Origin of the sequence: Chryseobacterium aahli (assembly GCF_022699665.1) — a bacterium.
Taxonomy (GTDB): Bacteria; Bacteroidota; Bacteroidia; order Flavobacteriales; family Weeksellaceae; genus Chryseobacterium; species Chryseobacterium aahli.
On record NZ_JALDNB010000001.1, the window covers coordinates 346,028 to 513,789 of the forward strand.

At 34.1% G+C, this 167,762-nt stretch carries 155 protein-coding genes and 4 tRNA genes (1 of these 159 cut by a window edge); 101 read left to right on the forward strand and 58 right to left on the reverse strand.

What is annotated here, in order from left to right; all coding sequences use genetic code 11:
* Positions 1-970: the 3' portion of a M20/M25/M40 family metallo-hydrolase gene (locus MQX03_RS01455; RefSeq protein ID WP_242800884.1), read on the forward strand. It extends 593 nt beyond the left edge of the window; 970 of the gene's 1,563 nt are visible here — the last part of the coding sequence; its start codon lies beyond the left edge, outside the window; it ends in the stop codon at positions 968-970.
* Between the two features lie 25 nt (positions 971-995).
* Here the strand turns inward: MQX03_RS01455 and MQX03_RS01460 are convergent, their stop codons facing one another.
* The 4 genes from MQX03_RS01460 to MQX03_RS01475 all read right to left on the reverse strand — a co-directional run bounded on the left by MQX03_RS01460 (position 996) and on the right by MQX03_RS01475 (position 8,876).
* Complete coding sequence (locus tag MQX03_RS01460; protein ID WP_242800886.1) at positions 996-1,547, reverse strand: RDD family protein; 552 nt, start codon at positions 1,545-1,547, stop codon at positions 996-998.
* A gap of 9 nt (positions 1,548-1,556) precedes the next feature.
* Positions 1,557-3,680, reverse strand: coding sequence for a Tex family protein (locus MQX03_RS01465; protein WP_242800888.1), 2,124 nt, complete (start codon positions 3,678-3,680; stop codon positions 1,557-1,559).
* A gap of 114 nt (positions 3,681-3,794) precedes the next feature.
* Complete coding sequence (locus tag MQX03_RS01470; RefSeq protein ID WP_242800890.1) at positions 3,795-6,203, reverse strand: hypothetical protein; 2,409 nt, start codon at positions 6,201-6,203, stop codon at positions 3,795-3,797.
* A 258-nt stretch (positions 6,204-6,461) separates the two neighbouring features.
* Positions 6,462-8,876: a hypothetical protein gene (locus MQX03_RS01475; RefSeq protein WP_242800892.1), complete on the reverse strand. Its 2,415-nt coding sequence runs from the start codon at positions 8,874-8,876 to the stop codon at positions 6,462-6,464.
* Between the two features lie 363 nt (positions 8,877-9,239).
* On the opposite strand from MQX03_RS01475, the gene typA reads away from it, so the two are divergent.
* From typA to MQX03_RS01510, 7 genes are all read left to right on the forward strand, one after another.
* Complete coding sequence (gene typA, locus MQX03_RS01480; RefSeq protein ID WP_242800894.1) at positions 9,240-11,045, forward strand: translational GTPase TypA; 1,806 nt, start codon at positions 9,240-9,242, stop codon at positions 11,043-11,045.
* A 116-nt stretch (positions 11,046-11,161) separates the two neighbouring features.
* Positions 11,162-12,763 carry a glycoside hydrolase family 10 protein gene (locus MQX03_RS01485; RefSeq protein WP_242800896.1) on the forward strand — a complete coding sequence of 534 codons (1,602 nt, stop codon included), beginning with the start codon at positions 11,162-11,164 and terminating at the stop codon, positions 12,761-12,763.
* 304 nt (positions 12,764-13,067) lie between these two features.
* Entirely contained in the window at positions 13,068-13,619 is a 552-nt protein-coding gene (locus MQX03_RS01490; RefSeq protein WP_242800897.1) for a ferritin, read from the forward strand.
* A gap of 201 nt (positions 13,620-13,820) precedes the next feature.
* The gene (gene ychF, locus MQX03_RS01495; RefSeq protein ID WP_242800899.1) at positions 13,821-14,912 is read left to right on the forward strand and encodes a redox-regulated ATPase YchF; all 1,092 of its coding nucleotides are present in this window, start codon (positions 13,821-13,823) and stop codon (positions 14,910-14,912) included.
* 86 nt (positions 14,913-14,998) lie between these two features.
* Entirely contained in the window at positions 14,999-16,090 is a 1,092-nt protein-coding gene (locus MQX03_RS01500) for a hypothetical protein (protein WP_242800901.1), read from the forward strand.
* A 36-nt stretch (positions 16,091-16,126) separates the two neighbouring features.
* Positions 16,127-17,065: a helix-turn-helix domain-containing protein gene (locus tag MQX03_RS01505; RefSeq protein WP_242800903.1), complete on the forward strand. Its 939-nt coding sequence runs from the start codon at positions 16,127-16,129 to the stop codon at positions 17,063-17,065.
* An 86-nt stretch (positions 17,066-17,151) separates the two neighbouring features.
* Positions 17,152-17,913, forward strand: a complete 762-nt coding sequence (locus MQX03_RS01510) for an SDR family NAD(P)-dependent oxidoreductase (RefSeq protein WP_242800905.1) — start codon at positions 17,152-17,154, stop codon at positions 17,911-17,913.
* Positions 17,914-18,016: 103 nt separating this feature from the next.
* On the opposite strand, the gene MQX03_RS01515 is transcribed toward MQX03_RS01510, so the two are convergent.
* Positions 18,017-19,165, reverse strand: coding sequence for a methionine aminotransferase (locus MQX03_RS01515; protein WP_242800907.1), 1,149 nt, complete (start codon positions 19,163-19,165; stop codon positions 18,017-18,019).
* A 191-nt stretch (positions 19,166-19,356) separates the two neighbouring features.
* Here MQX03_RS01515 and MQX03_RS01520 point away from each other — a divergent pair, with 191 nt between their 5' ends.
* From MQX03_RS01520 to MQX03_RS01550, 7 genes are all read left to right on the forward strand, one after another.
* On the forward strand, positions 19,357-21,237 hold the full coding sequence (locus MQX03_RS01520; RefSeq protein WP_242800909.1) for a DNA topoisomerase IV subunit B: 1,881 nt from the start codon (positions 19,357-19,359) through the stop codon (positions 21,235-21,237).
* Positions 21,238-21,317: 80 nt separating this feature from the next.
* Positions 21,318-21,731 (forward strand): hypothetical protein, encoded by a 414-nt coding sequence (locus tag MQX03_RS01525; RefSeq protein ID WP_242800911.1) that lies wholly within the window; start codon positions 21,318-21,320, stop codon positions 21,729-21,731.
* Between the two features lie 9 nt (positions 21,732-21,740).
* The gene (locus MQX03_RS01530) at positions 21,741-24,323 is read left to right on the forward strand and encodes a DNA gyrase/topoisomerase IV subunit A (protein ID WP_262916897.1); all 2,583 of its coding nucleotides are present in this window, start codon (positions 21,741-21,743) and stop codon (positions 24,321-24,323) included.
* Positions 24,324-24,335: 12 nt separating this feature from the next.
* Entirely contained in the window at positions 24,336-24,989 is a 654-nt protein-coding gene (locus MQX03_RS01535; RefSeq protein ID WP_242800913.1) for a rhomboid family intramembrane serine protease, read from the forward strand.
* A 26-nt stretch (positions 24,990-25,015) separates the two neighbouring features.
* Entirely contained in the window at positions 25,016-26,134 is a 1,119-nt protein-coding gene (locus tag MQX03_RS01540; protein ID WP_242800915.1) for a helix-turn-helix domain-containing protein, read from the forward strand.
* A gap of 130 nt (positions 26,135-26,264) precedes the next feature.
* Positions 26,265-27,050 carry an SDR family NAD(P)-dependent oxidoreductase gene (locus MQX03_RS01545; RefSeq protein WP_242800917.1) on the forward strand — a complete coding sequence of 262 codons (786 nt, stop codon included), beginning with the start codon at positions 26,265-26,267 and terminating at the stop codon, positions 27,048-27,050.
* Entirely contained in the window at positions 27,047-28,012 is a 966-nt protein-coding gene (locus MQX03_RS01550; RefSeq protein ID WP_242800919.1) for an NAD-dependent epimerase/dehydratase family protein, read from the forward strand. Before MQX03_RS01545 ends, MQX03_RS01550 begins: the two co-directional genes overlap by 4 nt.
* Before the next feature lie 11 nt (positions 28,013-28,023).
* Here MQX03_RS01550 and MQX03_RS01555 read toward each other — a convergent pair whose 3' ends face one another.
* From MQX03_RS01555 to MQX03_RS01575, 5 genes are read right to left on the reverse strand one after another with little or no spacing between them, the layout of a single operon-like run.
* Positions 28,024-28,371, reverse strand: a complete 348-nt coding sequence (locus MQX03_RS01555; RefSeq protein ID WP_242800921.1) for a DUF4180 domain-containing protein — start codon at positions 28,369-28,371, stop codon at positions 28,024-28,026.
* 6 nt (positions 28,372-28,377) lie between these two features.
* On the reverse strand, positions 28,378-29,229 hold the full coding sequence (gene prmC / locus MQX03_RS01560) for a peptide chain release factor N(5)-glutamine methyltransferase (RefSeq protein ID WP_242800923.1): 852 nt from the start codon (positions 29,227-29,229) through the stop codon (positions 28,378-28,380).
* Positions 29,230-29,988 (reverse strand): YaaA family protein, encoded by a 759-nt coding sequence (locus tag MQX03_RS01565; protein ID WP_242800924.1) that lies wholly within the window; start codon positions 29,986-29,988, stop codon positions 29,230-29,232.
* Between the two features lie 3 nt (positions 29,989-29,991).
* On the reverse strand, positions 29,992-30,693 hold the full coding sequence (locus MQX03_RS01570; RefSeq protein WP_242800926.1) for a CPBP family intramembrane glutamic endopeptidase: 702 nt from the start codon (positions 30,691-30,693) through the stop codon (positions 29,992-29,994).
* Between the two features lie 15 nt (positions 30,694-30,708).
* Positions 30,709-31,320 (reverse strand): L-threonylcarbamoyladenylate synthase, encoded by a 612-nt coding sequence (locus MQX03_RS01575; protein ID WP_242800928.1) that lies wholly within the window; start codon positions 31,318-31,320, stop codon positions 30,709-30,711.
* 100 nt (positions 31,321-31,420) lie between these two features.
* On the opposite strand from MQX03_RS01575, the gene MQX03_RS01580 reads away from it, so the two are divergent.
* From MQX03_RS01580 to MQX03_RS01600, 5 genes are all read left to right on the forward strand, one after another.
* A tRNA-Met gene (locus tag MQX03_RS01580) sits at positions 31,421-31,493 on the forward strand.
* 39 nt (positions 31,494-31,532) lie between these two features.
* A tRNA-Met gene (locus MQX03_RS01585) sits at positions 31,533-31,605 on the forward strand.
* A 39-nt stretch (positions 31,606-31,644) separates the two neighbouring features.
* Positions 31,645-31,717, forward strand: a tRNA-Met gene (locus MQX03_RS01590).
* Positions 31,718-31,756: 39 nt separating this feature from the next.
* Positions 31,757-31,832 (forward strand) — tRNA-Met (locus MQX03_RS01595).
* A gap of 245 nt (positions 31,833-32,077) precedes the next feature.
* Entirely contained in the window at positions 32,078-32,476 is a 399-nt protein-coding gene (locus MQX03_RS01600; protein ID WP_242800930.1) for a hypothetical protein, read from the forward strand.
* A 60-nt stretch (positions 32,477-32,536) separates the two neighbouring features.
* On the opposite strand, the gene MQX03_RS01605 is transcribed toward MQX03_RS01600, so the two are convergent.
* The gene (locus tag MQX03_RS01605) at positions 32,537-33,106 is read right to left on the reverse strand and encodes a hypothetical protein (RefSeq protein WP_242800932.1); all 570 of its coding nucleotides are present in this window, start codon (positions 33,104-33,106) and stop codon (positions 32,537-32,539) included.
* A 322-nt stretch (positions 33,107-33,428) separates the two neighbouring features.
* Between MQX03_RS01605 and MQX03_RS01610 the strand changes: the two genes are divergently transcribed.
* Genes MQX03_RS01610 through MQX03_RS01630 form a run of 5 tightly spaced genes read left to right on the forward strand, consistent with a single transcriptional unit; the run spans position 33,429 to position 39,539 of the window.
* Positions 33,429-33,794: a BlaI/MecI/CopY family transcriptional regulator gene (locus MQX03_RS01610; RefSeq protein ID WP_242800934.1), complete on the forward strand. Its 366-nt coding sequence runs from the start codon at positions 33,429-33,431 to the stop codon at positions 33,792-33,794.
* Between the two features lies 1 nt (position 33,795).
* Positions 33,796-35,865, forward strand: a complete 2,070-nt coding sequence (locus tag MQX03_RS01615; protein WP_242800936.1) for a M56 family metallopeptidase — start codon at positions 33,796-33,798, stop codon at positions 35,863-35,865.
* A 53-nt stretch (positions 35,866-35,918) separates the two neighbouring features.
* Positions 35,919-37,805 (forward strand): M56 family metallopeptidase, encoded by a 1,887-nt coding sequence (locus MQX03_RS01620; protein WP_242800938.1) that lies wholly within the window; start codon positions 35,919-35,921, stop codon positions 37,803-37,805.
* Positions 37,806-37,813: 8 nt separating this feature from the next.
* The gene (locus MQX03_RS01625; RefSeq protein ID WP_242800939.1) at positions 37,814-38,638 is read left to right on the forward strand and encodes a GLPGLI family protein; all 825 of its coding nucleotides are present in this window, start codon (positions 37,814-37,816) and stop codon (positions 38,636-38,638) included.
* Between the two features lie 4 nt (positions 38,639-38,642).
* Positions 38,643-39,539 (forward strand): GLPGLI family protein, encoded by an 897-nt coding sequence (locus MQX03_RS01630; protein ID WP_242800941.1) that lies wholly within the window; start codon positions 38,643-38,645, stop codon positions 39,537-39,539.
* A gap of 98 nt (positions 39,540-39,637) precedes the next feature.
* Here the strand turns inward: MQX03_RS01630 and MQX03_RS01635 are convergent, their stop codons facing one another.
* The 6 genes from MQX03_RS01635 to MQX03_RS01660 all read right to left on the reverse strand — a co-directional run bounded on the left by MQX03_RS01635 (position 39,638) and on the right by MQX03_RS01660 (position 47,181).
* Positions 39,638-41,494 (reverse strand): M61 family metallopeptidase, encoded by a 1,857-nt coding sequence (locus MQX03_RS01635; RefSeq protein WP_242800943.1) that lies wholly within the window; start codon positions 41,492-41,494, stop codon positions 39,638-39,640.
* A 119-nt stretch (positions 41,495-41,613) separates the two neighbouring features.
* Complete coding sequence (locus tag MQX03_RS01640) at positions 41,614-42,723, reverse strand: M14 family metallopeptidase (protein WP_242800945.1); 1,110 nt, start codon at positions 42,721-42,723, stop codon at positions 41,614-41,616.
* Between the two features lie 25 nt (positions 42,724-42,748).
* Positions 42,749-44,377 carry a M1 family metallopeptidase gene (locus tag MQX03_RS01645; RefSeq protein WP_242800947.1) on the reverse strand — a complete coding sequence of 543 codons (1,629 nt, stop codon included), beginning with the start codon at positions 44,375-44,377 and terminating at the stop codon, positions 42,749-42,751.
* A 143-nt stretch (positions 44,378-44,520) separates the two neighbouring features.
* On the reverse strand, positions 44,521-45,075 hold the full coding sequence (locus MQX03_RS01650) for a hypothetical protein (protein ID WP_242800949.1): 555 nt from the start codon (positions 45,073-45,075) through the stop codon (positions 44,521-44,523).
* A gap of 182 nt (positions 45,076-45,257) precedes the next feature.
* A complete protein-coding gene (gene tatC, locus MQX03_RS01655) occupies positions 45,258-46,079 on the reverse strand; it encodes a twin-arginine translocase subunit TatC (RefSeq protein WP_185145171.1) in 822 nt (273 codons plus the stop codon).
* 142 nt (positions 46,080-46,221) lie between these two features.
* A complete protein-coding gene (locus tag MQX03_RS01660; RefSeq protein WP_242800951.1) occupies positions 46,222-47,181 on the reverse strand; it encodes a KpsF/GutQ family sugar-phosphate isomerase in 960 nt (319 codons plus the stop codon).
* Positions 47,182-47,338: 157 nt separating this feature from the next.
* Here MQX03_RS01660 and recQ point away from each other — a divergent pair, with 157 nt between their 5' ends.
* The 9 genes from recQ (at position 47,339) to MQX03_RS01705 (ending at position 55,614) form a co-directional block, all read left to right on the forward strand.
* Positions 47,339-49,543, forward strand: coding sequence for a DNA helicase RecQ (gene recQ, locus MQX03_RS01665; RefSeq protein ID WP_242800953.1), 2,205 nt, complete (start codon positions 47,339-47,341; stop codon positions 49,541-49,543).
* An 18-nt stretch (positions 49,544-49,561) separates the two neighbouring features.
* Positions 49,562-49,810, forward strand: a complete 249-nt coding sequence (locus MQX03_RS01670; RefSeq protein ID WP_242800955.1) for a hypothetical protein — start codon at positions 49,562-49,564, stop codon at positions 49,808-49,810.
* The gene (locus MQX03_RS01675; protein ID WP_242800957.1) at positions 49,798-50,121 is read left to right on the forward strand and encodes a hypothetical protein; all 324 of its coding nucleotides are present in this window, start codon (positions 49,798-49,800) and stop codon (positions 50,119-50,121) included. Before MQX03_RS01670 ends, MQX03_RS01675 begins: the two co-directional genes overlap by 13 nt.
* Before the next feature lie 75 nt (positions 50,122-50,196).
* Positions 50,197-51,282: a glycosyltransferase gene (locus MQX03_RS01680; protein ID WP_242800959.1), complete on the forward strand. Its 1,086-nt coding sequence runs from the start codon at positions 50,197-50,199 to the stop codon at positions 51,280-51,282.
* Between the two features lie 60 nt (positions 51,283-51,342).
* On the forward strand, positions 51,343-51,693 hold the full coding sequence (locus MQX03_RS01685; protein ID WP_129536822.1) for a hypothetical protein: 351 nt from the start codon (positions 51,343-51,345) through the stop codon (positions 51,691-51,693).
* Between the two features lie 109 nt (positions 51,694-51,802).
* Positions 51,803-53,206, forward strand: coding sequence for a dihydrolipoyl dehydrogenase (lpdA, locus tag MQX03_RS01690; protein WP_242800961.1), 1,404 nt, complete (start codon positions 51,803-51,805; stop codon positions 53,204-53,206).
* 95 nt (positions 53,207-53,301) lie between these two features.
* A complete protein-coding gene (locus tag MQX03_RS01695; RefSeq protein WP_242800963.1) occupies positions 53,302-54,177 on the forward strand; it encodes a DUF4476 domain-containing protein in 876 nt (291 codons plus the stop codon).
* A gap of 10 nt (positions 54,178-54,187) precedes the next feature.
* A complete protein-coding gene (locus tag MQX03_RS01700; RefSeq protein WP_242800965.1) occupies positions 54,188-54,673 on the forward strand; it encodes a hypothetical protein in 486 nt (161 codons plus the stop codon).
* Positions 54,674-54,789: 116 nt separating this feature from the next.
* The gene (locus MQX03_RS01705; RefSeq protein ID WP_242800967.1) at positions 54,790-55,614 is read left to right on the forward strand and encodes a CvfB family protein; all 825 of its coding nucleotides are present in this window, start codon (positions 54,790-54,792) and stop codon (positions 55,612-55,614) included.
* Between the two features lie 39 nt (positions 55,615-55,653).
* Here MQX03_RS01705 and MQX03_RS01710 read toward each other — a convergent pair whose 3' ends face one another.
* Positions 55,654-59,685 (reverse strand): DUF7948 domain-containing protein, encoded by a 4,032-nt coding sequence (locus MQX03_RS01710; RefSeq protein WP_242800969.1) that lies wholly within the window; start codon positions 59,683-59,685, stop codon positions 55,654-55,656.
* Between the two features lie 168 nt (positions 59,686-59,853).
* On the opposite strand from MQX03_RS01710, the gene MQX03_RS01715 reads away from it, so the two are divergent.
* The 4 genes from MQX03_RS01715 to MQX03_RS01730 all read left to right on the forward strand — a co-directional run bounded on the left by MQX03_RS01715 (position 59,854) and on the right by MQX03_RS01730 (position 66,164).
* Positions 59,854-60,447, forward strand: coding sequence for a TetR/AcrR family transcriptional regulator (locus MQX03_RS01715; RefSeq protein ID WP_129536827.1), 594 nt, complete (start codon positions 59,854-59,856; stop codon positions 60,445-60,447).
* A gap of 99 nt (positions 60,448-60,546) precedes the next feature.
* Entirely contained in the window at positions 60,547-61,899 is a 1,353-nt protein-coding gene (locus tag MQX03_RS01720; RefSeq protein WP_242800971.1) for a TolC family protein, read from the forward strand.
* A gap of 5 nt (positions 61,900-61,904) precedes the next feature.
* Entirely contained in the window at positions 61,905-62,966 is a 1,062-nt protein-coding gene (locus tag MQX03_RS01725; protein WP_242800973.1) for an efflux RND transporter periplasmic adaptor subunit, read from the forward strand.
* Positions 62,967-62,972: 6 nt separating this feature from the next.
* Positions 62,973-66,164, forward strand: a complete 3,192-nt coding sequence (locus MQX03_RS01730) for an efflux RND transporter permease subunit (RefSeq protein WP_242800975.1) — start codon at positions 62,973-62,975, stop codon at positions 66,162-66,164.
* Positions 66,165-66,383: 219 nt separating this feature from the next.
* On the opposite strand, the gene MQX03_RS01735 is transcribed toward MQX03_RS01730, so the two are convergent.
* From MQX03_RS01735 to MQX03_RS01750, 4 genes are all read right to left on the reverse strand, one after another.
* Positions 66,384-66,830, reverse strand: coding sequence for a KTSC domain-containing protein (locus tag MQX03_RS01735; protein WP_129536831.1), 447 nt, complete (start codon positions 66,828-66,830; stop codon positions 66,384-66,386).
* Between the two features lie 126 nt (positions 66,831-66,956).
* Positions 66,957-67,610, reverse strand: coding sequence for a hypothetical protein (locus MQX03_RS20490; RefSeq protein ID WP_317224544.1), 654 nt, complete (start codon positions 67,608-67,610; stop codon positions 66,957-66,959).
* 4 nt (positions 67,611-67,614) lie between these two features.
* Positions 67,615-68,487 (reverse strand): pPIWI-associating nuclease domain-containing protein, encoded by an 873-nt coding sequence (locus MQX03_RS01745; protein WP_242800977.1) that lies wholly within the window; start codon positions 68,485-68,487, stop codon positions 67,615-67,617.
* Between the two features lie 152 nt (positions 68,488-68,639).
* Positions 68,640-69,056, reverse strand: coding sequence for a winged helix-turn-helix transcriptional regulator (locus MQX03_RS01750; protein WP_242800978.1), 417 nt, complete (start codon positions 69,054-69,056; stop codon positions 68,640-68,642).
* 183 nt (positions 69,057-69,239) lie between these two features.
* On the opposite strand from MQX03_RS01750, the gene MQX03_RS01755 reads away from it, so the two are divergent.
* Complete coding sequence (locus MQX03_RS01755; RefSeq protein ID WP_242800980.1) at positions 69,240-69,944, forward strand: SDR family oxidoreductase; 705 nt, start codon at positions 69,240-69,242, stop codon at positions 69,942-69,944.
* A gap of 87 nt (positions 69,945-70,031) precedes the next feature.
* On the opposite strand, the gene MQX03_RS01760 is transcribed toward MQX03_RS01755, so the two are convergent.
* From MQX03_RS01760 to MQX03_RS01780, 5 genes are read right to left on the reverse strand one after another with little or no spacing between them, the layout of a single operon-like run.
* Positions 70,032-70,601: a hypothetical protein gene (locus tag MQX03_RS01760; protein WP_242800982.1), complete on the reverse strand. Its 570-nt coding sequence runs from the start codon at positions 70,599-70,601 to the stop codon at positions 70,032-70,034.
* A 20-nt stretch (positions 70,602-70,621) separates the two neighbouring features.
* Entirely contained in the window at positions 70,622-71,203 is a 582-nt protein-coding gene (nudK, locus tag MQX03_RS01765) for a GDP-mannose pyrophosphatase NudK (RefSeq protein ID WP_242800984.1), read from the reverse strand.
* A 35-nt stretch (positions 71,204-71,238) separates the two neighbouring features.
* The gene (locus tag MQX03_RS01770) at positions 71,239-72,147 is read right to left on the reverse strand and encodes a TIGR01777 family oxidoreductase (protein ID WP_242800986.1); all 909 of its coding nucleotides are present in this window, start codon (positions 72,145-72,147) and stop codon (positions 71,239-71,241) included.
* Between the two features lie 20 nt (positions 72,148-72,167).
* Positions 72,168-72,506, reverse strand: coding sequence for a hypothetical protein (locus tag MQX03_RS01775; RefSeq protein ID WP_242800988.1), 339 nt, complete (start codon positions 72,504-72,506; stop codon positions 72,168-72,170).
* A gap of 5 nt (positions 72,507-72,511) precedes the next feature.
* Positions 72,512-73,108: an HPP family protein gene (locus tag MQX03_RS01780; protein ID WP_242800990.1), complete on the reverse strand. Its 597-nt coding sequence runs from the start codon at positions 73,106-73,108 to the stop codon at positions 72,512-72,514.
* 246 nt (positions 73,109-73,354) lie between these two features.
* Here MQX03_RS01780 and pnuC point away from each other — a divergent pair, with 246 nt between their 5' ends.
* The gene (pnuC, locus tag MQX03_RS01785; RefSeq protein ID WP_242800992.1) at positions 73,355-73,951 is read left to right on the forward strand and encodes a nicotinamide riboside transporter PnuC; all 597 of its coding nucleotides are present in this window, start codon (positions 73,355-73,357) and stop codon (positions 73,949-73,951) included.
* Positions 73,938-74,966 (forward strand): acyl-CoA dehydrogenase family protein, encoded by a 1,029-nt coding sequence (locus tag MQX03_RS01790; RefSeq protein WP_242800994.1) that lies wholly within the window; start codon positions 73,938-73,940, stop codon positions 74,964-74,966. The genes pnuC and MQX03_RS01790 overlap by 14 nt, the downstream gene beginning before the upstream one ends.
* A gap of 56 nt (positions 74,967-75,022) precedes the next feature.
* Here the strand turns inward: MQX03_RS01790 and MQX03_RS01795 are convergent, their stop codons facing one another.
* From MQX03_RS01795 to MQX03_RS01805, 3 genes are all read right to left on the reverse strand, one after another.
* Positions 75,023-75,472 carry a hypothetical protein gene (locus MQX03_RS01795; RefSeq protein ID WP_242800996.1) on the reverse strand — a complete coding sequence of 150 codons (450 nt, stop codon included), beginning with the start codon at positions 75,470-75,472 and terminating at the stop codon, positions 75,023-75,025.
* Positions 75,473-75,614: 142 nt separating this feature from the next.
* The gene (locus MQX03_RS01800; RefSeq protein ID WP_242800998.1) at positions 75,615-76,193 is read right to left on the reverse strand and encodes a hypothetical protein; all 579 of its coding nucleotides are present in this window, start codon (positions 76,191-76,193) and stop codon (positions 75,615-75,617) included.
* A gap of 136 nt (positions 76,194-76,329) precedes the next feature.
* The gene (locus tag MQX03_RS01805) at positions 76,330-76,932 is read right to left on the reverse strand and encodes an SMI1/KNR4 family protein (protein WP_242801000.1); all 603 of its coding nucleotides are present in this window, start codon (positions 76,930-76,932) and stop codon (positions 76,330-76,332) included.
* Between the two features lie 332 nt (positions 76,933-77,264).
* Between MQX03_RS01805 and MQX03_RS01810 the strand changes: the two genes are divergently transcribed.
* The 3 genes from MQX03_RS01810 to hisS all read left to right on the forward strand — a co-directional run bounded on the left by MQX03_RS01810 (position 77,265) and on the right by hisS (position 79,587).
* Positions 77,265-77,597, forward strand: coding sequence for a single-stranded DNA-binding protein (locus MQX03_RS01810; RefSeq protein ID WP_242801002.1), 333 nt, complete (start codon positions 77,265-77,267; stop codon positions 77,595-77,597).
* Between the two features lie 25 nt (positions 77,598-77,622).
* Complete coding sequence (locus tag MQX03_RS01815; protein WP_242801004.1) at positions 77,623-78,081, forward strand: HRDC domain-containing protein; 459 nt, start codon at positions 77,623-77,625, stop codon at positions 78,079-78,081.
* 138 nt (positions 78,082-78,219) lie between these two features.
* Entirely contained in the window at positions 78,220-79,587 is a 1,368-nt protein-coding gene (hisS, locus tag MQX03_RS01820; protein ID WP_242801005.1) for a histidine--tRNA ligase, read from the forward strand.
* Positions 79,588-79,710: 123 nt separating this feature from the next.
* On the opposite strand, the gene MQX03_RS01825 is transcribed toward hisS, so the two are convergent.
* Positions 79,711-80,646 carry a ketopantoate reductase family protein gene (locus MQX03_RS01825; protein WP_242801007.1) on the reverse strand — a complete coding sequence of 312 codons (936 nt, stop codon included), beginning with the start codon at positions 80,644-80,646 and terminating at the stop codon, positions 79,711-79,713.
* Between the two features lie 311 nt (positions 80,647-80,957).
* On the opposite strand from MQX03_RS01825, the gene MQX03_RS01830 reads away from it, so the two are divergent.
* From MQX03_RS01830 to MQX03_RS01840, 3 genes are read left to right on the forward strand one after another with little or no spacing between them, the layout of a single operon-like run.
* Positions 80,958-81,290, forward strand: a complete 333-nt coding sequence (locus tag MQX03_RS01830; RefSeq protein ID WP_242801009.1) for a PH domain-containing protein — start codon at positions 80,958-80,960, stop codon at positions 81,288-81,290.
* Between the two features lie 59 nt (positions 81,291-81,349).
* Entirely contained in the window at positions 81,350-81,496 is a 147-nt protein-coding gene (locus MQX03_RS01835) for an SHOCT domain-containing protein (RefSeq protein WP_242801011.1), read from the forward strand.
* A 9-nt stretch (positions 81,497-81,505) separates the two neighbouring features.
* Positions 81,506-82,303 carry a class I SAM-dependent methyltransferase gene (locus MQX03_RS01840; protein WP_242801012.1) on the forward strand — a complete coding sequence of 266 codons (798 nt, stop codon included), beginning with the start codon at positions 81,506-81,508 and terminating at the stop codon, positions 82,301-82,303.
* A gap of 53 nt (positions 82,304-82,356) precedes the next feature.
* On the opposite strand, the gene MQX03_RS01845 is transcribed toward MQX03_RS01840, so the two are convergent.
* The 3 genes from MQX03_RS01845 to MQX03_RS01855 all read right to left on the reverse strand — a co-directional run bounded on the left by MQX03_RS01845 (position 82,357) and on the right by MQX03_RS01855 (position 84,478).
* Entirely contained in the window at positions 82,357-82,599 is a 243-nt protein-coding gene (locus tag MQX03_RS01845) for a YtxH domain-containing protein (RefSeq protein WP_242801014.1), read from the reverse strand.
* A 97-nt stretch (positions 82,600-82,696) separates the two neighbouring features.
* A complete protein-coding gene (locus MQX03_RS01850; RefSeq protein WP_242801016.1) occupies positions 82,697-83,539 on the reverse strand; it encodes an isoaspartyl peptidase/L-asparaginase in 843 nt (280 codons plus the stop codon).
* Between the two features lie 54 nt (positions 83,540-83,593).
* Positions 83,594-84,478 (reverse strand): cyanophycinase, encoded by an 885-nt coding sequence (locus MQX03_RS01855; protein WP_047444224.1) that lies wholly within the window; start codon positions 84,476-84,478, stop codon positions 83,594-83,596.
* Between the two features lie 197 nt (positions 84,479-84,675).
* Between MQX03_RS01855 and cphA the strand changes: the two genes are divergently transcribed.
* Positions 84,676-87,303: a cyanophycin synthetase gene (gene cphA / locus MQX03_RS01860; protein WP_242801018.1), complete on the forward strand. Its 2,628-nt coding sequence runs from the start codon at positions 84,676-84,678 to the stop codon at positions 87,301-87,303.
* 105 nt (positions 87,304-87,408) lie between these two features.
* On the opposite strand, the gene MQX03_RS01865 is transcribed toward cphA, so the two are convergent.
* The 9 genes from MQX03_RS01865 to MQX03_RS01905 all read right to left on the reverse strand — a co-directional run bounded on the left by MQX03_RS01865 (position 87,409) and on the right by MQX03_RS01905 (position 96,934).
* Positions 87,409-87,909, reverse strand: coding sequence for a hypothetical protein (locus tag MQX03_RS01865; RefSeq protein ID WP_242801020.1), 501 nt, complete (start codon positions 87,907-87,909; stop codon positions 87,409-87,411).
* A 6-nt stretch (positions 87,910-87,915) separates the two neighbouring features.
* Complete coding sequence (locus MQX03_RS01870; protein ID WP_242801022.1) at positions 87,916-89,100, reverse strand: hypothetical protein; 1,185 nt, start codon at positions 89,098-89,100, stop codon at positions 87,916-87,918.
* Between the two features lie 75 nt (positions 89,101-89,175).
* Complete coding sequence (locus tag MQX03_RS01875) at positions 89,176-90,009, reverse strand: type 1 glutamine amidotransferase (RefSeq protein WP_242801024.1); 834 nt, start codon at positions 90,007-90,009, stop codon at positions 89,176-89,178.
* Between the two features lie 33 nt (positions 90,010-90,042).
* A complete protein-coding gene (locus MQX03_RS01880) occupies positions 90,043-91,161 on the reverse strand; it encodes a carboxylate-amine ligase (RefSeq protein WP_129536852.1) in 1,119 nt (372 codons plus the stop codon).
* 23 nt (positions 91,162-91,184) lie between these two features.
* Complete coding sequence (locus tag MQX03_RS01885; protein WP_129536853.1) at positions 91,185-92,138, reverse strand: ATP-grasp domain-containing protein; 954 nt, start codon at positions 92,136-92,138, stop codon at positions 91,185-91,187.
* A gap of 48 nt (positions 92,139-92,186) precedes the next feature.
* Positions 92,187-92,900 carry an alpha/beta hydrolase-fold protein gene (locus MQX03_RS01890; RefSeq protein WP_129536854.1) on the reverse strand — a complete coding sequence of 238 codons (714 nt, stop codon included), beginning with the start codon at positions 92,898-92,900 and terminating at the stop codon, positions 92,187-92,189.
* Between the two features lie 141 nt (positions 92,901-93,041).
* Positions 93,042-94,253 (reverse strand): ATP-grasp domain-containing protein, encoded by a 1,212-nt coding sequence (locus MQX03_RS01895; protein ID WP_242801026.1) that lies wholly within the window; start codon positions 94,251-94,253, stop codon positions 93,042-93,044.
* Positions 94,254-94,393: 140 nt separating this feature from the next.
* The gene (locus MQX03_RS01900; RefSeq protein ID WP_242801028.1) at positions 94,394-95,809 is read right to left on the reverse strand and encodes a M17 family metallopeptidase; all 1,416 of its coding nucleotides are present in this window, start codon (positions 95,807-95,809) and stop codon (positions 94,394-94,396) included.
* A gap of 3 nt (positions 95,810-95,812) precedes the next feature.
* Positions 95,813-96,934, reverse strand: a complete 1,122-nt coding sequence (locus MQX03_RS01905; RefSeq protein ID WP_242801029.1) for an alpha/beta hydrolase — start codon at positions 96,932-96,934, stop codon at positions 95,813-95,815.
* 218 nt (positions 96,935-97,152) lie between these two features.
* On the opposite strand from MQX03_RS01905, the gene glgB reads away from it, so the two are divergent.
* The 7 genes from glgB (at position 97,153) to apaG (ending at position 107,672) form a co-directional block, all read left to right on the forward strand.
* The gene (gene glgB / locus MQX03_RS01910; protein ID WP_242801140.1) at positions 97,153-99,099 is read left to right on the forward strand and encodes a 1,4-alpha-glucan branching protein GlgB; all 1,947 of its coding nucleotides are present in this window, start codon (positions 97,153-97,155) and stop codon (positions 99,097-99,099) included.
* A gap of 2 nt (positions 99,100-99,101) precedes the next feature.
* A complete protein-coding gene (locus MQX03_RS01915; RefSeq protein ID WP_242801031.1) occupies positions 99,102-100,508 on the forward strand; it encodes a glycogen synthase in 1,407 nt (468 codons plus the stop codon).
* Between the two features lie 81 nt (positions 100,509-100,589).
* Positions 100,590-101,858 (forward strand): glucose-1-phosphate adenylyltransferase, encoded by a 1,269-nt coding sequence (locus MQX03_RS01920; RefSeq protein ID WP_129536859.1) that lies wholly within the window; start codon positions 100,590-100,592, stop codon positions 101,856-101,858.
* A 72-nt stretch (positions 101,859-101,930) separates the two neighbouring features.
* Positions 101,931-102,971, forward strand: coding sequence for an SRPBCC family protein (locus tag MQX03_RS01925; RefSeq protein ID WP_242801033.1), 1,041 nt, complete (start codon positions 101,931-101,933; stop codon positions 102,969-102,971).
* A 124-nt stretch (positions 102,972-103,095) separates the two neighbouring features.
* Positions 103,096-105,912: a 2-oxoglutarate dehydrogenase E1 component gene (locus MQX03_RS01930; RefSeq protein ID WP_242801035.1), complete on the forward strand. Its 2,817-nt coding sequence runs from the start codon at positions 103,096-103,098 to the stop codon at positions 105,910-105,912.
* Between the two features lie 38 nt (positions 105,913-105,950).
* Entirely contained in the window at positions 105,951-107,204 is a 1,254-nt protein-coding gene (gene odhB, locus MQX03_RS01935; RefSeq protein WP_242801037.1) for a 2-oxoglutarate dehydrogenase complex dihydrolipoyllysine-residue succinyltransferase, read from the forward strand.
* Between the two features lie 81 nt (positions 107,205-107,285).
* Positions 107,286-107,672: a Co2+/Mg2+ efflux protein ApaG gene (gene apaG, locus MQX03_RS01940; RefSeq protein WP_129536863.1), complete on the forward strand. Its 387-nt coding sequence runs from the start codon at positions 107,286-107,288 to the stop codon at positions 107,670-107,672.
* A gap of 388 nt (positions 107,673-108,060) precedes the next feature.
* Here apaG and MQX03_RS01945 read toward each other — a convergent pair whose 3' ends face one another.
* From MQX03_RS01945 to MQX03_RS01955, 3 genes are read right to left on the reverse strand one after another with little or no spacing between them, the layout of a single operon-like run.
* On the reverse strand, positions 108,061-108,615 hold the full coding sequence (locus MQX03_RS01945) for a 3'-5' exonuclease (RefSeq protein WP_242801039.1): 555 nt from the start codon (positions 108,613-108,615) through the stop codon (positions 108,061-108,063).
* Positions 108,616-108,655: 40 nt separating this feature from the next.
* The gene (locus tag MQX03_RS01950) at positions 108,656-109,639 is read right to left on the reverse strand and encodes a glycosyltransferase family 2 protein (protein WP_242801041.1); all 984 of its coding nucleotides are present in this window, start codon (positions 109,637-109,639) and stop codon (positions 108,656-108,658) included.
* Positions 109,639-110,529, reverse strand: a complete 891-nt coding sequence (locus tag MQX03_RS01955; protein WP_242801043.1) for a lysophospholipid acyltransferase family protein — start codon at positions 110,527-110,529, stop codon at positions 109,639-109,641. Before MQX03_RS01955 ends, MQX03_RS01950 begins: the two co-directional genes overlap by 1 nt.
* A gap of 163 nt (positions 110,530-110,692) precedes the next feature.
* On the opposite strand from MQX03_RS01955, the gene MQX03_RS01960 reads away from it, so the two are divergent.
* Complete coding sequence (locus MQX03_RS01960; protein ID WP_242801045.1) at positions 110,693-111,286, forward strand: thioredoxin family protein; 594 nt, start codon at positions 110,693-110,695, stop codon at positions 111,284-111,286.
* A 33-nt stretch (positions 111,287-111,319) separates the two neighbouring features.
* Here MQX03_RS01960 and MQX03_RS01965 read toward each other — a convergent pair whose 3' ends face one another.
* The 7 genes from MQX03_RS01965 to MQX03_RS01995 all read right to left on the reverse strand — a co-directional run bounded on the left by MQX03_RS01965 (position 111,320) and on the right by MQX03_RS01995 (position 118,151).
* Positions 111,320-112,681 carry an aldehyde dehydrogenase gene (locus tag MQX03_RS01965; RefSeq protein WP_242801047.1) on the reverse strand — a complete coding sequence of 454 codons (1,362 nt, stop codon included), beginning with the start codon at positions 112,679-112,681 and terminating at the stop codon, positions 111,320-111,322.
* Positions 112,682-112,786: 105 nt separating this feature from the next.
* A complete protein-coding gene (rplI, locus tag MQX03_RS01970; protein ID WP_129536867.1) occupies positions 112,787-113,305 on the reverse strand; it encodes a 50S ribosomal protein L9 in 519 nt (172 codons plus the stop codon).
* 132 nt (positions 113,306-113,437) lie between these two features.
* Positions 113,438-113,740: a 30S ribosomal protein S18 gene (rpsR, locus tag MQX03_RS01975; protein ID WP_034757623.1), complete on the reverse strand. Its 303-nt coding sequence runs from the start codon at positions 113,738-113,740 to the stop codon at positions 113,438-113,440.
* Between the two features lie 33 nt (positions 113,741-113,773).
* Positions 113,774-114,115: a 30S ribosomal protein S6 gene (gene rpsF, locus MQX03_RS01980; protein WP_242801049.1), complete on the reverse strand. Its 342-nt coding sequence runs from the start codon at positions 114,113-114,115 to the stop codon at positions 113,774-113,776.
* A 133-nt stretch (positions 114,116-114,248) separates the two neighbouring features.
* A complete protein-coding gene (locus MQX03_RS01985) occupies positions 114,249-115,613 on the reverse strand; it encodes a chloride channel protein (protein WP_242801051.1) in 1,365 nt (454 codons plus the stop codon).
* Between the two features lie 327 nt (positions 115,614-115,940).
* Positions 115,941-117,260, reverse strand: coding sequence for a dihydrolipoamide acetyltransferase family protein (locus MQX03_RS01990; protein WP_242801053.1), 1,320 nt, complete (start codon positions 117,258-117,260; stop codon positions 115,941-115,943).
* Between the two features lie 63 nt (positions 117,261-117,323).
* Entirely contained in the window at positions 117,324-118,151 is an 828-nt protein-coding gene (locus MQX03_RS01995) for an SAM hydrolase/SAM-dependent halogenase family protein (protein ID WP_129536871.1), read from the reverse strand.
* 130 nt (positions 118,152-118,281) lie between these two features.
* Here MQX03_RS01995 and MQX03_RS02000 point away from each other — a divergent pair, with 130 nt between their 5' ends.
* From MQX03_RS02000 to MQX03_RS02015, 4 genes are all read left to right on the forward strand, one after another.
* Positions 118,282-119,238 carry a PhoH family protein gene (locus MQX03_RS02000; RefSeq protein WP_242801055.1) on the forward strand — a complete coding sequence of 319 codons (957 nt, stop codon included), beginning with the start codon at positions 118,282-118,284 and terminating at the stop codon, positions 119,236-119,238.
* 103 nt (positions 119,239-119,341) lie between these two features.
* Positions 119,342-119,869 (forward strand): transporter, encoded by a 528-nt coding sequence (locus MQX03_RS02005; protein ID WP_242801057.1) that lies wholly within the window; start codon positions 119,342-119,344, stop codon positions 119,867-119,869.
* Positions 119,870-119,992: 123 nt separating this feature from the next.
* Complete coding sequence (locus MQX03_RS02010) at positions 119,993-120,496, forward strand: hypothetical protein (protein ID WP_242801058.1); 504 nt, start codon at positions 119,993-119,995, stop codon at positions 120,494-120,496.
* 209 nt (positions 120,497-120,705) lie between these two features.
* Positions 120,706-121,365, forward strand: a complete 660-nt coding sequence (locus MQX03_RS02015; protein WP_242801060.1) for an outer membrane beta-barrel protein — start codon at positions 120,706-120,708, stop codon at positions 121,363-121,365.
* 259 nt (positions 121,366-121,624) lie between these two features.
* Here MQX03_RS02015 and ffh read toward each other — a convergent pair whose 3' ends face one another.
* From ffh to MQX03_RS02030, 3 genes are all read right to left on the reverse strand, one after another.
* Entirely contained in the window at positions 121,625-122,986 is a 1,362-nt protein-coding gene (gene ffh, locus MQX03_RS02020) for a signal recognition particle protein (protein ID WP_242801062.1), read from the reverse strand.
* A gap of 288 nt (positions 122,987-123,274) precedes the next feature.
* Positions 123,275-124,108, reverse strand: a complete 834-nt coding sequence (locus MQX03_RS02025) for a hypothetical protein (RefSeq protein ID WP_242801064.1) — start codon at positions 124,106-124,108, stop codon at positions 123,275-123,277.
* A gap of 42 nt (positions 124,109-124,150) precedes the next feature.
* Entirely contained in the window at positions 124,151-125,980 is a 1,830-nt protein-coding gene (locus MQX03_RS02030; protein WP_242801066.1) for a hypothetical protein, read from the reverse strand.
* 136 nt (positions 125,981-126,116) lie between these two features.
* On the opposite strand from MQX03_RS02030, the gene MQX03_RS02035 reads away from it, so the two are divergent.
* The 39 genes from MQX03_RS02035 (at position 126,117) to MQX03_RS02225 (ending at position 162,877) form a co-directional block, all read left to right on the forward strand.
* Positions 126,117-126,659, forward strand: coding sequence for a hypothetical protein (locus tag MQX03_RS02035; protein WP_242801068.1), 543 nt, complete (start codon positions 126,117-126,119; stop codon positions 126,657-126,659).
* A gap of 133 nt (positions 126,660-126,792) precedes the next feature.
* Positions 126,793-127,164: a hypothetical protein gene (locus MQX03_RS02040; protein ID WP_242801070.1), complete on the forward strand. Its 372-nt coding sequence runs from the start codon at positions 126,793-126,795 to the stop codon at positions 127,162-127,164.
* 59 nt (positions 127,165-127,223) lie between these two features.
* On the forward strand, positions 127,224-128,315 hold the full coding sequence (atpB, locus tag MQX03_RS02045) for a F0F1 ATP synthase subunit A (RefSeq protein WP_242801071.1): 1,092 nt from the start codon (positions 127,224-127,226) through the stop codon (positions 128,313-128,315).
* 43 nt (positions 128,316-128,358) lie between these two features.
* Entirely contained in the window at positions 128,359-128,553 is a 195-nt protein-coding gene (gene atpE, locus MQX03_RS02050) for an ATP synthase F0 subunit C (RefSeq protein ID WP_002979108.1), read from the forward strand.
* An 82-nt stretch (positions 128,554-128,635) separates the two neighbouring features.
* Positions 128,636-129,133, forward strand: coding sequence for a F0F1 ATP synthase subunit B (gene atpF / locus MQX03_RS02055; protein WP_242801073.1), 498 nt, complete (start codon positions 128,636-128,638; stop codon positions 129,131-129,133).
* 2 nt (positions 129,134-129,135) lie between these two features.
* Positions 129,136-129,675, forward strand: a complete 540-nt coding sequence (gene atpH, locus MQX03_RS02060) for an ATP synthase F1 subunit delta (RefSeq protein ID WP_229985125.1) — start codon at positions 129,136-129,138, stop codon at positions 129,673-129,675.
* Between the two features lie 18 nt (positions 129,676-129,693).
* A complete protein-coding gene (gene atpA, locus MQX03_RS02065) occupies positions 129,694-131,271 on the forward strand; it encodes a F0F1 ATP synthase subunit alpha (protein WP_129536885.1) in 1,578 nt (525 codons plus the stop codon).
* An 84-nt stretch (positions 131,272-131,355) separates the two neighbouring features.
* Positions 131,356-132,225: an ATP synthase F1 subunit gamma gene (gene atpG, locus MQX03_RS02070; protein WP_129536886.1), complete on the forward strand. Its 870-nt coding sequence runs from the start codon at positions 131,356-131,358 to the stop codon at positions 132,223-132,225.
* Positions 132,226-132,323: 98 nt separating this feature from the next.
* Positions 132,324-133,682 carry a hemolysin family protein gene (locus MQX03_RS02075; protein WP_129536887.1) on the forward strand — a complete coding sequence of 453 codons (1,359 nt, stop codon included), beginning with the start codon at positions 132,324-132,326 and terminating at the stop codon, positions 133,680-133,682.
* Between the two features lie 12 nt (positions 133,683-133,694).
* Complete coding sequence (locus MQX03_RS02080; protein WP_129536888.1) at positions 133,695-134,000, forward strand: ATP-dependent Clp protease adaptor ClpS; 306 nt, start codon at positions 133,695-133,697, stop codon at positions 133,998-134,000.
* Between the two features lie 155 nt (positions 134,001-134,155).
* On the forward strand, positions 134,156-134,770 hold the full coding sequence (gene udk, locus MQX03_RS02085) for a uridine kinase (RefSeq protein WP_129536889.1): 615 nt from the start codon (positions 134,156-134,158) through the stop codon (positions 134,768-134,770).
* A gap of 4 nt (positions 134,771-134,774) precedes the next feature.
* Positions 134,775-135,131 (forward strand): FtsB family cell division protein, encoded by a 357-nt coding sequence (locus MQX03_RS02090; RefSeq protein WP_129536890.1) that lies wholly within the window; start codon positions 134,775-134,777, stop codon positions 135,129-135,131.
* Between the two features lie 99 nt (positions 135,132-135,230).
* Positions 135,231-136,394, forward strand: coding sequence for a methylmalonyl-CoA mutase family protein (locus MQX03_RS02095; protein ID WP_242801075.1), 1,164 nt, complete (start codon positions 135,231-135,233; stop codon positions 136,392-136,394).
* Positions 136,394-136,834, forward strand: coding sequence for a DinB family protein (locus MQX03_RS02100; RefSeq protein WP_242801077.1), 441 nt, complete (start codon positions 136,394-136,396; stop codon positions 136,832-136,834). Before MQX03_RS02095 ends, MQX03_RS02100 begins: the two co-directional genes overlap by 1 nt.
* 4 nt (positions 136,835-136,838) lie before the next feature.
* Positions 136,839-137,987, forward strand: coding sequence for a class I SAM-dependent methyltransferase (locus MQX03_RS02105; protein ID WP_242801078.1), 1,149 nt, complete (start codon positions 136,839-136,841; stop codon positions 137,985-137,987).
* Between the two features lie 130 nt (positions 137,988-138,117).
* Entirely contained in the window at positions 138,118-138,375 is a 258-nt protein-coding gene (locus MQX03_RS02110; RefSeq protein WP_242801080.1) for a hypothetical protein, read from the forward strand.
* A gap of 134 nt (positions 138,376-138,509) precedes the next feature.
* On the forward strand, positions 138,510-139,889 hold the full coding sequence (locus MQX03_RS02115) for a dipeptidase (RefSeq protein ID WP_242801082.1): 1,380 nt from the start codon (positions 138,510-138,512) through the stop codon (positions 139,887-139,889).
* A gap of 137 nt (positions 139,890-140,026) precedes the next feature.
* Positions 140,027-141,022: a T9SS type A sorting domain-containing protein gene (locus MQX03_RS02120; RefSeq protein ID WP_242801084.1), complete on the forward strand. Its 996-nt coding sequence runs from the start codon at positions 140,027-140,029 to the stop codon at positions 141,020-141,022.
* 123 nt (positions 141,023-141,145) lie between these two features.
* Positions 141,146-141,907: a hypothetical protein gene (locus MQX03_RS02125; protein WP_242801086.1), complete on the forward strand. Its 762-nt coding sequence runs from the start codon at positions 141,146-141,148 to the stop codon at positions 141,905-141,907.
* 25 nt (positions 141,908-141,932) lie between these two features.
* Positions 141,933-143,615: a T9SS type A sorting domain-containing protein gene (locus MQX03_RS02130; protein ID WP_242801088.1), complete on the forward strand. Its 1,683-nt coding sequence runs from the start codon at positions 141,933-141,935 to the stop codon at positions 143,613-143,615.
* Positions 143,616-143,753: 138 nt separating this feature from the next.
* Complete coding sequence (locus MQX03_RS02135) at positions 143,754-144,713, forward strand: T9SS type A sorting domain-containing protein (protein ID WP_242801090.1); 960 nt, start codon at positions 143,754-143,756, stop codon at positions 144,711-144,713.
* Positions 144,714-144,792: 79 nt separating this feature from the next.
* Complete coding sequence (locus MQX03_RS02140) at positions 144,793-145,500, forward strand: SDR family oxidoreductase (RefSeq protein WP_242801092.1); 708 nt, start codon at positions 144,793-144,795, stop codon at positions 145,498-145,500.
* Positions 145,501-145,639: 139 nt separating this feature from the next.
* Positions 145,640-146,386 (forward strand): electron transfer flavoprotein subunit beta/FixA family protein, encoded by a 747-nt coding sequence (locus tag MQX03_RS02145; RefSeq protein WP_242801094.1) that lies wholly within the window; start codon positions 145,640-145,642, stop codon positions 146,384-146,386.
* 41 nt (positions 146,387-146,427) lie between these two features.
* Positions 146,428-147,375: an electron transfer flavoprotein subunit alpha/FixB family protein gene (locus MQX03_RS02150; protein ID WP_242801095.1), complete on the forward strand. Its 948-nt coding sequence runs from the start codon at positions 146,428-146,430 to the stop codon at positions 147,373-147,375.
* Positions 147,376-147,561: 186 nt separating this feature from the next.
* Complete coding sequence (locus MQX03_RS02155; RefSeq protein ID WP_129536899.1) at positions 147,562-148,161, forward strand: bifunctional nuclease family protein; 600 nt, start codon at positions 147,562-147,564, stop codon at positions 148,159-148,161.
* 17 nt (positions 148,162-148,178) lie between these two features.
* Positions 148,179-149,513 carry an MFS transporter gene (locus MQX03_RS02160; RefSeq protein ID WP_242801097.1) on the forward strand — a complete coding sequence of 445 codons (1,335 nt, stop codon included), beginning with the start codon at positions 148,179-148,181 and terminating at the stop codon, positions 149,511-149,513.
* 115 nt (positions 149,514-149,628) lie between these two features.
* Positions 149,629-150,183, forward strand: coding sequence for an RNA polymerase sigma factor (locus MQX03_RS02165; protein ID WP_242801099.1), 555 nt, complete (start codon positions 149,629-149,631; stop codon positions 150,181-150,183).
* Positions 150,149-150,847 carry a hypothetical protein gene (locus MQX03_RS02170; protein ID WP_242801101.1) on the forward strand — a complete coding sequence of 233 codons (699 nt, stop codon included), beginning with the start codon at positions 150,149-150,151 and terminating at the stop codon, positions 150,845-150,847. The genes MQX03_RS02165 and MQX03_RS02170 overlap by 35 nt, the downstream gene beginning before the upstream one ends.
* 90 nt (positions 150,848-150,937) lie before the next feature.
* A complete protein-coding gene (locus MQX03_RS02175) occupies positions 150,938-152,020 on the forward strand; it encodes a hypothetical protein (RefSeq protein ID WP_242801103.1) in 1,083 nt (360 codons plus the stop codon).
* A 158-nt stretch (positions 152,021-152,178) separates the two neighbouring features.
* Positions 152,179-152,562, forward strand: coding sequence for a hypothetical protein (locus tag MQX03_RS02180; protein ID WP_242801105.1), 384 nt, complete (start codon positions 152,179-152,181; stop codon positions 152,560-152,562).
* Positions 152,559-152,963: a hypothetical protein gene (locus MQX03_RS02185; RefSeq protein WP_242801107.1), complete on the forward strand. Its 405-nt coding sequence runs from the start codon at positions 152,559-152,561 to the stop codon at positions 152,961-152,963. Before MQX03_RS02180 ends, MQX03_RS02185 begins: the two co-directional genes overlap by 4 nt.
* Before the next feature lie 111 nt (positions 152,964-153,074).
* A complete protein-coding gene (locus MQX03_RS02190) occupies positions 153,075-154,253 on the forward strand; it encodes an acetyl-CoA C-acyltransferase (protein ID WP_242801109.1) in 1,179 nt (392 codons plus the stop codon).
* A 7-nt stretch (positions 154,254-154,260) separates the two neighbouring features.
* A complete protein-coding gene (locus MQX03_RS02195; RefSeq protein ID WP_129536907.1) occupies positions 154,261-154,470 on the forward strand; it encodes a hypothetical protein in 210 nt (69 codons plus the stop codon).
* Positions 154,471-154,695: 225 nt separating this feature from the next.
* Positions 154,696-156,174 carry an MFS transporter gene (locus tag MQX03_RS02200; RefSeq protein WP_242801111.1) on the forward strand — a complete coding sequence of 493 codons (1,479 nt, stop codon included), beginning with the start codon at positions 154,696-154,698 and terminating at the stop codon, positions 156,172-156,174.
* 73 nt (positions 156,175-156,247) lie between these two features.
* Complete coding sequence (locus MQX03_RS02205) at positions 156,248-157,174, forward strand: mevalonate kinase family protein (protein WP_242801113.1); 927 nt, start codon at positions 156,248-156,250, stop codon at positions 157,172-157,174.
* A gap of 11 nt (positions 157,175-157,185) precedes the next feature.
* Entirely contained in the window at positions 157,186-158,115 is a 930-nt protein-coding gene (locus MQX03_RS02210; RefSeq protein WP_242801115.1) for a UbiA family prenyltransferase, read from the forward strand.
* Between the two features lie 317 nt (positions 158,116-158,432).
* Complete coding sequence (locus MQX03_RS02215; protein WP_129536911.1) at positions 158,433-159,599, forward strand: proline dehydrogenase family protein; 1,167 nt, start codon at positions 158,433-158,435, stop codon at positions 159,597-159,599.
* Between the two features lie 314 nt (positions 159,600-159,913).
* Positions 159,914-161,101, forward strand: a complete 1,188-nt coding sequence (locus MQX03_RS02220) for an FAD-dependent oxidoreductase (protein ID WP_242801117.1) — start codon at positions 159,914-159,916, stop codon at positions 161,099-161,101.
* Positions 161,102-161,113: 12 nt separating this feature from the next.
* A complete protein-coding gene (locus MQX03_RS02225; RefSeq protein WP_242801119.1) occupies positions 161,114-162,877 on the forward strand; it encodes a flavin monoamine oxidase family protein in 1,764 nt (587 codons plus the stop codon).
* Positions 162,878-163,021: 144 nt separating this feature from the next.
* Here the strand turns inward: MQX03_RS02225 and MQX03_RS02230 are convergent, their stop codons facing one another.
* The gene (locus MQX03_RS02230) at positions 163,022-163,558 is read right to left on the reverse strand and encodes a helix-turn-helix domain-containing protein (protein WP_242801121.1); all 537 of its coding nucleotides are present in this window, start codon (positions 163,556-163,558) and stop codon (positions 163,022-163,024) included.
* 854 nt (positions 163,559-164,412) lie between these two features.
* Here MQX03_RS02230 and MQX03_RS02235 point away from each other — a divergent pair.
* Positions 164,413-165,522 (forward strand): M14 family zinc carboxypeptidase, encoded by a 1,110-nt coding sequence (locus MQX03_RS02235; RefSeq protein ID WP_242801124.1) that lies wholly within the window; start codon positions 164,413-164,415, stop codon positions 165,520-165,522.
* A 52-nt stretch (positions 165,523-165,574) separates the two neighbouring features.
* On the opposite strand, the gene MQX03_RS02240 is transcribed toward MQX03_RS02235, so the two are convergent.
* Complete coding sequence (locus tag MQX03_RS02240) at positions 165,575-166,081, reverse strand: DUF4920 domain-containing protein (RefSeq protein WP_242801126.1); 507 nt, start codon at positions 166,079-166,081, stop codon at positions 165,575-165,577.
* 141 nt (positions 166,082-166,222) lie between these two features.
* Between MQX03_RS02240 and MQX03_RS02245 the strand changes: the two genes are divergently transcribed.
* Complete coding sequence (locus MQX03_RS02245; RefSeq protein WP_242801128.1) at positions 166,223-167,638, forward strand: APC family permease; 1,416 nt, start codon at positions 166,223-166,225, stop codon at positions 167,636-167,638.
* Positions 167,639-167,762 lie beyond the last annotated feature (124 nt).

The window sequence follows — 167,762 nt, forward strand, 5'->3', positions numbered from 1 at the left end:
GAATATCGGTTATGATAATAATACACTTCCCGAAGCTTTAGAAAAAGCAGGAGCGGCTGGAATTGCGATTTCAAACTGGACGGGAATTATGGGAGCCAACCGTATTTTCGGAGCGAAGACTTCCAAAATCCCGATGTTTGATATCGATGTGGAAGATTACGGAATGCTATACAGAATGGCTGAAAAGGGAACAAAGCCCAGAATCAAGGTGGATGCACAATCGAAAGTTCTTCCTGATGCCAAAACATTCAACACCGTGGGGATGATTAAAGGTTCAGAAAAACCAGAAGAATATGTAATCCTTTCTGCTCACTTAGACTCTTGGGACGGAGCTCAGGGTGCAACAGACAACGGAACGGGAGTTTTAACAATGCTTGAAACGATGCGAATTCTAAAAAAATATTATCCGAATCCTAAGAGAACGATTGTTGTAGGATTGTGGGGAAGTGAAGAGCAAGGATTAAACGGTTCAAGAGGGTTTGTGGCAGATAATCCTGAAATCATCAAAGGAACTCAGGCAGTTTTTAACCAGGATAACGGAACCGGAAGAGTAATTAATATTGCAGGTCAGGGCTTTATAAAATCCTACGACTATATCGGAAAATGGCTGAATGCAGTTCCGAAAAATGTACGTGACCACATCAAAACAGACTTCCCAGGAATGCCGGGTGGAGGAGGCTCTGACCACGCTTCATTCGTTGCGGCAGGAGTTCCCGGATTTTCTTTAAGTTCACTAAACTGGGGGTATTTCGGCTATACATGGCATACAACCAAAGATACTTATGATAAAATTGTTTTTGATGAGGTTAAAAATAACGTAATTCTTACCGCAACTTTAGCTTATATGGCATCAGAAGATCCTGAATTTACCAGCAGAGAACGAAGAACAATGCCTGAAAATGAAAAAGGAGAAGTGGCCAAATGGCCTGAAGTAAAAGAACCGAGAAGAGATTCTAAGGAGTATAAATAAAAACAAAAAGTAGCCTAAAACCAGGCTACTTTTTTTCTGCTAACAGTTTTTTGATTTCATAAAGTTGCCTTTCCTTAATAATATACGTCTTACAAAGTTTATTGTTCATGTACATACTCATTCTTGTTCTGTAAAATGTTCGTGTTCCCATTGCGACACTTTTGGTGATATACTCAGAGAAGGATGGATAAAAGTTTGAAAGGCAAAGAATATTTCTTTTTAGAGATATTGAAAAATCAGGATAGTTCCCAAAATCATCAATTACTATCATTTTCAAAATTTTTTTTCCAATGGTTGTTCCCCAAACTGTTTCAGTAATACTCCCAATAATTATTACTGTAGGAATTGAAATCAAGAACGAAAGAAACGGATTTTGTTTAAAAATGAGAAGCAAAATCAAAAATAAAGGTAGTATATCAATAATTTTTGCCCACTCTCTTTGCTTCTCACTTCCTGCGAAATCAGCTTTGTAAGGTAAATCATATTCAAATTCATTATATATGCGTCTACCTTCCGAATCAAAATTTTGCGTTGCTCTGCGAGTAGTTTTTCTTTCTGTGAGTTCTGAAATTCTCATAACTTCTGATTACAAAATCATACTCAGTTGAATTCTTTTTCTCGCCTCATCAACTTCCGTCACTCTCACCTGAACATGCTGATGCAGTTTTACCACTTCATTCACATCAGAGACAAAACCGTCTTTTAACTGCGAGATGTGAACCAGTCCGCTTTCTTTAATTCCTAAATCTACGAAACATCCGAAGGCGGTAATATTGTTAACGATTCCTGGAAGAATCATGCCGATATTTAAATTTTTAATGCTTTTTACATTCGGGTCAAATTCAAAAACTTTAGCTGCCTTTCTCGGGTCTAATCCAGGTTTTTCAAGTTCTTTTAAAATATCTTTTATTCCTAAAATTCCGATGTCTCCGGTAATGTATTTTTCTGGTTGAACCAAAACAATTTTCTCTTTATTAGCAATAAGTTCATTGGTTTTAATTCCAAGATCTTTTGCCATTTTTTCAACAATTCCGTATGCTTCAGGGTGAACGGCTGAGTTGTCTAAAGGATTTTTTGCGTTGGTAATTCTGATAAATGCGGCCGCCTGCTGATAGGCTTTCTCTCCCAACCTCGGAACTTTTTTCAGTTGTTTTCTATCTTCAAAAGCTCCGTTTTCAGCACGGTAATTCACGATATTTTCAGCCATCTTCTCACCGATTCCTGAAACATAACTTAATAGTGATTTGCTTGCCGTATTCAGATTAATTCCGACAGAATTTACGCATCTCATCACGGTAGAATCCAGTTCGTTTTTCAATTGAGTCTGGTCTACATCATGTTGATATTGCCCCACACCGATTGACTTTGCATCAATTTTAACCAACTCTGCCAACGGATCAGAAAGCCTTCTTCCAATAGAAACTGCACCACGAACCGTCACATCAAAACTCGGAAATTCATCTCTCGCAATTTTACTTGCAGAATACACCGATGCTCCGGCTTCAGAAACCACAAAAACTTGCAGTGGTTTATCAAAAGCAATTTTTTTAATGAAAAATTCAGTCTCACGGCTTGCAGTCCCGTTTCCGATAGAGATTGCCTGAATGTTGTAGGCGTTTACCATCGAGCGGATTTTCTTCATCGCCATACCGCTTTCGTTTTGCGGAGCATGAGGATAAATCGTTTCGTTATGTAGTAAATCTCCTTTTTCGTCCAGGCAAACAACTTTGCAGCCACTTTTATACCCCGGATCGATGGCCAAAATTCTTTTTTCACCTAGAGGAGGTGCCAATAAAAGCTGACCTAAGTTTTCAGAAAATATTTCAATCGCCTTTTTATCCGCTTTTTCTTTAGCTTCCTGTAAAGTTTCATTTGAAATTGCGGGTTCTAGAAGTCTTTTGTACGAATCTTTGATGGCTAAAGAAATCTGTTCTGAACTTTCGTTTCTTGATTTGATGATGGCATTTTCTATAAAATCTAAAGCTTCATCTTTATCAATTCCAATATTTGTTTTTACAAAACCTTCTGATTCTGCTCTCAGCATGGCCAGAAGTCTGTGCGAAGGCGTTCTGCTAAGACTTTCTTCCCATTCGAAATATTGTGAAAACTTCTGCGCTCCCTCGTCATCTTTTTTGGCTTTTACCAATTTAGAAGTAATGACTGCTTTCCGCTGAAAAAGACGGCGTAGATTTTTACGGACGTACATATTTTCGTTGATCCATTCTGCCATGATGTCTCTTGCACCCTGCAAAGCCTCCTCTTCAGAGGAAATATTTTCATTTAAATATTTTGAAGCCAAATGCTGCAGGTCATTCGCTTTTTGGCTCATAATAATTTTGGCTAAAGGTTCCAAACCTTTTTCTTTTGCCGCATCAGCTTTGGTTTTTCTACGCTTTTTGAAAGGTAAATACAGATCTTCCAGCTCCTGAATATCAAAGCTTTCCTCAATTCTTGTTTTTAAGTCTGAGGTTAAAGCATTTTGTTCTTCAATCGATTTTAAAATACTTTCTTTTCGCTTTACAATTTCTTCAAACTGTTTATTTAATTTAAAGATACTTTCAATAGCAACTTCATCCAAATTACCCGTCGCATCTTTTCGATAACGGGAAATAAACGGAATGGTGCAGTCTTCAGCAAGCAATTTTAAGGTAGCATTGATGCTTTTTTCGGATATATTTAGGGAATTTTTAAGATATTCAGTGGTATTCATTCTTCATTTTTGGAAGTGCTAAAATACTGACTTTTTTAGACTATTAAAATTTGATTTCAATTAAAAAAGAAAACCAACTACAGGATGTAATTGGTTTTTGAGGATCTTATTTAATTATTTTAAAATATCGTTGTAATAGAGTGGAGTATCAGTTTCTTCATCAAACCCGATAATGATGACTTTAAAACTTTTTGCATCATCGTTGTTGTAGAAATTTATTTTTGTAGACTCTTTCGGTTGATTTGGAAGATAAGGATTCCAATACAAAGTGCTGCGGCTGTCCTTGGAAAGACTTTGAGGATCAATTTCGTCATAGATTTCATTTTTAAAAGGTTCTTCCTTATCGTATCCTTTCAACGTCATTTCCTTTAATGTTTTAGACTGTCCGTTATCGGGAGCCGAACCGGTAATTCCACCTCGGCGGGTATAGATGATGATGGCACCATTTCCGCCACCTGAACTCCCTGAGAACATTCCTCTGATAACTTTAATCATCGCAACGTCCGAAACAGATATGGAAGAAATTAGGGAGGCATCAGCCCTCATCTCATCAAGAAAGAGTTGTACCGGACCGCCACGCATGGTTGCAGTAGCATTAGCACCTTGTGAACTAATCTGTAAACCGGGAACTCTGCCCTGAAGCCATTGAAGAATATTAATTGCTCCTGCACCATTGTTGTCGTTGACGAAATCAAATACCATTTCATTGACACTTTTAAATAATGGACTGCTCAATGTCTCATTCAGTTTTTGGGTCTTGTTTCTTTTGTCACCTTTTATTTTTACCTCTTCAATATCCGTTATTTTTTCATTAATAAATTTTTCAGAACTTAGATTAGCAATAGATTTAGCTACTTTTTCAGGAATTTCTTCACCCTGAACTCTGTCTGTAAGTTTCGTTCTGCTGTCCGGTAATTCTTTTCTGAGTGTAATAAAACTGAAATCAGGCTGGAAATAAACCTGTGTACTGCTTATTGCTGCTTTATCTTTTGAGTTGAGTTGATAAGAGAACTTCATGGTATCTTCAAAAGCAAGATTATTTAGCCAAAAAAGTCCGTTTGCATCAGTTTTCACTAAATTAAACTTCATTCCTGCTTCGGGCATTTTAAAAATTAAATTGAGTTCTGAGTTGGCTGCAGGTTTTCCTTGTGACATCACTTTTCCTTTATATGAAATATACGATTGAGGTTTATTTTTGATTAATGGATAATTTCCGGAAATGATGTTTTTCCATTCAAATCTTTTGTATTTTTCAGATATTAAAAGAGCATCCAAAGCCTCAGAATTGTGATTTTTCGCAAAGTATTGGGCGGGTTTAAAGATGTGCGAACTGAAATCACCCGTTAGCCAAAGACTGCTCAATAAACTGTTTTCCTCTTCTGAGCTGCTATCATTAGCGTCTATTAACAAAGCGCTGTAAGCATTGTAGTGTGTATTGTTTGCAATAATTACAGAGTTTTTACTACGATTAGACGTATTAATTGCATTTGTAAGAACTGGTTTCTTAATATTCAGAACGTTGGGCTGTACAAAGGATAATCGCTGTGCGACTACATTTTCATTTGCATCAAATATGGTAAGCTGTAAGATTCCGTTAATCAGTTTATCCGCAGGTATCGAAAATGTTTTGCCTGTCATTTTTTTGATCTCAGCCCGGTAAACCATCTGATTATTTATGGTACCTATGATTTTGTATGATTGGTCTTCTGCAATATTTTTAGAAGTTATTGAGTATTGTACAGCGGTATCTGTACTCTCAACATGCAGGTTTACCCCTGAAGTCGCTACAGGAGGCAGATCAATGGTCAGTTTTTGTCCTGCTTTATCTTCTAAAGAAAGCTGATACTGCTTACCTGCTATCGGTGTTATACTGAATGATCCTATATTTTGGTCGAAACCTTTAAATTCAGCGACAGCCACATTGGGTTTTCCTGTTTCAATTACTGAGCCGCTCCATTCTGATGGCGTTACCCCTTTTGAATGCAGACGTACAGCAAATTTTGTAGGAATGCCGTCAACGAATGTTCCGCTTTCCGGATGTAGAGTAGCAGACCAAGCAACTTCGGTATCAGGTTGTAGTTTTTTCGGAGATGCCGGATTGTAAATACTAATGGGTTGCAAATAATTGAAATCATCACTGAAGTTAGTCATCCAGGTAGTATAGGCTCGAATGAAATAAACATCTTCCTGTAAGGTATTGGCTAATGAAAAACTGCCGCTTCCTTCACCTTTCAACAGCGGAACCATTTTTTTATCAATTAACTTTTTATTGTTGTCATACAGCTCTACAAAAAGCGACGTGGAAATATTGGAGCGGTTATATCCATCAAAAACAAATGACTTGAACCAAATATTTTCTCCCGCTACATAATGATCTTTATTAAAGAGAAGATGGATTTTTTCCTGCGGATAATCCTGTTCAAATTTCTGAAGGGCTTTTTCGGCTTTATCCTGAGCATAAGAGATACATCCGGCTGATAAAGTAAGTACAAGGGCAATTCTTTTCAAGAATAAACTACTCATAATGTATTGTGTTTTTAAAATTTTTCAAAAATACAGTTTTTTCTTACTCTAGAGAAGTAAAGGGTGTTAACTGTGAGTTTTTTGATTTCTTAGTAATCTTGCGGAAGTGATTATCGTAGTCAATAAGAAAAGGCGAGTTGCCCCGCCTTGAATGTTTTCACAACTTCCAGAACGAATATCTTCTTTCTAAAAAAAGGTGTGATCAATTACGAAGATAATAATTTTTGAGAGCAGTTCTTAGTTTCTAATTACTTAAAATTAAGGAATGATCTTATCAAAATAAACCGGCGTATACTTCTCATTATCAGATCCTATAATAATAAATCTAAATTTTTTCGCCGTGTCATTATTGTAGAAATCAATCTGAGTTGGCTCAACAGCATCTACTTCCAGAGAAGAATTCCAATAGAGAACACTGCGGTAATCATATCCTATTTTAGAAAGCTCAGAATTTCCGTAATCGGCGTCCGGGTATTTTTCATATTCATTATAGCCTTCCATCACAAAAAAGTTAAGATTAGCCATATTCAATAGGTTGCTTTCAGGAGCTTTGGGCTGAGTGTCGCCTCTTCTGGTATATATTAGTACAGCACCATTTCCACTGCCGCTCATTCCTACGCTGCCATCTTTAATTATTTTTACCATGGCAATATTTGAAGCCGAAATTCCACTCAAAGAGCTTGCATCCGTCAACATTTCATCTAAATAAATATTAGCTTTCCCTTGACGGATATAAGGAGTAGGAGCTCCGTTTTCATAATTGATGGTCAATCCTGCAACGCGACCTTGAAGCCACTGTAGAATATTTGGCGAGCTTTCTGCAGATTGGTTTTCATTCACAAAATCAAAAACAACTTCATTCATGCTTTTGTAAAGCGGACTGCTGAGTTTTTTGTTGAGCTCTTCAGTGAGGTTTTTCTTTTTGGCCTTTATTTTTACTTCTTCAATTAAAGTAACTTTTTCGTTATATTCTTTTTTATATTTTCTTGCCTCAATAGTTTTGGTAATTTCAGCTGATTGTGAAGCTTCAGAAGATGAATTTCTGTCGACAAGTTTGTATTTTTCTACTGCAGGTAAATCTTTTTTTAACGGAATAAAAGTGTTGAGCGGATTGATGAAAACATTGGTTCTGCTTTTAAGAGCGGCACTGGCTCCATTTAATTGATACGTTATTTTAATTGGTTTTTCAAAAATCAAATTTTCAAAAAAGAACTCTCCGTTGCTGTCTGTTTCTACTTCGAGGATTTGATTTCCCGAAATATCTCCATCCACAAGCATGATGAGGTTTTGTTGAGCCGCAGGTTTTGCGTTTACGGTAACTCTACCTTTGTATGAAATGTATTTTGAAGACTGATTGATAATGGTAGGGTATTTTCCTGAAATGATTTCTTTCCAGTCAAACATTTTCCATTGTTCGGAAATAAGCAGAGCATCAAGAGCTTCGATATTTCTTTTTTCACCGAAATATTGTGCAGGACGGTCTATTTTAGATTTAATAATACTGGTTAACCATAAAGAACTCAGGAGATTTTCGTCTTGCAGTGACTTTTTATCTTCAGGATCAAACACGGCGACAGAATAATTCGGAACACCTTTAATAGATTTAATATCAAATGAATTCAATCCTCTTTTTTCAGTACTTACCGCCTTCGCTTTAACTTCCGGAACGGAAACGAGAAGATTCTGAGGCATTACAAAACACATTCTGCTTGCCAAAACATTTTCTTTATCATCAAAAACAGTAATCTGTAAAACGCTGTTGATTAATTGATTGGTTGGGATCGCCTGAAATACATCTCTTAATTGATTAATTCTCGCTTTGTAAACTAACTGATCACCAATATTAGCAACGACCGTATAATAAGGATAGCTTTGTGCAGTATTCTGAATTTTATACCGAACATTGTCTTTTTCGCTGAGCACCTGAATACTTACTCCGGTTTCAGCAGCTTTAGGAAGCAGAACAGTGCTTTGATGTCCGTCATTATCTGTAATTACAGCTTCGTAAATCTTATCTTTTTCCGGGGTTAAAGTGAAGATTCCTATATTTCCATCTAATCCTTTGAAAGTAGAGATTTTCTTTTCCGGATTACTTTTTTCAATCACATAGCCTTCCCATTGTGACGGAGGCGTGCCGATAGACTGAAGACGTACCACAATTTTACTTTGAATTCCCTGTATAAAAGAATTTCCTTCAGGATGCAATGTTGCTGACCAGGAAGAGGTCTTATCTAAAACCAGTTTCTTCGGTGAATCAGGATTGTAAATCGGAATTTGCTTTAAATACTGAAAATCCTCACTCAGATTACTCATCATCGGCGTATAGGCTCGGAAGAAATAAACATCTTCGCTCAAGCTTTCAGGTAACTGAATGCTGCCCTGTACAACACCATTAAAAATAGGAAAACGTTTTTTTAAAATCTGCTTCTTGTTACGGTCGTATACTTCAATAAAAAAGTTTGTTGAAATATCTGATGTTGTAAAATTTCTGAAAACCATGGCATTAAACCAAACCGTTTCACCGGACAGGTATAGGTCTTTATCAGTAAGAATGTAGATGCTTTCCTGAGAAAAATTTTCGTTTAAAGTTTGAAGTGCTTTATCAGCAGATTGTTGTGAAGAAAACTGACCGGAAGAAGCCAGGAATAAACAGAATAGAAGTATTCTTTTCATTGTCTTACTGCATTAAATTATATACAAATTAAGACAAAAAATAAATACCCAAGAAATTAATAAGAAATTTTATGATTTTGAAAATATTTTATTACATCTAAATATTTATTTTATAAATGAATTAGAAGCTTTACTTCATCAAAATATCTGCCTGCAAAAATTATAGAGAATATTTAAAAATTTAATATTTAAAAATCACATTTAGCAATTAAAATATGAATGATGCAACTGTTTTAAACTCATAATTAATAACCCAAAACTCATAACTTTACAAAACCTTCTCATTATGAATTTGTTAATTATTAAAACTTTTTATGGTTAATTCATTAAAAATCACTAATTTCGCACCCGTAAAAATCATTCATGCAAAACATTAGAAATATTGCGATTATCGCACACGTTGACCACGGTAAAACTACTTTGGTTGATAAAATAATCCACGCAACAAGCGTCTTTAGAGACAATCAGGAATCTGGAGATTTAATAATGGATAATAACGATCTGGAGAGGGAGCGTGGTATCACTATTTTATCAAAAAATATTTCTGTAATGTACCACGGTACAAAAATAAATGTTATTGATACACCTGGTCACGCCGATTTCGGTGGTGAAGTAGAGCGTGTTTTAAAAATGGCAGACGGTGTACTTTTATTAGTAGATGCTTTTGAAGGACCAATGCCACAGACAAGATTCGTATTGCAGAAAGCTTTAGAATTAGGTTTAAGACCGGTAGTGGTAATCAATAAAGTAGATAAGCCAAACTGTCGTCCTGACGAAGTTCATGATAAAGTTTTTGACTTGTTCTATAACCTAGATGCTACTGAAGAACAATTGGATTTCCCTACATTCTACGGTTCTTCAAAACAAGGTTGGTTCAATACTTCATTAGAAGAAACTGACAATATCTTCCCATTACTAGACGGAATTTTGGAACACGTTCCAGCTCCTGAAGCGAAGGAAGGACCATTGAGAATGCAGATTGTATCTTTAGATTTCTCTTCATTCTTAGGAAGAATTGCAATTGGGAAAGTTATTCAGGGTTCTGTAAAAGAATCAGAATGGATCGGTCTTGCACAGGAAGATGGTAAAATCGTAAAAGGAAAAGTAAAAGAATTATACGTTTTCGAAGGTTTAGGTAAGAAAAAAGTTACTGAAGTGAAAGCTGGAGACATTTGTGCAATTGTTGGTTTTGATAAATTCCAGATTGGTGATTCATTCGTTGATTTAGAAAATCCGGATCCATTACCAAGAACTGCAATTGATGAGCCTACTTTGAACATGACGTTCTCAATCAACAACTCTCCTTTCTTTGGGAAAGATGGTAAATTTGTAACTTCAAATCACCTAAAAGAGAGATTGTACCGTGAGTTGGAGAAAAACTTAGCATTAAGAGTAGAGCCTACAGAAGATGCCAATACATTCTTGGTATTCGGTAGAGGTATTCTTCACTTGTCAGTTTTGATTGAAACAATGAGAAGAGAAGGGTACGAAATGACGATCGGTCAGCCACAGGTTATCCTTAAAGAAATTGACGGTGTGAAATGTGAGCCTTACGAAAGTATGGTGGTAGATGTTCCTGAAGAATTTGCTTCAAAAGTAATCGACTTAGCGACACAGAGAAAAGGTGACCTTCACATTATGGAAACTAAAGGTGAAATGCAACACTTGGAATTCGAAATTCCTTCAAGAGGTTTGATCGGATTGCGTTCTCAGATGTTGACGGCTACTGCTGGTGAAGCTATTATGGCTCACCGTTTTGTAGATTATAAACCTTTCAAAGGAGCAATTCCTGGAAGATCTGTTGGGGTATTGATCAGCAAATCTCAAGGTCCTGCAACTGAATATTCTATTGCTAAATTACAGGATAGAGGTAAGTTTTTTGTTGATCCGGGCGAGGAGATCTACGCTGGAATGGTAATCGGTGAGCAAAACAAGCCGAATGATATGGTAGTAAACATTGTTGAAGCAAAACAGCTGAACAACATCCGTGCTGCAGGGAAGGATAAAGATGGTAACATCGCTCCGAAAATCCTTTTCTCTCTAGAGGAATGTATGGAATACATCCAGGGTGACGAAGCAATCGAGGTAACTCCAAACTTCATCCGTATGAGAAAGAAAGTACTTTCTGAAGAAGAAAGAAAAAGAATCGAAAGAGGAGCGAAAGCATAATCTAAGATTCATCAATATATTTAAAGCCTCGATTTTCGGGGCTTTTTTGTTTTTAATTATATTAAATTTTATTATCTTGAAATTTTTAAAATTATAATTAAATAGTCTATCAAAAAATGAAGATTGATAAAATAAAAATGATAATGTTGTTAGGCTTTTTCGCCTCATTCAGCAGTTCGTGTTCTGTACAGAAAAATACTTCTACGGTAAAAAATACCCCTAAAGAAAACAGATATAAAGCTAAACCTAAAGATTCCACTATTGCCGTTAAGCCACAGATAATCACGCCCATCGAAGCAGATTTTAAAGTAAATCTTCCAGCAATCAATCGTGAATTTCGCGGCGCATGGATTGCAAGTGTTGCCAATATCAACTGGCCTTCAAGAAACAATTTGTCGGTTGAGCAGCAAAAAGCCGAAGCCATCAGCATGTTGAATATGCTTCAGGAAAATAATTTTAATGCAGTCATTTTTCAGGCACGTCCGTCTGCGGATGCTTTGTACACAAGTGAATTAGAGCCGTGGTCATACTTTCTGACAGGAAAAACAGGAGAACCTCCTTATCCAAATTATGATCCTCTACAATTCTGGATCGAAGAATCTCATAAACGAGGAATGGAACTTCATGTTTGGTTAAATCCATACAGAGCGCATCATTCCAATGGTGGAGTGGTTTCTAATCAATCGATGGTCAATAAACTTTCAGATATTACCATTAAATTAAAAAACGGAATGTATTGGTTTGATCCTGCAGATCCTAGAACTCAGGGACATGTTTCTAATGTTGTGAAAGATTTGGTAAAGAGATATGATTTGGATGCCATTCATTTTGATGATTATTTTTATCCGTACGCAACCTACAACAGAGGTGCAGATTTTCCAGACAATACAAGTTGGAATAAATATTTGAATTCCGGAGGAACCCTTACAAGAGCAGACTGGAGAAGAGATCAGGTGAATCAGTTTGTGGAAAGAATTTATAAAGAAATTCATGCTGAAAAAAATTACGTACGTTTTGGAATTAGTCCGTTTGGAATCTGGAAACCCGGTTATCCAGAAGGAGTTGTAGGATCTTCGCAATACGACGAATTGTTTGCAGATGCTAAATTATGGCTAAATAAAGGTTGGGTTGATTATTTCTCGCCGCAACTATACTGGCCGATTGAATCTAAAGGTCAGCCTTTCGCCAATTTATTAAACTGGTGGAAATCTGAAAATACCATGAACCGCCATCTTTGGCCGGGATTAAACACAGTAGAAATTAAAGTTGCAGACCGCCCAACAGAAATTAAAAATCAGATTGAATTATCAAGGCAGATTCTTGCAAATAACGCTGGTGAAATTCACTGGAGTATTGCCGGTCTGACAAAAAATTCAAACATGCTTCCGACACTGAAAAACGGACCTTATAAAGAAAAAGCTTTGACTCCGAAAACTCCGTGGATCAAAGCTCTTCCTTTAGAAAAACCAACTTTATTTATCAACGATAACGGAAGTTTTATCCAAACAAGCTGGAGTTCTAAAAATATCGGAAATGTTTTCCAATGGGTTCTTTTCAAACAATACAATGGAGTTTGGGAAACTGAAATTCTGACTTTGGACAACCTTTCAAAAGAAATTCCAAAAAGCAAAGACGGAAAAATACTGAATGCGATTGCTGTTAAAGCGATTGACCGTTTAGGAAATGAAAGTGATTACATGGCGAAGAAAGTAAAGTAGAGTGGGAGAATAGGAGAGTTGGAGACATTTAGGGTGATTTCTCGCTGTCATTCTGAATGAAATGAAGTGTAGTGAAGAATCTCTTAATAGTCTTATCAACTAAATAAACCTTAATGGTTCAAAATATTTAAATTAAGTCAGTTCTACAACGAACTGGCTTTTTATTTTAGACTCACTATAAATTATCTATGTAAAATAATGATTGATAAGTATTTATAGATTGTTGGTTTTTATTAATAATCAAAAAGCTTGTCTCGGAATCATTTTTGTACCATTTAAATAACAAATACTAAAATATACAATTATGAATACCAACAGACTTTCACCTAAACTGGAACAAGCGCTAAGCGACCAGATGAATACCGAAGATTTACAGTCAAGAGTTTATTTTTCATATGGAATTTGGGCTGCTGATAAAGGGTATGGTGGAATTTCGAACTTTCTTTTTCGCCACGCTCAGGAAGAAAGAGACCACGCAGTAAAATTTATGCAATATGTACTCAACAGAGGAGGAAAACCAACAATCACTGCGTTACCTTCTCCGGGTGAGGAGCCAACAAGTTTAACTGATTGCTTTGACTTAGTTTTCAAACATGAAGTTGATAATACCACAGCAATTTACAATCTGGTAAATATTGCTTTTGAAGAAAAAGATTGGGCTTCATGGAATTTTCTACAATGGTTCGTAAAAGAACAGATAGAAGAAGAAACATTTGCAATGAATTTAATTGATAAATTAAAAATTGCAGGTGGAGACAGAGCCAGCGACGAATCACTATTTACTCTCGATAAAACTTTGGAAACACTTCCTGATGATGCAGAGCTTGCACAAAACGCTACCGGGGCAAACCCATAAAAGCACAATGATAAAATATTATTTCTAAAAAACTGTCAATTATTTGGCAGTTTTTTTTATTATGAATCTGTCTTTAAAATTACTATCTTTGCACACCTTTAATTTTAACACGCAAGAAGCCAAAAGCCAATTGCCAAAAACAAAGGTGAAATATGAAACCGAAAGGTGGCATAACACAATAAATTAAAACAAAATTTCGTTATGAAATGTGGAATCGTAGGCTTACCCAATGTAGGTAAATCAACTCTTTTTAACTGCTTAAGCAATGCTAAAGCGCAATCAGCCAATTATCCTTTCTGTACTATTGAGCCCAACTTGGGAACAGTTTCGGTGCCGGATCAGAGATTATTTGAGCTAGAAAAACTGGTAAACCCTGAAAGAGTTTTGCCGGCTGTTGTAGAGATCGTTGATATTGCCGGTTTGGTAAAAGGAGCGAGCAAAGGTGAAGGTTTAGGAAATCAGTTTCTTGCCAACATCAGAGAGTGCGAGGCGATTATTCATGTTTTAAGATGTTTCGAAAACGGAAACATCATCCACGTAGAAGGTTCTGTAGACCCGATGAGAGATAAAGAAATTATCGACATCGAGCTTCAGTTGAAAGATTTGGAAACTGTTGGAAAAGCAGTTGAGAAAGCTAAAAAATTCATCAAGTCTGGAAAGAAAGAAGATATCCTGACGTATGAAACACTTCATAACCTTGAGAAATTTATCGAAGATGGTAAGAATGCAAGAGAATTCCCGATGGATGATTTTGCAGCATCAATTATAGCAGATGTTCAGTTGTTGACGAACAAACCTGTTCTTTACGTTTGTAATGTAGACGAAAATTCTATCAAAAACGGAAACGAATGGATTGCCAAGATTGAAGAAATGGCTCAGAAAGAAAAAGCTGAAGTAGTAGTTTTAGCTGCTCAGATCGAAGCTGATATCAATGAATTGGATACCTTCGAAGAAAGAGAAATTTTCTTGGAAGAATTAGGTTTAACGGAACCAGGTGTAAACCGTCTGATCAGAAAGGCTTATGATTTATTAAAACTTCAGACGTATTTCACGGCAGGAGTAAAAGAAGTAAGAGCTTGGACCATCGGACAAGGCTGGACGGCTCCTCAAGCTGCAGGGGTGATTCACACTGATTTTGAAAAAGGATTTATCCGTGCAGAAGTAATCAAATACAACGATTATGTAAGCTACGGAACAGAAGCCAAAGTAAAGGAAGCCGGAAAGCTTTCTGTTGAAGGAAAAGAATATATCGTACAAGACGGTGATATTATGCACTTCAGATTTAATGTTTAAAAGTATTAAAAGTTAGTTATAGTATTTTAAAAGAACGCTTCCATGAATTTGGGAGCGTTTTTGCTATATTTATGAAAAGTTTTTTTATGAAATATTTTAGTTTTCTTCTAATCATTTTGTTTTGCTTTTCATGCTCTAAAAGTCTTGAGGAAAAATGTTTCATTCAGGAAAATGAAAAGTATTTTAATGGTCCTGAAAGTGAAGAACCGTTAAATATAGATCAAATTATTCAAAATAAACCTGACTATCTTCAAATCGTTAATCTTAAAAAATTCAGGAGCTTTAAAAAAGACAGCACAGATTACAGTGAAAATTTTAAAACTTATCAGGCTGATGAAAAATATTTAAATGATCAGAAAATACTGTTTGCAGATTTTGATGAGAAATTTTTCGGACAATTTCGTTATTCATCTCAACAAATTTCCGATAAGATAAGTTATGCACTAGGAGAAAACGCGCTGGGATATTGGCTTTTAGAAATAAAAAATAACAATCCTCGCGCTTATTTTTTAGGTTTAAGTTATAGTTATTACTATTTTAATAAAGTTCAGGATGGTCGAATTGTGAAAGATGGTTTTCTCCAAATTGAAGGGAGTTTTGTGAAAACTGCAAGCAACTTTGCATTGAGGGGAAGAGAGTTTACGTCTATTGGTGACGGAAAGTTATTTAAAATAAAACTGGATGATTTAACTAAAGATTCTGATCAAGATAGCTTCAACGATATTTTTGAAAATAGTTTCGGTTTAAATCCAAATAGTAAAGATACAGATGAAGACGGAATTGATGATTTTAATGATCATAATCCTCTCTTTAAATCTGAGAAAAATAAATTTACTGAATTATATGAAGATCTTATTTCTCAACATTTAGGTATAGTAAAAGAAAATCTGGATAAAATGCCTTACTTCTTTTTACCATACGAAACGGACTGTGATTATTTTAAAAATATAAATCCTGATGCAAAAATTTTAATAATGCCAACAGAAAAAAGTAGGCAACCTTATTATGTGCAGGTCACCGATATCTTTAACGGCGGTTATTCTAAAATTAAAAAGGATGATAAAAATCCTAACCTATTTTATATTCATGAATCAGGTGGTGGTGGAATAATAGATTATAGCGCCGAATTTAAAAATGGAGTCTGGATTTTAAAAAATATTGGTGGAGTAGTTTCATAATATATTTTTATATTTGAATTATACAAATTCCGCATCATGGAAAAAATAGCTCATGCATCTTTAGAAGATTTTTACGGCGAAATGGCAAAAATGCTTGGAAAAGATCTGGAAAGTATTTTCCCTAAAGGACTTCACAAAGACATCGGTCATTTTAATGTTTTTAATATTGCACAAACCCTTGCGAATGTCAAGAAGACTTCTGAAATGCCTTACAACAGAAGAAAGTATTATAAAATCAGTCTGATACGAGGAAAAAACAGAGCCGAATATGCTGATAAAGTGATTTCCATTAAAAAGAATGCTTTGCTTTTTGCAACGCCCAAAGTTCCTTATCATTATGTTCCTGAAGATGAAAATCAGTCTGGAAGCTTTTGTGTTTTCACCGATGATTTTTTTAATAAAAACCAATCTCAGAATATTTTGGAAGATTTACCTCTTTTTCAGCCAGGCGCAATTCCTGTTTTTGAAATCGATGATGAAATGGCTAATGAAATTGAATTGCTATTTTCAAAAATCAAAAAAGAAATCGATTCTGATTATGCTTTTAAATATGATCTGATTCGAAATTATGTTTTTGAATTGATTCATTACGGACAAAAATTACAGCCTGCCGCAAAAGCTCCAACTTCTCAAAATGCCTCGCTGCGTGTAGTTTCGTTATTTATCGAATTGCTTGAGAGACAGTTTCCGATTGAGTCTCCGGATCAGAGAATACAGCTGAAAGTTGCCAAAGATTATGCCGAAAGATTGGCTATTCATGTCAATTATTTAAATAAAAATTTAAAAGAAAGCACAGGAAAAACAACTACTGAATTTATTGCAGATCGAGTTATTCAGGAAGCTAAAATCTTATTAAAGCAAACCAAATGGAATGTGTCTGAAATTTCTTATGCTTTAGGATTTGAAGAAATTGCGCATTTTTCCAATTTCTTTAAGCGAAAAACGTCATTTGCACCATTGGAATTTCGTTCATGATTTGAATTATGCAAATTTCAGATTGACTGAAGCAAATAAGATCACATTAAAATGATTGAACTTTGTTTTAACAAAAAATACCAAAAATGAATACAGTAAAAGTAGCATTAGTAACAGGCGGAAGCCGTGGCTTAGGGAAAAATTCAGCATTGAAGATAGCTGAGAAAGGTTTGGATGTCATTATTACTTATCATAGCAATAAGGAAGAAGCGGAAAATGTTGTTAATGAAATTAAAGCTTTGGGTAGAAACGCAGCAGCTTTTCAATTGGATACAAGAGATGTTAAAGGTTTTGAATCATTCATTCAAAATGTAACCAATCATTTAAAAGAAACTAATGGAAACACAAACATTGATTATTTGATCAACAATGCAGGAACTGCTTTGTATTCTCCAATTACAGAAACAACCGAAGAGCAATTGGATGATATGTTCAACATTCATTTCAAAGGGGTATTCTTTTTGACTCAGAAATTTTTGCCGTTCATCAATGACGGTGGCGGAATCATTAATGTTTCTTCAGGATTGGCAAGATTTGCTTTACCGGGATCATCAGTTTACGGTTCTATGAAAGCCGGAGTTGAAATGTTGACGAAGTATATGGCGAAAGAATTGGGATCAAGAAAAATCAAAGTCAATGTGGTTGCTCCTGGAGCCATTGAAACCGATTTTGGTGGTGGAAGAACGAGAGATGATGAAAATATTAACGCAATGATTGCCGAAAATACAGCTTTGGGAAGAGCTGGTTTGCCAGACGATATCGGCGGTGTAGTTGCATTTCTTTGTACCGAAGATGCCCGTTGGATTACTGCGCAGAGAATTGAAGCTTCTGGTGGGATGTTCTTTTAAAATAAAATGATTTTGAAAGCTCTAATTATTATTAAATAATTTATTTTCACTCGCAGATTACGCAGATCAAATAGAAATCTGCTAAATCTGCGAGAGATTTATATTATAATTTAGACAAATTCTCAATTGCCTTTTCCAGAGTTTCCTGCTTCTTAGCAAAACATAATCTGATCACATTTTCACTCATTTTATTCTTGTAAAAAGATGAAAATGGAACGCTTGCAACTTTATGGGTAACCGTTAATTCCTGAGCGAAAGCAAAATCAGATTTGTCTGAGATTTTATCATACTTCAAAGCCTGAAAATACGTTCCTTCACAATCGAGTAATTCAAAAGAAGTATTTGCTAAACCCTGTCTTAAAAAATCCCTCTTTTCTTGGAAAAATTGATTCAGAACAAGATAATGCTCGTCATTTTTCATATATTCAGCCAAAGCGAGCTGGATCGGAGTATTGACAGAGAAAACATTGAACTGATGAATTTTTCTAAACTCGTCAGTCAAAGCTTTTGGGGTAGCGCAATATCCAATTTTCCAGCCAGTCACATGAAAAAGTTTCCCGAATGATGCAACCAAAAGACTTCTTTCTTTCAGTTCGGGGTATTTGCAGATACTTAAATGTTCTTTTCCGTCATAAACGATATTTTCATATACTTCATCACTCAAAATCAGGATTGAAGTGTCTTTTACGATTTTAATCAATTCCTGAATATCATTTTCTTTTAAAATCTTTCCTGATGGATTATTCGGATTGTTCAGAATAATCATTTTTGTTTTATCTGAAACTAAATTTTTCACCGCTGCCCAATCGATTTCATAATTTGGAGCTTTCATTTCAAATCGTTTTACAATTCCTCCGAAAAGTTCAACGGTAGGTTCATAACAATCATAAGCGGGTTCAAAAATAATCACTTCATCATCTTTTTTAACGAAAGTAGCGATGGTTGTAAAGATTGCCTGTGTTCCGCCTGCGGTAATGGTAATTTCTGAATCAGGATGATAAACTGCCTGATGACTGTTCTCGATTTTCTTTGCAATTTCTTCTTTCAAACCAATCATTCCGCCCATCGGAGCATATTGGTTAAAGCCTTTTTGAATGAAATGATTAACATGATCCAATAATTCTGAATCAGGCATAAAATCAGGGAATCCCTGAGATAAATTGATGGCTTCATTTTCATTGGCCAATTGCGTCATCTGACTGAAAATAGTGGTTCCTACATTTGAAAGTTTAGAAAAAGGAAGTTGTATCATGAAAGAAAATTTTTGCTTAGTTCGAATGTACAGCATTTTTTGAAATTTAAAGATATATTGTTATTAAAAATTATTTCGTAATCAAAAAATAAATCTGTAATTTTTATCTGAAATTATCGTAAAAAAACGGCTCAAAATATTCGGATATTTTTGTTCAATTCCGTACTTTTGTATGTTTGCTGAAATAATCTATGTCACAAGAAATAAACCCTGTATATTCCGAAGATAACATCAGAACCCTCGATTGGCAGGAGCATATTCGTTTACGTCCCGGTATGTACATCGGGAAGTTGGGCGATGGCTCGTCTGCGGATGATGGTATCTATATTTTGCTGAAAGAAATTCTCGATAACTCGATTGATGAGTTCAGAATGAAATCCGGTAAAAGAATTGAAATAAAAGTCGATGACGGAAAAGTTACGATCCGTGATTTTGGTCGTGGAATTCCGTTAGGAAAAGTAGTTGATGCCGTTTCAAAAATGAATACCGGTGGTAAATACGACAGTAAAGCCTTCAAAAAATCAGTAGGTTTAAATGGTGTCGGAACCAAAGCTGTAAATGCACTTTCAGATTATTTCAGAGTTCGTTCTTTCCGTGAAGGGAAGATGAAAATGGCTGAGTTCTCAAGAGGAATCATTACCGAAGATCATGAAGAAAAAGATACGTCTGACAGAAACGGAACGGAGATTTCCTTTGTTCCTGACGCCGATATTTTCCTTCATTTCAAATATAGAAAAGAGTATATCGCAAGAATGCTCCGCAATTATTCTTATCTGAATCCCGGGCTAAAAATTATTTTTAATGGTGAAACTTTCTTTTCTGAAAACGGTCTTAAAGATTTGTTGGAAGAAGAATTGGAAAGCGATGTGCTATATCCTATCATTCACTTAAGAGATAATGATATAGAATTGGCAGTAACGCATACCGATAAATCGCAGACAGAAACCTATTTTTCATTCGTTAACGGACAAAATACAACGCAGGGAGGGACGCATTTAAATGCATTCCGAGAAGCGTACGTAAAAACAATCAGAGAGTTTTTTAATAAAAACTTTGATGCTTCAGATATCAGAAAATCTATTGTTGCGGCAATTTCCATCAGCGTAGAAGAACCTGTTTTCGAATCTCAGACGAAAACAAAATTAGGTTCCAACGATATTGGCCCCAATGGCCCGACGGTAAGAATTTTTATTATTGATTTCTTAAAGAGTAAATTAGATAATTTCCTGCATAAAAATCCTGAAATTGCTGAAGCAATTCAGAGAAAAATTTTAATCTCGGAAAGAGAACGAAAAGAACTTTCGGGTATTCAGAAATTAGCAAGAGAAAGAGCGAAAAAAGTTTCGCTTCACAATAAAAAGCTACGTGACTGCAGACAACATTACAACGATCAGAAAGCGGAAAGAAAAGCTGAAACACAAATCTTCATTACCGAAGGAGATTCTGCATCAGGGTCCATCACAAAATCGAGAGATGTAGAAACGCAGGCTGTATTCTCTTTAAAAGGTAAGCCGTTGAACTGTTACGGTTTAACAAAGAAAGTGGTGTATGAAAATGAAGAATTTAATTTATTGCAGGCTGCTTTAAATATAGAAGAAAGTCTTGAAGATTTAAGATATAATCAAGTAATTATAGCAACCGATGCCGATGTCGACGGAATGCACATCAGACTTTTGATGATTACGTTCTTCCTTCAGTTTTTTCCTGATGTGATTAAAAATGGACATTTATATATTCTTCAAACCCCATTATTCAGAGTTAGAAATAAAAAGGAAACGAGATATTGCTATTCTGAATTGGAAAGAGTAAAAGCATTAAACGAATTAGGTAAAAATCCTGAGATTACCCGATTCAAAGGTTTAGGGGAAATTTCACCGGATGAATTTAAAAATTTCATTGGAAAAGATATTCGTTTAGAGCCCGTTGTTCTTGGAAAAGACCAGACCATCGAACAGTTGTTAGAATTCTATATGGGAAAAAATACTCCCGATCGACAGATTTTTATTCTTGAAAATCTCGTGGTAGAAGATTCTAACATCAGCGATAAAGAAATTCTAACGGAAGTAGAATAATAGTAATCACACCAATTCACATGAGACTAAGTAACCGAAGCAAAGCTCCGATTTATAATTTTGTTAATACATTATTATTGATGATGTTAGTGGGAGGATTTATTGCATTTTTGTTAGAGGAATATAAGTTTAATATTTTGGGATTAGAAAGCTATTTTTTAATTATTGCTCCGCTGCTTTTATTGATTTTCTTTTATCTTAATGGAAGGCAGATTTTTGAATATGACAGTGATGGAGAAGCCATCCATTTTAGAAATAGAAACATTATTCCATTTCTAAGCAAGGCATTAAGCGATGAATTTCCAAAATATAAACTCATTAAATATGATGTGGTCACTATATTTTTTATTAAGAGATTGTATTTAACAATTTCTAGTAAAAACAGTGGTTCGACCATGTTAAAATATGAAATTTCTTATTTAACGAAAAAAGAAGTCAACGATTTGAAATTTTCACTCAATAAAATAGTCAAAGCAAATAAAGAAAGAAGATAGTAAGAAGTAATGATAGAAGAAAACTCTCACGAAGGCGAAAGCTTAAAAAAAGTTTCAGGACTGTACAAAGACTGGTTTCTGGATTATGCATCTTATGTAATTTTAGATAGAGCGATTCCGTCTGTTTATGATGGTTTCAAGCCTGTTCAGCGTAGAATTATGCATTCTATGCGTGAGCTTGAAGACGGCAGATACAACAAAGTTGCCAATATCGTCGGAAATACAATGAAATATCACCCTCACGGTGATGCATCGATTACCGATGCGATGGTAGGAATTGGGCAAAGAGAATTACTGATTGATACTCAGGGAAACTGGGGAAATATTTATACCGGAGATTCTGCAGCTGCAGCGAGATATATTGAAGCAAGACTGACGCCTTTTGCTTTGGAAGTGGTCTTCAATCCTAAAACTACGGTTTGGTCAAAGTCTTATGATGGCAGAAATAATGAACCGGTAGATTTACCCGTAAAATTTCCGTTGCTTTTAGCACAGGGTGTTGAAGGAATTGGGGTAGGACTTTCTACAAAGATTCTTCCTCATAATTTTAATGAATTAATCAGTGCTTCTGTAGCTTATCTGAAAGGTAAAAAGTTTGAACTTTTCCCGGATTTTCTGACGGCAGGTTTTCTTGATGTTTCAGAATACAACGACGGTCATAGAGGTGGAAAAGTAAGAGCCAGAGCCAAAATTTCTCAGGTTGACAAGCATACTTTGATGATTTCTGAGCTTCCTTTTTCTAAAAACACAGGTGATTTGATTGATTCAATCATTAAAGCCAACGAAAAAGGGAAAATCAAAATTAAAAAAATTGAAGACAATACTTCAGATAAAGTTGAAATTCTAATCTATCTTCACAACGAAGTTTCACCCGACAAAACGATCGATGCACTTTACGCATTTACCGATTGTCAGGTAACGATTTCACCAAATGCGTGTGTTATTGTTGGTGACAAACCGATGTTCCTGAATGTTTCTGAAATTCTAAGAATGAATACCGATCATACGGTTTCGTTATTGAAAAAAGAATTGGAAATTGAGTTGAATGAATTGCAGGAGAGCTGGCATTTTTCTTCATTGGAAAGAATTTTTATTGAAAACAGAATCTACCACGATATTGAAGAAGTAAAAAGCTGGGAAGATGTTTTAAAAACAATTGCAATTGGTTTGAAACCTCATACAGCACATCTTTTAAGAGAAGTTACGGAAGAAGATATTCTGAGACTGACAGAAATTAGAATTAAAAGAATTTCCAGATTCGATTTAGATAAATTTAAAGAAAATATTGCTGCACTAGAAGGTAAGATAGAGCAGGTAAGACATCATTTGGCCAACCTGATTGCTTATGCGATTGATTATTATTTAAATATTCAGAAAAAATACGGAAAAGGAAGAGAACGTAAAACGGAATTGAGGATTTTTGATACCATTGATGCTTCAAAAGTTGCTGTGGCCAATGAAAAATTCTATGCCAATTTTGAAGAAGGTTTCGTAGGAACTTCGTTAAGAAAAGATCAATTCTTGTTTGATTGTTCAGACATTGATGACATCATCACCTTCAGAAAAGACGGAAGCATGAAAGTTGTGAAAGTGGAAGCTAAAACTTTCATCGGAAAAGACATTCTGCACGTTGCCATCTGGAAGAAAAATGACAAACGTACGGTCTACAACATGATTTATCGTGAAGGAATGCAAGGCCCTTACTACATGAAGCGCTTTTCAGTAACTGGAGTGACCAGAAATACTGATTATCGATTAGCTTCAGATGCAAAAGGTTCTGAAACGCTTTATTTCTCAGCAAATCCGAATGGCGAAGCAGAAACGGTGACAGTTCTTTTAAAACCGAATCCAAGAATCAGAAAAAACAAAATGGATATTGATTTCTCTGAAATAGGAATCAAAGGACGTGATTCAAAAGGAAATCTGGTTACCAAATATTCAGTTAAAAAAGTAGATTTAAAAGAGGAAGGTGTTTCGACTTTAGCACCGAGAAAAATCTGGTTTGATGATACCGTAAGACGTCTGAATGCTGATGTGAGAGGAACTTTGCTGGGGAACTTTAAAGGTGATGATAAAATTCTGACCATCAATTCTCACGGTGAAGCAAAATTGATCAGCTTTGATCTTGGAAACCGCTTTGATGACGAATATATTATTCTTGAAAAGTGGCGACCGCAACAGCCGATTACTTGTATTTATTATGACGGCGAAAAAGATATTTATTTCATCAAAAGATTTTTGCTTGAGAATACGATCAATCCGCAGACCTTTATGCCTTCTGAACATCCGAAATCTTTCATTGAAAGGATTTTAGTGTCAAATGGCACAACTGCTGAAATTATTTTTGCAAAAGATAAAGGAAAAGAACGTGATCCTGAAACCATAAATATTGACGAATTCATCGCAATAAAAGGTATAAAAGCCATCGGAAATCAGTTCACGAAATTTAAAGTAAAAAATATCAATATTACCATTCCTGAACCAGAAGAAGAGGAGCCGGAGGTTTACGAAGAACCAGACTTCACCCCATCAGCAGATGATGATGGCGGTACAATTGGTGATTTGTTTGAAGGAGGAAATACGGAGAACTAACAAAAAGAAAATATGGGGATCTTATTCATAACTATAGCAATAACTGCGATTATAAGCTTCATCGCTTTTAATAATCAGGTTATTTTTGAAAAATATAAATTTAACGTTGGAGCAATTCGAAATAAAAAAGAATACCTACGATTGCTTTCTGCTGGTTTTCTACATGCTGATATCATGCATTTGTTGTTTAATATGATGACATTGTATTTTTTTGGGCCTGTTATTTTAGAAGGATTTGGCGCTTTAGGATTTATTATCATTTATATTGGATCAATTCTCTTAGGAAATGTTTTTTCTCTTTTTATTTACCAAAAGCAACCTTGGTATTCAGCAATTGGCGCAAGTGGAGGAGTTTCAGGAGTTTTGTTTGCAGCTATCGCTATGGCTCCCAATATGAGTCTATATCTATTTTTTATTCCAATTCCAATTCCTGGATTTATCTTCGGTTTGCTTTACTTTGGGTATTCTGTGTACATGATGCTGAATCCGAAGCAATGGGATAACTTAGGACACGCTGCTCATTTAGGTGGTGCTTTTTTTGGTTTGGTTTATGCTATTGCCAACCAACCTGAAGCAGCTCTAGAAAATTCTTTATTTATAGGAATTATGGCATTACCACTTCTCTATTTATCTTACGAAATATTTATAAAGAAAAGAATCGGTTAAGATTTTAAATTAAAATAACGAAACCAATGCACACAGAATTAAATAACTTCACTGTTATCCTTATTTACGGTTCATTGGTTTTGTTGTCTTTTTTTAAGCTGACCAATCCTTTAAATGTCAATAAAAAACCAAATTTATGGTTCGGAATCTTCCTTTTTCTGTGGTCGACTTTTTGGCTTGATGAAGTATTGTCATTAGTAACGCATTCGGAAATACAGATTCACACTTTATTTTTTGTCAATTTTATACAGTTTTTTACTCCAATTGTATTTTATTTCAGTGTTCTTTTTTATACCAACCCTTCTTTTAAATTTAAAAATACTGACTGTAAATACCTTATTCTTCCTTTTATTTTCTTTGTTAATCTTTTATTTTTAAGATTAGAAATTTATAAAAGTGATCGTGAGGTATTAGAGATTTTAAATTATATTTTCATCAGTTTGATTTTGTTTCAGGCTTTGTTTTATACGAGTCTTTCATATTTTACAATAAGAAAGCATCAGAAAAAAATTCAGAATTTCTCATCCAATACAGAAGAAATTAATTTAAATTGGTTAGAATATATTATTCTTATTATATTCATGGTAAGTCTTGTTTTTGTGGTGTACAATCTTTTCTACAACTCCACTTCGCTAAATATTTTTATAAATTTGATTTTCTTAGCTGTTATTTATTTTATTGCATATTATTCTCTGAAGCAAAAAGAAATTTATCCTTTAGAAAAAAAACAAAGGGAAGAATTAATCTCAATTCCTGATATTGAGACGGAGGAATTAAAGAGAAAACTTATTCCTGATGAAGAGCTGATGAGAATTAAAAATCTTTTGGATCACCTTATGATAACTCAACAGCCATATCTTGATAGTGAGCTTAATCTCATCAAGCTTTCTGAGCTGGTTTCTGTTTCTACACACCATTTGTCTTACGTGATCAATGCAGGTTTTCAAAAGAATTTCTTCCAATATGTGAATGAATACAGAATTGAATATGCCAAAAAACTTCTAAAAGATCATTCTTCAAAACTTTCGATTCTCGGTATTGCCTACGAATCAGGATTCAATTCTAAAACATCATTCAACACCACTTTCAAAAAAATCACAGGAATTACACCTTCAGAGTTTAAAAAAACAAGTTCAGACTTATAAACTTGCACTTTTATTTATTTTAATTAATTGATTTTTAGTGAGTTACTATTTTGTTTAAATGTGTTCTTTCAGATAGATCAGAACATTAAAACGGCAGTCAGATTTTAGTTTTGTAGCAGAAAATTTCTCTATGAAAACGAAAGAATCATACGCAGTTGTTACCGGTGCAAGCCAAGGATTAGGTAAAGCATTTGTTGAAAATCTGGCTAAAAAGCATATCAATATTATTTTGATAAGCCTTCCCGGTCAGAATCTGAAAGAACTGAGTCAGAAGATTGCAGAAACTTACCAAGTGAAAACACATTATTATGAAGTTGATCTTTCTATAAATGATAATGTCATCAAACTGACAGAGTGTATCAACGAATCTTTCGAAATTCATATTTTAATCAATAATGCAGGATTAGGGGGAACCAAAAAATTCACGGAAGCCAGTTCTCAATATATCAATACCATTTTGCAGGTAAATGTAATGGCGACATCGCTAATTACACACCAACTACTTCCCAATTTATTAAAACAGCCCCAATCTTACATTTTGAATGTTTCGAGCATGGCAGCCTTTTCACCTATCGGTTTCAAGACGGTTTATCCGGCTTCCAAAACCTTTATTCATTCCTTTACAAGAGGTTTATATGAAGAGTTGAAGCATACCAATGTTTTTGTGAGTGTGGTGAATCCCGGCGCCATGAAAACGAATGCAGATGTCTGTAACAGAATTGAAAAACAAGGCTTTTTAGGAAGATTAACGCTACTTGATCCAAATAAAGTTGCGTTTTACTGCATTAATCAGTTGTTTAAAAAAGATTCGGTTATCATGGTTAATCCTTACAGTTGGTTAATTTTAAAAATTTTACCCATCTGGATCAGGCTTCCTTTGATGACCAATGCAATCAGAAAAGAAATAGAAGCATGAAAAAAGTTTTTGTGACCGGTGCTACCGGCTTTTTAGGAGCTCATGTTGTCATTAAATTATTGAAAAATGGTTATTTTGTTTTTGCTTTGGTGCGTAAGAAAAGCAGTTATTCTGGTGAAGAAAATGAAAACTTAAAATTGATAGAAGGAGATTTGTTTTCTGATGTCTCATCTTATCTCGAAAAGGTACAATTTGTGATCCATATTGCGGCAGAAACACGTCAAAACTTGATTTCTTATCAACATTACAAGCAGATAAATTATGATGCAACGATAAATTTATTTTCTCAGGCGGTTGAAAAAAAGGTTGAAAAATTCTTATTTGTAAGCACTGCAAATACTTTAGGATTTGGTAGTTTAGAATCTTTGGGAGATGAAAATTCTATTCAAAAATATCCTTTTAGCCAGTCTTTTTATGCTAAAAGTAAATTAGAAGCAGAAAATAGCCTGTTACAAAATAATAAAACTACAGATGTGATTATTATAAATCCCACTTTTATGCTGGGTTCTTTAGATTATAAACCAAGTTCAGGGAAAATAATATTTTGGGTTTGGAAGAAAAAACTAATTTTCTATCCCAAAGGCGGAAAGAATTTTGTGCACGTAGAAGATGTAGCAAAAGGAATCGTGAATGCCATAAATAAAGGAAAAAATGGCGAAAAATATCTTCTTGCCAATGAAAATTTAAAATACAGAGCATTTTTTGAAAAAGTATGCACAGCGACCAATCAAAAATCTGTTGTATTACCAATTCCTGATTTTGTATTATTTGCTCTTGGATTATTGGGTGATTTTTTGAGATTTTTTAAAATTAAAACCAATTTAAGCTCATCTAATATGAAGGCGCTCAGGATTGATAATTTCTATACCAATCAAAAATCAGTTAAAGATTTAGATATGACTTATTTGCCAACAGAAAAAGCAATTTCAGATGCTATTACATTTTTTGAAACAAGAAAATAATTATACTTAAATTACTTCAGAGCGTCATATAAATTTTCGACAAAATTAATATGCTGAGTTTTATTACCCTCGAGAATAAATTGTTTTAGACTTTTACTTTGATATTTTTCAAAATTTCCTACAATGGTAAGACTCATTCTGTAATTGGAAAATTTTTGTAAAATTTCTCCGGCAAGGCCTGTTCTGAGATCAAAAAATTCAGGAATAATATTTTTCTCATAGAGAATAACTTTATCAAAACCCTGATAATAAAGGTCTCCCAAAAGATCTAAACCGTCCTGTTCTGATTTAATAATCAACTCTTCTGAAATTATTTCAGCAATATTGATGTCATGAAATTTGTGGCTTTTAATTTCCATCTTACTTTATTTTATGCCGAAAATAAAACGATCATTTCCGCTTAAATCTTTAATCAATTCGGCATTTGAGAAAACATTTTGATATAATTCTAAAGTTCCCTCACCTAATTTCTGATTGATTTCCAAGAACAATAATCCGTTTTTATTTAAATATTTTATTGAATCTTCTGCAATCTTTCTGTAAAAAATCAGAGCGTCTGATGTTGGCGAAAAAAGAGCCATTGTAGGTTCAAAACCCTTTACAGAATCTTCAATTTCTATTTCTTCCTCAATCCCAATATATGGTGGATTTGAAATAATTATATCATAATTTTCATTCAAATTAAAATTCAAATAATCTGCATGAATAAAATTAACTTCGAGCTGATGAAATTCTGCATTTCTTTTCGCAACTTCCAAAGCCTTTTCCGAAAAATCAATTGACGAAATCTCAGCATTTGGAAAATGTTTCTTTAAAACCAAAGGAATAATACCGCTTCCGGTTCCAATGTCTAAAATCTTTAAATCCTGAACATCAAAATCTGAACTTTGAATTTTCTGAATTGCCATTTCTAGCAATTCTTCCGTTTCCGGACGAGGAATCAGTACATTTTCATTCACAAAAAAAGTCAGTCCGTAAAATTCCGTTTCACCTAAAATATGCTGATAAGGTTTTCTGGTTTTTAATTCGGAAAGAATATTTTGAAACTGATTTTCGTTGACATCTGATAATTTCTGATCAGATCTTATCCTTTGTTGAATTTGATTTAAACCTGAAATTTTTTCAACAAAAACTGAATATAGAAAGTCTGTTTCAGAATCTGTGTACAATTCTGAAAGTTCCGTTTTAAAGTATTTTTTTAATTCTGAAATTGTCATTTATCTTGTAAAAACCAATTTAGTATCCGTAGATTTTTCTTCGTCAATTCTGTAACCTTCATAGTTGAACGCCTTTACATCATTCAACGTTTTAGCTTGGGTTTCTGCACAGAATCTCACGACCAAACCTCTCGCATGTTTTGTGTAAACCACGATGGTTTTCAGCTTTCCTTCTCTCAATTCATAAAATTCAAAATCAATGACTTTGTGATTGAGCTTTTTCCTGTCAATCACTTTTCCGTATTCATTGCTGCATAAAAAGAGAAGAGGTTCGTTCTTTTTCATTTCAGAATTAAGCTGTTCTGTCACTTTTTCAGTCCAGAAGCTGTAGAGATTTTTGTATTCATCAAATTCAAATGGTCTTCCCATTTCCAGTCGATACAACATTACCTTGTCGGAAGGTTTAAGCAAACCGTACAATCCGGAAAGCATTCTGTAATTTTTCTGTAGATAATCTACTGCTTTTTTATCTAAAGTTTTCGCATCTAAACCTCTGTAAACTTCGCCTGTGAAAGCAAACATTGCGGGAGCAGATTCTTTTGCCGTGGGCTTTGCTTTCCATTTTTGATTTCTTTCCCAGTTTTCATCTGCCAGTTTTGGCGAGATTTCCATCAGTTCAGAAAGATATTTTGGAGATTTATGTTTTAAAAAAGAATGGATGAATTCCGCTTCTTCAATGAATTTCGGGGTTGTACTTCTCAACAGATCTGTTGAGTTTTCTGTGTTCATTAATTTTGCAGGAGAGGTTATGATTTTCATAGTTTAAATAGAAGATAAGTTTTTAAGATCAGTCAGATTCATCAACATTAAAGAGATAAAGTCAAACATAAAATGACAAATGATTAAAATTTTAATATTTGAATATTTTTTGTAAAACAGCGCAAATACAATTCCGATAAAAAAAGTGATAACAACCTGACCAATTGTTCCGTAAGTACTGTGCAGAATTCCAAATAACAAAGCTGAAATGGTAATTCCTAAAACCGGACTGTTGTATATTTTTTCAATTCTAGGCTGAATGTAAGCCCGCATCAATAGTTCTTCAATAACTCCCGCTGTAAGACAGGTAAAAATGATCAGAAAGTAATTATTTTTAAAAATATAACTGAGATGTAGCAATTTATCGCTGACTTTTTCATGAGTGAGCAACTTGATAATTCCATTCAAAAATGTTCCACCAATCACACAGATAAGATAAAGGCAAATTACTGCACCCAAATAAAAACCGGCGGAATACTTTTTGTCTTCCCAAACGAAGAATGATCGATTCTCAATGAAAAAATTATAAAATAATATAAGGATTAAAACCAACCAAAGAGACAGCCTGTTGTAGAAAAAGAGTTCAGTAGTTAAAGTTTTAAAATTGAAAAATAAATTGATTAAAGGAATTGAATAAAGCATTGACAGTATAAGCAGCACAAAAGTAAGTGCAATGCCTACAGCGTATTTTCCGTTGAGACTCATATCGTAAAAATGCTTCTAAATTTCTCCTTTTCCTTGTCTGATTATTTCTGGCTCGCCTGACGTCAAATCTACAATGGTAGAAGCAATATTATCTCCATACCCGGAATCAATTACAATATCCACTAAATGATCATATTTCTCAGCAATCAATTCGGGGTCTGTAGAATATTCAATGATTTCGTCATCATCTTTTATTGATGTTGATGCGATAGGATGTCCAAGCTTTTCAACAATCAATTGAGGAATCGGATGATCCGGAACTCTGATACCAACTGTTTTGTGATTTTTATAAGCTAAAGGCAGTGCTTTATTAGCTTCCAGAATAAAAGTGAAAGGACCTGGAAGATGGCTCTTCAAAAACCTAAAAACTGAAGTGTCGATGGGTCTTGTAAAATCTGAAAGATGGCTGAGATCATTGCAGATAATCGAGAATTTTGCTTTATCGAGTTTCTGTTTTTTGATCTGAGCGAGCTTTTCCATGGCTTTAATATCAAAAATATTGCAGCCCAATGCATAAACAGTATCAGACGGATAAATAATCAGTCCGCCATTATTCAGGGATTTAATCACCTCATTGATAAGGTTTTCCTGAGGATTGTTGGGATAAATTCTTAGTATTTTTGCCATATAACAAAGATACAAATATTTAAATTATTGAGCGAAAATGCTCTATTTAAAAGAAATCCTTGCAATGTTAAAATTTATTCGTACATTTGCAATCCAATATCGCGGGATAGAGCAGTAGGTAGCTCGTCGGGCTCATAACCCGGAGGTCATCGGTTCGAGTCCGGTTCCCGCTACTAAGTTAAGTGCTTTCGGTAAGCACTCTAAAGATACACCGCGGGATGGAGCAGTAGGTAGCTCGTCGGGCTCATAACCCGAAGGTCATCGGTTCGAGTCCGGTTCCCGCTACTAAGTTAAGTGTTTTCGGTAAACACTCTAAAGATACACCGCGGGATGGAGCAGTAGGTAGCTCGTCGGGCTCATAACCCGAAGGTCATCGGTTCGAGTCCGGTTCCCGCTACTAAGTTAAGTGCTTTCGGTAAGCACTCTAAAGATACACCGCGGGATGGAGCAGTAGGTAGCTCGTCGGGCTCATAACCCGAAGGTCATCGGTTCGAGTCCGGTTCCCGCTACCAATAGGAGAATTACGAAAGTAGTTCTCCTTTTTTGTGTTGATAATTAAGGAGTAATTTCTTCATTAAATCAAGAATTTATTGTTTAGGTAGGGATTTGTAAAAATTTGCTTAATTTTAATAACTTCAATGGTAAAGTTTTAGCTTGTATTTAACTTAAATACGAATTAAAATAACTTGAAATTGTTAAACTGGTTTGAAACTAAAATTTTAAAGAGTTCAAAAATAATAATTCAAATAAAAAATTTATGGAAAATTTACAACAAGCAAATGTCGAAAAGATTGAATCGTTTATGAAAAAATGGTTTGAACATTTTGACCGATTAGATGAAAACAGCTTCTTCCTCCAATATTTGTCTGAAGATGTAAAAATGAAGTTCCCCGGGAATGATTTGTTTACCGGGCATGAAGGATTTAGCAATTGGTTCACAGCATCTAAAAACCATCTTGTAGCCAATACAACGCATCATGTTTCTGATATTAACATTACAGAAAATGCCAACAATCAGTTTGATATTGCTTTTGACGTTAGATATGTTGCAGAAATGAAAGACCAGAAAATTGATATGAACGTGAAAGAAGATTGGAAATTGACCTGGGATGACGTTAAAAATCAACCTGTAATATCAGAATACATCGTAAGTTAGTTTACGTACAAAAATATACTTGCAAAAAAAATCCCGCTTCGTAGAAGCGGGATTCATTATTTAGTTAACCAGAGTACTGAAATTCTGAAGTTTATAATCATCAGATTTTAACTGGTCGAAGTAAGTCGATTTGTTATTTCCTTTCATTTTTTTCACAGCGCCTACAGCTCCTGAGAAATCTTTGTCAATTTTTGAAGCGATTTCTGTTGGTTTGAAGTCTAGCTTTACGCTGTCATCAGCTACTCCTAAGTATCCGTTCTTTTTAGTTACATAATTGATGTAGTTTTCGTATATGCCTAAAGTGTTTCTGAAATATTGTGTGTGATAGTTCAGACATTTTTTAGTAAGCTTAGATTTTCCTAAGATACAGCTTGCCATATTTCCTTTATAAAGATCAAATTCCTGAGATACTTTATCGTATTCGTTTTTCAAAGCAACTTTTCCATTGTCCAGAACAGTTGTGTTTCCTTGTTTTTCACTGATTTTTTTTAAATGTTCTACGACGACAGGAACCGTAGCTTCAATTTTTGATTTAGCCTCGGTCACTGAGCCGAAAACTGATGACACCTGAGCCGATGTTAAGCTAAAAATAAATAATAATAAAACAGTTAGTAGATTATATCTTTTCATGAGAAATTTTTAAAGCACTAAAATAAATATATTTTCTCAGTTTAAGCAAGTAGATTTTAATTTTATTTAATAAATTTTAACAAGTTTTATGAATTTATAACTTTATGAAGTTGATTGATGCTAAATATTTAGTCATAAAATAACCTCTATTAAAAATTTAACATATTTTAATAAAAAATATAACTCTGATAATCAAGTGTTTAATTAAATTGAATCCTTATCACTAAAAAAATAGTTGTTCAAATGAATTTAATTTCTACATTTGTATAACTAATTTACTAGTGATATAGAAATCTCTGGTAAAAATAAGATAACGAAAGCTATGAAGATTCAAAACTTAACAAAAGCAGAAGAACAGGTAATGCAATATTTATGGAAACTCGAAAAAGGTTTTCTAAAAGATGTGCTCGACCTTTTCCCGGAGCCGAAACCTCATACGAATACGGTTTCAACGATTTTAAAGGTTTTGAAAGAGAAAGAATTTGTCGACTATAATATATATGGAAGGCAGCACGAATATTTTCCTTTGATTTCTAAAGAGCAATATTCCGGGAAGACAATGAAAAGTCTGGTGAAAAATTACTTTAAAGGTTCTTACAAAAGTGCCGTTTCTTTTTTGGTTGAAAAAAACGAAATGACCGTTGAAGACCTTGAAATGCTACTCAACGAACTCAAAAAGAAAGACTAATATGGAAGCACTGATTTTATATTTCGGAAAAGTAATCATCTGCTCGGGTGTAATGTTTTTGTATTATCAGTTGTCTCTTAAAGACAAGACATTTCATCATTACAATAGATTTTACTTATTGTTTGCAATGGTTGTCTCCATTTTTCTTCCTTTAATAAGAGTAGAAGATTTTACGATTGAAGTGAGTAATGACATTTATTTGCTCATTAATAAGATACAGAATTTAAATACAAACAAAACAGCAAATCATGATTACATTTATTTTAGAATTGTTTTTTCAGCTTTGGGATTGGTGTCTTTCTATTTTTTAGGAAAACTTATTTACGGAGTTTTAAAAATAAACCAATTTAAAAAGCAGTTTCAAAAAGAAACTTTCGAAGGGGTCAATTTCTATCAGACCAACCTTTCAGAAGCCCCATTTTCATATTTCAGAAATCTCTTTTGGAAGAATACAATTGTCATCAATTCAGATATCGGAAAGCAGATTTTAAAGCATGAAATGGTTCACATTGAGCAGAAACACTCGTATGACAAGATTTTCATCGAAATCATCACTGCAATCTTCTGGTTCAATCCGTTCTTTCATGTTATCAAAAAAGAAATAAGCTTAATTCACGAATATCTGGCTGATAAAAAAGCCGTCAAACAATCGGACACGAAAGCATTTGCGCAGATGCTATTAGCAAGCCACTTTTCCGGAAAAGAGTTGCCAGCGACCAGTCCGTTTCTAAGTTCAAACCTTAAAAAAAGACTTAAAATGTTACAAAAACCACAAACCAAATTCGGTTATGCGCGTAGAATTTTTGCATTACCGGTATTATTTACAGTTGCTTTCGCTTATATGGTGAACGCAAAAAACAAAGAAATTGCAGAAACCAATATTGAAATAGAGAAAGCAGTTTCTGAGATTAAAAAAGATACCATTTCTCCTAAAAATAATATCGATCAGATTGTAGAAAGGCAAGAAGCTAAAATTTCTAAAGCTAATGAAGAATTAAAGATACAGTCTGAAAAGCTGAAAACTTTAAGCGAAAAATCAAAAGAAAAAGCTGCGGAACTTAAGAAAATCGCCCAAGAAAAAGGGGATAAAAGCTATGAATTTGAATTGAAAGCTAAAGAATTGAAACAGCTTTCTGGTGAAATGGATAAAATCATTGACAAAGACAAGCAGTATCAAATCGATTTTGATGAACTATTAAGCAGAAGAAGTAAAATGCTCTCCGAAAAAGAAGGGAATGTTATTTTTAAAGATATGAGCTTAAAAAGAGTTTTCCCGGATGGAGACAACTATAAGATAAGTGTCGATGGAGAATATCTCGATTTAGAAAAAATGTTTAATTCTAAGGAATTCAGAGATAATTCTGGTCTGAGCGAAGAAAAAATAAAAGAGTTAAAAAAGAAACTTGGTACCGCTGATTTTAAAAAATATTTTGGTAAAGCCAATAAATTTTATCTTAATGGTAAACAGGTTTACTCGGGCGATTTTCCTGCACCGCCAATACCTCCAACTCCGTCTAATACAATGAAATTTAACGGTAAAGATATTGGTTACGGATACAGTGGTATTGCAACATATGCTGAAGTAATTCCTTCAAACTTATCAAAAAAAGAAAAGAGAAAATATGAAAAGTTGGTCAAAGAAAAAGCTGAAGTAGAAAAAAAGCTTAAAGAAATCAGAAAAGAGCAGAGAGAATTACAAGGTATGCCTTGGACTATCGCAGTTAATGCTCATTCGGCAAAACCAGGAACGAAATATACCGTTACTTCCAACTATATACAGTCTGATAAAGCAAGAGACAAAGCATTGGCTATTGCAAAATCTTATAAAACAACAGACAAATTGAATATTATTAAATCTGGTTTTAATGAAAATTCTAAAGTCTACATTAATGGTATATCAGCTAATGAAGAAAATATAAAATATATCATTGACGGAAAAGAAGCTACCCAGGAAGAATTTAGTGCTCTTAAACCAAACAGCATACGCGATATGAATGTTAAAAGAAATAATGTTAATGGAAAAATGGAAGGCGAAATATCAGTCAATACCAAAAAAGAAAAGCAGGATTAACATTTATAAAATAAAGTTGTTATTATAACTCTACACCAAAAACTTCGATCACTATGGAAACTCTCATTTTCTATCTCGGAAAAGTTATCATTTGTTCTGGCGTGATGTTTCTGTATTATCAGATTGCTCTGAAAGACAAAACATTCCATCATTACAACCGATTTTATCTTTTATTTTTGGTTGTGGTTTCCCTGATTTTGCCATTGCTGAAAATCGAATATTTCACAATCGAATTCAGTGATCAAGTTTTTGTATTACTCAATAAATTTCAAAGCTTTACAGATTCTAAAAACACAAATGATGGAATCAATTACTGGGAATATATCAACTTTGGAATTATAGGAATTGCAATCATATTATTGTTAAAACTCCTATTTGGAATTTTTAAAATTATCAGATTTAAAACTCAATTTCAGAAAGAAAATTTTGAAGGAATCAATTTTTACCAGACCAATCTTTCAGAAGCACCTTTTTCTTATTTTAAAAATCTATTCTGGAAGAATACGATTATCCTCAATTCAGATATCGGAAAGCAGATTTTAAAGCATGAAATGGTACACATCGAACAGAAACATTCGTATGATAAAATTTTTATTGAAATCATTACCGCTGTTTTCTGGTTCAACCCATTTTTTTATTTAATTAAAAAAGAAATTAATTTAATTCACGAATATCTGGCGGACAATAAAGCCGTCAGACAGTCGGATACCAAAGCATTTGCGCAGATGCTTTTAGCAAGTCACTTTTCCGGAAATCAGTTGCCTGCGACCAGTCAGTTTCTCAGTTCAAACCTTAAAAAAAGACTCAAAATGATTCAAAAACCAAAGACAAAATTCGGATATGTGCGCAGAATTTCAGCGTTGCCGGTTTTATTTACTGTCGCTTTCGCTTATATGGTGAACGCAAAAAATAAGGAAATAGAAAAGGTTAATCATGATGTTGAAAAAATAGCTCAGTCATTAGAATTTAAAAATAATCCTACAGAAGTTCAACCGAATACTGAAAATGTTTCAGTTGAAATAATTAAAGATACCATTAAACCACCGGTTTCTGAAGTTTCAACAGTGAACACTATTTCGAACCTGAAAATCACTAGCAGTGTAGAAAATTCTTGGGAAAACCGATTGAAAGATGCAGACGAAAGCGATATATTTCTTGTGGAAGGTAAGAAAGTGAGCAAAGATGATTTTATCAATTTTTTTGACAACAATATAGAAACGCCCAATTATATTTTCAGCCACTCAGCACCTAAAAATGATGATATTAAAGTGATGATTTACAGTGCTGCCAAAAATAGCGATCAACTTTCCAGTGCTGTACGAAACAAACTGATGAGGGAGAATAAGGTGGGTAACGATATGTTTTTGTATATGACTAAAATGATATCTACTGATCAAGAAAGAGAAAATCTTAGACAATCAGTTTTAGAAACAGCAAAAGCAAGAAAAGTCGTTGAAGAAGCACTTGATAAAAAGGGAAATGAAGTAACCAAAAATTTAGATTTCAAAAAAGGACGAGATTATGATAAAAATCCTCTAACTCAAACTGAAATTAAAGAACTAAGAACTGATGCTGAAAGACTTAAAATTAAATCAGAAAAGGAGTTTGAAGCCAGAAAAGAAAATATGATTATTTTCAAATATGATGCAATTGTTTCTTACGTTAAAAATGAAGATCAATCAATAACAAAGGATGATAGAAAAGATCCTGTAAAAGCAAGCGTGATGATGATGCCTCTCAGAGATGGAAGATTTTTTGTTGACGGAAAAGAATTCACAAAAGAAGAGCTGAAAAAATACATGAAAAGTTTTGAAGAGGACGTTTTTAGAAAAGATATTGCTTCTGCAAAAGCTCCGTTTAAATCTGTGAAAATGTACAGAACTCCCTACGGAGATAGAGGTTTCTCAAAACTTGATAAAGTAGAATTTTCTACAAAATAAATTTTAAAATGAAATTAATAACCACTTTCAGCTTATTGCTCATCGTCATATTTTCCAGCGCACAAAACAAACGTTTTACTTACGACTATCAATTTATCCCGGATTCTACCAACGTTTCTGATGTGAAAAATGAATTGATGAATCTGGATGTTTCAGAATCTGGATCAAAATTTTACAGTTACACGGTTTATCATTCAGATTCTATCGCAAAGATTGATTTGGAAAAACAACTGGCGGCAACAGGAGCAATCAACATTAAATCTGATATGCGAAAAGGGTTAGTGAGATATTCAGTTACCAAAAAATATCCTAAGTATGAGGTTTTCTTACACAATAGAATTTTGATGGATCAGTATAAAGTGTCGGAAGAAAGACCGATTGTGTGGAAAATCACTTCTGAAAAATTGAAAATAGGTGAGTGGACAACCCAAAAAGCAGAAGCCAATTTTGGAGGAAGACATTGGTATGCATGGTTTACGACAGATATTCCGATTCAGGACGGACCATACAAATTTCATGGACTTCCCGGATTAATCGTAAAACTGGAAGACAAAACCCAATCTCACCGTTTTACTTTGCAGGCTGTCAAAAATATCAGTTCGCTCCCGGAAGATGTTTTCGGAGCTAAAGAAATTTTAGTTAATTCTAAACAATATAATAAATTGGTAAAAGAATATGAGACTGATCCAACGAAAGGTCTTCAGCAAATGCAGATGGGTGGCATGACGATGATTATGAAAGACGGACAAAACAAGCACATGAAAGATCAAGAAGAACGTTTGAAGGCAAGGATGAAAAAAGATAATAATCGAATTGAACTCATTAAAAATTAATAAAATGAAAAAAATATACACCCTATTATTTCTAATCATTGGATGCAGCATTTTTGCACAAAACCGTTTCTTCTATGATTATAAATTTATTCCGGATTCTACGGATAAGGCAAATGTGATTACAGAAATGATGCTTTTAGATATCGATAAAAAAGGATCAAACTATTACAGTCAGCAAAAGTTTTTGGCCGATTCTACTTCAAGAGCCGATTTAGAAAGACAATTAAAATTAAGTCCGAATAATATCAGCATCAACAGAACTGATAAGCCGGGACAGGTTTCTTACAAAGTAACCAAACAATATCCTGATTTTAAAACTTATCTTTTCACCAGAGTTTCCTCAGACAGCTATAAAATTGAAGAAGACAAAAAACCGGAATGGAAAATTCTTCCGGACAAACAAAAAATAGGAGCTTACAATGCTCAAAAAGCAACAACCAATTTTGGCGGAAGGGAATGGACGGCGTGGTTTTCCACAGATTTACCTTTTCAGGACGGACCTTATAAGTTTTATGGACTTCCGGGTTTGATTGTGAAAATTGAAGATAAAACTGGTTCACATTCTATGACTTTGGTTGGGAATAAAACCATTGAAATACCTGCAGATAAAGAACTTGATTTACCTCAGGGAATTCAGTTGTACGGAATGGGCGGAAAAGATATTGAAGCAAGTAAAAGTCAGTTTAAAAAAGTCTGGAAAGCCTACGTCAACGACCCAACGAAAAATATGCGTGAAATGATGATGAAAAATACAGAAACAAACCGGGTTGTTTTTAAAACAAAAACCGCAGATGGTAAGGAAATTTCAGACCCGAATCAGGTTTTCAGAGAAATGGAGAAGAAGGCAAAAGAAGGTTTCAAAAAGAATAACAATTCTATCGAACCGGATTTGTATAAATAAAATAATCATCAAAATTACACCCTTTAGGGACGGGGGAAATTAATTTTGATCATCTTTAAAGAAAAAATGCGGTGAAAATTTTCACCGCATTTTTAATTTTATTTTTTACCTGTCAGCCACTGGTTTTGAAGTTTCAGTTCTGCTGGGGTAGGATTTGCTTTAAATTGAAGCGTTTCTACAGTCATTTTATCTAAAATTGCTTTTCCTTTTAAGTCAATCTTGTCGTTTTTATCACCGTTTTTACGAAGAATAGTCACCGTTACATTTTGTCCGTCTTTGATGGTTTTAGAATAATTAATAAACTCCTGTACGTTTTGAATGTTGATTGTTTTCCCGTCCAAAGCAACGACTTCATCAGTAATTTTAAATCCGATACTTTTTGCGAATGGCGACAGCGCTGAGTTTTCGTCAAACACAAAAGTATTATTTTTGTCATTATATCCTGTTTGGTTCGGATCTTTTATCATCCAGAAAAGTGGTGGAGTTTCCTGCTTGTTGATTTCTACACCCACTTGCGCCAGATATTCAGCATAAGGCGTTGGCTGGCTTCCTGCAATATATTTGTTGTAAAAATCTTTTACCTGCGGATATCCTGTGATGGTTACCAATTCGTCAATCAGTTTATCGTCTTTGAAAGGTTTATTTTCACCGAATCTCTGAGACAATTTTCTGATCATATCACGGTAGCCCATTTCACCGTTAGACAATTTTCTCAGTTCAATATCCAGACACATCGTCAAAAGCGTGCCTTTTTCGTACACGTTTCTGTACTGATCTTTGTATTGATCCTGAAGAATGTTTTTACTCATTACCGTAAACGGCATGGTGTCATTGTAGCTTTTTGAATTTTTGATTTTGTTACTCATTCTCTGAAGAAACTGATCTTTTGTAATCAAACCTTCCTGAATCTGGAACAAATTGGCAAAATATTCAGTTCCGCCTTCATACATCCAGAGGTGCTGAGACATTTTAGGATCCGCATAATTGAAATAATGAATTTCTTCAGAATGCGTTTTCAAAGGATTAACCGTATGGAAAAACTCATGAGAAACTACGTCTACAATGGACTCGTCGATGGCTTCTTTAGGCATCATTTCGTGCAGAACAACGCTTGTAGATTCGTGATGTTCCAATGCTCCAAAACCTTTGATCTGCGGACCTTCTGTTCCTGCAAGATAAAGCATGATCGCATATTTTTTATTCGTATTCATATCACCCAAAAATTTCTTTTGAGCAACAACCATTTTTTCTAAATTTTCTTTAAAATCTGCAGCTTTATACTTTCCGGTCGGTGAGTAAACTCCCAAAACCAGATCCATTCCACCGGCATTGAACGTTATAAAATCAGGCTTAGAGTACATTAATGGAGAATCTGTCAGTTTAGCATAATTTGCCAAAGTAAAAGTATCAGTAGCTTCAGATTTATCCTGATCTACCAAAGCTGTCGTTCCGTAAAAATCATTTGGTTTCTGAATAACCAACTGATAAGGAACGTCCTGCATATTATCGATATATCCTACAAAACCATGCGTGTTAACCATGAAAATTTTCCCTGCTTCAATGTCTGTTCCGGAAGGTGAAAATACCGCTTTATGTTTTGCAGTGTCGTTTTCATCATCAAAACTGTCATTTACTAAATAAGTGACTTTAGTTAATGCCTGAGCATTTTTCAAAGAATAAGTATTGTCATTGACTTTGGTGAAAGCCAATTCTTTTCCTTTGTTATCTAAAAATTTGATGCCTTCAATAAATCTTCCGTAATCATCCACAGAATACGTCCCGGGAACGGTTTTAGGAAAGTGAAATTTTACATCTCCGGATTTCATTTTCGGAAATTCCATTGTAACGGCAACTTTGTCATCTTTTACGTTGACCAAATCAATATTTGTTTTAATTGATTGTGCATTGATGAAAGCTACTGCGAGAATTCCTAAGCTAACTGCTATTTTTTTCATTAGGTTTATTTTATAGATAAGTAGTTGATAGAAAATTGATTTTGTTACAGAGATTGATCTTTTTGTGTAAATTTTAACTGAAATGTTTCCACCAGAGTTAATTCAATAAGTGATATCGATTATTTATGATCCAAAAAACCTTCGACAATTGCTTTTACATATGCATTTGTATTGTCGTTTAGTTCTTCTTGTCTTAGTGAACCTTCGTTGTATTTTTCGCTAAAAAAAGAATAGTATTGTGGAAGTTCTACTGTCACAGTGATGGCAGCCTTCTTTAATTTCTTATTATTTTGATCCCAAATTTCTGAACTTGCCCATGTTCCGAAACTCACTTTGTTATCGTTATTTTCATAACTCCTTATTTGTCGGGTTCCTTTATTTTCTGCCGGAGGATCTTGAGGATAAACAGGATTTAGATAAGAAACACTCTTTATCTTGAAGCTATCTTTAGCTTTCGTATATTTTTCACTGATAAAATTGCCCAAAATGACACCTCTGTTTTCCTTCACAATAAAAGCCATTTTCAATGCTAGTAAAGCATCGTCAGAATATCCTAGTGATACATTGTCTTTACCTGTTCTTGGATCGGCGTAGATGCCAATTTCATTTTTTCTGAAATCATTTTTACAATGCAGAGATACAATTCTTGACGGGTCGTATTTCTGAGTCATATATAAAAGAATTTGATTTTCAATTTCAATGGTTTCTGATGTACAGGTTAAATTTTTTCCTATCTCATAATACTCATTTACGCAAGGCATTTGTCTGTTAGGATCAACACATAATTTGCATTCTGGCTCCATATCTAATCCGTTACAGACCTCACACGTTTTTCTTCCAAAGTTTTCGGTGAAAATATTTAATCTTCCTTTTGCAACATTATCAGGAAATAATTCTGGTATGATGATGACTTTGTATTTGAAAGACGAGACTTTCATTTTGTCAAGAGCTTTTTTGGTTGCATTGGCAACATCAACTCCGTAAAATTCGGATCCGTGCACTCCACCGATGATCATTGCTTTTTCACTTCCGCCTTTGTTGTAATAATAAGCATAGATCGGAAGGTTGTTTTTACTGTATCCCAGCAAATATTTTTTACCCCAGACATTTTTTTCATTTAAGAATGTTGTGAATGCTTTAGGGTTTGTTAAAAGATTATTGGCTATTTGAGACCTTATCGTTATGTGAGTTAAAAGAATAATTAAAATGAAAAATAATCTTGTTTTCATGTTTTGTGTTTTTAATTAAAATTTACTACACTTTATTATACCTCAAATAATAATTCTTATTAAACTCAACAGGAGTACTATTTTTTAAAGTAGTTTTCTGCCAAGATTCAGTCGGAGAAATTGTCTGTTCACCAAATCTTACAGGAAGATTCAGATTTTTTACCACGTTGGTAAAACGGTATTTCAGTTCAGTTCCATTTTGAGAATATTCTAAAACAGGAACTTTTGTGGTTCTTAAATATTGATCAAAAACAGTCGAAAAATCAATTCCTGCTTTCTCAGAAATGTATTTTTCAATTTGCTCTGTTGTTACGGTTTGGTGATAAAAGTCTTTATTTAAACCCCTCAAAATCTCTCTGAATTTCACATCATTATTAATCACCTGTCGGATCGTGTGAATCATACTTGCGCCTTTCGGGTACATATCGCCGCTGCCTTCATTTCTTACACCATATTTGCCGATAATCGGAACATCATTGGCAATTTTCTTCTGAATTCCCTGAGCGTAAATTTCTGCAGACTTTTTATCCATATAATCCTCGGTAAATAAAACTTCAGAATACATGGTAAAACTTTCATGAATCCACATGTCTGCCCGATCTTTTGCCGTGATATTGTTGGCAAACCATTCATGACCGCTTTCGTGAACGATAATATAATCCCAGTTTAATCCGACACCGGTTCCGGAAAGATCATTTCCCAGATATCCATTGACGTATTGATTTCCGTAGGCAATATTACTCTGATGCTCCATTCCTAAATAAGGCGAGTCGACAAGCTTATAGGAATCTTCATAAAAAGGGTAAGACCCGAACCAATATTCAAAGGCTTTCAACATCGGTTTTACCTGCTGGAACTGTTTTTTTGCCCGATCCAAATTATAATCAATTACCCAATAATCAAGATCCAGTTTTCCTTTTTCTCCCGCATAAGAATCTTTGAAATTGACATATTTACCAATATTCGGAATTATAGAGTATGCATTGATTGGGGTTTTAACTTCCCAGGTGAAAATGTTTTTTCCGTTTTCTGTTTTTTTATCCTTCAATCTTCCATTACCAATTCCTACCAAATCTGAAGGCGTGATAATTTTCATCACGATGCCGTTTTCAGGCTCATCACTCCAGATATCTTTTACGGGAAGCCATACGGAGGCACCAATCCCTTCATCTGCAACGCTCATCCACGGATTTCCTTTTTCGTCTTTGATGAAAACCCAACCACCATCCCAAGGTGCATTTTTGGCAATCGTAGGATTTCCGGAATACATGATGTCTATCGTATATTTTTCTCCCTTTTTGAAATTTTTCTTAGATGAAATGAATATAAAATCTTCATCTCTTTTAAAGCCGTCAATAGTTGGGAAATTACATTCAATTTTATCAGCCTTCATTGGTTTTTGAAGATCAATCTGAAAAATAGGATTGGTGACATCTTTAAGAATTTCAAAACTGATTTTATTGTTTCCTCTAATACTTTTTTGTTCAAAATCAGGCTCCACAGACAGTTCATATTTTTTGACATCCCAAAAATTCCTGAATTCTGTATTTGAACCTTTTAAAGTATCCTGTTTGGTAAACTTTTTATTTTGCTCAAAAATCTGACCGAAAGCCAATCCGGAAGCCAACAAAATTGAGTAGGAGAGTTTATTCATAAGTTGTGAAGTTTGATGTCTTCAAAAATATAAAATTTAAAATCAATTGAATAAAAAAGTATAAAAAAATGCAGAAAGTAAATTATTTTAATGAATACTTTCAATTTTTAAGCTAAAAAATGATTATTTTAAGTTTAGAGTCTCTAATTTTTATTTAAAAGAGGTAACGGCTTTTCACTTTTACCCTCTGTCTTCAACAAAGTGCCATTTTGTGTTCTTCCATTAACAATATAATTTCCATCAGCAAATCTGCAGTCGTGGCTTCCCACGTAACCGAACATTCCGTAATGCAAGTAAGCATAATGATGAAACCCCGATATGGTAAAGTAAATCTTATTTTTAGTTTCTACGATAATATTGTCGGACTTTTTAAAATTCTCAAATGGGATGTTAGTACTTAAATAATTGTCGGGTTCTGAAACCTCATATTTGATAAGTGTATCTTTGATGATTTTGTTATTTTGAATTAAGTAAAACTTTAATTCAGTAATCTCACTTTCTTGAAACTTTCCCAGCATGATGGCTGGTTTTTCTGTAATTGTTGTGATAGTATCACATTCTTTCGAGTATTTGATTCCGTCTTCTTCCGCTCTTTCGTGACTGGTTTCCATCGACCACCAAAACCATCCCACGACCATCCCGATAATCAATATCAATACTGCTAAAGCAATTAAACAACCTCTTAAATATTTATTCATTTTGAAAACATGATATGATGAGCTTTAAATTTAAGTATTTCTAAAATACATATTCGCAAACGATAAATTAAAAGTTTCTGAAAGTAAATTTCATTTGATCCTGAAAACAAAGCGGCGGAAAAATCAAAGATTTTTCCGCCGCCCCCTATATTATTAATTTCAGCTTTAGCCTCAACCTATTTCTAAACTACAGGCAATTTCGCTTCTCTCTTCTGCACTTTTCTATACGTATAAGCACACATTAAAATACTGAATTCATACAAGAACAGCAATGGCAAAGCCGCCATCATCATACTCAAAACATCTGCCGGAGTAATAATTGCAGCAACAACCATAATCAGAACAATCGCATGCCTGCGGTATTTTTTCATGAAAGCTGGGTTCAGAATTCCGATTGTCGTTAAAAAGTAAATTAAAACAGGGAAAAGAAATACAACGCCCATTCCCAAAACAACTTGCAAAAACAAAGTAGTGTAATCACTCAAATCGTAAAGCGGAATTATAATGTCAGAAATTTTAAAAATAACTCCGAAATTAACCGCAAAAGGTAATATTAAAAAGTACCCGCACAAAACGCCCATCATGAAAAGAATCCAGACAGAATTGATTATGAATATTGAGTTTTTTCTTTCGTTAGGATGCAATGCCGGACTGATAAATCGCCACAATTCCCAGACAATATAAGGGAAGCCAATCACCAAACCTCCAAAAATAGAAACGGCCATCATCACATTAAACTGCTGATATAATCTCTGCACACGTACAGGAAATTCTTTAGGTAAAGTAATGCTGTCTTCACCCAAAACCATTCTTGAAAAATGATTGACAATTTTAAAAGTAGGGAAATCATTTCTGGTCGGCCCGAAAAAAACGTGATCCATAATCCAATTGATATTAAAACCAACTACAAAAGCGGCAATAATAATAGCGATAATTGAACGGATAAGGTGACCTCTCAGTTCACCAATATGTCCGAAAAAGGACATGTCTTTACCTTCACTCACAGAATTTTTTTTAATGTTTTCAAATTTATGAAAAAAAGCGGGGAGTTGGATGATGGAAATTTGAGATTCATTGTTTTAATCAATGTTTTGTAATTTTTTACTTAAATTAAATCTCAAACTTAACCTCAATCTTAGCCCTTTCCTAATTAATTCCCTCGTCTAATAGCTTATGAATATCAATAATACCGAAATACTGACCGTTGTATGTAACAATCAGCTGACCGATATTGTTGTCTTTTAAAATTTTCATGGCTTCTTTTGCCAAAGCATCTTTTTCAATACTTTTAGGATTTCCGGACATGATATCTTTGGCCAAAACTTTTGAAATGTCGTCGCCATTCAATAACATTCTTCGCAAATCTCCATCTGTAATCACACCGAGAATTTTTTCTTCATTAGTCACAACCGTAATCCCATGACTTGATGCGCTGATTGAAATAATCACATCTCTGATTGAAGATTCTTCGGTAACCTGAGGTTTTTGCGATGAAACAAACTGCTCAACTCTCGCAGTAAGATTTTTACCCAAACTTCCACCCGGATGAAATTTTGCGAAATCATTTTCTCTAAAATCATTTAATTCCATCAAAGAAATCGCCAAAGCATCTCCCAGAGCCATCTGCAGAGTAGTTGAACTTGTTGGAGCCAATTTATTCGGACAAGCTTCCAAGTCAACATGAGTATCCAGAATTACATCAGAATATTCAGCAAGTTTACTTTTTCTGTTTCCCGTCATTCCTATCAATGCAGAAGAGTAGTCTTTAAGATAAGCAACCAGATTAATGATTTCTGGCGAGTTACCAGAATTTGAAATACACAAAACAACATCCTGCTTCTGAATCACTCCCAAATCACCGTGAATGGCTTCTGAAGCGTGCAAAAACTGCGAAGGAGTTCCTGTAGAATTTAACGTAGCAACAATTTTATTTCCAACGTGAGCAGATTTTCCGATTCCTACGACAATTAATTTTCCTTGTGCAGAGTGAATGATTTTCACGGCCTTTACAAACTCTTCATCGATTCTGTTTTTTAATTTTTCTAATTCAGCAATTTCTATAGCTAACGTGCTCTTAGCGATTGAAATAATATTTGATGTATCCATTTTCCGGTATGATTTGTATCTAAAATAGGCTAAAGTAAAACCGTATCATTTAAGAATATTTAACGCTGGTTTTATTTTTAATAAATCTCTTTACTTTTATTTTCAGTAAAAATGTTATAACTTTGGGTTAGATGCAAATTTAGCAATACAAAATTAGATGAGCGCAAAAAAAGCCAATTTATCAGGCGAGTTAAAGAAATACTTCGGGTTTTCTACTTTCAAAGGTCAGCAGGAACTTATTATTGAGGAGCTGTTGCAAGGCAAAGACATTTTTGTCTTGATGCCTACAGGAGGTGGTAAATCTTTGTGTTATCAACTTCCCGCCCTTATTTCAGAAGGAACTGCGATTGTGGTTTCACCATTGATTGCTTTAATGAAAAATCAGGTGGATGCCGTCAACGGTCTTTCATCTGAAAATGGAGTAGCCCATGTTCTTAATTCTTCTCTTAACAAAACTCAGACCAAACAGGTTTTTGACGATATAAAAAGCGGGAAAACCAAACTATTATATGTAGCTCCGGAATCTTTAATCAAAGAAGATTATCTGGAATTTTTCAGAGATGTAAAGATATCATTTGTTGCGATTGACGAAGCGCACTGTATTTCAGAATGGGGACACGATTTCAGACCCGAATACAGAAACTTAAAATCGATCATCGATAAGATTGCAGATGTACCGGTTATTGCACTTACTGCAACGGCAACGCCTAAGGTTCAGGATGATATCCAGAAAACTTTGGGCATGACGGATGCTTTGGTTTTTAAAGAAAGTTTTAATAGAGCTAATTTATATTACGAAGTTCGCCCAAAAGTGAATGTTGATAAAGAAATTGTAAAATTTATCAATAAACATAAGGGTAAATCAGGGATTGTTTACTGTCTGAGCCGAAGAAAAGTAGAGGAATTTGCTCAGCTTTTGCAGGTTAATGGTGTCAATGCACTTCCTTATCACGCTGGTTTAGACCAAAAAGTAAGAGTGACCAATCAGGATAAATTCCTGATGGAAGAAGCAGACGTTATCGTTGCAACCATTGCATTTGGGATGGGGATTGATAAGCCGGATGTTCGTTTCGTGATTCACTATGATTTCCCGAAATCTCTGGAAAGTTACTATCAGGAAACAGGTCGTGCAGGTCGTGACGGAGGAGAAGGACATTGTCTTGCATTCTATGACCCAAAAGACATTGAAAAATTAGAAAAATTCTTAGCTCAAAAGCCAGTATCTGAAAGAGAGATCGGATTACAGCTTTTAAACGAAGTGGTAGGTTACGCCGAAACTTCCATGAGCAGAAGACAATATATATTATATTATTTTGGTGAAATTTTCGACCCTGTGACGGGAGCCGGAGCCAAGATGTGTGACAATGCATCAAATCCACCCAAGCTGAAAGATGCCACCAAAGATTTAGAAAAAGTTTTAGAATTAATTGATACGACTAAAGAAAAATTTAAGTCAAAAGATTTGATTTCTGCAATTGTCGGCAAAGAAAATGCCGTTACAAAGTCTTATAAACTCGAACAAACTTCGTTTTTTGGCTTCGGAAAAGATGAAAAAGATAATTATTGGAAAACAATTTTAAGACAGGCAACAGTACAGAATTTTTTATTGAAAGATATTGAAACGTACGGTGTTTTAAAAATCTCACCTAAAGGTCATGAAGTTATTAACGGAAAATTCAAAGAATCTTTCCTAATTGCCGAAGATCGTGAGTTTGATTTGTCACAAACCAAGGCAGACAGCGATCAGGTGCAGATGCAGGCGAATGGAAGTCTTGACCAGAATTTGTTTGGCCTATTAAAAGAATTAAGAAAGAAAGTTGCCAAAAAACATGGAATTCCTCCTTATACGGTTTTCATGGATCCGAGTTTGGAAGATATGACCGTTCAATACCCAATCACCCTTGAAGAAATTGCAAAAGTGTATGGTGTCGGAGAAGGAAAAGCAAAAAAATATGGTAAAGAATTCGCTGATTTCATCTCTAAATATGTTGAGGACAATAATATAGAGCGTACTCAGGATATGGTCTTGAAAAATGTGGCGAATAAATCAAGTCACAAGGTTTTCATCATTCAAAGTACAGATAAAAAGATTGACCTTGAAGACATTGCAAGAGCAAAAAATCTCTCAATGAATGATTTGTTGAAAGAAATGGAACGTATTGTTTATCAAGGGACAAAGCTGAATATCGATTATTACATTGAAGAGAATTTTGATGAAGATATGGTAGATGAGTTTATGGAATTTATGACGGAGTCTGAAAGCGACAGCATGAAAGTGCTGCTGGATGAGTTTGGTGATGAACTTTCTGATGAAGAAGTGAGAATGCTCAGAATTAAATTCATTAGCGACGTTGCAAATTAATTTTTTAGATAAAATTAAATGGAAAATCCAATTATAGAAGCAAAAAAAGAGCTCATTCAGTGGATAAAAGAAATGGATGAGTTGGAAGACATTGCAGAACTGCTAGAAATCAAAAACAGAATGATTTCAAATGGAGTAGTTGCAGAAGCTCAAGCTGAATATGTTGCGAAAGATGATTTTGATGAAAAATTTGCTATGGGAATTTCCGGCGAAGAATTAATGAAAAGAGTGTACGCGCATATCGAATCATTGCCTTGGAAAAAATAATTATTTTTTCGAGTGATGTTGAATTCTATCTTGCAAAATTGATAGATACTTTATACGAGCAAAATTATTTTGGATTTAAAGAAGATGCAAAATTATATGTTCAGGAAATCATTCTTTTTGTAATGAATAATGATTTTAAATTCAATATTACAAAAACGCCTAAGAAACTCGAAAAATTTGGAAGAAAATTCTTAAAATATAAAGCTAACAACCAAACGACGTGGTACATATTTTTCGATGAGAGAGACCATCAGTTTTTAATTAATCATATGATGAACAATCATTCTCATGAGTTTCCTGAATTAATGTAAAAAAATGCTATTAAGTTAGCTTTTGACGAGAAAAAATACTTTTAAACTTAAAGGTTTTTTCAAACCAACTATCCAATGAACAAGAAAATTTCTGTCATATTTATTCTGCCGGATCTCGAAACCGGAGGCGCAGAAAGAATCGTTACCACCATTGCAAATCATCTCTCCCGGGATCGTTTTGAACCTAAGATTTTGCTTCTTCGCAAACAAGGTGGTTATCTTGATTTTCTTAAAAAAGATGTTGAAATTATCGATATCGATACAGAAAGAATCAGACATTCATTAAAGCCTATTTTAAAAGAAATTTACCGCAGAAAACCAGATATTGTGTTTTCGGGATTTGGTGAAGTGAATGCGTATTTATCTTTGTTTATTAAACTTTTTCCGAAAGTCAAATTCATTGCCAGAGAAACCAATGTTGTTTCGCAGCATGTAACAAAAAAAGAGATTAAATTTTTCTATAATTTTTACAATAATTATCAGCAGATTATCGCACAAAGTGATGATATGATGAATGATTTGATTGATAATTTTAAAGTCAACCGTTCAAAAATTATTAAAATTAATAATCCTGTCGACTTCGATTTTATTGATGAAAAATTGAAGGTTTCCCGTAAGCCTGAGAGTTTTAAATATAATTATAAAAACGTTGTAGCAATCGGTAATTTATCTGCCAGAAAAGGTTTTGATAATTTACTGAAAGTTTTTTCAAGGTTAAAAAACGAAAAAATTATTCTGCATATTTTAGGTGATGGAAAAGATCGTGAAATTCTTCATCAGATGAAAGATTTTTTAGGCTTAAAAAACGTTGTTTTCCATGGAAGACAAGAGAATCCGTATGAATTTTTGAAATATGCCGATCTTTTTATTCTTTCATCACGATACGAAGGATTTCCTAATGTTTTATTAGAGGCCGGCGCTTGTGGAACATATTCTTTAGCCAATAATTGCCCTGGCGGAATTAATGAAATCATTCAGCATAACACCAATGGCGAAATTTCTGATATTGAAAATCATGAAAACTTTTCACAAAAAATTATGCAGATTTTACATCAGTCGTATGATCAAGATGCCATTAAGAATTCTATAAAATCTAGATTCTCTAAGGAGATTATTTTAGATAATTACGAAAAGGTTTTGCTGGATTTGATGAAGAGATAATAATCTGTATATTTCCTTAAATTTGCATTTCAATTTTTTTATAAAACCAATATTTCATTCATGAAAAAACTTCCGAAATTGGGTTGTGCTTGCGAAAAACACGACCTGATTGAATCTGAATTCAGAACATCAATAGTGGGTGCAGATCTTACCAATGGCAGAGATGCAGAAGTAAATGTCATTCAATGCAGACTTTGTCAGAGAATATGGATTAAGTATGCTGTTGAATTTCCTAATTCACCTGAATCTGCACGTTGGTACAAAGGAATTATTGCAAAAAAAGAGGTTGCAGGAATGAAGCCGGAAGATGCTGTTGAGCATTTGGAAAATCTTGAATGGTACATTTGCGGAGGTGAATTTTTTGGAAATAAAGAAGTTTTTGGGCTTGGAAAACTTAATTTAGATTTGTGATATCTCTAAATTTATACTTTAAACTTGATAAAACTCACTTTGCTCCTTGTAAATTAATCAGTAAATTTGTAATCATTAAGAATAGCTAATAATAAATTATAAAAATAAAATGAGTCAATTCGATGTTACCGTAATAGGTTCTGGTCCTGGTGGTTATGTTGCCGCAATTCGTGCAGCACAATTAGGTTTCAAAACAGCAATTATCGAAAAATATTCAACTTTAGGCGGAACTTGTCTTAACGTTGGATGTATTCCTTCAAAAGCGCTTCTAGACAGTTCTGAGCATTTCGAAAATGCAAAACACAATTTTGCAGGTCACGGAATCATTATCAATGAGCCTCAAGCTGATATCGCAAGAATGATTGAGCGTAAAAATGAGGTTATTAAGCAAAATACAGACGGAATCAGCTATTTGATGAACAAAAACAAAATCACTGTTTTTGAAGGTCTTGGAAGTTTCGAATCTGCTACTCAGGTTAAAGTAACAAAAAACGACGGTTCTACAGAAACGATCGATTCTAAATATACCATCATTGCAACAGGTTCTAAGCCAACTTCTTTACCTTTCATCAATTTAGATAAAGAAAGAGTAATTACTTCTACAGAGGCTTTAAATCTTAAGGAAATCCCTAAGCATTTAGTCGTTATCGGTGGTGGAGTAATCGGTCTAGAATTAGGTTCTGTTTATTTAAGATTAGGAGCTCAGGTAACTGTAGTTGAATTTATGGACAAGATCATTCCTACAATGGATGGTGCTTTAAGTAAAGAATTAACTAAAGTTCTTAAGAAGCAAGGAATGAAGTTCATGCTTTCTACAGCGGTTTCTGCAGTTGAAAGAAATGGAGATACTGTAAAAATTACAGCTAAAGATAAAAAAGGAGAAGAAGTAACCGTTGAAGGAGATTACTGTTTAGTTTCTGTAGGTAGAAAACCTTACACAGACGGTCTTGGATTGGAGAAAGCTGGAGTTGAGCTTGACGAGAGAGGAAGAGTGAAAACTAACGATCACCTTCAGACAAATGTTGCAAACATCTATGCAATCGGAGACGTTATCAAAGGTGCGATGTTGGCTCACAAAGCTGAAGAAGAAGGAGTTTTCGTTGCTGAAACTTTAGCTGGACAAAAGCCTCATGTTAACTATAATCTAATTCCTGGTGTTGTTTACACTTGGCCTGAAGTTGCCGGAGTTGGTAAAACTGAAGAGCAACTGAAAGAAGAGGGAGTAGCTTATAAAGTTGGTTCTTTCCCAATGAGAGCATTAGGAAGAAGCCGTGCAAGTGGTGACGTTGATGGTTTGGTTAAAATCATTGCAGACGAAAAAACTGACGAAGTTTTAGGTATGCACATTGTTGGAGCAAGAGCTGCCGATTTGATTGCAGAAGGAGTTATCGCAATGGAATTCCGTGCAAGTGCAGAAGATATCGCAAGAAGTTCTCACGCGCACCCGACTTACGCAGAAGCTATTAAAGAAGCTGCTTTGGATGCGACGGGTAAAAGACCTATTCATATGTAATTGAAAAATTTTCAAGATATATTTAAAGAGAAATCATATTTTTGGTTTCTCTTTTTTTTTGGCATAAAAATCGAGATTAAAAATAAAAATTGTTTATGAAAAATATATTTATTGGTGTGATGCTTTTTTTTGGACTGCATTCATTTGCGCAGGAAGCCGGAAAAGCCGGTGAGCTTTTGAAAAATGAAGTTTCAAAAAATGAAATAAAATCCTCAAATACCAAAAGACAGGATTCTAGAGATAATAATTCATCTAATTCTACAGGATTTAGAAATCCAAATAATCAGAATAATTCGAACAGAAAACCTATAAACCCCAATTATCAATGGAATCAAAACTACGGTTATGCCGAAGTTTTTGTAAGAATTCCTGAACAGGGATATTTCAGTGTGGAACTGGCTGATCAGATGATTTCAAATAATTCTGGAAAATACAGATTCTTTGATCTTCCATCAGGAAGAATGCCAATTTCTATCTATGATAATGGATATTTAATTTACAGAACAACTTTAAATGTGCGCAATAACAGCAGATTAGTTCTTGATTTTTTCACAAATGAAGGTTTGTATCTCTTAGATTCTTATCCACTTCAAAATGGATATTATGGTTTCGAAAATTGGAATGACCTCTGGAATAATCCTTATGGCAACTCGGGAAATAATGGCAATGTCAATAATCCAAATGTGATGGACAATCAGACTTTTCAGCAATTTATATCAGCTATGAAAAAAGATGCATGGTTTGATGATAAGAAAATTGCTTTCATCAATCAGCAAGGTCGCCATGCGATGTTTACCTCAGAGCAGATCAGTATTTTGGTTAAAGATTTAAGCTTCGATAAAAACAGAGTTATTTTAGCTAAATCATTATTTTCAAAATGTGTTGACAAACAAAAATATTTTATTGTAGGCGATGCATTTGATTTTGAAAGCAACAGACGAGATTTGATGGATTTTATTTCTAAATATTAATTAAATTCTCGTGGGGAAATTAATTTCACTTTTAATTATAATTTTTTCTCAACTGTTTTCAGGTCAGAATATTGAATCTTCAAGAAAAACTGTTGAGAAAATAAATCAGACACAGGGATTTAAAATTAGGATAGTTCCCAATTCTTACTATTCTGATAAAAATATAGTGACAGACAATGGCATTGAATTAAAGGGATATTATAAAAATAATAAACTTTTGAAAATGGAGTATTGGGTAGGATTGTCTGCATGGAAAATTATCACAGAATATTTCTTTTCAGATAATGGGGAATTGGTTTTTGTTCACTCAAAAAAATATCAGATTGTTGGTGAAAATGGGTATCTTAAAAAACCACAACTTCTTTCAGAACGGAGATATTACTATGAGGACGATAAGGTGATAAAAACGATTGGAGTAAATGATAATGATGAAAAAATAGATTTTCTACAAGAGTCTAAAAACTTGATGAATGATTTGAAACATTTCAATAATTAAATTTAAGTTTAATTGAGATAAAAAAACTCAAACCTAATAACTTTAAACCCTCCGACTCTAAAAACGCTCAAACTCTCAAACTAATTTCCGTACCTTTGCCAACTAAATTATCATCAATGCAAATCGGAAGAACTCAGACTTTAAAAATTTCAGAAAAAAATAATTCAGGATGGATGCTTGAATCCGAAACGGGCGAGACCGCTTTTATGTCTAAAGTTTTCATTCGTGACGAAAAAGAAATTGGTGATGAAATAGAAGTGTTCGTTTATCAGGACGATCATAAACTAAAAGCTACAACAGAAACTCCGTTAGCAGAAGTTGGAGAATTTGCGGTGATGATTTGTGTGCAAAGTCTTCCAAGCGGAGCTTTTATGGATTGGGGAATTATCAAAGACCTTTTCATTCCCTACAAACAACAAAAATCTAAAATTCTTGAAGGAAAAAGATATCTTGTGAATCTTTATATCGATGAAGAATTAGAATTGATTACAGGAACCACAAAGTTCAAAAGAAATCCGCAATACGAGAATGTGCCTTTCCAGAAAGGCGATAAAGTAGAACTCATCATGATGAACGAAAGTGAATTGGGTTGGAATGTGGTTATCAATAAAAAATACTTAGGATTGATTTATGCATCTGATGTTTACAAAAAAGTATATCCGCTTTCTGAAGAAGAAGGTTATATTAAAACAATCCGTGAAGACGGAAAGATAGATGTTTCTCTTCAACCGGAAGGTTTTGAAAACATTGATGAGTTTAGGCAAAAAATTCTAAACAAATTAGAGGAAAACTTTGGTTTACTTCACTTATCAGACAAATCTTCTCCTGAAGAAATTAAAGATGAACTTCACATGAGTAAAAAGAACTTCAAGAAAGCACTTGGAGGTCTGTATAAAGATAAAATAGTTGAGATTTTGGATGATAAAATCAAGTTAGTATAAAATAAAAAGAGCAGAAATTTCTGCTCTTTTTTTGTATGTTTAATTTCTATTTTTAATTAATAACCAGCCGTTGTAAACTCTGCCATCTGAAACTTTTATGGTGTACCAGTAGTTTCCTGTAGCAAGTGGCGCCGAGTTGTACTTCCCATCCCATTCAAAAGGTTTTTTTGATATTGTTTGTTTAAAAACGATTAGACCTTTTCTATCATAAACCAAAATTTCAGTTCCGGAATAATTTTCTAATCCGGCAATTCGCCATTTATCATTTGTACCATCACCATTCGGCGAAATCATATTCGGAATATTAAAAATAGAGAAGCTTTTCTCTCCGATGATACATCCCGATTTTGTTCTTACATAAACTTTGTATTCTCCCAAACTCAGATTGCTAAATACATTAGAATTTTGCCAATTTTGGTTATCTAAAGAATACTCATAATTTCCAGGTAAAGACATCATTACGGTAGCCGAATTATTTGTAATATTTACAGCAACAATTTCACCCAAAACTGAGTAACTCAGCTCGATATCGTCTGTGTTTTGACATCCAAAGCTATTGGTCACTTGCACCCAATAATTTCCGGGAGTTGATATAGTAATAGTTTGTGAAGTAGCACCAGTGCTCCAGAGATAAGATGCAAAACCACTTCCTGCATCAAGTGTTACGATTTTCCCTCGGCAAAAATCAAAATCTTCAGGAAGGATAACAATAGGTTTCGGATTTAAATTTAATTCTAACACAACATCTTTAAAGCATCCTTCTGCAGTCGAAACTCTTACATTAATAATCGTTGATCCGATATTTAAAGTATAGTTTGAGGGATTGGTTATCGGATTTCCTGATTGGTCGGTGTAGGTGAAAGTATAGTTGTTAGGATTTGCAATAATATTTGATTGATATGATGTCAAGTCTACCACCATTGTATTACCAGTAGAACTGTTGCACAAAGAAACTCTGTAATTGTTTGCCGGAACATTGTTTTGTGATAAAGTAACAGCAATACCAAGTTTCTCAGACTCACAATTGTTTAGTGTTTGGGAGACAAAATACGTTTGTCCGTGGACGAGTGGAGTGATTATAGGCAGAATATTTCCTGCAACATCATAATAAAGTAAAGCAGTTCCGTTGACTGTTAGATTTGCAAGGGTAGGATTTGCTGATGTACAAAAATCCTGCGTTAAAGCTGCTGTTGGTTTCGCAGTGTTGTTTACGATTACCTGAATGGAGATTTTCGCACTTTCACAACCACTAATAGTTTGAGATGCAAAATAAGTTTGTCCGTTTACCAAAGGAGTTGTTAAAGGTAATACATTATTTGCGGTATCATAACACTTTATATTCTGGCCTGTAATCTGAATATCTAATATTGTCGGTTGATTAGTGGCACAGAAAGTCTGAATAGTATTTGCTGTTGTTGGTAAAACAGTTGCTGAAATAATCACATTCTGATTTTGAGTAGCTGTATTTCCATTCCCATCACTATAAGTCCAATGAATTATATGTGTTCCTGGGGTTGAATATGAAAGCGGATCTGTTGTTGTAGCTGTGATCGTCCCTGTACAGTTGTCTGTTGCAGTCGGGAAAGTAGAAACTATAGTGTTGCAATCTCCGGTAATATCTGGAAGTTGAGCTGTGTTTGGAATTGGTGCTACATTATCTCCTACGATAACATTTACGGTGAAACTTCCGTCGCAAGCTCCACTTCCTGTGATTTGGCAAGTATATGTTCCCGCATTGGCTGCTGTAGCATTTGGAATTGTTGAATTTTGTAAATTGGAGGTAAATCCGTTTGGTCCAGTCCAAGCGTACGTTGTTCCGCCAGTTGCATTTAATTGAATGTTTGAATTGATACAAACGGGGGAGTTTGATGTTGCTGAAATCCCAACAGCACAATCGTAAAATTTCGCAAAATTATTATTTATCTGGGCTCCTCCTAAAATATATATATTATTTGCTCGAGTATAGATAGAATTGATTGTAAGATAGTAATAGGTACCCCAAATTTGATTCCCAGTTGTATTAAATTTAGTGAAAAAACCAGAATTGTATCCTCCATTATTAGTAAGAAGGAAAGCATTTGCAGTGGCTATATTGGTGCTGTTTGATGTTCTTCCACCGAATAAAATATTATTATTGTCATCTATAGAAAGACAATATGAAACATCATCGTCAACGTTAATATTTGTTGTTGCGCCAAAATAGGTACCCCAGATTTGAGTTCCATTTGGATTAAATTTTGTGAGGTATATGTCGTTTCCTGTTTGGCCTATGTAAGAAGACTGATGTGTTCCGGGAGTTGTTATATTTTCTTGCGCAGAAGTGTTGCCTAATAAAATTATATTGCCATCTTGATCTACTTTCAAATCAGCAGCTCTAGTAAATCCTTCATTCATATTATGTAATATACCGTACCAATTACGTCCTCCATAATATGTTCCCCATTGAAACTGAAAATTACTGTTTAATTTACCTAAATAAGTATTTCCTTCACCAATAATATTTTGTTGATGAGTTCCCGTTGTACCTTGTCCAGTAGTGTTATAATTTCTGTAAACATCTCCGGTTAAATATATATTACCTGAACTATCTCGAGCGATTTTTTTTATTCCTTCTTTTAAATTGAAGTATGAGCCGTAGAGCTGTTGACCATTTGCTGAAAACTTAGCTATGAATGATGTTCCATTTAAAATATTTGAATTAGTAGGTATTTCAGCGTTTGACGTAGCTATACCATTATTTCCTAAAGCTATGCCAGCTAAAATTAAATCTTCATTTGAATCTAATACAATAGAATGTACACTATCTCCATTATTTCCACCAAAATACGTTCCCCAAATTCTTACCCCATTATCATTAAACTTCATTATAAAGCCATCAGTATTATCCATTGGGTAATATTGGTTCATGAAAGTAGAATTCGTCTTGTGAGCGCCTGGAGTTGTAATTGTATTAGTGCCATTTGTAGAATCTCTTGCATGTCCGACTGCATATATATCATTATTTGAATTTATTGCAATATCTTTTAGCATGTTTGAACTGTCTCCATTATAGTCGGGATGGTGATTGCCAATAAAAACGCCCCATATTTTGTTTCCTGAAGGATCAAACTTAGATATATAACCATAGTTTTGTGAATATGAATCCATAACAGTATATGTATTTGTAGCCACATTATACTTTGCTATAGTTGTAAAGCTAGTATAAACGTCTTGATTTGTATTTGCAAAAACTCTGTAATGATTATTAGATTGATAAACCCAATTGGGTAAATTTTTTATCCAAAGAGGTGTTGGAACAGGATCTATAACCAAAACGTTATCGTAAGTGTCTTGACTTCCTATAAATCCAAACGTATTATCTTCAATTTGTCTGAATTTTATCTGTGTTTCAATCTTTGATGTGTTCTGAATTAACCATGATTGAGGAATGTCTTCTTCCATGTCTCCAAAGCGAAGTTTCATTACTATTTTATTATCTCGAAGATGAGTTTCTATACCATTGAATTTTAATTTAATGTCAGAAATTTTTCCTCCAGGATGAACAATAAAATTATATTCAATTGGCTTTATAGTATCTTGCGGTTTGAAAAATACAAGATCAATATTATTGTAAATATTTTTATATTTAACTTTTTGAAAACGGTGAACATTTAGAATTCCCTTAGGTTTATCAGGAATATTATAAAAATTTTCATAGTCTGGAGATTTTTCTTCACCCTCAATTTCAGAATTACTGTTAGAATTAATTAATTCTATGTCAATCCTATGAAATTTATATTTAAATTTCTTTTCCGGATTATTGTCAACTAACTTAGATTTTTCACTTTTATTTTTTTGTGTTATTTCTTCAATTTCATAAACGTCATACGAAAATCCATTTTTTTTAAGCTGAACATTCAAACCATTTGATAAAAATAAATACTTCACATCAGAATTTTCCTTTCCATTCTGATCTACAATCTGTCCTTTATTTTCATAAAAGTGATATTCATTATTCTTTTGGAATTTCGTTTGTCCAAACACAAAAAGACAACAGAAAACTGTTAAAAGAAACAAAACTTTTTTCATCATTATTAATTTTCCGCAAATATAAACAAACAAAGATGTGATACGAATTAATAAATCATTAATACGTGACTGGATAGGTAAAATATGATGCAAATCATATTAATTATTTTGTTTAACAATTTTGTCAAAACAATTGTTTGATATATATTTGCACAAAATTGTTTAACAAAAATGTCAAAACAAGAAAAGAAAGATCAAACTCAGGAATTAATCAAAGAGACTGCGAAGAATTTATTCTTTGTGCAGGGGAAATTTAACGCAACTACACAGGAAATTGCAGACGAGGCGGGTGTCAACAGAACATTGATCAACTACTACTTCAGATCACGAGATAATCTGATTCAAATTATTTTTGATGAAGCTCATCGAGTCGAAAAAGAGAAATCTGAGATTATAATGAATTCTGACCTTCCATTCAAGGAAAAAATAGCCAAGTTCATCGATGGAAGTTTATCTACAAGTCTTCAGTATCCGTATTTAGAAACTTATATCGTTTCGCAAATCAATAAAGGAAGTTGTCACAAAAGAGACGTGGAAGAAGAGGAATTGAAAAAATTGTACGAAGACATAGAAAAAGAAATGCAATTGGGAAATATTGTGAAAATGGCTCCGGTTCAGTTTCTTCTCAATATGATTTCGCTTTTAGTGTTTCCTAGTGCGGTGCGTCCTCTGTTTTTAGAGAATTTAATGATTACGGATAAAGAGTTTGACCAGATCATCTCAGAAAGAAAAGACATTATCCTTAACATGCTTTTTAAAAATTAATTAAAAATTGTTAAAGTAATTATAAAATTGAATCGTCCTTTAGAAATAAATGACTGCAAGAAATCAAAATTATTAAAAAAATAAACGAAGTAATAAATTATGAATAGAAAACTTATAACTGCAAAAAAGCTAAAAATTGGGATAGCTGCAGCATTTATGATTTTCGGCTCTACATCTGCCTTTGCCCAGCAAGAGATATCTTTGCAAGAGGCCATCAAACAGGCATTGCAAAATAAAGCAGAGGCCAAAAAAGCAGCTTTGCAAATCAAAAAAGCCGAATATAAGATTGCTGAGGCAAGAGCTGGTGCATTGCCACAAGTGAGCGCAACTGCCGGGTTAACTTACAATCCGATTATTCAGGAGTCATTATTAGAATTTGGCGGACAAAGAATTCGTGCACAATTGGGACAACCTTGGAGCTCTAGCGCTGTAGTAACAGTGAATCAGGCAATCTTTGACCAAAGAGTTTTTACAGGGTTAAAAGCTGCAAAATCTACAAGAGAATTTTATGTTTTGAATGCTCAGCTTTCTAATGAGCAGATTATCGAAAATGTAGCAACAGCCTATTATCAGGTTTTTGTACAGGAAGAAAATCTTAAAACATTAAACGTAAGTTACACCAACACCGAAAAAGTAAGAAACGTAATCAAAAGTTTGGTAGAAAACGGTTTGGCAAAAGGGATTGATCTTGATCGTACCAATGTACAATTAACGAATATCAGTGCCAATAGACAACAATTGGTGAATGCCGTTGAGCTTTCAAAAAACTCTCTGAAATTCTACATGGGCGTTCCTATCGATACTCCAATTGAGCTTGAAGAGAAAAGCATTGAGCCAAAACCTCAGCTTATCGCAGGTACTGTTGACTTAGATACAAGAACAGAGGTTAAAGTTTTACAGAAAAACAGAGAGCTTTTGCAATTCAATAAAAAAGCAACTGAGGCATATCTTTATCCAACAGTTGGTCTACAGGCAAACTATGGTTGGGGCGGACAGGGTTCAAAATTTCCTTTAACAAACGGAATCAATAACGGTGTTCTTTGGAGCGATTATTCAGCAATAGGTCTAAATATAAACATTCCGATTTTTACGGGTGGAGCGACAAAATCAAAAATTCAGCAGGCTGAAATTGATATTTTAGATTTAGATCAGGATATTCAAAATACGCAGTTGACTTTAAGCTTAGATTATAAAAATGCAATTACCAATATGGAGAATTCATTAATTACAATTGAAAGCATGCAAAATAACGTGAAACTAGCTGAGAAAGTTCAGAAAGATACTCAGGCTAATTATCAATACGGTTTAGCAACGTTAACTGAAGTTTTAGATTCTGAAAATGCTTTGACAGATGCAAAACAGAATTATACCACTGCATTATTAGACTACAAACAGGCTGAAATTAAATTAATTAAGGCTAAAGGCGAACTTAATACTTTACAAAACCCATAATAGAAATGAAAAAAACTTTAATATATATCATCGTAGCTGCAGTGCTTATTGGTTTAGCTGCCTGGAAAATTACAGACAACAAAAAAAAGCAGGAGACTGAAGTAAAAGAAGTAGCAAAACAGGTTGATAAAATCAACGTGAATGTGGTTACTGTTTCTAGAGAAAATATCAACACAGATTATTCAGCAAACGGAACTTTTATTCCAAAACAAGAGTCAAATCAGTCTTCTGAAATTGCAGGACGTATCGTGAGCGTTTTGGTGAAAGAAGGTTCTAGAGTAGGAGCAGGTCAGGTTTTGGCGACAATTAAAAGAGATGCAATTGAAGTAGATGTTACTCAGGCGCAAAATAATTTACAGAATGCCATTGCAGATAACCAGCGTTATGAGAATGCTTTCAAAACGGGAGGGGTTACAAAACAACAGCTAGACAATTCAAGATTGCAGTTGAAAAATATGCAGGCTGCAGTAAGAGCTCAAGGTGTAAAAGTGAATGATACAAGCATCAGAGCAGGAATCAGCGGTATTATCAACAAAAAAATGGTTGAGCCGGGAATGGTGGTTTCTCCGGGAACAGCTTTATTCGAAATCGTAAATATCAACAGCTTAAAACTTTCAGTTTTGGTTGACGAAAGCCAGATTGGAAGAATTCAGTTGGGTCAGGAAGTAGCAATTAATGTTAATGTTTTACCTGAAGAATCTTTCAGCGGAAGAATTACATTTATCGCTCCAAAAAGTGATGCTTCTTTAAATTTCCCTGTAGAAATTGAAGTTCAAAACAGAGGAAACCTGAAAGCGGGTATGTATGCAACAGCTTTATTCAAAACAAATAACGGTGCTGAAACTCAAAATATGCTGACTGTTCCTGCGGAAGCTTTTGCAAATGGAGTAAGTTCAGGACAGATCTTTATCGTTCAAAATGGTACTGCTAAAATGATCACTGTGAAAACAGGAAAAGTATATGGCGACAAAGTACAAATCATCAGCGGATTGAATGGCGGTGAGCAAGTAATTACCAGCGGACAGATCAACCTTGATAACGGTTCAAAAATCAATATCGTAAAGTAACAGAAGATGAAGTTAGCAGAAATATCCATTAAAAGACCGTCCCTGGTTATCGTATTATTTACGATTCTGACTTTGGGAGGTTTATTAAGTTACTCCATGATGGGGTACGAGTTGATTCCGAAGTTTGAAACCAATATGGTAACGATTTCTACCGTTTATCCGGGAGCTTCACCTGCAGAGGTAGAAACGTCGGTTACGCGAAAGATTGAAGATGCCGTAGGTTCTTTGGAAAACGTAAAAAAAGTAGAATCATCTTCATATGAAAGTTTATCGGTAATCATGGTTCAGCTGAACACAGGTGCCGATGTAAACTACGCTTTGAATGATGCGCAGAGAAAGGTAAATGCTATTTTGGCAGACCTTCCTGAAGATGCAGATCCACCGTCACTACAGAAATTTTCACTGGATGATTTACCAATCATGACATTGAGTATTGCAAGTGATAAACTAAATAACAAAGAGCTTTACGACCTTTTAGATAAAAAAGTAGAACCGGTTTTCTCCCGTGTGAATGGTGTTGCACAAGTTGATCTTGTGGGTGGACAGGAAAGAGAGATTCAGGTGAATTTAGATGAAAAGAAAATGCAGGGTTATGGCGTTGCTATTGCAGACGTACAGCAGGCGATTCTTTCTTCAAACTTAGATTTCCCGACGGGAGCTTTGAAAACGAGAACTTCGAGATCAACGATCAGACTTTCTGGGAAATATAGAGATGTTGCGGAAATGAACAGTCTTGTAGTTTCCAATAAAAACGGAGCTCAGGTTCGTTTATCTGATATTGCAACAGTTTTCGATACTCAAAAAGATATTGAAAAAGTAGCGAGATTTAACCAAAATCCTACCATTTTACTTCAGGTGAAGAAACAGTCTGATGCCAATGCAGTATCAGTTTCTGAAGCAGTAAAGAAGACGATTGAGCAGGTTCAGACCAATTATAAAGTTCAGGGATTAAAAGTTGCGATTGTAGATGACAACACAGACTTTACCCTTGAGGCAGCAGACCACGTAATTTTCGATTTATTCTTAGCGATTATTTTGGTGGCAGTAGTAATGTTATTATTCCTTCACAACATCAGAAACGCATTCATTGTAATGGTTTCAATTCCGGTATCGTTGATTGCAACAGTTATTGGAATGTATTTGATGGGATATACTTTAAACTTAATGAGTTTATTGGGACTTTCACTCGTGGTAGGTATTCTTGTGGATGATGCCATTGTGGTATTAGAAAACGTATACCGTCACATGGAAATGGGTAAAAGCAGAATCCGTGCGGCCTACGATGGAGCTTCTGAAATTGGATTTACCGTAACAGCAATTACGATGGTAATTGTCGTGGTATTCTTACCAATTGCGATGAGTTCAGGTTTAGTTTCTGACATCTTGGCGCAGTTCTGTGTCACGGTAGTTATTGCAACATTGTTCTCATTATTGGCTTCATTTACTATTATTCCTTGGCTGTCTTCAAGATTTGGAAAGTTGGTTCATTTGACGGGTAAAAATCCTTTCGAGAAATTTATCCTTTGGTTTGAAAAGCAATTGGATAAATTCACGCACTGGATTACAGGAATTCTGGAGTGGGTTTTAAAAACTGGTTTAAGAAGGGTGATGACTGTTGTTCTTACATTTGTACTTCTGATTGTTGTGACAATGGGATTAATGGGTGGCGGATTTATCGGTGGAGAATTCTTCCCGAAAATGGACAGAGGTCAGTTCCTTGTTCAAATGGAATTACCTAAAGATGCTTCCGTTGAAAAAACAAACCAATTGACTTTACAGGTTGAGAAATATCTGAGAGACGATAAAGATGTAGTCGATATGATTACTACAGTTGGTCAGCAGTCATCAGGTTTTGGTGGAGCGCAGGCAACTTTATACCAATCAGAAATTCAGGTAATTTTAGTTGATAAATCTGAACGTAACGAAAGTACAGATATTAAATCTGCTAAAATTAAAAGAGCTTTAGAAGAAAAATTCACCGGAGTTGAGTTTAAAACAGCACCAATCGGATTGATGGGAGCAGACGCTGCACCAATCGAAATGGTAGTTACTGCTCCTGATAACGCAACGGCAAACAAAGAAGCCAACAGAATTCTGGCTTTGCTTAAAAAAGTTCCGGGAGCTGTAGATGCAGAATTATCTTCTGATTCAGGAAATCCTGAAGTGCAGGTGAATATCGACAGAGATAAAATGTCTTCTTTAGGTTTAAATCTTTCAAGTGTTGGTCAAACAATGCAGACTGCATTCTCAGGAAATACAGACGGAAAATTCAGAGCCGGAGAATACGAATATGATATCAACATCCGTTTTGGAGACGCCAACAGACAGTCGATTGAAGATGTAAGAAACTTAATGTTTACCAATCCATCAGGCGAGCAAATCAGATTGAGTCAGTTTGCTGATGTGAAAATGGGATCAGGACCAAGTTTGCTGGAGCGTAGAGATAAAACAGCTTCCGTAAAAGTGAAATCTAAAGTGGTAGGTCGTGCAATGGCTGATGTTGCCAACGAATGGGCAGACCAGTTTATGACAAATGAAAAAACAAAACCAGCCGGAGTAAATTACCTCTGGAGTGGAGATATGGAGAATCAGACAGAAGGTATGGGTACTTTAGGAATCGCTTTACTGGCGGCTATTGTACTGGTTTATTTGGTGATGGTTTCGCTTTACGATTCGTTTGTGTATCCGTTTGTGGTATTGTTCTCAATTCCTTTGGCATTGATCGGAGTAATGTTGATTCTTGCCATTACAGGAAATACGATTAATATCTTTACAATGCTGGGGATGATCATGTTGATCGGTTTGGTAGCGAAAAACGCGATCATGATTGTCGATTTTGCCAACATGAGAAAAGCAGCAGGAGCAAGTACGCATGACGCTTTGATTCAGGCTAACCATGCACGTCTTCGTCCGATTTTGATGACAACGATTGCGATGATTTTCGGTATGATTCCGATTGCGATTGCAAAAGGTGCAGGAGCGGAGATGAACAACGGATTGGCTTGGGTAATTATCGGTGGTTTGACATCATCATTATTCCTTACCTTAATTATTGTTCCTACGGTTTATTCACTATTCGATTCAATGTTGAGAAGAATGGGTAAACATGAAACAGTTGATTATGATGCTGAAATGAAAGCTGATTATGAAGAAAAAGAACTAAGTGAAGACGGATATACTCCGAAACACGTAGACTAATATAGCAACCTTAATTAACCTGAAAGCGCATCAATTTATTGATGCGCTTTTTTTTGTCATTGCGATGAGCAAAGCGAAGAAACAATCTCAAAGATAAGCAGGATCTCTATCATCCCGTAGAGATCTGGATACGAATATTCTATAAAAAATTTATTTACTACCATAAAAAAGGCTTCCAGAATGAACTGAAAGCCTTTGCTTATTTTTTATATGGAAAAATTAATCTGCCATTACTTCACCAGACTTTCTAAAGATAAAATTTCCATAGATATGTCTTCTTGCAAAACGGCTTGGAGAATCAGCATTCACCATTTTGATATAGGTATTTCTTGGAACTCCGATGTATTCAAACATTTTTCCGTTCAAATGCTGAACTTTCAAAATCGATTTTTCAAGATAAAAATCCTGAATATTAGATTTCGTGATCGTTTCCGTGTATTCTTCTTTATATTTTTCCTGAGTTTCTGAGTTGATGCTTACCAAAAAATGATAGGCTTCAATCACAGATTTGCTTTTTTCTTCTGCTGCCAGTTTCCCTTCTTCATCATTCACAAATTTATCAGGATGCGTATCTTTCATCACATTTCTGTAAATTGTTTTTAAATCTTTTAAAGTAGCAGTATTATCTACTCCAAGAAGTTTTCTGTGTTCGCCTATTCTTTTCATAACGTAAGATCCTTTTTACGGGATGCAAAATTAGGCTTTTTAATTGGAAAAACCGTAAGTTATTCAGTATTAATTTATTTGAGAGAAAATTAATTTATCGAGGTCAAATATTGAAAGTTATGTTAACTAAGCTTTATTTAGTTTTTTATTAACAATTTTGATAATTTTTCCGGTACCAATTAATTGTAAACCTTCATATAACTTGAATCCCATTCCTGCTTTTAACTTTCCATGAAAATACTCTTGAGATAGTATGTCAATTTCGGCATTTACCATATCTCCTGGAAAAGCATAATCTGTCCCAATATAAATTTGACGAGCAGAAGTTTTATATTCATCAAAATTGAAGACTATTTGCGACCTGTAATCACTTTTTACATAATGATTTCTCCCCCCTTCATTTTCTTTTTTAAAATGAATTTGAGCTATAAAATCACATTTCGAATTTTCTGTTTCTAATTTATTCTCATGAAAGTACTCGTACGCATAACCTTCTAAATCTCTGCCTTCAGAAATTAAATTATCTTCTTCATCATAAATTTTAAAGCTATCTTGTGAATTTCCAATATTTGCAGAACCATCCAAACCCAATAGAATTGTATAAAAAGTATCATCCAACAGGTAGGAAATAATCTTTTTTAATTTTTCATTTTCAATTTCGTCCAGATTTAATTCTTCAATTTTTGATGAAACGAGGGAATTATATTGAGTATCAAAACTTGAATTGATAATATTTTGTTTTTCTTGATAGAAATTTTTTACGAATTCTTCGGTGGTCATAACCTTAATTTGTTTCTTGAATTTTATTCAGGTAGCACAATAACCACAAAGTGATACCGGTTTTTACTTTTAAACTTTTAACTTGATTTTCCGTTAAACCAACATCTTGCTGATGAAGGTTGCATAAAACTGCATAACAATCACAAACATATTGAATTTCATGAGCTGTAAATTCTTCTAAAAAACCAAATTTGAATTTAGATATAAAATATTCTATTTTTTTTCTTCTAGAAACCTTAATTTCATTTACTGTGGCTTTTCCTGAATGATACTTTTTAAATTCTTTTTCAAACACTGGATTATCTTTTATTTCATTATTTGAAGCTAATTTATCATCAATTAAAAACTCTAATATTGTGCGAAGTGAAACTAAGCAATGTCTTAATTTATCAGGATTATTGGATTCTAATGAATAATTGGCTCCTAACCATAAACTGTCTAAATTTTGCTCCTCTAAAAGTTGCAATAAATTTTTATCTAATAAAACCTCTTTTTCCTGTAAATCTTTATCAGTTAAGTTATTAATTAAAGTATCTTTAAGATTTTCAGTAGATTTAATATTCAACACTTCTAAATCCGTAATGAAAGCAAATTGAACTTCCGGATTGTTCGAAAATTTCTCACCTATAGAACTAATTCTTCTTAATTCTTTAACAAATTCTGAAGGAAATATATTATTGAAATTAGGAATTGTAATATTAGGAAGTAAAAGTTCTGGAACTGTGATTTTTGGAATTAGTGATTCCCATTTTTTTTGATTATCAATTAGAGGTTGTAAAGATTTCATGATATTGTTAGTAGAAAATGCAATATTGTACATTTTCATTAGATTTGAATTTTGCTCAGAAATTCTTTTTAGTTCATCAAAGTTATTCATGCGAAAGTTTTTACTCAATTTACGTTTATTAATTTATAATAGCAAAAAAGCAGTAACCTAAACAGTAACCTAAACCTCTGCTCATAAAATCAAATTCAATCTAACTTAAAAAGTCTTTTCCTTTTTATTACAATGACGTTTTTCAATCCCACTCACAAAACCTCCCTCTTCAACTCCGCAATTTTTTCATCAATAAACCCCGCTTTATCCTTTTTCACCTCATTCAAAATTATCTTTTGACTTTCAGGGATTTCAGAATATTTTTCTGCCCACAGATTAATTTCTATCAATAGCGGAAGCAGATTGATACCTTTTTCTGTGAGTTTATATAAGACTTTCGCTTTGCTGTCAGGATGATCCTGCTTGCTGATGATGCCGTTTTCCTCAAGCATTAACAGGCGAGAAGCCAGAATATTGGTCGCTATTTTCTCATCAGATTTTAGAAAATCTCCGTAGGTACTTTGTTTTTTAAACATCAAATCTCTTACAATCAGCAATGACCATTTGTCTCCCCATATGTCTAATGAGCTGCTGATAGGGCAATTTGATCTCTTTTTTGAACTCGACATAAAATTATTTTTAAATAATTAAATAAAAACACTTGCGTTTTGAAAGTAATTTTATAAATTTGTACTTGCAAAACGCAAGCAAATTTAACGAATTAATTTTAAATAAAATAGAAAACATTCTTTTTGATTCATGCAAGAGTAACAACTAAGATTTTAAAAACAACATTTTAAACAAACAAAAAAATGAAAACAACAGGTAATACAGTATTCATCAGCGGCGGAAGTGCCGGAATCGGTTTAGCTATCGCAAAAAAACTGAATGCAGAAGGCAACAAAATAATCATCAACGGAAGAAATGAAGAACGTCTTCAAAATGCATTACAACAATTGGATGATGCTGTAGCAATTCAGGGCGATCTTTCTATTGAGGCAGATAGATTAAGAATCGCAGAAGATTTAAAAAACAATCATCCCGAAGTCAACATCATCATCAATAATGCAGGTGCAGCATTTGCTTATTTACTGAACGAAACTCAAAACGCACACGAAAAAGCAGCGATTGAAATGAACACCAATTATTTCAGTATCATTCATTTTACTGAGCTTTTGCTTCCTCATTTAGTTCAGAAAACAGAAGCAGCGGTAGTCAACGTTTCGTCAATTGCCGTATTTAGAAGCCATAAAATGTTGCCGACTTACAGCGCATCTAAAGCGGCTTTACATGGCTACACAGAAGCATTAAGACAAACTTACGAAGAGCAGGAAAATGTTCAGATTTACGAAGTTTACCCACCTTTAGTTAATACGGATTTCTCTGCAGGAATTGGTGGTGCCAACGGAATTTCGCCTTCTGAAGTTGCTGACGAATTGTTTTTGGCACTCGCGAAAAATCAATATGATATTCCGGTAGGAGATTCAAAACAGTTTTTTGCAAAAGATTTGGTTTAAACTTAAAATGAAAAATCTCTGTTGGATAATTTGAAATACAAATTCTAACAGAGATTTTAATTTATTTGAAAAAAGTTTATTTTCTATTTACTCCTGATCCAAATATGTTAGTTTAGCATCTTTCACAAACTCATCAAAATTCATGTTTTTAGCAGCTTTAGAATTCGTTAATTCAAAAAAGTAAATAATAGGATTCGGCAGATTTCTGTTTCTGGTTGTCAGTTTAAATCTCTTCACCTTTTCATTTATATTCAAAAAAGGTAACTCAGAAATTTTCACCGAAATATTATTCACATCAAACGACGCTTTCGGATCTTTTTGCAGTTTTAAAAACCTTTTCTGAGTTTTATCGGTGGTTTCATCCAGAAATTTCTGCATTTGAAAATCTGTAAGAAGTTGAGGATAAATCAGACCTTGCTGTAACATTGAAAAAGTCATTTTATCAGATTTATCAAAGAAAATCACTTTATCATTAAACAGAACCTGATTATCCTTTGAAGTGATTTTTCCTTCAAATTTTTTGTAATTTTTCTTTTTGTATTCAGTTTTAAAATGCTCAACAGCGTTTTGATCTTTGGTACTCAATCCATCCTTTTTCTGAGCGAAAACGGCAAAAGAAAATAATAAACAAAGAATCAGTGAATATTGCAGTTTCATAATTTCTATTTTTAAATAATCTATACTAAATTTTTAAGCCTTACATGTTGAAGCAGCATGATGGTTTTGGCATCTTTTATCTCTCCGGAGTCGATCATTTCAAGAGCTTTTTCAATATCAATTTCCAAAACTTCGATGTCTTCACCTTCCTCTTCAAGACCTCCGCCATTTGTAATTTTCATTTCACTTGAATATTCGGCGATGAAAAAATGCAGAATTTCTGTGACAGATCCGGGTGACATATATGCTTCAAAAACTTTTTCAACCTTCGATATTTTGTAGCCTGTTTCTTCTTCGGTTTCACGCTTGATGCATTCTTCAGGATGGTCATTATCCAATAAACCTGCACAAGCTTCAATCAACATTCCGTCAGTATTTCCGTTAATGTAGGTCGGCATCCGGAATTGCTTGGTCAAAATTACATTTTTTGTACTTGTGTTGTACAATAAAATGACTGCTCCATTTCCTCTGTCGTATGCTTCTCTGCTTTGGGTTTCAGTGGTTCCGTCTTTTTTTAGAATATTGAATGTGATTTTTTTTAAAGTGTACCAGTTATCTGAAAGAATTTCAGTCTTTTCAATATGAACGTTTGTATTTTGCATAGATTTTACAATCTTGTTTATATATTTTATTTGAATTAATTTTTCTTGAGCAGATCCTCTAAAGCATTTTTCAGGTTCGGAAATTTAAATTGAAAACCTGAATTCTGAAGCTTTTCCGAAGATGTTCTTGAGCCTTCGAGCAATGCGACAGACAGTTCACCAAACATTAGTTTCATCACAAATCCTGGAATATTCGGCATAAACATAGGTTTATTTAAAACTTCTGCAATTTCTTTCGTTAAATTTTCGTTGTCAGTATGTTGTGGTGCTGATGCATTGTAAGCATCTTTTATATTTTCGTTTTTCACGGCGTATTCAAAAACGGAAGAAAGATCATCGATATGAATCCACGGAATGTATTGTCTTCCCGTTCCAATGGGCGATCCGATACCGAATTTTACGGGAACAGCCATTTTTTTTAAAGCACCTTCAGATTCAGAAAGAACGATAGCTATTCGAACTTTTACCACTCTTTCTGCCAAACCTTTTTCTAAAAATTCGTCCGCAGCTTTCTCCCAAAGAATCACGACTTCACTTAGAAAATCATTTCCTTTTTCGTCTTCTTCTTTAAATATTTTCTCAGAAGTTATCGCTCCGTAAATTCCAACGGCAGATGCTGAAATGAAAGATTTCAGTTGAATATTTTTCTTTTGTAAAGTTTTTAAAATCAGTTGTGCAGAATCTACACGGCTGGAAATAATTTCTTTTTTGCGTTCATCAGTCCATCTTTTTTCTGAAATATTGGCTCCTGCTAAATGGATAATATGACTGATATTTTCAAAAGCTTTTTCGTCGATAGTTCCGTTTTTAATATTCCATTCAAAGTCATTTTCTTTCTTTTTAGTTCGTGTCAAAAAACGAACAGTATATTCATTTTCAAGTTTATTAGCTAAAACTTTTGCGACAGATCCGCCGGCTCCAGTGATTAATACGACTTCTTTCATGTATTGATTTTGGGATTCTTTTAATTCTTAACAATTAAAATATAATCATCATCTAAAAGTTTATAGCCTTGGTCGTAAATAAACTTATATTCAGAACCATTTTTGTAAACTTTAATTTGTGTAAAATAGTTAAAATCAAATCCTAAGCCACTCAATTTAGATTTGGCAATTTTAGTTTTTCCTTCCAGATTGATATCGCTCAGAATGCGGTAATTTCGGCGGAGTTTATTATTAACATTCCGCATCAGATTACTCGAATCTTTATTTTGTTTGTTGTTGTAAGCATTTCTACAGGCGTCATTGCAGAATTTTTTATCTGATCTTCCAATGATTTTTTCGCCACATTCAAGGCATTCCATAGCAATTAATTTTTCAATGGGTGTTTGTGTTTTTTATGTAAAAGTCTTTTCCATTTCGTACTCGTCGGATAGCTTCTGTTTTTAGTAATATTATTAAAAAATAAAGCAACCAAAAGCAAAATAATACAGCCAGACAAAACCGGAGAAAGCACGTACCAATATCCTAAATCTGCAATTTTCCCCGGAGAAGTTACCGCAATCAAAGCTGTTGCGCCTCCTGGTGGATGAAGCGTCTTGGTGTACTGCATTAAAACGATTGAAAATGCTACTGCCAAAGGTGCAGAAAGCCATAAAACATTAGGAACAAACTGATAAACTGTGACACCTACCAAAGCTGAAATTACATGACCGCCGACAAGATTTCTCGGTTGTGCTAATGGACTTTGAATAGCTCCGTAAATCAATACACTTGATGCGCCGAACGAACCAATTAAGAAAACATTTTCCTGTTCCAATAAATACTGTGACTGCAGAAAAGCGATAATTCCGATTCCGAAAAATGCGCCGAGAAATGACCAGAAATGTTCTTTATAATCAACAAGAGTTTCTTTGTAAATTACATATTTTGATACACGGTAGGTTCTTCTGAGCGTCTTCTTCACAGTTTCTGATATTAAAATTTAAAGATACAAAATATCCGTTTACAAACGGCTGTGGAATTTCATCTGCTAAATAAATTCAGCTTTAATTTTTTATTCTCAGAAAAAAGTTTCAATTTTGCGCCATCAATGGGGTGCTGCACGATTGCGGCTGAGATGATACCCAGGAATCTTCCACACCTGATCCGGATAATGCCGGCGTAGGGAATTTGATTTTATCATCTCATCATTTAATTTATAAAAGTTAATTTGATGCAGGAAATTTTACTAAAGACAACCTGGCCGGAATGGCTTGGGGTCTTCTTTTCAATTTTTCAGGTTTTATTGGCCCGAAAAAACAATTCAAACAATTATCTTTTTGGTATTGCCGGAATTTCACTTTCGCTGTATGTGATGTTTTTCGCAAAACTCTATGCGGAATTTACCTTAAATCTTTACTATTTAGTGATGAGCATTTACGGCTGGCTGTATTGGAAATTCGGAAAACAACAATCTGAAACAGTGATTTCAGAAACAACCAATCAGGAAAAACTAATCACCGCTGGAATCGTGCTTGGAACTTTCAGTTTGTTCTGGTTTTTTCTTACGCATTACACCGATTCTGATGTTCCAATTTGGGATTCTTTAGTGAGTGCTTTTGCATGGGCTGGAATGTGGCTGATGGCGAGAAGAAAAATCGAAAACTGGATTTTGCTCAATGTCAGCAATATCATCGCAATTCCGTTGTTGATTCACAAAGATTTGTATCTGTATGCGGTTTTGACGGCTTTCTTATTTATCGTAGCGATTTCTGGTTATTTGGAGTGGCGGAAAATTATTAAAAAAAGAGAAAATGCTTTCGCATAAAGAAATCAGAAAGGAAATGTTGGGAGCTTCTGAAGTTTCTCCGGCGATTATGAATCAAATTCATCAGGAAAGATTGCTTCAGATTTGGGTTCCGAAAAAATATGGTGGATTGGGTTTTCGGTTAAAAGAAGGACTGTCTGTTCTATTCGATTGGTCAAAAATCGATGGAAGCTTAGGCTGGATGCTCACTTTATGTTCGGGAGCCAATTTTTTTTCGAGAAATTTAAAACCAAATATTGCTTCAACACTTTTCGCTAACCCCAAAACCTGTTTCGGAGGAAGCGGAATGATCGGCGGAACTGCAGAAAAGCAAGACGATGGAACTTTCATAATCAACGGATTGTGGCATTTTGCGACTGGAGCGCCACATTTAAGTCATTTTACTTTAAATGCTACGTTAACCGAAAACGGAAATCCTTTGTTGGATGAATCGGGTTCTGAAATCATCCGGTCATTTGTGATTTCTAAAGATCAGGCAGAAATTATTCCCAATTGGAAATCGATGGGAATGAAAGCAACCGGAACGTATTCTTTTAAAGTTAATGATGCAAAAGTTTCTGAAGATTACAGTTTTGTTTACGATGAATTTTTTACGGATGATGTTTTAGATAAAATCCCGTTCAGAATTTTTGCAGATTTGACATTGCTGGTCAATTATCTTGGAATGGCAGCACATTTTTCTGAGGAAGCGGTTAAAATTCGACCTCATCTTGATTTGAAATTGTTTAATAAAATAATCAATGATGAATTGGAAAAAGCATTTAAATTTGCTGATGAAATTGAAATGTTACTGAATAATTTTGAATTAATAAGTTCTGATAAACAAACAGAGATTCATGGCTTTTCTACAGATTTAGTAAAGAAATTATCGCATCAGATTTTGGAAATTTATTTTCAGTTGGGACTTCGGGCAACGCATACAGATTCTGAAATGTATCAGATTTTTTGTGATTATTTTACGGCGACGCAGCATGCGAATTTTAGGAAGGAGTTTGAGATAAGTGAGATTATTTGATTAATAAAATTGCTGTTAACATTACCTTTTAGAACTTCGGAATTTTATTTACTAGATTATCTTTCAATTTTTGTCAATTTTATACTGTCGCTTTCTTTTCTAAATTTATACAAATATCCGTTTTTTATAATATATTCAGTTGTATCTGTTTTTAGATAATATTCATTTCCTTTTGTGATAAATTCTCCGTCTAAAAAGCCTTTTGATGAACCAGTATTATTACTTTCACTCATATCGAAAGTATTTTCTGGTTTCCAATGTGTAATAAGATAAGTTGTATTGTGCAATTTAAACGTCCAACTTTCAAGCCTTTCATTTTGATATCTGTCAATTCCTTTTCCAAACAAATAGAACATTAATATTCCAGCAATAATTGAATTAACTACAAAAAGAGTAACAAATTCTCTCTTCGTAAAATATAAGATTCCAGCAATAATCAAATTCAAGATAATGACCAATGGAACAAATATGAAGATTCCAATTGAAATACTTGGATCAGGATTCATTTGTTTAACCCATAACCAAATTATTACGAAATCAATTATTGTCAGTAAAATTATTCTAATCCAAAATTTCATTCAAGTTTTACTAAATTTATTTTTTATTATGTTCTAATAGCGGTATTGTTAGCCTTCATTTTCGGGTCTTTCAATTCTTGGTAATTGATGCAATTTGTTTTTCTATTCTTAAATTTTCAAGTTTGATTTGCTGCTCTATATTTTCGTAATAAAAAGTCAGGCCGATTTTTGATATTTTATCAATTCGTTTGTCAAGAAAATTTATGCTTTTTATTTTTAATTTTAGTTCGTCTGTGTCTATTTTTAATGTTATATGATTTTCTGTTGTAATTGTTCCTTGCAAAATTTCACCAGCAATAACAAGTCCACGTCCTGTAATTTTAAAACTATCAGATATGTCAAATTTTGCAATTGTGTTCATCTTTTTCTTTCCAATAAGTTTATAAAATTCAATTCCGCCAATTTTTTTATTTTTAAGAAAGTCAATAATAATTGTACCTTTTTTAGGATGTTCAACAATAATATTGTCGTCAAATTGCCACTCAGCTCCATTTTGATTAGCATTCGTGCTGTCAACAAACTGAAAATAAGCATTTCCTCGCCATCGTCCACCTTTACATTCTGTCAATGCCTTTATAACATCTTGTCGCAATGGTTCTTGTTGTTCTAAAAGCTCAATTATTTCTTTTATGTTGATGTATTCATTCATAGGATAACCGATCATGTTTTTGGCTTGTAATGATGGATAATAGAAGAACAAATTTTCAATCGAAGAATCATCATTGAATTTTACAGTTTTAACCTACTATTATAAAGCCCTTGTTTGCGGCTGGCATTTTTCAGCTTTAATTTACAGTATCTTCATTGATAAAGTCAAATTCATTGTCGATTAAATTTTTTAAATATTCCTCGAAGTTGTCAGCAATTACACTAAATTCGTCAGGGTCGTGTAAAAATCTTACAATTTGTCCCATTTTTCCTTTGTCAGATGGACTGAAATCAATAAATAATTGTGATGTTCCACCGTTGTTTGAGCAGTCTGAAAAGTGAAGCCATTTTAGTGAACTTGATTGATTGGTGATTTTATCGTCAATTTCAACTTCTTCATATTTTCTATCGATATAGTCTGAATAATATTCAATTGCTTGGTTTTGATTTTCTATAATTTCTTTTGATGATAATAAATAATATGGGTACTCTTCAACGTCAGAGCCAAGAAAATAAAAAGATATTTCTTCTCCAGCATATTCCCTCCAGTACGTTCCATCAATATATTCAAGAATACCAATTAAAGCATCTGGAATATTTGGATATACATTTTTTATTTTCTCGATATCTTCTTTTGTTGCATCCTGTTTTATTTTTTCAAAATGTTCCCAATCTTTTTCTGCGGCATTATCAAAATATGATTTCTTAAGTCCTAATAAATATTGTTTAACTATTTCCATCTTTATTTATTTTAAATTATCATTTGTCTTATCATTTGTAGTCTGAATGCGGTTGTATATACTTGCCACTAATACTCAAATATACGAAACTCATCAATCAAATAGCAGCGAAAAAATCTTTAAGTAATTTTTTATTTCGTATTTGTTTTTCCTGCCTGATAAACGTTTTTGAACAATTTTAAATCAATCTTATCCATTTTCAAACGACTACAAACGAATTTAAATAATTTTTTACCGAATAAATTTTCAAACCTAATGAATCTTTGCAACAGAGATTTGAGAAAACAGTGAACGTCTCTTATCTGATTATTAATCTATAAAAATTTAAAATTATGTCACTAAGAAACAAAGTAACCTTGATTGGTTTTACAGGAAAAGAAGTTGAAACAGTAAACTTCGAAAACGGAGGTACAAAAGCATCCGTATCATTGGCTACAAATGACCATTACACCAACGCAAAAGGTGAGAAAGTAGAAGAAACCCAATGGCACAGTTTGGTAGCTTTTGGGAAAACAGCTGAGATATTCCAGAAATATGTTCCGAAGGGAAAAGAGATTGCCATCGAAGGAAAAATTACCTACAGATCGTATGACGATAAAGACGGCGTGAAAAGATATATTACCGAAATAAGAGTGGAAGAAATTTTGCTTTTGGGTGGAAAATAAATGTTGAATTCTAAAATCACGAACGATGCAAATAAAAGTTTTAAAAGTAAGAATTGCTGATGAATTTCTGCTTCAGGATCAGAAGATGATTGATGATTTCCTGAACAATCACGAGATCATAAAAGTGGAAACGGCTTTTGTTCATGATGAAAGTTTCTGGTCTGTTGTTTTATATTTTAATGAATATAAAGATGCAGTAACCAAAAATATTGTTAAAGATTCAAAAACGGCAAAATATTCTGCTGAAGATGAAATGCTGAGTCCGGATGAAATAGTAATTTTAGATGCCCTGAAAATCTGGCGCTCCGAAAAAGCAAAAGAACAGAATCTTCCATCTTATTTTATTGCAACCAACAAAGAACTCATTTCTGTAGCAAAATACAAACCTGCGAAAAAAGAAGAACTGCTAGATATCAAAGGTTTTGGAAAACATAAGATTGAAAATTATGGTGAAGAGATTTTAGAAATCCTGGAAAGCGTTTAAAAATATCAAAACACCAATGATTAAATGAGAGACCGGGGAAATGTTATCTCCGGCTTTTTTTATTGATTTAAAAGTCCTTTCAATTCCTTATTTTTGCAAGCAATTACTCATTACCCATTATTTATTACTCATCAAGATATGAAGCCAAGCTTAGCAAAAGGAACGAGAGATTTTACCTCATTAGAAGTTTCAAGAAGAAAATACATCATCAATATATTACAGAAGAATTTTGAACTTTTTGGTTTCCAGCCTTTGGAAACGCCAAGTTTTGAAAATCTTTCTACTTTGACAGGGAAATATGGAGAAGAAGGAGATCGTTTGATTTTTAAAATTTTAAATTCTAGCATCAACGAAGCGAAAGACGAGAAAAAAACTCAGATGTTGAATGATTTTCAGAAAGCTTTAGATAAACCTTTCAGTGCTGAAAGCCTTACCGACAAAGCACTTCGTTACGATTTAACAGTTCCTTTCGCAAGATTTGTTGCAATGAATCATGGCAAACTAACTTTCCCTTACAAACGTTTTCAAATTCAGCCAGTTTGGAGAGCAGACCGTCCACAAAAAGGGAGATTCAGAGAATTTTATCAATGTGATGCTGATGTAGTGGGAAGTGAGAGTCTTTGGCAGGAAGTTGAATTGGTGCAATTGTATCTGAAATCTTTTGCAGAATTAAGAACTTCTGTAACCATTCACATCAACAACCGAAAAATTCTTTCAGGTCTGGCCGAGTATGCCGGAATCACGGATAAATTAATCGAGTTCACCGTTGCATTAGATAAACTTGATAAAATCGGGAAGGATGGAGTTGTGAAGGAGCTTTTAGAAAGAAATATCTCTCAGGAATCAATTGATAAATTAGATTTCCTTTTCACTCAATCGAATGATGCTTTAGAAAATCTTCTTCAGCTAAAAGAAAAATTTGTTGGAAACGAAATTGGTCTAAAAGGTGTTGAAGAACTGGAATTTGTCATTACTCAGTCTCTAAATTTAGGGGTAGATATTCAGAATTTAGTTTTCGATATTACTTTAGCTCGTGGATTAGATTATTACACCGGAGCAATTTTCGAGGTGAAAGCTGACGAAGCTCAGATGGGTTCTATCGGAGGCGGCGGAAGATATGATAACCTGACTGAAGTCTTCGGAGTGAAAAATGTTCCCGGAATTGGTATTTCTTTTGGTTTAGACAGAATTTATCTGGTGATGGAAGAATTAAACCTTTTCCCTGAAGAAGCTGCGTCAAATGTAGAATATCTGTTTGCGAATTTTGGTGGTGAAGAAACGATTGAAGCTTTAAAATTGATCATCCAATTAAGAGACAAAGGAATTTCTGCAGAATTGTATCCTGAAAGTGCAAAAATCAACAAACAATTCACTTACGCAGAAAAGAAAGGAATTAAAAATCTTGTTTTCTTAGGCGAGGAAGAAATTAGAAACAGAACGGTAACCTTTAAAAATTTGGAAGCTGGAGAACAGAAAACGGTTTCTTTGGAGGAATTTTTAGGGTAAAATCATAGAAGTTAAAAATGAGGTTTTCTAATATTAGAAAACCTCATTTTTTTTAAGCTTACTTAGAATCAATGATTAATTTTATATTTTCAGTTCTAGATTTAAATTTAGTTTAAATTCTATTTACTTACTTTTTAATTCTTCATATATTTTTTGAGTGAAAGGAGTTTTTACACCGAGCTCCATTCCATATTTTAAAATAGCTCCTGCAAACAATTCTAATTCGCTGTTATCTTTTCCGGAGTTCATATCCAACTGCAAAGAAGTAGGGGTTTCTGGTGGAAATGTAGATGCTTTTTCAAATGTTTTATCAATGATATCTGTTCCTAAATGAACTTCTTTTTTGGAAGCAATTACCTGTATTTCTTTCATGATCTCATTGGCCTCAGATTTCTGAGAGGAATCCTTACACACCGTCCCGATAGACGAATTATATTTAGCCGTTACAAGCCCAAAACTTGCCACAAAAATAAATTTTGTCCATATATCAGTTAAAGAATTTTCTTTAAAATCGAAATCAATTTTACTTTCTTTCATGATGTTGATCACCCAATCGATAGAAGCAGAGAGATGCTCAGGATCTTTACCTATGATTAGTTTTCCTGCTTTTCCTTTATGTTCCACGACCCCTTTTTCTTTAATGTGTGAGGCAACATACAGGCAAGACGGTAGAATGGTATTCCCGGGAATTATTTTTCGTATTCTGTCATAAATGTCAACACCGTTCATCATAGGAAGAAGAATAGTCTCTGTTGTAATGATTTCTTTTAATTGAATACAAACTTTTTCTAAATCGTATTCCTTTACACAAATTAATATTAAATCAGGATTTTTGATATCGCTGATGTTCTGATAAACTGTATTTGGGATTGTATGCTTATCAGGATGTTCAGGAGAGATCAGCGTTAATCCATCTTCTTTTACTTTTTGATACGTTTCACCTCTTGCGATGAATGATATCGTATGCTGTTGTAAAGTTTCATTGGTCTGATTAATTTTAAAACCAAAATATCCACCGACACCTCCAAGACCTATTATCACAATATGTTTTTTACTCATAAAATTATTTTATTGATTTCAAGTTCTCCATTTTAAATAGGTTTAAATTCTCTATCCAAAAGGATTTCCAAGATTAAAGATCGTCAATTATTTTATTACTCAAGGCTCTTAATCTTTATATCTGCTATGAAATATCTCATAATAATTATCGCAATAAAAGCGGGTAATTTTTATGTAAATTATGAATTAGTTTTTATAGCATTCATACTTCAGACGATTTTATTTAAGGACTCTCGAAATTTTAGGTTTAATTAATTTATATTGGAAGAAAATAGTAATTTAGGTTCAAAATAATTTTAGAATAAAAACCAATGAGTGAAAAATCAAGATTAAAAGAAATAAAAGACGAACTCGATCAATTAGATATCAATCCTACTTTCTTTGCAAGAAAAGAAATTCGTGAATTACCCAATATACTTTCGGTAGACGAAAAAATAGTCTATTTGGTCGAAGGAAGAAATAAAATAACAAAGCATCATATTGTATTAGTGGGGACCCACAGAAGGCTGATTTTTATCGATAAAGAATTTATGTACGGATTGAAAGTTGAAGATTACTCTTATGATAAAGTAGCTTCTATTCAGTACGAAACTTCATTGATGTTAGCGTCAATTGATGTGAATGTTTCCCCGGAGATATTGTAGAAATCGATGGAGTAGGAAAGTATGAAGCAGAATTGTTTTGCGAAAAAGTACGTAATTTCATGTCTCGCCCGAAAGAATTTGCTCAACTGAAGTCTGAACCCACCATTCTTGATCAGTTGGAGCAATTAGGAAGATTAAAAGAAAGCGGTGTTTTGACTGAAGACGAATTTATTGAGCAGAAGAAAAAACTACTTGAAAAATTTTAAGACTAAATTATGGAAAATTATTTAGACATTAATAAAAACTCATGGAACGCAAGAGTAGAACCTCATCTCGAGTCTGATTTCTATTTTGTAGATGAATTTTTAAAAGGAAGAAATTCTCTTAATTCTATCGAATTAGATTTATTGGGAGATGTAAAAGGAAAAAGTATTTTGCATTTGCAGTGTCATTTTGGGCAGGATTCTATTTCGCTTTCCAGAATGGGAGCAAAAGTAACAGGAGTTGATTTATCTGATAAAGCTATTGATGCTGCGAAAGATTTGGCAAAACAATGCGGAACTAATACTGAATTTATCTGCACAGATGTCTATAATCTCCCGAATGTTTTGAACGAAAAATTTGACATCGTTTTTACGAGCTACGGAACGATTGGCTGGTTGCCAGATTTAGACCAATGGGCAAATGTGGTGAGTCATTTCTTAAAACCCGAAGGCGAGTTTGTCATGGCAGAATTTCATCCAGTTGTTTGGATGTACGATGATGATTTTGATGGAGTAGCCTATAATTATTTTAACGAAAAACCGATTGTAGAAACCTCAGAAGGAACGTATGCAGATACTTCTGCTGACATCGTTCAGGATTATGTTTCATGGAATCACCCATTGTCTGATGTTTTACAAAATTTAATTAATAAAAATTTAGTTTTAGAAAATTTCAGAGAATTCGATTGGTCACCATACTCATGTTTCAGGCATGTTGAAGAATTTGAAAAAGGGAAATGGAGAATTATAAAATTTGGAAATAAAATCCCAATGGTCTATGCCATCAAAGCAAAAAAGAAGTCATCGTAATGATGACTTCTTTTTATATGAATGTAAATAATATTAAAATATGTTATCTAATGTTAGATATTTGAAGCTGTATCTTCAACTTTAGCTTTCGCTTCGTCAAATTTATTTTGAGCTTGTGAAGCAACATCGTTTGCTTTTGTTTTCAGTTCGTTACCCCATTTGTTAAGGTTGTCTTTTGCACTGTTAATTTTATCTTTTACAGCTTGTTGCTCTTCTGGAGTAGATTTTTTGTATTTCCAATATGCAAGAGCTCCAATTCCTAGTAATGCTAATAATCCGTTTGTCTTATTTCCCATGATTTCTGATTTTAAAAGTTATATTAAATTGTTATACAACTAAGTATGTAAAATACGTGCCAAAAAATAAATGGGATTGATAAATATATGTTAAAATTTAATTAAAGATTTCAAAATTTTCTCCGTCAAAACTTGCGAAAACCATCGTAGGATATGAGTCCTGATGATAGAAATTACCGTCTTTATCAATAGCAATCGCACCTGCGAAGCCGTCTATTGTCTTTAATTCTGCAAAAGTTTTATCAAAAGCTTGTTTCAAATTCATTCCGTCTGTTACTCTTGTAACAATCTTAGTTGAGGTTGCGTTGCTCACAATATCTTCACCAACTCCTGTACAGCTTACTGCACAGAATTCATTGGCATAATTTCCGGCAACTGTGGCAGAGTCAGAAATTCTTCCCGGAATTTCAAAACCTTTTCCTCCGGTGGAAGTAGCAACTGCTAATTTCCCATCTTTATCGATAGCAACACAGCCTACAGTACCTTTTCCGCCGTTGTTGAGTTTGGCTTCATATTCTTTTCGTCTCTGAGGAATTTCAGTTGAAAAGTTTTCAAATCCGTGTTCAGAAGCATATTTTTTTGCTCCACTTCCGCCTAAAACTCGATCATCTTCTTTCATTAAATCTTTTGCTACAAAAATCGGATTCTTCACATCCTGAATATTGATAACACCGCTCATTTTCTGCGTTTCACCATCCATTATTGCAGCACTCATACGAATGATTCCGTCACTTTGAATTTGCGAGCCGATTCCTGCATTGTATAACTCATCATTTTCCAAAAGAGAAACTGCGTACGCCACCGTTTCAAAAGCTGTATGGGTTTCTAAATATTGATGCGCCTTTTGGGCAATATTTTTTAAAGAATTTTGCTTAGCAACTTTCACCTCGTGGCTTTGGTCGCTTTCAGAGAAAAAACCTCCGTGTATTATGATTTTCATAGAGTTTATTTGCTTTTAAATATAAAAAAAGTGAAGAAATCTTCACTTTATAATTTATGTTTGAGGTATAGGATTAAACTGAGAATTTTCTATCGTTAATTTTCTCGTCGTTAAATCATAGTGGTCATTCATTGACATGACGTGAACAGTCAGATTATCGATGGAAATTGGTTCACCCAAATTGATATTGGTAAGATTGGTATCTTTAATAAATCTTCCGTCAACAATAATTACAAGTCCTGAACCAACAGCGGTCATCGTGTCGTTGTGAATAAACAACCCTGTGTCTTCACCCAAACCGATTCCCAAAGTTCTCGGATTATTAACTACAGCCTGAAAAAGACGTCCGATTCTGCCACGTTGTACAAAGTGTGTATCAACAATCACATTGTCGATCAAACCTAATCCTTGTGTGGTTTTTATTTCTCCTTTTAAAAGTGCTTCAGAACTGCTTCCCTGATAAATCATATTTTCAGAAGCTGCAGCCGCACCCGCAGAAGTTCCGGAGTAGATAAAATCCTGCTCCATGTATTTTAGCAGAATGGTATCGTGAAATCTTGTTCCGCCAAGAATAGAAGTTAATCGTAACTGATCACCACCCGTGAACATTACTACATCGGCAGCGTTTGCTCGGGCAACTATGGCATCAGAGTTTGCTTCTTCACGATTGTGAATATCAAGAATGTTAACGTTTTTTGCTCCTAAAAACTCAAAAGCTTTTTTATATTCGGCACCTACAATTTGAGGGATTTGGGATGCTGTAGTGATTACTTCAATGATTGAATTTTCCTTATTCTTAGATTCAGTAATGATTTTTCTTAAAATTCCTCTTTCAAAAAAGTTAAGGTTTTTTTCAATATTCTGATCGTAATCGGTTTCGGAGAAACTGCCTTTATTAACAGCTCCACCGATAATAATTAATTTTCCAACAGGTTTCATAGCTCGCAAAGTTAGAAAATTATTAATTGTTGGGAAAATATTGAGGGGTATTTAACGTATTTGCTTTGATTCTAAATTGATTGTAAAATTTAAACTTTTTTAATAAATCTTTAATTAGACTGTGGTTTTTTTTAAGGTTTTACATTATCTTTGATTTTAAAAGATAATTTCATTAATATAAATTTCGACACTAAATTATGAAAATTGAGAAGATACAAGCTTTGAGGGGTCCTAATATCTGGAGTATTAGAAGAAAGAAGTTGATACAGATGCGTTTGGATCTTGAAGAGATGGAAAATTTTCCCACCAATAAAATTGAAGGCTTCCGTGAAAGAATAGAGAAATTGATTCCTTCGTTAATTACTCACAGATGTTCCGAAGGTACCCATGGAGGTTTTTTTCACCGTATAGAAACGGGAACCTGGATGGGGCATGTCATAGAGCATATTGCTTTGGAGATTCAAACTCTTGCAGGTATGGAATGTGGATTCGGGAGAACTCGTGAAACAAAATCTCCGGGGATCTATAATGTGGTATTTGATTATATTGAAGAAAATACAGGGATTTATGCTGCCGAACAAGCTGTAGAAATTGCTCATGCATTAATCAATGGAGATGAATATGATATCAATGCTTGTATTCAAAGATTAAAAGAAATCAGAGAACGTGTACGCTTAGGTCCATCTACAGGAAGTATTGTACAAGAAGCTGTTTCAAGAAAAATCCCGTGGATCAGATTGGGGACGAATTCTTTGGTACAATTGGGTTATGGTGTTAATCAACAGAGATTTCAGGCTACAATTACCGGAAATACTAGTTCAATTGCCGTAGATATTGCATGTAACAAAGAATTGACCAAAAGAATGTTGCACGATGCAGCAATTCCGGTTCCGATTGGTGACTTGGTTACCAATGAAGAGCAGTTGCAAAGTGTTATCAGGAAAATTGAATATCCTGTGGTACTTAAGCCTTTAGATGGAAATCATGGAAAAGGATCTTCTATCAATGTGAATGATTGGGAAGTTGCAAAAATCGGTTTAGAACATGCTCAAAAATATTCAAACAAAGTAATTGTTGAAAAATATATTACAGGTTACGATTTCAGAGTTTTAGTAATCAATAATAAAATGGTTGCCGCAGCAAGACGTGTTCCTGCGCACGTGGTCGGAGATGGAGAAATGAATCTTCAGCAACTCATTGACAAAGAAAATCAAGATCCGAGAAGAGGTTATGGGCATGAAAATGTGCTTACCGAAATCGCAATTGATAAAGACACTACAGAATTACTCGAAAAACTTAATTATACTTTAGATACAGTTCCTCAAAAAGGAGAAGTAGTATATCTAAAATCGACTGCCAACCTTTCCACAGGAGGAACTTCTATTGATGTTACCGACATGGTACATCCGGAAAACATCACGATGGCAGAAAGGGTTTCTAAAATCATCGGATTAGATGTCTGCGGAATTGATATTATGGCAGAAAACCTTACCCAGCCTTTAAAAGAAAGTGGTGGAGCCATCATTGAAGTAAATGCTGCTCCAGGTTTCAGAATGCACTTAGCACCAAGCGAAGGTCTTCCGAGAAACGTCGCTGCGCCGGTTGTAGATATGCTCTATCCTCAAGGAAAGCAGTTTACGATTCCGATTATTGCGGTGACAGGAACCAATGGTAAAACGACGACAACAAGATTGATTTCACACATTGTGAAAAATAACGGATACAGAGTTGGTTTCACAACATCAGACGGTATTTACATTCAAAATACAATGCTGACGAAAGGTGACACTACGGGTCCTATTTCTGCTGAATTTATATTAAAAGATCCTACGGTAGAATTTGCGGTTTTAGAAACAGCAAGAGGCGGAATTCTCCGCTCTGGTTTAGGTTTTTCTCAGTGTGATATTGGAGTTTTAACCAATATTAAAGAAGATCATTTGGGATTAAATGATATTCATAACCTGAAAGATTTAACGAAAGTAAAAAGGGTAGTTTTAGACAGCGTAAAGAAAAATGGCTGGAGCGTACTGAACGCAATGGATGAATATTCTATGCGAATCATCAATGATTTACCGAGTAATGTGGCTATTTTCAGTTTAGATGAAAATAACGAACATATCAAAAAATTTGCTAAAGAAGGCCGTACAACATGCGTCTACGAAGAAGGATATGTCACCATCAAAAAAGGTGACTGGAAAATCAGAATCGGAAAAGTGAAAGATTTTCCGATTACAATGGAGGGGAAGGCAAAATTCATGATCGATAATGTTTTGGCTGCAAGTTTAGCATGTTACCTTTATGGTTTTGGGATTGAAGATATTTCAAATTCCCTTCGTACATTTATTCCAAGTGCGCAGTTGACTCCGGGAAGGTTGAATGTATTTAATTTTAAAAACTTTAAAGTTCTCATCGATTTTGCTCACAATCCTGCGGGATATGAAGCAATCGAAGATTATCTTAAAAATGTAGAGTCTACCAAGAAAATAGGAATTATTTCTGGTGTAGGAGACCGTCGTGATGAAGATATCAGATTATGTGGAAAAATTGCAGGTAGAATGTTTGACCATATCATTATAAGAAACGAAAAGCATCTTAGAGGGAGAACTGAGGAAGAAATTAATGGTTTGATTATCGATGGAATGCAGGATTCAGGAAAAGATGTAAGTTATGAGACAATTCCGAAAGAAATTGATGCACTAAAACACGCAATGGGTATGGCTGAAGAAGGTACCTTCATTACCGCTTTGAGTGATGTGATTTCTAATGCCATAGATTTGGTGCAGGATTATCAGTCGAGAGAATTGCTTGAAGATGATAAATTTTAAAGAGTTTTCGGCGGGCTTCGAAGAAGCCCGCCGAAACTTAATAGCATAAAAAAACCTCAGAAATTTCTGAGGTTTTTTTATTTTTAGATTAAGGAGATATAGTTTTTAGCCACTTGCACCTTTAAAAATCCACGTATTATTTTCTTTTCTAACCATAAAAATGAACATATCATCCCAGATAAAATTTTCTTTTGTGTCATCTTTAAGTTTATAACCAAAGAAAAAATAATCTGTTTCAGTTGGAGTATAATAGTCTGGAAGTTTTACTCCACTTTTCTCAATTAGTTCTTGAGGTGTATAAATTTCAATCGTATAATTATCAATATAATCTTTATAAGTCTTAGATTTATTACGAATGGCCGAACTAAATGATTTGCAGAGTTTGTCTTTAAAATTTTTCTTCTCAACAATGCCTTCGCCATCAAGAATAATTACAGACTCAGAAACCAAATCATAATTTTTACAGCCTTTTTGGAAATAAAGTTCCACAAAATCAAGAGAAAATTGTCTTGCTTCTTCTTTTAATGAAACTTCATTTTTCTGACAGAAGATTAAAGAATTTAAACCCAATATCAATAAAAAAGAAAGTTTAATTTTTCTCATCATTCTAGTCTATTCTTCTCCAAAAAACGCATTAGAACTTCCAATCCAAATGGCATCTTTCTTATTGAAATCTACATTCACCATCGCAGCTTTCGTCATTCTTCCTAAATTTTCCAGTAAAATCGGACGCTCATCTTGTTCTCTCCAGATGTAAAGCAAACGGATCTCAGCTTTAGAAAATTCTCCATTAATATCTTCAAAAACTGGTTCGTAAGTTACTTTTCTCTGCAAAATGTAATTTTCTTTATCTTCAATCGCAGCTGTAATTTCTTTTGTTGGGTTTAAATTGACTCCGCTTCCTGCAAAAGAAAACAAAGGTTTCAAAACAAAATTTTCAAGATTTTCACTTTCGGGAAATTGGTGTAAAAAATAACTTTTCGGAACGAATTGATGTTTCAACATCGGCAAAAGGAATTTTGAAATTTTAAAAAACCAATTCGGATGCGTGATCCATTTTACATCTGCTTCTTCACGGAAATCAAATTCAAGTTGAAGGTTGGGAATTCGGTCTAATTCGTCAAATATCACACGGTTGTAAATTCTGTTAATCTGAATTTTCTGACCGTCATTTTCATAGAATAATTTCTTTCCTTCCTTTTTCACTTTGGTCAGGCAAACTGTTTTTATTCCCAGCAATTTTTCTGTAAGAGCAAAATCTATTGCAGTCTTTTGTTTTTCAGGATAAATTTCGAGTAAGATGACGTTTTCGGGATTTTCATCTCCGACAATCAGTTCTTTGATATAATTTTGAAATTCTTCCTGAGGAATTTTACTTTTAATTTCATTTAAAAAAGGATACATCTCAGAAAAAGTATCTTCAAACACTTTCTGAAAAGCATATAAAGACGGGAAAGCTTGCAATTCGATAAGCTGAGGTTCTATTTCTCCGTTTTCACTTCTGCAGATTCCAAAATCAATAGTGAAAAAATGAGGTTTTGTGGTATCGTTGGGTACTTTGCAGTTTTCTGGTATCGCTTTTTCTAAAGTACCTGCGGGTAAAGCTTTGATTTGATCGATAATGCTTTCACTTGCATCAATCAGTTTATTTTTAAATTTGTTGGTAAGAAACATCGGACTTTCGGAAAGTCTGAAGGAAGGGAGTAATCCGCTTTTTTCTTTTAGAATTTCTTTAAACTCTTCATATTTTTCCTGACTAAACTCCTGATTAAACTGTTTTCTGTATTTTGGAATCATATTCTTTTTCTTTGTGATTTTAAAAAATCGAGCAGTTGTGCTCGATTTTTAGTATTAATTTATTTTAATGAAAATTTAAGCCATTGCCTCAATTTCTCTCAAAATGTTTTTTTTTGCTAACCTCAGAAATCTTGGTAAAATCTGAGCCTGTGTCAACATGATTTTATCTTCGTCATCCATTCTGTCTACCGTTTCGAGATATTTTTCCATTCCGAAATTTTCAATCATGGCTTCTTTGTTTTTTTCGTCTTTCAGGTTTTCAATCATGCCTGCCGGATTGGCTTCTGGGTGAAACTGCGTTCCGAAAATCTCATTAGAAAAACGAATCGCCATAACAGCTCTTTCTAAATTGATATGCGGACGGAATTTCTCAATCGCCACGATTTTCATTCCCAATTCTTCAAAACGATCAACATTCGGCTCAATAAATTGATACGCTCTGGAATCTACTGCGTAGAAAGGATCCGGAAGATTTTTAAATAAAAATTCTTGTTCACCTTCTTCACTTTTATGTATTGGCATCACTCCAAAAGAATAAGATTTTCTTTTGCATATATTTCCCAAATCCCAATGAATACTCGCCAATTGGAAAGAGTGACAAATTAAAAACAAATACTTTTTTGTCTCATTTTCTTTATTATACTGATATACTGAATCTAAAAACTGAGCAAATTTCTCTTCCCATTCAAATCCTTCACGATGCGGGTTTCCCGGACCACCAGATGAAATGAAGATGTCAAAATCTTCTATATTTGGAATTTCATTTTTAAAACGGACATCAAAAACTTCGATACTGATATTTTCTTCAGACTGCTGCTTGAAAGCCTCAGAAATTTCTTTAATATTTTTAAATCCCTGATTCACATGATTATTATTCATGTCGAGCAAAGCAATTCTTACATCTCTCATAACTTCATATTTTATGCAAAGTTATTAAAAATATTATGAAACATTTTCGCTGTGCGTGATGCCATATTCAGTTTCAGATATCATGTAATCAACTACTTTCTTCAGATCTCCGGTTTCTTTATACACCGCAAGTTGTCGGTCTGCACCAGTTCCGTTTTCCAAAATCTTCCATGCATATTCTACTTCTTTTCTGCATCCTAAATCGTCTACTACATCATCGATAAATTCAAGTAATTCTTTCAATAAATCTGCATAAGGAACAGATTCTTCCTTCCCAAAATCAATTAAGTGAGAATGAATTCCGTCTCTTGAAGCACGCCATTTATTTTCATTAAGCAATAATCTTCTATAGCTTCTAAAACTTAAATTCTGCTGATGCAGTTTATAAATTTTAGCCACTAAACTTTGCATAATTGCAGCCAGACAAACCGTTTCTTCGATTCTCAAAGGCATATCGCAAATTCTGAATTCAATGGTAGGGTAGAATGGGTGAACACGCAGATCCCACCAGATTTTTTTAGCATTATCGATTGTTCCGGTCTTCACCAAAAGATCAACGTAGCTATCAAATTCTGCTAAAGAATTGAAGTAACTCGGGATTCCAGTTCTTGGAAATTTAACGAAAATCTCTTGTCTGTAAGATCTGAATCCTGTATTTCTTCCAATCCAAAACGGTGAATTTACTGAAAGTGCATAAACGTGCGGCAGAAAATAACGCATCACATTTTGAATTCTCACTCCTTCTTCACGATTTGGAATCCCAATGTGAACATGCAGACCAAAAATAAGATTTCCACGGGCAACGTCGCCCATATCGTCTACGATTTTGTTGTAACGTTCACCGTTGGTAATCGTGTTGTGTTCCCAATTTGAGAAAGGGTGCGTTCCGCCTCCCGAAACACGAAGCCCCTGCTCGTGTGCTGTTCTAATGAGATGTCTTCTCAAATTCGTCAATTCTGCCTGAGCTTCCTGTATATTTTGGCAAATTCCGGTTTCCATTTCAATCATAGATTCGTGCATTTCGTGCTTTAAGTTTTCACTTAAAACAGCCTTACCGCCTTCAATGATTTTTGAAACATGCGAAACTAAATCTCTGCTTTCTAAATCGATGATCTGATACTCTTCTTCAATACCAATTGTAAACTGATGCATTTTTAATTTGTGTTTTGTTGGTTTTATTTTACTGAATCTTTTACGAAAGTTCCCCAAGATATATTTTGTTTTCCAGGAACATATTCTTTTGCTTTTTCGATCGCCAATTTTGCTGAATGCTCTACAATCCATGCGAAATTTTCTTCACCTACAGAGTTTCTGTCAGCATCAGGTGCAGGATTACAGAAGTCGATTGCGTAAGGAATTCCGTCTCTTACTGCAAATTCTACCGTATTGAAATCATATCCTAAAGCTTCATTCATTTTGATGGTATAATCATGAATTACTTTTAGTAGTTTTTCTAAATCTTTTCCCTCAGTTTGATGGGTCGTTGCGTATCTCAAATGATGAGGATTTCTCGGTTCATAAGGCATAATATGAACATATTTTTTACCTAAACAATACACTCTGTAATAATCCTGAAACACAATTTCTTCCTGAACCATCATCACTAACTGTTCTGTTTCAGAAAGTTTATCCCAAAGATCTTCCGGACTTTCTACTCTGTAAACGCTTTTCCAGCCACCACCGTCGTGAGGCTTCATATAAGCCGGAAAGCCAACATAATTAAAAATATAGTCCCAATCGTGAGGGAATTTCAGGTTTCTGAATGATGTTTCTGTAGTATCAGTCGGTCTTTCGTGAGAAGGCAGCAAAACTGTATTTGGCAACGGAATTCCCAATTTAGACATCAAAGCGTTATTGAAAAACTTTTCGTCCGCACTCCACCAAAATGGGTTGTTGATAACGTAAGTTCCGTTCAATGCTGCATTTTTTAGATAAGCTCTGTAGAAAGGAACGTCTTGAGAAATTCGGTCGATAATTACTGCATAACCGTAATCTGCTCCCTGCTCCAATTTATCAATCGTCACCGCTTCAGCTACAATTTCTCCTTTTCCTAATTCGTTTACTTTGTCGATAAATGCCCAAGGAAATGTATCTTCCATCCCGAATAAAATTCCTACTTTTTTTGCCATAATTTGTCTTTTTAATGATTTACTATTACTATTTGAATTGTTTAAATTTTAAGAAAAGAATGTTCCGATAAAATTAGGGAAAGCCATTCTCCAAAGCGGCCAGTCGTGATTGATCCATCTTTTTTCGTCGTACCAGAAATCAATTCCTTTTGCACGCAGAATATTTGCCATTTCTATATTTTTATCTTTGCAAATGTCTTCGTCTGATGTGCTCAAAACGATATGCATGTGTTTGTATTTCCAAGCTTCGTCATTTTTTACAAACTCCCTCGGACAGTTGAAATAAACTAACTCGTCAGAATATCCGTCCATAAAATTCCTAATACTGAACGCTCCGGAAAGCGAGAATAAATGAGAAACTACGTCCGGAAATCTGAATGCAAAATTTGATGCGTGATATCCTCCGAAACTTGCTCCTGCAACTGCTACACGGTGAGTTCCGTGAAGTTTTTGGATGTACGGTACAAACTCCTGAATCAGAAACTGTACATATTTTTCATAATTTCTTATCCTTTGTTGAGGTGAAATTTTTTCGTCATAAAAACTCCACGCATCAATTGTTTGAATGTTGTATAATTTTACTTTTCCCTGTTCAACAAACCAATTGATGCTGCTGTTGAGATGAAAATCATGGTTTTGCGTATATTGTCCTTGCGAAGTAGGAAACATGATAATCGGATAACCGAAATGTCCTGTAACCTCTACTTTAAGGCTTGTTCCTAATATATTCGAGTAATAATCTGTGTGTTCTATATGTGGCATGTACTATAGATTTTTAGTTTTTTTGTGTTTAAATTTTTTAAGGCGAAATCATATTTAATTAAATCATTACTCAAACTCCAAATTAATTCATTTCAAATTAATAAGTTGCTGAATGTCAATTAATTTAATGATAAATAATCGTTACGCTGTCGGTTTTTCTTTTGGTGGAATAATATTGAGAAGATGTGCATGGATTTTTTCTGCTGCACGATCCAGTCTTTCTACAACCTTGTCAGAATCATTTGATTTGTAAACAATCCCTACATGATAATCTATTGGAAGAAATTTTACGACTTCTTCACATTCAAATTGGTTGTAATCGGGTTCTTTATCTTTAATTAAAGCAACGATTAATCCTGAATAATAACCTGTAGGTTTAGAAACTTCGTAATTTTTTCCTCTTAGAAGCGCGTCTTCAATTTTCGCCCATTCACGCCAGATGTTGATGTTGCTCGAAGCTTCCACCAAATCAGGAATATGTGCACCGCCAACTCGTGATGATGTTTCAAGGAAATACCATTTACCATCTTCTTTTCCGCGGATAAATTCTGTGTGAGTGGCGCCATTGAGTAGGCCAAAGTTCATCAAAACTTTCGTATTGGCTTCGTCTAATGCTTTAAATTCATCGGAGTATCTTCCTAAAGTTTTGGTTCTGAAAACTCCGCCTTCGTGGGAAACTTCCATAGGGGGAGCGAGATATTTTGAGGCAGAAGTGAAAACAATTTCTTTATTGAATGTTAAACTGTCAACATGATACACATCGCCGGGTTTAAAACTTTCTAAAAGAAATAAATGACGTTCTTCGCCCAGTTTTTCTAAAGCCTCCCAAAGTTCTTCTTTAGTTTTTAGTTTTTTAATTCCGGACGCTGATGCTTCAGATCTAGGCTTTAAAACCCAAGGAGCAGGGATTTTATTGGTAAAAGTATCGACTTCATTATCATTAAAAACAGCAGTGAATTCCGGAACACTAATTCCTGAATCTTTAGCTTTTTGTCGCATGGCCAATTTGTCTCTGAAATAACGATGTGTCGTCTGCCCCATCCCGGGAATACGGAATGTCTCGCGAATTAATGCGGCTTTCTCAACATCGTAATCGTCTAAAGCAATTACGGCATCTACTTTTCGGGTTTTCATCAGATGAGAAAACCCCTGAATCAGATGGTCAAGATTCCAGACAGACGGTTTCACTTCGGGCATATAAAAAACCTCGCTAATGGCGTCCCAAGGCCAATTTTTTTCTTTGAGGTTTTCGGATGTTACTAAGATGATTTTATTGCCGAGTTTCTTCATCTCGTCCATAAAATCATAACCCTTGTAATAGCACGAAATGCATACAATAGTTTTCTCCTCCATATAATGTTTTTTTAAATTTGATGAATATTCAAAAATAAAAGCAATTTTTTATTGATGTTTTAATGTTGAAAATCAATAATCAATGCGTATTTGAAAATCACTAATCAATTATACAGAGAAATTTCGAAATAAACTAATTTTTAGTGATAATTTTCAATTAATTCGGCTAATAATTGCACGCCATAGCCTGTTGCAGCCTTATCTTTAGCATATCCTACATTTCCAAAGGCAACTCCGGCAATATCGAGATGTGCCCAATTGGGATGTCCTTCAATGAATTCTTCCAAAAATTTTGCGGCAACAATACAGTCTCCGATAGGTTTCATTGAGATATTTTTAAAATCGGCAACATCAGATTTAAAATCATCTTTCCAGATGTCCCAAAGCGGTAAATTCCAAACTCTCTGGTTGGTTTTGTCACCGGTTTTTATTAAAAGATTCTTTAATTCTTCATTATTAGAAAACATGGCGCCACAAGTATCACCAAACATTCTTACGGAACTTCCTGTGAGCGTCGCCAGATCAATTAAAACGTCAGTTTTAAAGTTTTTAGTTAGATATGAAAGTCCGTCTGCTAAAGTCATTCTGCCCTCTGCATCGGTATTCAGGACTTCAATTGTTTTTCCGTTGTAGGCAGTGATCACATCGCTCGGAAGATAAGCGTTTTCTGAAACTGCATTATCCGTAATTGGTAAAATTGCAGTAATGTTGACAGGTAACTGCATTTGTGAAGCATAAATCAACGCGCCGATTACTGCTGTTGCGCCACCCATATCAGATTTCATGTAGTGCATATTGTCAGATGCTTTGATAGAAATTCCACCAGTGTCAAAAAGGACGCATTTTCCTACCAAACCGAAGGTTTTAGCATTTTTAACGGTCGTTTTGTACTCTAAAATAGTAAATGCAGCATCATAAGCACTTCCTTGGTTTACAGAAAGAAATGCTCCCAATCCTAGTTCTTCACATTTTTTTCTATTGAAAACAGTATATTTAAGCTGATTTTTTTTAGCTAAATTTTTCAGATAGGTATTGACGGTTTCGGGTCTTTTTAAATTGGCAGGTTTATTAAGCCAATCCTGACAGGCAGTTTGTCCTTCGCAAAGCGCATCGGCTCTGCTGCAAATAACGTCTAATTTTTTCTGACTTAAATTTCCAAAATGAAACTCAAATTTTTCGTTCCAGAAAGTATGGTTTTTCTCAAAAGGATAGTTGTATGTTCCAAGGAAAAGCCCTTTCAAAAACTCTTCAAACTGTTTTTCATTTATAAAATCAGCCGAAATTAAAGTTGGGACGGTCTGAAAATTTTTCTTTTGACTCTGAGAAAATTTCATCGCCACCTGTTGAAATTCAAAATTCTGCAGATCAGATTTTCCAAGTCCGATAAAATAAGTGATAGCCTCTTCCTGAGCATCGATAAAGACTTCATTTTTCTTTCCTGAGAATAGAATCGAAATGTTTTTATTGTAATTTTTGCTGTTTTCTGTCCAGGTTTCTTCTGTGAATAATGTGAAAACCTGTGCGTAATTTTTATTTCTTTTATTGAGTAAGTTCATAATTTAATTTTTAATAGAATCCTGATGTGGAGTAACTTCCACCGGATTTTCTGTATTGTTGTAAAATAACCATTCTATCGCTCTTGGGAATTCCTGAGACCAGTAAAATTCGCTGTGAGAACCTTCAGGATTGATGTTGGTTTTAAATTCAAAATCAAAAAGATTTTTCTTTTCCCATCTTTTGAGGTAATTTTCGAAAACCTGTATTCTTTTTACCATTTTTGAACCTTCCTGCTCGCCACCGTAGAGATAAATTTTTGTTTTAAATGGAACTCTGAAGCTCATCATCGGGAAATTGTTATTAGGCTCTACCCAAAGAGAAGGTGAGAAGATTAATAGTTTAGAATAAACTTCAGGATACAAAAATCCGCTGTAAATGCTGATTAATGCACCAAGAGAACTTCCGCCAATTCCTGTATTGTCTCGATCTTTTTTGGTTCGATAATGTTCATCAACGAAAGGTTTTAAAGTGTCTGTAATAAAACGGATATATTTCTTGCCTTCAGAACCGTTTGCCACATTATCGTTGTCAAAAATATATTCTTTAATTCTTTCTTCGCTTCCGTGCTCGATGGCAATAATAATCACATCACCACGGCCGTATTCTGCAAGAATTGAAAGTTTTTTATCAATTTCCCAGTTTCCGTACGGACTTCCTTCGTTGAATAAATTTTGTGCATCCTGAAGATATAGCACCGGATAGCTTTTGTCTGAAACATAATAATCATAAGGAAGAAGTGCCCATACTTTACGGTGTCTGTCAAGCTGTGGAATATAAAATTCTTCCGAAATAATTTCAACAATAGGAAAAAATTCTTGCTTAAATGGTCCCCAGTTATATCTCCATTTTTCAACTCTGTGAGAAACTTCACCATCAGATTTTAAAACTTTCTTATTTGGGGTAATACTTCCATACTGATCAAGTTCTACATTTTCCCAGCCGCCTTTTGTAAATTTAAACTCTACAATGTCTGGAAGAAACTCATCAAATATCTCGATGTAGTAATTGTTGGGATCTATTTGTGTCAGTTGATATCGGAGATCTTTAGGATTCCAAGTATTAAAATTTCCGGTTATAAATATCGGCCTTTCATCGGCTTCACTTGTGTAAAGTGTAAACTTCATATTTGTGTTTAAAAAGTAGGTAAATATATTAAACTCATAAAAATAGAAAAAATCTTTTTATTTAAGTTAATTAAAATTAATAAAAAACAGTCTTTAGCAAAGGAAATATTTATATATTTGATAGTCATCGATACTTATCAATAAACTGTTAACATAAAATCTTTTTCGGTTTTTTTATAATCACTGCCCATGACTTATCTGACTGTAAAAACACTATGATGAACTCGGTAAAAACCTATACACTTTTCACAGACCATGACGTTTACCTTTTTAAAGAGGGTAAGCATTATCGATTGTACGAAAAATTCGGTGCGCATTCTGTAGAAAAAGATGGCGTAAAGGGAGTTTACTTTTCGGTTTGGGCTCCCAATGCAAAAAAAGTTTCCGTTATCGGGAATTTTAATAATTGGAATCACAAAGATCATATTCTTTTTCCACGCTGGGATGGTTCTGGGATTTGGGAAGGCTTTATTGCCGGACTTACCTGGGGAACTTTGTATAAATATGCCATAGAAAATTTAGGTAAAATTTTAGAAAAAAGTGATCCTTACGCACTGAGCTGGGAACAAAATCTTCAGGCGGCATCATTGGTTTCTACAAATTGGTATGAATGGAGTGACGAAGAATGGCTGGAAAAACGCTGGAAAAATAACAGTTTAGAATCTCCTATTTCTGTTTACGAAATGCATCTTGCATCATGGTGCAGAAATGAAGATTTTCCGGAAAAATTTTTGAACTACAAAGATATTGCAGCAAAGTTGGTTCCTTACATCAGAGATATGGGTTTTACTCATGTAGAATTTATGCCTGTGATGGAATATCCTTATGATCCGAGTTGGGGTTATCAGATTACCGGTTTTTTTGCGGCAACTTCACGCTTCGGTTCACCGCAGGATTTAATGTTCTTAATCAATGAGCTTCATAAAAATGATATTGGAGTGATTCTCGATTGGGTTCCTTCGCATTTTCCGGGGGATGCCAATGGATTGCACCGTTTTGACGGAAGTTATTTGTACGAGCATGAAGACCCGAGAAAAGGTTTTCATCCCGATTGGAAATCTTACATTTTCAATTACGGAAGAAGTGAAGTGAAATCATTTTTGATTTCAAATGCTATGTTTTGGCTCGACCGTTATCATGCAGACGGTTTGCGTGTAGACGCAGTGACTTCTATGCTTCATTTGGATTACTCGAGGAATGAAGGAGAATGGGAACCGAATATTTACGGAGATAATGTTAATCTGGAAGCCAAAGCTTTTTTACAGGAATTTAATACGGCAGTTTATAAAGAATTTGGCGACAGCATTTTCACGATCGCAGAAGAAAGTTCGGATTTTCCTTTGCTTACCAAACCTGTTCATGACGGTGGAGTTGGTTTTGGAATGAAGTGGATGATGGGCTGGATGCACGATACCTTAGATTATTTTAAAGAAGAACACGAAAATAGAAGACATCATCATCATAAGCTGACGTTTGCATCCATGTATATGTTTAATGAAAACTACATGATGCCTTTGTCCCATGATGAAGTAGTACACGGGAAAGCGAGCCTTATTTATAAAATGAAAGGTGACGAATGGCAGAAATTTGCTAATTTAAGGGCGCTTTATGTTTATATGTTCACGCATCCGGGGGCAAAACTGCTTTTCATGGGAGATGAATTCGGACAAACCAATGAATGGAATTTTAAACAAAGCTTAGACTGGCATTTGCTTGATTTTCCAATTCATAAAGGCTTGCAGAATTTAGTGAAAGATTTAAATCATTTATATAAAAGTGAAACAGCTTTCTACGAAAACCAATTTAACCCAAACGGTTTTGAATGGGTAGAGGCTGATGATACCGATAATTCCGTTTTGATTTATTTAAGAAAAGGAAAAAAGAAACATGATGTTCTGATGGTTATTCTAAATCTGACCCCAAATACATTTGATTATAAAGTTGGAGTAAATGAAGGAACACATTGGGAGGTAATTTTCAATTCCGATGACAAAAAATATAATGGAAGTGGGGTAGAAACAACCATTTTCAGAGAAGAAAATGAAGAATGGATGAATCGTCCGAAATCTATTTTCCTGAAACTGCCACCGCTTGCAGGAATCGTTTTGAAAATGAAAAAAGACAGAAAGTATAAATTGAGTAGAATAAAACAACATAAAAAATAATAATGACAATTTATCACCTTAGCACAGAATGCTATCCCGTTGCCAAAGTAGGAGGTTTGGCAGATGTTGTGGGAGCTTTGCCGAAGTATCAGAACAAAATAAAAGATGTTGATGCCAAAGTGGTAATGCCTTGGTACAATAAATCTTTTGTCTATGATCACGAGTTTGAAGTGGTTTTTGACGGTTTCATTCACCAAGGGCAGAATATGCTTCAGATTCAGGTCATGAAAGAGAAAACAAACACTTTGGGGTTTGAATTGTTTATGGTGAAAATTCCCGGTCTTTTAGATCGTGAAAATCCTTATGGGTATCAGGATGAGAGTTTTCAGTTTTTGGCTTTTCAGCAAGGTATTTTGCATTGGCTGACTGCTATGCAGATTCGTCCTGATGTTTTGCATTGTCATGATTATCATACAGGATTAGTTCCTTTTATGGTAGAGCATTGTCCGGAATTTGAATTTTTAAAAGGAGTAAAAACGATAGGCACTATTCACAATGGTGAATATCAGGGAATGATGCGTTGGGATATGATTCATTTTATGCCCGCTTTTGATCATTATAAATGGGGACTTCTTGACTGGAACGGATTTATTAATCCTTTAGCAAGTATGATTAAATGCTGTACGGCTTTCACAACGGTTTCTGAAGGATATTTAGAAGAGCTTTTTGTCAGCTTTAAAGGTTTGGAAAGTTTAGTACGAGATGAATTTGGAAAAGCTTACGGAATCATCAACGGAATTGATACCGATGTCTGGGATCCACAAACTGATCCAATGCTTGATTTTAATTATAATTCTAAAAATGTTCTTAAAATTAAAAAGAAAAATAAGCAGAAGCTCTGCAAAGAATATGGTTTAAACCCAGATTTGCCACTTTTTGCATTCATTGGAAGATTTGCCACAGAGAAAGGTGCTGACTTGCTTCCTGAAGTTGTTTGGAGAAGTATTAAACAAACTTATGGCGCTTTAAATATTATTATTTTAGGTTCAGGAAATGCTTATATTGAAGATAAACTAAAGGAATTAAATTACGTTTACGCAAATTTCGCAACAGATATTGGATATAAAGAACATTTATCTCACAAAATCTACGCTTCGGCAGATTTTTTGTTGATGCCTTCAAGGGTAGAGCCTTGTGGTCTTAATCAGATGTACGCAATGCGTTACGGAACTGTTCCGGTTGTTAGCTATACAGGCGGATTGAGAGATACCGTTAAAGATATTTCTACCGGCGGTTCAGGGTTAAATTTTACCTATCCTGGAGTTGATGATATTATTCATGCGATGGTTCGGGGGTTGGCTATTTACAATCAAAAAAAGGCGATGGATGATTTGGTGCTTTCAAATATGAATTTTGATTTTGCATGGGAGAAATCTGCGGAAAAATATTTAGCTTTATACAAGAACTAAAATTTTACCTTTTAAAATTAAAATAAATTCAAACTATTCAAAAAAAGTATACTAATAATAAGATAAACCACAAATAAATTTATGAATCCAAATGTTATTTCAATCGTTTTGGGAGGAGGTAGAGGTACAAGGCTTTTTCCATTAACTTATTCAAGATCAAAACCCGCTGTTCCGATTGCCGGAAAGTACAGATTGGTTGATATTCCTATTTCTAATTGTTTGAATTCAGGTTTAAATAAAATCTTGGTTCTTACTCAGTTTAATTCAGCGTCATTAAATGCACATATCAAAAATTCTTACCATTTTGATATTTTCAGTAAAGGATTTGTAGATATTTTAGCAGCAGAGCAGAATGTTGAAAACGAAAGCTGGTTTCAGGGAACTGCCGATGCCGTACGTCAATCGATGAAGCATTTAGAAAAATATGATTATGAATATATTTTGATTCTTTCGGGAGATCAGCTGTATCAGATGGATTTTAATGCAATGCTTGATTTCCATATAGAAAATGGTGGTGATGTAACGATTGCTACAATTCCGGTGAATGCAAAAGATGCTACAGGTTTTGGAATTCTAAAATCTGATGAAGAAGGAAATATCACTTCTTTTATCGAAAAGCCAAGCTATGACCTTCTCAACGGTTTGCAGTCTGAAGTTTCAGATAAAAATAAAATGGAAGGTAAAGAATATTTAGCTTCAATGGGAATTTACATTTTTACAAAATCTATTTTAAAGAAAATGTTTGAGGATGGAGCGGGTGATGACTTTGGTAAAGATATTATTCCAAGCTCAATCGGGAAGTACAGTACTTTAAGCTATCAATATGAAGGATATTGGACGGATATTGGAACCATCGAGTCATTTTATGAAGCGAATTTAGATCTTTGTCAGGATTTCCCGCAGTTTAATCTGTTTTCTTCTTCACCGATTTATACAAGAGCGAGAATGCTTCCACCATCAAAAATCAACGGTTCTTATGTAAGTAAGGCTATTTTTGGAGATGGATGTATCGTTATGGCAGATAAAATTGAAAATTCAATCATAGGCCATAGAACAAGGATAGATAAAGGAAGTACAATCGTGAATTCTTATGTAATGGGTGCCGACTTTTATCAAAACACAAAAGAAATTGTTATAAATGACAGCAAAGGGCAACCCAATATGGGAATCGGAAAATACTGTTATATCGAAAAAGCAATTTTAGATAAAAACTGTTACATCGGCGATAATGTGAGAATCATTGGTGGTAAGCACATGGAAGACGGAGATTACGGAACACACTCTGTTCAGGACGGAATTGTCGTTGTGAAGAAAGGAGCTGTTTTGCCTCCTGGAACCCATATCGGATAATAATTTAAACAACATAGAAACTAGAGTGATCAATATATTGGTCACTTTTTTTATTTGTATTACTTTTGTGCGATGCGTTTTTTCAAAATCATAGCCGTAATTATTTCTTTGCTTGTGGGAGCTTATGCTGCTTCTATGTACTTTTTCGTTGACGAAAGCAAAAGTTTCAAAGTAGAAAAAGAGATTGATTTTCCTTTAGATAAAGTGTTTAATCAGTTTAATAATTTACAGCATTTCACAAGATGGAATAATTTCTTTACGAGTTCAAAAACCATTACCATCGATTATTACACACCCTACGAAGGACAGGGAAGTGCAATCAGCTATAATGATCCTAAAAGCGAAGACGGCGGCGAAATGTTTATCCGCTACGAAAATCACAACAAAACTTTAAGGTATCAGCTTTTTGAAGATGAGGATGAAAACCCGACTTTAATTGATGTTAAATTTAAAGCCATTTCAGCAGAAAAGACGAAGATTACCTGGTTTGTACATACTCCGAAATTATCTGTTTTAACGAGAGCTCAAAATTTCTGGACCGAAGATAAATTCACCGACAATATTGATAAAAGTATGGTGAATCTAAAAAATGTTTTGGGAAATAAAGTTTCAAAAGACAATCAACTGGCTTCGATAAAATATGACAGCCTGATTGTTGAGAAAGAAGACGCAAAGATGATCTTGGGAGTAAGCGTAAGTACATCCAATAAAAAAGATGCATTGTACAAAAATATTGTGATGAATTACAATAAAGTTTACAATTATGTAACGATGGATTTAGGCAAAAAAGATGATGAATTTGGTTACCCAATCCTGATTACTGATGCAGATAATTTCAAAGACAACGAAGTTTCTTATTATTTCGGAATTCCTTTATCGAAGAAATTTGGAGTTAATGACAATAATTTCAGCTTCAGATCCGTAAGTCCGACTCAGAATTATGTGATTTATTATAAGGGAGCTTACACAGGAAGAGTAAAAGCAATTCAACAATTAATACAAAAAGCGAAAACTGACGAAATGCGATATGGTGACATTTATCAGACATTCATAGAGCCGCCTTTAGAGAATCAGGATGTCAATATGAAGCTTTCGTTATCTGTTTATAAATAAATATGATACAAATCATTCCTTTATGTTTTTTTTAATAGTTTGAGGCTGTCCCAAGTCGGTTTTTTTTATTAAATTTGAAGATTAATACGACTAACAAAATTTAATAAATAGACCAACTGTAATAATGGACAGATTTTCATTCCTAAACGCAGCTCATTCTCAGTTAATTGAGGATTTATACCAACAATACTTAAAATTTCCGGACTCTTTAGAACCATCATGGAAAGCCTTTTTTCAAGGCTTTGATTTTGCATTGGAGAATTATTCTGATGAAGAAGACATTCAGCAAATCAAAAACGTGGGAAATTCTTCTTCTGCAGTTCAACAGATTTCTCAGGCGGCTTCAAACGGTGAAGTTCCTGAGCACATCAAGAAAGAATTTAAGGTGGTAAATCTTATCGAAGCTTACAGAACGAGAGGCCATTTGTTTACAAAAACCAATCCTGTCCGTGAGAGAAGGCATTATACACCAACTTTAGATATAGAAAATTTCGGTCTTTCTCAGTCAGATCTGAATACCAAATTTAACTGTGCTACAGAAACGGGAATGAAAGGTCCTGCAACTCTTCAAGAGTTGATTACCCATCTAGAACATATTTATTGCGACTCTATTGGTGTAGAATATACGTATATCAATAATGTTGAGGAGAAAGAGTTTATCAAGCAGTGGCTTCAGGTAAACGAAAATCATCCAAGCCTTAATGCTAACGAAAAAACTGAGATTTTACTTAAATTAAATCAGGCTGTAGCATTTGAAAATTATCTTCATACAAAATTTGTAGGTCAGAAAAGATTCTCATTAGAAGGTGGTGAATCTCTGATTCCTGCTTTGGATCAGTTGATTTCAAGATCTTCACAATTGGGAGTTGATGAGGTTGTTCTAGGGATGGCTCACAGAGGAAGATTAAATGTTTTAACTAATATCTTCGGGAAATCTTATAAGCAGATTTTCTCAGAATTTGAAGGAAAAGAATTTGAAGAAGATGTATTCTCAGGTGATGTGAAATATCACTTAGGTTCATCTAAAAAAATAAAAACAGCGTCCGGAGAAGAAGTTTCTATTAACTTAACTCCGAACCCATCTCACTTAGAAACTGTTTCTGCTTTGGTAGAAGGTATTTGCCGAGCTAAAGTTGATGACAGATACAAAGGTGATTATTCTAAAATTTTACCAATCGTTATTCACGGTGATGGTGCATTGGCTGGTCAGGGTATTGCTTACGAAGTTGCTCAGATGATGACTTTAGAAGGGTATAAAACGGGAGGTACAGTTCATATCGTTGTAAATAATCAGGTTTCATTTACAACTAATTATATGGACGCAAGGTCTTCTACCTATTGTACAGATGTTGCAAAGGTAACAGAATCTCCTGTAATGCATGTAAATGCTGATGATGCTGAAGCGGTAGTTCATGCAATTCACTTTGCGGCTGATTTCAGAGCAAAATTTGGTAAAGATGTTTATATTGATTTATTAGGATATAGAAAATATGGTCATAACGAAGGGGATGAGCCAAGATTTACACAACCTAACTTGTATAAATTAATTTCAAAACATCCGAATCCAAGAGAGATTTATAAAGATAAACTGTTGAAAGATAACATTACATCAAACGATGTAATTGCAAAAATGGAAACAGAATTCAAAGCGCTTTTAGATAAAGACTTTGATGCTTCTAAGGAAATCGAGAAAAATGTGATGGATATTTTCATGGCAGATGATTGGACGAATTTCCCTATTGCAAAAAGAGGTGCTGTGCAAGATGCTGTTGATACAGGATATGATTTAGCTAAACTGAAAGAATTAGCAATCAAAATGTCAACGCTTCCTGCTGATAAAAAATTCATCAATAAAATTACAAGACTTTTTGATAACAGAATCAAAGCTATTGAGGCAAACTCTTTAGACTGGGCTCTTGGAGAATGGCTGGCTTATGCTACACTTCTTGTTGAAGGTCACAACATCAGAATTTCTGGTGAAGATGTGGAAAGAGGAACGTTCTCTCACAGACACGCTGTTGTAAAAACTGAAGATACTGAGGAAGAATATGTTCCTTTAAAAGAAGTTTCAGAGAGCAGATTTGATGTTTTCAATTCTCACCTTTCTGAATACGGAGTTTTAGGATTTGATTATGGTTATGCAATGGCATCTCCTAATACTTTGACAATTTGGGAAGCACAGTTTGGAGATTTCGTAAATGGAGCGCAGATTATCGTTGACCAATATTTAGCTGCAGCAGAAGAAAAATGGAAAATTCAGGATGGTTTGGTAATGTTATTACCTCATGGTTCAGAAGGTCAAGGAGCAGAACACTCTTCAGCGAGACTAGAAAGATTCTTAACGCTTTGTGCAAACGAAAATATGGTAGTGGCGAATATTACTTCTCCAGCCAATTATTTCCACTTGTTGAGAAGACAGTTGAAATGGTCATTCAGAAAGCCATTAATTGTGATGAGTCCAAAATCATTGTTAAGACATCCGAAAGTGGTTTCTCCGCTTGAAGATTTCTCAAACAAAGGATTCCAGCCTATCTTAGATGATCCAACTGCAGACCCTGCGAAAGTTGAAAAATTAGTATTGTGTTCAGGTAAATTATACTTCGAATTATTAGCTAAAAAAGAAGAATTAAATTGTGAAAATGTTGCTTTGGTGAGATTTGAGCAGTTATATCCTCTTCAAAATGATGCTATCGAAGCTGTTTTTGCTAAATATGAAAACAAAAAATCAATCATTTGGGCTCAGGAAGAACCAGAAAATATGGGAGCTTGGTCTTATATCTTGAGAAACTTCAGAGATACAGGAATTCAGGTTATTTCTCCGGTACCAAGTGGTGCTCCGGCTCCTGGAAGTCACAAAATGTTTGAGAAAAACCAAAACTTAGTGATCAACAGAGTTTTTGACAGAGATGATGCTCCTGCTAAAAGACCTGTAACAGCTTAATTATAATAAATATCCATTAAAAAAATAAAAAATACGATATGTCAATTTTAGAAATGAAAGTTCCTTCACCGGGAGAATCAATTACAGAAGTTGAAATTGCAACTTGGCTTGTAAAAGATGGTGATTATGTACAAAAAGATCAACCAATCGCTGAAGTAGATTCAGACAAGGCAACTTTAGAATTACCTGCAGAAGAGAGTGGTGTTATCACTTTAAAAGCTGAAGAAGGTGATGTAGTACAGGTAGGTCAGGTTGTTTGTTTAATTGATATGGATGCTGCTAAACCAGAAGGTGGTGCTGCTCAGGCTGCTGAAGCTCCAAAACAGGAAGAAGCGCCTAAAGCTGCTGCTGAACCTGCAAAAGTAGAAGCTCCAAAACCAGCTCCTGCTGCTCCTCAATCTTATGCTACAGGTGCTCCGTCTCCTGCTGCAAAGAAAATTCTTGACGAAAAAGGAATTGATGCTTCTCAGGTTTCAGGATCTGGAAGAGACGGAAGAATCTCTAAATCTGACGCTGAATTAGCTGCTGTTCCTGCAATGGGCGGAAGTTCTTTAACAGCTACAGGTGCAAGATCTACTACAACGACTAAACTTTCAGTTCTTAGAAGAAAAATCGCTCAAAGATTGGTTTCTGTAAAGAACGAAACGGCTATGTTGACGACTTTCAACGAAGTTGATATGTCTGAAATTTTTAGACTAAGAAAATTATATAAAGAAGAATTTGCTCAAAAACACGGAGTTGGACTTGGTTTCATGTCTTTCTTCACAAAAGCGGTTACAAGAGCATTACAAATGTATCCTGATGTAAATGCATCGATAGACGGAGATTTCAAAATTAATTACGATTTCTGCGATATTTCAATTGCCGTTTCAGGTCCTAAAGGATTGATGGTTCCGGTATTGAGAAATGCTGAAAACATGTCTTTCGCAAACGTGGAAGGAAACATTAAAGACTTAGCAATCAAAGTAAGAGACGGTAAAATTACGGTTGACGAAATGACTGGAGGTACTTTCACGATTACAAACGGAGGTACTTTCGGATCAATGTTGTCTACGCCAATTATCAACCCGCCACAATCTGCAATCTTAGGAATGCACAATATCATCCAAAGACCAGTTGCGGTTGACGGACAAGTTGTGATTCGTCCAATGATGTATGTTGCGATGTCTTATGACCACAGAATTATCGACGGTAAAGAATCTGTAGGATTCCTTGTTGCGGTAAAAGAAGGTATCGACAATCCGGTAGAAATTCTATTGGGTGGAGACGAGAAGAAAGGTCTTGGATTATAATTAATTATTTCCTGGAACATCATATACAATCTCGCCTTCAAAAAAGGCGAGATTTTTGTATCAAATAATAAAACGAACAAAATGTTTTCTAAAATTACTTCGAATATTAAGGTGTCTGTGACCCCTGAATATGATAGCAAAAATTCCTATCCTTCTGAAAACCGATTTGTTTTTAAATACAACATCGTGATAGAAAATGAAGGAGATTTTCCTATCAAAATTCTAAAAAGAAAATGGCTCATCTTTGACGTAGGATTTGGTTTCACTGAGGTTGTAGGAGATGGTGTAATCGGTCTCACTCCCGATATACAGCCCAATGATCAGTTCGCTTATTTTTCAAACGTTATGCTGCGTTCAGGCGTCGGAAATATGAGTGGAATGTATTTGGTAAGAAACGAAGAAACTCATGAGAATTTTGAGATTGATATTCCAAAATTCAATTTACTTTCCGCTATTCTTGTCAATTGATATTCGCAAAAATGAATTAAATACAGATTATTTTGGTAGCAATTTGACGTTGTTGAGTAAATAGTTTTTTTTTAATGGCAGCTATTTCCGCCTTCCGCTCCCAATTTTTTTGTTTTAAAAAACAAAAAAGATTTCCGCTCAAGTCGGGCTGCGATTTTTACATTAATTAAAGTGATGAAACATTTCAAAATTTGTAAGTGTTTTAAGACTTGTGACGAAATATTAGGCATAAAAATTAATTGCTCCGTAGGAGCAAAATCTGTGTAGAAATTTATGTCAACATGAAAAGGTGCATTCCGTAGTAACGCTATCTCTTTTTAGCTTTGAAAATCTATATTGTAGGAAATGAAATTTCAATAAAAAATGAAATTCATTATCCTTCTAAAAATCACAATTTCTTAAGCTTAGCCTGAAAACATTCGTGAATTTCATCTGTACTTGTAATAATCAGTTTTTCAAACCCTAACAAAGCAATTCTTGCACAAGCTTCAGCATCATCGCCAGCTCTGTGGTGATTAAATTTGATTTGATGGTGTTCTGCTAAATGTTTTAAACCATATTTAGGAAGATAATTCCATGATTTTTTTGCCACCTGAATGCTGCAGAGATAATTCAAATTAGGTTTAAACATTCCATAGTAATCAAGACAACTTCTCAAAACTCCCGCATCAAAACTTGCATTGTGAGCAATCATTAAATTTCCGTACATCATTTCCTGAACTTCGTACCAGATTTCATCAAAAGTAGGAGCGTCTTTCACATCTGTTGGAATGATACCGTGCACATCAATATTTCTTTGGTTAAAATAAGGAAAGCTGGGAGGCTTGATCAGCCATGTTTTGGTCGATACAATCTGTGAATTTTCAACCACGCAAATTCCCAATTCGCAAGCCGAATGTCTTTCGTGAGTGGCCGTTTCAAAATCTATTGCGCAGAAATCCATGTGATTTTTATAATTGATGAATGGTTATTGATAAATGATTTTAACTCTTTTTATTTCCTAAAAAATGTTTAAAAATCAACCATTCAGTTTGATAATACTTTTTGATCTGATTTTTTTGACGAAGTTTTAAAGTGCCAGGAATCTGAGCATAGAAACCAAAATGACCTCGTAAAACTGCCCAAAGATGAGAGAAACCATTTTTATAGGCAAAATAGAAAGCTGCAGCTCCATCTAATATCATTCTTGAAAATAATATCCAAATTAAATTTGGAAAAGGTAAGTTTTTCAACATCATCGAAAGATTATTTCTGATGTTGAGAAAAGTCTTTTGCGGACTTTGTTTATTTAAAGTTCCACCTCCAACGTGATATATTTTTGATTGCCCGGTGTAATATATTTTTCTTCCTGAATTTATTAATCTCCAGCATAAATCAATTTCTTCCTGATGCGCAAAAAATCTTTCATCAAAACCATTTTGCTCCCAAAAATCTTTGGATCTTATAAAAAAGCAACATCCCGAAGCCCAAAAAATTTCAGTCTCATCATCATATTGGCCTTTGTCTTCTTCCACATCATCAAAAACTCGCCCTCTGCAATAAGGATAGCCTAAGTTATCAATCAATCCGCCTCCGGCTCCTGCAAATTCGAAATATTTTTTATTTGAGTAAGATAAAATTTTAGGCTGAATTGCTGCTATTTTTTGGTCTTTCTTAAATAAATTTAAAACCGGTTCAATCCAATTTTCGGTAACTTCTACGTCTGAATTCAGAAGACAGTAAAATTCTGCATTAATCGATTTTAAACCTTCATTATATCCACCTGCAAAACCATAATTTTTATCATTTAAAACAATCTTAACAGTTGGAAATTTGAATTTTAAAAAGTCTACGGAATCATCATCAGAAAAATTATCGATGACATAAATCTCAGCATTTTGAGAATAGTTGATTACACTTGGAAGAAATTTTTCTAACCAGCTTTTCCCGTTCCAGTTGAGGATAACAATGGCTAAGTTTTCTGACATTAATATTTAAATTTTTCAGAATCAAAAGTTTTAATAGAATCCTGATATTTCCATTTTCTATGTGACCAAAGGTAATTGTCGGGTCTTTTTTTGATGGTATTTTCTAATAATTGATGGAATTTTCTTACCACTTCATTGGTTACAAATTTTTCTCCTTCCGGCTCCATTCTGTAATAATTGATTTGATAATGGCCGCGTTTTACCTTTTTCATTTCTGTATAGATAAATACTAAATCCATTCTGGTTGCTAATTTGTCATAGCCAATAAAAGCAGGTGTTCTTTGATTAAGAAATTCTAATCCGTAGTTCACATGAGAAGAATGCGGAGTCTGATCAGCAACAAAAAGATAAATGGAATCGCCATTGTTTTTGTTTCTTAAGATATTCATAATTACCTCGTTGGCTTCTAAGGCTGTGTTGCCAAATTTACTTCTCACTTTTTTCATTTGATCTTCCCAAAAAGTGCTGTTCACTTTTCTATAAACGGGATGACAGTTGGTTTGAGGAACCACAGTAGCCAAAGTATTCATCCATTCCCAATTGAAAACGTGACCTGCCAGTAAAATGACATTTTTACCTTCATCTTTAGCTTCTTGAAATAAGTGTTGATTGATGTGCTGCATCCTGACCTTGGTTTCTGTTTCAGACATGGTAAAAGATTTTACAGTTTCTATAAGATAATCTGAAAAATTTAAGTAAAATTTCTTTCTTATTTCTGCAATCTCTTCGTTTGATTTTTCGGGAAATGAATTTTTAAGATTCTGCGTGATTATTTTTTTTCTGTATCCTACAAAATAGTAATTCAGGAAGAAGATAATGTCCGAAAAAATATATAATATTCTTAGCGGTATTTTAGAAATCAAGTAAAGTATTTTGATCAGAAAATTCATAAAGTCTACAAATTTAGTAATAATAAAATTATGGTTTCATTTTTGCTACAAATAAGTATTATTTTTTTAATTTTATAGTATGAAATCGCCATGATCTGGAAGCACAAATCCCAATAAAAATTAGGCGATTGCATACGACCTTTAAAACAATTATAATTTACGTATGAAAAAGATATCAAAAAATTTAGCAATTCTCAGTTTTCTTACATTAGGAAGTACTGTATTTGCTCAAGATATAAAAGAAACAAGCTCAAGTGTTAAAAACTCTAACGACAAAGCGCTTATTGTATCACCCGAACAAATTGCCGAACAAGAAGCTAAAAAGAAAGCAGCACTAGCTGAAAAAGCTAAGTTGCCAAAACCGTATGACGCTAAAGCCAATGCTGAAAAAGATATCGAAAATTTAGTGGCAAAAGCGAAAAGGGAAAATAAGAACATTATGATTCAGGCGGGAGGAAACTGGTGTATCTGGTGTTTAAGATTTAACCAATACGTTCAGACAACTCCGGAATTGAAGAAGTTAGTTGATGACAACTATTTGTATTATCACCTAAATTATTCACCAGAGAATAAAAACGAAAAAGTTTTTTCTAAATATGGAAATCCCGGTGACGAATTCGGTTATCCTGTATTCATCGTTCTAGATCAGAACGGAAAGATGATTCATGTGCAGAAAAGTGATGTTTTGGAAGAAGATAAAGGCTACAGCTTAGAAAAAGTAAAAGAATTTTTCAAAAACTGGACGACAAAAGCATAAAAGTAAAACCGAGAAATTTCTCGGTTTTTTATTTTATAAAAGTTTCTTAATCCACTTTATTTTATTTTCAGAGTAGGGTGGATATTTCAAATCTGGTTCTCCCCAAGTTGCACGGTCAAGGATTGCTTTTTGATGTGAAAAAGTTTCAAAACCAAATTTTCCATGATAGCTTCCCATTCCAGAGTTTCCGACTCCGCCAAAAGGAAGATTGTCGTTTCCTAAGTGCATGACCACATCATTGATACAGCCACCGCCAAAGGATAGTTTTTGAGTAAATAGATTTTTCTCTTCATTATTATTGGTGAAAATATAGGCTGATAAAGGTTTTTCCAATTCTAAAATTGAGTTTAAAGCTTGGTGGAAATTGGTAAATGAAATTACAGGCAAGATAGGTCCGAAAATTTCGTCCTGCATCACATCATCTTCCCAATTGACATTATCTAAAATCGTTGGCTCGATATAAAGATTTTCTTCATTAAAGTTTCCTCCAAAATATACTTTCTGTGGGTCGATTAATTGGGTAAGCCTTTCAAAGTTTTTCTTATTGATAATTCTTGTGTACTGTTCGGAATTTGACTCGTATCTAAATTCCGCAATAAATTTTTTCAACGATTCTAAGAATTGTTCTTTCACAGATTCTTCCACTAAAATATAATCCGGAGCAACGCAGGTTTGTCCGGCATTTAAAAATTTCCCCCAGACAATTCTCTTGGCCGCAACTTCTATATTGGCTTCTTTCGTAACGATTACAGGCGATTTCCCACCTAATTCTAAGGTTACGGGTGTCAAATGTTCTGCGGCGGCTTTGTAAACGATTTTGCCCACCTTTGTGCTTCCGGTGAAAAATATTTTGTCAAATTTTAATTTTAAAATTTCAGTAGTTTCATCAATTCCGCCCTCAACAACATAAATGTATTCCGGTGGAAAATTTTCGTTGATTATTTTCGCCATTGCTTTCATTGTATTTTCGGCAATTTCACTTGGTTTTAAAATACAGCAGTTTCCGGCGGCAATTGAGGCTATTAAAGGCGATAAAGAAAGTTGATAAGGGTAATTCCAAGCTCCGATGATTAAAGTACAACCAAGAGGTTCAGAGTGGATTTTGCTGGTCGCAATCTGATTGGCTAAATTGGTTGTGACTTTCTTTGGTTTTGAAAGTGAGTTTAAATTTTTCAAATAATAATCAATATCTTTTATAACAAATGAAATCTCCGTAACATATGTTTCAAACTGAGATTTTCCAAAATCTTTATCAATCGCTTCATAAAGAAAATTTTCATTCTGAATAATTAAATCTCTCAGCTTTTCGAGATACATTTTTCTGAATTTTAAATTCTTCGTTTTTTGCGTGTTGAAAAATTCCCTTTGGGAGTGGAGTATATCTTGATAATTCATTCTTTATTGAAAGTAAATTACGGTAAAAAATATGCCAAAGTATAGCCATAAAAAAACCACTTCTTGCGAAGTGGTTAATATATTTGAGAAAATCTCTTTAGAATCTTAAGCTTCTTCAGAAGGAGTTTCTTCTACTGCAACTTTTTTAGGAGCAGCTGGTTTAGGAGCTTCTACCGGAGCATCAGATACTACATCAAACTCGAAGTTGTATTCTACATTTCTGTGAAGTCTAACTACTGCAGTTACTTTACCAGTTCTCTTAATCGTGTTTCCTGGGATTTTGATGTATTTCTTCTCAACTTGTACACCAGCTTTAGCCAATGCTGCAGAAAGATCTGCATTGTTGATAGATCCGAATAATTTGTCACCAGAACCTACTTTTGCAGGAATAGTGATAGAAGTTTTTTTCAATTGATCTACTACAGCGTTTGCAGCAGCAACTAATTTAGCTTCTTCTTCTTTTCTAGCTTCCAACGTAGCTTCTAAAGTCGCTTTGTTTTTTGGTGTAGCTAAAAGAGCGATCCCTTGAGGTAACAAGAAGTTTCTTGCATAACCTGGTTTTACATTTACTGTATCGAATTCAAGACCTAAATTTTCTACGTCTTTTTTAAGGATAATTTCCATTGTTGTTGTCCGTTTTAGAGTTCCGAGTTCCGATTATTCATCGGGTTTCTCTTCACTTCGTTAGAATTTAATATTAATTCAGCAACAAAAGCCAAAAGCTAAAAGCTAGTAGCCAATTGCTAATTGCAATTTTTACTTTAATAAGTCAGCTACGTAAGGCATCATTGCAAGGTGTCTTGCTCTTTTGATAGCCGAAGAAACTTTTCTTTGGTATTTTAAAGAAGTACCAGTGTATCTTCTTGGTAAAATTTTACCTTGTTCGTTAACGAACTGTAATAAGAAATCAGCGTCTTTGTAATCAACGTGCTTGATTCCGAATTTTTTGAATCTACAGTACTTTTTATCAGTTTTTGTATTGATATCAAGTGGAGTAAGGAATTTTACTTCAGATTCACCTCCAGCAGAGGCTTGTTTAGCCATATCATCTATTGCCATGTCTTTGTCTTTTTTAAATTTGGGTTAGTAATATTAAGCTCTTGAAGCTTTAAGTTTAGATCTTCTAGTTACAGCGTACTCTAAAGCGTGCTTGTCTAGTTTTGTAGTAAGGTAACGAATTACTCTTTCGTCACGTTTGAATGCCAATTCTAAGTCAGCAACTACAGTTCCTTCACCTTTAAACTCGATTAAAGTGTAGAATCCATTCTTTTTTAATTGAATTGGATAAGCTAATTTCTTCAATCCCCAATTTTCTCTAGTGACAATCTCACAGTTTTTTTCTTTGATAAGATCTTCAAATTTTTTCACTGCTTCCTCCACCTGAGCATCAGATAGAACGGGAGTTAAAATGAAAACAGTTTCGTAATTGTTCATAATGTAAATGAATTTGTTAATTATTTCGAGGTGCAAAAATATGAATTATATTTATAATACACAATGAATCAGATATTATATGATGAAATTATTTAATGATTTTTGTTGATTTAAAATTTTAAATAGAAAAAATCTAAACCGTTTCATTTTCTTTACTTCTAATTTCAGTAAGAAAGTTTACTTTTAATACATCATACAAAGAATGTCTGCTCACTAAAATAGAGGCTATAGAAGATACCATTCCGGCTAACATCAAGTGGAAAATCAACGAATGTCTGTCAGTCATTTCTAAAACAATGATCGCTGAAGTAAATGGAGCTCTGGTAATTCCTGTTAAAAAAGCGACCATCCCTGCGAGAATCACAACATTCGTTTCATTTGGTGTTAAACGAATTGCTCCAGAAATTACCGATCCTATACTAGCACCCGCCGTTAAAGCCGGAGCAAAAATTCCACCTGCACCACCAGAAGTAAATGATAATGCGGGACCCAACATTCTTAAAATAGGAACATACCAATCTTCATGTTTGTCCTGAGTGAAAAGGACACGCTCCATAATTTCTTTTCCTGAACCTAAAACTTCTCGGCTGATAAAAAAGGATATACAAGCGATTATTAAAGCAGAACCAATAAGAAATAGAACATTGGCTTTATCTGTTTTCAATTTTCTCTTTTTCCAGTCATTCATTTTGAGCATGGTTACCGAAAGCTGACTTGCCAAAATTCCTGCAACTCCACCCACCAAAATAATTGGAAACATCACCATTAATGAAACATCATTCGTTTTAGGGTATCCTAAATATAAATAGGAACCCGCTAAAGTCTGAGCCGTTAAACCCGCAATAATAACTGCCGTGAAAAGTGCTGTTTTAAAGTAATTGATATGCGTCTTTGAAAGTTCCTCCACTGCAAATACAATTCCTCCAAGAGGTGTGTTGAAAGCAGCTGCCAATCCGGCTGCGGCGCCAGTCATAATCATATTTTTCTTCGAAATTTTCGGCCACCATTCGGGAAGATATTCATTTACTTTCCTAAAAATTGAACCAGCGATCTGAATAGTTGGTCCTTCACGACCGACTGCGCCGCCACCAATTACCAAAACTACAGATGAAATTATTTTAAAAACAATAATTTTTAAGCTTAAAAGACTTCGGATTTTTTTATGTTCCTTCGGATTTGCCAATTCTACGGCAGCCATCACTTGTGGAATTCCGCTCCCTTTTGCGTAAGGTGCAAATTCTTTTACCAGCCACCATGAAAGTACAAAACCAACCGGAGCGATGAAGAAAATCATCCAATCATGCCAGTTGAGAATGAAGTGTAATAAATTTTCACCCCAAGCAAATATTTTCGCATACATTACTGCAAAAAAGCCCGTAATCACCGAACCAATCCAAAAGGGAATAGCCTGAAGCAGATTGTGCTTCAGCTGTTCGTTTCGGATGTTGTCGAAAGATTTTTTGAGACCTTTGCGAATCGATAACAAAATTTTGCGCATAACTCAAATCTAAACTATTTTTTACGAATATGAAAATTTTAAAACAAATTCAGATGAATAAATTTTGAAATTCATAATGCATATGGTTTTTGAAAATTTCCTTGAATTTAAATCTAAAAACACATAAGTATTATTAAGAATAAAATAAAACTGAATACCAAAGATTTTTTAACCTTAAATGTTCTCACTATGATTGATTTTTGTAAATCTTAAATAACTTAAGTGTTTAAAAAAATGAATAGGATATTCCATAAAAAAACCTCCGAAAAAAATTCGAAGGTTATATTTAAAAGTATTGGCAATTACTCATTACCAACTACTCATTACTTATATTTCAGTGTTCAAATCCCAGTTTTGAAGATAATCGTGAACGTGCTTCAGCATCATTCCACCTAAAGAACCGTCTACAACTCTGTGATCGTAAGAATGAGACATGAACATCAACTGACGGATTGCGATTACATCACCATCTTTAGTTTCAAGAACTGCAGGTTTTTTAACAATAGCTCCGATTGCCATAATTGCAACCTGAGGTTGAGGGATAATAGGAGTTCCCATCAAGTTTCCGAAGCTTCCTACGTTAGAAATCGTGTATGTTGCACCTTGAGTATCTTCAGGTCTTAATTTTTTATTTCTTGCTCTGTAAGCCAAATCGTTGATTGCTTTTGCTAAACCTGACAATGATAACTGATCCGCATTTTTAATTACAGGAACAATAAGATTTCCGTCTGGTAAAGCGGTTGCCATACCGATGTTGATATTTTTCTTTTTAATGATATTATCACCGTTGATAGAAACGTTGATCATCGGGAAATCCTGAATAGCTTTTACAATCGCTTTCACAAAAATCGGCATGAAAGTCAATTTTTCACCTTCACGTTTTTCGAACATATCTTTGTTTTTCGCTCTCCATTTTACAACGTTGGTAACGTCTGTTTCGATGAAAGAGGTTACGTGAGGAGCAATATGTTTTGCTTTCACCATGTTTTCAGCGATGATTTTTCTCATTCTGTCCATAGGAATAATCTCGTCACCTGCAGCTACAGAAATTGTAGAAGCCGGAGCTGAAGTTACTGCTGGTGGAGTAGAAGCTGCCTGAACCGGAGTTGCTTGTTGCTGAACAGCCTGCTGAGGCTGGTTTCCTCTGTTGGAAACGTGTGATAAAATATCTTCTTTGGTAATTCTTCCTTCCAAACCGCTTCCTTTGATGGTTTTCAGTTCAGATTCAGAAATATTTTCTTGTTGAGCGATAGATTTTACTAGTGGAGATAAATAAAGGTCTCCCGAAAATTCTACGTGAGAAGTAGCTGTTGGATTTAAAGGCTCTTCAATTGCTTTGATCGTTTCTGCATCCGGAGATGAAGTTTCAGATTTTACTTCTTCAGTATTTGTACTTCCGCCTTCTCCTTCAATCTCTAAAATAGCAATGGCTTCACCTACTTTTGCAACTTCGTCTTTTTGTTTTAAGATCTTTATGATTTTCCCCGAAACCGGTGTTGGTACATCCGAGTCTACCTTGTCTGTTGCAATTTCTACTACCGAATCATCTTCTTTTACCTGATCACCTTCATTGAATAACCAAGTGATCACCGTAGCTTCCATCACGCCTTCACCCATAGAAGGAAGCAATAATTTGTATTCTGCCATTTTCTAATTTTAGATTTTGACAAATATATAAAAAAAATCGGTTTTTTTATGAAATAGATAATTTTAGAAAAATTCGATGTAAATATTTTCTCCAACGTTTAATCCGAAAAGGGTTTTAGCACCGTTCTTTTTACTGCCTTTGTAAATGGTTAATTCAAGCTGTTGGCTGTCGTTAAAAATTGCTGCAGATTGCCCGTGGTATTCGGTTTCTCTGTCCCAGTCGGATACAACCTCGGTATGGCTTGAATAGATTTTCGATAAACTCAAATTTCTGAACTTTATAGTGAATTTTTCGAAACCTTTCGCTAAAGTTTCAAAGAATTCCTGACTGATATTTGATATTATGTTTCCGAAATTATCAATGTACATTACTTCCCCAATAATCATCTTTTCGGGCTCATTATAAACTGGTTTTGGAAATAAAAGCTGTTTTGTCGTCTCAATTTTTCTTCCAATTACTTCAGGAAGTCCCCCGTTTGCCAAATGAACTGCAACAGGAACGAAAACATCTGTTGATGTAAAATTAACGACATCATCAAATCTATTGTTAAGCGTGATTTCGTAAATCGCTTCAGGTTTAATATCAAAAAAGATCAAACTTAGCAATCCGTTGTCTGCTGCAAGAAAATAAGATCCATCAGCTTTGTATAAAATATTTTTTCTCGATTTGTGAAAAAAACTATCAACAGCCAAAATATGAATGGTGCCTTTTGGAAAATAACGGTACGCATTTCTTACAATATAAGAGGTCTGAATAAGGTTATATGCCTGAATATCATGACTGATGTCAATAGTGTTAACTTCAGGGTTCAAAGACAGGATTTTGCCTTTCATAGCCGAAACTCTGTAATCTAAACGTCCGAAATCTGAGGTGAGGGTAATAATTGACATGAATAAATCTGATAGAAGTGCAAATTTATCTAAAATAAAAGGAAAGAAATAAATAATGTGGATAAGAATTTGATTTAAATCTGAAAAAAAACTTTTAAATTTAAAAATCTAAAACAATAAAAATATTTGCATGTTTGAATTAACGTACGATCTAGAAGGTATTGATGCAAAAAACTTTTACGGAGTTAATAACCAATATTTCAATTTAATAAAATCCAGCTTTCCAACCCTTAAAATTACTGGCAGAGACCATCATATTTTTGCGATGGGTAATCAGGAAGCTCTTGATATATTTAAACTTAAACTTGACGACATTGTGTCGTTTATATCAAAAAACAATTCAATAGGACTTAAAGATGTAGAAAACTTTCTTAATCTGAAAGACGAGACTGAAAAGCATTTTGTGTTTGATCAGGATATTATCGTGAAAGGAGTTAATGGTAAAATTATCAAAGCAAAAACGACCAATCTTAAAAAACTCGTGAAAGAAACTGAGAAAAAAGACATGGTTTTCGCTATTGGTCCTGCAGGAACGGGTAAAACGTATACGAGTGTTGCTTTGGCCGCAAGAGCTTTGAGAGACAAAGAAGTTAAAAGAATCGTCCTGACGAGACCCGCAGTGGAAGCAGGAGAGAGTCTTGGGTTTTTACCGGGAGATTTGAAAGAAAAACTTGATCCTTATTTACAGCCTTTATATGATGCACTTCGAGACATGATTCCTCATGAAAAGCTTGAAGGTTTTATGGAGAAGAAAATCATTGAAGTTGCTCCGTTGGCTTTTATGAGAGGAAGAACGCTTGATGACGCTTTTGTAATTCTGGATGAAGCTCAAAATACAACCCATGCCCAAATGAAAATGTTCTTGACTAGAATGGGTATGAATGCTAAATTTATCATCACTGGAGATCCCACGCAGATCGATTTGCCACCGAAACAACATTCAGGTTTAAAAGAAGCAATGCGAATTTTGAAGGATGTGAAAGAGATTGGTTTTGTGTATTTAACGGAAGAAGATGTGGTACGTCATCCAGTCGTGAAAAAGATTATTTTGGCATATAATGAAGAAGATAAGAAAGTAAGAGAATAAGTTTTTTTTAAGTACAGATAAGTTTTCATGTTTTTAAAAAAATATTTTGCACTTCTTTAAAAAGTGATATATTTGAGTCTTAAAATTTTAAAAAATTTCAACTATGAAAAAATTATTACTTATTGCTGCGGTTTCATTATTAGGAACTACAGTTATCAATGCTCAAGAAAATCATTTTAAAGTAGGTGCTCATGCAGGTTTACCTATTGGTGATGCAGGTGATTCTTATTCATTCAATGCGGGAGTAGATGTTGCTTATACTTTTGGTATTTCTGATAACTTTGAAGTTGGTGCTACTACAGGTTATTCTCACTATTTTGGAAAGGAAGTTAACATTCCAGGTGTAAGTTTTATGGGGGTTTCAATTCCTGGTCAATCGTATAAATTTAATGTTGGATCAATCCCAGTTGCTGCAACTGCTACGTATACTTTTGATGGAGGCTTTAATGTAGGTGCAGATATAGGTTATGCATTTCTTACTGGTGATGCTGATGGTGGTGGTTTTTACTATCAACCAAAAGTAGGTTACACATTTGCTGAAAAACATATGATCTATGCGGGTTATAAAGCTATTAGTAAAGATGGAGCAGAATTAAGCTCTGTTAATATCGGATATGCAATAAAATTCTAATTTTAAATAATTTAAAATATATGTGCAAGGCAAATTTGTCTTGCATTTTTTTATTAACATACCACAAGCGGCATTGCATTTGCTTTAAACAGGACAAATAATAAAGCTTTTAAATAAATTAAAATGAAAAAAATACTATTACTGGGTGCATTTGCATTGTTTGGAAGTTTAGCAAATGCTCAATCAGGTTTCAAGTTAGGAGGTCATATTGGTGCTCCCGTGGGTGATGCTGCAGATTATGCTTCATTTACTTTAGGTGTAGACGCTGCATATATGTGGAATGTTATGAAAGGTTTAGATGTAGGTGTTGCTTCCGGATATTCTCATTTTTTTGGTAAAGACAGATGGGATGATTTCGGGTTTGTCCCTTTGGCAGCTTCAGGTAAATATAGATTTAATGGTTTGCCACTTTTTGTAGGGCTTGATCTAGGAGGAGCGATTTCTACTAAAGATGGAGTAGACAGTGGTTTATATGTATATCCAAAAGTAGGTTTTCAACTACCAAAAGCAGAATTGTATTTAGGATATCAGAACATTGGCAGTGAAAGAAGAGACTTTGACAGAGACAGAAGAATAGATTCTAATTTTGGTGCCATCAATTTAGGCGTTAACTTCTTTTTAAAGTAAAATATCTAAAATATAGGTCATATTGAGCTCCAATTGAAAAATTGGAGTTTTTTATTTGATATTATTGAATTAAAATTATTTAAATCTCGCTGATGCGAGTTTAATTCGAAAAAGTCAATATCCATGGGTGATTTTTATCATGTTAACAAATTTTAATATTCAATTTTGTCATTATACATTTGCACCAAGAAAGTATAAAATTATTCAAAATGAAAAAATTATTAATTGCAAGTGCTGTTGCACTTTTCGGATTATCAAACGCTCAAATCGCTAAAGGAACTGTATATTTATCTGGTACTGTTGGTTATTCTCAGGTAGAATCTAACAACGGAGATACTAAAAAAGAAAACTTTAACGTACTTCCTACAGCTGGATTTTTCGTTGCACCAAACTTTGCAGTAGGTTTAGGAGTTGGTTTCCAAACTCAGAAAGATACTAATATTACAACACTTGTTGCTGGTCCTGCTGCTACAACAGTGAACACTAGAGAAGTTAAACAACCAGCTTTTGTTATAGCTCCTTTCGCAAGAAAATACTGGACTTTATCTGATAAATTGTATTTCTTCGGTCAGTTAGCTGTACCAATGCAGTTCGGAAAAACTGAAGTTGAAAACTCTTCTGTAACTACAACTGGAACTACTACAACTACTTCTTCTGTTTCTTCTGAAGCAAAATATACTTCTGTAGGAGTTACTGTAAAACCAGGTTTAGATTATTTCTTAAACAAAAACTGGACTATTGAAGCTACAATCGGTGAATTCGGTTACAATAACTTCAAACCAAAAGACGGTGATGCTACAAACAACTATAGCTTCGGTTTAAACCTAGCTAATGTAGGTATCGGTGTTAAATATGTATTCGCTAAGTAATTAGTAAATCATTTAATTGATATAAATCCTGAGATTTTTCTCAGGATTTTTTTGTATTTAAATTATCAGCTGCTTAAAAAATATGAAACGACTTCGATAAGCTCAGTCTGATAACTTTTTATATTAGAGATGTCACGTGACCCTTAGAAACATTTTCTGATAATCAGCTATTTAAATAAAATTGAGACAGATTATAAATCTCAAACAAAAAAACTCCCAGAAAAAATTCTGAGAGTTGTATATTTTGAAAATTCTTTAATTATTTTCCGAACATTCCGCCCATTCCTGGCATGTTTGGCATTTTGCTCATCATCTGCATCATTTGTTTTCCTTGCGGCCCCTGCATCATCTTCATCATTTTTCCCATTTGGTCAAACTGTTTCATCAACGCGTTTACATCTTCAATTTTTCTACCTGCACCTTTAGCAATTCTGTTTTTTCTCTGAGTATTGATGATAGAAGGTCTTCTTCTTTCGTCAGGAGTCATAGAATGAATGATCGCTTCAATATGTTTAAATGCATCATCACTGATTTCAACATCTTTAATGGCTTTTCCAACTCCCGGAATCATTCCCATCAAGTCTTTCATGTTACCCATTTTCTTGATCTGATTGATTTGCTTTAAGAAATCATCAAAACCAAATTCATTTTTAGCAATTTTCTTGTGAAGTTTTTTTGCTTCCTCTTCGTCAAACTGTTCCTGAGCTCTCTCTACTAAGGAAACAACGTCTCCCATTCCCAAGATTCTGTCTGCCATCCTTTCTGGGTAGAAAAGATCTAAAGCTTCCATTTTCTCTCCGGTAGAGATAAATTTGATTGGTTTTTCAACTACTGAACGAATCGTAAGAGCAGCTCCACCACGAGTATCACCGTCTAATTTGGTTAAAACAACTCCGTCAAAATTCAAAGCATCGTTAAATGCTTTCGCCGTGTTCACAGCATCCTGACCTGTCATTGAGTCAACCACGAATAGAGTTTCGTTTGGTTTAATGAAATAATGAACTGATTTAATCTCATTCATCATCTGCTCATCAATCGCCAAACGACCTGCTGTATCGACGATTACTACATCGTGACCGTTTGATTTAGCAAAACTAATTGCATTTTCAGCAATAGTAGAAGGGTTTGTAGCACCTTCTTCTGTATAAACCGGAACTCCGATTTGTCCACCAAGAACTTTCAACTGATCGATTGCAGCAGGACGGTAAACGTCACAGGCAACCAATAAAGGTTTTTTAGATCTTTTTGTTTTTAAATAATTAGCAAGCTTCCCTGAAAAAGTAGTTTTACCAGAACCCTGAAGACCTGCGATAAGGATTACAGAAGGTTTACCAGAAAGATTAATTCCTTCGTGAGATCCACCCATCAAACCTACTAATTCATCATGAACAATTTTTGTCATCAATTGTCCGGGAGTAAGCGAAGTAAGAACGTTTTCTCCTAAAGCTTTATCCTGAACTCTTTTGGTTAAATCTTTCGCAACTTTATAGTTAACATCGGCATCTACCAATGCTCTACGAATCTCTTTTACGGTTTCCGCAACGTTGATTTCGGTAATTTTTCCACGTCCGGAAAGATTGTGAAGTGCTTTGTCTAATTTATCCTGTAAACTATTGAACATATTGATTGTAAATTATAGATTGCAAAAATAAGGAATTTCAGTCAGCTATAAAAGGGCTATTGAATGTTTTTGGTTTGCAATATTTTCTTGAATTTTAATTGGTTAACGTTTTAAAAATTTATACCATTAAATAAACTGTGAATTATACAAAAATTATATGTACTCTATCTTTAAGGTAATTGTGTTTTGAATAAGAACTCCGTAGGAGTGAAACGTTTGTAGCACTAAGTAAACCTAGAAATGCTAAGCTCTGTAGGAGCGAAATGTTTGTAGATTCAGATGTTAAATTTACCCACCCGTCACAAGCAAATTTCTCGCTGCTTTTTCACTGCATTTTTGATATTTTGAATACGCTTTTGCGGCTCTCGTTAGGATTTGTTCATTAGATTCGTTTAATACATAACCTGAAATCGCATCGTGCAAAGTGTACGCTTCAGGACTCATTAACCCGGTTGTCCAAACTAAGGGGTTTGCGTTGGCTTTTGCTAAATGGGGTGAAAAATACTTTTTGCTGTAACATGCCAGAATAATTACATCACGCTTTTGTTTATCGGTATTTTCGAAGCTTTCATTTAATTGAAAATCCATCAAACCATCATGACCAACGTAAGCTAATAATTTTGAATTTCCGCCGATTCCGATGGTAGTTTTACCTACATTTAAAGTGTCTTTATTTTTCCCACTGCTGCTGTTTAGAAAATCAAGAGTGGATTCTTTGATGAATTTTCCGTCGTAAGCATCTGCAACTAAATAATAATTTTTGGTAATGTGTTTAAAAATAATTCTTTCTAATTTTTCAGATTTTAATTTTCTGCTTTCTATAAATTTCCATTCTTCACTTTTTTTAAAATAAGAACGTACTCCGAAAGCACATCCCCAATACAAATTATTGTCAGGATCTTGTCCGTTTCCTATTTTTTCGGGTACAGGAACTATGCCTTGATATTTGTTGTCGCACAATGCCACAAAAATATGAATGGTCTTTGCATCAGATGTAAACGGGATTCCTTGTTTTTCTTGAGAATTATTCTTTACAATTGTAGATTTTTTCTGGGTTTTGTCGTTACTGCAAGCTAGTAATAAAAAGCACAAAAGAAATATGGGGAAGTGGAGGAGTTTCATCGTTTTTATGTGAGATTTAAGTGATTGAATATTGATTTAAAATTAATAATAAATTTCATTTTTTACATTCGGAAATTTGAAAGTATGATCACCGGGAGTAAAATCATTCATTTTTGGCTGAGTTATTTTTTTATTTTCTTTTTGAGACTGAACGACTTTATTCTCACCATTCTTACAGTTTTCAACTGTTTTTTTATAAGTAGCATCACCTGTGCTAATATTGTAGTCGAAACTGACCCAATAATCACATGGCGTACCAAAGCTTGATGAGGCACCAATAAGATACCAATCACCATTCTGATAACGGTAGCGATGTGTGTATTCCCATTTGTCTCTGCTTCCCCCGAAATGCTTGATGACAATGCTTTTTTTAGAAATAGAAATTCCGTTGAAAGGATTTCCCATCACTCCACCACTTTGTGAAGATAATAATGGAGCTGAAGTCTGGTGCAGAATTTTCCATTTTCCATTTTCTTTTTTATATATGGCGAGTACCTGTTCTGCATCTCCGTGATCGATGTTTGGTATTTCGTATACTGCTGCAGCTTCATCGTTTTCATCTTCATCTAAATTTCCATAGGCGATTTTCTTTAATTCCCAATATTTTGGAGTAAAATTTTTAATATCGGCAGATACTTTTAACGTGATTTCTGCGTCATAAGATTCGTTATCAATAGCACGTTTTTTTTCATCTAAATAAGAGTTTTTCTTTTTAGCAATTTTTGTAATATTTGTTCTTATTTGGTTGATGATATCAGGCATTTTCGGAAGTTCATGATTCTGTTGCTTAGTATTTTCTGTGTAATATTCAATTTCACGAATTTCAATTGTGGTCAGTTTTTTCTTTCCTATAAGCCCTTTATCTGCTTCGCTGTAAAATCTTTTTTTGGCAACCCAATTTCCTTCTTTGTCATATTTGTACTCGTATTCTTCGATGCTTCCGACAGATCCGTCGTAATATTTTGTTTGCTCAAAAGTTTTATTTCCGTACTGATCATATTTAGTATGTTTTTTTGATGCTATTTCGGTTCCACGAAGTTGGTAATCAGATTCTATACTTTCTGTGTAATCGTTGTTATAGCTGAATTCGGTTTTATTTTCTAAACCGTCTTTATCATACCAGATTTCTGAAATGAGGTGATCTTTTTTATCATATTTATAATATACTTTTCTGCCTTCAACTACATAACCGTCTACTTCATAAAGTTTATAAATTCCATTCAATAAAGATAATTTTTGAATTTTAGATTGATAAAGCGGATTAATTTTTATTAAATTTTTTTGATTGAAAATATAGATGTTGTCAGGACTTGAGATGCTGTCGGAGCCAATTTCCGAAATGATGATTTTTTTCTGTGTTGCAGAATCTTCCGTTTTGTATGTTGTATAATTATTTAAAATTGTTTTGGTCTTATTTGTTTCAATTTCAACTTCTTCAGAAATAATCTGTTCATCATTATAAAAATACCATCTCGAATATTGTGATGTTCCGTATTCTCTGGTGTATTGATTTTCTTTTAAAATTAAATTCCCCGAAGATTCATTATAATAATATTTTGCTGTAGAAGAATAATTTCCCGAAATTTCTCTACGAAAACTTCTTCTGCCATCTTTTCTGTAAATCGTATGATCTTTTAAATGCAAACTTTTTCCCTCAAATATTTTGTCATTTTCTCCTTTTTTGCCACTCTCATCAGACGTATAATTTTTTATGGAATAAACTTTTCCTCTGAAAAGAACCCGGTCTTCTGACGACTCAGCGAATCCATTAATGTCAAGATTTTCGTTGATTAATTTGCTCGAAATATTCTGTTGCGAGCACATCGATGTGCTTAGAATAATTAAATATAATTGTAGGAGTAATTTCATCATATTTTTATGCTGTGATTTTTCTATCAAATATATTTAAAAACGTTTAGATGTTGATTAAATTTACAATACTTAGTGATATATTTAATTGTCAATTTTTTAGAAATGTTATATTTAATATATTTATTCAAAATATAAAATGAGTTTGATCAACAATAAAAGTTTTCAGATAACTATTAAATTTTTCTTCATTTTCTCTTTGCTAATGATTGTTTTCAGCATTGCTGACGCTTTACTTCGAAATTTTAAAATCGTTGAAATTACATTGGTTTATAATTTTGTTTGGTTGTGTGGAATATTAATAGAACTTCTGTTGTTAGCAATTTTAAAAAAATGGAAGAGCTTTTTTCTAATTCTATTTCTCGCAATAGGAATTTTTTTGCTTCTTACTTATGTTATTTTTTCAGATTCAATCCGTCATGAAAAATCAATTAAAAATAGCAGTTATCTTTTGAGGGCAAGTTCGCATCAATATAAAATACTAAAACAAAATTGCTGCTACAAAAAAGTCATTGCAGAAAAATCATCAGGAATTTTCTTTACACCCGATATGAAAACCGGTTTAGTTGCATACTTTGATGCAAAGTTAATTTCAGAAAGTCCCGAAATGCTAATTTTAGAAATTGAAACTTCAGGGAAAAAGCAAATCGTAATAGATACTTTAAATAAAAAAAAAAAATAACATTATATTTTTTAGACTTAAAGACATCAAAAGTGGATATTGTAGGTTAATATTTCCGAAAAAGATTATTTTTGCAAAAAACAAAAAATAGACTTCGTTTTTTAGATATTAAAAACGAAAATAAAATCCGCACATGAAATCTAATCCAAACATTCTTGTTGTTATAATTTTCTTTTTAACATTTTTGATTCATTTTTCTCTGTGGAAATTTGTTTTTCATCTTGATGAAATTATTATCATCAAATTTTATCTTTTCCTGAGCGTAATGTTCATGATGATGATTACGATGATTATTTTAATTAATAGAGTAGTGCCCGAATTTTTGGGCTTGGCGGTTATTGGTTTAATCCTTTTAAAATTCGGTTTAATGTATCTTATAAAGAATAAGCTTCATTTTGAAACAATTCCGAACTATAAATTCCATTTTGTGGTGCCTTATTTTGTATTAACGACTCTGCTTACGTATTATGCAATTCGGTTGATTAATCATGACAAAAAACAGTAAAAATATTTATTGAAACTAGAAAAAAAAATCTATTTTTGCACAACGAAAAAAACCTATCAATGTTAAAGAAATTTGCAGTTTTATTCTACAGTATTTTTATGTTAAGTCTAGTGTCTGCTCAGCATGGTGAGGCTACTGCTGTAGAGACTCCGGGTCAAGAGCTTTCAGAAAAAGACAAAGTAAGTAAAGAAAACAAAGAGTTCATCGATCATCACTTATTAGATGCTCACGATTTTACATTGATGGTTGACAAAGAAGGTCACCACATTGGTTTTCCTCTTCCTGTTATTTTTTATGATAACGGAATCCACTCTTTCATGAGTAACAAAGAAGGTTTCATGCACGGTGATGTTATAGAAAGCAACGGTTCTTATTATAAGCTTCACCACGAGAAAATTTTCAAAACGGATGCAGCAGGAACTTTAACAATCGGTGAAGATGGTCACCCAACAAACGAAAAGCCAATTGATTTATCTATTACTAAAAGTGTATTGATGATTCTTTTAGTATCTATCTTTATGTTAGTGTTATTTGGTGAAATGGCAAAATCTTATAAGAAATCAGAAATACCTACTGGTGCTGCAAGATTCTTAGAGCCATTGGTGATTTTCGTAAGAGACGAAGTTGCTATTCCAAATATTGGTCACAAGTACAAAAGATTTATGGGATATCTTTTAACGGTATTCTTCTTTATATTATTCTTAAACGTTTTAGGATTAATGCCTTTCGGAATTAATGTTACAGGTAATATTACCATGACATTCTTCTTAGCAATCCTTACTTATTTAATTACAACATTTTCTGCAAACAAAGATTACTGGAAACACATCTTCTGGATGCCGGGAGTTCCTGTACCAATGAAATTGATTATGTTGCCAATTGAATTATTAGGAACGATCACTAAACCATTTGCATTGATGATTCGTCTTTTTGCAAACATGACTGCAGGACACATCGTTGTAATGAGTTTGATTGGTTTAATTTACGTATTCGAAAATGTTATCGCCGGAGTTGCTTTCCCTTTCCTTACATTAGTAATTTACTTATTGGAAGTATTGGTAGCATTCTTACAGGCATATATTTTCACGATGTTGTCAGCACTGTTTATCGGTATGGCTGTTCAGGATCATGATCATGAACACGCTCATTAAGAAATAGAATTTAGTTTAAAACAATTTTTTAAAATTATATATTATGGAAATTCCTAAAATTGTAGGTGCTGGTATCGTTGTACTAGGTGTTGGTATTGGTCTTGGTAAAATCGGAGCTGCTGCTCTTGAGGCTATCGCTAGACAACCAGAGCAGTCTGGAAAAATTCAAACAGCTATGCTTATCGCTGCTGCACTTGTAGAAGGTGTTGCGTTTGCTGCTCTATTTGCAGTAAACTAATCAAATTAGGCCATTCCCGTAACGGTTGGTTGCGGGACATGGTTTTTTTAAGAAATAGTAATAATTATTTATACATTATATAATGGAATTAATTCATCAGTTTTCATCAGGATTATTTATTATCCAAACGGTTATTTTTCTGGCGCTTTTGTTTTTGCTAGGTAAATTTGCTTGGAAGCCAATTCTTACATCTATTAATGACAGAGAAACTTCTATCGTTGATGCTTTGAATCAGGCTAAATTGGCTAAAAAAGAAATGGAAGATCTTAAATCTGATAACGAAAGAATTATTCGTGAAGCTAAAATTGAAAGAGATTCTATCCTTAAAGAAGCTAGAGAAATTAAAGACAGAATTGTAGGTGAAGCTAAAGATGTTGCTAAAGCTGAAGGAGATAAATTGATTGAGGCTGCTAAGCAAACCATTCAAACTGAGAAAAATGCTGCAATGTCAGAAATCAGAACTCAGATTGGTGCTTTGTCTGTAAATATTGCAGAATCTATCTTGCAGAAAAATTTAGAGAAAAGCGAAGCTCAGGACGAGTTGGTTCAAAATTATTTAAACAAATCTAATCTTAACTAAGAATGCTTACATCTAAAGTAGCTAAAAGATACGCACAAGGTTTGCTGGATTTCACAAACGAATCTGGACAGACTAATGCTGTATTTGCTGAAATGAAAGATGTTAAGAAACTGATGTCTGAATCTGAGGATTTGAACAAATTTTTCAAGACGCCTTACATCGATGCAAAAAAGAAAGAGGACGTTGCTAAAGAGATTTTTAAAGGTTTTTCACCGGTTTCTCAGAATTTGATTACTTTAGTGATCAGACATCGTCGTGAAAATCATTTGAAAAATATTGCTCAGGAATTCATCAATAAAGTTGAAGATATCAACGGGGTACAGAGAATTACACTTACCACTGCGACTCAGCTTTCTAAAGAAAACGTTGACCAGATTTTAAAATCTACAGATTTAGTAAAAGCAGGTTCAAACTTTGACTTAAATCTTACCATCAATCCTGATATTTTAGGAGGATATATTTTAAGAGTAGGTGATCAGCAGATCGATGCATCTGTAAAATCTAAGCTTAATAATATCAAAAAAGATTTTCATTTAAATTAAGAAAAAAACAACCATATAATGGCAGAAATAAATCCGGCAGAAGTATCTGCGATCTTAAAACAACAGTTGGCCAACTTCGACACTCAATCAAATGTTGAGGAAGTAGGTACAGTTTTGACCATCGGTGATGGTATTGCTCGTGTATACGGGTTAGAAAATGTACAGTACGGTGAGTTGGTGAAATTTGCTAGCGATGTAGAAGGTATCGTACTAAACTTAGAAGAAGACAACGTAGGTGTGGCTCTTTTAGGTGAAAGTAAATTGGTAAGAGAAGGAGATACAGTAAGAAGAACAAACAGAATCTCTTCTATCAAAGTAGGAGAAGGGATGTTAGGTAGAGTAGTTGATACTCTAGGAAATCCAATCGATGGTAAAGGACCTATCGAAGGTGAATTGTACGAAATGCCATTGGAAAGAAAAGCTCCAGGGGTTATCTACAGACAGCCGGTAACTGAACCTTTACAGACTGGTATCGTTGCAATTGATTCAATGATTCCTGTAGGAAGAGGTCAGAGAGAGTTGATCATTGGTGACAGACAGACAGGTAAAACTACTGTTGCGATTGATACAATCATCAACCAAAGAGAATTTTTTGATGCAGGAAATCCTGTATATTGTATATATGTTGCGATCGGGCAAAAAGCTTCTACAGTAGCTCAGATTGTAAAAACTTTATCAGATAAAGGTGCTTTAGCTTATACAGTAATTGTTGCTGCTAATGCTTCAGATCCGGTTCCAATGCAGGTTTATTCTGCAATGGCTGGTGCTTCTATCGGTGAGTTCTTCAGAGACACTGGTAGACCTGCTTTGATCATTTATGATGATTTATCTAAACAAGCGGTTGCTTACCGTGAGCTTTCTCTACTATTGAGAAGACCACCGGGCCGTGAAGCTTACCCAGGAGACGTTTTCTATCTTCACTCAAGATTATTGGAAAGAGCTGCAAAAGTGATCGCTGATGATACTATTGCAAGCCAAATGAATGATTTACCTGAGTCTTTAAGACCAATCGTAAAAGGTGGTGGTTCATTAACAGCACTTCCTATTATCGAAACTCAGGCGGGTGACGTTTCTGCATACATCCCAACAAACGTAATCTCTATTACTGACGGGCAGATTTTCTTGGAAACTGACTTGTTCAACTCTGGGGTTCGTCCTGCAATTAACGTAGGTATCTCGGTATCTAGAGTTGGAGGTAATGCTCAGATCAAATCAATGAAAAAAGTTTCTGGTACTCTTAAATTAGACCAGGCTCAGTACAAAGAATTAGAAGCGTTTGCTAAATTCGGTTCTGATCTTGATGCTTCTACTTTAGCAGTTATCTCTAAAGGTGAAAGAAACGTAGAGTTGTTGAAGCAACCGGTAAATTCACCACTTCCTGTAGATACTCAGGTAGCAATGATTTATGCTGGTACAGAGAACTTGATGAGAAACGTTCCTGTGAAAAAAGTAAAAGAATTCCAGGAAGAATATATTGCTTTCCTAAGATCTAAGCACCCAGAGACTATGGCTGCTATCAAAGCTGGGAAAATCGATAACGATATTACAGGTGTTCTTAAGCAGGCTGCTAATGATTTAGCTTCAAAATATAACTAAAATTAGTTGATGATTGTTGGTTGATAGTTGACAGAATTTTCTAAAACTAGCAACCAACAACCGACAACCAACAACTAACCCAATATGGCAAACTTAAAAGAAATACGAGGAAGAATCAGTTCAATTTCATCTACGATGCAAATCACACGTGCTATGAAAATGGTTTCGGCAGCGAAACTAAAAAAAGCACAAGATGCCATCGTAATGTTGAGACCGTATTCTGAAAAATTGCAGGAGATTATCCAGAATGTAAATTCTAGCTCAGATCCTGATCAGGTTTCTATTTATGCTCAAAAAAGAGAGGTTAAAAAAGTACTTTTCATCGCTGTTACTTCAAACAGAGGTTTGGCTGGTGCATTTAACTCAAATATTGTGAAAGAACTGAATATTCAGTTTCAGAATAATTCTCAGTACGAAATTGAAGTTCTTACCATTGGTAAAAAAGCTTATGATGCGGTAAGAAGAAGCCGTACAGTGTTTTCTAACGAAAGCAGTGTTTTTGATAAGTTAAGTTTTGATGTAGTTTCAAACGTTACCGAAACGGTAATGAGTAACTATAGAGAAGGTAAATTTGACGAAGTGTATGTAATTTACAATAAGTTCGTCAATGCAGCTACTCAGGATGTGATTACAGAAAAAGTTCTTCCAATCTCTATGGCAGAAATTGATGCTAAAGAAACTCAGGTAGAAACAGATTATATTTTCGAACCAAATAAAGCTGAAATTTTAGATAATTTGATTCCTAAATCTATCAAGACTCAGGTTTTCAAAGCAGTGTTAGATTCAGTAGCTTCAGAGCACGGTGCCAGAATGACAGCGATGCACAAAGCAACAGACAACGCACAGGAGTTGAAGAATGATCTGGTTATCTTCTACAACAAAGCAAGACAAGCTGCCATTACAAACGAAATCTTAGAAATCGTTTCTGGAGCAGAAGCTTTGAAAAATTCGTAAGAATATATTCATAAAATATTAAAGCATCGATATCTTCGATGCTTTTTTTGTTAGTTTTATTTTGTATATCTTTGCACAATAAAATTATATTTTTTTAAATGGACTCAGACGTCGTCAAGCTTTTATTAGCACTACTCTTAGTATTGCTCAATGGTTTTTTTGTAGCCGCAGAATTCTCTATCGTTAAAGTTCGTTATTCCCAAATTCAGTTGAAAGCTGCCGAAGGAAACTCGATGGCAAAACAAGCTGAACACATCATTAAACATTTAGACGAGTATCTCTCTGCAACTCAGTTAGGGATAACATTAGCTTCACTTGCCTTAGGTTTTGTAGGTGAAAGTGCTCTTCATCATATTTTCGAAAACCTTTTTCACTATTTTAATTTTCAGATTGCAGATGCTACAATAACAACTATTGCATTGGTTTCCAGTTTTCTTTTAATTACTGTAATGCATATTGTCTTTGGAGAGTTGATACCTAAATCATTAGCGATTAGAAAATCGGAAGCAACTACAATGTTCATTGCTATGCCATTGCGTGTTTTCTACACAGTTTTTAAACCATTCATTTGGACGATGAATAAGATGTCGAACTTTTTTTTACGTTTAATGAAAGTGCATCCTGCCTCAGAACACGAAATTCACTCGACAGAAGAACTTCAGCTTTTGGTAAAGCAATCCGCTGACAGTGGAGAAATTGAAGAAGAAAACTACGAAATCATTAAAAATGCTTTTGATTTTACAGATCACTCTGCAAAACAGATTATGGTTCCGCGTCAAAATATTTCATCTATAGACATTGCAGAGCCTGTGGAAGATATTATTTCTAAAATAATGGATGGCGGATATTCTCGACTACCTGTTTACAAAGATTCTATTGATAATATTATCGGAATATTTTATGCCAAAGAAATCATTCGGGAATATATAAAAAGAAAAGGCGAAATAGATCACTCCGATTTAGAAAAGCTAATGAGAGAAGCGTTCTTCGTGGTAGGTAGTAAAAAGATTTCCGATCTTTTAAAAGTTTTCCAACAAAAGAAACAACATTTAGCAGTAGTAATTGATGAATTTGGTGGAACTGAAGGAATTATTACATTGGAAGATATTTTAGAAGAATTGGTAGGTGAAATTCAGGATGAAGAAGATGATGAAGAGAAATTGGTTGATAAAGTGGGACCAAATACATTTTGGGTAAAAGCGACACAGCCTTTGGACGAAATCAACGAATCTTTACCTAAAAAACTGACCGTTTCTGAAGAAAGTGAGTACAATACTTTGGCCGGATTTATTCTGCACGCCTTAGAAGACATCCCTGAAGAAAATCAGGAATTTGACTTGGAAAATTATCATTTCAAAATCTTAAAAATGAATAATAAGAGTGTTGAAATGGTAGAATTGATTTATAATGGAACTAATATCGTTGATGATATTTTAGACAAATTAGGAGAAGATTAAAATTTTTAGACCATGATTTTTTATAATAGCATAAAAGATTACGAAAATCCAAAACGTCAGTACGAAGAAGAAGTGCTGGTTTTGGATGAAACCGATGAAGTGTACAAATTAATTTTGCATAACGATGACATTCATACTTTTGATGATGTGATTGAAGCATTAATAGAAATTTGCAAGCATGATCTCATACAAGCCGAACAATGTACAATGCTCGTACATTACAAAGGCAAATGCACCGTAAAAACAGGCTCTATGGATGTTTTGAAACCCATGCACGAAAAATTAATTTCAAGAAGCTTAACAAGCGAAATCGTATAATACAAACTCCGGCAATCGTCGGAGTTTGTTGTTTTTGGTAGAGAGTTTAAACAAAAAATCATATTGAATAAAATTTATTTCAATTAAAAAAAACATCAGGCTTCTGACTTCAAACTTCCATCTTAAATAGTATATTTGTACAAACTATATTAAAAATGCTTGTAATAGGAATTGCGGGAGGAACAGGATCCGGCAAAACTACGGTTGTTGATAAAATTATTCAGCAGCTTGATATTGAGGGAATGAATATATTGTCTCAGGACAATTATTATCATGATAATCACAATCTTACACTGACAGAAAGAGAAGCGTTGAACTACGATCATCCCAAGTCAATTGATTTTGAACTAATGCTGAAACACGTAAAAGCATTAAAAAATAACGAGGCGATTGAGCAACCCGTTTACAGTTTTGTTACGCATTCAAGAACGGGCGATCATGTTACCGTTGAACCGAAAAATGTATTGGTCGTAGAAGGAATTTTAGTTTTGACCAACAAAGAATTGCTGAAAGAATTTGATTTAAAAGTCTTTGTACACGCAGATTCAGACGAAAGACTGATCAGAAGGATCAGGAGAGATACACAGGAGAGAGGAAGAGATCTGAACGAGGTTTTGCACCGTTATCAGACGACTTTGAAGCCGATGCATCAGGAATTTATTGAACCATCAAAAAACGATGCTGATTTGATTATTCCAAACATGAAGCAAAATTCTGTGGCGATAGATTTTTTAACGACTGTTATTAAAAACTCACTAAGAAAACACTAAAAAAATGGCTGAAAAAGAATTAATTAAAGAAATCCAACCCAAATCGGAGACCCTGAAATTTCTTCAGCATTATGTTTTGAATAAATATGTCATTGCGATAAGTCTTTTTTTGGTCTGGATGGTATTCTTCGACAAAACTTCATTTTTGGTAATCAATGAGTTGAACGGAGAAATCAATAAATACGAAGAGCAGCTCGATTATTATAAAACAGAATACGATAAGAATGATAAATTCTACAAAAAACTGATGAATAATAAATCTGAGAAAGAAAAATACGCCAGAGAAAATTACTTCATGAAAAAACCAAATGAAGAAATATTCATCCTGGTGGTAGACAGCACAAATATCGCTAAGAAATAATTTAAAGTGAATTGTGAATAATCGATAGCTTTTCAGTAGTTTTAAAATAAGTCTGCAAATCGCAATTATTCATTACCCATTACTTATTACTCATCATCTATGTCAAATACAGAAACCTTTTCCAACTGGGAAAATCTTGTTAAAAAACAGCTTAAAACCGAAGATATTTACACCATTCTGAAAAAAGAAAATTTAGAAGGAATTGATGTTAAACCTTTCTATGATTCTGTTGAAAAACTTTTGGTCAATCTTCCGAAAGTTGAAGAAAGTACCCATTTGGTAGCAACGTATCACGAAACTTTGGAAGAAGATGTTTTTGCTTTTTTACTGAATGAAAATGTGGAAAATCTGGCTGAGAAAACCATTTTCATCAACAATAAAGATTTGGCAGAGCACATCAGTCCGGCAGATGAAGATCAATATTTTTCTTTGATTGATGTTTTTGATGAAACTAATACAGTGATTGATGACCAATTAGTCAAAGAATTATTGGCAAAAAGTTTCAGAAGAAATATTTGTGTAGATATTTCGCTTCACCAAAATGCGGGTGCGTCTATTGTTCAGCAGTTGGGGATTGCTTTGGCAAAAACAAAAGAACTTGGGGAAGTTTATGGAGAAGAAATTTTAAATAAAATACTTTTTAGATTAGCGGTTGGAGGAAATTATTTCTTTGAAATGGCTAAAATCCGTGCTTTTAAATTGGTTTTTAATCAACTTTCAAAAGAATATGGTTTAGACGATATTCCATACATTTTTGCAGAAACTTCTTTGAGAAATAAGTCAGTTTCTGACAGCGAAAATAACTTGATTCGTTCAACTTTAGAATTGGCTTCGGCAATGATTGGCGGAGCAGATGCAGTTTTCAGTACAAATTATCAGATCGGAAATAATACTGAAAATTCAGAGGAAATCTCTTTTAAGCAACAGATTGTCTTGGCTTATGAAAGCATCATTAACGTTTTTGAAGATGCCTCAAACGGAAGTTATTATATTGAAGATATTACGCAACAAATTGCTGAGAAATCATGGCAGTTCTTTTTAGAAATTGAAGAAAACGGTGGTTATTTGGAATCTTTAAAACAAGGAATTCTTCAGAAAAAAATCTACGATCAGGCTGTTGAAGAGCAAAAATGGGTTGAGGAAGGAAAAATAAAACTGATTGGAGTGAATTTATATCCAAAATTGGATAAGAAAAAATCTGTTCAAGAGCTTTATAGCGAAAAAGAAATTAAAGCGGTTCGTTGGGCTGAAATGTTTGAGTAATGAAGGAAAAATTGATTGATCTATTTGAATACACCTATCATTTCAACAACGAAATGATCAGAATTATTTCAGAAAATATTTCTAAAGTAGACGAGAAAATAATCAGTTTAATCAATCATACTTTAAACGCTCAACAAGTCTGGAATTCTAGAATTTTAAATGAAAAATCTTTTGAAGTCTGGCAAATTAATTCGTTTGAAAAATTAGAAGAAATAAACAATCAAAACTTTAAAACAAGTATTCAAATTATTGAAAACTCAGATTTTGACCAAAGAATTGAATATCAAAATTCAAAAGGATCAAAGTTTGAAAATTCTATTTTCGAAATACTTTTTCAGGCAATCAACCATTCAACATATCACCGCGGGCAAATCAATTCTCTTCTAAAGCGGAATGGAATCGAACCTATTTTAACTGATTATATTTTTTACAAAAGATAATTCTTTGGAAATTCCTATTCTCTATAAAGATGTACAAAACTATATTGAAGCAAATCTAAATTCAGATCTGCATTCTTTATTATTAAGAAAATCTCCGTTTCCTGATGTTTCTATGCAGGACATTGTTCAGCAGATCAAAGGAAAACAGGTTGCTCAGAAAAAATTTCCGTTTCTATTAAGAGAAGGAATTATTTTCCCGGCACAGCTCAGCTTAGAGCAATCTTCATCAGATAAAACAGCAGTTTATAAAGCGCAACTTCTAAAAGGGAAGAAATTCATTGATCTTACAAGCGGTTTTGGGATCGATGCTTATTATCTTTCAGAAAATTTCGAGAAAATTACTTTAGTCGAACAAAATCCTGAGCTTTTAGAAATTGTAGAACATAATTGGAACGCTTTAGGAAAAAAAGCCAAATTTATCAATCAAAAATTGGAAGATTTTCTAATTCAAAATACAGAAAGTTTTGATGTAATTTATCTCGATCCAGCCAGAAGAGATCAGCAGAAAAACAAAGTTTTCTTGTTAGAAGATTTGTCGCCTAATATTCTTGAAATTCAGGAAAAACTGCTGACTATTTCTAAACAGATTGTTATTAAGCTGTCGCCTTTAATTGATTTAAAGTATCTTGTTTCTGTTTTAAAAAATATTTCGAGAATCGATATTATTGCAGTGAAAAATGATGTGAAAGAAATAGTAGTTTTCTTATCTAATGAACATTCAGAATCTATTCAATGTTATTGCATTAATCTTGAAAGTAGTGAATCTGACTTTCAATTTCAGCTTGGGGATGAAGAAAATGCTCTCGCAGAATATGCTGAGCCTGAGAAATTTATTTATATTCCAAATAATACCTTATTAAAAGCCGGAATTTTCAATCTGATTTCAGAAAAATTTCAGCTTAAAAAACTTCATCAAAATACGCATATTTATACTTCAAATATTAAAATAGATAATTTCTCAGGAAGAATATTTGAAATGGAAGTGGTTGACGGAAAGCATATTAAAAAGAAAGGTCAGTTTAATATTATTTCTAAAAATTATCCGCTGAAACCAGAAGAAATTAAGAAAAAATATGGTTTGAAAGATGGCGGAAATGACTATCTTATTTTTACACAATCCAAAAAAGGAAAATTAATATTAAAATCAGTCTGAAAATGTTGCCGAAAAATGCAATATTTCTTACTTTTGGGCAATCAAAAATTTTGGTACAAAATCGCAGTGCTTGTTACTCAGGAAGATTGAGCTATTGCAGATGACCTTTTAAAGAAAATAAATAAATCATATGAAAAAATTAATTATATGTTTGGCTATCGCAACAGTAGCAGTAAGCTGTAAGAAAATTCAGGCTGGCGGAAACAAGAATACTTTGAAATTGGAAGAAGGTGTTGAAAGATATTCTGACGATCACCAAGGTGGTCATGACGGTCACAGCGCTGAACCTGCTCATGAAACTCCTGCTCATGGTGCTCACGAAACTGAAGCTCCTAAAAAAGACAGCGCAACAGCAAAACATGCAGACTCTGCAAAAGCAGGACACTAATTGTTTTCAAAAATATACATCAATCCTGCACTTGTGCGGGATTGTTTGCTTTAAAACTGTCCCGAAAGATAAAACCCTCTTTTTGTTTGTTTAGGCAGTCCAATTTTTTTAAATTTATCCAAATTAAATTGACAATGCAAGAGACATTAAATTACATCAACGAAAACAAACTTCGTTTCGTAGATGAATTGTTTGAATTATTGAGAATCGCTTCAATTTCTGCTGATCCGGCTTATAAAAATGAAGTTTTATTATGTGCTGATAAAGTAGCAGAACATTTGAAAAACGCTGGCGCAGACGACGTAGAAGTTTGCCAGACCAAAGGGTATCCCATTGTTTTCGGACAAAAATTGATTGATAAAAATTTACCAACTATTTTAGTATATGGTCATTATGACGTACAGCCGCCAGATCCTTTAGAGTTGTGGAGAAAACCACCTTTCGAACCTTATATTGAAAAAACCGAACTACATCCGGACGGAGCCATCTTCGCAAGAGGTTCTGCAGATGATAAAGGACAGTTTTTTATGCAGATCAAAGCGTTTGAAGCAATGATGAAGACCAATACACTTCCTTGTAACATTAAGTTTATTTTTGAAGGAGAAGAAGAAGTGGGATCTGTAAGTTTAGGTGATTTTGTGAATGAATTTAAAGAAAAATTGTCTTGTGATTGTATTTTGATTTCTGACACCCATATTTACAGCAACGAACAACCGACTGTAACTACAGGGTTAAGAGGTTTGAGTTATGTAGAAGTGGAAGTAGAAGGTCCAAACAGAGATCTACACTCAGGTCTTTATGGTGGAGCGGTTCCGAATCCTATTCATGTGCTTTCTAGAATGATTGCAAAATTGATTGACGAAGACGGACAAATCACCATTGATGGTTTTTACGACAATGTTGAAGATGTTTCTGATGCCGACCGAGCAGATATGAACAAGCTGAAAGATAATCCTGAAGAGTTTAAAAAATCAATTGGTTTAAATGGAGTGGAAGGTGAAGCTGGTTACACGACTTTAGAAAGAACTTCCATTCGTCCGACATTAGACTGCAACGGAATTTGGGGCGGTTATACAGGTGAAGGTGCAAAAACGGTGATTCCTTCTAAAGCTTCTGCGAAAATCTCTATGCGTCTGGTTCCTTATCAGACTCCGGAAGAAATTACAGAAAAGTTTACCAAATATTTTGAAAAAATTGCTCCGGATAATGTAAGAGTAAAAGTAACACCGCATCATGGTGGAATGCCTTACGTCTTACCAAGTGATACAAAAGAGTTCTTAGCTGCTAAAAATGCAATGGAAACAGCTTTTGGAAAAGAGGTGCTACCATACAGAAGTGGTGGAAGTATTCCTATTACATCGTTATTTGAGCAAGTTTTAGGAGCAAAATCAGTTTTGATGGGCTTTGGCCTTGATTCTGATGCTATACACTCTCCTAATGAGCATTACGGTTTGTTTAATTTCTATAAAGGAATTGAGAGTATACCTTTGTTTTTTGAGAATTATTCGAAGTAATCAAAAGTGAATTAATTTGCGAATATCAAATCCTAAGAGTTTTTTCTTGAGGATTTTTTTAAATTTTAACATATTTTTGTTTTAATGATATGCTAAACTTTATTATATTTACGATATTATAATTAAAATTAATTTTTATGAAAAAAGTTTTATCTTCTCTATTGTTGACTTCTGCAACAATTTTGATGTTTGGGCAGGTTCAAGTAATAGTGAATGAAAATTTTAATTCATTGACAGCAGGAAATCTTGCAGGACAAAATAGTTGGTTGATATCCGGTGGTACTGCAACAGATTATCAAGTTGCTGCAATAGATACTGCACATGGTTTGTCTTTAACCACTACAAGTGGAAATGGATACGTTGCAACTTCAAATCCTAATAATAGAACTGCTGCTAGAGTTACAACTGTTGTAGCAACAGCTGCAAATAATATTGTGCACGCAACTGCTGACATTTACACAGGATCTTCCACGGGAGCAGGAGAATACAGGTTTGTTGTTGTGGGTACTACTGGTACTACAACCGTAGCTATTGGAGGGTTTACATATAATGTTGCTACTAAAAAGTTAAATGGATTAGGAACTTTTAATAATGCCGGTGTTCCAACACTATATCTTGCTGTGGCAGATGCTACTGCACCAGTTTTCCCTGTGAACACTTGGGTTACTGTTAGTTACAGTTATAATAAGACTACTGGTGCTATGAGCTGGTCATGGCCAGGAGGAGGAAGTTCTGTTACTACCGATCCAGATCAAATTACTGGTATGGTTGCTAAAGACGTATATCTTCAAAATCTTACTGCAACTGGAAATACAGTAAATAATACCGTTGGTATTGATAATATTTTGGCACAATTTGGAAATACTACAACATTATCCATTAATGATGTAAATACTGTTCCTGTCAATAAAAAAAGTGTCATTTCACTTTATCCTAACCCAACTTCAGACATCTTAAATATCAAATCAGATTCAAAAATCAACGCAGTTTCTGTTGTAGATATGACTGGTAGAAAAGTAAATGTAAAATTAGAAGGTAATCAAGTTGATGTAAGAGAACTTCCTGTAGGAAATTACTTAATCAATATTGAAACTAAAGATGGTATTTCTACAGAGAAGTTCATCAAAAAATAAAACAACAATTTATTTTATTGATATGAAACACTCCAAATGGGGTGTTTTTTTGTTAAATAATTTTATTTTTCATATCTCAAAAAGTTAACTATTTTTATAGCTTAATCATTAAAATTAATAACTATGAAAAAAATTGCTTTGTTGGCGATGGGTGCCTTATTTTCAAATTCTTTATCTTCTCAGCAGTGGGATGGTGCTACAAATTCTACAGATCATATTTTCAGAAATGGAAATGTGAGTATTGGTATCCAAACATTATATAATCAAAAGCTTAATGTGTTAGGAGGGAGTAGATTTCTAACAGCAGGTATTTTACCGTCAGTTCATAATGTAAGTGTTCAACCTAATCTAGATAACAGTGTTGTATTGGGAAATTCTGGAAAAAATAAGACTGACTTTTATCTTACCAGATTTTCTGAAGGTTTACACATTTTTCCAAGTACATTAGCATACACTTTTGATGGATATTTTAATAATATGGCTCCTACATTTTTTATCTCAAACTATACCAAAATAGGAATTGGAACTTATAACGTAGATTGTGCAAATTGCACAGACTATCGCCTCTTCGTAAGAAACGGCATAAAAACTGAAAAAGTAAAAGTAGAAATTGCAGCCAGCAACGGTTGGGCAGATTATGTTTTTGCTAAAGATTATAAGCTGACGCCTTTGAGAGATTTAGAATCTTACATTAATAAAAATGGTCACTTACCTGAAGTTCCTACGACAGAAGAAGCTATTGCCAATGGCATAGAGCTTAAAGCAATGAATATTCTTTTATTAAAGAAAATAGAAGAACTTACTTTATATACTTTGCAGCAACAGAAGAATATAGAAGAACAGAGTAAGCGTATTGAGACGTTGGAGAAAAAAGTGAATAAATAATTATTAATCATGTAATAACTTATTTATGAAAAAGTTTTTTTTGATAATGCTTCTGTGTTTATATTCTTTGGGATATTCGCAGGGCGAGAATGATAATTGGTATTTTGGGAAGCTAGCGGCAGTTAATTTTTCTACTTCTGCACCAGTTGTAATTAATACCAGTCAAATGGTAACAGGACAGTATTTTGTAGAAACGTGTGGTACTGTAAGTGATAGTAGTGGTAAGCTGTTGTTTTACACTGATGGAGCTAATGTTTGGAACAGAAATAATCAAATAATGGACAATGGATCTGGTTTGTCAGGTCATCAATCAACCCAACAGTTAGTTATTGTTAAAAGCTTATCTAATTCAAATCAATATTACATTTTTATTGGAGGTGAATATAGTTTCGGAAATTATATTAAATACTCTATTGTTGATATGTCTTTGGGAGGATTAGATAGTTTCGGGATTCCTTTAGGAAGAGTATTAGATACTCAAAAAAATATTTTGGTAACAGATAATAATGGAAATGGTTTTTTGTCTGAAGCCATAACAGTTGTTCCCGGTTCTAATGGTTCTATGTGGTTATTAATTCCAAATGACCAAAGCTTATATTCATACAATATCAGTAATCAAGGTTTTAGTAATGGGAATCCTGTTGTATCTGCTTTGAATTTCCCTTTTTCACTCAATAGTCAAGTATATGGAGTAAAAGCTTCACCCAAATTAAGTTCTAATAATAATTTCTCACATTATTTATGTATAAGTGCATGGAGCGGATCACCTGATTACATGAATAAGGTATATTCTTTTAATTATAATACAGGAAAAATAACCAGCGATTTTGTATTACAGATAAACAGTATTTCTTCATACTCTCCTGAATTTAATGCAGATGCATCAATATTATATTTGGGTCGTGAAAATTTGTATGCTGTAGATTTATTGTCTGCAACACCATCAAACATAAATTATATGCAGATTGCAAGCCTTGATTTTTTGTGTGGAACTATTCAAAGGAATAAATATGGTGATATATATGTCAGTATCATCAATAGCCAATATTTGAGTAAAATTTTAAATCCAAATGTGTATGGTTCGGGTATAAGTTTAGATATAAATAATATTTTCCTGGGAGTACATAATTCAGGTGTGAATATGATTGCAGGCGCAGGTTTACCGCAACTTATAGAAAAACCAATATATGAGATTATAAATAATTGCACTCCTGACATAGTTTTAGATTCACCTGAATTACATAATAACTATACATACCAAGCTAATAATAGTATAGTTACAACAAATAACTATACTATAAGCTCACCTAAAAATATAACGATGAAAGCAGGAAATAGTATTACGCTTTTGCCAAATACCAATATTATGAATGGTTCTACATATTTAGCATTCATTGAAGGATGTGAAATTACGGAAGAGTCATCCACTGGAAAGAATAGAATATTCCCCAAAATTTCATTATCTATAGATTTAGACAAAAAGATAAAAAGTAGTGTAAAGATATATCCTAACCCAAGTTCAGAGGTCTTAAACATTAAAACAGATTCTAAAATCAATAAAGTTTCTCTTGTAGATGCTACAGGTAGAAAAGTAAATGTAAAATTAGAAGATAATAAAATAGATGTAAGAGTTCTTCCTGCAGGAATTTATTTAATTAGTGTTGAAACTAAAGATGGTATTTCTACAGAGAAATTCATCAAAAAATAATCGCCTAAAATAAAGTAAATTAAAACGCTCCATTCGGAGCGTTTTTTGTTTATTATATAAAATAATTCAACAATGTGTTATTTTTCTTATTGCTTTAAGGGAAAAATGTTAACTTTAAGCAAAATTAAAAAAATAGTTATGAATAAAACATTACTTTCTTTAATGCTGGTAAGCTCAATCTACGGAAATGCTCAAATACTTCAGCAAGAAAACTTCGACGCACTAAATACTGCTACGGCGGTAGGTCAATCTTCACCTGTTTTTGCTAAGCTTAATGGAGTTAATGCAGATTACTCTATTGTAACTTCTGGAACTGGAAAAGCATTGCAGATTTCACTTCCGGGTTCATCAACATCCCGTTATATGTGGAAGGATGGTTTGGCGTCAGCTTGGACAGCTAGAACTGCAGGTAATAATGTGTTTCAAGTAGAATATGACTATTTTACAGGTGGTACAACTACAAGTCAGAATGGTGGTGGTATAGAAGTGATAGATGCTGCAGAAAAAGTTTTTGTTGGCTTATCTGTAAATCAATCTACAAAAGAAGTACGAGGATACTTTACTAATCCTGGTGGAACAGATGTATATACGAATGTTGGAACCGGAACAACTCCAGCAGTTGTAACTTTACCAGCAAATACATGGGTGAGATTAGGTTTCGCATATAATTCAGCAAACGCAACAATTACATTCAAAGGGCCAGGTTTCACAAAGGTTATCACAGGTACAACAACAGAACCAGCAGAAATTGATTATGCGGCGTATGATTGGACAACTACAAATGCAACTGCTTCTACTCATTTATATGATAACATGGTGGCAAGAGCAGTAGCAACAGAAAGTTTGCTTTTAGCTACTGATGAAGCTGTTTTAAAAGAAAATGGTGTAACACTATTTCCAACTCCTGCAGTCGATTTTATCAATGTCAAATCTAAAACGAAAATATTAAATGTTTACATTTACGATATGACTGGTTCTAGAAGAGATGCAAAATATTCAGAAGGAAAAGTAGATGTAAGAGAACTGCAAAGCGGAGTTTATATGTTAGGATTAAAAACAGAAAACGGTTTGCTAATTAAAAAATTCATCAAAAAATAAATACTGATAAATATTAGTACATTAAAACGCTCCAATCGGGGCGTTTTTGTTATTTTAGAGAAATAAATTTTAAGAAATTATGATTGAAAATAAAGTAGCATACATCACAGGCGGAACCAAAGGCATAGGTTTTGGAATTGCTGAAGTTTTATTAAAAAACGGAATTGCAGTTGCATTTTCAGGAAGAAATCAAGAAGATGTAGAAAAGGCAGAAAATGAATTAAAAAAGTTTTCGCAAAATGTTTTAGGATTGGTTTCCGATGTGCGTAGTTTAGAAAGTGAAGAAAAAGCAGTTCAAAGTATTATCGAAAAGTTCGGACGATTAGATTTTATAATAGCCAATGCTGGATTAGGAATTTTCAAGCCAGTTGACGAATTGACTTCTGAAGAATGGAATTCGATGATAGAAACCAACCTGACCGGAGTTTTTCATACATTAAAAGCATCCGTTGAAGAATTGAAAAAAACAGAAGGTTATTATATTACTATTTCAAGCCTTGCCGGAGCCAATTTCTTTGAAAACGGGACAGGTTACAATGCTTCAAAATTCGGTGTTGTCGGCTTTACGCAGGCTGCAATGATTGATTTAAGAAAATATAATATTAAATCTACCGTAATCATGCCAGGTTCTGTTGCTACAAATTTTAATGGAAATGTTCCTTCTGAGAAAGATGAATGGAAAATTCAACCAGAAGACATGGGGAATTTGGTGCTTGATATTTTAAAAATGAATCCGAGAGTTTTGCCGAGCAAGATAGAGTTTAGGGCATCAAAACCAAAGAGTTAAAAACTTATAATGCGCTGAATAATAATTAAATAAGTATTATGCATGCATAATATATTTTTTATTTATATTTACAACACTTAACAAACAAAATTGATTCTCTGATTTTATTGGCGAAGCAAAAGAAAAATATAGTATACTTATGAAAATATTAGTTTGTATTAGTAGTGTTCCTGATACTACTTCTAAAATTAACTTTACGGCAGACAAATCTGCATTTGACAAAAACGGAATTCAGTGGGTAATCAATCCGCTTGATGAATTTGCTTTAACAAAAGCAATCAAGTTACAGGAATCTCAGGGTGCAACTGTAACTGTGATGAATGTGGGGGATGCTTCTACTGAGCCAGTAATTAGAAAAGCTCTGGCAATTGGTGCAAATGATGCAGTAAGAGTAAATCTTGATCCTAAAGACAGCTATTCTACAGCAAAAGAGATTGCTTCTGTAGCTCAAAATGGAGGTTATGACTTAGTTCTTTGTGGTAAAGAATCAATTGATTACAACGGTGGTTCTGTACCCGGAATGGTTGCTCAGTTGTTGAATCAGCCTTTCGTAAACGCTTCAGTTGGTTTAGATGTAAATGGAAGCGAAGCGACAGCTGTAAGAGAAATTGAAGGTGGTAAAGAAACGATTTCAGTTAAATTACCTGCTGTAATCGCTGGACAAAAAGGATTGGTTGACGAAAAAGATTTGATTATTCCAAATATGAGAGGGATTATGTCTGCAAGAACGAAACCTTTGCAGGTTGTTGAACCTACTTCTTCAGAAGTGAAAGTTCAGGGAGTTTCTTATGACTCAGTTCCGCCAAGAGCAGCAGTGAAAATCGTTTCTCCTGATAATTTAGATGAATTGGTAAGATTACTTCACGAAGAAGCTAAAGTTATCTAATCTTTTAATTATTAAATTTTTTAATCTTAAATTCAAGAAAAATGGCAGTATTCGTATACGCAGAAAATATAAACGGAGTTTACAAAAAAGCAGCTTTTGAAGCAGTTTCTTATGCTAAAGCAGTTGCAGATCAGGCGGGAGAAACCGTTACGGCAATCTCTGTAAACCCAACAGATTCTTCAGATTTATTGTATAAATATGGAGCAACAAACGTAATAAATATCAAAGATGAAGGTCTTAAAAATTTCTCGGCAAAAGCTTATGCTCAGGCAGTAAGTGAAGTTGCAGACGGAAATATTCTTGTTTTTCCTCACACTACAGATGCTTCTTCAGTAGCGCCAATGTTGGCTATAATGAAGAATTTTTCTTTAATTACAAACGTTTTGGAAGCACCGGAAAGCCAGTCTCCATTTCAGGTGAAAAGAAAAGCATTCTCAGGAAAAGGTTTTATGCATGCAAAAGCTGAAGGAGCAGGAGTGATTCTTACGGTTTCTCAAAATGCTTTCGGTGTTAAAGAAAATGCAGTTTCTGGTTCCGAAGAAGTGAAAAATCTTTCAGTAGCTAATGAGGATACGAAAGTAATTTCTCACGAACAAAGTTCAGGGAAATTAGACCTTAAAGAAGCTGAAGTAGTAGTTTCTGCTGGTAGAGGAATGAAAGGTCCTGAAAATTGGGGAATGGTAGAAGAATTGGCAAACGTTTTGGGCGCTGCTACAGCTTGTTCAAAACCGGTTTCAGATATTGGTTGGAGACCTCACACAGAGCACGTTGGTCAAACTGGTAAAGCTATTTCACCAAACCTTTACATAGCAATTGGTATTTCTGGAGCTATTCAGCATTTGGCTGGTGTAAACTCTTCTAAAACTATCGTTGTGATCAATAATGATGCGGAAGCTCCGTTCTTCAAATCAGCTGATTACGGTGTGGTAGGAGATGCCTTCCAGATCATTCCTGCATTGACAGAGAAAATTAAAGCAATCAAAGGATAAAAAGGTCAATTGTGAATGATAAATTTGCGTCGCTTGTTCGCTTGCACAGCAAAATTGATTTTTAAAATTAAATTCACAATTCACTCATTAAAATTTAAACAAATACAATAAAAGCTCGGCTTCCGGGCTTTTATTTTTGTCTAAAAAGTAAAACCTACAATAAAAAATTAATTTATATTTGTAGTCATGGATTATAAACAGCTAATCATTCGCGGAATATCGTACAGCCAGACCCAATCGGGGGCGTACGCTTTGTTATTGGAACATGAAGAAACAAACGTCAAATTGCCCGTTGTTATCGGGAATTTCGAAGCGCAATCCATATCATTAGGCTTAGAAAAAGACATTCATCCGCCGCGTCCGCTTACCCACGATTTATTTACAAAATTTATCGTTTCAGCAAAGTTTGAATTGGTATCTGTCATCATCTATCAGATTGTTGACGGCGTATTCTTTTCAAATATCAATTTTAAAAATTCTGCAACTGAGGAAGAATTGATTTTGGATGCAAGAACTTCGGATGCTGTTGCTATGGCAGTAAGATTTGATGCACCAATTTATACCACTCAACAGGTATTAAATGAAGCCGGAATTTTGCTTGAATTGGAAGATACGGCAAAAGAAGATGATGTTTTTTCTGAAACCATGCAAGATGAAGACACGTTAAAAAATGTCTCAATGGAGGAGTTACAGAAGTTATTGGATGACGCTGTAAAAGAAGAAGATTTTGATACTGCTCTTGAAATTCAGGAAGAAATCAAGAGACGAAAAAAGAAAATTGATTAAGATATTATAAATACACAATGAATTTAAAATTACGATTGACCGTCCTAAGCTTTTTGCAGTTTGGGGTTTGGGGAGCTTATCTTACTTCCATGGGGAATTACCTAGGTTCGGTAGGATTAGGTTCAAAAATTGGACTTTTCTATGCGATGCAAGGAATTGTTTCTATTTTTATGCCTGCTATCATGGGAATTATTGCCGATCGTTGGATTCAGGCTCAGAAGCTTCTTGGAATTTGCCATTTTCTTGCAGCAGTTTTCCTAATCTGGGCAGGGTATTACGGAATGTCAGCAGGAGCTGATGTAGAGTTTTCTAAGCTTTTTCTTCTCTATAGTTTAAGTGTTACTTTCTATATGCCGACCATTGCACTTTCTAATTCTGTTGCATACACGGTTTTGGTTAATAATAATTTTGATACGATTAAATCTTTCCCGCCAATACGTACATTGGGAACTGTAGGTTTTATTTGTGCGATGTTGTTTGTGAATTTTGCAGGTATTCAGGATGGAAATTTAACCTTTAATTTCTCGAACGAAACCAATTTTCCTAGTTTACAAAATAGCTACAGTCAGTTTTTTGTTTCGGGTATTTTAGGAATTGTGTTATTCATTTATTCATTTACTTTGCCAAATTGCGCAGTCAATAAGAGTGAAGAAAAAAGAACCTTGTCAGACGCTTTGGGTTTGAAAGCTTTTGGTTTGTTCAAAGAAAGAAAAATGGCTATTTTCTTTATATTCTCTATGTTCTTGGGTGTTTCATTGCAAATCACAAATGGTTATGCAAATCCATTTATCACAAGTTTTAAAGAAATACCTGAATATACAAATACCTGGGGTTCAAATAATGCAAATGCATTGATTTCGTTGTCGCAAGTGTCAGAAACACTTTGTATATTGTTAATTCCATTTTTTTTAAAACGATACGGAATTAAAAAAGTAATGTTGATGGCAATGTTTGCATGGGTTTTAAGATTCGGATTATTTGCAACCGGAAATCCGGGTGGAGGAGTTTGGATGTTCGTTTTATCAATGATTGTATATGGTATTGCTTTCGATTTCTTTAATGTTTCCGGATCTTTATTCGTTGATAAAGAAACCGATAAAAGTATACGTTCGAGCGCACAAGGAGTATTCATGATGATGACAAATGGTTTTGGTGCTACAATAGGAATGTTGGGAGCTCAGGAAGTTGTAAATCACTATGTTTTTTCTCAAACCGATCCTGCTTTGCAGCTTGCAGGATGGCAAACTTCATGGTATATTTTTGCAGCTTATGCACTTATAGTTACGATTTTATTTGCAATTGTATTTAAACATAAACATGATCCTAAAGCAGTAACAAACATCAATCACTAATTTTATTTTACTGATTTTTAAAATATTAGATTGCACTTTGAATAAAAGTGCAATTTTTTTTATTTTTAAGGCAACCATTTTAAACTTTTGCCGTCTTATAGATAGAAACTGATACATGAAGAATTTAGAAGAGAATTTTAAACTTGCCAAAAAACAGGATCGGAGAGCTCAGAAAGCTCTTTACGAGTTGTTTTCAGCTAAAATGCTGGCGGTTGCAAATTCTTATACAAATAACATTCATGATGCTGAAGATATTCTGTTAAATGCATTTCTGAAGTGTTTTAATAAAATCGGGGATTGCAAAGAATGGAAAAGCTTTCCGTTTTGGCTGAGAAAAATTGTTGTGAATGACTCCATAACTTTCGTCAGGAAAAATAAAAATATTCTTTACTCAGATATTGAAATTGTCGATGATTATGCAGATGATGAGATTGATGAAAGGCTGACTGAAATTAATCTCGAAGAAATATTTTCACAAATGCCGACGGGTTATCGATTGATTTTCAATCTCTATGTTTTTGAAGACAAAAAGCATCAGGAAATCGCTGAAATTATGAATATTTCAGAAGGCACAAGCAAAAGCCAATTAAGCAAAGCCAAAAAATGGATTGCTGATTATTTAAAAGTAAAAGAAAATGGACAAAAAAATACTGAAACAATTAAAATCTGATTACAAAGAGCTGGAAATAAAGCCTTCAGCAGATTTGTGGTCTAAAATTGAAGCGGGGATTGATGAAGGAGTCAATGTTGATCAAAAGCCTGCTTTACAATGGTGGAAATATGCAGCTGTAGTACTTCTGCTGATTTCTTTCGGCACCTATTTTTACTTCGAAAACCAAACTGATCATAAAAAAATACTGACTAAAGAATTTCCGAAAGATAAAGTTGAAAAAGTGAATATTATCAATGAAGAATCTCATCCTAAATCAGAAAATCTAGTTGTAAAAGCAATTCAAAATGTTGATCCTAAGGCTAATTTGGTTAATAAAGAAGAGAAACCAAAGCAATTAATTTCAGCTAATCCACAAAATATTTCTGAAAAGAATTTGCCTGAAGAGAAAATTATAATAGATGAAATTGTAGAAAACCCAATCGTTAAAGAAATTGACCATCTTCCAATTCAAAAACAAACGGTTGCAGAACGCAAAAAAGTAAATTACACCAATGCAGAACAGTTGCTTCTTGGAAGAGAATTAGATAAAACCCGTGAAGAAAATCAGAACGAACAAAGAAAATTCGGGGTTTTAGATATCGGAAAAATAAAAATTAAAAGCCCAAATTCATTTAAAATATTAGGTTTCACTATTTATTCAGACTCTCTCGAAACCAAATAAAAACTTACAATTTAAATCTATAAATACTGTTTTGAAAGACAAACAGAAATAAAGTACTGTGTAATAATTAAACTTAAAAATAACAACTATATGAAAACCAAACTCGTCTCAATAGCTGCCATCCTATTATTCTCCTTTGGCTTTGCACAGGAAAATCCGCACATGGATTCTCAAATGAAAATCTATTCAAAAAAAATAGACAGCATCATTACTTCAGAAAAATCTAAAATGAATATTGAGCTTGATGAACTCGATGAAAGTTTTAAGAACAAAAAAATATCTTCAGATGAAAAACAAAAACAAAAGGCAGATATCGCTTTGAAATATGAAGAAATAATCAATGAAAAAGTTGATAGTCAAAAATCTGACCTTGAAAACACAACCAAAGAAATTGTGAAAAATTCAGTTCTTGGAAAAGGAAAAGCTTTTGACAAGATTGAGTTTGCACAGAACAATGCCTTAGTAAGTTTTAAAGATTCTAAGCGCACAAAAAAAGAAATTCTAAATACATTTGATGTCAATATTGCGATAGGTTACATCGATCTCACAAAATCGGCATCATCATTTGCTTTGGGAGGTGAATCTTCTCAGATGAAATTTGGTAAATCAGTGTCTAGCGTAGTAGAATTCAGGTTTACAAGACAATTAGGAACATTGACATCACCCGTGTTCTATCGCTTTGGTTTTGGATACAGAGGTGACACTTTTGTTCCAAAAAATTCTCAAATAGCTGATTTTAATAATAATGAAATTGTTTTGACAGATTTTACTCAAGGACATTTAAAGAAATCCCGTTTTATAAATCACTACATCGTAGCACCATTAGACTTTGTGTTTGTTTTGAATCCTAAATATACTGTAGAAAACGGTGAAAAAATGCTGGACAATACCAAAGGAAACTTTAGGATCACAGCAGGTATTTACGGAGGTGTAAGGCTTTTAACGCAGAATCAAATTATTTACAAAAATGTAGATGACCATCGAGTTGTTGACCGTGAAAATATTCCCGATATGGTTAATAATTTTTTATTTGGAGGAAAGTTATCGGTAGGTTTTGGTGCTTTTAATGTTTTTGTAAAAAGAGATTTCACACCATTTTCTGGTGATAATGTCAAAATAAATAACAAATATGGTTTTCAGATTGGTTTAGAATTACTTTATCTTAATTTTTAATTATTTATATAAAATTACTTTTCATTAAATTATAATTAATTTTTCATTAAATATTTTATTAATCTTAAATACTAATAATCAAATAATTGATTTTGAAACACACTCAAAAAAAGTGTGTTTTTTTTTGTACTTTGGCTTTCTCAGAATCTTATAAAAAGATGAAAAATATACAGTTAATTGGATTGATTTTGGTAGTTGTCGGAAGCTTCCTGCCGCTCGTACACGTTCCGATTATCGGAAATTGGAACTTTTGGAAAGTTGATCATTATTTAGCAATTGCCTGCTGGGTTTTCTCGGCTATTGCATTGTTTGGAATACTCAATAACAGCCCGAAAATCGTAAGAACGTTCAGTGTTTTATTAATTGTTTTATTTCTCTTTACTATTATTGCTACAAAATATCAGGCATTCAGCTACTTCAGTTTTCTTCCATTTAAATCTTGGACAGAGACTTTAGCTTCAACGGTAAAGCTAAAATGGGGTTGGGCAGTTGAATTTTTAGGGGCTATCATCATGTTATTTGCGACAAAGAAAAAAATATGAGAACATATTCATTTTTATTCATCATATTGATTTTCTGCTCTTCAAAAGTAAAATCTCAGGAACATTTCTTATTGCCGGATTCGCCTGCGAAATGCCATCTTATGAAGGAAGGAAAGTTCATCAAAGAAGGTGATTCTGCAAAAAAATGGAACATTGTCATAAAAAAAGATTCTCAGCGAGAATACACCAACAACGGAAAAGATTACATCAAATATAAAGTCGAATTTCTTGATAACTGCACATATAAAACCACAGTTACTGGGAAATCAGATGGTAAAAATCAAATCAGAATTGGCGACGTTATTACCAATAAAATTATAGAAACAGATCATCAGTTTATAAAAATTTCGTCTCAGTATTTTAATAAAACAGATGAAATTATCCTTGAAAAAATAGAATAAATTAAAATTAAATAAATTTCTAGATATGAAATCGCCATGTTTTGGAAACGTAAATATTAGTAAAGATTCCGCGATAACATATGACCTTTAAAAAACAATAAATTTCAACATATGAAAGAAGTATTCATCGTTTCCGCAGTAAGAACTCCAATAGGAAGTTTTATGGGAAGCTTATCAACAGTTCCTGCTACCAAACTGGGAGCAGCAGCAGTAAAAGGAGCATTAGATAAAATTAATCTTGATCCAAAAAACGTTCAGGAAATATACATGGGTAACGTTTTGCAGGCTGGCGAAGGTCAGGCGCCAGCACGTCAGGTTGCTTTAGGAGCAGGACTTTCAAACGAAACCCCTTCTACGACCATCAACAAAGTTTGTGCTTCAGGAATGAAAGCAGTTACGATGGCTGCACAGGCGATTAAAGCAGGTGATGCAGACGTTATCGTTGCTGGAGGTATGGAAAATATGTCTTCAGTTCCACATTATTACAATGCAAGAAACGCTACCAAATTAGGTGATGTTAAAATGCAGGACGGAATGGTGTTAGACGGACTTACAGACGTTTACAACAAAGTTCACATGGGTGTTTGTGCTGAAAAATGCGCGACAGATTACCATTTTACAAGAGAAGATCAGGATAACTTTGCTATCGAATCTTACAAAAGATCTGCAAAAGCTTGGAGCGAAGGTAAGTTCGCTGAAGAAGTAGTTCCTGTTTCGATTCCACAAAGAAAAGGTGACCCAATTATTTTTTCAGAAGATGAGGAATATAAAGCGGTTAATTTCGACAGACTTCCTACACTTCCTACCGTTTTCAAAAAAGAAGAAGGAACAGTTACGGCGGCGAATGCATCTACCTTAAATGACGGTGCATCTGCATTAATTCTTGTTTCTAAAGAGAAAATGGAAGAATTAGGATTGAAGCCTTTAGCAAAAATCGTTTCTTATGCTGATGCAGCTCAGGAACCTGAAAACTTTACAACTGCACCTTCAAAAGCTTTACCAATCGCTCTTAAAAAAGCAGGTTTAGAAATTTCTGATATCGACTTTTTCGAATTTAACGAAGCATTCTCAGTAGTTGGTTTGGCAAACAATAAAATCTTAGGATTAGATGCTGCTAAAGTAAACGTAAACGGTGGAGCAGTAGCTTTAGGACATCCACTTGGAAGTTCAGGTTCAAGAATCATTGTTACCTTGATTAATGTTTTAAAGCAAAACAACGCTAAATACGGTGCTGCAGCAATCTGTAACGGTGGCGGTGGAGCTTCTGCTATTGTTATTGAAAATATTTAAAATACTTATGAAAGCAAAATATGCCATCTTTGTATTTTTAGCAGGCTTTTTATTAAATTTATTAGGAGCTTGGTTAAAGATTACTCATCTTTCATTTGGAGCAATGAATGGGAACTTATGCTTAACCATAGGATCCATTCTTCAGAGTATTGGCATTGTATTAATTATTTTTAAAGTTCTCAAGTATCCAAAATTCAAGGATTTTTTAAATAAATAATTTTTTAAAATAAAATAAAATGAAACCAAAAGCATAACTGTTTTTGGTTTTTTTCTTTAATGACTAATAGGTGAACTTTAATAGGAACAGGTGTTTTATTTTTCATTAAAAATCTCTTAAATGTTCATTTAATTTAAACCAAACAATAATATTTCTCTTAAACAAAATAAAAATCACCGAATATTCAGCGGTTTTTCTATTTTTGTGCAACTAATACATTTTAAAATGTCTGAAACTGAAATTCAACCTTCACAAAACATAAAGAACAACCCAAAGATCATGAAAGCCTGGGCAGTCTACGACTGGGCAAATTCTGTTTATTCTTTGGTGATTACGTCTGCAATTTTTCCTATTTACTATACGATTCTGACCACTGCCTACAACAAAAAGGAGTATGTAGCAGCGGCGAATGAAGTTCAGGAAATTCCGGTGAGAAATATGATTAAAGTTTTTGGGGAAACGTATGAACCGGAAGCGGTCTTGAGTTTTTCTTACGCAATCTCTTTCTTTTTGGTTGTGCTTTTATCGCCATTTTTATCATCTTTAGCTGATACCATTGGAAATAAAAAGTCATTCTTACAGTTTTTCTGTTACTTGGGAGCAACTTCTTGTATGGGATTGGCCATGTTCACCGGAATGGAAAATATTTTCCTTGGTTTGCTTTTCAGTATCACGGCAAGTGTCGGTTTCTGGGGAAGTTTAGTATTTTACAATTCGTTTTTACCAGATATTGCCACGCCTGAAAAGCAGGATGCACTTTCTGCAAAAGGGTATATTTACGGATATCTAGGTTCGGTTGTTTTATTGATTATCTGTTTGGTTTTAATTCAGGTAGTTGCGAAAGGAGCTGAACAGACGAATATCTATATCAGAGTCAGCTTTTTGTTGACGGGAGCCTGGTGGTTTGGTTTTTCACAATATACTTTCAAACATTTGCCTCAGTTTGGTGATGTGAAAGAGAAACTTCCTAAAGATTTGGTTTTATTAAATTATAAAAACATCTTCAAAAGACATGAAGAACAAGGCGGATTTTTTGAGGTTTTAAAAGATAATATCAGTTTCTATAAAGATATTGCCAAAGAAAGTTTCAGAGAATTGTTCAGAGTGGGAAGCAAACTGTTTGCTGATAAAAGTTTAAAATTCTTTTTACTAAGTTTTTTCTTTTACAGCGTTGGGATGCAGACGATTTTCCTAATGGCCGTACCTTTCGGAAGTACCGATATTTTCCCAAAGCAGGCAGATAAGTACAAATTGATCATTACCATTTTGGTAATCCAGATTATTGCAATTTTCGGAGCCTTCTTATTTTCAAGATTATCAAAAAAAATTGGGAACAAAAATGTGATTACGATAGCGGTTATCATTTGGATTGTTTGTTGCATTTCTGCATTCTCTTTAAATAAAGAAAATCCTAATCTTCAACTTCAGTTCTATGCTTTAGCAGGATTGATTGGTTTGGTAATGGGAGGTTTGCAAGCGATGTCTCGTTCTACTTACTCAAAGCTTTTGCCGGAAAACTCGATGGAAAACACGACGTATTTCAGCTTTTACGACGTGCTTGAAAAGATTGCCATTATTTGTGGAATGCTTATTTTCAGTGTGATCATTCAGAAATTTGGTAATATGCAGTATGCATTTATTGCAATGTCGACATTCTTCGCTGCAGGGGCAATTACAATAAGGTTCTTGAAATCTAAGGTTTAAAATACGTTATTGGCTTAAAATTTGTTAATATTCAGCAGAATACGTTAACTTTGCACAAAAGATTTATTACACAATGACGAACCCTCTATTTTACGCTAAAATTCTTCTCTTCGGAGAATACGGAATCATTGAAGATTCCCAGGGTTTAACACTCCCATACAGCTTTTATAAGGGGGCTTTAAAGTTCTCATCATTAGACTCAGAATTTGAAAAAAAGTCTAATGGTCATTTGATCAAATATTCAGAATATTTACAGGATTTAGAACTTCCAGAAGGTTTTGAATTGAATGTTTCTGAGTTTCAAAAAGAAATTTCTAAAGGTTTATTTTTCGACAGCAACATTCCTCAAGGATATGGTGTTGGAAGTTCAGGAGCTTTGGTTGCTGCCATTTTCGAAAGATATTCTATCACAAAATATATTCCTGAAAATGTTTCTAAAGACCAGTTAAAAAATCTGAAGAAGGTTTTTGGTTTGATGGAAAGCTATTTTCATGGAAGGAGTTCAGGGATTGATCCTTTGATCTGTTATATGAATCTGCCAATTCTTATCGAAAATAAAGAAAGTGTAGACAAAGTTTCAATTCCAAAAAGTGAAGCGGGTAAAGGAGCTATTTTCTTAATTGATTCAGGAAGTATAGGTGAAACCGGACCAATGGTTCAGATCTTCTTTGAAAAAATGAAAACTGAAGGTTTCCGTAAAACGTTGAAAGAAGAATTTATCCGTTATAACAATGCGTGTATAGATTCTTTCCTGAAAAAAGATATGAATCCGTTCTTCAGAAACCTTAAAAAACTATCTCACTGGGCTTATGAACATTTCCGTCCGATGATTCCTGAAAGCATCTTCAATGTTTGGAAAAAAGGATTGGATTCCAATGCTTATTACCTAAAACTTTGCGGAAGCGGAGGTGGTGGTTACATTTTAGGTTTTACTAAAGACTACGAAAAAGCTGAAAAAATGCTTGATGGTTTCCATAAAGAAGTGATTTATAGATTTTAAATTTACCGGGAATGAATTCTGAAAAAGAAACTTTCCAGGAAAAGAATTTTGTTTCCAAATCTGTGTTTTACAGACTTTCACAATTTGTCGGTTTTCTTTTAGGAGCACGATTTTTCATTACTATTCTGCTAACTTTTGCCCTATATGTGTCTACATTTTTCCTGTTTAATCAGGAAGAATCTTTCAGAAATTTCGTCTTCGATTTTAGAGTTCACGGTATTATTTTCTGTACCGTTCTTTCCATACTTTCTGGCGGAATCATCAATCAGTTTTATGATTTTGAAAAAGATCATATTGTAAAACCTTTCAGAACAAGGATCCAAAGTTTTATCAAGCAAAAATATTTTTTGTATGCTTATCTCGCTCTCACGGTAATTTCTTTGGGTGTTGCAAGCTTTATTTCTTACAGAGTTCTTATTTTCTTTCTTATATATCAATTTTTCATGTGGTTTTACAGTCACAAGATGAGCCGTATTTTAATCTTAAATAACCTCACATTCGTCAGCCTCACTTTATATCCATTCTTCGGGATGATGGTGTATTACGAGACTTTCTCAAAGAAAGTTCTGCTGATGGCCATCTTTTTATTTCTGATTCTTTTATGCATCGATATTGTAAAAGATATGTTGACGAAAAGTGTTGACAAAACTTTTGGCTATGTTACGATTCCCAATTATTTTAAAAGCAAAACAACCAAAACCATTATCATTTCTTTATTAATGATTACGATTGCGGTTTCAATGAAGCTCATTGCTAAAACAGGGATTTCCGGATTCATGGCTTATTATTTTGCATTAGGATTGTTCGTTATGATTGCGTGTATTTATTTACTTTTAAAATCTTCGAAAAAATCTAAATTTTTCACACTCAATATTTTACGTTTCTGGGTTTTTGTAGGGATTATCGCAATGCTGCTCAACGGAATCGAGGGTAAGCTGTAGAATATTTTTACTGCAAATCGAAAATTAAATGTTATTTCGACGAATTCAAAAGTGCCAAAAAAGAATTTCAAAAAATTACAAATACAAAACTCTTTAATTTTGAATAGTCAATTTGAATGAAAACTTAGTGTTCTTTGCTAAGTAGAACGCCTTTGCGAACTTAAAAGCAGTCAGTAGTGAAAAAAATATTAGCGAACTTTGCGTTAAAAATCACCATTTTTCGAGCCTAAGATTCAGAATTAAAAAACTAAAAAAATATATTTTAAAAACATTCAGGTTATTCTTACATTTGCCAAAATCAAAATTTAATAAAAAGGATGCCCATTTTTAACGATACTAAAGTCGCATTTGCCGATAAAACAGATGCTCAGTTGAGAAAAGCGTATTGGATGTTTAAGATGATTGAACAGCCGGCTTTGACCAATATCGGAACTTCTCTGCTTAATTTCACCGTACATAATAACTTTCCATTCGTCAACGGAATTGTAAAAAACACTTTGTTTGAGCAGTTTGTAGGCGGTGAAACACGTGAAGAAAGTATGAAAGCGGTGAAGCAGCTTTTCAAAAGAGGCGTTGGAAGTATCTTTGATTACTCAATTGAAGGGAAAGAAGATGAGGAAACCTTTGATGCTGTTTGTCAGGAAATTAAAGATATCATTAAATTTTCTGTGGGAAATCCTGCAATTCCTTTTATCGTTTTTAAACCTACGGCTTTCGGAAGAATTGACTTGTATGAAGCGGTGGGTAAAAATGTTGAACTGACTTCAAGCCAGAAGGAAGAATGGGCGAGAGTTGTTAAAAGGTTTGATGAAGTCTGCAAACTTTGTCATGAACATGAGAAGAAAGTGATGATTGATGCCGAAGAATCCTGGATGCAGGATGCTGCAGATCAGCTTTGTGAAGAGATGATGGAAAAGTACAATCAGGAAAAACCAATTGTGTGGAATACCATCCAGATGTACAGAACGCATCGTTTAGAATATATGGAGGCGAATCTTCAGAGAGCTAGAGAAAAGAACTATTTCATAGGCTATAAGATTGTTCGTGGCGCTTATATGGAAAAGGAAAGAGCGAGAGCGACTGAAAAAGGTTATGCAGATCCAATTCAGCCAAACAAAGATGCTTCAGACAAAAATTACAATGCAGGAATTGATTTTATATTGAATCATCTCGATAAAGTTTCTGCTTTCTTTGGAACTCATAATGAGATCTCATCTGAATTGGTGATGGATAAAATGAAGGCAAAAGGTCTTGAAAATAATAATCCTCACATCTATTTCGGACAGCTTTACGGAATGAGTGATAACATTAGTTTCTACTTGTCAGATAAAGGCTATAATGTAGCTAAATATCTTCCTTACGGACCTGTGAAAGATGTTGTTCCGTATCTTACAAGAAGAGCGAGAGAAAACACTTCTGTTGCCGGACAAACCGGAAGGGAATTAGGTTTAATTAAAAAAGAATTAGACAGAAGAAAGAAGTAATTTCTTTTAAAATAAAATTTTGCTGCTTTTACTACAATAAATTGGACGTAACTCAGCGAATATTTACTAAAAAAGCAATCCTACGAAAATGTGGGATTGCTTTTTTAATTTAATGATGTTGTCCATAAAAACATCTGAAAAATTTAGTATAATCTATCGATTTTCAATACCTAAAAAACCTTATTAAAGCATTAGGTATTTCTACTCAAAACAGTATTTGGTTATTTCTACTCTACAACAAATGTAATCTTCTTCGTTACTTTGAATAGCTTATTAATCCTACAAAATTTGGAATAATACCTAAAAACTAAATCATGCATACAGAAAATTACGACGTTATTGTCATAGGCGGTGGAGCAATAGGGCTTGCAACTGCTTATCATTTGGGTAAAAGAAAGGCAAAGACCTTGGTTCTTGAGCAATTTACTTTTGCGAATCAATTGGGAAGTTCGGCAGGAGTTTCTCGTCAGTTCAGAATTCCATATCCTGATGAATATATGGTACAGATGGCTTTAGATGCACAGCCTTATTGGGATGAATTAGAAAAAACTACTTCCACACAATTGCTTGATAAAGTGGGAACACTATGGTTTGGAGATCCCAATGTACATTCCACAGAAGGAAATATAGCTGAAGCTGAAGAAGCTTTAAAGGCTTTAAATGTTCCTTACACTACCTTGACAGCGAAAGAAATCGAAGAGCAATATCATTTCAGAAATTTATCCGATACTTACACCGGATTGTTTCAACCGGATGGCGCAAGTATTAATTTTAAAGCTACGATTGAGGCTCTTCTAGAATTATGTAAAAAAGAAGAAACCGTTCAGTTACAGGAAAATTCGCCGGTACTTGAAATTAAACAGATAGGCGAACTCTTTGAAATTATTACTCCAAACGGAGCTTACATCACTAAAAAGTTGGCAATTATTCCCGGTCCGTATATCAACAGTGTGATCAATTTGCTTGAATTTAAAATTGAAGCAACGTATTGGAATATGTCTTCAGCATATTTTAAAAAGACTGACCCCAATATTCAATATCCGACATGGTTTGTATTCCAAAATGCGATAGGTGAAAACGGCAATCAGTTTTACGGCTTTCCTTCTGTAGATTGGGATCATCCTGAATATATTCGGATAGCACCTGATTTTGTGATCAATCCTTTGGATGAACCTAGTGACAGAACATTAATTCCCAATCCGCAAGAGCTTGCCTATACTTCAGAATGGGTACAAAATCACATGACTGGCCTAAGCACGGAACCAGAATATACTTCAACATGTCTTATTGCTTTAAGTAAAATTCCAAACAAAGAACTGTTGATCGATTTTGCTCCCGGCTATGTACCGAATCATAAAAATATTGTTTTATATGCTACAGGATGGGCGGCAAAATTCACCCCTTTTTTAGGTAAAATTATGTCAGATCTTGCACTAGATGGTCATACAGATTTTGATATTACGCCTTTCCAATTAGGAAGAAAATACTTTAAATCACTTTAAAACTAATATAATATGAATAAAAATACACCTTTAAATACAGGAAAAAATCCTGATTTGAAAATTGAAGTTGCCATTATCGGCGCCGGAACTTCAGGATTATACACTGCATATCGTTTGGTTACAGAGGAAAAATTTAAGGCAAGCGATGTACAGATTTTTGACATGAACAATAAACTTGGCGGAAGATTAGAATCTGTAATCATGCCCGGAATGAACTTCTGGGGAGAATTAGGCGGTATGCGTTATCTTACTTCTCAGCAGATTGTGACGACGTTAATTGAAGGTTACGTTCCTAAGGAAGATCCCAACATCCGTATTCCTGTTTTGAAAGATAAAATGACTCCTATTCCTTTCCCAATGGGGGATCCGTCAAAATTATTAATGTATCTCAGAAAAGACCGTTGTAAGCAAAACGCGTGGGATGTGGCTCAGAAAAAAGGTGAAAAACTGGCAACACGATATTATCTGAATAATGATGATTACGGTTTTAGTTCAGACCAGTTATTCAATAAAATTATTTATGAAGTTCTTATGGCTGACACTTGGGTGGCTAGCACTTATGGAAGTAAAATTATTAAAGGTAAAGATTCAGAATACGATTATTCTTTTGAATTAACCAGCAGAGATTGGGATGATATTAAGCCAAAATTGGTCTACAATTTCCCTAATTCACCTTACGATCAACGTAAAGTAAACGATATCGGATTCTGGAATTTAATTAAAGATCAGGTTTCACAGGAAGGCTATCAATTCCTGGCAAATGCGGGAGGGTATTATTCAAATACAATCAATTGGAATTCTGCAGAAGCATTTCCTTACATGGTGGGAGATTTCTCTGCAGGAACAATTTACAAAACCATTGAAGAGGGTTATGACAGCATTGCTTATGCCGTAGCCAATTCTTATATGGAACATGAAGGAGCGTGCATTTGGTCTGAAAATAAGCTACTTACTTTCACCAAAAATCATCATTTGGCAGACTCTTACAAGTATGAGTTGATTTTTCTTAATCTGAAAACCAACACAGAATGGAAAGTATATGCCAATACAATCGTTTTGGCGATGCCGAGAAAATCTTTAGAGCTTCTGGATCAGAATAATTTCTTTTTCAATACCAATAAAAATTCTTTGCTTAATGAAAATATCCGTTCTGTTATTATGGAACCTGCCTTTAAGATATTGATGGGTTTTGAATATCCTTGGTGGCAAAATTTAGGAATAGATTCCGGGCATTCTATCACCGATCTGCCGATGAGACAATGTTATTATTTTGGGACAGATCCACAAACTGACAACTCGATGCTGCTTGGAAGTTACGGAGATATGGAGACCGAAACATTCTGGAAAGCATTGACTGATGATGAAGTTTTATTTGAAGTAAAACCTGCGAAATCAGCTTCGTTAAGAGAGCTTCACCAATTGGATAAAGTTCAGGCAACGAAACTGATGGTTAATGAACTGATGAATCAGCTTCGTGAACTTCATGGCGATGATGTGACAATACCGGATCCTTATGTAACCTATTTCAGAGATTGGACGGATGAGCCTTTCGGGGCAGGATATCACGCCTGGAAAGCAGGATTTTCAGTTGAAAACGTAATGCCGTATATGAGAAAACCTGTAACTGATGAGCAAATTCATATTTGCGGAGAAGCATATTCAGATCAACAGGGCTGGGTAGAAGGAGCTTTCTGTGAAGCTGAAAAAATGCTTAATGAATATTTTGGAGTTGATCGTCCTCATTGGTTGAGCCCGGATTATTATTTGGGTTGGTAAAATATTTTAAGTAAAACTTAGAACAGAATTTTACAACAAAATAAAAACTAATAAAATGCTTAACATGAAAAATGTTGGGCATTTTATTTTTCCTTTAAAATTCAAAAATAAAGTCTGATCAAAAAATGGTCAGACTTTTTATTTTTAAGGCTCAAAACTTTCAAATTTTCCGTTTTCGTAGAACAGAACAATTCGTTTTATCTTATTAGTTTGATTTTCAATAACTTGCTTGATAGTTTGCTCGTTTGATTTTTCTAATGGCTGAGAATCGGATATTTTTTCTTCAGCTTTACTTTGATGCGGAATAATCGATTCTCGCAAGACTTGAATTTCTTCAGTTTTTTCTTCTGCAGTTCCAAAATCTTCATCGTCGTTCATCAGCGTAAATAAATCGGGAAGAGATGTCGGTTTCGTTTTTTCTTCCGAATTTTCAATTTCGGGAATATGCTCAGTTTCTGGTAAATCAGATTTCAACATTTCACCGTCACCAGTCACCAGCCAATCCCAAAGAATCTCAGGAAACCTTGATTTTATTTTTATAATAAATTCTAAAGAGGGTTTATTCCTCCCGGAGGTAATGTGCGAAATAGAAGATCGCTGCACATCAATTTCGTCTGCAAACTCTGAAGAGCTCAGCTTAGAATATTCGATAACTTTTGAAATTCTCTCATTTAAACTCATAAAAACAAGCTTTTAATCTTGTTACAAATGTAAATATAAAATTTACAATTGCAAAATACAAAAGTAAACAATGTTAGTAATGGTTAATATACAAAAGTAAATAATACTAAATATTTGTTTATCATGTATTTATATAATATTCTCATGAAATTTTAAACTTTATCCACAAAATATTAATTAAGTAAATTCTAATTGCTATCACACTTAAAGTATAACTCGAGATAATATTTTTAACTAAAATTCCGAAATTTATTTTAACGCATAAAAGATCAATAATTTCTTCTATCTCCTTTCTACAGGTATTTTGTGACCTATCATCGTGTTGTAGAGTGGGAGAGAGGCTATATGGCTGGTTTTGTAGCGAATTAGGATATATAATAACGTCTTATTTTAATTTTAGTGCATAATAAACCTTTATAGGAAGAGGTTTTAACAAAACATTAAGATTGAAATGATCATCACATATAAAACTTTCAGCAACTATTTTAGCATATTCATTTAAACTGACTTTGAGCTCATAATTTATGTGGATAAAATAATAAATAACCTTAATTTACATTTGTATAATGAGTGTAGTTTATAGCTTAATCCACATTCTACATGTTTAGTATAATAACACTCAAATAGGCTAAAATCGACTTATCCATACTTAAAGTAAAGATAAATTAACTATTGAGATGATTATTTTAATTACTTGAACTACAGCTAATTAAATACTATTAATTAAATTATCAACAATCCACAATTTAACTAACAGACTTTTTGGCAATTTACATTGTTTGATAATGTTACAAATGTTAATTTTATTTTAAACTCAAAAATCATTATTTTTGACTCATGTAAATTTCTTTAGAATGAATTTTGAACATTTGTATATCCAAAATCCCGATTTCCAAAATCGCTATATTTCCCCCGAAAAATTATTTTCTTACCTACAGAACAATCTCAGCGATTACATTCAGGAGATTGGAAGATCATATTTAGATAAACCTATTTACAAATTGAGTGTAGGAAATGGCGAGATAAATGTTCTTGCCTGGTCGCAGATGCATGGCAATGAATCGAACGCAACACATGCGATGCTTGATCTATTATTTACTCATGATAAGCATCCGGAATTAAAAGAAAATCTTTTCAATACAATCAGCTTAGACTTTATCTTTATGCTAAACCCTGACGGTTCTGAAAGATGGACGAGACTCAATGCTGCAGATATAGATCTAAACAGAGATTTCCACAATGAAGCAAGTACAGAAATCAAATTTTTGAAAAAATTGGTTTCGTCGAAGAAATACCATTACGCATTAAATCTTCATGAGCAACGCACCATTTTCACAACGGACGGAGTACATCCTGCGACACTCTCCTTTTTGGCACCTTCTGAAAATGAAGAGAGAACGGTTACCGAAAACAGAAAGAAATGTATGGCGGTCATTGGTCAAATTTATGACAGTTTAAAAGATTTGATACCCAATCAGATCGGAAGATATACCGATGAGTTCTATCCCACTTCTACAGGTGATAATTTCATCAAAGGCGGAATGCCGACCATTCTGTTCGAAGGCGGACATTTTATTGATGACTATACAAGAAAGGGAACAAGAAAATATTATACAATTGCTTTGTATTATGCCTTAAAAGCAATCAGCGAATTAAAATCTGATACAAAAGGCTGGGAAAAATATCTTGAAATTCCGGAAAATCAGGAAACACATTACGATATTGTCTACAGAAATGTAAAGTTAAATACGGATCATGAATGCATCCTTAATATTGCTGTACAGTACAGGGAGATTTTTGAAGAAGGAAAAGACGAAATATCATTTGTCCCTTTTGTCATAGAGGCAGGTGAGGTTAAGAAAAGAAAAGGTTGGCTGGAAATAGACTGCACCGGAAAAAGATTCGTAAGTGAAACAAAATATCCCAAATTGGATGCGGAAGTCAGTTTTAAAATAGAAGAATAAAAAAAGCGGAACAAATTAATTGTTCCGCTTTTCTTTTAAGTTATATCGAGTATTAGTTAACGACTTTGATTCCGTTAGCTACGAATCTTATTTCTTCTTTTGGCTTTGTGATCGCATCAATTTCAGCTTGAGGCTTTTTAGCATCTTCTGCGTAATGTTTCTGCTCGTCAATAGAAGTTACTTTTCTTTCGGCGTTACCTTCTAATACTACATTTTTACCTTTCAAAGCTGTCGGTACGAAAAATCCGTAATCTTTCATTTTTACGAAAAATTGAGTATCGTCTTCAGTTTGAATGGTCAACCAACAACCTTTTTTGTCACAAACGTCTACCACTTTTCCTTTGATGGCTACGTTTTCAACTTTTTTGTTGTCTTTTTTCAATTTTTTAGCCAGTTTATCTACACTCATTGCCTTAGATTCTGCAGATGTAACTGTAGATCCGTAAGTATCACCCACGATTGCGTTTCCTGCCGGAGGTCCGAATTTCTTACCTTCTTGAGCAAATGCTAACGTTGAAGCACTTACTGCTACTAAAAATAATATGGATTTTAATTTCATTCTTATATTTTTTCCAAAATTAATAATAATAATCGAATTTCAAATGAATAAAAACTTGATAAAAAACAGTTCATTCATCAATTCAAAACAAAAAGCAAAAAGAATTGCATATTTATCTATATTTGATGTGAATATTTGAATATGCAGAAAAAACTAAAACTTTGGGACGCTACCATGCTCGTGATGGGTTCTATGATCGGTAGCGGAATCTTTATCGTAAGTGCCGACATGATGCGAAATCTCGGCTCAGGCTACTGGATGATCGTGGTATGGATTATTACCGGAATCATGACGGTTGCTGCAGCAATCAGCTATGGCGAACTTTCGGCTCTGTTTCCTAAAGCGGGCGGACAGTACACCTATCTCACAGAAATTTTCGGTAAAAAAATGGGTTTCCTCTACGGTTGGGGATTGTTTACGGTTATTCAAACCGGTACAATTGCTGCTGTTGCAATGGCTTTCGGAAAGTTCACAGCCTATCTCGTGCCTTCACTCAATGATGCAGCTCCTATTTTCCAAAGTGGAGAATTTCAAATTACCTGGATTCAGATTTTAGCCATAGCCATCATTCTTTTACTCACTTACATCAATACGAGAGGGGTACAAAGTGGAAAACTCCTTCAGAATGTATTCACAGGTTCAAAAATATTGGCTTTACTAGGATTAATCGCTGCAGGTTTTATCTTCGTAGATTTTTCACATTTGGCAGAAAACTTCAGCTTAGGAACAGATGCTTTTAATAATATTGATAAAGATGCTAAAGGAAACTTTTTAAAAACGGGCTGGGAATCAATTGATGGAATGACCTTAATGGGTGGAATTGCCGCTGCAATGGTAGGTTCAGTTTTCAGTTCTGTGGCTTGGGAAAGTGTGACTTTCGTTTCGGGAGAAATTGAAAATCCAAAGAAAAATGTGGTCAAGGCAATGATTTTAGGAACTTCAGCGGTAATGCTTTTATACATCGCAGTTAATTTTGTGTATTTAAATGCCATCGACCGTGATTCTATCGCATTTGCAGCTAATGATAGAGTAGCCGTTGCCGCTTCGCAGAATATTTTCGGAAGTGCAGGAACCGTAATTATTGCAGTTCTCGTAATGGTTTCAACTTTCGGTTGTAACAATGGATTGATCTTAGCAGGAGCAAGAGTGTTCCAGACGATGGCAAAAGACGGTTTGTTTTTCAAATCGGCGATTGATAACAATAAAAATGATGTTCCTTCAAACGCTCTTTGGATGCAGGGAGTTTGGGCTTCGGTTTTATGTCTGAGCGGACAGTACGGCAATCTTTTAGATATGATTTCGTTCGTTATTGTTCTGTTTTATATGATTACCGTTTTCGGAGTAATTTACCTAAGATTTAAGCAACCCAATCTCGAAAGACCTTACAAAACTTGGTTATATCCGGTTACTCCCATTATTTATTTGGTGATTGGAACAGTTTTCTGCGTTCTTCTTCTGATTTATAAACAACAATATACATGGCCGGGCTTTCTGATTGTGTTACTCGGACTTCCCGTTTATTACATCATTAATCGAAATAAAAATACAGATTCGTAATTTTTTTAGGAGCTTATTCCCGCTTTCACTACTCGCTTTTTCAGATTTTTGGGGGGGGGGGGGGGGGGGGGGGGGGGGGGGGGGGGAAAAAAAAAAAAGGGGGGGGGGGGGCGGGGGGGGTGTA

Bases quoted from the DNA above. Each gene is read 5' to 3' on its own strand.
- MQX03_RS01460 (WP_242800886.1), bottom strand. From the start codon at position 1,547: ATGAGAATTTCAGAACTCACAGAAAGAAAAACTACTCGCAGAGCAACG.
- MQX03_RS01465 (WP_242800888.1), bottom strand. From the start codon at position 3,680: ATGAATACCACTGAATATCTTAAAAATTCCCTAAATATATCCGAAAAA.
- MQX03_RS01470 (WP_242800890.1), bottom strand. From the start codon at position 6,203: ATGAGTAGTTTATTCTTGAAAAGAATTGCCCTTGTACTTACTTTATCA.
- MQX03_RS01475 (WP_242800892.1), bottom strand. From the start codon at position 8,876: ATGAAAAGAATACTTCTATTCTGTTTATTCCTGGCTTCTTCCGGTCAG.
- typA (WP_242800894.1), top strand. From the start codon at position 9,240: ATGCAAAACATTAGAAATATTGCGATTATCGCACACGTTGACCACGGT.
- MQX03_RS01485 (WP_242800896.1), top strand. From the start codon at position 11,162: ATGAAGATTGATAAAATAAAAATGATAATGTTGTTAGGCTTTTTCGCC.
- MQX03_RS01490 (WP_242800897.1), top strand. From the start codon at position 13,068: ATGAATACCAACAGACTTTCACCTAAACTGGAACAAGCGCTAAGCGAC.
- ychF (WP_242800899.1), top strand. From the start codon at position 13,821: ATGAAATGTGGAATCGTAGGCTTACCCAATGTAGGTAAATCAACTCTT.
- MQX03_RS01500 (WP_242800901.1), top strand. From the start codon at position 14,999: ATGAAATATTTTAGTTTTCTTCTAATCATTTTGTTTTGCTTTTCATGC.
- MQX03_RS01505 (WP_242800903.1), top strand. From the start codon at position 16,127: ATGGAAAAAATAGCTCATGCATCTTTAGAAGATTTTTACGGCGAAATG.
- MQX03_RS01510 (WP_242800905.1), top strand. From the start codon at position 17,152: ATGAATACAGTAAAAGTAGCATTAGTAACAGGCGGAAGCCGTGGCTTA.
- MQX03_RS01515 (WP_242800907.1), bottom strand. From the start codon at position 19,165: ATGATACAACTTCCTTTTTCTAAACTTTCAAATGTAGGAACCACTATT.
- MQX03_RS01520 (WP_242800909.1), top strand. From the start codon at position 19,357: ATGTCACAAGAAATAAACCCTGTATATTCCGAAGATAACATCAGAACC.
- MQX03_RS01525 (WP_242800911.1), top strand. From the start codon at position 21,318: ATGATGTTAGTGGGAGGATTTATTGCATTTTTGTTAGAGGAATATAAG.
- MQX03_RS01530 (WP_262916897.1), top strand. From the start codon at position 21,741: ATGATAGAAGAAAACTCTCACGAAGGCGAAAGCTTAAAAAAAGTTTCA.
- MQX03_RS01535 (WP_242800913.1), top strand. From the start codon at position 24,336: ATGGGGATCTTATTCATAACTATAGCAATAACTGCGATTATAAGCTTC.
- MQX03_RS01540 (WP_242800915.1), top strand. From the start codon at position 25,016: ATGCACACAGAATTAAATAACTTCACTGTTATCCTTATTTACGGTTCA.
- MQX03_RS01545 (WP_242800917.1), top strand. From the start codon at position 26,265: ATGAAAACGAAAGAATCATACGCAGTTGTTACCGGTGCAAGCCAAGGA.
- MQX03_RS01550 (WP_242800919.1), top strand. From the start codon at position 27,047: ATGAAAAAAGTTTTTGTGACCGGTGCTACCGGCTTTTTAGGAGCTCAT.
- MQX03_RS01555 (WP_242800921.1), bottom strand. From the start codon at position 28,371: ATGGAAATTAAAAGCCACAAATTTCATGACATCAATATTGCTGAAATA.
- prmC (WP_242800923.1), bottom strand. From the start codon at position 29,229: ATGACAATTTCAGAATTAAAAAAATACTTTAAAACGGAACTTTCAGAA.
- MQX03_RS01565 (WP_242800924.1), bottom strand. From the start codon at position 29,988: ATGAAAATCATAACCTCTCCTGCAAAATTAATGAACACAGAAAACTCA.
- MQX03_RS01570 (WP_242800926.1), bottom strand. From the start codon at position 30,693: ATGAGTCTCAACGGAAAATACGCTGTAGGCATTGCACTTACTTTTGTG.
- MQX03_RS01575 (WP_242800928.1), bottom strand. From the start codon at position 31,320: ATGGCAAAAATACTAAGAATTTATCCCAACAATCCTCAGGAAAACCTT.
- MQX03_RS01600 (WP_242800930.1), top strand. From the start codon at position 32,078: ATGGAAAATTTACAACAAGCAAATGTCGAAAAGATTGAATCGTTTATG.
- MQX03_RS01605 (WP_242800932.1), bottom strand. From the start codon at position 33,106: ATGAAAAGATATAATCTACTAACTGTTTTATTATTATTTATTTTTAGC.
- MQX03_RS01610 (WP_242800934.1), top strand. From the start codon at position 33,429: ATGAAGATTCAAAACTTAACAAAAGCAGAAGAACAGGTAATGCAATAT.
- MQX03_RS01615 (WP_242800936.1), top strand. From the start codon at position 33,796: ATGGAAGCACTGATTTTATATTTCGGAAAAGTAATCATCTGCTCGGGT.
- MQX03_RS01620 (WP_242800938.1), top strand. From the start codon at position 35,919: ATGGAAACTCTCATTTTCTATCTCGGAAAAGTTATCATTTGTTCTGGC.
- MQX03_RS01625 (WP_242800939.1), top strand. From the start codon at position 37,814: ATGAAATTAATAACCACTTTCAGCTTATTGCTCATCGTCATATTTTCC.
- MQX03_RS01630 (WP_242800941.1), top strand. From the start codon at position 38,643: ATGAAAAAAATATACACCCTATTATTTCTAATCATTGGATGCAGCATT.
- MQX03_RS01635 (WP_242800943.1), bottom strand. From the start codon at position 41,494: ATGAAAAAAATAGCAGTTAGCTTAGGAATTCTCGCAGTAGCTTTCATC.
- MQX03_RS01640 (WP_242800945.1), bottom strand. From the start codon at position 42,723: ATGAAAACAAGATTATTTTTCATTTTAATTATTCTTTTAACTCACATA.
- MQX03_RS01645 (WP_242800947.1), bottom strand. From the start codon at position 44,377: ATGAATAAACTCTCCTACTCAATTTTGTTGGCTTCCGGATTGGCTTTC.
- MQX03_RS01650 (WP_242800949.1), bottom strand. From the start codon at position 45,075: ATGAATAAATATTTAAGAGGTTGTTTAATTGCTTTAGCAGTATTGATA.
- MQX03_RS01660 (WP_242800951.1), bottom strand. From the start codon at position 47,181: ATGGATACATCAAATATTATTTCAATCGCTAAGAGCACGTTAGCTATA.
- recQ (WP_242800953.1), top strand. From the start codon at position 47,339: ATGAGCGCAAAAAAAGCCAATTTATCAGGCGAGTTAAAGAAATACTTC.
- MQX03_RS01670 (WP_242800955.1), top strand. From the start codon at position 49,562: ATGGAAAATCCAATTATAGAAGCAAAAAAAGAGCTCATTCAGTGGATA.
- MQX03_RS01680 (WP_242800959.1), top strand. From the start codon at position 50,197: ATGAACAAGAAAATTTCTGTCATATTTATTCTGCCGGATCTCGAAACC.
- MQX03_RS01685 (WP_129536822.1), top strand. From the start codon at position 51,343: ATGAAAAAACTTCCGAAATTGGGTTGTGCTTGCGAAAAACACGACCTG.
- lpdA (WP_242800961.1), top strand. From the start codon at position 51,803: ATGAGTCAATTCGATGTTACCGTAATAGGTTCTGGTCCTGGTGGTTAT.
- MQX03_RS01695 (WP_242800963.1), top strand. From the start codon at position 53,302: ATGAAAAATATATTTATTGGTGTGATGCTTTTTTTTGGACTGCATTCA.
- MQX03_RS01705 (WP_242800967.1), top strand. From the start codon at position 54,790: ATGCAAATCGGAAGAACTCAGACTTTAAAAATTTCAGAAAAAAATAAT.
- MQX03_RS01710 (WP_242800969.1), bottom strand. From the start codon at position 59,685: ATGATGAAAAAAGTTTTGTTTCTTTTAACAGTTTTCTGTTGTCTTTTT.
- MQX03_RS01715 (WP_129536827.1), top strand. From the start codon at position 59,854: ATGTCAAAACAAGAAAAGAAAGATCAAACTCAGGAATTAATCAAAGAG.
- MQX03_RS01720 (WP_242800971.1), top strand. From the start codon at position 60,547: ATGAATAGAAAACTTATAACTGCAAAAAAGCTAAAAATTGGGATAGCT.
- MQX03_RS01725 (WP_242800973.1), top strand. From the start codon at position 61,905: ATGAAAAAAACTTTAATATATATCATCGTAGCTGCAGTGCTTATTGGT.
- MQX03_RS01730 (WP_242800975.1), top strand. From the start codon at position 62,973: ATGAAGTTAGCAGAAATATCCATTAAAAGACCGTCCCTGGTTATCGTA.
- MQX03_RS01735 (WP_129536831.1), bottom strand. From the start codon at position 66,830: ATGAAAAGAATAGGCGAACACAGAAAACTTCTTGGAGTAGATAATACT.
- MQX03_RS20490 (WP_317224544.1), bottom strand. From the start codon at position 67,610: ATGACCACCGAAGAATTCGTAAAAAATTTCTATCAAGAAAAACAAAAT.
- MQX03_RS01745 (WP_242800977.1), bottom strand. From the start codon at position 68,487: ATGAATAACTTTGATGAACTAAAAAGAATTTCTGAGCAAAATTCAAAT.
- MQX03_RS01750 (WP_242800978.1), bottom strand. From the start codon at position 69,056: ATGTCGAGTTCAAAAAAGAGATCAAATTGCCCTATCAGCAGCTCATTA.
- MQX03_RS01755 (WP_242800980.1), top strand. From the start codon at position 69,240: ATGAAAACAACAGGTAATACAGTATTCATCAGCGGCGGAAGTGCCGGA.
- MQX03_RS01760 (WP_242800982.1), bottom strand. From the start codon at position 70,601: ATGAAACTGCAATATTCACTGATTCTTTGTTTATTATTTTCTTTTGCC.
- nudK (WP_242800984.1), bottom strand. From the start codon at position 71,203: ATGCAAAATACAAACGTTCATATTGAAAAGACTGAAATTCTTTCAGAT.
- MQX03_RS01770 (WP_242800986.1), bottom strand. From the start codon at position 72,147: ATGAAAGAAGTCGTATTAATCACTGGAGCCGGCGGATCTGTCGCAAAA.
- MQX03_RS01775 (WP_242800988.1), bottom strand. From the start codon at position 72,506: ATGGAATGCCTTGAATGTGGCGAAAAAATCATTGGAAGATCAGATAAA.
- MQX03_RS01790 (WP_242800994.1), top strand. From the start codon at position 73,938: ATGCTTTCGCATAAAGAAATCAGAAAGGAAATGTTGGGAGCTTCTGAA.
- MQX03_RS01795 (WP_242800996.1), bottom strand. From the start codon at position 75,472: ATGAATCCTGATCCAAGTATTTCAATTGGAATCTTCATATTTGTTCCA.
- MQX03_RS01800 (WP_242800998.1), bottom strand. From the start codon at position 76,193: ATGAATGAATACATCAACATAAAAGAAATAATTGAGCTTTTAGAACAA.
- MQX03_RS01805 (WP_242801000.1), bottom strand. From the start codon at position 76,932: ATGGAAATAGTTAAACAATATTTATTAGGACTTAAGAAATCATATTTT.
- MQX03_RS01810 (WP_242801002.1), top strand. From the start codon at position 77,265: ATGTCACTAAGAAACAAAGTAACCTTGATTGGTTTTACAGGAAAAGAA.
- MQX03_RS01815 (WP_242801004.1), top strand. From the start codon at position 77,623: ATGCAAATAAAAGTTTTAAAAGTAAGAATTGCTGATGAATTTCTGCTT.
- hisS (WP_242801005.1), top strand. From the start codon at position 78,220: ATGAAGCCAAGCTTAGCAAAAGGAACGAGAGATTTTACCTCATTAGAA.
- MQX03_RS01825 (WP_242801007.1), bottom strand. From the start codon at position 80,646: ATGAGTAAAAAACATATTGTGATAATAGGTCTTGGAGGTGTCGGTGGA.
- MQX03_RS01830 (WP_242801009.1), top strand. From the start codon at position 80,958: ATGAGTGAAAAATCAAGATTAAAAGAAATAAAAGACGAACTCGATCAA.
- MQX03_RS01835 (WP_242801011.1), top strand. From the start codon at position 81,350: ATGTCTCGCCCGAAAGAATTTGCTCAACTGAAGTCTGAACCCACCATT.
- MQX03_RS01840 (WP_242801012.1), top strand. From the start codon at position 81,506: ATGGAAAATTATTTAGACATTAATAAAAACTCATGGAACGCAAGAGTA.
- MQX03_RS01845 (WP_242801014.1), bottom strand. From the start codon at position 82,599: ATGGGAAATAAGACAAACGGATTATTAGCATTACTAGGAATTGGAGCT.
- MQX03_RS01850 (WP_242801016.1), bottom strand. From the start codon at position 83,539: ATGAAAATCATAATACACGGAGGTTTTTTCTCTGAAAGCGACCAAAGC.
- MQX03_RS01855 (WP_047444224.1), bottom strand. From the start codon at position 84,478: ATGAAACCTGTTGGAAAATTAATTATTATCGGTGGAGCTGTTAATAAA.
- cphA (WP_242801018.1), top strand. From the start codon at position 84,676: ATGAAAATTGAGAAGATACAAGCTTTGAGGGGTCCTAATATCTGGAGT.
- MQX03_RS01865 (WP_242801020.1), bottom strand. From the start codon at position 87,909: ATGATGAGAAAAATTAAACTTTCTTTTTTATTGATATTGGGTTTAAAT.
- MQX03_RS01870 (WP_242801022.1), bottom strand. From the start codon at position 89,100: ATGATTCCAAAATACAGAAAACAGTTTAATCAGGAGTTTAGTCAGGAA.
- MQX03_RS01875 (WP_242801024.1), bottom strand. From the start codon at position 90,009: ATGAGAGATGTAAGAATTGCTTTGCTCGACATGAATAATAATCATGTG.
- MQX03_RS01880 (WP_129536852.1), bottom strand. From the start codon at position 91,161: ATGCATCAGTTTACAATTGGTATTGAAGAAGAGTATCAGATCATCGAT.
- MQX03_RS01885 (WP_129536853.1), bottom strand. From the start codon at position 92,138: ATGGCAAAAAAAGTAGGAATTTTATTCGGGATGGAAGATACATTTCCT.
- MQX03_RS01890 (WP_129536854.1), bottom strand. From the start codon at position 92,900: ATGCCACATATAGAACACACAGATTATTACTCGAATATATTAGGAACA.
- MQX03_RS01895 (WP_242801026.1), bottom strand. From the start codon at position 94,253: ATGGAGGAGAAAACTATTGTATGCATTTCGTGCTATTACAAGGGTTAT.
- MQX03_RS01900 (WP_242801028.1), bottom strand. From the start codon at position 95,809: ATGAACTTACTCAATAAAAGAAATAAAAATTACGCACAGGTTTTCACA.
- MQX03_RS01905 (WP_242801029.1), bottom strand. From the start codon at position 96,934: ATGAAGTTTACACTTTACACAAGTGAAGCCGATGAAAGGCCGATATTT.
- glgB (WP_242801140.1), top strand. From the start codon at position 97,153: ATGAACTCGGTAAAAACCTATACACTTTTCACAGACCATGACGTTTAC.
- MQX03_RS01915 (WP_242801031.1), top strand. From the start codon at position 99,102: ATGACAATTTATCACCTTAGCACAGAATGCTATCCCGTTGCCAAAGTA.
- MQX03_RS01920 (WP_129536859.1), top strand. From the start codon at position 100,590: ATGAATCCAAATGTTATTTCAATCGTTTTGGGAGGAGGTAGAGGTACA.
- MQX03_RS01925 (WP_242801033.1), top strand. From the start codon at position 101,931: ATGCGTTTTTTCAAAATCATAGCCGTAATTATTTCTTTGCTTGTGGGA.
- MQX03_RS01930 (WP_242801035.1), top strand. From the start codon at position 103,096: ATGGACAGATTTTCATTCCTAAACGCAGCTCATTCTCAGTTAATTGAG.
- odhB (WP_242801037.1), top strand. From the start codon at position 105,951: ATGTCAATTTTAGAAATGAAAGTTCCTTCACCGGGAGAATCAATTACA.
- apaG (WP_129536863.1), top strand. From the start codon at position 107,286: ATGTTTTCTAAAATTACTTCGAATATTAAGGTGTCTGTGACCCCTGAA.
- MQX03_RS01945 (WP_242801039.1), bottom strand. From the start codon at position 108,615: ATGGATTTCTGCGCAATAGATTTTGAAACGGCCACTCACGAAAGACAT.
- MQX03_RS01950 (WP_242801041.1), bottom strand. From the start codon at position 109,639: ATGTCAGAAAACTTAGCCATTGTTATCCTCAACTGGAACGGGAAAAGC.
- MQX03_RS01955 (WP_242801043.1), bottom strand. From the start codon at position 110,529: ATGAATTTTCTGATCAAAATACTTTACTTGATTTCTAAAATACCGCTA.
- MQX03_RS01960 (WP_242801045.1), top strand. From the start codon at position 110,693: ATGAAAAAGATATCAAAAAATTTAGCAATTCTCAGTTTTCTTACATTA.
- MQX03_RS01965 (WP_242801047.1), bottom strand. From the start codon at position 112,681: ATGAATTATCAAGATATACTCCACTCCCAAAGGGAATTTTTCAACACG.
- rplI (WP_129536867.1), bottom strand. From the start codon at position 113,305: ATGGAAATTATCCTTAAAAAAGACGTAGAAAATTTAGGTCTTGAATTC.
- rpsR (WP_034757623.1), bottom strand. From the start codon at position 113,740: ATGGCAATAGATGATATGGCTAAACAAGCCTCTGCTGGAGGTGAATCT.
- rpsF (WP_242801049.1), bottom strand. From the start codon at position 114,115: ATGAACAATTACGAAACTGTTTTCATTTTAACTCCCGTTCTATCTGAT.
- MQX03_RS01985 (WP_242801051.1), bottom strand. From the start codon at position 115,613: ATGCGCAAAATTTTGTTATCGATTCGCAAAGGTCTCAAAAAATCTTTC.
- MQX03_RS01990 (WP_242801053.1), bottom strand. From the start codon at position 117,260: ATGGCAGAATACAAATTATTGCTTCCTTCTATGGGTGAAGGCGTGATG.
- MQX03_RS01995 (WP_129536871.1), bottom strand. From the start codon at position 118,151: ATGTCAATTATTACCCTCACCTCAGATTTCGGACGTTTAGATTACAGA.
- MQX03_RS02000 (WP_242801055.1), top strand. From the start codon at position 118,282: ATGTTTGAATTAACGTACGATCTAGAAGGTATTGATGCAAAAAACTTT.
- MQX03_RS02005 (WP_242801057.1), top strand. From the start codon at position 119,342: ATGAAAAAATTATTACTTATTGCTGCGGTTTCATTATTAGGAACTACA.
- MQX03_RS02010 (WP_242801058.1), top strand. From the start codon at position 119,993: ATGAAAAAAATACTATTACTGGGTGCATTTGCATTGTTTGGAAGTTTA.
- MQX03_RS02015 (WP_242801060.1), top strand. From the start codon at position 120,706: ATGAAAAAATTATTAATTGCAAGTGCTGTTGCACTTTTCGGATTATCA.
- ffh (WP_242801062.1), bottom strand. From the start codon at position 122,986: ATGTTCAATAGTTTACAGGATAAATTAGACAAAGCACTTCACAATCTT.
- MQX03_RS02025 (WP_242801064.1), bottom strand. From the start codon at position 124,108: ATGAAACTCCTCCACTTCCCCATATTTCTTTTGTGCTTTTTATTACTA.
- MQX03_RS02030 (WP_242801066.1), bottom strand. From the start codon at position 125,980: ATGATGAAATTACTCCTACAATTATATTTAATTATTCTAAGCACATCG.
- MQX03_RS02035 (WP_242801068.1), top strand. From the start codon at position 126,117: ATGAGTTTGATCAACAATAAAAGTTTTCAGATAACTATTAAATTTTTC.
- MQX03_RS02040 (WP_242801070.1), top strand. From the start codon at position 126,793: ATGAAATCTAATCCAAACATTCTTGTTGTTATAATTTTCTTTTTAACA.
- atpB (WP_242801071.1), top strand. From the start codon at position 127,224: ATGTTAAAGAAATTTGCAGTTTTATTCTACAGTATTTTTATGTTAAGT.
- atpE (WP_002979108.1), top strand. From the start codon at position 128,359: ATGGAAATTCCTAAAATTGTAGGTGCTGGTATCGTTGTACTAGGTGTT.
- atpF (WP_242801073.1), top strand. From the start codon at position 128,636: ATGGAATTAATTCATCAGTTTTCATCAGGATTATTTATTATCCAAACG.
- atpH (WP_229985125.1), top strand. From the start codon at position 129,136: ATGCTTACATCTAAAGTAGCTAAAAGATACGCACAAGGTTTGCTGGAT.
- atpA (WP_129536885.1), top strand. From the start codon at position 129,694: ATGGCAGAAATAAATCCGGCAGAAGTATCTGCGATCTTAAAACAACAG.
- atpG (WP_129536886.1), top strand. From the start codon at position 131,356: ATGGCAAACTTAAAAGAAATACGAGGAAGAATCAGTTCAATTTCATCT.
- MQX03_RS02075 (WP_129536887.1), top strand. From the start codon at position 132,324: ATGGACTCAGACGTCGTCAAGCTTTTATTAGCACTACTCTTAGTATTG.
- MQX03_RS02080 (WP_129536888.1), top strand. From the start codon at position 133,695: ATGATTTTTTATAATAGCATAAAAGATTACGAAAATCCAAAACGTCAG.
- udk (WP_129536889.1), top strand. From the start codon at position 134,156: ATGCTTGTAATAGGAATTGCGGGAGGAACAGGATCCGGCAAAACTACG.
- MQX03_RS02090 (WP_129536890.1), top strand. From the start codon at position 134,775: ATGGCTGAAAAAGAATTAATTAAAGAAATCCAACCCAAATCGGAGACC.
- MQX03_RS02095 (WP_242801075.1), top strand. From the start codon at position 135,231: ATGTCAAATACAGAAACCTTTTCCAACTGGGAAAATCTTGTTAAAAAA.
- MQX03_RS02100 (WP_242801077.1), top strand. From the start codon at position 136,394: ATGAAGGAAAAATTGATTGATCTATTTGAATACACCTATCATTTCAAC.
- MQX03_RS02110 (WP_242801080.1), top strand. From the start codon at position 138,118: ATGAAAAAATTAATTATATGTTTGGCTATCGCAACAGTAGCAGTAAGC.
- MQX03_RS02115 (WP_242801082.1), top strand. From the start codon at position 138,510: ATGCAAGAGACATTAAATTACATCAACGAAAACAAACTTCGTTTCGTA.
- MQX03_RS02120 (WP_242801084.1), top strand. From the start codon at position 140,027: ATGAAAAAAGTTTTATCTTCTCTATTGTTGACTTCTGCAACAATTTTG.
- MQX03_RS02125 (WP_242801086.1), top strand. From the start codon at position 141,146: ATGAAAAAAATTGCTTTGTTGGCGATGGGTGCCTTATTTTCAAATTCT.
- MQX03_RS02130 (WP_242801088.1), top strand. From the start codon at position 141,933: ATGAAAAAGTTTTTTTTGATAATGCTTCTGTGTTTATATTCTTTGGGA.
- MQX03_RS02135 (WP_242801090.1), top strand. From the start codon at position 143,754: ATGAATAAAACATTACTTTCTTTAATGCTGGTAAGCTCAATCTACGGA.
- MQX03_RS02140 (WP_242801092.1), top strand. From the start codon at position 144,793: ATGATTGAAAATAAAGTAGCATACATCACAGGCGGAACCAAAGGCATA.
- MQX03_RS02145 (WP_242801094.1), top strand. From the start codon at position 145,640: ATGAAAATATTAGTTTGTATTAGTAGTGTTCCTGATACTACTTCTAAA.
- MQX03_RS02150 (WP_242801095.1), top strand. From the start codon at position 146,428: ATGGCAGTATTCGTATACGCAGAAAATATAAACGGAGTTTACAAAAAA.
- MQX03_RS02155 (WP_129536899.1), top strand. From the start codon at position 147,562: ATGGATTATAAACAGCTAATCATTCGCGGAATATCGTACAGCCAGACC.
- MQX03_RS02160 (WP_242801097.1), top strand. From the start codon at position 148,179: ATGAATTTAAAATTACGATTGACCGTCCTAAGCTTTTTGCAGTTTGGG.
- MQX03_RS02165 (WP_242801099.1), top strand. From the start codon at position 149,629: ATGAAGAATTTAGAAGAGAATTTTAAACTTGCCAAAAAACAGGATCGG.
- MQX03_RS02170 (WP_242801101.1), top strand. From the start codon at position 150,149: ATGGACAAAAAAATACTGAAACAATTAAAATCTGATTACAAAGAGCTG.
- MQX03_RS02175 (WP_242801103.1), top strand. From the start codon at position 150,938: ATGAAAACCAAACTCGTCTCAATAGCTGCCATCCTATTATTCTCCTTT.
- MQX03_RS02180 (WP_242801105.1), top strand. From the start codon at position 152,179: ATGAAAAATATACAGTTAATTGGATTGATTTTGGTAGTTGTCGGAAGC.
- MQX03_RS02185 (WP_242801107.1), top strand. From the start codon at position 152,559: ATGAGAACATATTCATTTTTATTCATCATATTGATTTTCTGCTCTTCA.
- MQX03_RS02190 (WP_242801109.1), top strand. From the start codon at position 153,075: ATGAAAGAAGTATTCATCGTTTCCGCAGTAAGAACTCCAATAGGAAGT.
- MQX03_RS02195 (WP_129536907.1), top strand. From the start codon at position 154,261: ATGAAAGCAAAATATGCCATCTTTGTATTTTTAGCAGGCTTTTTATTA.
- MQX03_RS02200 (WP_242801111.1), top strand. From the start codon at position 154,696: ATGTCTGAAACTGAAATTCAACCTTCACAAAACATAAAGAACAACCCA.
- MQX03_RS02205 (WP_242801113.1), top strand. From the start codon at position 156,248: ATGACGAACCCTCTATTTTACGCTAAAATTCTTCTCTTCGGAGAATAC.
- MQX03_RS02210 (WP_242801115.1), top strand. From the start codon at position 157,186: ATGAATTCTGAAAAAGAAACTTTCCAGGAAAAGAATTTTGTTTCCAAA.
- MQX03_RS02215 (WP_129536911.1), top strand. From the start codon at position 158,433: ATGCCCATTTTTAACGATACTAAAGTCGCATTTGCCGATAAAACAGAT.
- MQX03_RS02220 (WP_242801117.1), top strand. From the start codon at position 159,914: ATGCATACAGAAAATTACGACGTTATTGTCATAGGCGGTGGAGCAATA.
- MQX03_RS02225 (WP_242801119.1), top strand. From the start codon at position 161,114: ATGAATAAAAATACACCTTTAAATACAGGAAAAAATCCTGATTTGAAA.
- MQX03_RS02230 (WP_242801121.1), bottom strand. From the start codon at position 163,558: ATGAGTTTAAATGAGAGAATTTCAAAAGTTATCGAATATTCTAAGCTG.
- MQX03_RS02235 (WP_242801124.1), top strand. From the start codon at position 164,413: ATGAATTTTGAACATTTGTATATCCAAAATCCCGATTTCCAAAATCGC.
- MQX03_RS02240 (WP_242801126.1), bottom strand. From the start codon at position 166,081: ATGAAATTAAAATCCATATTATTTTTAGTAGCAGTAAGTGCTTCAACG.
- MQX03_RS02245 (WP_242801128.1), top strand. From the start codon at position 166,223: ATGCAGAAAAAACTAAAACTTTGGGACGCTACCATGCTCGTGATGGGT.